The organism is Nocardia sp. NBC_01388 (assembly GCF_045040085.1).
Lineage (GTDB): Bacteria > Actinomycetota > Actinomycetes > Mycobacteriales > Mycobacteriaceae > Nocardia.
The window spans coordinates 285,352-516,037 of the sequence record NZ_CP109553.1 but is presented as its reverse complement, the minus strand read 5'-3'; the positions used below and the strand labels follow the sequence as shown (position 1 = coordinate 516,037).

Sequence of the window (230,686 nt, the reverse complement as noted above, 5' to 3'; positions counted from 1 at the left end):
TCTCGTCGAGCAGATCACCGGTACCGCGACCGTGGGTCGCCGAAACCATCTTGGGCTCACCCAAACCGAGCGACCACAGCATGGCCGCATCCGATTCGACCTTGCCGTTGTCGACCTTGTTGGCGACCAGGATGACCGGAGTCTTACTGCGCCGCAACACCTTCGCCACCGCTTCATCCGTCGCGGTGGCGCCGACGGTGGCGTCCACGACCAGCACGATGGCATCGGCGGTCTGCATGGCGACCTCGGCCTGACGGGCCACGGCCTGCTGCAGGCCCTTGGCGTCAGGCTCCCAGCCGCCGGTGTCCTGCACCAGGAAACGCCGTCCGGCCCAGTTGGCCTCGTACGAAATACGGTCCCGGGTCACACCGGGGACATCCTCGACCACCGCTTCACGGCGGCCCAGAATGCGGTTCACCAGAGTCGATTTGCCCACGTTCGGCCGGCCGACAATGGCCAGCGTCGGCATGGGCAGGTTTTCCGCGGCCTGCTCGCCCTCGAGTTCGGCGATCTCCCAATCGGCTTCATCCGACCAAATGCCGTCACCGGCGAAGGTGTCCTGCGTCACTGCGCGCCTCCTGCCGAAATCTGCTGCCGCACAACGCGATACAGCTCGTCAATAACCTCGTCCTTGTTCAGCTCGCTGGTGTCGACCAGAATCGCGTCCTCAGCGGGACGCAGCGGCGACACCTTGCGGGTGGAGTCGAGGTTGTCGCGGCGCTGCACATCGGCGAGCACCGCCTGGAAATCGTCGCCGCGGCCCTCGGCAATGTTCTGCACATTGCGGCGCTCGGCCCGCGCCTCGGCGGACGCGGTCAGATAGATCTTCACATCCGCGTCGGTCAGCACCACGGTGCCGATATCGCGGCCCTCGACCACAATCCGGCCCGCGGTCGTCGCGATACCGCGCTGCAGTGCGACCAATTGATCGCGCACCTCGGACACGGCCGACACCGCGGACACGGCCTTGGTCACCGCATTGCCGCGAATCTCCTCCGACACATCTTCACCGTCGAGCAGGATCAGCTCCCGGCTCGGATCGGTGCCGATGGTCAGCGGCAATTCCTTGACGGCCGCCACAATGGCCTCGGCATCGTCCAGATCGACGCCGCCGCGCAGCACGCGCAGCGTCGCCACCCGGTACATGGCGCCGGTGTCGAGGTAGGCGGCGTCCAGCCGGGCGGCCAGCTTCCGCGAAACACTCGACTTGCCGGTACCGGACGGACCATCCATGGCGACGACCAGCGATGAGGAACCGGTGAGCCCGGCAAGCCGATCTTTCACACTTCCCACACCGTTCACAACGACACCGCCTCGTAGAGCTTCCCGATTTCGTCACGGCCCAGCACACGCAAAGCACCCGGCCGCTGATCGCCCAGGGCGACCGGACCGACATGGGTGCGCACCAGCGCGGTCACCGGATAGCCGACCTCGGCCAGCAGGCGACGCACAATGTGCTTGCGACCCTCATGCAGCACGAGCTTGACCAGCGACTTGCCCTGGCCGACCTCGAGCACCTGGAACTTGTCGACCTTGGCCGGACCGTCGTCGAGTTCGACGCCGTCCCGCAGCACCTTGGCGACATTGCGGTTGTTGATCTCGCCGTTGACCGTGGCGAGGTAGGTCTTGGAGACCTCGAAGGACGGATGCATCAGGCGGTGCGCCAGATCGCCGTCATTGGTGAGCAGCAGCAGACCCTCGGTATCGGCGTCGAGCCGGCCGACATGGAAGAGCCGCTGGCCGGCCGCGATCCGCTCGGAGACGATATCGCCGACACACGGGCGGCCCATCTCGTCGGACATGGTGGACTGCCAGCCCTTGGGCTTGTTCAGCGCGAGGTAGACCTGCTCATCGCGCACGACAACACGCACACCATCAACACGAACGATCGCGTTCTCCGGATCGATCCGCAGACCCTGCTCTTTCACGATCTTGCCGTCGACCTCGATGCGACCCGCATCGATCATGTCCTCGGCCACGCGCCGCGAAGCGACACCGGCCTTGGCCAGCACCTTCTGCAGACGCTCGCCCTCGCCCCACGGCAGCTTCTTCGGACCCGTGGTCTCCGCCGGGTCGACATTCTGATGCTTGGCGGGTTTGGCATTGCTGAGCATCACCGCGACAGCGGGCGAAGGCCGATGAACCTTGGCCTTCTTGGGCGCGGGAGAGGTGCTCGGAGCCATCGGGCGTCCGCCGCGAGGCGCCGCACCACGCGGAGCCGAAGCACCACGCGAATCGGACGAACCACCACGCGAACCCTGGTAACCACGCGAATCGGACGAACCGCCGCGAGAGTCGTACGAACCGGAGCCACCACGCGAATCTCCGCGCGAGCCTTGATAACCCGAGCTACCGCGCGAATCGGACGAACCACCACGCGAGCCCTGGTAACCCGAGCCGCCACGGGAATCGCCGCCACCGAAGGAACGCGAATCTCCGCGTGAGCCTTGGTAACCCGAGCCACCACGCGAGTCAGACGAACCACCACGCGAACCCTGATAACCACGCGAATCGGACGAACCACCGCGAGAGTCAGACGAACCGGAGCCACCACGCGAATCTCCGCGCGAGCCTTGATAACCCGAGCTACCGCGCGAGTCAGACGAACCACCACGCGAACCCTGGTAACCCGAACCACCACGCGAGTCAGACGAACCACCACGCGAACCCTGGTAACCGGAGCCACCACGGGAGTCGGACGAACCACCGCGCGAGCCCTGGTAGCCCGAGCTGCCACGGGAGTCGGACGAACCGCCCCGTGAGCCTTGGTAACCCGAGCCGCCACGCGATTCGTATGAACCGGAGCCGCCGCGCGAGCCCTCAAACGATCCGGAGCCGCCGCGGGAACCCCCGCGCGAACTGTCCGAGGATCCTCCGCGAGACGAGCCGCCACCCCACGACTTCGAGTCTCCGCGTGATCCGGTGCGCGGGGCGGAGCTGCCACCGCGCGAATTGCCACTTCCATATGAATCGCCACCCCGTGATTGCGCGGACCTGTCGGTCCGGCCTCGGGCGGCCTGCGAATCGCCCCGGGGCGATTCGAATCCACGTTTACTACGTTCCGGTGTGCCATCTCGGCGAGCGGGAGTATTCACGTTGTCCTAATTTCAGTCTTCGGTGCCGAGGTTGATATCCGCCTCGGCCGGTTTTTTCAGCCTGGTGTACCGGGGGTCGGTGTCCAGGCTCTCGTTGATCTCATCGATCAGGTCGACGCCCGGGAGCAGCGGCGCCAACGCCGGCAGATCCGACAGTGACGCGAGCCCGATCCGTTCCAAGAACAGTTCGGTGGTGACGTACAGGGTGCCGTTCGTCTCCGCGTCCGTTCCGGCCTCCGTGAGCAGTCCCCGCGCCAGCAGGGTCCTGATCACGCCGTCGATATTCACTCCGCGCACCGCACTCACTCGGGCCCGGGTAACCGGTTGACGATAGGCGATCACCGCCAGGGTTTCCAAAGCAGCGCGAGTGAGCTTCGTGCGTGCGCCGTCCAACAGCATACGTTCCACGTAGGGTGCGAACTCCGTCCGCGTGTAATAACGCCACCCGTCACCCACAAATCTGAGATCCATGCCACTGCGGCGTGCGCTCAATTCCGCCGACATCTCGCGCAATGCCCGCTCGACCCGCACAGGTGTGTCGTTCACCGCATTTGCGAGCAGGTCGACCGGCGCGGGCGCGTCGACCACCAGCAGCATCGCCTCGAGCGCCGACCGGAACTCGTCCTCGTCCAGCGCACCCGGATCGAAGTCCTCGACCACATCCCCGATATCCAGCCGCGTCTGCCCGAATTCTCCGACCGGCGCGCTCGGTTCGTGCGCGCCTTCGGCCGCCTCGGACTTCGTCTCGCCGAACGTGGCCACCGCATCTGCGGGGACGGATGCATCGCTGGGGTTGGACCCGACGTCGGCCAAGACCCCGCCCTGTTCGGACACGGCAGCACTGGATTCGGACACAGCGTCGCTCGACTGGTGCACTGCCTCTGACTGCTGCATCGCGTCGGTCATCCGTAGTCTTCCTCGATAGTGACGGGTTCCGCCGGTTGGTCGGCGAGCTCGCCGAGCCAGCTCACGCGGAGCGGGCCCAGCGGATCGGGCTGATCGAACTCGATCGTTTTGCCGCGATAGAGCTCGAGCAACGCCAGGAAGCGGGCGACGATCTGCACCGCCACCTCGCAGTCGGCGCAGATCTCCCGGAAGGTGGTCCAGCCGCCGACCCCGCGGCTCTTGAGCATCTCCAGCACCAGCGCGGCCTGTTCGGCGACCGAAATGGCGTGATTGTGCAGGTGATCCAGGCCCACCGTGGGGATCGGGCGCGGGGTGAACGCCGCCGCGGCGACCTCCGCGAATCCCGCGGCATCCACTCCCAGCGTAACGTCCGGCAGCAGCGCCAGGTAGCGCTCCTCGAGCGACACCGCGCGCGGATACCGTTGCAGCGCAGCCGCCTCGAGCTCGCCCAGCAGCTCCGCCACCTGCTTGAACGCGCGATACTGCAGCAGCCGCGCGAAAAGCAGGTCGCGCGCGGAGAGCAATTCCAGATCTTCCTCGTCGGTGACCTCACCGGACGGCAGCAATCGCGCGGTTTTCAGATCCAGCAGGGTCGCGGCGACAACCAGGAATTCGGTGGTCTGGTCGAGGATCTTGTCCGCGCGCAGGCCCGTCTCCTCGGACATGCTCGCGGTCAAAGCCTTGGTGTAGGCGATGAATTCATCGGTGACCTTGTGTAGCGCCACCTCGGTGACATCCAGGCGCCGGGAACTTATGAGCTGCAACAGCAGATCGAAGGGTCCCTGGAAGTTGGTCAGCTGCAGATGAAAGCCGACCTTTTTGTCTGAATTGCCGGTATCCGCACGGACTTCGGCACCAGGCGCGGCGACAATTTCCTCGATCGCCACGATATCGGCGACAATGCCGCCATCCCCCGCAGGCACCTCGGGCGAATCCACGGGTGCATCGGGCACATCCACGGGTGCATCGGACAAAGGAGTATCCACGTCCGCCGGAGGGTGCGCGGTCGTGCGGTCGGGCGAATCGTTCAACGGCCCGACCGGTGAATGACTTCCCGCGCCATAGCCCGATACGCCTCCGCACCACCGGATTTCGGCGCCCAGGTGGTAATGGGCTCACCCGCGACACTGGCATCCGGGAATCGCACGGTCCGCGAAATCACCGTGTCGTACACCAGATCACCGAACACTTCGACCACACGCGTCATGACCTGACGCGAATGCAGCAGGCGGGCATCGAACATGGTGACCACGATGCCGTACAGGGTGAGCGCCGGATTCAACCGGTCCCGGACCTTCTCCACGGTGTCATTGAGCAGCGCTAGCCCACGTAGCGAAAAGTATTCGCACTCCATGGGAATGATCACACCGTCCGCGCACGCGAGCGCGTTCACCGTGAGCAGACCCAGCGACGGCTGGCAGTCGATGAGGATGTAGTCGTAGCGATTGCGCAGCGGCGCCAGCGCACGGCCGAGCGTGTGCTCGCGGCCGACCTCGTTGACGAGCTGAATCTCCGCCGCCGACAGGTCGATATTGCTCGGCAGCAGGTCCATACCCTCGACCTTGGTGTTCATCAGCACCTGATCGACACTGACCTTGCCCGGCCCGACCAGCAGGTTGTGCACGGTCATATCGAGATCATGATGCGCCACACCGAGTCCCGCGGACAGCGCGCCCTGCGGGTCGAGATCCACCAGCAGCACCTTGCGCCCGTGTTCGGCCAGTGCCGCACCGAGATTGATGGTCGAGGTGGTCTTGCCGACGCCGCCCTTCTGATTGCACATGGCCACGATCAGAGCGTCGCCGGTGTGATCTACCGGGTTCGGATCGGGGATATCGCGCAGCGGTCGCCCAGTGGGACCGAGTTCCGCGCCGGCGTCCACATCGGGCGCCTCCCACAGGGTTTGCGCGGCGGTCTCGATCCGCTGGCCCGCACCACCGGCTTTCGTCACGTCCGCTACTCCTTCGACGTTCCTGCCCTTGCTCCGCCCGACCGAATGTGCCGGTGGACGGCGCGCCCGGCCGCGTGTGCGGCCGGTTCACTGATAGACGCTACCGTCTGCCAGTACCAGACCCACGTTCGGACACGCACCCTAAACCTGCACTTCAGGCTGGCTAGCGGGCCCGCGGATGGGCTGTCGCCCATACCTCGTGCAACGTGCCGACGGTCACCAGAGTGTAGATCTGCGTGGTGGTTACCGAGGCATGACCGAGTAACTCCTGCACCACACGTACATCCGCGCCACCGTCCAGCAGGTGCGTGGCGAACGAATGTCGCAGCGTATGAGGGGAAACGTGGGCCGCGATACCGGCCCGCTCGGCGGCGGTGTGCAGCACCTGCCAGGCGGACTGCCGCGAGAGCCGGCCGCCGCGATGATTGAGAAACAGAGCGCTGTTTCCCTTGCCGCGCACCGAAAGTGCGGGACGGCCGCGCACCAGGTAGGTGTCGACAGCGGCGAGCGCGGGACGGCCGATGGGCACCATGCGCTGCTTACCGCCCTTGCCGCGCAACACCACAGCACGATCGGCGGCATCGATATCGTCGACGTCCAGGCCGATGATCTCGGAGATGCGCGCGCCCGTGGAATAGAGCAATTCCAGCAGTGCCCGATCGCGCAGACCGCGCGGGCCATCGGCGGCATCCCCGCCCGCCGCGTCGAGCAATCGTGAAATCTGGTCGTACGGGAGCGCTTTGGGTAATCGACGGGCGGGACTGGGCGGCTTCACCGGATGGGCGACATCGGCATCGGTCACCCCCTCGGCCGCGGAGAATTTGTGCAGGCCACGCACCGCGACCAGGGCCCGCGAGGCGGAACTGGCCGCCAGTGCCGGATGCTCGGCGTCGCCGGCGCGCAGGGACACCATGAAATCGGAGATATCGGTCTCGGAAACCCGTGCCAGGGTATCGATCCCCCGGCCGTCCAGGAAGCCGCGATACCGGCTCAGATCACGACGATAGGCGCTGAGCGTATTCCGTGCCGACCCACGCTCCACCGTCAAATGATCCAGGTAGACGTCGATCTGGCGGCTCAGCACGTGCACATCATGGCAGCAGTCACCGACAGGCAACCGCTACCGCGAATCCCGCGCGTCCGATTTGCCCGCACCCGTCATCCCGGCATGTCTTTGGCCGGGATCTCGCAGCGGGGTTGTTGGATCCCGGCCAAAAGCACGCCGGGATGACGAGATCAGTCGCGGCCGGGGTGGGCGAGATCAGTCGCGGCCGGGATGGCCGACATCAGTCGCGCTGGGCCGCTTTGCGTTCCAGGAAGGCGGTAGGCATGCCCGGCCAGGGCGCGGCTGCCGGGCGCAGCTCGGCACCACTCGCACGCGCGGCGATCAGTGCTGTCACACCTGCGACGGCTGTCGCATTGGTGATCTCACCGGCGAGTGCGGCCCGCATCGCTTCGGCCAGCGGCACCCGCAGCACCTGCAGGTCGGCCTCTTCCAATTCCGGTTCGGGCTGCTCGGTTTCGTAGATTCCGGAGGCCAGGTAGATGCGCAGCGCCTCATCGGTGAAGCCCGGGGACAGTGCGATATCGACCAGCACCGACCATTCGCGTGCGGCCAGCCCGGTCTCCTCGGCCAGTTCGCGTTTGGCGGCTTCGAGGGGGTCCTCCCCCAGTTTGTCCAGCAATCCGGCGGGCAGCTCCAGTAGTCGCCGCCCGATCGGATGCCGGTATTGGTTGATGAGCACCAGATTGTCGTCCTCGTCCACCGCCGCGACGGCCACCGCGGCATGGTGCTCGATCACTTCGCGCTCGGCGACCTTGCCGCCGGGCATGACCACCTGATCCAGCCGCAGGGCCAGGATCGCACCCGAATACACGGTGCGACTCGAGACGGTGTCGAATTCATGCGTTCCGGGCGCGGATTCAGCCATGTGGCAACCATAGCTTTCCCACCTCGCTGTCCCGCCGCCCCGGAACTTCTGCGCACGGCTGGGTGCCGTGCGCAGCCGGGGACGCGTGCCGGCGGTTGGGTGCCAACCCGATTTCGGGGGTGCCCCAGGAGTTACCCTGACCGAACGAAATCAGTAGTCACCTTTTCAGACGAAGAACCCCTCGGCCAGGGTCTCAGCGAGACAGACTCGCGGGTCAGCTCACTTTCTCGACGTCAACAGCCTCGGCCGGGGCATCCACCGGAAGCTGTTCGGCCAGCTTGTATTTCAGAGCCGCCCCGATCAGCGCCGCGAACAGCGGATGCGGACGCGTCGGACGCGACTTGAGCTCCGGATGCGCCTGGGTGGCGACGAAGAACGGATGCTTGGACTGCGGCAACTCCACGAACTCGACCAGCTTGCCGTCCGGGGAGGTACCGCTGAACTTCAGACCACTCTTGGCGATCTTGTCGCGGTAGGTGTTGTTGACCTCGTAGCGATGCCGGTGCCGCTCGGACACCTCGGTCTCGCCGTAGGCCCGCGCCACCACCGAACCCGCTTCCAGGATCGCCGGATAGGCGCCGAGTCGCATAGTGCCGCCGAGATCGGCCTCACCGGCCACGGCCTGCTGCTGATCGGCCATGGTGGAGATGACCGGATACTTGACGTCCGGCTCGAATTCGGTCGAGTTGGCATCGGTGAGACCCACCGAACGCGCCGCCTCGATCACCATGCACTGCATGCCCAGGCACAGACCCAGCAGCGGAATGCCGTGGGTGCGTGCGTACTTGATCGCACCGACCTTGCCCTCGATGCCGCGGATGCCGAAGCCGCCGGGCACCAGCACCGCGTGCACATCGTGCAGATGCGCCCGCGCGCCGGCCTCGGTCTCGCACTCGTCGGACTGCACCCAGCGAATATTCACCTTGGCGTGTGCGGCGAAACCGCCCGCACGCAGCGCCTCGGTGACCGAGAGGTAAGCGTCCGGCAGATCGACGTACTTGCCGACCAGCGCGACGGTGACGTGCTCGCGCGGGTTGTGCACCCGATCCAGCAGACCACCCCACACCGTCCAGTCCACATCACGGAAAGGCAGGCCCAGGCGGCGCACCACGTACGCGTCCAGGCCCTCGCGGTGCAGCACCTTCGGAATGTCGTAGATCGACGGCGCGTCGGGAGTCGAGATGCAGGCATCCACCTCCACGTCGCACATGAGCGCGATCTTGTTCTTGAGCGGCTGTGGCACTTCGCGATCGCACCGCAGAATCAGCGCATCGGGCTGGATGCCGATATTGCGCAGCGCCGCCACCGAGTGCTGGGTCGGCTTCGTCTTGAGCTCGCCCGAGGGGCCCAGGTAGGGCACCAGCGAGACGTGCAGGAAGAAGCAGTTGTCGCGACCCACGTCGTGCCGAATCTGCCGCGCCGCCTCGAGGAAAGGCTGCGATTCGATATCGCCGACGGTGCCGCCGATTTCGGTGATGACCACATCCGGAATCTGCCCGTGCAGATCCGGTCCGGCCATGGCCTGGATGCGATTCTTGATCTCATCGGTGATGTGCGGGATGACCTGCACGGTGTCACCGAGGTACTCGCCGCGACGCTCCTTGGCGATGACCGTCGAATAGATCTGGCCGGTAGTGACATTCGCGATCCCGGAGAGATCGCGGTCGAGGAACCGTTCGTAATGACCCACGTCGAGGTCCGTCTCCGCGCCGTCCTCGGTCACGAACACCTCTCCGTGCTGGAAAGGGTTCATGGTGCCGGGATCGACGTTCAAGTACGGATCCAACTTCTGCATCGTGACACGCAAACCGCGTGACGTGAGCAGCTGACCGAGGCTGGAGGCGGTCAGACCCTTGCCGAGTGAAGAGGCGACACCACCGCTGACGAAGATGTGTTTCGTGGCCGCGCGCGCCGGAATCCGTGATTGACCCACGGGACTTCACGGTAACACGGATTCGGGATGCCGATCGAATGCCACGCCAGTCCGCGCCGATCCGATACTCGGGAAATTGCCCGTGATTGGCTCGATGGGTCAGTGCGGCATGGCGGCGACTGTGAGCGAGGTCGCCTTGTCGCCCGTACCGTACCGCCCGGTGCCGCCGTTCAGCTGCTCAGTGAGCCCGAGCACGGTCGTGATGCGGCCGATCTCGTGGTCCACATTGTCCACGGTGGTGATTGTTGCCAGCGGCGCTTCCGAGCGCGCCACGGCGATCGGACCGGGCCCCTCGGCCGCCCCGTAGCGACCCGCCAGCACCACCCCGGCGCCGTGTGCGCGCAATGCCGCGGCGAACCTGGCGATGATGGTGCCGCGATTGTTCTCGCCGGATCGCGCGCCGTCACCGGCCACCACGACGGCCAGCTGTGCCGGCTTCACATCGCCGAAAGTCAGGAACCCGCCGCCGCGCAGGGTCTCCAGTGCCAGCCCGCGTTCCTGCTCGGTACCGCGCGGCTGATTATTGGCCGGATCGGTGAGCAGCACCTGACCCAGCAGATCCCCGGCCAGGCTGCCCTGATCCGCGGCGTCGATCTTGAGCTGCGCGCCGGCGGGAACAACATTGGTCAGCGCGGTGCGCAGCCGATCGCTCTCCGAGGAGTCGGTGAAAGCCCCTGTCAGCGCGACGCGACCGGTGACCGCCGCGCCCGCGGTGGTGAGCGCCGCGGCGACGGCATCGGCATCGGCGCTGTCGGAATCGGGTGTGGTGAACAGCAGTACGCTCTTGGTGGCGAGGCTGTTCGCGAGCACCTTGCCCGCCGCATCGGACAGGAAGCTGTCGGCGGCCTTCAATTGCTCTGTGAGCCTGCTGTTCTCAGCGGTCAGCGAGTCCACCTGCTGCCGGTTCCCCGTGCCCGGAAACAACCCGTCGCTGTGCGTGCGGGTGCCGAGCACCACGCCGACCGCGAGGGCCAGGAAGATGGCGGCGATCGAAACGGCGTGGTGGCGAAAGGAAATCACTTGTCCCCTACCTGTGCTGATCGAGCTGAACCTGTAACCAGTGCGAGCCGCGATGCCAGGTTTCGGTGAACCAGGTCGCCGCCTCACCCCCCATATTCGTAGCCAGCAGCACCACGATCATCGCCACCAGCGCGGCCATCACGACCAGTGCCAGCGCCCAGCCGGATCCGCGGTGCCGGTACAGCGCCGCAACGGCATTCGCGTCCATGAGCTTGGTGCCCATTTTCAAACGGGTCAGGAAGGTGGCCGGATTGGAATCGCGGCGGCCGCGGTCGAAGAAGTCGTCGAGCGAGGCCGCGGCGCCCACGGTGACGATCAGCGTCGCGCCGTGATGATCGGCCAGCAGCAGCGCCAGATCGGCGGGCGCGCCCGAGGACGGGAAGGTGGTCGCGCCGATGCCCAGATCCTGGATGCGATCCAAACCCTTTGCGTGCCCGTCGGTATCGGCCGGCAGGATCACCTCCGCACCGCATTTGAGCGTGGTGGCGGTGATCTCCTCCGGATCGCCGACGATCAGGTCGGGGCGATAGCCGTGGCGGGTCAGGGTATCCGCGCCGCGGCCGACTCCGATCAGGATCGGCGCGTACTCCTTGATGAACGGCTTGATGCGCTTGAGGTCAGCCACATGCTCGGGACCGTCCGCGACAACCACGACATGCCGCTTCTTCATATCGATCGCGACCTCGGGCACCCCGATTCCGTCGATGAGCAAGGAACTCTCGGTGCGGATGAACTCGATGGTGTTGCCCGCGAACGCTTCCAGATGATCGGCCAGGCCGTTGCGGGCCTCTATCATGCGCTCGGAAATGCTCGACTCGGTGAGCTCGATGCCTTCGACGAGGGCGTCCGGCTCCTTCTTGGTCAGCTTGTCGGCGTAGATGACACTGCCGTCGATGCGGACCTTGGAGCCGTCCTTGATCTTCTTGAAAACATCGGAGCTGAGCGTGTCCAGCAGCAGAATTCCATTGGCCACCAGCACCTCCGGCCCCAGGTTCGGGTAGCGGCCGGAGATGGACGGCGAGGCGTTCACGACCGCGGCCACGCCGGCCTCGACGAGCCGGTCGGCGGTGAGCCGATCCAGATCCATTTCGTCCAGGACGACCACATCACCCGGTCCCACGCGCTGCAGCAGACGCCTGGTATTGCGGTCGACCCGGGCCATCCCGACAATTCCGGGGAGCGTTTCGGTGCTACGCGTCAACAGGGCCGGCATCTTCATAACGATCGATCTTTACCGGAAAGTCTCAACCATTGGTGGAGGCGCGCCGGTCCGTCAGCATTCGCCACTTGATAACTGCGCCGGAATGTCCCAGACGGGACTGTCTTCTTACCCATCGGTAAGGCTAAGCTCCGCACTACGGTTCGAGAGGAGACCCACCGTTATGGCCAGCACCACCGTCGATACTGTCCTGTCCGCCCCGCGCGATGTCGTCTACAAGCTTTTCAGCGATCGAGACGCCCTCAACTCCTATCTGCCCGTTCAGATTTCCCTGGTGAAGCCGGGCGTCGGCAGCCCCTCCGGGGTCGGCGCCCAGTACAAGATCGGCCTCGCCGGCCTCGGCATCACCGAGGAGACCACCGAACTGGTCCCCGGTGAGCGCATGGTCTACCGCGTCATCAAGGGCGCCCCGGTCAAGCGCCACGTCGGCACCATCACCTTCGCCGACGCACCCGGCGGCACCCGGGTGGTCTACACCATGGAGTCCGAGCCGAGCCTGCCCGTTCCGGCCAAGGCCCTCGAGGTCGGACTCAAGGGTCTGATCAATGCCTTCCTCGGCGGCGCCCGCAAGGCCGTCAAGTAGGACGCTTCGCATAGTTCATGCACCGAGGGCCCGCGGATAATCTCCGCGGGCCCTCGGTGTTTCGCTGCTGGTTCTTGGATCAGCCGGCGGCGGTGACCTTTTCGGCGTCGGCCGTGGTCAGTAGCTCCCAGGCGTGTGCGCGACCGGTTTCGGTGTCGTCGAGACCGGCCAGCATACGGGCCAATTCGACAACCCGCTCATCCCGGGTCAGAGCTCGGACGCCGGAATTGACGCCCTTGCCGTCATCCACCTTGTCGACCACCAGGTGGGTATCGGCGAAGGCCGCCACCTGCGGCAGGTGCGTGACCACGATGACCTGATGGGTGCGGGCCAATCGGGCCAGGCGGCGGCCGATTTCGACGGCCGCGCGGCCACCGACGCCGGCGTCCACCTCATCGAAAACCATGGTGGTGCCGTGTTCGGAGCTGGCCAGCACCACTTCCAGGGCCAGCATGATGCGGGAGAGCTCACCGCCGGAAGCGCTCTTGCTCAAGGGAAGTGGCTGTGCGCCCGAATGCGCGGCGAGCCGGAATTCGGCCTCGTCCACACCGGTCGAACCGGCGTGCAATTCCTTGCCGTCGATGGTGAGCGGGGCGGAATCCTGCACTCCGGCGGGCACCGGTTGCACGATGACCTCCAGCCGCGCCCGGCCCATGGCCAGGCCGCCGAGCTCGGTGCTGACGGCGGTGGCCAGCTTGCCCGCGGCCTTGCTGCGCGCGGCGGTGAGTTTGCGGGCGGCCTCACGCACCTTGACCGCCGCGGTTTCGACCTCCGCGGCCAGCGCGGCCAGAGCCTCCTCGGAAACGTCGAGAGAGGCCAGGCGCAGGCGGGATTCATCGGCCCACTTGATGACACCGTCGATATCCGGCGCGTACTTCCTGGTGAGCGTCTTCAGTTCGGCCTGCCGGGTGAGCATGGAATCGAGCGCGCCGGGATCGGACGGCAGATCCGAAAGATAGGAGCTGAGTTCGGTGGTCAGGTCCACCACCACCGAAATGGCCTCGCCCAGACGGGGAGCCAGGCCCACGAGGGCCGGATCATCGGCGGCCTCCATGCGCGCGCGGGCGGTGCCGAGCAGATCCAGCGCACCCGAACCCTCGCCGGGCGTGTCCGAGGGACCGGCGAGCGCATCGTGCGCCGTCGACGCCGCCTCGCGCAGCGAATCCAGATCCGAGAGCCGGTGCACCTCGGCGACTAGGCGCTCGTCCTCACCGGGTTCCGGTGCGATGGCATCGATTTCGTTCAGCGACTGGGTCAGATGATCGGCCTCGAGCGCCAATTCGCGGCTGCGGGCGGTGCGCTCGACCAATTGATTGCGTGCGTCCAGCCAGACCCGGCGTACCTTCTGATACTTCTTCAGCAGTCCGGCAACCGAATCGCCGGCGAACTGATCGAGTGCGTGCAGTTGCTGATCCGGGCGCTGCAGGCGCAGCTGATCATTCTGGCCGTGCACCGTCAGCAGCGGTGTCGTGAAATCCGAGAGCACCGAGGCGGGGACGCCGCGGCCGCCCAGATGCGCGCGGGACCGGCCGTCACTGCCCACCGTGCGGACGGCGATGATGCTGCCGTCGTCATCGCGTTCGGCGCCGGAGGATTCGAGTACCTCCTCGACCTCGGCAATGGCCCCCTCGTGGACATCGTCCACGGTGAAGCGGCCTTCGACCACCGCGCGGGAGGCGCCCAGGCGCACCCGCCCCGGATCGGCGCGGGCCCCACTGAGCAGGTGCAGGCTCGTCACCACCATCGTCTTGCCCGCACCGGTCTCACCGGTCAAAACGGTCAAACCCTCATGGAATTGCGCGGTGGCGGTGGAAATTACGCCCAGCCCGTCAATCCTGATCTCTGTCAGCACTCGTGCTCTCCGTTCGGCGGTTATCTATCTCGCCTGCACTCGGACGCTCCGTGGTTACACGGGCTGCCGCCTCCGCGCCTGACCGCGCAGACGGGCGGCCTCGCCAGCCTGTCACGGGCAACTGGAACTTGCGCACCATCCGGTCTGCGAACGGTGCGGAATCCAACCGCACGTAGCGCACCGGCTCGGCCCCGCGGACCGCCTCGACCCGGCCGCCCCGCGGCAGTGCGAGGGTGCGTCGGCCGTCGAGGAAAACAATGGCATCATGGCCGGTGGCAACGGTTTCCACCGCGATCCGCGACGCCGGACTGGTGACCAGCGGACGCGCGAACAGCGCATGGGCATTGCTCGGAATCACCAGCAGCGCTTCGAGTTCCGGCCACACCACCGGACCGCCGGCGGAGAAAGCATAGGCCGTCGAACCGGTCGGCGTGGCGATCAGCACCCCATCGCAGCCGAAGGCCGACACCGGGCGACCGTCCACCTCGAGCACCAATTCGAGAACGCCCATGCGCGCGGCGTTTTCGATACTCGCCTCGTTCAAGGCCCAGCCGCGCTCGACGATCACATCGTCCACGCGCACGCTGACATCGATGGTCATGCGCTGCTCGAGCGTGTAATCGCGCCGAACCACCTGCGACAGCGCCTCATCCAGATGTTCGGCCTCGGCCTCGGTCAGAAAACCGATGCGGCCCAGATTGATTCCCAGCACCGGCACCGACGCATCACGCGCCAATTCGGCGGCGCGCAGGAAGGTGCCGTCACCACCGAGCGCGAGCACCATCTCGCAGCCGACACCCGCATCCGGGCCGTGCGGCATGATGCGCACCGGATAGCCGACGGCCTCGCTGGGCGTGTCGAGATCGAAACGGGTGCTGTATGCCTCGTCCTCGAGCACGCGCAGGCCGATGCCCGCCTCATCGAAGATCTTGGCCACCCGATGCGCGGTTTCGGTGATCTCGGTGCGACCCGGATGCGCGACCAGCAGGATCTCCCGCCCGGTCTCCCGCGAATTCACTGTGGTCCCTCCTCCACCGCCCGCTCGATCGATGCCGCTACCCGAGCCTGCTCCTCCGCACTGTAAACGGCGGACGCAGAGCTCGCAGCGGACACCGTATCGCTCGGGTCCGACACTCCATCCTTACGCAACCACAGGAAGTACTCGACATTCCCGGACGGGCCCGGCAGCGGGCTCGCCACCACACCGCGGGTCCGCAGGCCCAGCTTCGCGGCGGCGGCGGCCACCTCGCGCACCGTTTCGGCCCGCAGCGCCGGATCCCGCACCACGCCACCGGATCCGAGACGGTCCTTACCGACCTCGAACTGCGGTTTCACCATGGGCAGCAGATCCGCGCCCGGCGCGCAGCAGGCGGCCAGCGCGGGCAAGACCAGGGCCAGGGAGATGAACGACAGGTCGGCGACCACCAATTCGACTGTGCCGCCGATGAGTTCGGGAGTCAGCGCGCGCACATTGGTGCGATCGTGCACCAGCACGCGGTCATCGTTCTGCAGACGCCAGATCAGCTGTCCGTAGCCGACATCCGCGGCCACCACTTCCTTGGCGCCCTTGGACAGCAGCACATCGGTGAAGCCGCCGGTCGACGCTCCCGCATCGAGGCAGCGCTTGTTCTCGACCGAGACGCCCTCGGCTTCGAAGGCCGTCAGCGCGCCCAGCAGTTTGTGCGCGCCGCGCGAGGCCCACTGCACCTCGTTCGGCTCATCGCGCACCAGCAGCGGAGCGCCGGTCTCCACACCGGTGGCGGGTTTGGTGGCAACAGTTCCATTGATGAGGACACGGCCCGCGTCGATCAGCTCGACCGCGTGTTCCCGCGACCGCGCCAACCCGCGGCGAACCAGTTCGGCGTCCACCCGTGCGCGTCTGGCCACCCTAGATCTTGTCCACCGTTGCCAGGGCCTGCACGAGCACCTCGTGCGCCTGCTCCAGAATGCGCGCGCGGCGCACCATATCCGTACCGTCGGAGGCCGAATCCCGGGCGCCCGCCGACAATTCGGTCAGCAGCGCGTCGACATCCGCGCGCACTCGCGCCGGATCGGCGAACTCCTGGGTCGCACCTGGCACATGCTGCCCCGGCAGCGGCATCCCCGGACGGGGTCCCGGGGCGGGAAACGGCGGGTGGGGCGTGGGCGTACTCATGGTGGCGACAACGCTACCCGAACTTGCATTCGAACAGTATCCAGGCCGCGAAGGTTCGGCTCGTGTGTCCGACCGACTCCGCCGCGGGCGGGCGCGCGATACGGAAATCCGGTGGACGGCCCTGGCAGAATCGGGCAAATGGATCGCAACTTCGAAGACCTCGTCGACGAAGCCGACGCCGTCTCGGTAGCCGGCTGGGACTTCTCCTGGCTGGACGGGCGCGCCAGCGAACAGCGGCCGTCCTGGGGGTATCAGCGGCAACAGGCACAGCGACTGGCGAGCGCACAGGCGGCGCTGGATATTCAGACCGGCGGCGGTGAGGTGCTGGCCGAGGCCGCGCACTTCCCGCCGACCATGGTCGCCACCGAATCATGGCCGCCGAATCTGGCCAAGGCCACCCGGCTGCTGCACCCGCGCGGCGCGGTGGTGGTCGCCGATCCGGACGAACCGCCGCTCCCCTTCGCCGACGCGGCCTTCGACCTGGTCACCAGCCGTCATCCCGCAACCCTCTGGTGGGATGAGATCGCACGCGTACTGCAACCGGGCGGAACCTACTTCGCGCAGCATGTGGGCCCGGCCAGTGTATTCGAGCTCGTCGAATACTTCCTCGGACCGCAGCCGCAGGCCCGCACCGGCCGAGACCCCTCGAACGAATCCGCCGCCGCCCGAACCGCCGGCCTGGAAATCGTTCAATGCCATACCGAACGACTCCCCATGCGCTTCAACGATATCGGCGCGGTCGTCTACTTCCTCCGTAAAGTCATCTGGATGGTCCCCGGCTTCACCGTGGCGGCATACCGGGACCGCCTGCGCGATCTCCATCAGCAGATCACCGCCGAGGGACCGTTTGTCGCTCACTCCTCGCGGACACTGTTCGAAGCCCGCAAGCCCGAGTAGCAGTTCACAATCCGAGGGTGAAGTGGTGTGCGGTGATGGCCAGGTGGTGCCGCATGTACAGGCGGTGCGCCGGAGCCCGGTCCAGGGCCACACCGGAATCCAGCTGCACCGCTTCACATTCGAGGTTGACTGCCTCATTCCGAATCCAGTGCATAAGGGTGTCACCGTGGCCGCGGCCACGGGACTGCGGCAGTGTGCTGAGATCGTCGACATAGAGATGACGGCCCCAGGCTGTCGAATACGCGACCCGGAAACCGATGACCGCGACGGCGGTATCGGAAGCATCGTCGAAAATGCCGACCAGCCGATAACCTGCCGGGCGAAGGCGGGTATCGATCAGGTCGACAATGGCGGCGGCGGTTTCCCAGCGGGGGCGCAGCGCCAGCAAGGCCGTAGCGGCCAACTCGGTCTGTCCTGCGGGAATTTCGCGTACTTCGGTCACCGTATCGACGGTAGTGAATGCGGAGTGATGACTACAGGGCCACTTACCGGAAAGTCCGGCAAACCAATTTCGATGGAATGCCGGACCGTGGAAATCACTTATCGGGCGGCAGGCGGAGCCGCGACGGCGATTGCGCGGCCGGGGTGCTTCTGCAGAAGAGCGCCGATGACATCGGCGATATCGCCGTCGCCGGGCGTGATGGGGGCGGTATCGGCGACCGGATAATTCAGGGCGTCAAGGGATTCCGCGATGTAGGTGGGGGGGCGGCCGGGGGGCTGGGTGCGGAGGTCCGCGAGGGTGCTCACACCGGTGAGAACCAGGAAGGATTCGAGGCCGACAGTGTGGGCGCCGTCGATATCGGTGTCGAGGCGGTCACCGACCACCAGGGCCTCCCGGGTGCCGACCCGGGCGAGGGCATCCTCGAGCAGGGGCGCGTAGGGCTTGCCCGCCACAATGGGTTCGAGGCCGGAGGCGGTGCGCAGGGCTGCGACCATGGAACCGTTGCCTGGAGCCAGACCACGCTCGTTCGGGAGTGTCGCATCGGTATTCGCGGCCACCCAGAGCGCGCCGGCGCGCAAGGCGTACGCGGCCTCGGCCAGATCCGGCCAGGCCGTCTCCGGAGAGTGGCCCTGCACCACGGCGGCGGGGGCGACACCGTTGAAACGGCGAACCGGCTGCAGGCCAACGGCAGTCATCTCGGCCGCGAGATCATCGGTGCCGACCACGAGTACCGACGCACCCGGCTCGAGACGGGCCGCGAGCAGATGGGCGGCGGCTTGCGCGCTGGTGACGACATCGTCTTCGCCTGCGGTGAAACCGATTTCGCGCAGATGCATCACCACGGCGGCGGCGGAACGACTGGCATTGTTGGTGACATAGGCCAGACGCTGCTCCGGTGCACCCGAAAGCACTTCCGGCGCACCGGGAATCACCTCGTGCCCGCGATACAGGGTGCCATCCAGATCCAGCAGCAGTGCGCCGAACCGATCCCGTAGCCGCATAACGACGCCTCTCTCACACTTCTTCGCCCGAAACCGATCGGCTGGCCGCCCCTTACAGGGACGGCCAGCCTACTAGGTCGATGCCACGACCAGATCTCGCATGCGGCCGACTACTTCTTGCTGTCGACGTCCTCGGCCTTGTCCGCGGCCTCGGTGTCGACCGGGGTCGCGGTGGCGGATTCGGCGACCGGCTCAGTGCCGCTGGGCTTTTCGGCCTCGTCGGCGCTATCGGAGTTGTCAGCGCGGTCCGTCTCGTCGACGCTGTCTGACTTGTCAGCGCCGTCGGACTTGTCCGCACTGTCGGACTTCTCGGTCGATGCGGCAGCGGCCGGCACCACGTCCGAGTCGTCGTCATCCTCGTCGTCGAAGTCGTCCGCTTCCGCGAAGTCGTCCTCGTCGTCTTCGGCATCCGCGTCTTCGTCGTCCTCGGTGCCGTCGTTCACGGCGGCGGTCCAGTCCGACTCGTCGTCCTCGCCGGATTCGGCCCCGTCGGCCACCGCGGTGGTCCACTCCGAATGGCCGGATCCACCCTCGGCCAGATCCGCAGCGCGGTCCTCGGCATCGGTCTCACCCTCGGTATCAGCGGACGCGGCGTTCATGAACCAGGTCAGCGATTCCTCCGCCCGACCGGCGGCCAGCAGGGCCTCGGCATAGGCGTAGAACAGGCGCGCGGAAGCCGAACCCGTCTTGGACGGATCCAGTTCCGTGGTCTGCAGGCTCACCACGGCCTGGTCGTACTGACCGAGATCCATGCGGGCGCCGGCAACCACAATGCGCAGCTCGGTGGCCTCGTCGCCCTTCAGCAGGCGGGCCTCATCGCTGCGGCCCAGTTCGATGGCACGCTCGGGACGGCCGAGGCCGCGCTCGCAATCGGCCATGACCGCGAGCAGACCGGCGCCGCCGGACATGCGTCGCGCGGTACGCAGCTCGGACAGCGCCTCCGCCCATTCACCGGCGTGGTAGGCCGCGACACCATTGGTCTCACGCACTACCGCAATACGACCGGCACGCTGACGGGCCGCACGAGCATGCTCGAGAGCCAGCTCCGGATCCTCATCCAGCAGCTGCGCCACCATGATGAGGTGCCGGGCCACGGAATCGGCATTGGTCTTGTCCAGGCTCAGCAGATCGCGGCGCACAGCGGGCTCGAGATCCGAGGCCTGCACCTCCTCCGGCAACTCCGGCTCATCCGGGCGACTCGCACGGCGTTCGCCACCACGGGAATCGCCGCCGAAGCGCGCACCCTCGCCGCCACGACGACGGTCGGACGAATCGTCACGACCGGCGAAGGACGAACGCTCCGGGCGCTCGGAACGCTCCGGGCGCTCTACGCGGGCAGGACGCTCGCTCCGGTCGGGACGCGCCGCGTCGTCACGGGCGGGACGCTCGGAACGGTCGCGATCCGGACGCTCCGCACGATCGCGGTCCGGGCGGTCAGCACGGTCACGAGCGGGCCGGTCGGCACGGTCACGGTCCGGGCGGTCGGCACGGTCACGATTGAAACCGCCACCCGAGCTCGGCCGGTCGGCACTGAAACCACTGCGGCCGAAGGTCTTTCGCTCATCACGATCGCCTTCACGACGCTCGCCACGATTGAAACCACCGCGCTCACCGCTACTGCTGTCGCGATTGAATCCACCACGATCGCCACCACGGCTGTCACTGCCGCGGTTATCGCTGCCACGGTTGAATCCACCACCGCTGTTGAACCCACCACGGCTGTCCCCACCGCGGCTATCGCCACCACGATTGAAGCCACCGCGCTCACCGCTACTGCTGTCGCGATTGAATCCACCACGATCGCCACCACGGCTGTCACTGCTGCGGCTATCGCCACCGCGGTTGAAACCGCCGCGATCACCACCACGGCTATCGCCCCGGCTGTCACTGCCACGGCTATCGCCGCCACGGTTGAAACCGCCGCTACGGTTGTCGCCACCGCGGCTATCGCTGTCGCTGCTGCGATTGAAACCGCCGCCGCTCGCGCCGCCACGGTTGAAACCGCCGCGATCACTGTCACGGCTTTCACTGCGGTTGAATCCACCGCGCTCGCCACCCCGGCTGTCGCCGCGACTGTCGCTGCTGCGGTTGAACCCACCACCACTATTGCTATCGCGGTTGAACCCGCCCCGGCTGTCCCCACCGCGGCTATCGCCACCACGGTTGAACCCGCCACGGTCACTACCAGCGCTTTCACCGGATCGGCGGAATCCGCCACGGTCATTGTCACGGCCTTCGCCGGACCGGTTGAACCCACCGCTACGGCTATCGCTGCCACGGCTGTCGCTGCTGCGATTGAAACCGCCACCACTCGCACTGCCGCGGTTGAATCCACCGCGCTCACCGCTGTTGCTGTCGCGGTTGAAGTTGCCACGGCTGTCGCCACCGCGGCTGTCACTGCTCCGGTTATCGCTGCTGCGGTTGAATCCACCGCGACTGCCGGAATTGCTGTCCCGGCTCTCGCCACGGCCGAAACCGCTGCGGCCGCCGTCGCGACCCTGGTTCTCACGATTGGAGCCGCCACGGCCGAAGCCGGCGCTGCCACTGTCACGGGTGCCTGCGTTATCGCGGCCGCCCTCTCGGTTGAAGCTGCCACCTCGGCTGCCTTCACTCCGATTGGAGCTACCACGGTCGCTGTCTCCACGACCCGTGCTACCGCGCCCGGCGTCCCGCCCGCCGTCACGATTGAAACCACCGCCGCTGCTGCTTCGATTGAAGCCCGACTTGCCCTGGTCACGCCGATCGCCCGAACTATTGTCGCGCGCCGGCCGGCTGCTGCTGCCCTCACCGGATCCGCCGCTACGGCGGAAAGGTTTACGGTCGTCGCTCTGCTCCGCCACGGTGATCCCTCTCTATAGTTTGCCTGCGGTACCCGGCCCGCGGCGCTGGCGCGCGTGAGGGTTGGCGGCACAGCCCGCCACCACAAATTCAATCACGCGCCGCTGAGCGTCCAGGCGGCACCGGGTCTAAAACGACGAAAGGGGACCCAACATGTGGGTCCCCTTTCGTGAAGGATGTTCCGGCGGTGTCCTACTCTCCCACACCCTGTCGAGTGCAGTACCATCGGCGCAGGTGGCCTTAGCTTCCGGGTTCGGAATGGGACCGGGCGTTTCCCCACCGCTATAGCCGCCGTAACTCTATGAAACTGTCACATTCCATGTGCCAGAAGAGGATTCGAGGGCCTTGCCCTCGAACACCCATAAGAGTGATCGAGGCAAAAACCTCGGATATCCGCCTCCGGGGGTTCAGGGATTCGACCCCCTGAAACACCGTCACACAGAATTGTGTGTTGTTTCAGATACCGCACAGTGGACGCGTAGCTTCTTTGTTGGTAAGTCCTCGGCCTATTAGTACAGGTCACCTGCACCCGTTACCGGGCTTCCAGTTCCTGCCTATCAACCCAATGGTCTGTTGGGGGCCTTAACCTATCAAGTAGGTGAGAAACCTCATCTTGGAACAGGCTTCCCGCTTAGATGCTTTCAGCGGTTATCCCTTCCGAACGTAGCAAACCAGCCGTGCCCTTGGCAGGACAACTGGCACACCAGAGGTTCGTCCGTCCCGGTCCTCTCGTACTAGGGACAGCCTTCCTCAAGTTTCTGACGCGCGCGGCGGATAGAGACCGAACTGTCTCACGACGTTCTAAACCCAGCTCGCGTGCCGCTTTAATGGGCGAACAGCCCAACCCTTGGGACCTACTCCAGCCCCAGGATGCGACGAGCCGACATCGAGGTGCCAAACCATCCCGTCGATATGGACTCTTGGGGAAGATCAGCCTGTTATCCCCGGGGTACCTTTTATCCGTTGAGCGACACCGCTTCCACTTGCCGGTGCCGGATCACTAGTCCCGACTTTCGTCCCTGCTCGACCTGTCGGTCTCACAGTCAAGCTCCCTTGTGCACTTGCACTCGACACCTGATTGCCAACCAGGCTGAGGGAACCTTTGGGCGCCTCCGTTACATTTTGGGAGGCAACCGCCCCAGTTAAACTACCCACCAGGCACTGTCCCTGAACCAGATCATGGTCCGAGGTTAGAAGTCCAATACGATCAGAGTGGTATTTCAACGATGACTCCACGAACACTGGCGTGCCCGCTTCACAGTCTCCCACCTATCCTACACAAACCGTACCGAACACCAATACCAAGCTATAGTGAAGGTCCCGGGGTCTTTTCGTCCTGCCGCGCGTAACGAGCATCTTTACTCGTAATGCAATTTCGCCGAGTCTGTGGTTGAGACAGCTGAGAAGTCGTTACGCCATTCGTGCAGGTCGGAACTTACCCGACAAGGAATTTCGCTACCTTAGGATGGTTATAGTTACCACCGCCGTTTACCGGGGCTTAAATTCTCAGCTTCGCCCCAAAGGGCTAACCGGTCCTCTTAACCTTCCGGCACCGGGCAGGCGTCAGTCCGTATACATCGTCTTACGACTTCGCACGGACCTGTGTTTTTAGTAAACAGTCGCTTCTCACTGGTCTCTGCGACCTCACCCAGCTCCCGGAGCAAGTCCGTTCACCAGACAAGGCCCTCCTTCTCCCGAAGTTACGGAGGTATTTTGCCGAGTTCCTTAACCACAGTTATCTCGATCGCCTTAGTATTCTCTACCTGACCACCTGTGTCGGTTTGGGGTACGGGCCATGTACCAGCTCGCTAGAGGCTTTTCTCGGCAGCATAGGATCACTGAATTCGCCTCAATCGGCTACGCATCACCTCTCAGGCTACATGTTGTGCGGATTTGCCTACACAACGCCCTACAGGCTTACACCCGGACAACCATTACCGGGCCCAGCTACCTTCCTGCGTCACCCCATCGCTTGACTACTACCAGCAGGGTCCTGTGCAGCCGTTCCCCCTCTCGCCCGAAGGCTCGATAAGGAAACTTTTGGACAGTTAGCACACTAGATTCGCCATTGGGCGCGGATACACGGGTACGGGAATATCAACCCGTTGTCCATCGACTACGCCTGTCGGCCTCGCCTTAGGTCCCGACTCACCCTGGGCGGATTAACCTGGCCCAGGAACCCTTGGTCATTCGGCGGACGAGTTTCTCACTCGTCTTTCGCTACTCATGCCTGCATTCTCACTCCCATAGCCTCCACGGCTGGATCACTCCGCCGCTTCCCTGGCTACAGGACGCTCCCCTACCCATCCACACTCCTGGCCCGAAGGCGGGATAATGTGTGAATGCCGCGGCTTCGGCGGTGTACTTGAGCCCCGCTACATTGTCGGCGCAGGATCACTTGACCAGTGAGCTATTACGCACTCTTTCAAGGGTGGCTGCTTCTAAGCCAACCTCCTGGTTGTCTTCGCGACCCCACATCCTTTTCCACTTAGTACACGCTTAGGGGCCTTAGCCGGCGATCTGGGCTGTTTCCCTCTCGACTACGAAGCTTATCCCCCGCAGTCTCACTGCCACGCTCTCACACACCGGCATTCGGAGTTTGGCTGACTTCGGTAAGCTTGTGGGCCCCCTAGGCCATCCAGTAGCTCTACCTCCGGTGTGAAACACGTGACGCTGCACCTAAATGCATTTCGGGGAGAACCAGCTATCACGGAGTTTGATTGGCCTTTCACCCCTACCCACAACTCATCCCCTCAGTTTTCAACCTAAGTGGGTTCGGGCCTCCACGACGTCTTACCGTCGCTTCACCCTGGCCATGGGTAGATCACTCCGCTTCGGGTCCATAGTGTGCGACTGAAGGGCGCCCTATTCGGACTCGCTTTCGCTACGGCTACCCCACACGGGTTAACCTCGCCACACACCGATGACTCGCAGGCTCATTCTTCAAAAGGCACGCCATCACCCCACAACACCGAAGTGCGAAGGCTCTGACGGATTGTAAGCGCACGGTTTCAGGTACTATTTCACTCCCCTCCCGGGGTACTTTTCACCTTTCCCTCACGGTACTAGTCCGCTATCGGTCACCAGGTAGTATTCAGGCTTATCGGGTGGTCCCGACAGATTCACAGCAGATTTCACGGGCCCGCTGCTACTCGGGTACTCATTACAAGAGAGAACGCGTTTTCGTCTACCGGACTCTCACCGTCTACGGTTGGCCGTCCCAGACCAATTCGACTAACGCGATCTTTTCTGACTCTTGCTCAGTTCGGCAGAACCAAGAAAATGAGCCCCACAACCCCGCATAGACAACGCCTGCCGGCTATCACATCTACACGGTTTAGCCTCTTCCGCTTTCGCTCGCCACTACTCACGGAATCACTGTTGTTTTCTCTTCCTGTGGGTACTGAGATGTTTCACTTCCCCACGTTCCCTCCACACGCCCTATATATTCAGGCGCGGGTAACACGACATCACTCGTGCTGGGTTTCCCCATTCGGACATCCTCGGATCTCAGCTCGGTTGACAGCTCCCCGAGGCTTATCGCAGCCTCCTACGTCCTTCATCGGCTCCTGGTGCCAAGGCATCCACCGTACGCTCTTACACACTTACTAACAAAGATGCTCGCGTCCACTGTGCAGTTCTCAAACAACACACAAAACCCGATCTCGATTGCGACACCAGCAGAAACTCGGTAAGAGTCGCCCGGTATGTTGCGGACCAGATTTTGTCGTTATCTTGCCTGGAAAGAAAGACTTACGTCTGTTCTTTCAGGACCCAACAGTGTGCCGATATATCACTCGCCGGCCAGCCACTAGGGACTGTCCGATTGCGAGGAGGTTGTCAGTGTTCCACCCATGAGCGTCCGCCGGAAAACATGTGTTTCCGAAACGGTCTCTGCCACAACGTCATTCACCTGTGTGAAGAGTCGTGGAGATGTGCTCCTTAGAAAGGAGGTGATCCAGCCGCACCTTCCGGTACGGCTACCTTGTTACGACTTCGTCCCAATCGCCAATCCCACCTTCGACGGCTCCCTCCACAAGGGTTAGGCCACCGGCTTCGGGTGTTACCGACTTTCATGACGTGACGGGCGGTGTGTACAAGGCCCGGGAACGTATTCACCGCAGCGTTGCTGATCTGCGATTACTAGCGACTCCAACTTCACGGGGTCGAGTTGCAGACCCCGATCCGAACTGAGACCGGCTTTAAGGGATTCGCTCCACCTCGCGGTATCGCAGCCCTCTGTACCGGCCATTGTAGCATGTGTGAAGCCCTGGACATAAGGGGCATGATGACTTGACGTCGTCCCCACCTTCCTCCGAGTTGACCCCGGCAGTCTCTCACGAGTCCCCGCCATGACGCGCTGGCAACATAAGATAAGGGTTGCGCTCGTTGCGGGACTTAACCCAACATCTCACGACACGAGCTGACGACAGCCATGCACCACCTGTACACCGACCACAAGGGGGGCCATATCTCTACAGCTTTCCGGTGTATGTCAAACCCAGGTAAGGTTCTTCGCGTTGCATCGAATTAATCCACATGCTCCGCCGCTTGTGCGGGCCCCCGTCAATTCCTTTGAGTTTTAGCCTTGCGGCCGTACTCCCCAGGCGGGGTACTTAATGCGTTAGCTACGGCACGGATCCCGTGGAAGGAAACCCACACCTAGTACCCACCGTTTACGGCATGGACTACCAGGGTATCTAATCCTGTTTGCTACCCATGCTTTCGCTTCTCAGCGTCAGTTACTTCCCAGAGACCCGCCTTCGCCACCGGTGTTCCTCCTGATATCTGCGCATTTCACCGCTACACCAGGAATTCCAGTCTCCCCTGAAGTACTCTAGTCTGCCCGTATCCCCTGCAAGCTTAAGGTTGAGCCCCAAGTTTTCACAGAAGACGTGACAGACCGCCTACAAGCTCTTTACGCCCAGTAATTCCGGACAACGCTCGCACCCTACGTATTACCGCGGCTGCTGGCACGTAGTTGGCCGGTGCTTCTTCTACAGGTACCGTCACTTGCGCTTCGTCCCTGTCAAAAGGGGTTTACAACCCGAAGGCCGTCATCCCCCACGCGGCGTCGCTGCATCAGGCTTTCGCCCATTGTGCAATATTCCCCACTGCTGCCTCCCGTAGGAGTCTGGGCCGTGTCTCAGTCCCAGTGTGGCCGGTCACCCTCTCAGGTCGGCTACCCGTCGTCGCCTTGGTGGGCCGTTACCCCACCAACAAGCTGATAGGCCGCGGGCCCATCTCGCACCGATAAATCTTTCCACCCTCGAACATGCATCCGAAAGTCATATCCGGTATTAGACCCAGTTTCCCAGGCTTATCCCAGAGTGCGAGGCAGATCACCCACGTGTTACTCACCCGTTCGCCGCTCGTGTACCCCGAAGGGCCTTACCGCTCGACTTGCATGTGTTAAGCACGCCGCTAGCGTTCGTCCTGAGCCAGGATCAAACTCTCCGTTGAAGACTCTCAACCACACCCCGAAGGATGCAATCAGAAGAATTAACCAGAGTCCGAAAACCATGGCAAAACAAAACGCCAGCAAAAAGTATTTGCTGACTAAATGTCCGACCTCTCAACCGGGGGGTATGAGAAGCCGGAACCAATTAAATAATTGGCACTGACATTCATCGACACACTATTGAGTTCTCAAAGAACAGGCGCACACACCATCCGGCCGATTTAACGACCCTCCAGTGAGGCAACTTTTCCAGCCTAGCTTCTCTGCTCCAACGAGTCAAGCTCGGGTTCAGATGGGCTTTACCTGTTTGGTCAGGCGCTCCTCGTACAACCTCGTGTCCGGTTCCGCATTTCCAGCCTCTGAGCTGGGCGTTTGGCTCCCGGTCGGTGTCCGTGTCGCTCTGACCTGGAATAAGTTACGTGGCGGGAAACGCCACGTCAAATCGCCTGGTCAGGGGTCCGTAACCGCAGGTCGCGAGGGCGCGATCCGGACCTTTCGACGACCTGGGCCATCCGAATGTGACCCAGGTCATGTCGATCGGCTCTAATCGGCCCTGCGGACACCGGCGAAGTTCTTCTTGCCGCGACGCAGTACCAGCCAGCGGCCGTGCAGGTAGTCGGAGTCGGACGGCGTCCACTCCAGATCCGAGACGCGTTCGTTGTTCACGGCCGCGCCACCCTCATTGACAGCACGGCGCGCCGCGCCGCGACTGTCGGAGAGTCCGGTGGCCACGAGCAGGTCCACGATCGTGGAGCTGCTGGTGGATTCGGCGACCTTGCCGTCGACGGCGGCTTCGGTCAGCGCGGCGGCCATGGTCGATTCGTTCAGATCACGGAGTTCACCGCGGCCGAACAGGGCCTGACTCGCCAGCTGCACGGAGTGGGTGTTCTCCTCACCGTGTACGAGGGTCGTCATCTCGGCGGCCAGGCGGCGCTGCGCCTCCCGGGCGTGCGGACGCTCGAGAGTCGCCTGCTCGAGCTCGTCCAGTTCCTCCCGCGAGAGGAAGGTGAACCAGCGCAGGTAGCGGACCACATCGGCATCGGCCGTATTCACGAAGTACTGGTACCAGGCGTAGGGGCTGGTCATCTCCGGATCGAGCCAGAGACTGCCGCCGCCGGTGGACTTGCCGAACTTCTTGCCGTCGGCGGAGGTCACGAGCGGCACGGTCAGGGCGTGCACATGCTCGCTGTCGACGCGGCGGTTCAGCTCCACGCCCGCGATGATGTTGCCCCACTGATCCGAACCACCGACCTGCAGCCGGCAACCGTGATTGCGGCGCAGCTGCAAGTAGTCGTTGGCCTGCAGCAGCATGTAGGAGAACTCGGTGTAGGACATGCCGTCGCTCTCCAGGCGGCGCTTGACCGTATCCCGGGCCAGCATGACGTTCACCGAGAAGTGCTTACCGATATCGCGCAGGAACGAGACCGTGCTCAGCGGTCCGGTCCAATCCATATTGTTGGCAATGATCGCGCCCGTGGGTGAATCGTCGAGATCGACGAAGCGCTCCAGCTGGGAGCGGATGCGGCCCGCCCACTCGGCCACGGTGTCGGTGGAGTTCATGCTGCGCTCGCCGACGTCGCGAGGATCGCCGATCAGGCCGGTCGCGCCGCCCGCGAGGACGACGGGGCGGTGGCCCGCACGCTGAAAACGCTTGAGCGCCAACAGCGGAACGAGGTGTCCGGCGTGCAGGCTCGCGGCAGTCGGGTCGAAGCCGGCATAGAGGGTGATCGGCCCCTTCGCCAGATCCGCACGCAGCGCGTCCAGGTCGGTGGACTGCGCGATCAATCCGCGCCAGGTCAGTTCATCGATAATGTCGCCGCTCACGTCTCCCCATCTTGCCATTCCGCCTCCCCGCAACTTTTGCGCCCGGCCTGGGTGCCGCAGTCAGTCGTGCACGCGGCCGCCGGTGGAGGAACGAAACAATTTTGGCCGTCCCCGGCGAGTTACCCCGACCTTGCGAAATCCGTTGTCGCCTCACCTCGCGAACAAGCCCCGTCTGCGAGGTGAGGGACGAGGAGGCGTCAATGCCGGTGTGACCGGCACGCGTCTGATCCGCCACCGAGTGTCCTCGGGGGCGGATCAGGTGTCGAAGCAATATTCAAGGGGGTCAGCGGTTGAGCAGTGTGGCGAAGGAGGCGCGGCGCTCGTAGGCGATCCAGGCGAACATCACGGCCAGGACCAGCGGGAAGGGGGCCAGGGCGGCATTGTGCAAGAGGAAGACCTGGGTGGCGGCGGCCAGCACCGTGGTGATGGACAGGCCCGCGGCGGCCGGGCCGCTCAGACGGGGCACCAGCAGGCCGATGCCGCCGGAGACCTCGACCACGCCGGTGAAGTAGCGGAACCATTCGCCCCAGCCGATATCGCGGAAGGACTGCACGGCGTCGTGCTGGCCGACCAGCTTCGGCAGGCCCGAGGCGATGATGAAGAACAGGCCGAAGAGGATCTGCAGGGTCCAGAGCACCCGGTTGCGGGTCTTGCTCGGGCCGGCGGTGGTGGCGGAGGTCTGGGCGGGGGCGGCGATGGCGGTCATGGCGAGTTTCCTTCGGGGGCTTGCGAGTTCGGGGTCGAGCTCGGTCATACGTAGAGACGGAGCCCGTTTCGAAAACTCATCGGCGATCCCGAAAAGAATCTTGAAATTGCACTTTGCCCTGCTCAGCGCCCCGAGAAGTATGGGGTCGCAGTACCTGCGGCAGATACGCGGTCGATGATGGTCGCCGAACGTCCCGCTGGGCCGATCACCTCACCGCCTACGTCAATACCGCCTGCCTCTACGTCAACGCCGTCTTCAGAGAGGTGAGGTGGACGCGGCTCGCGGTGGCGGCGATCTCGGGCTTGCGGGCGCGGATGGCCACATAGAGGTCTTCGTGCGCATGGTGGTCCGCCCCCGGATCGGCGATCGGGCGGATGCGGAGCATATCGACCATGGCGCGGCGAAGGCGCGGGACGAAGGCGTTGAACATCTCCAGCAGGATGTCATTGTGCGCGGCGGCGATGATCGTGCGATGAAAAGCGGTGTCGGCGTCCACGAGTGCTTCGACGGAATCGCCGGCCTCGGCGCGCGCGGTCAGGGCGCGCAGAATATTGCGCAGGTCGGCGGGGGTGCGGCGCTGCGCGGCCAGGGCCGCGGCTTCGGCCTCGATCGCAATGCGGGCCTCGATGACCGCTTCGATATCGGCGCGGCGCAGCACCGTATCCCAATCCTCGGCCACATCGAGTGCGGTGACGAAAACACCTGCGCCCTGGCGGCTTTCGAGCACACCCCGCCCGGCGAGTTCGCGAATGGCCTCCCGCAGCGTGGAGCGGCCGACGCCGAGCTGCGCGGCGAGCGTCGTCTCCCCCGGTAGCCGGTGTCCCAGCTCCCACTCCCCCGCTCGCAGCCGTTCCAGTAGTACTTCGGCGGCTTGTGCGGCGAGCGGGTGCCTCTGGACCTGCGACATATCCTTTTTCCCTCTCTACTTGTCTGAGGAGTGATTCCCGTTTAGTCTAAGCCACATGACTCAGGGTGTGCTGCTTCTGCTTCTCCGCCGCGGCGGGGTCTGACCGACCGGCACCCTCCCGCGGGTTGAACTGCTGCGCCGGTCACTCTTCCGACGCGAAAGACAGCAATCATGTTCTCTTCCACCACGTGGAATCATCAGCAGCCGTCCGCCATGCCGTCGCATCGGTATCGCGATGTGTACGAACGGGTTTCGGTACCGATCACCGATCGGCAGTGGCCCTCGAACCGGATCACCGCGGCGCCGCTGTGGGTGCCGGTCGATCTGCGGGACGGCAATCAGGCGCTGGCCGAGCCGATGGACCCGGCGCGTAAGCGGCGATTCTTCGAAATGCTGGTGGCCATGGGCTACAAGGAGATCGAGGTCGGGTATCCCAGCGCCTCGCAGACCGACTTCGATTTCGTGCGGCTCATCGGTGCCGAAGGACTGGCGCCGGAGGATGTCACCATTGTGGTGTTCACGCCCGCCCGCCGGGATCTGATCGAGCGGACCGTCGAATCGATTCGCGGCATCACCAATGACGTGGTCATCCATATGTACATCGCGACCGCGCCGATCTGGCGGGATGTGGTGCTCGGCGCCTCGCGCGAGCAGGTTGCCGACCTGATCACCGCCGGTGCGCGCGATATCGCGGCGCTGGCCGGGGAGCTGCCGAATGTGCGGTTCCAGTTCTCCCCCGAGGTCTTCATGCTCACCGAGCCGGATTTCGTCCTGGATATCTGCGATCGGATCACCACGGTCTGGGAGGCGACGCCGCAGCGGCCGGTGGTGCTGAACCTGCCCGCGACGGTCGAGGTGGCGACGCCGAATGTGTACGCCGATCAAATCGAGTACATGCACCGGAATCTGGCGCGGCGCGAGAGCGTCATCCTGTCGGTGCATCCGCACAATGATCGCGGCACCGGCGTGGCCTGCGCGGAGCTGGCGGTACTGGCCGGTGCGCAGCGGGTGGAGGGGTGCGTATTCGGCAATGGTGAGCGCACCGGCAATGTCGATCTGGCCACCCTCGCCTTGAATCTGCATGCGCAGGGCGTGAATCCGATGATCGACTTCTCCGATATCGACGAGATCCGGCGCACGGTGGAGTACTGCACGCGGCTGCCGGTTCCCGAGCGGCATCCGTATGCGGGCGATCTGGTGTACACGGCGTTCTCCGGGACGCACCAGGACGCCATCAAGAAGGGGTTCGCCGAGCATCGGGCGCGAGCGGCGCAGATCGGCGTGCCGGAGAGCGAGATTCCTTGGGAGGTACCGTATCTGCCGATGGATCCGGCGGATGTGGGACGTTCCTATGACGCCGTGATCCGGGTGAACTCACAGTCCGGCAAGGGTGGAATCGCCTATCTGCTGCAGGAGGAGTACGGGCTGGACCTGCCGCGGCGTATGCAGATCGACTTCGCGCGGCATGTGCAGCGGCATACCGACAGCACCGGGGCCGAGGTTTCGGCGCGCACGCTGTGGGAGCTGTTCACGGAGGCGTATGCCCGAGAGCTGAAAGTATTGCCGGACAACGCTGTTCCGGAAGCAGGCTCTGTTGAGGAACTGGTACACGCGCTGGCCGAACAGGATTGTGTCATCGAAGTGCTGGCGCTGCACCAGCAGGCGCCGGGCCGCACCGGATTCGCGGCCGCGGTGGTGTATCTGGAGTACCGGAACGGGCAGCAGGTGCGGTGGGCATTCGGAACGGGCGAATCCGCTGCCCAGGCCGGGCGCGCGGCGGTGACGGCAGCGGCGGACCGCTGCCGGGCAACGGTCGAGGTGTAATTCCACGCTGCCGCCGCGCGGTGCGAACCGCGCGGCGGCACAACCGATTCCGCGACAGCTCAGGCGTCCGGGTCGCGGGGCTGGGAGTCGCCCAGCCGCCGTTCCAGTTCGGTCACGCGGCGTTCGAGAGCCTCGAGGCGGCGCGTCATCGAGCTGGCCCCATAGACGGACTTCGCTGCGGGCGTGGCGGATTCGGCATTCGATCCACGTATTTCGAGAATGCGGCTGCGCACCCGCCCGGCGCCGGCGTCCATGCTGTTCAGTATCTGCGCGGCCACGCCCTCACCCTCTTCGACCAGCCCGAGCAGCAGATGTTCGGTGCCGATCTCGGAGTCCCCCAGCTCTTTCGCCTCGTACAGCGACAGCTCCAGCACCCGCTTCGAACGCGGCGTGAAGGGAATGTGGGCGGCCGGCTCGCGGGATCCCTCCCCGATGAGCTGCTTGACCTTGGTGCGCACAGCCTCCAGGCTCACCCCCACATCCTCGAGTGCGTGTGCTGCCACACCGTCGTGCTCGCGGATCAGCCCGAGCAGCAGGTGCTCGGTGCCTATGTAGTTGTGGTTGAGCAGTCTGGCTTCCTCCTGCGCCAGCACCACCACCCGGCGAGCCCGGTCGGAGAATTGATTGAACATGAGACCTCCAGTGGAGCGACTTCCATTCCACGGTAGCCCGCACGCGGCCCGCGGTCGCGGAATCCGCTGGTGTGCTCCAGGTTCAGGCGGGGCGATCGAGCCGCGGCGCGCGCGGGCTGCGCCGGTAGACCGACACGGCGGGCGAATCCGCCAGCCACAGCCGCCAGGGCCGTTCGGCGGCGAGCCGGACGCCGACCCTCGGACCGGCGGAAACGGCTGCGGGCTCGATGATTTCGGGAGTCAGCTCCAGCCGGATCGCGGATTTCGCGGCGAAGAGGTCGGTTCCATAGTCGCCGAGGGTGATTCCCAGGGCACTGCCGAGATTGCCCGGCCCCCTTGCCAGATCGGCATCGGTGCGCGCCGCGGGCCGGCGGCCGCGCGCGAGGTCGTGGCCCGCGATCACCTCGCCGGCCCGGATCAGCACCGCGCCGGCGGTGCCGTCCGGGCCGGTGGTGACATTCACGCAGGTGTGCATCCCGTAGCTGAGGTAGACGTACAGCACCCCGGGCGGGCCGAACATGACGGCATTGCGCGGCGTGGGGCCCGGATACGAGTGTGCGGCCGGATCGGGCCACGGACCGGCGGGGTCGCCCCCGTACGCCTCGACCTCGGTGACGCGAATTCCCACCGCCCCCGACCACAGGGTCGCGCCGAGCAACCGGCGCGCGGCGACCAGCGGTTCGACAACGAGTTCCTCAGCAGGCACAGCTACCGATTGTGTCCTATGACCCCGACACGGTCACAGCCACTTCGCGACCCCGTGATGGCCGGAGCAGGTGCCCCGGTGATTCTCACTGAAGCTGTAGTCTCCGTCCTTGCAGAGGGCGGTAGCTCCCGGCGGTGCGCTGGGGGCCTGCTGTGGGCGCGGAACGCAGTCGCCGTCGACATTGTCGTATTCGGTCGCCGAGCAGGAGGCGTGCAGCAGTGGTGCGGCGGTCGCGGGAGCGCCGAGCAGCGCACCCGCGCCGAAGAGCGCGGCGGACACGGCGGGCAGGACGAAGCGCAGTACGCGCTTCCGGTATTCGATTGTCAACTGAGATTCCTTGTACGAGAACAGTTTCCGCCAGAAGGTGAAGGCCCCGGCTCAGGCGCCGAACACTACCGCATCGGCGGCGCGACCCGGTGCGATTCGGCCGATGGCTAGGGCGGCCATACACCCGGGGAGAACACTCATCCCCCAGTTGGTTTTGCCCCCAGGGCTATTCGCTCGCGGGCCGCAGGCCGTCGAGCTTGTCGGGGTTGACCTGGAAGCGGAGGTTCTCGATGCGGCCGTCGACAACGTCGTAGGTGAGCGCGCCGACGATGTAGTCGCCGATCTTGCCGAGAATGCTGAGTTCGCCGTTGACGAAAGCGGATTCGAGGTAGATGCCCGCGCTGATCGGTTTGGCCATGACGCCGAGCATCCAGCGGGCGACATGATCGGGGCCGTGCAGCGGGCGGCGGGCGGCGGTGACCTTGCCACCGCCGTCGTTCCACAGCGTGACGTCGGGCGCGAGTAGTTCCATGAGCGCATTCAGATCACCGCCCTGGCAGGCGGCCATGAATTTGCCGGTGATCTCGCGCCGCGAGGCATCGTCGGCGTCGAATCGTGGTCGGCGGGACTGCACATGGGAGCGGGCGCGATGCGAGATCTGCCGCACCGTGGTCTCGGGGCGGTCCAGGAATCCGGCGATTTCGGCGTGCGAGTAGCCGAAGACTTCGCGCAGGACGAAGACGGCGCGCTCCACCGGTGTGAGGGTTTCCAGGACGACCAGCATGGCGGTCGACACGGTGTCGGCCACTTCGGTCTCCTCGGCGGCATCGGTGGTGGTCAGTAGGGGTTCCGGCAGCCATGGGCCGACATAGGTTTCGCGGATGGCCCGGGCGGAGGTGAGCCGGTTCAGGGCCAGATTGGTGACGGTGCGAACCAGGTAGGACTTGGGGTACTCGACCGAATCACGGTCGGTGGCATGCCATTTGATCCAGGCGTCCTGCAGGACGTCCTCGGCGTCGGTGACGGTGCCGAGCATCTGGTACGCCGTGCCGAACAGCAGCCGGCGATGTTCGACGAAGGGGTCGATCGTCGCGTCGGGCTGGGCGGGCGTGCCGCTGTCGTGGTCCTGCATGGGATTCATATCTACCGGGCCTTGCGCATCGAATCCATCGGAGGGCCGGGATGCGCTGTCGTATCCCGGCGTCCGATAGCCAAGTCATGCGGTCTTGCGGGTGGCGCGGCCGCCCTTGGACAGCTGCACCGAGACCGTCATGTGCTTGCTCATCTTGAAGCTCGGCACCGGGCTGCCACTGACCATCGCCTTGTAGGCAATGGCGGCCCGGCCCCGCAGGTACCAGCGGTTCGGGGTGTCGTCGGCATTCGTGAACTGGATGACCGCGTCCTTGCGGCCCAGGCTCACCGGCTGGTGGATGTAGCCGAAACGGAAGGGCCGCACTGCCTTTCCGCGCAGTTCACGAGCGATGGCGTCCGCGGTGTATGCCGCGGTCGGCAGGCCGCTCTGGCAGGTGCCGTGGATCGGGCCCCACACCTGCGTGACGGCGGCGGCGTCACCGATGGCATGGATCTCCGGGTGCGAGGCCGAGCGCAGGGTGGCGTCGGTGACGATCAGGCCGCGCGCATCGGTGGCGATACCGGCCGCGGCGGCCAGCGGTGCGACCTTCACACCGGTGGTCCACAGCGTCAGATCCGAGGTGTGCAGTTCACCGGTGCTCAGCTGCACTGCGTCGGGGAGCACCTTGGTGACCTTCACGCCGACGATCCGCCGCACGCCGAGCCGGTCCAGGGCGCGGTTCAGGTGGGCGCGGGCCTTATCGCCCATCATCGCGCCGGGCTCGGCCTGGCTGACGAGGGTGACGGTGAGGCCGGGGTGGGATTCGGCGATTTCCGTCGCGGCTTCGATGCCGGTGAGTCCGCCGCCGCATACCGTGACGGCCCCACCTGCGCTGGCCGCCTCGGTCAGACGCTCCGAGAAGGCATGGGCCCGGCGGGGATCGTTGAGGGTCCAGGCGTGGTGGTCGGCGCCGGGGACCCGGCTGGTGTCGGTGCTGCTGCCGAGCGCGTAGACCAGGGTGTCGTAGTTCAGCTGCGCATTGTCGTCGAGGGTGACGGTGCGGGCGGCGGTATCGATGGCGGTGGCCGCGGCCTGGTGGAATTCCACGCCCGAACCCTCCAGCAGATCCGCGATGCGGTGGTCGGCCAATTCCTGACCGGCGGCGACCTGGTGCATGCGCAGCCGCTCGGTGAATCGGGCGGACGGATTGACCAGGGTGATGCGCACGGCCTGCTTGCGGGTGCGGCGGCCCAGCCGGATGGCGGCCAGCATGCCGGTGTAGCCGGCGCCGAGGACGACGATTTCGTGGGTGTCGGTGGTGTTCATCGCTGCGCTCCTGAGTGTGTCGCGTGGTGGTTCGGCTATGGGACAAACCAGGGCCGCGGAACGTGACACCCGGTGCGGGTGACGCCGGTCACAGCGGAATCTTCGGTCCGCGTTCCGGGTTGGAACTGGCGATGGCCGGGTCTCCGGCCTGCGAATTTCCGTCTTCGAGTGAGGTGTGATGGCCGTACAGGTCGAGATCTGGACCGATATCAACTGCCCGTTCTGCTACTTGGGCAAGGCGCGATTCGAGGAGGCGCTGCAGGCGTTCCCGCATCGCGACAGCGTCGAGGTGGTGCACCGGTCCTTCGAACTGGATCCGACGCTGCCGCACGACCACAGTGACGCCGTGGTACCGCATATCGCGGAGAAGTACGGCATCAGCGAAGAGCAGGCCGCCGCCAATGAGCGCGGTATCGGCGCTCAGGCCGAGGCGATGGGGCTGACCTATCAGATCGAGGGGCGTGATTTCGGCAGCAGCTTCGATATGCACCGGCTGCTGCACTTCGCCCTGGCCCAGGGGCGACAGGAGGCAATGCTGAATGCGTTGTACGCGGCCAACTTCGCCGAGGACGCGCCGCTGTTCGGCGATGCCGAGCGGCTGGTGCGCGTCGCGGTGGGCGCCGGATTCGACGAGGCCGGGGTGCGCGCGGTGCTCGATGATTCCACCGCGTACGCCGAGGCGGTGCGCGCCGATGAGGCCGAGGCCGCGGCGCTGGGTGCCCGCGGTGTGCCGTTCTTCGTGATCGATCGCAAGTACGGGGTGTCGGGCGCGCAGCCGTCCGAGGTGTTCGAGCAGGCGCTGCGGCAGGCGTGGACCGATCGCGCCCCGGTACTGCAGACGGTTGCCGAGGGTGACGTGTGCGGTCCGGATGGTTGCGCTCTGCCCGAACGCAATTGAGGTAGTCGCGGGTCAGGGGTGCGTGGTGCGGGTTCGGCGTAGCGCCACCAGAACCAGCACCCAGACCACTGCTACCGCCACCGCGAGACCCAGGATGTAGTTGCGGTCCAGGATGGTCGGGTTGGGAAGGGCTCCTTCTCGGCCGATCACCGGGACTGCGATGAGTAGCAGTGTCACGGTGCAGACCGCACCGCATGCCACTGGGGCCCACCAGGATTCGGGGAGCACCCGGCGGGCGGCCACGCCCAGGGTTGCCGCGAGCGGTGCGAATACCCCGTCGTGCAGCAGGATTCCGCCCGCGAACCAGAGTGCGATCGAGCGCAGGTCGGTGGGGTTCATCTGCAGCAGCAGGCTGATGCCGTACCAGCCCAGCCACAGGCCGAGCACGACCAGCAGTCCTCGGATGATTGTCATGCCAGCACCTCGATGGTCGAAAGCCATTTGGTTTGCAGGACTCCGGGGCGATTCGGCGCGATGAGACGGCACGGGTAGCCGTGGTCCAGGTCCAGCTCCTCGCCATTGACGCGGAGGGCGACCAGGGTGGAGGCGTCGATCGCATGCCGCCGCGGGAGGACCGTGGTGCGGTACAGGCCACCGGACTCCAAGGATTCGAAACGCACGTCACCGCTGCGGTATTCACCGACGGCGGCGAGCAGATCGCGCAGCCGCACACCCGACCAGTGCGCCGAAGCACTCCAGCCTTCGACACACGCGATCGGCAGCGTCGACTCCGACTGCGGCAGCGCCGCGAGCTCGGCGCGGCTGAACGCACGCCGCACGCCGCCGACATCGACCATGAGCCGATAGGCCGAATCCTGCGCCCGCTCCCCCACTCCGGCGGCTGCCGCCGTGCGATTCACTGGAAGTCCCTGGGGCCCTTCGCCACTCCTCGGCGAGAGCACTGCCACCCACCGCAGGAACGGTATCGTCTGCCCGGCCACCGCAAGTCCCGCGACGGCGGCGGCGATCCCGGCGGCGCTCAGCACAGCGCGCCGGGAAATACCCGGCTGCGCGACAGACGTCGAATCACCCCGCACAACAGCCGATTCCGGCAATGCCGTTGTCCTAGCGGGCGATGTGGGCGAACTGTCCGACGCGCGAGAACCTCCATGCTCCGGCACCAGGTCCGAATCACTATGCCCAGCAACAGGCTCGGCGGTCGGTGCCGCCGCCCCCGGCATGGGCGGGATACCGACGTCCGGTGGCATCGCGACCGAGTGGTCCGACGCGGCGGCATTCTCCGGCAGCACCCGGGCCGAGGTCCGTTCCGAGACTGCGGGTTGCCCCTGTTGCGGCTCCCCCGCATCGAGCGGTTCCGTACGCCGCATTGCTGTCGAATCACCCTGTTCAACAGCAGATTCCAGCTCAGGGTCCGAGACTGCAGCCGGTTTCGCCAGGGGGCGGGCCAGGGCCGTGCGGATGATCGGGAGTTTTACCGCGAGGTGGATGGCGAGGGCGCCGACGGCTACGTAGGACATGGCGTAGTGGGTGGTGGTGAAGAAGAATTTCCAAGGGTAGAACTGTGCGGTGTTGAACAGGCCGGTGACCAGTTGGAAGATGACCGAACCGACCAGCAGCGCAATGGATCCGCGTTCGAGCATGCGGAGGGGGTTGCCGATGAGTGGGCGGCTGAACAGTCTCGGGAAGACCGCCCAGAGTTTGACCAGCAGCAGCGGGATGGCGATCACGCCCGAGATCACATGCGTGCCCTGGGTGACGCGGTAGAGCCACACCGGATGTGCGGGCCAGTAGAACCAGGTGGGCGGGTGTTGGATCCAGTGGCTGATCAGCCCGGTGAGGAAACACAGTGTGATGGAGATGCCCAGGGCGATGCCTACCCGCGCCGCCACCGCCGGACCCCGTCCGGCCGACACCTGCGACGCGATCAGGGCAGGCACGAGCAGAGCCGGCGGCTCCGGCTCCGGGTCCAGCGGGGCGATGCCGCCCCGGGTCTTCGACACTGTCGTCTCCAATACTCGTAATCTGTTGTCACACAATGAATTAATGCCGGTCGAGACGGCGCAGGTCCGCAAGTGCCGGTGCGCTCACGGGGCCACCTCCGGGCGGCCGTTCGCACCGCCCCACCTGAGCGAGGCCGGAGAGCACGCGAGGCACCGAGGTGAACGGGTTACAGCAGGGCGGGAGTCGAGGCCGCGTTGATGAGGTCGAGGGTGGCGGCGAACCGGCCGGTGGATTGGGCGGCGACGGACAGAGCGTCGGAATAACAGTCCACGTCGGTGAGCACCGGCAGGCGGTGCACTCGATAACCGCAGCGGCGCAGGGCTTCCCGGGTGAGGTCGCCGGTGCGGGAGGTGGACATGGGGACATCGACGAGTAGGCGCGCGGGGCGGGGGTCGGTCAGTCCGAGTGCCCACCAGCCGCCGTCGGCGGCGGGGCCGAGGACGGTGTCACCGGTTGCCGCCAGCCGGGCGGCGGAGCGGGCAAGCAGTTCGGGACCGGCCTGCGGGGTGTCCATACCGATCTGCAGGACGGGCAGTCCGAAGCGGGCGGCGTCGGCGTGCGCGTTGGCCAGTCGCTCGCCGAAGGTGTTGCCGCGCTGCTGGATTACCGTGAAGCCACGCAGGGCGGCGGCGATCGTGCCGGATTCTTCGGCCATGGCGAGGTTGCCGGTCCAGGCGACCACGCGCTCCTCGGATCCGCAGGAGCGCACCGAGGCGAGCGTGTCGAGTAGGGCGGCGGCTGCCAGCCGGGCGGCATCGCGGGGTGGAAGTGGCGGGGTCAGGCGGGTTTTGGCGAAACCCGCGATGGGGGCTTTCGCGACGATGAGCAGGGTGGCGGGAATGGTCATCGGACACTCCAGAAGTCTTTGGCGGCCCGGACAGTTCCGCGCCACGAACCGGAAACCTTCGATACGCCATGTGTTCTCGGCCGATAGGTGATGTCGCGTTCGACAAGTCGCCAACCGGAACGAGCGGCGGCCACCAGCAATTCGAGCGGATAGCCCGAGCGCGGGTGCAGTGGGCCGAGAGCCAGCAGCCGGGCGCGGTGCACCACGCGCATGGCGGCCACATCGTGGACGGCGAGACCGTAGCGCCGGCGCAGGCGGGCGGCGACGATCTGATTGCCGAGCCGGGCATGCCAGGGCCAGGCCCCGGCCCGATGCGGGCGGCGCCGGCCGACGACCATATCGACGTCGGGTCCGAGTTCGGCTACCAGCAGCGGTAGTTCGCGCGGGTCCATGGAGCCGTCGCCGTCGAGGACGGCCACCACTTCGGTGCGAGCCGCGGCCACGCCGGCCTGCACGGCGCTGCCGTAGCCGGGCACCGGTTCGGCGATGACGTGCGCCCCGGCGAGCCGGGCCACGGCGGCGGTGGCATCGGTGGATCCGTTGTCCACCACGATCACCCGATAGTCCCGGGGGATTGCCGAAAGTACGCCGGGCAGTGCGCCTGCCTCGTCCTTGCACGGGATCACGACGGTGACTCCGCGTTCAACCTTGGATTCGGTCACCTCTAAGACGGTAGAGCCGCGCGGGTCGAATGAACCGGAAGCGACCGGTGACAAAAGTATGACGAGAGCTGGACCGACCCGCATTCCGGTGCAAAGGCGGGGGTGACGCGGCCTAGTCTGGGATCCGTGCGGAAAGCCCCTGTCATGACCCGACCGCGCCGTGTCGCGCGGCGCGCCGATGTGTACTGCGCGGCGGCGGCCGCGACACTCGTGGCCCTTGCCTTCCTGGTCCCGCGAATACTCAGCGAACGAGCGCGCGGACATCTCTATGCCGGCGCCGCGCCGATCTTCGGAAATTGGCTACCGCATGTGGGCTGGGGAACCGTTCCGGCGATCGCGCTGGCCGTACTGGTCGTGCGCTACGGACCGGATCTGGCGTACCGCCTGCCCTGGCGGCGCGCCCTGCTGCTCACCTGGCTGACGGCCGTCGCCTGGGCCTTCGCGCTCGCCATGGTCGACGGCTGGCAGCGCGGTATCGCCGGCCGCCTCACCACCCGCGACGAATATCTGCACGAGGTCGGCGGCGTCCGCGACATCCCGGCAATGCTGCGCGGATTCTCCGCCCGCATACTCGATTTCCAGCCCGACTCCTGGACCACCCATGTCTCCGGCCACCCCCCGGGCGCCCTGCTCACCTTCGTCCTCCTCGACCGACTCGGCCTGCACGGCGGCGCCTGGGCCGCCCTGCTCTGCGTCCTCGCCGGCTGCAGCGCAGCCGCGGCCGTCCCGATCGCCATCCGGGCCCTGGGAGCACCGAAAGACGCTGCCCGCCTGGGTGATTCCGGACTTATCGGCACAGTTGCCGCCGCAAGCAGCGGCAACTCGGACGGCCGCAATCTCGATGAGAGCAACTCGGCCGACCGTGGACCAGGCAATGGCAAGTCAGCCCTCGACATCCTCGTGGGCCGGGATGGTGACCGGCTCCGCGCCGATGACTCGATCCAGGAAAGCAGCAGCGCCGCCGATGCTGTGAACGCCGGACACTCGGCGGGCGAAGTCGGCCGAGCGGCAGGGGAATTCGCGAGTGATGCGGAATTGCGGGCGCGGGCGGTCATGCCGTTCCTGGCGCTGGCTCCCGCCGTCATTTGGATCGCGGTGTCGGCGGATGCGCTCTTTGCCGGGGTGACCGCGTGGGCGGTGGCCTTGCTGGCCATAGCGACTCGGCAGCGACCGCGATGGGTGCTCACCGCGCTGGCGGCCGGGGTGTTGTTCGGGTTCGGGATGTTCCTGAGTTACGGGCTGGTCTTGATGGCGGTGCCCGCGGCGGCGGTGCTTGTGGCGCGTACGTTGCGGCCCGCGGTGCCTGCACTGTTAGGTGTGCTGCTGGTCGTCGCGGCGTTCAAGGTGGCCGGATTCTGGTGGGTGGACGGTTATCACCTTGTGGTGCAACGGTATTACCAGGGCATTGCCAGCGAGCGGCCCTTCTCCTACTGGGTGTGGGCAAACCTCGCGGCGACGGTCTGCGCGGCCGGGCTCGCACCGATGGCGGCCCTGCACCGCGTCGCGCTCGGACTGCGGCTCAGCGCGCTCTGGGACCGCCCGGGCAGGCGGACGCCGACGCAGCTGACATCGCTCCCCTCGACCGTCATGACCTCGATGCCTGGCGCAGGAACTGCCGGCGCCCCGGCAACCTGGTCGCCGGAACCTGTAGGCAGTCGGGTGATCCACCCGCCGGAAATCGCGCCTGGCTCAGCGACACGCAGGTCGGACCCCATCGTCGAGGCGCCGATATCGAGGTCGGCCATCGCGACGGCCCCGGCGATGCGGGCCCCGGCAAATGCCATATCGCAGACGACTCCCTCCACTGCCCCGGCAATCTTCAGAGCAGCGCGTGCGGGCGCGGTTTCCGCGTTGCGGCGTTGGCAGGCCGTGGTGAATCCGGTGGCGCTGCTCGCCGGGGCGGGGTTGCTGGCGGTGCTGCTGGCTGATCTCAGCGGGTTGAGTAAGGCTGAGACGGAGCGGATTTGGTTGCCGTTCGATGTGTGGGTGCTGGCCGGGGCCGCACTGCTGCCTGCTCGCGGGGTGCGGGTGTGGCTGGCGGTGCAGGCGGCCGGCGCCCTGGTGCTCGTTCATTTCATTCTGACGAATTGGTGACTGTCATGCGCATTCTGGTAGCCGACGACGATGCTGTTGTCCGGGAAGTTGTTCGGCGATATCTGGAGCGGGACGGGCTCGAGGTGGTCGAGACGGCGGACGGGCCCGCGACGGCCGCGGTGCTGGCGCGCAATGACATCGATCTGGCGGTGCTGGATGTGATGATGCCGCCGCCGGACGGGATCGATCTGTGCCGGGCGGTGCGGTCGGGGCCGCGGCCTGGGACGCCGATCATTCTACTGACGGCACTCGGCGACGAGGACGACCGGGTGATCGGATTGCAGGCCGGGGCGGACGATTACGTGACAAAGCCGTTCAGTCCGCGCGAGTTGGCGCTGCGAGTGGCCTCGGTGCTGCGGCGCGCGAATCCGCCCGTCGTCGAGGAGGAGGTGCTGCGCAGCGGGGGCGTCGAGGTGCGGCGGGCCGCGCGGGTCGTGACCATCGACGGCGCGCCGGTCGAACTGACGGCCCGGGAATTCGATCTGCTGATCTTCCTGCTGGCCCATCAGCGCCGGGTGTTCAGCCGCGATGAGCTGCTCGCGCAGGTGTGGGGCTGGAGTTTCGGCGATCAGTCCACGGTGACCGTGCATATCAAGCGGTTGCGGGCCAAACTCGGTGCGGCGCATCGCATCGACACCGTATGGGGCCGGGGATACGCCTGGGGTCGCATCGATGCCGAGGAGGACAACCATGCCGACTGATATGCCGGGACTGATCGGGTATGCGCTGGCCGCATCGCTGCCGGTGGTGGGGCTCGGCGCGGTACTGCTGCGCTATCTCCGCAATCGCACGATGACCACGAGTATGGCTGTGCTGGTGCTGATTCCGACCCTGGCCACCTTGAGCGGGGTGGTCGCGGTCAGTGGGCTCATGTTCACCGCCGAGTTCGAGCGCTTCGCCGTGGTGCTCGGTGTGGTCACCGCGGTGACCGTGCCCGCGGCCGTTCTGCTGGGCCGGGCGCAGGCGCGAACGACGGTGTGGGAGCGGGAGATGCTGGAGCAGGAGCGGGCCGCGGAGCGATCGCGCCGCGAGCTGGTGGCGTGGGTGAGCCATGATCTGCGGACTCCCCTCGCGGGGATTCGCGCCATGGCCGAGGCACTGGCCGACGGGGTGGTGAACAATCCCGCCGATATCGAGCGATACGCGAATCAGATTGTGCGCGAGAACACTCGGCTCTCCGCCATGGTGGACGATCTGTTCGAGATGTCGAAGATCAACTCGGGCGCCCTGCGGCTCACCCTGGAGCCGGTGGATCTGCGCGAACTCATCGACGAGGTGCTGGCCGCCAATCAGCCGACCGCCATGCGCGCGCGAATCACGCTGGCGGCCAATCAACCCGGTGACCGGATCGTAGTGGCGGGCAGCGACCAGGCGCTGAGCCGCGTGCTCACCAATCTGGTCGCCAATGCCATCGCCCACACCCCGCCGGGTGGGCGCATCGACATTTCCACCGGCACCGACGATGGCCACGCCTGGGCCCGGGTCGAGGACACCGGTCCGGGCATCGCCCCCACCGACCTGCCCCGCATCTTCGAGGTCGCCTACCGCGGCACCTCCGCCCGCTCCCCCGCCGCCGCCGAACTCGGCAGCAGCAGCGGTATGGGCCTGGCCATCGCCGCCGGCCTGGTCGAAGCCCACAATGGCGATATCAGCGCCGAAAACCGCGAGCAGGGCTGCCGATTCCAAGTCCGCCTCCCCCTCCTCACCGCCGGCGACGCCAACTAGGGAAACGATCAAGATCACCAGGAAATGGTGGCGGCATTGTTCGAGTAGGCCCCGCCACCAGTTCCTGGTCGATGCTTGCTCCGGCCGATGCGATGATCCGGCAGGGGCGGCCGGTCCTGGCGCGAGAGGTCCCGGCGTGAGCAGCCGCCGACCTGGCGCGGGTGATCAGCGCCAGGTCGGGGCGCCGGTGCCGGAGGCTGCGCGAAGGGGTGCTGTCGCGAATTCGGTGAGGCCGCGGGCCGGGGTGATGGTCGCGGCGAATCCCAGTATGCGCCTGGCTTTTTCCGGGCTGGCTACGATGTGGCGGACATCGCCGGAGCGATATTCGCCCGTGACGACCGGGGCTTTGCCGCCGCAGGCCGCGGCCAGGACGGTGGCTACCTCGTTGATGGTGATGGGGTGGCCCGAAGCGACATTGAGGGTGGTGAAGCTGTCGAGGGGGCGTTCCAGGGCTGCCACATTGGCGGCGGCGATATCGCGGACGTGCACGAAATCCCGGGCCTGACAGCCGTCTTCGAAGACGCGCGGGGGTTCGCCGGCCTCCAGCGCCGAGCGGAAGATGGCGGCTACGCCGGAATACGGTGTGTCCCTGGGCATATCGTCGCCGTAGACATTGTGGTAGCGCAGTGCGGTGACGGTCGAGTCGGTCGCGGTGGCCCAGGCGAGGGCATAATGCTCCTGCGCGACCTTGCTGGCGGCGTACAGGCTGCGCGGGCGCAGGGGCGCGTCCTCATCGATCGGAGTCCAGTCCAGAGGCTCGCCGGACGGTGCGCGGTGGTCGAAGACCCCGCGATCCAGATCGGTCCGGGCACGCGGTCCGGGTACGAAATCGGTTGCGGCGCCGCGGTATCGGCCCTCACCGTAGACCACCATGGAGGAGGCGAGCACCAGATGACGGCAGTGCGCCCGGTCCATGGCGGCGAGCAGGACGGCGGTGCCGAGATCATTGTGGGCGGCGTACGCGGGGGCGTCCTGAGCACTCACCCCCGCGCCGACCACGGCGGCCTGATGGCAGACGGCATCGATCCCGTGCAGATGCGCGTCCAACCCCTCCGGATCGCGCACATCCACCTGGTGCACGCCCGGCGGCGGAGTGGCGGCGGCACCGTGTGCGGCCGGGAGCATGAGATCCAGGGCGATCACCTCGTGCCCGGCGTCCGCCAGCGCGCGGTGAATATGCGATCCGATGAAACCGGCTGCGCCCGTCAGCAATACCCGCATGGTCATGCCTTCCCGATATGGTTCCAGGTCATGCCGTCGATTCTGGACGCGACGGGGCCGTTATGCCCCTTCGCGTCCGGCGTGCCGCGGATTCGTCAGCGTTTGGTCACTCTCGCGGGCGGCGCGCGATGAGGGTGGAGCGGCTCAGGTATTTGCCCGCCCCGCCCTCGCGAATGCTCATCAGATCGTCGGCGATGACAAACCCGTAACCGACCGCCACCAGCACGATGAGCTGCCCCCAAGCCACCCAGGCCATGCCGATCGGCGCGGTCGCCATGACCGCCACGGCGGCGATGAGCCGCACCCACGGGCGCGGCAGTCCCAGCACCTGCCGGAAGAATGCCTGCCCGACGAAGTACAGCGCCACACCACCCGAAAGTGCCAGCGCGGCGGCCTTGCTCGCCGCTTCGTGACCGTGCGCGATGGTCATGCTGATTCCGGCGGCGGTCAGAATAATGCCGACCAGCAGCAGGTAGAAGGCGTAGTCGTAGCCCGCGACGGCGGCCTGGGTGCGCTCCGCCGTGGGCAGCGCGCCGAGGGCGTGTTCACCGCGTTCGTCATCGAGGCCGAAGAACGCCCACCACAGCACGTAGACCAGGGTCAGGCCGAGGGCGACGGTGGCGACCATCCCGACCGTAATGTCCTGTCCCGCAAGTCCGGTGCCGATAGCCACCACGGATTCGCCCAGTGCCACGATAATGACCAGGCCGTGCCGCTCGCAGAAGTGGCTGACCCGCACCACGAATCCGCCGCCGTGCACCAGATACGGCGAGAGGATCTGCACCGCGAGCGCCAGCGACCACAGCAGATAGCGCGGCCAGCCGTGAATGCATCCGCCCGCCAGCACCAGGCCCGCCGAGAGCGCGTTGAACGGGCCGATCCGCCGAATCCCGGCCGCGCCGTCCGTGCCCGAGGTCGCGAACATCAGGGCGTGCACGACGGTGATCAGCGCGTACGCGAGCCCGAATGCCAGCCCCGACCCGGTGAACGCGCCCGGAATCGACAGTGCCAGCACGAAGAATCCGAACATTCCGATGAGCAGCCAGGTGCGGCGAGCGGAGCTGTCGGGGGCCACCTCATTGGTGAGCCAGACATATCCGGCGTACATCCACCAGATGACGCCGAACATGAGCGCCACCTGACCGAGCGCCGCCCACCCCGGATGGTGGGTGAAGGCATGCGTCAGCTGCGTGATGGTGAAGACGAAGACGAGGTCGAAGAACAATTCCAGGGTGGAGGCCCGTAGTTGGCCGCCCTCGGCGACATCCTCCACGGCACCGGGATTTTCACTGTTCACGCAGCAGAGCGTAGGGGTGGAACGCCCCTCCTGACATTCCGACCAGCCTGTTCGATCGGAAGTACATCACCTGCGCACCGAAACCGCCGTGCCTACGGCCGGTCCGGGCGCGGGCCTTGCGCTCCGGTGCACCGCGGCGCACAATTCATCACGTAGTGAATTCAACACTCGATGAATTGAGGGTGACCGTGACGGCACCGAGCTCATCGCCCGCCATAGCCATCGAGCACCTGCGGGTGGATCGCGGCGGACGCCAAGTACTGCAAGACATTTCGCTGACCGTGCCGCAGGGCAGCATTACCGGACTGCTCGGGCCCTCGGGCTGCGGGAAGACCACGCTCATGCGCTGCATGGTCGGCACCCAGCTCACCGCGGCCGGTACCGTGCGGGTGCTCGGCGACGAAGCCGGATCACCCGCGCTGCGGCGGCGCGTCGGTTATGTGACTCAGGCACCGAGCATCTACGACGATCTGTCCGTCGCCGACAATGTCTCGTATTTCGGTGCGATGTACGGATGTTCGGCCGCCGAGGTCGAAGCCGCTATTGCGGCGGTCGGGCTCAGCGAGCATGCCGGAAATCGGGGCAATCAGCTGTCCGGCGGGCAGCGGACCCGGGTATCGCTGGCGTGTGCGCTGGTCTCGGATCCGGAACTGCTCGTCCTCGACGAGCCGACCGTCGGGCTGGACCCGGTGCTGCGCGCCGATCTGTGGACGCAGTTCCACGCGCTGGCGAAGCAGGGCCGCACACTGATCGTCTCCAGTCACGTCATGGACGAGGCCGAGCACTGCGATCGACTGCTGCTCATGCGCGAGGGCCGGCTGCTGGCGCAGCTCAGTCCGGACGAATTACGCGCCGACACCGGCGAATCCAGCCTGGAGAACGCCTTTCTCGCGCTGATCCGAATGGGAGAGAAGTCGTGACCGCCACCCTGTCGCGCCCGGCCGGGCCGAAACCGCTGCGCTGCTACATCGCCACCACCGTGCGCATTCTGCGCCAGCTGCGCGCGGACCCCCGCACCGTGGCCATGATTCTGCTGGTGCCCGCACTGCTCATGACGCTGCTGTACTTCGTGTACAAGAACTACTCGGTCATGCCGGGCGCACCGCGACTGTTCGACCGGGTCGGAATCACCATGCTCGGGGTACTGCCGTTCGTGGTCATGTTCCTCATCACCGCCATTGCCATGCAGCGCGAACGGGTTTCGGGCACGCTCGAGCGACTGATGACCACGCCATTGTCGAAGCTGGATCTGCTGGCCGGCTACGGCACCGCCTTCTCCATCGCGGCGGGAGCACAGGCCGCGATCGCCTGCGGGGTGGCGTTCTGGCTGTTGGATCTGCAGGCCGCCGGTAGTCCGTTCCTGGTGGTACTCATCGCGGTGGTCGACGCGGTGCTCGGTGTATCACTGGGACTGCTGGCAAGTGCGTTCGCGCGCACCGAATTCCAGGCCGTACAGTTCATGCCCGTGATCGTGCTGCCGCAATTCTTCCTGTGCGGGCTGCTGGTACCGCGCGGGCAATTGCCCGGCTGGCTGGAGGCCGTGAGCAATGTGCTGCCGCTCAGCTATGCGGTGGACGCGCTGCAGCAGGTGTCCGCGCACACCGGCGTCACCGGTCTGATGTGGCGAGATCTCGCGGTGGTCGCCGGATTCGCAGCTGTCGCACTGGGTCTCGGTGCGGCGACCCTGCGACGGCGCACCGCATGAGCGACGGCGGCAATGCCCGCACCGGCCGGCGGCCCGGCCAGTCCAGCACCCGGGAGGCGATTCTCGACGCCGCCCGGGTGCGGTTCGCCGAGGTGGGATTCGAGCAGGCCTCGATCCGATCCATCGCCACCGCCGCGAGCGTGGATCCCGCACTGGTGCACCACTATTACGGCACCAAACGGGAATTGTTCGCCGCGGCACTGGAATTGCCCTTCGACCCGCAGGTGGTGCTGGAACAGCTCGCCGCCACACCACTGGATCAATTGGGCGAGACCATAGTCCGGGCCGTTGTCGGCCTCTGGGACTCCCCCATCGGCACCCCCGCCATCGCCGCCTTCCGCAGCCAGCTGGGCAGCACGGACCCCGCGCTGGCACGCACCTTCATCCTGGACATCGTCCTCAAAGAGATTCGCCCCAAGGTGGATTCACCCCCCGGCACCGGCGCCAAGCGCTCGGTCCTGGCCGCCTCCCAGCTCGCCGGCCTGATGGTCACCCGCAAGCTGCTCCGCATCGAGCCCATCGCCTCCATGCCGGTCGACGAACTCGCCGCCCTCGTAGGCCCCACCCTGCAGCGCTACTTCACCGGCGATCTTCCGTAGCCGGACCCTGTGGCGGAGGTGTACTCCAGCCCTGTTGCTGCGGCGGCGCACCCCAACCCGGCTGCGGGCTGCCCGGCACACCCCAACCTTGTGGCGGCACACCTCCCGCTGCCGGCCCACCCGGCACGAACCCTCCCGGCAGAGGCGTGAATCCAGCTTGTTGAGGCACGCCGGGCGCATATTCGCCCCGCGGCGGCTGCTGCGGCACACCCCAACCCTGCGGTGGCACACCTCCCTGCGACGGCCCGACCGGCACGAACCCTCCTGGCGGAGGAGTGAATCCGGCTTGTTGAGCCACGCCAGGTGTATAGCCTCCCTGCGGCATCCATTGTGGATTCGGTTGCGGGACAGCACCGTAGGGAGTGTCGGCACGAGGACCGGCCGAAGTCGCGAGCACCGTCGATACCAGGGCCACGAGTGCAACCAATCCACCTGCTACCAGCAGCCAGAAGCCAGCTCCGAACCCACCCAACGTGACTGTGTTGTACAGCATCTCCTGGTCCACCACCTCCAGGACCAATATCCCGCCGGAGGCGAAACCCAGTGCGGCGCCTACGGATGCCAGCGGCCTGCCGAGCCTGGTCCTACCGGTGAACAAAACGATCGCGGCAATGACCGCGGTGACGGCCGAAATGGCCAGTGGCACGCCCTGCAATTGCGTGCTGTCCATCAACCACCAGGTGGTCACGTCGAGACCGCCGATCAATTTCAAGAAGGAACCGGCCATCAGCATCACCGCGAAAAGCATCGACAGCAGACCTGCGGCCACATCCAGACCCGACGGTCGCGGCTTCAGCGCCCGCCCCTGGGCGTCCCACTGCGGTGCGGGGCCGGAAGGTGTTGCGGCAAGCGCATTGAACAAACCCGCAAGTGCGCCGAGGGACACCAGAAAAGTCGCGATGAGCATCCAGAATGCCGGTCCGAACGTACAGTGTGGACCGTCCGCGATCATCGGCTGCGAACCAACCTCGAATATCAGTGTCAGGCTGACTCCGGCGGCCAACCCCGCTGCCGCTGCGCCGAAAACTCGCACCCTCCGACTTCGCGTCCCGAGGCCCGCGAGCAGCAGCCCTGCCGCCACTACGGCTACGACAGCCGCGAGCACCAATCCGATACCGAGCACCTGCCCGGAAGAACCGGGGCCGGAATCCAGCGGAAACGAGCTCCGATATTCCCATGGCCGCCATTGGGTGGTGAACGAAAACGCAGCCGGGAGGCCGTTGACGTTGCCGGAGGTGTTTTCGAATGTCATCAGCGTCAGAAACGACGCGACGACGAACAGCACCGCCGCGAACCCGAGCAGACCTGCGGTCACCCGGTCCGCAGCGCGTCCGCCGACAGGAGCATTCGGAACTCCGCCGGGTGGACCCTGTACCCACGGCGGCTGATTGTTCGAATATCCGCCGGGGCCATACGGACTCGGATACGAACCGGGCGACGGAAAAGTGCTCACCGCCGCAGACTATGCCATCGGCCGCGTCCCGGCGCGGCGCAAGTCGGTCACCGATCCCCTTGTCCGGCCGCAGAATTCAGCCTGACAAGGCAAAACGACTGAACCCGGAGCCGACAGCGGGAAAGTGCTCACCGGCGCACCGTATGCCATCCCGTGCGGCCCAGCCGGGCTGAGCGGAGGCTCAGCCCTGGGCGATGAGGGTGAGGTGCTCTTCGTCGCTGACGTCGCGGGCCTCGTCGGCGAGCAGGACGGGGATGCCGTTGTCGATCGGGTAGGCGCGGTGCAGGCGGGGGTTGTAGAGCACCGTCGCGCCCTGGTCGTCTCGGACCAGCTGCAAGGGGCCCTTGTCCTGGGGGCAGGCGAGCAGGGTGAGCAGGGTGGCGTCCAGGGTTTCCTCCGACATGATCGACAACCTACCGGTCCGCCGGGGTGAGCTCCGCATCGTGGGGGCTGCGACGGAACGAAATGTGCCGATGTCCGAAGAAACTGCCGAAGGCGACCAGGCCCATGACCATGACGGCGGCGGGCTTGCTCGGCGTGTGCAGGACCGAGACGGCGAATTGCAGGAGCGCCATATTCAGCACCATGCCGACCAGGTTCACGCCGACGAAGGCCACGAAGTCTCGCATGAGGTGCCCGCGCACCCGGAAGACCAGGGTGCGATGCATGACGAAGGCCACCACCATGCCGACGGCATAGGCCAGCGCCACCGAGAGCGCCGCGGCCACATCCTTGGAGACCACGCCCTCGAGCACGGTCAGCCAGACGATGGTGAGCACCATGCCCATGAGCGTGTTCAGCCCGCCGACCAGGGCGAAGGCGACCTCTTGCCGCCGCACCAGGCGCAGCAGCGGCCCGGCCGGAGCACTGTCCGGCTCACCCACAGCGGGCTGCCCCGAATCGATTTCGGTGCCCGCCGGCGTCACATCGCGGACCGGCCGCGTCACAGCGCCGCCTGGCCTCGTTACAGCGCCGTCCGGCCTCGTTACAGCGCCGTCCGGCCTCGTTACAGCGCCGTCCGGCCTCGTTACAGCGCCGCCTGGCCTCGTTACAGCGCCGTCCGGCGAAGTCGCCCTGCCGTTCGGCACGATGCCCCGGCCGTGCCCGGCATCCCCGTCCGGCCCGTCGGGCACGGCGGTTCCGGAGGCGGTTATCGAGCCGTCGGTGGTGGTCACGAAATCGAGTCTACGAGTTCGCGTTTCGGGTCCGGATCAACCAGGTCCGGCAGGCCGGTATCCTCGCCGCCGTCGTCACCGCGGCGACGCGTGCGGAGGTAGAGCCATTCCAGGACGCCGAGGCCCACGAGACCGAGGGCGGCCGCGCCGATTCCGATCTTCCAGCCCGGCGGACGCCAGGTGAGGTCGAGTTCGGCATTGGACGTGCCCGCCGGGATATCCACGGCCACAAAGGACTTCGCGACCGTGGTGAACGGGATGCTCTTGCCGTTCAGGGTGACCCGGTAGCCCGGCCAGCCGAGCCGGGCGAAGACGATGCGCCCGCCGGTCTGCGATGAGACGCGCACCTTGCTGGTGGCGTCGGTCTCCGAAATCGAGGTCGCGTCCACATTGCGGGCATCACCGATACGCCCGTTGACGGTAGAGATCAAGCCGTTGTCGCGTTCCAGGACCCAGATGTACTTCTCGTGCCCGGGCGCTTCCACAAAATGCCAGCCGTGCGGCGCGGGCTGATTGCCGGCGTCCGGGAACATGGCCTTCTGCAGCACGATTCGGTCGATCAGCATGAGATCGGCGAGGGTGCGGCCGGTGGTCGGCTCGGGGGTGAACATGCGGCGGTACGAGTCGGGGCAGACGCCGCCGTCCCAGATCATGCAGAGCATTTCGCCGAAGTAGAAGTAGCCGTTGGGCGTATAGCCATTGACGTAGTTCTGCTCCAGGTCCTTGGCGTAGTTGCCCCAGACCAGCGACCCGTACGCACCCTCGAGGCTCTTGTCCGCGGGCTGCAGCAGGCCGCGATCTCCGAGCTGAAGTGTGGTGCCGCCCTGGAACTTCGGGAATGCGGCCTTGGCCTCCTCCCGGTTCGCGGGCAGGTTCCACGACATCGGCGTGGGCTGCACGCCCGCCACCTGGAAGTAGGCGATCGGGAACATGGCGACAATGGTCAGCGCCACTGCGGCCGAGACGCCCCGGGTGCGGGCCAGCCACACCACGGCCGCGCCGAGCAGCGCCACCACGACCGCCGAGAGCACATGCCACAGCACATCGTGCGGATCGGCGGAGAAGGTGCGCACCCACAGCGCCAGGATCAGCACACCCGCCGCGATGGTGCGATTGCGCCAGCCGCGCACGGTGCCGAAGCGGCCGAGCAGGACGCACACCAGCACCAGCAGTCCCAGCGCCAGCATGGGCAGGACGCGGGCGGGCCAGCGCAGCGGTCCGATGGTGCCGGGCCCGGCGGTCCACATGAGCATGATGATCGCGAACAGCGCGAGCGAGGTGAACTGCTTCCACTGCGCGCGGGCGGCATGCCAATCCACGAAGGCCAGCGCCGGGATCAGGAACCAGGCGATGTAGACCATGGGCAGCGGCTGCACATAGCCCCACCACGAGTTGAACGCCGGCAGCGTGCTCGGCAGGCTGGCATTCAGCGATTCCGACCACGGCACCGTCAGGAACTGGTCGTTATTGATCTGCGAATTGCCACGCCAGCTCACCTGGGCCGACAGCATGCTGGGCAGGAAGGTGATCAGACCCGCCGCGCCCGCACAGGTGGCGGCCGCGGTCAGGCGCGCGAGCGGCATCCAGGAGGCGCGGCCGCGCCACACCAGTTCACCGACCGCGACGGCGACCAGCATGATCGCCGATTCGACCGCCGGGAACACGTACTGCACCGAGATGGCCAGGTACAGGAAGACGAAGACCGGGATGGGCCCGCCCTTGCCGCGCGCATAGCGGACCGAGGAGGCCCACGCGTGAATCATCCACGCGGTGCCCGTCATCGCGGTGAACCAGCTGGCCTCGTCGAAGAACAGGAAGAAGCCGGTGAACGGGAAGGCGACGCCCGCCACCGCCGCCCACTGCGGGCGACTGTTGTAGGCCAGGCACACTCGGTACACGCCGAGTCCGGCGATGATCGCGAAGATCATCTTGACGATGGTCGCGTAGACCGCGAGGTTCGGCACCGAGGGCGCGATCAGATCGATCAGCAGCTGCGGCGGGTTGAAAAGCCCCGCCTCCTCATTGGTGTAGTTGCCGGACATCCACTGCTCCGGGCGCAGCAGCGGGAAGTCGCCGTTGCGGAAGGCGCGACCGAAGAACACCCATAGTCCGCTGTATTGGGATTCGGTGTCATCGGTGTAGAAGTGGCGGGCGTTGGCGAGCAGCACCGCTATGTATCCGAGCGTCACACCGATCGCGGTGACGAAGCCCCAGCGGTACGCCTCGCGCCTGGCCGAGCGCTCCTGCGGCACGGGTCCGGTGGTCTCCGCCACCGTCGAAAATGCACTTTCCACCACGAGTTCCAGACCCTACAGGGCGTCGCGTTGGCTGGCATCAGGCTGTGCGGCAATGATGTTGTGGTGATCATCCGCTGCCCCGAAAGCTGCTACCCGCACCGTGTTAGAGTTCAGCGCGGCTCGGGCTCTGTCGTTCGGCGTGAAGTACCGGCGCGCACCGTCATCGAAAGTCGATTCAGCTGATGCCGATTCCCCCCGCACACACCCCTCGGCCCCGTACCGACGCGAGCGTCACCGCCGGTCCCCCGGGACGAGCGCGGGTGCATGCCGTGTCCGTGGTCGTACCGGTGTACCGCGGCGAGGACACCATCGCGGCGCTCGTCACCGAACTCGACAAATTGAGCGGGACGGTCACCACGCCCGCCGGTGCGAAGTTTCAGGTGGACGAGATCATCCTGGTGCACGATCACGGCCCGGATCGCTCCGATGTGGTGCTGCAGGAACTCGAGCAGTCCTACCCGCAGGTGCGCGTGGTCTGGATGAGCCGCAATTTCGGGCAGGACGCGGCGACCATCGCGGGCATGGCGGCCGCGGGCGGCGACTGGACCGTCACCATGGACGAGGACGGACAGCACGATCCGGCGTTCATCGGTGAATTCCTGGACGCGGCGATGCGCGAGCGCGCCGATCTGGTGTACTCCAAACCGGTCAATACCCGGCCGCACGGCTTCCTGCGCAATATCACCTCGCGCGGCGCGAAGATCGTGCTGGCGACCCTGTTCGCCTTCCCCGATTCCACCCGGTTCGAGAGCTATCGGCTGATTCGCGGCGATATCGCGCGGCAGCTGGCACAGGTGGCGTCGAACGGCGTGTATCTGGATGTGGCGCTCACCTGGGTGGTGAGCGATGTGGCGCAGGTGCCGGTGCACTTGCGCGCCGAGGGCCGCGAGGAGTCCGGGTACAACTACCGGCGGTTGTTCTCGCTGTTCTGGAAAATGGTGCTGTGCAGCGGAACTCGCGGCCTGCGGCTGGTGAGCATGCTGGGCGTGACGCTGGCGCTCGCGGGCGGCGTGATGGCGGCGTGGGTGGTCTATCACGCGCTCACCGACAGCGGCGACGATCCGCAGGGCTGGGCCTCGCTCATGACGGTGCTGCTGCTGGTGTCCGGTGCGCTGCTGTTCTCACTCGGCCTGATCGCCGAGTATCTGGGTGTGGCGCTACACGTGCTCGTGGGCAAACCGCTGTATTTGACGGTAGATTCGCCGACGCCGCGCCCGGCGCAACCGGTTTCGGCACAGGATTTCCAGTACAGCAACGCAGGAACGAGGGGGATCGACCCGGGTGAGCACTGACCGCATCATCTTCAGCCGTCCGTTCCGCGCCACGCGCGAATTGGCGAATGTGGAGGCCGTGCTGTCCTCCGATCACAGCCACGGCGACGGCCCGTTCACCGCGGCGGCCACCGCGAAGCTGCGCGATATCACCTCCGCGCCGTACGCGCTGCTGACCACCTCGTGCACGCATGCGCTCGAAATGGCCGGGCTGCTACTGGAACTCGGGCCCGACGACGAGGTGATCGTCCCGAGCTTCGCCTTCACCTCGACGGCGACGTCCATGGCATTGCGCGGGGCGACAGTCGTTTTCGCCGATATCGATCTCGAAACCGGCAACCTGGATCCGGAGTCGGTGGCCGCGGCCATCACCCCGCGCACCAAGGCCGTGGTGATCATTCACTACGGCGGTGTGGCGGCGGATATGGAAGGGTTGCAGGCGCTCGCGGACGCGCATGGCGTTGCGCTCATCGAAGACAATGCGCACGGGCTCGGGGGGCATTGGCGCGGCCGGCCGCTGGGGACTATCGGCACCGTGGGCGCGCTGAGTTTCCACGATACGAAGAATGTGCACTGCGGTGAGGGTGGGGCGCTTTTGCTCACCGATGAAATCCTCATGGCGCGTGCGGAAATCGTGCGGGAGAAGGGGACCGACCGAGCGCGATTCCTGCGGGGCGCGGTGGACAAGTATTCGTGGCAGGACATCGGGTCGAGCTATCTGCCGAGTGAGCTCAATGCGGCGGTGCTGGATGCGCAATTGTCGGAGTTCGACATCATTCAGGCCAATCGGCACCGGGTATGGAACTCGTACGCCGCCGCACTTCCGGAGTGGGCGGGCCGCAACGACGTCCGGCTGATGACGGTCCCCGAGGACCGCGATCACACCGCCCACCTGTACTACCTCCGCGTACCCACCGAAGCGCGCCGCGACGACCTCATCAAACACCTGGGCGCCCAGGGCATCTCAGCCCCATTCCACTACATCCCCCTGGATTCCAGCCCGGCCGGACTGAAGCTCGGACGCACCCCGACACCATGCGTCCGCAGCGCGGAATTCTCCGGAACCATTGTGCGCCTGCCGCTTTGGCCTGGGCTCACAGAAGAGCAGATTGCGCGGGTTGTCGAAGGCGTAGCCAGCTTCACCGTCTGAGGGTAGAGAACAAAGACAAAGAAGCCTGGACAAGAAGAGCTGAAAGATAAAACCCGAGTATTCTGAATAGCCTTATATCACAACAGAATTCGCCTTTCCGGGTCTGTTTTCCGGGAGTAGAATAAAGGCATGGAATCAGGGGGAGAATCCGCAATCGCGACCGGTGCATCAGCACTGGTCGCTGCGGTCGAATCCCTCACCAACCTGTCGTTGATTCCGGTGCCGGACACCGACATTGTGGCGTTGATGCAGCAGATCGAAACCTGCACTCGCCGGTTGGCGTCGGTGCAACGGGATCTGATCGTGCAAGCCTGCGCCCGGTCATTGCCCGCTCTCAACGGTTCCGGTAGCCCGGCGTTGTATTTGCAATCGGTCCTGCATATCTCGCACGGGGATGCGATCAACCGGTGGCGTGCCGCTGAGGATCTCGCGGTGTGGCACCGGGTCGGTGACGAGCCCGACCCGGCCCCGGTGCTGCCGAACGCCGCCCAAGCCCTCGACGAGGGGGCGATCTCCCTCGATCATGTGCGGGTGATCCGGCAGGTCATGAACCGGTTGCCGGGCAAGGTCGCGCCCGAAGCCCGCGCCTACGCCGAGAAGCAACTCGCCTTCCAGGCGCGCGCCCTGGACCCGACACATCTGCCGAGGATCGGGGAGATGATCCTGGGTTTCCTGGACCCGGACGGCAAGCTCACCGAGGACGCTGATCGGCAGAACCAGCGCAGTGCGGTTCTGAGCCCGCAACGCTACGACCTGATGTCCACCCTCACCGTCGAACTCACCCCCGACGCCCGTGCGGCATTCGATGCTGTCATGGCCAAGCTGGCCCGTCCCGGTATGTGCAACCCGGCCGACAAGGAAAGCCCGTGGGCCGAGGACGAGGACAACCCGGTGCCCCGGGATGTGCTGGAGGCGTGCGCGGCCCGGGACGAGCGCAGCAAGGCCCAACGCCAGCACGATGCGTTGCTGGCGGTGTTGCACCCGGACTTCAACCCCGCCAAGCTGGGATCCCATCGTGGGCTGCCGGTCTCCACGATCATGACCATGAGCATCGAGGATGTCGAACGCGCTGCGGGGGTGGCCACCACCGCCACCGGTGGGCAGGTCCCGGTCGAGAACGCCCTCCGGTTGATGGCCCGCCACTGCAAGACGTTCGTGCTCGTGAAGAACAAGAACGGGATGCCGTTGCATATCGGGGAAATCCGGTTGGCGAACCCGGCACAACGGTTGGCGTTGATCGCCACCGAACGCGGGTGCACCCGCCCGGGGTGCTCGGCTCCGGCGAGTATGGCCGCGGCCCATCATGTGACCGAGTTCAGCAAGGGCGGCCCCACCGATATCGAAAACCTGACCTTGGCGTGTGATCACTGCCACGCCCTGGTCAAAGACGGGCCACGCGGGTGGAAAACCATCAAACTCGGTGCGGATTCGGATTTTCCGGGCCGGACGGCGTGGATCGCTCCGGCGCATGTGGATCCGTCGCGGACGCCGCGGGTCAATCACCTGCATCACCCGGGGGAGTTGTTGACCGAGGTTCCGCCGTCGCTGCGGCCTCGCAGGGTGTGTCGTGCCTCGGGATTGTCACCGGTGCGGTACCGGGTGCTCGGCCGGGCCGTCACACCCCCACCGCGACAATAGGTTCCCCCGCCTCTGGTGTCACCGGCAGGTTGTTCCTGTCGGTGCTGGAGGTCGTTGCCGCATCGGCTTTCAGGCCGGTTCGCTCGCCGAACAATGACAACCCCACCGCGACAACAGGTTTCCCCGCCCCGGACGCGTACCCGCAGGGCGGCAACACCACCGAGGGCCACCACCGAATCTGCCCGCCCACCGGACCACACCACCAGACCGCGAGTCTTCCCTGCCGCTGCTGCTGCCCCTGCCGCTGCCGCTGCCGCTGCCGCTGCCGTTGTCGCTGCCGCTGCCGTTGTCGCTGCCGCTGCCGTTGTCGCTGCCGCTGCCGTTGTCGCTGCCGCTGCCGTTGTCGCTGCCGCTGCCGTTGCCGCTGCCGCTGCCGTTGCCGCTGCCGTTGTCGTTGCCGCTGCCCCCTGTCGGCCTGATTCCCGCTCCTGCTGCACGCCGTTGCCCGACGTGGCCTTCCGGGTTCTTGTTCTTCGATTCCTTGTTTCCAGGCGTCCTTGTCTTTCGCCCTTTGTCGTTTCGGCTCTTGCCTTTTCGTGTTGTGTCTGTGAAACCGGACCACAGCCGGTCGACCCCGCTGGTACCGCAGGTATCTCCTCGGCCCGGAAGGTCAACCGGGTACCCCACCCCGGCGCCACCAGCACGGCCATCTCGGGCCCTGCCCGCACCCAGAAACCCACCACCGCCCCTCGGCGCAGGCAACCCAGGTGCACCGACGGCCTCTATACCGAAACCGCCGGTGCACCTGGGTTGCCTGCCTCCCGGACAGGGTTGATCAGCACGGGGTGCGGGCAAAGCCCGAGATGGCCGTGCTGGGCACGTGGGGAGCCGTACCCGGTTGACCTCCCGCAGTTAGGACGAATACCTGCGGTACCAGCCGAGTCGACCGGCTGTGGTCCCGTTCTCGAGAACAAAACACGAAAGACAAGGACTCGAGACCAAAGATGAAGGGCGCGAATATGGTTTGGGGGGTCAGCCCTTGGCTTGGGCGATCAGGAGGTGGCCTGGGATTGGTTTGTGGTCTATGGGTCGGTCTTCTACTGCGAGGCCGGAGGCTTCTAGTGCTGCTATCACTTCTTTGGCCGGGCGGAGGCGGAAACCGTACTGGGTGAAGGGCATTCGAGCCATTGCTTCCGGGTCGCCTATGCCGATTACGGCCTTGCCGTGTGGGCGCAGGACTCGGGCGAGTTCTGCGCAGACCTGGTCCAGTTCGGGGACGAAGTAGATGGTGTTGACGGTGATGGCGGCGTCCAGGCTTGCGTCGTCCAGTGGGAGCGCGGTCAGTGAGCCTTCATCCACCCTCAACCGTCCGGCCGCGATCTGAGTCGAGAACCCGGACCTGGCCCGGGTCAGCATGTCCGGCGAGATCTCGATTCCGTGCACATTCCCGGTCGGGCCCACCTGCTCGAGCAGCAGTGAAATCCCCACACCTCCGCCGAACCCGATATCGGCGACGGTCTCCCCTACCTCTGGCGCCGCCGCCCGCACTGCCTCAGCGATCAGAAACCGATTGGTGCGATTGAGCAGCACCGCGGTCCCCTTCCCCAGCAATCCGTGTGGATTGCCGAGCTGACCGGCGACAGTGGACAACACGCGCGCTGCGAGGGGATTCACCTCACCGATCGTACCGACTGCACAGTCCGGAGACTGGAAGAAGAAACCGCCTCTGCCGAATTGTCGGCAAAGGCGGTTCTCGGCTGCGGTCGTGCGGCGAAGCGGTTCGAACTAAGCGAACAGGCGGTCTGCGATGTCCTGGGTGAGGATTTCGTAGGTGTCGGATTCGCGGTTGTGCCACCAGGTTCGGTCGCCGGGCTGGGGGCGGCCCGCGGCCTGGACAGCGCGGGTGGAGGGGCGGTAGGTGGAGCTGCGGGGGATATCGTCGACCACGTAGATGAGGTCGGGGCGCTGGTCGGGGGCCAGGTGGTCGAGTGCCTCGGTGGCGTCCTTCGGGGTCAGACGGTGGCCTTCGCGAATGCTGACGGCGGCGACAGCCAGAGTGCGGTTGCCCGCGGGGAGTCCGTAGGCGACTTCCAGGTCCACGGCGGTGATGTCGTTGAGGGCATCGACGATCGGCTGGGTGTAGACAGGGCCGCGCGTTGTGCGAATCACGGTGTCGCTGCGGTCCATCAGCCAGTAGTCGCCGTCGCTGTCCCGGCGGAAGAGGTTCTCCGTGGGCATCCAGGCATCACCGGGGGTGAAGACGCCGCGCAGCCCGCCGGCCGAAAGGTCGACGGTATCGGAGACGGTGCCGATGAGCAGGCCCACCTCGTTATCGGCGCAGCGGCGGGCGAAACCCGAGTCCTCGACAATGATCTCGTTGGCGAGCGCGTCATAGGCGATGAGCTCGACCTTGGCGGTGCCGGGCACCGGACGGCCCTTGCTGCCGATCTTCGCGCCGGACACATTGGCCAGCACCACATCCCCCTCGATGGAGGCGTAGAACTCGAGCACTCGCGCCGGAGCGAACCGATCCTGCGCCCGCCGCCACAGCCCGGCCGGCATACCGGAGCCGATGAAGAGGCGGATCGGATGCGGATGACCGTTGGGGAAGGTGTCGGCGTCGAGAATGTCGCGCAGCATGGTCCAGGTGTAGGTGACCACGGTGACGCCGTAGCGGTGCACCTCGGCCGCGAACTGCGCCGGATCCAGGGAGCGGGCCAGTGCGATGCGGCTGCCACCGGCCACCGCGCCACCCAGACTCACCAGTAGACCGGACGAATGGTGCAGCGGCGCAAGGCAGTACACCGTGTCGTCGCGGCCCAGATCGGCGGCGGAGGCGGTGCCGAACGCGGACAGCGCCCAGCGGTGGTTGGTCACGTACTTGATATCGAAGCGGTCGCCGGTGCCCGTGACCAGAATGAACGCCAGCTCGCGCGCCAGGCCCGGATTCGGCTGATACCAGGACGGCACCGTCACCTGCGCCGGATCGACCTGCTCCAGATCGGTCACCACGCAGTCCTGCGGGATATCCAGCGCGCGGGCATCGCCGCCGCCCAGCACCAGGACCCGGCGGCCGGTAGCGGCCGCGGCACCCAGGTTCTCCGGATCGGAGACAATCAGCTTGGCGCCGGTCAATTCGACGATCTTGGACAGTTCGCTACCGGGCGCGAGCAGCACCGCCACCGCACCGAGCCGCGAGAGCGCGGCAATGGCGACCAGGGCGCTGGGCCGGGTCTCCATGACCACACCGACCCGGGTGGCAGGGCGCACACCGGCGGAGATGAGGCCGCGCACCACATTGTCGATGCGCTCATTGACCGCGGCATGCGTATGCACCCGGTCCTCGAACAGGAACGCTTCCCGCGCCGGACCGCGTCGCGCCTGCTCGGACAGTAGGCGGCCCAGCGAAACTCGGGTGTGCGGCTGGATCATGCCCAGGCGGGTGAGCCGCGGCAGCGCACGCGCCGCCTCACCGGAGAGTTCGACGGTGCCGCGCAGCGTCTGCCCGGCCACACCCTCGATGGCCTTGCCGAGCTCCGCGCCGGCCTCGGCCAGACTGCCGACGGCGTGCACCGCACGGGTCAGTCCGGTGGTCGGACCCTTGCGGGCCACCTCGTGGCTCATGGGCTGGATCTGCTCGGGCAATTCGCCGCGACCGCTGAGCCAATTCACCCAGTCGCGCACCTGCGGCCAGGTCTGCTTGGTGGCGGTGGAGCCCGAGACAAGCCCGAAATGTCCCGCTACCACACTGGATTCGTACACATCGGCATTGGGCGCCGCGCGCACGATGCCACGAACGGCGGCGGGCTGGCCGATATCGTCGACCTCGCCGACCACCGCCAGAATCGGGCATTTCAGATCGGCGAGCGAGATGGGCTGGTCGCGAATGACGAAACCGCCCAGCATCATTCGATTGTGCTTGATGAACTGCGTGAGCAGATCGGTGAGCGCGGGCCCCGGATAGCCGAGCCAGCCGTCCGCTTCGAGGAAGCGGCGTTGCCGTTCCCTGGGCAGCAGGGCCTCCCGGTCGTGCAGCTGGCGCAGGAAGTCCAGCCGGGACTTGACGGTCTTGACCGGGTCCAGGGCCTGAAAGCCCAGGCGCACCATGGAATCGGTGATCGGCAGCCGGTTGAGCACATGGTCGGCGAGGAAATCGGCCGCGCCCTGCGCGAGTCCGTAGGGAATGCCGAAGGGCATGCCCGCCACCGCGTCCACGGGACTGCCGAAGGTGACGATGGACTCCACGCCTTTGCCGAGGCGATAGGCCGCGGTCTGATAGGCGAACATGCCGCCCTGCGAGTAACCCATGAGATGCACACCGCGGCCGGTCAATTCGTTCACGGTCTCGATGGCGCTGTTGACGGCCAGTACATGGTCGGCGAGGTCGCGGTCCCAGCCGCCCTCCTCGGTGGTGGGTGAGCCGAAATCGACCACCCAGCAGTCGATTCCGCCCTCGTGCAGTATGCCGACCGCCCCGTCCGAGCCGTTCACATCCCAGATCTCGGCGGTGACCATGAGTGGGGGCACCAGCAATGCGACCGGTCGGTCCGAAGGGGCACTCGCCGCGGATGCCGCAGTGGCATCGGGGAAGTAGTGCCGCAGCCGGTAGGTGCGCTTTCGCTCGACGATCTCGTACGGCGAGGATTCGATGTCGTGAACCAGTCCCCCGAACCGGATCACCTCGAGCCCGTTCTGTGCGGTTGCCACGAGGCGCGCCAGCGGCCCCACAACGGACTTCGTATTGAATTTCACGGCTTTGCTCCCAGACCTACCCTGCTCGTGACCTGCGTCATCCGCCCCGACGCGTTCAGATGAGCTTGCCATATGGCCACCCTACTGCGCGGCGGCTGTGACCAGTTCCATGAGCGGCTCGAGCAGGCGGGTGCGTCGGGACAATCGCGTCGAGCAAAAGGACAGCCCGGTCGGTTCAGCTATTTCTGTGAATATGCGAATGGGGCCATCCGCGACGGCACTCGGCCGGTCAGCACGCTGGTCTAATGCCCGCTAGGGACGATTGCGGAGCCGCTGCTGCGATGCCGCGAAGCCCGACACGACGGCGATAGCAATGCGCCAGACATCATGTTTATGCATTCCGCTGCGCTCGCACGATTGCGCGATCTACCATCGGTATCGCTGGAACGCACTGTCGCGCTTACCTTTTCACTCATCATGTCTCCGCAGGCCCGTATTCGGACCTGCCGTATCGCCGTGGACTCCACCGCTCGTGCAACGCGGTGGCCCTTAGAAGGTGAGGACCGCAGCATGACCATCGAAATGCCCCTTCAGACTGAAAACGGCCATCGGAAAACCCTCAGTACCACCGCCGCCCACCAGCTGGCGCACACCACCAAATCCGAACCGCAGATGCAGGGCATCAGCTCCCGATGGCTGACCCGCAATCTGCCGTGGACACAGGTGAAGGGCGGTGTGTATCGAGTCAACCGGCGCCTCACCCACACCGTCGGCAACGGCGAGGTCGAATACATCATCAACGGCCCGAACGCCCGGGTCATCCCGCTCGAACTGCAGGAGCTCCCGCAGCTGCGCGGCTTCGATGACGAGGAGGTGCTCGCCACCGTCGCCGCACGCTTCGAACAGCGCGACCTCCCGCCCGGCACCGTCGTCGCCGAATTCGGCAATCCGATGGATCAGGTACTGCTGATCGTGCACGGCAAGCTCAGCAAGATCGGTACCGGCGAATACGGCGAGGCCACCAAGCTCGGCATGCTCGCCGGCGGCGACTTCTACGGCGACGAGACGCTGATCGATCCGGACGCCATCTGGCCGGTCACCATCAAAACCGTCACGCCCACCACCGTTCTGGTGCTGACTCGCCCGGCGCTGCTGCAGCTGTGCGACAACATCCCGGCACTGCAGGAGCATCTGTCGGCCGTGGCCAATGTGCCTGCCGCGCCGCAGAACAAGTTCGGTGAGGCCGAGATCGTGGTCTCCTCCGGCCACCACGGCGAGCCGGTCCTCGACGGCACGTATGTCGACTACGACTCGCAGCCACGCGAATACGAACTCAGCCTCGGCCAGAGCGTATTGCGGGTGCACACCCGCGTCGCCGATCTGTTCAACGATCCGATGGACCAGATCGAACAGCAGCTGCGCCTGACCATCGAAGCCATGTACGAGCGCCGTGAATACGACCTCGTCAACAATCCGGACTTCGGGCTGCTCAACAACTGTGATCTCAAGCAGCGCATCTACACCGAGTCCGGCCCGCCGACCCCGGACGATATGGACGAGCTGCTCAGCATGCGGCGCAGCACCAAACTCTTTCTGGCGCACCCGAAGGCGATCGCCGCATTCGCCCGCGAGTGCAATAAGCGCGGGCTCTACCCGGACCCGGTAGAGGTCGACGGCCATCGCGTGCCGGCCTGGCGCGGGGTGCCGATCTTCCCGTGCGGCAAGATCCCGGTCAGCGACACCTCCACCACGTCCATTCTCGCCATGCGCACCGGCGAGAAGGATCAGGGCGTCATCGGCCTGCACCAGACCGGAATTCCGGACGAGTACGAACCCAGCCTGAATGTGCGATTCAAGGGGATCGACGATCAATCGATCATCTCCTACCTCGTCAGCTGCTACTACTCGGCCGCCGTCCTGGTCCCCGATGCGCTCGGCATTCTCGACAATGTGTCGATCGCCCGTCAGTCCGACTGATCGGAGCCGGCCATGTCGGTGCTCTCACGCGCCGCGGCGCCGCCCGCCACCCATGAGGTGGCGGCGGCGGTCGCCGCGCTGCTGAAGTCCTTCGACCCGAATGCGCCGTCCACCCTCGTGCTCCCGGAGGGACCGGATTCCACCGGCGCACTGGATGATCCACGACTGGGCGAACCCGATGGCGCCGAGGCGCATCTCTCGCCGAAACGGTTGCTCGGCCCCATGGGGTTGGGGTCCGCGAGCCTGCTGGTGAATCTGCCCACGCTGGACGCGATCGCGGGAATCGCCGATCAGGCAGCACATCCGAGCACACCCGCCGGGGGCGCGGTACCGGCCCTGCGGCCCGCGACACCGAAACCCGGTGCCGGGCAGCCACTTCGCCCGATACCCCGGGCGAACAGCGCGGGATTCGTGCCCGCACCACCTGCCCCGGCGCGGACCGGGGCACCGAAAGCCACCGGACGGGCCGCAACCAGTCCGCCGACGGGAGCCGGCTCAGCGGCGCGAACCAGCGCGCCGGTGGGAAATAACACGCCGAAGGCCACAAGCTCATCGGCGGCGGCCGGCACTACGCCGGGGCGAATCCCCCTCGGTTCCAGCGGACTCGGAGCTCCGTCGGCACTCCGTCGACCGCGCGCCGCGGCGCGCGCTCCGGGAACGAAAGCACCCGGAGCGGCGGTGCCGAGTACTCCCGGAGCCGCGAGCGTTCCGGGAGTTGGCGCGCCGAGCGCCTCGGATATCGCAATACCGAAGTCCACTCCGCTCGCCGCCCCCGCCGCCACTCCGGCGGCGGGGGTGGCGCCGCCGGTCGAGAGCCGTGCGGTGCGGACTCCTGCGCGTCCGATATCGCACGGCCCCAGCGGAATCGGCACCGCGTCCGCCCTTCGGACGCAATCGGCGGGGTCGGCGATTCCGACGCTGTACTGCCCGCCGCCGGTGCGGGACGATCCCACGCTCGCGGCGGCGGTCAATACCGGAATCATCGCCTGGGCACAGGAGATCGGGCTGTACGAGGGCCGATTGGACGATCTGCGCAAGGCTGATTTCGGGCGCTTGATCATGCTGGCGCATCCGGACTGCGATGATGCGGACCGGCTGCTGGCAGCGGCCAAATGCGCGGTATCGGAGTGGTCGGTGGACGACTACTACTGCGAGGAGGACGCCAGCGATCTCGCACCGGACGGCAGTCGCTCCCGCGCCGCCGCCGAACTCGGGCCCCGGCTCGAATTGGCCGCCGCCGCAATGGATCCGGTGCATCTGCCGATCCGGTATCAGGCACAGGTCGAAAAGGCCATGCAGAGTGATCCGATTCTGCGCGCCTTCCGCACCTCGTTCGAACATCTGTCCCGGTACGCCTCCCCCACCCAGGTCGCCCGCCTGCGGACGGAGATAGCGGGCTGGTTCATCGCGCTGTGCGCGGAGGCCGGCTGGCGGGAGGCCGGGCGGATGCCCCCGGTCTGGGAGTACCTGCTCAACCGCCAGCCGCACAGCTTCCTGCCGTGCATGGCGCCCATCGACGCGGTCGGCGGCTACGAGTTGCCCGCCGCCGAATACACCGATCCACGGGTCCGGCGGGTGGTGACCACGGCCGCGCTGGCCAGCCAGATGGTGAACGACCTGTACTCGATGGCACGCGAAGACCTTTCCGGCGGAAGGGAATTCAACCTGCCGACAGTGCTCGCGGCCGAGGAGATGTGCTCACGCCGAGAGGCGGTGCAGCGCACCGCACAGGTGCACGACGAACTGGTGCACCGCTTCGAAGCCGAGGCGGGCGCGCTCGCCGCCGGCGGTTCCGCCGAACTGCGCCGCTTCCTGGGCGGTCTGTGGGCCTGGATGGGCGGCAATCGCGCCTGGCATGCCGACAGTCGGCGATACAACGAAAGCGACTGATCCCCAACATCTTTCAGCTCCTCATCTTCATTCAGCGATCGAGAGGATGATCTGCCATGACCACGTTCCGCCCCGAGTCCGAGAGCGTGCTGCACACCGACTATCAGAAGTCGGTCGCCGCCTACTGGAACAACAATCCCAATGACGACCGCGTGAACACCGTGCTCGGCGAGGTGGACGGGCTCTACCACCACCACTACGGCATCGGCGAGCCGGACCTGTCGGTCCTGGAGGGCGCCGAGGACACGCGTCAGGAGCGCCTCGTCCGGGAATTGCACCGCCTCGAAACCGCGCAGGCCGATGTCCTGCTCGACCAGCTCGGTGATGTGCGCCCCGGTGATCGGCTCATGGACGGCGGCTCCGGCCGCGGTGGCACCAGCTTCATGGCCAATCAGCGTTTCGGCTGCCGGATGGACGGCGTCACCATCTCCGAGTACCAGGCCGGCTTCGCCAATGACCAGGCCGCGGAGCGCGGCGTCACCGACAAGGTGCGGTTCCACTTCAAGAATATGCTCGATACCGGTTTCGAGACCGGGTCCATGCGCGGCATCTGGACCAATGAAACCACCATGTACGTGGACCTTTTCGAACTCTTCGCCGAGTTCTCCCGGCTGCTGGAGCCCGGCGGGCGCTATGTCTGCATCACCGGCTGCTCCAATGATGTGTTCGGGGCGCGTTCGGCGTCGGTGAGCTGGATCGACGCGCACTACGGCTGCAATATCCATCCGCGCAGCGAGTACTTCAAGGCGCTCGCCGCCAATAATCTGGTCCCGGTCGCCGTCACCGACCTCACCCCGCAGACCATTCCGTACTGGGAACTGCGCACCCATTCCGAGCTGGCCACCGGCGTGGAGAAGCCCTTCCTGACCTCGTACAAGGAGGGCAGCTTCCAGTACCTGATGATTACCGCCGATAAGGTAGGCCGGTGACCGGCACTCTCGACACTTCCGACGCCACTCCGGCAGTCGACCGTGAAGCCCTGCTCGTCGAGCTCGTGGACGAGCAGGGCCGCGCGGCCGGATCGCTGGCGGTGGCTGCGGCCCACACGGCCCCGGGCCGGCTGCACCGAGCCTTTTCGGTGCTGCTGTTCGACGGGGCCGGGCGGGTACTGCTGCAGCAGCGGGCCGCGGTGAAAACCCGCTTCCCGCGACTGTGGACCAATACCTGCTGCGGGCATCCCGCACCCGGGCAGGCGGTGGCCGAGGCCGCCGCCGTGCGGCTGGGTGAAGAGCTGGGAGTGTCGGCCGAGCTGACCGAGGTCGGCACCTTCAGCTATCAGGCGGCGGACGGGCGGACCGGGCGGGTCGAGCACGAATTCGATCATGTGCTGATCGGGCGGCTGATCGGCCAGGAGCCGCAACCGAATCCGGCGGAGATCGACGATATCGCCTGGGTGACCATCAGCGAACTGCGCACCGCGGTCGCGGCCGCACCCGGCGGGTACACACCGTGGCTGGCTCAGGTCATCGAGCTCGCCGACCACGCCTACACCGCCGGTCGCTGATTACTGGTTCACGGTCATGGCGAACCTCGAACTCTTCGCCAGGCCGTAGTACACCACCAGGGCCAGACCACAGCCGATGAACCAGCTGTACTGGGCCGCGGTGTACATACCCGTCATATCCTTGGCCAGCACGGGGAAGACCGCGGCGGCCGCGCCCACCACCGTCGCGATCACGGCGACCGGGTTGAATCCCTTTCGGTACCAGTAACTTCCGGTCTGCGACAGCGTGAATAGATCGTCCACCACGATATTGCGCTTGCGGATCAGGTAGTAGTCGGCGATCAGCACGCCGAACAGCGGGCCGATGAACGCGCCCAGGGTCTCCAGGGTGTAGTGGATGACCTCGGGGTTGTTGTACAGATTCCACGGGGTGATGAGCACCGAGCCGACCGCCGCGATCATGCCGCCCATGCGCCAGCTGATGCGCTGCGGGCTGACATGGGAGAAGTCGAACGCCGGGGAGATGAAGTTGGCCACGATATTGATGCCGACGGTCGCGATGGTGAAGGTCAAGGCGCCCAGCACGATCGCGAAGGTGGAGTCGATGCGCGAGACCGTCTCGACCGGATCGGTGATCAGCTTGCCGTAGACCGGAATGGTCAGCGAGGCGGTGATCACCACGAGCAGCGAGAAGGCCAGGAAGTTGACCGGCAGTCCGAGCAGATTGCCGCGGCGCACGGCCGGCATGGATTTGGCGTAGCGGGAGAAGTCGCCGAAATTCAGCATGGGGCCGCAGAAGTACGACACCACCAGGGCGATCGCGCCCAGTATGACCGGCAGCGCATTCCAGCCGTGGTACTTCACCGAGCCGAGCTCCAGATTGATCGAACCCCAGCCGGCCTTGTAGATCAGGTAGCCACAGAGCGCGAACATCACGACATAGACTGCGGGACCGCAGAAGTCGATGAACCGGCGAATGGACTCCATGCCCTGCCAGAACACCGCCGCCTGCACCACCCACAGCACCAGGTAGGCACACCAGCCCAGCAGCGACAGGCCGAGGAAGCCGTAATCAGAGGCGACCGCGTACGGCGCCAGGCTCGGGAACAGTTTGACGGCAACCACAATCAGCGCCGCCGAGGCCAGGTAGGTCTGAATCCCGTACCAGGCCACCGCGATCAGGCCTCGGATAATGGCAGGGATATTCGCCCCGCGCACTCCGAAGGCGCTGCGGCACATGACCGGATACGGCACGCCGGTCCGCTGACTGGGCGCGGCCACCAGATTGCACAGGAAGTAGACGATGGTGATGCCGACCAGCAGAGCGGCGAGCACCTGCCAGCCGGCCAGGCCGAGCGCGAACAGGCTGCCCGCGGTGACGTAGCCGCCGACGCTGTGCACATCCGACATCCAGAAGGCGAAGATATGGTATGAGCCCCAACGCTGTTCGCGCAGCGGGGCCAGGTCCGCATTGGTGAGCGCGGGGTCGTAAACTGGGGCGGTCACCGTGGGAGGTGTGTCCGCCGTGACGGGTGTGGCGATATCGGTCATGGCGCATCCGATCCGAAGAGCAATGGTCGGATCAAGGTAGGAACGGGCCGTTGCCCCGCCATTGCACCTCCATTGCCTCCTTATTGCGGTATCGATATATCTTCGGCGGCCACCAGCAGACCGGTATCGGCGGGCAGTGTGGAGATCACCTGCTCGAGTCGCAGGTGATGGCGGCGGGCGATGGCGAGCAGCCGATCCACATCGCGATCCAGGAAGGCGTCGAGCATGAGGTTGTGATCGCCGTGCAGGCGTTCCCGATCGGCGTGCGAGACGTGCACCATGGGCTGGATGGGTTCGGTGACGTTCCAGGCGGCCTCGAGCATGTGGATGAGCCGGAACAGCCGGGACGGGCGGGTCAGGGCGAGATGGAAGACTCGGGAGTGCCGATGGTAGGCGACCGGGTCGTCCTCGTGAATCGCCTTCTCCAGCAATTCATTTGCCGCCACGAGGGCTGCGCGGTCCTCGGCGGAGGCGTTGATCGCCGCCATGCTCAGCGCCGCCTCCTCCAGGGTCTGCCGCACGATATACATCTCGCGTAGTTCGGCGGCGGTCAGCTGGGCGACGGCGTAACCGGCGTGCTGTTCATGCGTGACCAGGCCCTCTCCGATCAGGATTTTGAGCGCCTCGCGGACCGGTATGTGACTCACACCGAACAGTTCCGCGATCTCACGCAGCGGAATCACGGTGCCCGGCGGGGCGGCGCCGTCCAGGATCACCCGGCGCAATTCACCGAGAATGATCTGCGGTCGACCCGGTTGGTCGACCACCAGGGTGGCCAGCAGGGCGGAGCGTCGACGTGGGGGCATACTGCCAAGCTAGGTTTCCCGTGTTGGTTTTCTCGGTCGGTGGTGTCACAACCAGGAAAAGTTGCCGCCGATTTCACCACATGCCGGCAGACAGCCGGCCCGGGCCGGTGGTGACGCCCGGGCCCATGCAGCCCATGACCATATCCGGGGTCATCATCTCGTATTCGGCGACAACGCGGACGCGACCGCCCTGCCCGAGACCTCCGACAACCTCCATCGGGCCGATTGTGGGCTGCATCATGCCGACCGGCCACGGGCCCCACAGTTTGCTGGTCTCGCCGTCCGACCAGAGGATGTCGACGGTGAGCGGGCCGTCCGCCGGATGCATGCAATCCGATGCCGCCACATGCACTCCCGTGAAGGCGCCGCCGGTGATGCCCGGAACGCCGACACAATCCCACAACCTGCCGACCGAGGTGAAGGTGAGCACGCGGGGCGTCATATCGATGGCGCCGTCCACGGCGGTCCAGCGGAAGTCGCCGCCGGAACAGCTACCGATGGTCAGGACCTCGGCGGCATGGGAGGTCGCGGCCGGGGCGCTGCTCACAGTGGCGGCAACGGCGAGCACGGTCACGATCTTCACTGCATTCGGCACAGCTTCCCTCTCCTGGCATTCGAGCGGGGCATCGGCGCAGGTCAGCGCGAAATCGAGCAGATGCTCGATCGGTCAGAAGATAGCTCGGGCGGTGGGTTCGGCTCGGGATTGTCCGCCCGGGCCGGGGTCCGTACGCGTGGCGCGACGCGGCGCGGCGGGGACGAGACAGTTCGGTTGACGCCTGGCAGCATGGCGCCATGGACCTGATCGCACGGATCGACGCGGCGGCAAATCTGCTGGCACCGGTCATCCGCCGGACCCCGATGGTGGCATCGCGGGTCATGGCGGAGCGCACCGGGCACGAGGTGTGGCTCAAATGCGAGAACCTGCAGCGCACCGGGTCGTTCAAACCGCGCGGGGCCTACAACCGCATTGCCAATCTGCCGGAGTCCGAACGGCGACTGGGCGTCGTGGCGGCCAGCGCGGGCAATCACGCACAGGGGGTCGCCTGGGCGGCAACATCATTGGGCATCGAGTCGACCGTGTTCATGCCGGTGGGCGCGGCGCTGCCGAAACTGGTGGCCACCAAGGCATATGGGGCCACGGTGTATCAGGTCGGCGACACCATCGACGAATCACTGATGGCGGCAAGGGAATTCGCCGAGCAGACCGGGGCGACACTGGTCCATCCGTTCGATCACCCCGATATCGTGGCCGGACAGGGGACGGTGGCGCTGGAAATCCTGGAGCAGCTGCCGGATGTCGGCACGGTCATCGTGCCGACCGGTGGCGGCGGACTGCTCGCGGGCGTCGCGGGGGCGCTGCGGCAGTTGGCCCCGCAGGTGCGGGTGATCGGCGTGCAGGCCTCGGGCGCGGCGGCGTGGCCCGGATCGCTGGAGGCCGGCAAGCCGATTCGATTGGCGCAGATGGTCACCATGGCCGACGGCATTGCCGTGGGACAGCCCGGTGAGGTGCCGTTCGGGCACATTGTCGAATGCGCGCCGGCCATGGTGACCGTCGATGAGGATGCGCTGTCGCGGGCGCTGCTGCTGTGCATGGAGCGCGCCAAACTCATTGTCGAACCGGCCGGGGCAGCCGCGGTCGCCGCGCTCATGGCCTGCGATCTGGACGAACTCGAGCTGCGGGGTCCGGTGTGCGCCATTCTCTCCGGCGGCAATATCGATCCGCTGCTGCTGACCCGGGTGATCGGGCACGGTCTGAGCGCCGCGGGCCGCTACCTCGCCGCTCGGGTCACCATCTCCGACCGTCCGGGCAGTCTCGGTGGATTGCTCGCCGAGCTGGGACGCACCGGCGCGAGTGTGCTCGATGTGGTCCATTCCCGCACCGACACCTGGCTCGCCATCGACGAGGTGGAAGTACTGCTGACGCTGGAAACCCGCGGGCCCGCACATCGCGACGAGGTGCTCACCGCGCTCGCCGATGCGGGATACACACTGCGCGTGCAGGATTGAACACGCTGAAACTCGGTGTCACCTGGATTCGATGCGCCCCAATGGGGTTCAATGCGCCCACAAGAGAGATTCAGTGCGCCCCACCGAGTTCCAACGCCAGTACTCCGACGATCACCAGCCCGATCCCGCCCACCTGCACCATGGTCAGCCGCTCATCCAGGAACAGCGCACCGATGGTCGCCACCGCCACCACACCCACGGCCGACCAGATGCCGTACGCGACTCCGATCGCCATACCCCGTTTGAGCGCCTGCGACAGGAAGACGAACGCCGACGCGTAACCGATCACCACGATGATCGACGGCACCAGTTTGCTGAATCCATCGGAGATCTTCAGCGACACCGTGGCGGTCACCTCGAACGCTATGGCCAGTCCCAGAAACAACAAGGTCATGCCGGCACACTATCGGGCATACCGGGCCCGAAATGAGATGCATGGCGCGACGCCGTATGGTTACTGGGACGGCATGTGGATGCCACCACACTTCCGAGCCGCCTCAGCGCTGAAAGACAGAGAGCGCACCTGTGCCGAATTGTCAGCACCGCCGCTGAGCCTTCGCACATTTCCGGCTCCGAACGCCGATCTCCCGCCACTACGCGGCACTCCGATCTCGACCGGTCACCCCGGCGAGTCGGTCACACTCCCCCAGGAGGACCTCATGTCCGACCAATCCGTGAACCCCGAAACCCAAGCAGTCGACTCCGACACCGCCGACCGGCCGATGTCGCGCCGCGAACGCCGGGGCAAGCCCGCCCGCAAACAGTCCGACGCCGGCCCCATCAAGTCGGGCCGCTTCACCATCCCCGCCACCAAACGGTCGAACTTCGTCAAAGAATGATCCGCCCGAGACCCCGAATGCCCGCCGCTCCCCGCGGCGGGCATTCGTCGTTCCGGGGGCTGCTCAGCCGGCTTCGGGAAGCGGGTGGAACTCAACACTGAGCCGCAGTTCCAATGCCTCCGCGAACCTTTCGAGCATCGGGATTGTCGGCATGGTGCCGCCGGCCTCGAATCGCGCTACCGCCGGTTGTTTCAACCCGGCTCGTTCCGCGAGCTCGGCCTGGGTCAGCCCCAGTTCTTCTCGACGCCGCCGGACGGAGGCGCCGAGTTCGAATCGGATTCGGGCCGCATCGTAGGCAGCACCCGCGCCGGGTCGGCCCATGACCTCGGCCCGCTTGTCAGCCCAACTCGTATGTTCACCCATGGAAATCACTCCTCCTCCACGGTATGAGCCTCAGCGACACAGCGTTTCATCGCTCGCGCCGCCCGCTCCACTTCAGCCGTCTCCCGCATCCGCTGCTTCCGAAACACAGTCAACAAGATGATGCGCCTGCCCGGTGCAATCCAGTAGGTGATTCGTACCGCGTCACGGGAGAGGTAGAACCGGCGTTCGCGAAGTTTGCCCCGTAGCTGTTTGGTGTAGGGCTCGCCGAGTAGCACCCCGCACTCGGCCAGTAGATCGACATAGAAGGCCACTGTCTCCTGGTCGTCCTGGTCGAGCGAGTCGATCCACTCGTCTATCTCCGGTTCCAGCTCCACCTCTCCCCAATTCATAACACGGACGTTATAACGACGGAAAGCGCGACGTCCGCGGAACTGAGAATCAGCGCAGCCAGGTGCGGTGGTCGGCGGCGGTGCTGCGGACTTCCTCGAGTTGCTTGGCGACCTGGACGCCGGCGGTGCCGCCGCGGGCGTTGCGGGAGGCGATGGAGCCTTCGACGGTGAGGACGTCGCGGACCCGGGGGGTGAGGTTCGGGTCGACGGCGGCGAATTCGTCGTCGGTGAGATCGGCGAGGCCGACACCGCGGGCTTCGGCGGCACGGACGCAGCCGCCGGCGGCCTCATGGGCGACGCGGAACGGGACACCCTGACGGACAAGCCATTCGGCGATATCGGTGGCGAGGGTGAAACCGGCGGGGGCGAGCTCGGCCATGCGGTCGGTGTGGAAGGTCAGGGTGGAGACCAGACCGGCGATGGCGGGCAGCAGCAGTTCCAGCTGGGCCACCGAGTCGAACAGCGGTTCTTTGTCTTCCTGCAGGTCACGGTTGTAGGCAAGGGGCTGAGCCTTCAACGTGGCGAGCAGGCCGGTGAGGTTGCCGATCAAGCGGCCGGCCTTGCCGCGGGTGAGCTCGGAGACGTCCGGGTTCTTCTTCTGCGGCATGATGGAGGAGCCGGTGGACCAGGCGTCGGCGAGGGTGATGTAGCCGAATTCCGGTGTGCTCCAGATGATTACCTCCTCCGCCATGCGGGAGAGGTCGACGGCGGTCATGGCCAGCACGAAGGCGGCCTCGGCGGCGAAATCGCGGGAGGAGGTGGCGTCGATCGAATTGGCCGCTGCCGCGTCGAAATCCAGGTCGGCGGCGATCGCCTCCGGATCCAGGCCGAGCGAGGAACCGGCCAGCGCGCCCGAACCGTACGGGGAGATGGCAGCGCGCTTGTCGAAGTCGCGCAGGCGATCGATATCGCGCAGCAGCGGATGTGCGTGCGCCAGCAGGTGATGCGCGAGCAGGACCGGCTGCGCGGCCTGCAGGTGCGTCTTGCCCGGCATGACGGCATCCGGATGCGCGACGGCCTGGGCGACCAGGGCGTCGACCACCTCGAGGACACCCGCGGCGACCCGGCGCACGGCATCGCGCAGCCACATGCGGAAGAGTGTGGCCACCTGGTCATTACGCGAACGACCGGCACGCAGGCGACCGCCGAGTTCGGTGCCGACGCGTTCGATCAGACCGCGCTCCAGGGCGCCGTGCACGTCCTCATCGGATTCGGCGGGGGCGTAGGCGCCCGAGGCCACATCGGCGGCCAGCTGATCGAGTCCGGTCAGCATGGCGGCCAGATCACCCTCGGACAGCAGTCCGGCCTTGTGCAGCACGCGCGCATGGGCTTTGGACGCGCGGACGTCGTACGGCGCCAGCACCCAGTCGAAGTGGGTCGACTTGCTCAGCGCGGCCATTGCCGCGGCCGGGCCGGACGCGAATCGTCCGCCCCACAGCGCGCCCTCATTGGTGCTGCCGCCCTGGGTCATAGCGTGTCGTCTCCTCGCGGTCGTATCGCGGTCATCAGGATGTGTGTACTCATATCGGCCAGCGCCTCCTCGGGGACGACGCGGCCGCGATCGGCCAGCAGGGCCGCGGGATCGCCCTCCCGCACCAGCCACTGCTGCATGGCGAACCAGCTACGCGGGTCGGTGCGGCCCTCCCACGGGTACCAGAGCTCTTCGAGATCGACTCGAATCCCGGCCTTGGCCAAGGCTTCCCGTCGGCGTTCGCGCATTTCCTTCGACAGCGCGCGATTTCCGGTGCCGATATTCAGTGCCATCCGGCTGCCGGGCGCACTGAGTGCGACCACGTTCTCCAGCAGCCGGTCCTGCGCCTCGCCGGGGAGGTAGCGCAGCAGGCCCTCGGCGAGCCAGGCGGTCGGCCGATCGGGATCGAAACCCTTGTCGCGCAAGGCTTTCGGCCAGTCGTGCCGCAGATCGACGGGCACCTCACGGCGATCTACCGCAGGAACGTCATCGGCGAGCGCCTTCGCCTTGAAGTCCAGCACCTTCGGCTGATCCAGTTCGAAAACCATACTGCCGGAGGGCCATTCCACCCGATACGCGCGCGCATCCAAGCCGGAGGCCAGGATGACGAACTGCCGGATGCCGACGGTGATCGCCTTGGCGAAGTAATCGTCGAAATACAGCGTCCGGGCAACCAGGAAGTTGCCCATGACGCCGTTGATGAAGCTGCTACCGGTCTGACCGCCGCCCCGGCCGGCGGCCATGATCGTGTTCCAGCCGTCCGAACCCACCGCGGCCACCAGCTTCGCCGCGTACGGATCGTTGAAGACCGCATCGTCACGCCGGGTCTCGTGGGCCCGCATGGCGGCGACACCGATGGCGGTGGCGCCCACGCTCTCCGTGATGTCCCAGCTGTCGTCATCGGTTCGCATGGACGCCTCCTCAGGCCGGTTGGTACCCGGTCGCAGGCTACTACTTCTTGCCGAGGTCCCGACGCGCCGCGACCTTGGAGGACAGGCCGTGGATCTGCACGAAGCCCTTGGCCAGCGACTGGTCGAAGGTATCGCCGGCGTCGTAGGTGGCCAGGTTGAAGTCGTAGAGCGACTCGTCCGAGCGACGGCCGTTCACGATCACGCTGCCGCCGTGCAGGACCATGCGGACCTCACCGGAGACATGCTGCTGGGTGTCCTGCACGAAGGCGTCCAGCGCGCGCTTGAGCGGGGAGTACCACAGGCCGTCGTACACCAGCTCGCCCCAGCGCTGCTCGACCTGACGCTTGTAGCGGCCGAGCTCGCGCTCGACGGTGACCGCTTCCATCTCCTGGTGCGCGGTGATGAGGGCGATGGCGCCCGGCGCCTCGTAGATCTCGCGGCTCTTGATGCCGACCAGACGGTCCTCGACCATGTCCAGACGGCCGACACCCTGACGGCCGGCACGCTGGTTCAGCTCGGTGATGGCCTCGAGCATGGAGACCGGGCGGCCGTCGATGGCGACCGGAACACCCTTGTCGAAGGTGACGATGAGCTCGTCCGGCGCCTCGAAGTTGACGGTCGGGTCGACGGTGTAGTCGTACACGTCCTTGGTCGGGGCATTCCAGAGATCCTCGAGGAAGCCGGTTTCCACCGCGCGGCCCCACAGGTTCTGGTCGACGGAGAACGGCGACTTCTTGGAGACATTGATCGGCAGGTTGTTCTCGCCGGCGAACTCGATGGCCTTCTCGCGGGTCCAGGCGTAGTCGCGGACCGGGGCGATGACCTTCAGCTCGGGCGCGAGCGCGCCGATGCCGACCTCGAAGCGAACCTGATCGTTGCCCTTACCGGTGCAACCGTGCGACACCGTATCGGCGCCGTGGTACTCGGCGGCCTCGACCAGGTGCTTGACGATCAGCGGCCGGGAGATGGCCGAGACCAGCGGGTAGCGGCCCATATACATGGCGTTCGCCTGAATGGTCGGCAGGCAGTACTCATCGGCGAACTCGTCGCGCGCGTCCACCACGATCGATTCGACCGCACCGCAGTCGAGCGCGCGCTGGCGCACATCGTTCATGTCCTCGCCGCCCTGACCCAGGTCGATCGCGACCGCGACCACCTCGGCCCCGGTCTCCTTGGCGATCCAGCTGATCGCGACTGAGGTGTCCAGCCCGCCGGAGTAGGCGAGTACGACGCGCTTGGTCATAGTCCGTGTGCTCCTCGATTAGTACGTGTAAGTCGGTTCCCCCGCCGTCCTGCAAATGATTATGCACGATGATGCAATCCCATTCATAACCGGGGGTGGGTGACCAGAAAATCCCTGGCCAGAGCCACTACGGCCCCCAGCAGTCCGGTGCCGATGAACGCTGGCAGCGGGCGCAGCGGGTCATGAGTCGGCGACACCGCGCCCACTACTTCCCCATGAGCCGCCTCAGATCAGCAAGACCGATCACCGCCATCGGCGAAATATCCGATCACTCCAGCGCTGTACCGAGATCAGCGCGGCCAGTGAGCCTTCGCCGGACCACACCGACCATTCGCTTCACAGAAGTGACTACTCATCATCTTCGATGACGGGAATGCATGGCGAAAGCAATTCGTCGCGCCATGAAGATACTGCGCCCCGGCGCATTACCGTGACCTGAAATTCATTCTCACGACCAGATGAATCCTCATCGTCTCGCACATAGAGGATCCCGTAGGAACCGGGCGCGACCCTTCCTATGTCGGCGAAGACCTCGATAACTTGATCACCTTGGCTGCCTTTATGATTCGAGCATCCTGCAATATGAATCTGATTTACACCGTTGACAGTTCGAATTTCGGCGAGTCCGGGCGCCGATTGCAGAGCTTGCAGGACTGCCGCAGCAGCAGTCCGTGCGGCTTCGCTTTCACTATCGTTCTCATCCCCCGTAGAACTCTGAACGGTGACCCAGCCGTGGTACTCGAACACCTCACTCCTTCAGCTAAAACGGCGCTTCATCGATAACAAGGTCGATTTTGTACTCGTCGGCATACTGCTGAAGCTTTTCGCGCACTCCAGCTTGCGGTGGTCCATCAAAATGGTAGTACACACTTCTGCCGGTATCCTGCGCCGCTTCGAAGGTCGCGCGCGCCTGGCTTCTGAAGCTCTTGTTGACTTGAAAGTTCGCAGGCTTCGCTTGAGCGATGTACTGATCGCTGACCGCATCGAACTCCCGGCCGGCGGAGTCGCTGTCGAATCTGACTCGCGATTGCCCGCCGATCCTTCCGGCGAGCTTGTCCGCATCAGGATCCGGCTTGTCGACTTTCGCCAAACCACCGGAGTATCTTCCCGAATCAGCGGGCGCCCGCGCGGTTTTCGGAGGTTGGGCGACCGCATCGTCGGCCACGGTTTCCAGTTCTTGTGCCTCATCCACGGTCTTGCGAGTCTTGCTCAGATCGCGCAGCGCCAGTTGTGCCTTGCGAGCGCGTATTTCGTCTCGCCAGCCGCGGACGGCTTCCGCGATGCGCACGGCGTAGCGGGCGACGATCGCCGTGGTTGCGGCGCCGGCGGCAACTGCGGTGATACCGAAGGTGATCCAGGCCGTAGCGGTGGCGATGGCGAGTTCGCCTGCGACCGCCCAGGCGAGCTCTACGAGGATGCCGTGGAGAATGGCGCTGCGGAGGTGTTCGAGATCAGCTTTATAAGAACTGCACAACTGTGAGAGCTCACCGCAGGCTCCGAGGATGTCGTCGACTGCGTCTTGTAAGTCGAGCAGTCGCCGCGTGAACTCAGCGGCATCGGCGACATCATTGCGTTCCATCACTATCGCGGCGTTCTTCAACACCGAAGCCAACTCGACCGTGTGACCATTTTGCAGGCGATTCCAGGCGTCGGCTGCCGTCTGCAGCGAGTCGGTGTCACCGTCGGGAATGTCGATGCCGACTTTGTCGGCCAATCGAATCAGAGAATCGGCCGCTTCGCGCAGACCTCGACCAGGCCCTCCGGCCGAAGGCGGGCTGCCGTAGTAGCGGCACGACGGCGTCGGAACCGGCGGCATGACAGCAGGCCGGGCGGCTGGATCGAGGACACTGTCGTAGTCGGCCGAGTAATGGTTGTAGCCAGCCTGCACGATCACGGTGCCGAGCTTCTGAAGTCCTTCGCCGAGGAGGGAAACCATGTCGAGAACCTCGGTGACCCGCCGGTCGTACTTCTGCCCCCAGGCGGCGCCGGTCTCGTCGACACCGGCCATAGCACCACAGTCGGCCATGGCCTTCGTTTCGGCGAGGAACGCGTTCTGCAGCGCATCGGAAAGGCCGAAACATGCTCTGCCGACGGCATAGTAGGCACCGAAATCGACGTTCACCAAGGCGCCACCCGAGCCCGTTGCACCTGCCGGCTCACAGGCCGAGCATTCTCAAGTTCGCGGCGATGGCTCCGGTGTAGTTCTCGTGTGCGGTGCGGGCGGCGGCTTCCAACGCGGCCAGGCCGTCGCGGACCTCGTTCGCGCCGGTCAGCCACTCGCGGTGTGCGGTCTCGTATGCGGTCGCGGCCTCGCTCGACCAGGTTGCCGACAGCGCCCTGGCGCGGTCGTCGAGTGCTGAGAGGTTGTCGGCGACAAAGCCTTTGAAGGCGCGGATGCGTGCGGTCACTTCGTCGAGATGCGGCAGATCGACCGAGTAACCCTCGCCCGGGACACTCATGGCAGCTCCAGCGAATTCACCGCGGTGGCGAAATTCGTGTCGGTATCCCGGTAGTTCTCGGCCGTGACACCCAACTTTGCGGCAAGGTCGAACAACGCATCCCAGACCTCGACGGCGCCGCGATGCATTTCCTCCCAGCCCTCGCTGTACGAACCCGCGGCAGCGCCCTTCCAGGTGTTCATCAGGTCCCGGACTTCACCATCGAGAGTCGAAGAACCCGACCGCAACTCCTCAGCCATTTTGTAGGCGAGCCGTCCGAACGCCTGCACTTCATCGGGAACAACGTTCAACTGCCCCGATGCCCCACCCGATTCGATCGCCACGCCACCCTCCTTCAGCGCAGCATCATATGGCATCCGAGTAGCAACCAGCAGGCTCAGCCACGCTTCGCACCCGGACACACCGGCCGGAATCGCCAATCAGGTGGAGGGTGGCCGGTCAGGCGAGGAGTTCGATTTTGGTGGCCAGTTCGGCGCCGGTGGTGGGTTCGCGGGCTATGACGGCGATGGTGTCGTCGCCGGCTATGGTGCCGACGATCTCCGGCAGAGCCGCTCGGTCGAGGGCGCTGGCCAGGAAGTGGGCGGCGCCGGGTGGGGTCCGGAGGACGGCGATATTGCCGCTGGAGTCGGTGGAGACGAGGAGATCGCCGAGGAGTTTGGAGAGGCGTTCGGTGCCGCCGGTTACGCCCCTGACGGGGCTGCCGTCTTCGGGGACCACGTAGACGCCTGCGCCGCCGTCGGCTGCGCGCAGTTTGACCGCCCCTAGTTCGTCCAGGTCGCGGGAGAGGGTGGCCTGGGTGGTGTCGATGCCTTCGCCGGAGAGGAGGGCGGCCAGTTCGGATTGGCTGCGGACCTCGTGCTGGGAGAGGATGGCGACTATGCGGGCCTGGCGGCCGGCCCGGGTGCGGGCGATTGCCGCACCCGATCGCACGGGAACTGTTGCGGCCGAGCGTCGCTCACCGCTCACCGGGCACCGCCCTGTTTGGCGAGCAGCCAGACCAGCAGTGCCTTCTGGGCGTGTAGGCGGTTTTCGGCTTCGTCCCACACCGCGCTGTGCGGGCCGTCGAGGACCTCGTCGGTGATCTCCTCGCCGCGATGCGCCGGAAGGCAGTGCAGCACAGTCACATCGGGGGCGGCATGCGCCAGCAGGGCCGCGTTCACCTGGAAGGGGCGGAAGGGGGCGACACGGTCGAGGCCGTCGTTCTCCTGGCCCATGGACATCCAGGTGTCGGTGACCAGCGCGTCGGCGCCTTCGGCGGCCGCGATCGGATCCGCGGTGAAGGTGATGGTGGCGCCGGTTTCCGCGGCACGCTTCTGGGCCAGTTCCACGATCCACGGCAGCGGCTCGAAACCCGCGGGGGCGGCGATGGTTACGTTCAAACCCGCGGTGACGCCGCCGAGCAGCAGCGAGTGCGCCATATTGTTCGCACCGTCGCCGAGATAGGTGAGCTTGCGCCCGGCCAGGTCGCCCTTGCGCTCCTGCAGCGTCTGCAGATCGGCGAGGATCTGGCAGGGATGGAACTCGTTGGAGAGCGCGTTCACAACCGGAACGGTTGCGGCGCCCGCCATTTCGTCGAGCCGGGTCTGCTCGAAGGTGCGCCAGACGATCGCGTCGACATACCGCGAGAGCACCCGCCCGGTATCGGCGAGCGTCTCCTCGCGACCGAGCTGCGTATCGCGCCCGTCCACGACCACGGCGTGCCCGCCGAGCTGGGCAATGCCCATTTCGAAGGAGAAGCGGGTGCGGGTGGAGTTCTTCTCGAACATGACCGCGACACCGCGCGGACCGTCGAGCGGGCGCCGGGAGAGCGGGGCCTTCTTCAGTTCCGCTGCGATGGCGAGGATTTCGGCCTGTTCGGCCGGGCTCACATCATCGTCGCGCAGGAAATGGCGAATGGTCACTTCTGGTTCTCCTTCTCCACCTGGGCCTGCGCGGCGTCGAGAATGCCGGGGAGGTCGGACAGGAAATTGTCGGCCTGGGTCTCGGTGAGCACCAGCGGCGGAGCCAGCCGGATCACAGTGGGCTTGGCGGGATTGATGAGATAACCCGTCTCCCGTGCGGCCGCCTCCACCTGAGCCGAGGCATCGGCGGTGAGCTGGATGCCGATGAGCAGACCGGCGCCGCGCACATGATCGATGAGCGGGTGATCGAGATCGTCGATCCCGTCGACGAGAATCTTGCCGACCTTCTCCACGTGTGCGAGCAGACCCTCCTCGTCGATGGTCCGCAGCACCGCCAAAGCCGCTGCGGCACAGACCGGATTGCCGCCGAAGGTGGTGCCGTGCATACCGGGCTGCAGCAGCTCGGCCGCCGGACCCTGCGCCAGCACCGCGCCGATGGGCAGACCGCCGCCCAGCCCCTTGGCCAGGGTGATCACATCCGGCACGATGCCCGCCGCCTGATGCGCGTAGAACGCACCGGTGCGGCCGATACCGGTCTGCACCTCGTCCAGAATCAGCAGTGCGCCTTGCTGTTTGGTAATGGCGCGCGCCTTGGCCAGATAGTCGGCAGGCGGAACGACCACACCGCTCTCCCCCATGATGGGTTCGAGAAACACTGCGGCGGTATCGGTGTCGACCGCGGCGGCGAGCGCCAGCGGATCGCCGTAGGGCACATGCACAACACCGGCCGGCATCGGCTCGAACGGCGTGCGCTTGGCCGCCTGCCCGGTCAGCGCCAGCGCGCCCATGGTCCGCCCGTGGAACGCTTCCTCACACGCGACGATCTTGGTCTTGCCGGTCAGTCGCGCCATCTTGAACGCGGCCTCGTTGGCCTCGGTGCCGGAGTTGCAGAAGAACGCCTTCCCGTCCCCGTCACCGAAGTGCGCGAGCAGCCGTTCCGCGAGTTCGATGACCGGTTCGCTGGCATACAGATTCGACACATGGCCGAGCGTGCCCAGCTGATTGGTGACCGCCTCCAGAATCGCCGGATGCGCGTGCCCGAGGCTGTTGACCGCGATCCCACCGAGGAAGTCGAGGTAGCGCTTGCCGTCGGCGTCGTAGACGACCGCGCCCGCACCGCGCACCAGCGCGATCTTCGGGGTGCCGTAGTTGTTCATCAGCGCGGAAGTCCACCGCTGCTGAATATCGGCTGTGCTCATGACTTCACTCCGTTCGAACTCGCAACGCCCGCGGGGGTCACCATGGTGCCGATGCCCTCCCCGGTGAACAGCTCCAGCAGTACCGAATGCGGCACCCGCCCGTCGATGACGTGCGCGGTCGGGACACCGCCTTCGACGGCACGCAGGCAGGCTTCCATCTTCGGCACCATGCCCGCATCGAGGCTGGGCAGCAACGTGGCCAGCTCATCGGTATCGATGCGGGTGGTCAGCGAGGACCGGTCCGGCCAATCCGTGTACAGACCTTCCACATCGGTGAGAATGACCAGTTTTTCCGCGCCTATGCCCTGTGCCAGCGCGGCCGCGGCGGTATCGGCATTGATGTTGTGCACCACGCCGTCCGCATCGGGGGCGATGGTGGATACCACCGGAATGCGGCCCGCCGCAATGAGATCCAGCACCGCATCGGGATTCACCTCGGTGACGTCGCCGACCAGGCCGATATCGGTGGGCGCGCCGTCCACCTCGACGGTGCGCCGGGTGGCGGTGAACAGCCGCGCGTCCTCACCGGAGATGCCGACCGCATAGGGCCCGTGCGCATTGATCAGCCCGACGAGCTCGCGGCCCACCTGACCGAAGAGCACCATGCGCACCACATCCATGACCTCGGGCGTGGTGACGCGGAAGCCGCCCCGGAACTCACCCTGCAGGCCCAGCTTTTTCAGCATGGCGCTGATCTGCGGGCCGCCGCCGTGCACCACCACCGGATGCACGCCCACGGTGCGCAGGAATGCCATATCGGCGGCGAAGGCCCGCTTGAGCTCCTCGTCGATCATGGCATTGCCGCCGTATTTGACGACCACCACCTTGTCGCGGAACTTCTGCAGCCACGGCAGCGCATCGGCGAGCACGTGCGCCTTGTCCAGCGCCGAAAGCTGTTCGCGCACCGAACTCATGAGCTGTAGGCCGAATTCTCTTCGACGTATCCGTGCGAGAGGTCGGTGGTGCGGACGGTGGCCTCACCGTCGCCGAGTCCGAGGTCGACCAGCACCTGGATATCGGCGCCGGACAGATCCACCTCGCGCGCGCCGGGGGCGCCCATGCCGTTGACGCACACCGGATATCCGTTGAAGGACACCGAAATCTTGTCCGCCTCCAGCTCGATCGGTGCGATGCCGATGCTCGCCAGCACGCGGCCCCAGTTGGGGTCGGAGCCGAAGAACGCCGTCTTGACCAGGCTGTCGCGGGCGAGGGCACGGGCGCCGATGAGCGCCTCGTCCTCGCTGATCGCGCCGCGCACGGTGATGTGCACCCGCTTGGTCACACCTTCGGCATCGGCCATGAGCTGCTCGGCCAGATCGTCGCAGACCGCGAAAACAGCGGCATCGAGGTCGTCCTGGCTGGGCGCGACACCGCTGGCGCCATTGGCGAGCAGCAGCACAGTGTCATTGGTGGAGCAGGAACCGTCGACATCGAGCCGGTCGAAGGTCAGAGCGGTAGCCTTGCGCAGCGCCGAGTCCAGTTGTGCGGGCGTGGCGACCGCATCGGTGGTCAGCACGATGAGCATGGTGGCCAGCGACGGTGCGAGCATGCCCGCACCCTTGCCCATACCGCCCACGTTCCACCTGTCCTGATGGTGGAACGCCACCTCTTTCGGCACGGTATCGGTGGTCATGATGGCCCGTGCGGCCTCCGCCCCACCCGAGAGCCCGCCACCCATTTCGCGCACGATCTCGGTGACGGCGGGCAGCAGTTTGTCCATGGGCAGCCGGTCGCCGATGAGACCCGTTGAGCAGACCGCGATCTCGCCCGCCCCGGTCTCGGTGCCCCAGTTGCTCAGCGCCTTCGCGAGCTCCTCGGCGGTGGCGTGCGTGTCCTGGAAACCCCCGGGACCCGTACAGGCATTGGCCCCACCGGAATTCAGGATGACCGCCCGCAGCCGCCCGGTCGTCAGCACCTGCTGCGACCACAGCACCGGCGCGGCCTTCACCTTGTTGCGGGTGAAGACGCCGGCCGCCGAATACTCCGGTCCCTCACTGAATACCAGTGCCAGATCCGGCTTTCCGCTGACCTTGATGCCCGCCGTGATACCGGCCGCGCGGAACCCCAGCGGCGCGGTGACGCCCTGGGTCCGGACCAGCTTGCCGACAGAGGTTGAAGTCACGGTGCCACTCCTACGGTGGAAAGTCCTGCGGTCTCGTCGAATCCGAGAGCCAGATTCAGGGATTGGACAGCCGCGCCCGCGGTGCCCTTGGCCAGATTGTCGATGGCGCCGATCACCACCAGCAGTCCGGCGGCCTCGTCCACGGCCACCTGCAGGGTGACGGCATTGGATCCGAGGACCGAACCGGTCTGCGGCAGTACGCCTTCCGGCAGCAGGTGCACGAAGGGTTCATCGGCATAAGCTTTTTCGTAGACGGCACGGGCCGCGGCGGCGTCCACACGCGCCGGGGCGGTGCAGGTGGCGAGAATGCCGCGCGGCAGCGGAGCCAGCACCGGGGTGAAGGATACGGCGACGTCGAGACCGGCGAGATCACTCCCGCCGCTCGCGGCGGCCGCCTTCAGATTCTGGGCGATCTCAGGAGTGTGCCGGTGCGCGCCCGCGATGCTGTAGGCACGCAGCGAACCCATCACCTCCGAACCCAGCAGGCCCACATCGAGTTTGCGGCCCGCGCCCGAGGTGCCGCTCACGGCGACAACATTCACATTCGGCTCGATAATGCCCGCGGCAAGGGCCGGGGCCAGTGCGAGACTCGACACCGTCGGATAGCAGCCCGGCACCGCGATCCGGGTCGCCCCGCGCAATCGCTCCCGCGCGCCCGGCAACTCCGGCAGCCCGTACGGCCAGCTGCCCGCATACGGGGTGCCGTAGTACTTCTCCCAGGCCGCGGCATCGGTGAGCCGGAAATCGGCCCCGCAGTCGATGATGACGGTCGATTCCGGCAGCGCCTGGGCAATGGCCGCGGACTGCCCGTGCGGCAGGCCCAGGAACACGATGTCGTGCCCGGCCAGCTCCTCGAGGGTGGTCGGTCCGAGGACCCGATCGGCCAGCGGCAGCAGATGCGGCTGCAGCGACCCGAGCAGGCTGCCCGCATTGGACCCGGCGGTCAGCGCCCCGATCTCGAGACGCCCGCTTCGATAGGCTGGGTGTCCGAGCAGCAGTCGCAGGACTTCGCCGCCCGCGTACCCGCTCGCGCCAGCGACCGCGACCCGCAGCGTGGGTCCACCAGAGGTATCCGCCATGTGATGATTATGCACGATTGTGCAAGCTCATTCACAGCGGGGTCCGGCAGACCCCCGCCGTATCGGCCTTCCAGCCTCGATCAGCGCAGTTCAGGCCACGAAAGCGAAAAGCCTCGCCGCCACTGCGAAGCTCACCACCGACAGCACTGTTTCCCGCACCGTCCAGGTCTGCAGCGTCTGTTTGACCGTCAGATCGAAGAACTTGGAGATGATCCAGAAGCCGCCGTCATTGACATGGCTCAGCACAATCGAGCCCGCGGCGATGGACATGGCGATCAGGGCCAGCGCCATCTGCGAGTAGTCGTGGCCGGCCACCAGCGGCGCGACAATGCCACCGGTGGTGACGATGGCGACGGTGGCCGAACCCTGGGCGATGCGCAGGCCACAGCTGATGATATAGGCGAGCACGATCACCGGAAGACCTGCGGCGGACATGGTTTGGGCCGGAGCCGTGCCGATTCCGGTGGCGGAGATGACCTTTCCGAAGAAGGCGCCCGCGCCGGCCACCAGCAGCAGCATGCCTACCGGGCGCAGCGATTCAACGGTGAGGGTGCTCTGGTCGAAATCGACGCCGCCGCCATCGTCGAGGACTAGTCACGCTGCCGTGATGGTTATGCAAGGCTGTGCAATTTCATTCACCCGAGGGTGCTTATTCCGGCATAATCAGAGGCCGATCTGACATAGCCGGTCTCCTCCGGCACACTCGACGTAGCCATGTACGACGACGACACTGAACAGCTCCCCGTTTACCGCCCCACCGGCAGTGCGCGCAGGTCAGCTGAGACGCCCCCGACCGAGCCCCGGCGCACCCGCCGCGCCCGGCCGAATTCGCATCGCCGTGCCGCGGAAGCTCCGGCGTCCGCGCAATCGAAGCGGCTGCGCTATGCCGGCCGCGGTGTCATGTCGCTGGTCACCGTCGGGGTGATGGGCATCACCGGTGTGCTCTGGTACGGGGAGACCACCCTGGACCAGGGTTTCACCCGCTCCAGCGCGATCGCCGAGGAGGACCGCACCCTCGACGGCGATATCAATATTCTGCTCATCGGGCTGGATACCCGAAAGGATCTCAACGGCAACGATCTGCCGAAGGCGATCCTCGACCAGCTGCACGCCGGTGACGGCTCCGAGGGCGGCTACAACGCCAATTCCCTGATCCTCGTGCATATTCCGAAGGATATGAAGAAGATCATCGCCTTCTCCATTCCGCGTGACGACTACGTGCCGGTCTCCGGTATCACCGGCTACGACCACGCCAAGATCAAAGAGTCGTACGGCCTGAAGAAGTACATGGTCGAGGAGAAGCTCAAGGCGCAGGGCGTCACCGACAAGGTCGATCTGGAGCGGCAGGGCCGGGAGGCCGGGCGCACCTCGATCGTGCAGACGGTGAAGGCGCTCACCGGCGTTCCCATCAACCGTTTCGCCGAGGTCTCGCTCGCCGGGTTCTACGATCTGGCCACCGCGCTCGGCGGCGTCGACGTCTGCCTCAATCACGCGGTGGACGACAGCTACTACTCCGGCGCCCAATTTCCCGCCGGCAAGCAGCATCTGGACGGCTCGGACGCCCTGGCCTTCGTGCGCCAGCGCCACGGCCTCGACAATGGCGACCTCGACCGCACGCACCGGCAGCAGGCGTTCCTCACCTCGGTCGCCAAATCGCTGAAGGATTCCGGCACGCTCACCAATGTGGGCAAGCTCAAGGCGCTCATGGATGTGGCGCACAAGGATGTGGTGCTCTCGGACGGCTGGAACCTCACCGACTTCATCACCACCGTGGGCCGCGCCGGTTCGCCCTCGATCGAATTCGATACGCTTCCGGTACTGCGCTACGACACCGTCGACGGCCAGGACGTCAATATCATCGATCCGGTCGCCATCAAGAAGACCGTGCGCAGCGCCTTCGGTGTGGAACAGCCGGCCGTCGCGGCCGCGCCGCGCACCACACCCACCAGCACCCTCGACGTGGTCAATGCCACGGGCACCCCCGGTATGGCGGCCAAGGTGCAGAAATCCCTGGGCGGCAAGGGATTCCCCACCGGCGATGTCAGCAATGCCACCTCCTCCGACGGCAGCTCCACCGTCATCTACTACGGCACCGGCGCCGACGCGGATGCCCAGCAGCTGACCGATATGCTCGGCGGCGTCTCCGCCAGCCCGTCCTCGAATGTCACCGCCGGGCATATCAAACTGGTCCTGGGCACCGACTTCGAGCTTCCGGAAACCCTCGACCCGGCGGCCGCGACCACCGGCGGCACCACGACCACCTCCAAGGCAACAGCAGCGGCAGCCACGACCACCACCGACGGCGCCCCCGACAACGGTAAGCCGGTCACCACGACCATCGGCTCGGATATCCCCTGCGTGAACTGATCCGCGCAGTCCCACCGGCCACCTGACGACTCACTGGACAGTATGTAAAGTGAGCCGCGTTACGCGGCGTCGAGCATTGGGATACAGATGGCAGGCAAGAATTCGGGAACCGGCACCCTCACCTTGAGTGGACGGTTCAATCACTACTCGAGCATCTACCTCGGCTGGAGCGCACGCGCCTATTCGCGCGTGAACAGCTGGATCTACGTCCGATCCGGCGGGACCAAGCTCGCCACGCTGCAGGGCAAACCGGTCTTCCAATTGATCGTCACCGGCCGCAAATCCGGCGAACCACGTCCGGTCATGCTCATGCTGATCCGCTCCGGCGACGATCTGCTGGTGTCGGGCTCCAACGGCGGCCACCCCGGCACCCCGAACTGGTGGCTGAACCTGACGGCCTCCCCCACCGCCCGCGTCCAGGTCGGCGCCGAGAACTGGCCCGTCGACGTACGCGTGGTCACCGACCCGGCCGAATACGAAACCCATTGGCGCACACTGGTCGCCGGTTACCCCGACTTCGCCACCTACCGGGCGCTGAGCACCCGCGAGTTCCCGATCGCGGTGCTCAGCCGCGCGGCCGGACACTGATCGGGGTCGTCCCGGCAGGCGCCGGGCGGACGTAGCGGGCCGTCGTCATTCGGCGGGGCGCGCGGGCGACAGGGTGTACAGCAACGATTCGCGGCGCGGCACGTCGCGGCGGAAGAGTTGCACGTTCATGACGGTCAGTTCGCCGGTCTCGGGCGATCGAATCCGGGTGGTGCGGGCCGGAAGCCCTTCGGGCGGCGGCCCCGACCACAGTTGCTCCCAGTCCGGCGAGCGCCGGCACCGGACCGCGATCTCCTCGATCCGCTCGGGCGAGACGGGCCCGGGCGCCATATGCCGGAACGCGTACACCATGGTGCGCAGATCACGCCACCGATCACCCATGATGTCGACGGCCACCGGGTCCAGCAGCATCCATTCGAGCACATTGTCGCCCGGTTCCAAGCCCGGAAACCACCGGCGATGGGCGTCATTGATCGCGACCAGGTCGTACCCGGGGGTCGTCTGATAGCAGGCCGGGCAGGGCAGGCTGTTCAGGAAACTCAGCTCGGCCGGCTTCGGTGCGGCCCCGCCGTCGTACAACCCGGCCAATTCGGGCAATAGCGCGCCCGCGGTCCGTTCGCGGTACGGCGGCGGCACGTCCAATGCTCCGAACAGCGCGCCCAGCGCGGTCGCGGTGGGTTGCCGAATGCCCTGTTCCACCTTCTGGATCAATGCCTCCGAAACCCCCGCCCGCCGTGCGAGTTCCGCGCGGGTCAGCCCCGCGGCCTCCCGGCGCGAACGCAGAAAGTTCGCGATAGCCGAATGCGCCTCGACCACTCCTACCACTCCTCCATCACTGTTCCGGGCTCGGCACCGGAGTCATGGTGTACATCCACCACTGCCGGCTGGGCAACTCGCAGCGGAAGATCTGCACCTCCATATGAATGAAATCGCCGGTCTCCGGTGAGCGCACCCGGGTGGAACTGCGCGCCTCGACGTCGGGAATGTCCGCCGACCAGAACCGTTCCCAATCTGGCGAGGTCCGGCACAGCGCGGAAATCTGCTCGATGCGTTCGGGCGCGGTGATGCCGGGCGCCATATGCCGGAAAGCCCACACCACCAAGTGTGTCTGGGTCTCCCAGTCGCCCAGGACATCACGGGCGATCGGGTCCAGCAGCATCCACGCAATGATGTTGGCGCCGGGCGTCAAGCCCGGAAATGCCCGCAGGAACGCGTCATTGGCGGCAATGAGGTCCAGTCCCGGCAATGTCTGATAGCAGGCCGGGTAGGGCAGTGAGGTCAGGAAGTCCAATTCGTCCTGATCCGGCACGTCATCGTAGAAGGAGATATCCGTCAGCTCGGGCTGCAGCACGTTCGCGACGTGCTCGCGGTACAGCATCGGCACATTCAGGGCCTCGAACAATGCGCCGAGCGCACCCGAGGTGGGCTGCCGGGTGCCCTGCTCCACCTTCTGAATCAGCGCCTCCGAAACCCCTGCGCGCCGTGCGAGTTCCGCACGGGTCAAGCCGAGCGCCTCGCGCCGCATGCGCACGACACCCGCGATTGCCGAGTGTGCTCCGACCACCCTCGCTACTCCTGCCCATCCGAAATCCGATGACGCTGTGCGTACTGCCGCAAGCAAACCTACCGGCCGGTCCTATTGACTCCGCGGGCACTCCATAGTCCATCTCGCCCTCACCGCAACCCGTGCAAGTGGGACAAATTGGGACAGGGATCCAGATTGACGCGCGGGCACCTCACTCGGGATGCTCACCAGGGCCGTTCAATGCCGCACGGCCACCATGGGATGCCTCGGAGGGGACGGCATGGACTCGGGTCGCGGATGATGGGCGACCCGCAGAACGTGCCGCAGTGCATCGGCCACGGCGAGCCGTACCGACATACGGCACGCCGCGGATACGCTGCGGTCGGTGTGTGTGCCCCGGCACACACACCGACCGCAGCGCACGGGGGAAGGGCACACCGAATACTTTGCGGTTCAAGCCTTTTCGGACCAGACCGCCAATTCTCCGCCGGGCATGCAGACGACGAGGTAGATGCCCGGGTCGGTAACGTGCCAGGCCTCGTAGTAGCGGTCGGGTTCCACCTCCAGCTGCGTGCCGGAGTCCAGGAGCATGCGCAGAGTTCCACCGGAATCCACTGCGGCGGAGACTATTACGCTGTCCAGCGTGGCGGCCAGGGCCCCGGCCGGGGCTTCGCCGGCAATGTGGTGCAGGGTGGCGGCGGCGGTGCGGTGCAGCACCAGTTCGCCCTCGATATGGATTTCGTAGGAGCCCGCGCCCAGCACGAGCACCGAGGGGCCGGGCGACAGCACTGTGAGGCGCTCACCGGTGATCGGTAGATCCATCTCGCCTCCAGCGGATCGGCGCCCCGGCGGCAGGCCGGGGCGCCGTACTACTACTTGGTGGCCTCCGCCAGTACGGCAATGACCCGATCGGACACGAAGAACGGCTCCAGACGTTCGCGAATCAGCTTGGCCAGCACGCCGTTTCGCTTGGCCGCCTCGACCACGGCGGGGCCGTAGCGCAGGATCTCCTTGCCGATGTCCTCACCGGACAGACCCAGCTCCGGCAGCAGCGCGGCCAGGGTGTGATCGCCGTACTTCTCGAAGAAGACCTCCACGCCCTGGTCGACCAGGATGCCGAAGTACTCCTTCTCGCGCGTGGTGAGCGCGATGCGGTAGATGATCAGCGCCAGATCCTGCAGATCCTGCTGCGAGAGGTACTCGCGCAGACCGCTCACCGGCTCACCGGCGTGCAGATCCCAGAATTCCATGGCGGCATCGTGCACCGGCGCGTCCCGCAGCATTTCGCGAATCGCGTTATTGGTCCGCTTGAGCGCGAATTGCGCTCCCTTACCGGCCATTTCGCCGAGGAAGGTGCCGTCGCCGGTGGCCTTCTCGGCGGCCTTGCGGGCCTGCTTGGCCGCGGAGGTGCCGAGCGAGACCAGCGAGCCGACGCCCGGGATCTTGTTCGCCATCTGCCGATTGCTCTCCATGAAATCGGAGATCAGCTTGTCCACGAACTTGGAGGCCACGGTGGCGATGAGCGGACTCTCGGTGAGCCGCTCCAGGATTCGCTCCTGCGCCTGGTGCATGCCGAAGATCTTCTCCAGCAGCTGCTCCACCGGCTCGCGCTCCACCACGTCGCCGAGGGTGTAGTCATTGTTCGCGGCGATATCGTCATACAGCGAGAGCGACAGCTGGCCGACCATCTCCTGTAGGACGGGGCTGCCGCCGATCAGATTGATAATTGTGGCCACCGTCTGCTTGGCCTGGTCGAGCTCCACCACATCGCGGAAGATGATGGTGTCGGCAATGCCGATCACCGCCTCCACATCGCGGCCGATCACCTCGGTGAAGCGATCACCGGTCACCTCGGCGAGAATGAAGTCGACTTGCAGGTCGAGCAGCCGTTCGGCGATTTCGCGCGGCTCGGTCATAGGGTTCCACCCATCGTCAAGAAAAGACCGCCGAGTTCAGTCGGAATCGTTGCCGTGCATCGATTTTCGAATCTGTTCCAGGCGTTCCCGCGCGGTTTTCTGCCGCGCGTCCCACTGTTCCTCGACGCTACGACCCGCGGGCGTCTGCCGATCGAGCTCGTCCATCCCCTGTGCGGTGCCGTAGCGCTGCTCGACCTTATCGCGAACTGACTCGAAAGTAGGGACGCCCGATGTCGTATACCCGCCAATGCCTGGCGCGATCGGTATACCGACCGGAGGCAGTGGTAGCCCGGCGCCCGCCGGACCCCCCTCTACCTGGTCCGATGTGACAGGAACAGCCAGCGGCGGCGAGCCGGGCGCCGGATCAGTGTCCGGAGTCACATCGATGTAGTCGGGTGCATGACCCACCGTGGCCGCCACTGCCGCCGCCACCTCGTGCAGCGCACTCAAGCCGGCCCGGCCGTCGCTGGCCCGCGCCACGACTGCCGCCAGTTCGGCGTCCGGCAGCTTCGCCAATTCCGATACGAGATCCTCGGCAATGCTCATACGGACCAGGCTACGCAGCATGCGCCACCACCACGGCCCCATTGCGCTGACAGCAGGCACGGCGTATGGTAGGCTGTGTTGTAACCCCGTGGATGTAGGTAGACGCAGGTCCCTCCCACAAGTTTTCCTCCTTTCCGAGTCAGTTTTCCGGCAGTAGTTCTGAGCTACCCGCGCACTCCCACTCGGATCACCCGCGGCCCGCCGTCCCGGCGCCCGCCCCCGGTCGTATGCGACCGTTCCAGATACACACTCCCGGTGCGTAAGCCACCGGATGCCTTTCACAGGAGAACAATCATGACCACCATCGAAAACCGGCCGGCCCGCAATCGCGCCGCCACACCCAAGTCCACCCCGTCCACATCCATCGAGCAGACCGCTCCGCCGGTTCTCGACACCATCGAAACACTTTCGCCCGCAACGGGAATCCTCGATATCAGCGGCAATACGGCAACCCTGCGCAGCAGCGGCTACCTGCCCGACCCGGCCGATATCTCGGTACCCACCCGGCTGGTTCGCGAATTCGGTTTGCGCCGTGGCGATCTCGTGACCGCACTGGTGCGCCCGAGTACCCCGAATCAGTCGAATGCCCACCAGTCGAATGCCCACCAGTCGAATGCCAAGGGCGGCAAGGCCGCAACGCTGGTGCGCATCGACACCGTCAACGGCCGGCCGGCGAGCGAAGCCCTTGCCCGCCCGCACTTCGGCGAACTGACACCCATCCATCCCGATGAACGCCTGCGCCTGGAGACCGAGCCGCACAAGCTCACCACCCGGGTCACCGACCTGATCATGCCGATCGGCAAGGGTCAGCGCGCCCTCATCGTCGCACCGCCCAAGGCAGGCAAAACCTCTGTGCTGCAGGCGATCGCGCACGGCATCGCCGCGAATCATCCCGAGGTCCACCTCATGATGGTGCTGGTCGGCGAACGGCCCGAGGAGGTCACCGACCTCTCCCGCGGCGTTCCCGCCGAGGTTGTCGCCGCCACCTTCGATCACTCACCGGCGCAGCAGACCGCACTCGCGGAACTGGCCATCGAACGCGCCAAGCGGCTCGTCGAACAGGGACATGACGTTGTCGTACTGCTCGATTCGCTCACCCGGCTGGCCCGCGCGTACAACACCTCCGGACCGGCCTCGGGCCGAATCCTTTCCGGCGGTGTGGATTCCGCCGCACTGCTGCCGCCCAAGAAGTTCCTCGGCGCGGCCCGCAATATCGAGCACGGCGGCTCGCTCACCATTGTCGCCACCACGCTGGTGGAGACCGGTTCGCTCGGCGACACCGTGATCTTCGAGGAGTACAAGGGCACCGGCAATGCCGAACTCAAGCTCGACCGCACTCTCGCGAGCCGGGGCGTCTTCCCCGCGGTCGACGTCACCCGCTCCAGCACCCGCCGCGATGAGCTGCTGATGGTTCCCGCCGAGCACGACGCGGTCGACAAGCTCCGCCGGACATTGTCCGAGCTCGATGATCAGCGCGCGCTGGACCTGATGCTCGACGGTCTGCGCCGGACCGGCAGCAATGCCGAGTTCCTCGCGAACATCATTCGTAAGTAAGCACTATCCGGAGGTCAGCCGCTTGGGCGGCAGCACCTTCGCGGCCCAAGCCGCGACCGTGCCCGACCACCCCGGAATCAGCACCAGATCATTGTGCGCACCACCCGGATAGATCACCAGTTCCTTGGGCTCCGGAGCCGCTTCGTAGAGCGTGCGCCCCATCCGCACCGGCAGCATTTCATCGGCATCGCCGTGCATGATCAGCACCGGGCACCGCAGCCGCCGAATCCGCCGCAGACTCGGATAGGCATCGGGCACCACCACTTTGGGCAGATACGGATAGACGGCCCCCGCCGCATCCCGCAGCCCGGTGAAGGTCGACATGAGCACCAGCGCCGCGGGCGGATACGCCGTCGCCAGCTCCAGCATGACCCCGCCGCCGAGCGATTTCCCCAGGTACACAATCCGATTCGGATCGATTCCCGGCTGTGCGAGCAGAGCGTCGCGCGCCGCCCGCGCATCCAGGTACGTGCCCTCCTCGCTCGGTCGCCCACCGCTGCGGCCGAATCCGCGATAGTCGAAGACCAGCACATCGAAACCGGCCGCCGACAGCAGCGCCAGAATCGGCGACCGATCACCGATATTGCCGCCATTGCCGTGCGCGAACAGGATGTGCGCCAACGGTTCCCCGGCCGCCCGCACGAACCAGGCGTTGACGGTCACCCCGTCCGTGGTCCGCAGGGACAGATCCTCGTACTCGACCCCGAACTGCTCCGGGGTCATGATGATGCGCCGATCCGGGACATAAGTCAGCGCATTGAGTACAGGTCGTGCCGGATGCCGCATACACCCTTCTTACCGGACCGTGAGGTATTGAAAAACGGGACCCGCCAAAGCAACCCGCAGCATTCTTGCCAGCAAGTATCGTGAGGCCAACTCTTCTCGAGGGGGTGTGGCGGCTTACCTGATCCCTGCCGCCTTGCCAGAGAGGAGGTGATGGGCGTGGGGAAACATTCCCTGAAACAGGAAACCCCGATCAACTGAGCACCTTTTGCAATGGGTGCTGCCGCAGTCGCCGGGGTCCTGTGCCTGATCCGACTGATTAGTTGGATCAGGTAACCCATCCGGGTGGGGCGTCGATCGCGCGGCGCTCCACCCTCTCAGCCATCACCAAGGTGATGTCGCTCATGCTACGCGATGACGCCGTTAGTGTTCTAGCTATCTAGCTAGCTCGAACACTATCCACGGAGCACCGCACCCACGGCATCCGCCGCGGCCGCCACCGCCGAGTCGCGGGCCGCACTGGCCTCGTCCTCGGTCAGCGTGCGGTCGATGGCACGGAAGCGCAGCGCGTAGGTGAGGGATTTACGGCCCTCACCGGCCTGCGCGCCCTCGTACACGTCGAACAGCGAGATCTTGTCCAGCAGCTCGCCCGCGCCGGAGCGCAGTGCGGCCTCCACCGAGGCGGCCGGAACCGTCTTGGCGACACTCACCGACACGTCCTGCAGTACCGCCGGGAACGGCGAAACCACCGGGGTGGGCCGGTTTTCGCGCAGCGGCAGCGCATCGAGATCGATCACCACGGCGCAGGTGCGCGGCGGCAGACCGGATCGCTCCAGCACCGCCGGATGCAGTTCACCGGCGTGACCGACCACGGCACCGTCGACCAGCAGTTCGGCGCCACGACCCGGATGCCACGGCAGGAAGGCCACGGCCCGGCGCTCGATGAGCACACCCGCGGCCTCGCCGACCACATCGACCAGACCGAAGGCATCGGCGGCCTCGACCGCGCGACCGGGGCCCCACGGTCCGCGCGGTTCGCGCTTGCCGGTCAGCACGGCGGCCACATGCACGGGCTGATCGGGCAGGGAGCGCAGCAGCGCGCCGATCTCGTCCTCGGTGGGACGGCGGTCCACCGGCAGCGGGCCGACCGGCGCGGTCTGCTCGGTCCGGCGCACCACCTGGGCGATCCCGTAGATGGCCAGATCGCGCTCACCGCGAGAGATATTGCGGGCGGCCACTTCCAGCAGACCCGGCAGCAGCGTCGAGGCCAGTTCGGGCCGATCCGCATCGAGCGGGTTGAGCACACGCATGGTGTTGCGGCGCGGATCGTCGGCGGGCAGGCCCCAGGTGTCGAACACCTCGCGGGACATGAACACCGGCACCGGCACCTCGACGCAGCCCTCGAACGCCAGGGCCTTGCTGACCGCGCGGCGGCGCTTCTGCTCGGCGGTCAGTCCGCGACCGGCCGGGGCGGTGGGCAGCACCGACGGAATCTTGTCCAGACCCTCCAGCCGCAGCACCTCCTCCACCAGATCGGCGGGCTGGGTGAGATCGGGCCGCCAGCTCGGCGGGGTGACGATCAACTGACCGTGCCCGGCCTCGCTGACGCCGACATCGACCGCACAGCCGACCTGCTGCAGCCGGCGGGTGGAAGCGCCGGGCGCGTAGTGCACGCCCGCAATGCGATCGGCCAGATCGATATCCATGGCGATGGGCTCGACGGCCGGAACCGGCACGCGCACATCGGTGAGCACGGATTCGACTGTGCCACCGGCAATCTCGGCCAGCAGACCGGCGGCGCGGTCCAGGGCGGCCAGATTGAGCTCCGGATCCACAATGCGCTCGAAGCGGCGGCTGGCCTCGGAGCCCAGCTTGTGCCTGCGTGCGGTGCGCGCCACGGCGATCGGATTCCAGGTCGCGGCCTCGAGAATGATCTCGGTGGATTCCCCGCCGACCTCGGTGCTCGCGCCGCCCATGATGCCTGCGAGCGAGATGACGCCGGAATCGTCGGCGATCACCACATCCTCGGCATCGAGGGTGCGCTCGACCTCGTCGAGGGTGCGCAGGGTTTCACCCTTGTTGGCACGCCGCACCACGAGTCCGCCCGACACCTTCGCGGCATCGAAGGCGTGCAGCGGCTGCCCCAGTTCGAGCATGACGTAATTGGTGACATCGACCGCCGGGGAGATCGGGCGCACACCCGACAGCAGCAGTCGCCGCTGCAACCACCACGGGCTCACGGCCTTCGGATCGATACCGGCAACCTTGCGCACCGCGAAACGCGTGCACAGCGATTCGGGCTCGAGCCGCACCGGCCACGCCTCGGCATCGGCGTCGGGCAGCGACCGCACGGCCGGATCCTGGAATTCCAGGTCGAAGCCGCAGGCCAGCTCGCGCGCCAGACCGCGCGCCGAGAAGGCGTAACCGCGGTCGGGCGTGATGGCCAGCTCGATGACCGTATCGTCCAGGCCCAGCAGCTCATTGGCATCGGTACCGGGCTCAGCGGTGCCGGGCTCGAGCACCAGAATGCCGTTGTGGTCCTTGCCGATGGCCAGTTCCGCGACCGAGCAGATCATGCCGTTGGAGGTGTGCCCGTAGGTCTTGCGCGAGGCGATCTTGAAGCCGCCCGGCAGCTCACCACCCGGCAGCACCACGACCACCAGATCACCGACGGCGAAATTCCTTGCGCCGCAGACGATCTCCTGCAGCTCGGGCTTACCGATCTCGACCTTGCAGAATCGGATGGGCTTCTTGAACTCGGTCAGCTCGGTGATCTCGGCAACCCGGCCGACCACCAGCGGATGCTCGATCTCGCCGCCCACCCGCTGCAGCTGCTGGACCTCTTCGACCTCCAGGCCGACCCGGACGAACCCCGCGTCGAGCTCCTCCGGCGTCACCGACCACCCGGGGGTGGTGCGCTGCAGGATTTCCGTCAGCCAGGACTGCGCTACTCGCACTTGACGTTTCGCTTCCTCGTTGGAGTGGGGTGGGCTCAGGCTTGGATGCCGAAGGGCAGCGTGAAGCGCACGTCGCCCTCGACGATGTCGCGCATATCGGGCAGGCCGTTGCGGAACTGCAGAGTCCGCTCCAAACCCATGCCGAAGGCGAAACCGCTGTACACCTCGGGATCGATCCCGCTGGCAATGAGCACCTTCGGATTCACCATGCCGCAGCCGCCCCATTCGACCCAGCCCGGACCGCCCTTCTTGTCCTCGAACCACACGTCCACCTCGGCGGACGGTTCGGTGAAGGGGAAGAAGCTGGGCCGCATGCGGGTGGTGGTGTTCGGGCCGAAGAGCGAGCGCGCGAACGCGTCCAGGGTGCCCTTCAGATGCGCCATGGTCAGGCCCTTGTCGATGGCCAGACCCTCCACCTGGGAGAACACCGGGGTGTGCGTGGCATCGAGCTCATCGGTGCGGAAGGTGCGACCGGGGCACACCACATAGATGGGCAGCTCACGAGAAAGCATGGAGCGCACCTGCACCGGTGAGGTGTGCGTGCGCAGCACCTGGCGCGAACCCTCGGGGGCGATATGGAAGGTGTCCTGCATGGTGCGCGCCGGATGATCCGGCAGGAAGTTCAGGGCGTCGAAGTTGAAATGCTCGGTCTCCACCTCGGGACCTTCGGCGATCTCCCAGCCCATGGCCACGAACACATCGCCGACACGCTCGGAGAGAGCGTTGATGGGGTGCCGCGCACCGACCGCGCCGCGCCGGGCGGGCAGGGTCACGTCGATGGCCTCGGCCACCAGCACCGCGGCATCACGCTCGGCGAGCAGTTCGGTATTACGGGCCTCGTACGCCTGCGTCACGCGCTGGCGGGCCACGTTCACCCGCTTGCCCGCGTCGGACTTCTCCTCCTTGGGCAGCGTGCCCAGCGAGCGCTGCGCCAGTGCGATCGGCGACTTTCCGCCCATGTACTCGGTTTTCGCGCTCGCGAGCGCGTCCAGGTCGGCGGCGGCGGCGAACGCCTTCTCAGCGGCCTCCGCGGCGGCGGCGAGGGATTCCTCGGTCAGCGCCGCGGTCTGCTCGGCACGGTCGATGTCGTCGGCCACGATGGTTCGTCACTCCCCTGGCTGGTACGGGTCGGGCGGAATTTCCTGTCCATTCTTGCTGGTCGAATCGTAGTCGTTGTAATCAGCCCGGTTCATCCGCTTTTATCGCAGGCCGCACGCACCCTCCCGGCGTGGTGCGCGCGGCCCGCATCCGGTCACGCGATCGGGTAGGTCTCGCGGAAAACAGTGCGCTCGACGGTCGTCGAATCCTCGGGACTGCCCGCCGACGTCTACTCCCCCAAATGCCCCACCAGACAGGTCCTGGACCACATTGCCGGGAAGTGGACGATCTTCGTAGTGGACGTCCTGCTGCAGCAGGACACCATGCGCTACACCGAACTGTCCCGCCGCATCGGCGGTGTCTCGCAGAAGATGCTCACGCAAACCCTGCGCAGCCTGGAAGGCGACAGATTCCTCACCTGCACAATGCATCCCACCATTCCACCGCGAGTGGAATACCAGCTGACGCCACTGGGCCGCAGCCTCGCTGAACCGATCAGCGCGCTGCGGCAGTGGATATCAATGAAGTGGAGCGAGCCCGGGCTCTGAATCACGCTCTGCCTCACACCGGGCAGCAGTAGCGATCTTCGAAAGCAGACCCTTGCGGCCGGGGAGGAACAGTGCGACCACCGCGCCGACCGCCACGATGACGGCGCCGACACCGATGGCGGGAGCCAGGCCGTCGACATAGCTCTGCGGGGTCGTGTAGCCGCCGTGCGAGGCGAAGACGGAGGCCAGCACCGCGACACCCATGGCCACGCCGACCTCACGGATCGTATTGTTCGCGCCCGAGGCCATGCCCTGATCATCGGACGACGCGCTCGCCATGACGACGGTGGCGGTGGGCGCGAAGGTCAGGCCCATACCGATGCCGCCGAGGATGAACGGCAGCACGAACGAGCCGTAGGAGACGTCGACCGTGGTGATCATGGCCATCCAGCCCAGGGCGGCGGCCAGGAACACCTGACCGGTAGCGACCAGCACACGGGGGCCGACGCGGTCGACGATCAGGCCGGCGAGCGGGGCCACCACCATCGGGGCCATGGTCCACGGCAGGGTGCGGATGCCCGATTGCAGCGGCGTGTAGCCCTGTACCACCTGGAAGTACTGGACCAGCAGGAAGATCGAGCCGAAGACACCGACCGCGAAGGTGAACGCCACCGCATTGATGACGCTGAAACCGCGATTGCGGAACATGCGCAGATGCAGCATCGGATCGGTGACCCGCAGCTCCCAGGCGATGAATGCCACGAGCAGCGCTGCGCCGCCGAGCAATCCGCCGAGTACAACCGCGGAGGTCCAGCCGTCGTCCGCGCCGTGAATGACGCCCCACACCACCGCGAGCACGCCACCGGCCGAGAGCAGTAGCCCGACCACGTCCAATCGCCGTGCGCCGCCGTAGGATTCGCTCAGCACCCGCGCCACCAGCGGCACCGCGACAATACCGATGGGCACATTCAGCCAGAAGATCCACTGCCAGCTCAGACCGCTCACCACCGCGCCGCCGACCACCGGGCCGAGCGCCACGCCGAGCCCGGAGATGCCACCCCAGATGCCGATGGCCGCGCTGCGCATCTTCTCCGGGACCGAGGCGGACAGCAGTGTGAGCGAGAGCGGCATGATGGCCGCCGCGCCGAAGCCCTGAATCGCGCGGAACAGGATCAGCATCCACGGCTCCGAGGCCATGGCGCAGGCCGCCGAGGCCGCGGTGAACACGCTGATGCCGATCATGAACAGCCGGCGGCGACCGAGCCGGTCGCCCAGCGCCGAGGCGGTGAGAAGCAGCGAGGCGAACGCGAGGGTGTACGCGTTCACGAACCACTGCAGGTCCGTGAGGGAGGCGCCCAGATCGTGCTTGATCACCGGCAGCGCATTGGCGACCACCAGATTGTCGAGCGTCGCCATGAACATGGGGATGCCGACCGCGGCCAGGACCGCGGCCACCGGGGGCTTGCGCGCCGCCCCCGCTGTGCCAGAGGAGGTTTCGAGAGTTCCAGTCATATCATGCCCCTAGTTGGTATCGACTGATAACAAGAGAGTATGCATCGACTGATAACATGTCAATGGTGACTATGATTCCCCAATGACGAGGAGGCCGAAGCTGTGACGAGAACCCGTATGACCGCCAGTGAGCGCGGCGAGGAAGTGCTGCGGGCCGCCGTCACCGCCTTCGCCCAATCCGGTTACGCCGGAACGAAAACCGATGAGATCGCGCGCCTCGCGGGTGTCTCTCAGCCGTATGTCATCCGCCTCTTCGGCACCAAGCAGCAGCTGTTCCTGGCGGCGGTGAACCACAGCTGTGATCGGATCGAGGAGAATTTCCGGGTCGCCGCCGCCCGCGTCCCCGCAGATGCCACGCCCGAGGAGCGACTGGCCGCCATCGGCCCCAGTTATACGAACTTCCTGAATGAACGCGAACTACCCCTGATACTGCTGCACGGCTTCGCGGCAAGTGCCGATCCGACGATCGGAGCAGCGGTACGCACGCGCTTCGGCGGCATCTATCAGATTGTGCGCGAACTGACCTCCGCGTCGGTGGAGGAGGTCCGCCTGTTCATGGCGATGGGCATGTTGCTGACCGATATGACCGCCATGCAGCTGGTCGGAGCCGACGCCATCGAAATGCCGTGGGCCACCGAGTTGATCGGCGATTACGGCGAAGCCTGAGGGCGAGCCCTCGGCACGGCCTATTCGAACCACACAGCCCGTATCGCTACCGGACAAGCCTCATCGGCATGTGCGGTGGGGACACGGGCTGTGCGGTCGATGAGTGGATTCAGCGGGCCGCGTACTGGACGCGGGCGCTGGCGTAGAGGCAGATCGATGCCGCCGCTGCGAGATTCAGGCTTTCGGCGCGGCCGTGGATGGGGATGCGCACGCGGTGGGTGGCGCGGTCGGCGATGGCACGGTCGAGGCCGTGCGCTTCGTTGCCGAACAACCAGGCGACCGGTCCGCTCAGTAGCTCATCGGCCTCGTCGAGGTCGACCTCGCCCTTGGCGGTGGTCGCCAGAATGGTGATGCCCGCCTGTTCGAGGGAGGACAGCACCTTCTCGGTATCGCGCTCGCGAGCGAGGGGTACGTGGAAGAGGCTGCCCGCGGCGGACCGCACGCATTTGCCATTGTGCGGATCGACCGAATCACCGGCCAGCACCACACCATCGGCGCCCACGGCATCCGCGACACGGATGAGGGTGCCGGCATTACCGGGATCGGCGATCTCCACCGGCACGGCCAGCAGGGTCGGCGCGGCGCTCAGCACCTCGTGCAGCGGCACGTCCACGGAACGGCAGACGGCGAACAGGCCGGCGGGAGTCACGGTCTCCCCCAGCATTTCCGCGGCCCGGTCGCTCACCAGTGTGGTGCGCACTCCCGAGGCGGCGGCGCCGGCCACCAGCTGATGTTCGCGGCCGGCGATCTTGGCAGAGTAGAACAGCTCCTCGATACGCCCGGTCTCGAAGGCCGACTCCACCGAGTTCGCGCCCTCGGCCAGGAACAGCCCGCTCTTGCGGCGTACCGGAGCCCGATGCAGTTTGACAGCCGAAACGACCCGGGAATTGCGCTCGGAGAGCGCTTCCACGGGTCGTTCCGAATTCTGCTGTGTTGTCACGCAATCCGGCTTAAGCGGCCGGAGCGTTGACGTCTTCCGGCAGCGCAGCCTTCGCCAGGGCGACGAGGCCGGCGAACGCCTCGGCGTCGGAGACGGCCAGCTCGGCCAGGATCTTGCGGTCAACCTCGATCTCCGCGAGCTTGAGGCCCTGGATGAAGCGGTTGTAGGTGATGTCGTTCAGACGCGCGGCGGCGTTGATACGAGCAATCCACAGCTTGCGGAAGTCACCCTTGCGCGCCTTACGGTCGCGGTACGCGTAAGTGAGCGAGTGGAGCTGCTGCTCCTTGGCCTTGCGGTACAGCCGCGAGCGCTGCCCGCGGTAGCCCTTGGAGGCCTCGAGTACGGAACGGCGCTTCTTATGAGCGTTGACGGCCCTTTTGACGCGTGCCACTTGTCAGTCCTTGATCGATCGGCGGGCGCTGCGGTTGCGCCCGGGAGGGGGTCGGTTGCTGGCGTTCGAGAACGCGAGGTGCTGACGCAGCCTTAGAGGCCGAGCAGCTTCTTGACGCGAGGAACGTCCACCTTGGCGACGACCTCCGTGCCTTCCAGACGGCGAGTCCGGCGCGAGGACTTGTGCTCGAGCAGGTGGCGACGGTTGGCCTGCTCACGCATGAGCTTGCCCGTGCCGGTCACCTTGAATCGCTTCGAGGCACCGCTGTGCTTCTTCATCTTCGGCATGGATTCCTCAATCTGTCTCGTGCCGGCGGCGCGCCAGGGCGCGCCGCCGGATGATCGTTATTACTGCTGCGGGCTGGCCGCCTGCGCCTCAGCCGCCGGCGCGGCAGCCGGAGCTGCCGGTTCGGCTGCCGGGGCAGCAATTTCTGCAGCCGGGGCTTGAGCCGGAGCCGCTGCCGCGGGCGCACTGCTGCGCTGCGGCGTCGAGCTCGCTTCGTTCTGTGCCTTCACCCGCGTCTTCGCACCCTTGTGAGGCGCGAGGACCATGGTCATGTTCCGGCCGTCCTGCTTGGCCGAAGTTTCTACGAACCCGAGGTCCGCGACGTCGGAGGCCAATCGCTGCAACAACCGGAACCCGAGCTCCGGACGCGACTGCTCACGACCACGGAACATGATCGTGACCTTGACCTTCGACCCGGCGTCCAGGAAGCGAACAACGTTGCGCTTCTTGGTCTCGTAGTCGTGATCATCGATCTTCGGGCGGAGCTTCTGCTCCTTGATCACGGTCTGGACCTGGTTCTTCCGGGACTCGCGCGCTTTCTGCGCGGTCTCGTACTTGAACTTGCCGTAGTCCATGATCTTGCATACCGGCGGACGCGCGTCCGGTGCGACCTCGACCAGGTCGAGGTCGGCCTCGAGGGCGACGCGTAATGCATCTTCAACACGCACGATCCCGACCTGCTCACCACCCGGTCCGATGAGGCGGACCTCGGGTACGCGGATGCGATCGTTGATGCGAGTCTCAGTGCTGATGGGGCCTCCTAGGTCAAGCGGTTCGTCAACGACCGCAAGCAATAACTGCAACCCCAATTTCAACACGAAAGCCCCGCGTTGGTATTTCTCCAACACGGGGCCCGAGTCGACCGATCCACGACGCAAACTATTGCATCGCACCTGTAGCAGGGGTAAACCCACACAGATACCCACCCGGTAAAAGGTGGGCGACCGGACCGCCGAGCCTGGTACGAGACCGGCAGACGGTGGGAGTCGGGCTCCACTTGATGCCCCAAGCCGGTTACAGGAACCTGTCTGGGGCGGTCGTCGCGGAAAAGTCTAACATCAGTGCGCCGCAGCTCCGAATCGGCTGCCCCCTCGACCAGGGACAACCTGGTCGGTGCGATGCTCTACCCATGAGTGAGGCGACTTTGAACGAGCAGGAATCGGCTCTCATCGACGGTGAAGTCGTGCGCGAACTGGCCGAGATCCCGGCGGTCGAGGTTATCAGCCGGGCCGCCGTCATGCTGATGAGTTCGGCCGCCGAGAAGCTCGGCCTGGGCGAGCCGGATCCGTCCGCCAGCCCGCACCTGGACCTGGACGAGGCCCGGCGGGTCATCACCGCGCTGGCCGGTCTGGTCACCGCGTCCGTCGAGTACCTCGGCCCGCACGCCGGTCCCATCCGCGACGGATTGCAGTCGCTGCAGCGCGCGTTCCGCGAGGCGTCCTCGCATCCGGACGCTCCCGGCACCGGTCCGGGCGAGAAGTACACCGGCCCCGTCTACTGAGTTTGACGTGAATCCGGGTTCGGCCCGGAGGTGCGGCACCGGTCCCGTCAGGCGGGACCGATTCCGGTGAGCAGGGTGGTGACGACGGCGGGCACGTCGGCCGGGGTGTGCGGGGTGCCGGGGAGCAGGGCGGTCAGGGCCCGGTCGTGGCAGACGCCGACGAGGACGGCGAGTGCGGCCTCGAGGTCTGCGGCAGGGGCCAGCCGGCCGAGGTCGCGTTCGGCGGCGAGATAGCGCGCCAGCACGTTGCGCCAATCTTGGTCGTGCTCTTCGGATTCGGCGAAGCGGGTGAGCACGGCGGGGGTGGCCAGCAATCCGGCGAAGACCGGGATGACCGCGCGGTGCAGGGCCAGGCCCGCGCGTAGATAGGTTCGCAGGTTCTCCGCGACGGTCGCGGTACCGGCGCCGGGTAGCGGGCCAAGGGCGCGGTGTTGCGCGTCGACGTGGGCGCGCAGGGCCGCGGTGAGCAATTCCTCTTTGTCCGCGAAGTGGTTGTAGAGGACACCGTCGGCGACGCCGGCCGCGCGGGCGATGGCGCGGACGGTGAGCCCGGCCGCGCCCTGCTCGGCCAGCAGGCGCTGGGCGGTGGCGATCAGATGCTCGCGCAGTCCGCGATCGTCGTCGCTATTGCGCAGCGCCGCTGCCCTTCTCGGTGACATCGGCCTACGGTAGCGGCGTGGTCGCCGTGACCAGCCAGGCGGTACCGCGCAGGCGGACGCCGTCCGGGGTGGCGAAGGGTTCGAGAGCGCCCGCGATGGCCGACCGCACCGCATCGTCCTTGCCGAAATCGGCGAGCATGCGGTGATAGCGGACCGGGCCCCAGCCCATGATGAATTCGGTGGCGTCGGGGATATCGCGTCCCCAGATGCCGTCGGCCTCGATATGGCGGATGCCGATGCCGACGAATCCGGCCGCGGTCAACAGGGCGCCGATACGGTCCGGATCGGCGAACGAGCCACCGGCGTGGCCGATCTCCATACTCGCCAACTGTGTTGCGGCAGCACCGAATACGACGCCGATATCGGTGCCCGGCATGGGCGGCATGCTGAGTACGGCCAGACGGCCGCCGGGTCGCAGCGCCCGCGCGATATTGCCGAAGGCGACCACCGGATCGGCAAAGAACATGATGCCGAAACGGCTCATCGCCACATCGAAGGCGGCGGACGGGAACGGAACAACCTGAGCATCGCCCTGTTCGAACGAAACATTATGCACCCCTTCGGATTCCGCGCGCTCACGGGCCCGGCCGAGCATCGGGCCCGACAGGTCGACACCGGTGGCCGAACCGGCGGGCGCGCGCCGGGCCGCCAGTCGCGTCAATTGCCCGTTGCCACAACCGATATCGAGCACCCGGTCGGTATCGCCGATTCCGGCCGCGGCCAGCAGCGGCGCATTGAAGCCACCGTTCACGGCGTCGTATCGGTCGTAGTGACCCGCCCAGTGCTCGCCCTCGTAGCCGTTCCAGGCCTCGGACTGCGCGGTATTGACAATCTCGATCACAGCACTCTCCTTTATGAACAAACGTTCATGAACGTACGTTCATAATGATCCGGCCGGGCGGAACGGTCAAGAGCGGCTGCCCTCAATTCTGGGGTTATTCGCGAATCACGCACAGAAAGCCTTGGCGGTGCGGACGTGGTGCTGATTGGATGCTCGGGTGGCGCCAGAGCGAGCGGGACGCCGCGGGAGTGCTGCATACTACGACGCGGGGAGCGGCAGCTGCCCGCATACAAAGAACGAAACCTTCGGGGGTTGTACATGATTCATTCCATTTCCGAGCCGAGCGCTGCGCCCGCGCAGACCTCGCACCGGCGCCGCCGGGCGCTCGTCCCGGCCGTCGTCGCCGCGGCCGCCCTCATGGGCGCACTGGTGACCGGTTGCTCCTCGTCCGACTCCGGTTCCACCTCGACCACCTCGGCCGGCGCACCGGCCACCGGCCCGCTGCCGGACGGTGCGCAGCTCATCGCCGAATCCTCGCGCACCACACAGACACTGCAGTCGGTCCATCTGGACCTGCAGGTCACCAATATTCCGAACCTGCCGGTCGATTACGTCAAGGCCGATATCACCAATCAGCCGCAGGGGTCGGGCCAGGCACTCGGCGAGGCCAAGGTCCGCGTCAAGGAGAACGACCCGACCTGGACCGAGACCAAGTTCCTGGTCGTCGACAAGACCCTGTACGCCGGTGACGGCACCAAGTACGCACCCGTCGGACCGGCCGAGAAGATCTACGATCCGGGCGTCATCCTGGACAAGGACAAGGGCATCGCCCATGTCATCGCCGAGGTGCAGAACCCGAAGGCCGAGGCCCGCGAGACCATCGACGGCGTGAACACCGTCAAGGTCACCGGCACCATCGACACCGCGGTCATCGACCCGGTCGTCCCGCGCATCGGCCAGACCGCGGGCGTTCTGCCCATCACCCTGTGGATCGCGGACGTCGCGCCGCCGACCACCTCCGCGTCGGCGCTGCCGTCGTCGGCCGCTTCGCCGGGCACCGGTCCGAATCTGGTGCGCGCGGTGGTCACCAAGGACGCGGGCAATGTGAATCTGACGCTGTCGGGCTGGGGTAAGCCCGTCACCGTCGCCAAGCCGGCGGGCTAAACAGCAGGCACCTGCCTGGCATCCGAAATACGGAACGGTCCGGGAAGGCGGAACGGCGGCACAGCCGTCTTCCGCAGTCCCGGACCGCCTTTCGTGATGTGCCGGTGCGCGTGACCGTCCAGTTCGGTCGAGGCTTAAGAAATTGATTGGTGAAATGCAAGGCCCCGCACGCACGATAACGAGGCATCGCTCGAACGCTGTGGGTGCGTATGGCTTCGGGGTAGCTATGAAACCTGATCAGCGGAGCGCAGGGCTGATCAGACACGGAGGAATGAGATGACAACCGACCACACGGATACCGAGGAGCGGGATCTCCGTCCACCCCCGCCGTCGGGTCCACCTCCGGTTTCCAACGTCTGGGTCTACAACGGCAAAGCCTACGACCTGAGCGACTGGATTTCCAAGCATCCGGGCGGTGAGTTCTTCATCGGGCGAACGAAAAACCGTGACATCACCTCGATTATCGGTTCGTACCACAGGAACCCGGAGGGGATCGGCAAGCTGATCGAGCGGTACGCGCTCGACCGGGTCGCGGTGCCGGAGGACATTCACCCGAAGGCCAATGCGCCGGACTTCCTGTTCAAAGAGGGTTTCGACAGCTGGCGCGATACCCCGCATTACCGCTTCGACAACAAGGACGATCTGCTCCACCAGGTGAAGAAGCGGCTCAAGGAGCCGGAGCTCGCCGCCCGCATCAAGCGGATGGACAAAACGTTCAATATCGTTGTGGCACTGCTGGCCATCGCATACTTCGCGGTGCAGGGCGTGCGCCTGTTCGAGCGCAGCTGGATGCCGTTGCCGGTCTTCGTGATCGCCATGGTGCTGCTGCGCAGTTCACTGGCCGGCTTCGGCCACTACGCGATCCACCGTGCCCAGAAGGGCATGAACAAGATCTACACGAATTGCTTCGACTTCAATTACGTCGCACTGGCTTTCGTCACCGCGGACGGTCACGCGCTACTGCACCACCCGCACACCCAGAGTGAAGTCGACATCAAGAAGAACGTCTTCACCATGATGACGCGGATCCCCCGGCTCTACCGGGTGCCGATCCACACCATCCACAAGTTCGGGCACACGCTCACCGGCATGACCATCCGCCTGCTCGATGTCTGCCGCCTCACCCGCAAGGTGGGCATCAAGGATATGTACGGGACCTGGGGCGGCGCGCTGCCGCACTTCATCGGGTCGTTCGGCGTGCGGTTCCTGCTGCTCGGTGAGTTCATCGCCTTCACCGTGATGGGCGACTTCTGGGCCTGGGCACTGCAATTCGTGATCTCGCTGTGGATCAGCACCTTCCTGGTGGTGGCCAGCCACGACTTCGAGGTCGAGACCGAGGAACTGGAGAGCAATACCGAGGACTGGGGTATCAATCAGCTGGAACAGGCCTACGACCTGAAAGTGATCGGCAACCGCTACGTGGACTGCTTCCTGTCCGCCGGGCTCAGCTCGCACCGGGTGCACCACGTGCTGCCGTACCAGCGCAGTGGCTTCGCCAATATCGCCACCGAGGATGTATTGCGCGAGGAGGCAGCCAAATTCGATGTCGAATGGCTGCCCGCGAAGAGCTTCTTCACCGACCGCTTCCCGAAGCAGATCCGGACGTACCTGCTGGCACGTTCGGACGATGCGAAGGAACAGAACTGGGGCTTCTTCCGCGAGCATTTCGCGCCGTCGGCCTTGAAGACCTGCGCCGTCTACACGGTTCAGGGCTTCACCGGAATCGGCACGGTGTAAACCGATTCCGCTGATCGCCGCGCACATTTTCATCGAAAGAAGGGGAGTAATTTCGTGACTATCACCATTGGTGAGGGGGGCGCTGCGCCCACGGCGACGGCTCGGGTGACGGGCGGTGAGCGCGGCTACGGACTGGTTCAGCCCGTACTGCCGCCGGCGCCGCCGACCACGGTCGGCGTCATCGAAAGCATCGCAACGGGTTCGCCGCTCGAGATCCACGACCAGGCCGAAGCCGCTACGCGGGTTGCCGAGCGGTTCTCCGATCCTGTTCAGCAGGCCCGGATTCCGCGGATCTACCAGAAGACCCGCATCCAGACCCGCAGGCTCGCAATCGATCCGCTCGATCCCGATTTCCTGCCGTTCAGTTCGCGGCCGGCCACCATCCGGGAGCGGATGCACCTGTTCTACGAGCACGCGGTACCGCTGGCCGTGGACGTGGCGCGGCGGGCGATCGCCGGACTGGAGGATCCGGCCACCCAGATCGGGCTGCTGGTCTTCGTGACCAGCACCGGCTTCATCGCGCCCGGTGTGGATGTGGCCGTGGTCAAGCAGCTCGGACTGGCCAAATCGGTCGGCCGGGTCGTGGTGAACTTCATGGGCTGCGCGGCCGCTATGAACGGTATGCGCACCGCCGTGGATTACGTTCGGGCACACCCTGATAAGAAGGCGATGGTCATCTGCCTCGAGCTCAGCTCGGTCAATGCCGTCTTCGACGACAATATCAACGACGTCATCATCCACAGCCTGTTCGGCGACGGCTGCGGTGCGGTCGTCATCGGCGCGGGCCAGGTGCAGCAGCCGCTGGCGCCGGGCAAGATCGTCATCCGGGACAGCTTCAGCTACCTGTTCGACGATGCGGAGGACGGCATCGTGCTCGGTGTCAACGATAACGGCATCACCTGCGAGCTATCGGAGGAGCTGCCGCAGTACATCCTGCGGGGCGTCGGCCCCGTCGTCTCGGAAGTGCTGCACCGCAATGGATTGCGGAAATCCGATATCGACCTGTGGGCCATCCACCCGGGTGGGCCCAAGATCATCGAGCAGTCCGCGCAGTCCCTCGGCATTCCGGTAGAGCAGGCCGCAGTGAGCTGGGATGTGCTGGCGCGCTACGGCAATATGCTCAGCGTCTCGCTGATCTTCGTACTGGAGGAGATGATCCGGCAGGCCGGCAGCGGCAAGCCCCTCTCGACCGGTGTGGCGTTCTCCTTCGCGCCCGGGGTGACCCTCGAGGGCATCGTCTTCGACATCGTCCGCCAGTAGTCCACGCGCACAGCACTATTCAAAGAAATCAGCAGCCAATGCAACTCATCAGATTCCTCATCTCGATCTCCTGGATGCGGATCGCGGCCGTTATCGCGGCCGGTCTCGTCTGCGGTGTCGCCAATACCTACCTGGTGACCCTCATTCGCGGCGTCGTCTCGCCCGGACCGCATCCGGACGCCACGCTGGGTCATTTCGCCCTGACGGCAGTGGTCATTCTGGTCAGTGGTGTCATCTCGCAGGTGCTGCTGATCCGGCTCGCGCAGGAAGCCATCTACCGGCTGCGGGCGGACCTGAGTTCCGGAATCGTCTCGGCGCCACTGGAACACCTGGAACGGCTCGGCATGCACCGCCTGATGGCGACGCTGACCGAGGATGTGCGATCGCTGTCGCAGGCGGTGACCGCCATCCCGAGCATCTGCATCGATGTGACCACCATCCTCGGTTGCCTGGCGTATCTGTCGATTCTGTCCGGGCCGCTCTTTGTGATCACCGTGGCGGGCACCCTGCTCGGAATCGCCTGTGTCGAAACAATTCTCAAGCGGGTGCGCGGTCTCTACCGCCAGGCGCGGGAGAACGACGACGCCCTGCTGCGCGCCTTCACCGCCGTGACGCTCGGCATCAAGGAGCTCAAGCTGCACCGCGGCCGGCGCCAGGACTTCATGGACCGGCAGCTGCTCGGCTCGGCCGAGAAACTGCGGGCGCAGAATGTCGAAGCCGGGTCCAAATTCGCTGTGGCACAGGGCTTCGGGCAGGTGCTGCAACTCGCCACCATGGCACTCATTCTGTTCGTGATCGCCAAGGCACTCAAACTGCCCGGCGATGTCATGTTCGGATACGTCCTGGTGACGACGTTCCTGGCCATGCCCATGCAGAACTTCATGAACCGGATTCCGGACCTGCTGCGCGGTGATGTGGCGCTGGCGAAGATCCGCGGCATGAACCTGTCCATGGAAGCCGTTCACGACGAGAGCGAACTGCCCTTCACCGAACGGCCCGCGGTGACCGAGGCACGGCTGCAGCTGACGAATGTCGGCTACACCTACCGCTTCGAAGCGCCGTCACCGTTCCCGGAGGGGCCCGGAAGTCCCACTCCGGGCAGCGGGCCGCATCCGGGGGCAGGGCCCGGACGGCCGGGAAAGCCTGGCGCACAGCCGAACCGGCCCGGCGCACACCCGGAGAGTGCTCACCCGGCAGGTCCGAACGGACATCCCGACGCGCCGGGTACACATCCTGGGCAGCCGGGCGCCCGAGCGGGGCGGCCGGGACCGCACCCCGAGGGTCCCCCGCCCGCGGGTCCGGGAGGCCATCCCGGAGCCCCCGGATCTCACCCCGGGGGTGTCGGGACGCATCGGCCCGGCATGCCACCGCCCCCGCGGCGCGGCGGGCATCCCACCGGACCGGATGTGAACGGCCATCGCTGGGTCGATCACGGCGGGCACGACGGGAAGCCGGTGCCTATGAGCGCACTGCCGGGGGACGCGGGTGCGGCCGGATTCTCGCTGGGCCCCATCGATCTCACCTTCGAGCCCGGGCAGATCACCTTCATCGTGGGCGGCAACGGCAGCGGGAAATCAACGCTGGCCAAGCTGATCACCGGACTGTATGTGCCGCGCACCGGCTCGCTGTCGCTCAATGGCGAGCAGATCGATCACGAGAATGTCGAATGGTTCCGGCAGAACTCGTCGGCCATCTTCACCGATTTCCACCTCTTCGAGGACTACCTGGGCTTCGACCGTCCCGGCATCGACGCCGAGGTGCAGCACTATCTCGAAGAGTTGCAGATCGCACACAAGGTGACCGTGCGGGACGGGCGACTGTCCACCATCGACCTGTCCCAAGGTCAGCGAAAGCGCCTGGCGCTCTTGACCGCCCTGCTCGAGGACCGCTCGATCTACCTCTTCGACGAATGGGCCGCGGACCAGGAACCCAAGTTCCGCGACGTCTTCTACACCGAGATCCTCGCCGACCTCAAGGCCCGCCGGAAAACGGTCATCGTCATCACCCACGACGACCGCTACTTCCACCTCGCCGACCAGCTCGTCAAACTCGACTTCGGCAAACTCACCGAAGCCGCCGCGACAGCAGGAGTGGCGTCGCACTCGGAGTAGCAGCCCGGTCCCGCGAAACACAAGGAAACACAAGGCCCCCGCCAGATTCGGCGGGGGCCTTACCTATGGCCGAAGCGTCCCGCCATCCTGGAAGGCGGAAACACTGGTCATCCAGGGAGGCAGAGCTCCCTCGTCATCCCGGCATGATTTTGGCTGGGATCCACCGCTGAGGTGCAGCCCCACCTGTATGGATCCCGGCCAAAAACGCGCCGGGATGACGGGGTGGGCCATCCGCCCCAGGACTGGGCTTCCTCCCCGGGGCTGGGATCTGCCCCGGGGCGCGTGACTCAGCGGAGTGCGGCTGCCTTGCGGCGGGCTGCCGCCGCCTTCTTCGCGGCGGCATCTGCTGGGGGCTTCTTCTGGGCGGCAGCCTTTTTGGCGGGCGCGCTAGCGGTCGCCTTTTCGGCCGCGGCCTTGGCGGCTGCCTTCTTTGCGGGGGCCTTCTTGGCGGCGGTTGCCTTGGCCGGGGCGGCGGGCTGGGCGTCCAGGACTGTTTGGAGGAACTGGCCGGTATAGCTCTCCGGTACGGCCGCAATGTCTTCCGGGGTGCCCTCGGCGATGACGGTGCCACCGCCGGAGCCGCCTTCGGGGCCCATATCGATCACCCAGTCGGAGGTCTTGATGACATCCAGGTTGTGCTCGATGACGATGACGGAGTTGCCCTTGTCGACGAGGCCGTTGATGACCTTGAGGAGTTTGCGGATGTCCTCGAAGTGCAGGCCGGTGGTGGGCTCGTCGAGGATGTAGACGGTGCGGCCGGTGGAGCGCTTCTGCAGTTCAGCGGCCAGTTTCACGCGCTGGGCCTCACCACCCGACAGGGTCGGGGCGGGCTGGCCCAGTCGGACGTAGCCGAGGCCGACATCGACCAGGGTGGCCAGATAGCGGTGGATCGAGGAGATCGGCTCGAAGAATTCCGACGCCTCCTCGATGGGCATATCGAGGACCTCGGCAATGGTCTTGCCCTTGTAGTGGACCTCGAGGGTCTCCCGGTTGTAGCGCGCGCCGTGGCAGACCTCGCACGGCACATACACATCCGGCAGGAAGTTCATCTCGATCTTCAAAGTGCCGTCGCCCGAGCAGGCTTCGCAGCGGCCGCCCTTCACATTGAAGGAGAACCGGCCCGGCTGATAACCACGCACCTTGGCCTCGGTGGTCGCGGCGAACAGCGTCCGGATCTTGTCGAAGACGCCGGTGTAGGTCGCGGCATTCGAGCGCGGGGTGCGGCCGATGGGCGACTGGTCCACCTGCACCAGCTTGTCCAGATGGTCGAGACCGTTGATGCGGGTGTGCCGGCCCGGCACCTGCCGTGCACCGTTCAGCTTATTGGCGAGAACGGTCGCGAGAATATCGTTGACCAGCGTCGACTTACCCGAGCCGGAAACGCCGGTGACCGCGGTGAGCACGCCGAGCGGGAAGTTCACCTCGACATTGCGCAGATTGTGCTCGGTGGCGCCGACCACGGTGAGCTGCTTCTTCTTGTCCACCGGCCGCCGCAGCAGCGGCATCTCGATATTCATCCGCCCGGAAAGGTATGCGCCGGTCAGCGATTCCTTGTTCGTCAGCAGCCCCGGATACGGCCCGGAGTACACCACGCGGCCGCCGTGCTCACCGGCCAGCGGGCCGATATCGACCACCCAGTCCGAGGCGTGAATGGTGTCCTCGTCGTGCTCGACCACGATCAGGGTATTGCCGAGATTCTTGAGCCGTGTGAGGGTTTCGATCAGGCGGCGATTATCGCGCTGGTGCAGGCCGATGGACGGTTCGTCCAGCACGTACAGCACGCCGACCAGTCCGGAACCGATCTGCGTCGCGAGCCGGATGCGCTGTGCCTCACCACCGGAGAGCGTGGCCGCCGCGCGAGAGAGCGACAGGTACTCCAGACCCACATCGAGCAGGAAGCCCAGGCGCGCCTGCACCTCCTTGACCACCTGCGCGGCAATCGCGGCCTGCCGGTCGTCCAGGGTCAGCGAGTTCAGGAAGTCGGCCGCGCCGCCGATGGACAATTCGGAGATGTCCGCAATGGACAGGTCCTGCTCCCCCGCCCGCAGCGTGACCGCGAGAATCTCCGGCCGCAGCCGCGCACCGTTGCACACCGGGCACGGAATATCGCGCATGTACCCGTCGTAGTGGTCCTTCATCGCCTCCGATTCGGTGCTCTCCATGCGCCGCTGCAGGAACGGCATCACACCCTCGAAATCGGCGTAGTACGAACGCTTCCGGCCGTACCGGTTGGTATAGGAGACGTGCACCTGCTCGGAACTGCCCTCCAGCACGGCCTTTCGTGCCTTGAGCGGCAGGTCCTGCCAGGGTGTCTTCATGGAGAAGCCGAGCGCCTCGGCCAGACCCGACAGCAGCCGGGTGAAGTATTCGGCGGTCTGCCCGCGCGACCACGGCGCGATGGCGCCGTCGCCCAGGCTCAATTCCGCATCGGGCACAACAAGATCCGGATCGACCTCCTTGCGGATGCCGAGGCCGGTGCAGTCCGGGCACGCGCCATAGGGCGAGTTGAAGGAGAACGAGCGCGGTTCCAGATCCTCGATATCGAGGGGGTGCCCGTTCGGGCAGGCCAGCTTCTCGGAGAAGCGGCGCTCCCGATCGTGCGCGTGCTCATCACGATCCACGAAATCGAGCACCACGATGCCATCGGCCAGCCGCAGCGCCGTCTCGATCGAATCGGTCAGGCGCTGTTTGGAACTGGACTTCACGGCGAGACGGTCGACGACCACCTCGACATCGTGCTTCTCCTGCTTCTTCAGCTTCGGCGGCTCGGTGAGCGGATACACCACGCCGTCCACCCGGACGCGGGAGTAGCCCTGTCCGTGCAGCGATTCGAAGAGATCGACGAATTCGCCCTTGCGAGTGCGCACCACGGGGGCGAGCACCTGGAATTTGATGCCGTCCTCCATGGCCAGCACCTGGTCCACGATCTGCTGCGGCGACTGCTTCTCGATGAGATGGCCACAGGTCGGGCAGTGCGGCGTGCCCGCGCGCGCGAACAGCAGGCGCAGGTAGTCGTAGACCTCGGTGATCGTGCCGACCGTGGACCGCGGATTGCGGTTGGTCGACTTCTGGTCGATCGAGACCGCGGGCGAGAGTCCCTCGATGAAGTCCACATCCGGCTTGTCCATCTGCCCGAGGAACTGCCGGGCGTACGCCGACAGCGACTCGACGTACCGGCGCTGTCCCTCGGCGAAAATGGTGTCGAACGCCAGCGAGGACTTACCGGACCCGGACAACCCGGTGAACACGATGAGGCTGTCGCGAGGTAGGTCGATATCGACCCCTTTGAGGTTGTGCTCTCGCGCTCCGCGCACCGTCAGGCGATCCGCCACCGGCCATCCTTCCAACGTTTCGGCATCAAGAAGTCAATCCCCCGACGCCATGCTAGGCCCGCCCACCGACAAGTTCGCCTCCCCGGAACTTTGGCGCACGGCTGAGAGCCGAAACTACTGGGTACGCGTGCCGCCGGTCGCCGAGCGTCGCCAGTTCTGGCGGTACCCCGGGAGTTACCCCGATCCTAACGAAACCAGTTGTCACCTGGCGAAAAGATCAGGCCAACCTCTCGGTGACCGCGAGAATGCCTGCCGATACACCTGTGGCGCGACGCACACACGGGACCACAATGGCGCGCGGCTGTAAACCGCGCTCACGGGGGCGATCCTCGGTGCCCGCGGCGGTGACCAGGGTCAGATCGCCGTCGAAGCGGCGGTAGAGCAGCCGGCCGCGGCGGATGTCGGGATCGATGAAGAACAGGTACGGCACCCCGCCCATGCACAGCCGCGCCGCGGCGTCGTCCTCGTGCAGCGCCGGAACAGCGTCGCGGTGCTGACGCAGCGGCCGCACGCCGAGCTGACCACTCCAGCACGCCACCGCATCGGCGCCGGTCTCGGCGTCGATATAGAGGTGCGCGTCGTAATCCATGGCGTCCAGGGTCCGGGCCGCGGCTTCGGCGGTGGCCACCTGTAGTCGGCAGTCCTTGCGCCGCACGATCGGTCGCGGGCCGCTGACCATGGCCAGACTCGGGCGAGCCGGGTCCGGCCATGGTCGCGACACCTCCTCCGGCGAGCAGCCCAGCCGCAGGTCCAGGCGCTCGAGCGCGAAAGTGGTGGCAAAAAGACCCGGCCCGGCGACCTGCACCCGGAGCGCCTTCCTCAGCGTCCGGATCGAGATCTGGGCGAGAGCGGTCCCCTCATCGGAGTCGGGCCAGTGCAGGCGTGCCCGCACCGGCCCTTCCACCCCGTGGCGGCGCAGAATCCTGCCCAGACTGCGCACCACGCGGGTCACCTCGGCCGGCGGAACCGGTCCGCGTGTGGTCACCACGAAGTCCGGATCGATCCCACTCGTCCACACGTCATACGCGCCCATAACCGACCCACTTCCCGTTTCCGACCCGGCAACCTGCTCCTATGGCAACACGTGAGTGAGCGCCGCAAACAGAGTCGAAAGTCCCAAGCCGGGCTATTTTTTGGAAATCTTTCCGTTAAATAGTTGGCGGATGGTTGCTTCAGGTGAAATCGGTTGTGTGACAATGGCATACGCATCAACAACCTCGTGGCAACCAGTGCGCGCGTAACATCCCGAGTGCCGCGTCGCATCCGACGGACAGCCAGGAAAACCATGCACGATGCACCCCGCACCGGGCCCTACTCGGTGCGCGACACGCTGTCGCAGTTGCGATTACGCGAATTGCTCACCGAGGTCAAGGACCGCGTCGAGCAGATCATCGACGCCCGCGACCGCATCGACGGGCTGGTCGAGGCCATGCTCGCCGTCACCTCCGGCCTCGATCTGGACCAGACGCTGCGCACCATCGTGCGCGCCGCCACCAGCCTGGTCGACGCCCGCTACGGGGCACTCGGGGTGCGCGGCCACGATCAGCAACTCATCCAATTCATCCATCACGGCATCGACGACCGGACCCGCGTGCTCATCGGCGCTTTGCCCGAGGGCCGCGGGCTGCTCGGACTGGTGAACGGCGAGACGATCCGGCTGGATGATCTTGCGCGCCATCCCGCTTCGATCGGATTCCCGCCGCACCATCCGCCGATGCGCAGCTTCCTCGGGGTGCCGGTGCGCATTCGCGGTGAGCTGTTCGGCAACCTGTACCTGGCCGGGAAATCCGGCGGGCACCCCTTCACCGAGGACGACGAGGTGCTCATGCAGGCGCTCGCGGCCGCGGCCGGTATCGCCGTCGACAATGCGCGCCTGTACGAATCGGCCCGCACCCGGCAGGCCTGGATCGAGGCCACCCGCGATATCGCCACCGAATTCCTCGCCGATACCGATCCGGCCAAGGTGCTGGCCCATGTGGTCGAGCACGCCCGCGAACTCACCGGGTCCCAGCGCGCCCTGCTCGCGGTGGTCGCCGATCCGGATACACCGCCCCAGGACGTCACCGAACTGGCGGTGGCGCAGTGGTCCGGCCCCGGCGACGATCCGGAGAGCGCGATCGTCCGAGCCTCCGGCACCGCCGTCGGGCAGGCCCTGACCACCCGCACGCCGCTGCGTTTCGACGATGCGCGGCAGGTCGATCTGGGTGCGGCCCTCCCCGATATCGGGCCCGCACTGGTCCTGCCGCTGCACACGCCCGATTCCATACTGGGCGTGCTGATCACGGTGCGCTCCGCCGAATCCGCGCCGTACCCGGACGAACTGGTGGAGCTGATCGCCGCCTTCACCGATCAGGCCGCGCTGGCAATGCAATTGGCGGTGGCACAGCGGCGCATGCGCGAACTGGACATCCTCACAGATCGCGATCGCATCGCCCGCGATCTGCACGATCACGTCATTCAGCGACTCTTCGCCATCGGCCTGTCACTGCAGGGCACGGTGCCGCGCACCCGCGTTCCCGAAGTGCGGCAACGGCTCAACAACACCATCAGTGATCTGCAGGATGTGGTGGAGGAGATCCGCACCTCCATTTTCGATCTGCACGGTGGCGACGGGCACAGCACCCGGCTGCGCCAGCGCCTCGAACGCGCCATCGAACAGCAGACCTCCGCCACCGAGATCCGGGCGCTCATGCACGTCACCGGGCCGCTGTCGGTGGTCGAGCCCGCCCTCGCCGATCATGCCGAAGCCGTTGTGCGCGAGGCGGTCAGCAATGCGGTGCGGCATTCCGGCGCCGATACCATCACCATCGATATCGGGGTGGCCGACGATCTGACCATCGTGGTCGCCGACAACGGCTGCGGCATTCCGGAGGGCATCACGCCCAGCGGGCTCACCAATCTCGCGCACCGCGCCGAACAGTCCGGCGGCCGGCTCGCCGTCTACCCGCGCCGCGACGAGTCCGATACCGAGACCAAGGAAACCGGCACCAAACTGCACTGGTCCGTGCCCCTGCACTGAGGGGACGTCTGGATCCCGGCCGAAAGCTCGCCGGACGACGGGCGCGGTCAGTTGACCGGGCCGAGCACCAGCGCGGAGTTGTTGCCGCCCATGCCGAGTGCGGTCTTCACAGTCAGTCCCTCACCGCCGGCCATCACACCGTCCACCAGGCGCGCATGCGCGGGCGCGACAATCGGCGCCGACACCACCAGGCCGCGTTCGTAACCGAGCGCGATCGAGGCCACCTCGACCCCCGCCGACGCCGCCTGGCAGTGCCCGGTCAGCGGTTTGGTCGCGCAGACCAGCGGGCGATTGTCGAAAAGCCGGGCCAGCAGCGCGGTTTCGGCATCGTCGCACTGCTGGGTGCCGGAGCCGTGCGAGTTGACATACGCGATCTCCTCGGGCCGCACATCGGCGCTGGCGAGGGCGCGGCGCACGCATTCGAAGATCTGCTCGTGCGAGGGGTCCACCGAGATCACGTGATAGCCGTCATTGGTCATGGCCCCGCCCAGGATCGCCGCGTACGGGCGGTCGGCCTCGCGGGTCACCACGAAGGCCGTGGAGGCCTCACCCCAGCTGAAACCGCGACTGCCGGTCTGGAACGGACGGCACGCCGTGAGGGGTTCGACATCGGTGACGGCCGCGCCCAGGGCCTCGAAGTGCTCGACCATATCGGGCGTTCCGGACAGGTCGGTGGCGACGACCACCACATCGTCGGCGAAACCCTGTGCCAGCCACAGCTGGGCGGTGAGCAGCCCGGCATTGGCCGAGGAGCACGCCGAGGTGACGTTCATGGCGGGCCCGTGAAAGCCGAACTCCTGCATCAGGTTCGAAATCGGCGTGGACGGCAGTAGTCGCAGATAATCGCGGGCGCGGCGATGGCCGTGATCCTCGACGTAGAAATCGCGCCACTCGTACACATTGCCGAGCACGATGGCGTGCAGCAGACCCACGGTGCGACCGGGCCGCCAGCCGCGCGCGGTCGCATCCGCGACGGCCTCGCGCACCGATTCCTGGACAGCCCGGACATACCGGCTCGGGCCGACATCGGGATCGCCACCTTCCGGCACGCGGGCAACCCATCCGTGTCTATCGCGTTCGGGGCCGTACCCTGAATGGAGCCGGGCTGCGGGCTTACCACTCAGCAAACCCTCCCAGAGGGTTTCTCGACCCCAGCCGTACCCGGTGACGGCACCGATTCCGGCAATGGTCATATGATCTTGGTGCTGTTCCGCGGTGTGCGGGATGGGGGTGGTGCCAGGCATTTGCATCATTCCTTCCCGGAGCCGGTGCCTGTAATGATCGCCAGTAGCAAGCCGATGCTGTGCGGAACTGTGATTGATCCGATAGCGGTTGGTGCGGTGTCCAGCAAACCTCGCCGATCACACCATAGGCCGAGCTCCAACGACGCGTTTCACCGACGATCAGGGGGTGCTTGAGGTGGTTGGTAACGATCGGGCAAATACCCCGACCGATGCCGAGCAGCTGGCCCAGCGGTACCGCACGCTGGTGGAGCACAGCCCCGACGGGGTAGTGGTTCACGAACGCGGCACCATCGTTTACGCCAATCCGGCCATGCTGCGGTTGCTCGGCGCACAATCCGTCGACGATGTCGTCGGCGCACCCGTCGCCGATTTTGTGGAGGCGCGCGACATTCCCGGCATGCTGGAGCGCATCCGGCGCCTCACCATCGCCGGAACCGCTTCCGAGCCCGCCGAATTGGCGCTGGTGCGCTGTGACGGCAGCACCCTGGACGCGGAGACGGTATCGGTGCTCACCGCGTGGCAGAACCGGCTGGCCTATCAGGTGGTGGTGCACGATCTGACCCCGCAGCGCCGCGCCGAGGCCGCGCAGGCGCGCGCCGAGCAGTTCTTCACCACCGTGGTCTCGCAATTGGAGGAGGGGGTGGTGGTCATCGACCGGGAGGGGCATATCGAATCGGCGAATCCCGCGGCGCGCCGCATATTCGGTTATGACGCCGACGATCTGATCGGCACTCGCCTGGACGATCTTCCGCTGTGCCTGCTCGATGCCAATGCCCAGCCGATGCCGCCGACCTGGACACCGGTCATCCGCACCCTCGCCACCGGAGAGACGGTGACGCGCTTCGTCTTCGGAGTGGACCGGCCCGACGGGCAGCGGCGCTGGCTCTCGGCCAGCAGCCGGCTGCTGAATCCGGAGGACCCCAACTCCCCCGCGGTGTCCTCGTTCAACGACATCACCGAATTCCGTGCCAGCCGAAGGCAATTGGAGTATCAGGCTACCCATGATCCGCTGACCGGATTGGCCAATCGGGCGCTTGTGCTGTCGCGCCTGGCGGGCGCGCTGGGCACCAGTGAGGATCTGCCGGTCTCCACGGTGCTGTTCATCGATCTGGATGGTTTCAAGATCATCAATGACACGCTCGGGCATGCCATCGGCGATACGGTGCTGCAGATCGTGGCGCAGCGGCTGCAGCGCGGCCTGCGCTCCGATGACATCGTGGGACGCATCGGCGGTGACGAATTCCTGGTGCTGCTGTCCGGGCGCACGCTGGGTGAGGATCTGGAAGCCCTGGTCACCCGGCTGCGCCAGAGCATGGCCGAACCGATCATCGCGCGCGGGCATCGCATACAGGTCAATGCCAGCATCGGCATCACGCCGCTGCACGCGGGCGACGCGCGCACGCCGGAGGCGGTCCTGCACGATGCCGATATCGCCATGTATCGGGCGAAACCGCCCGGGCATCGCGACAACACGCTGACTCGCCGGAGCGACAGCACGCACGCATCGTGAATGTACCCGGCGTGACCTGCCCGGTCTGAGCCGCTCATCACGCTTCACCAGCCGATACGGCGAGCCGGGGAATCGCGAACTAGACTCGACAACTCTGTTCTCGATGGTTCGCGCGCTGTGCGCCCAAAGCACCGCGTGGTGACAAGGAGTTCCGTTTTGCCCGACCTCACCGAGGAGCGTTCTGTGTCCGCGTCACCGTCCGAAGCCACCAAGACGGCGGCGGAGCTGGAACGTGAACAGCAGCACCTGACACTGCTCTACGAGCGGCTCGACGGGATGCGCGAATACGCGCAACGCCGACTGCGCACCGTCCTGCTGGAGACCGGCGGTACGCCGCAGGCCCGTAGTGAACGGGAATCGTTCACCCAGCTCTACTCCGAAGACCTATCCAAGTACGACGCCGCCGAACACGGGCTGTGCTTCGGGCGCATCGACCTGGCCGAGAGCGATGAGGCGGACAGCGCCTCGGGCGCGACGAGCGCCGCCTCGGCCGACGGCACCGGCGCAGCCAACGGCAGCACCTCGTCCAATGGCAGCGGCGCGCCGAACGGCAGCACCGCATCAAATGGCAGCGGCGGTTCCGCCGACAGCGCCGCGGCCGCCGACAGTTCCGGCAAGAGCGCAGAAGGCGAGAAGCGCTATATCGGCCGCATCGGCATTCTCGACGAGACCGACGATTACGAGACGCTGCTGCTGGATTGGCGTGCGCCCATGGCGCGCCCGTTCTATCTGGCCACCACCGCCGCACCGGACGGTGTGACGCGGCGGCGGCATATCCGCACCCGCAATCGCAAGGTCACCTCGGTCAATGACGAATACCTCGATCTCGGGGCGGCCCGGCGCGACGGTGTGATCAGCGGCGACGGCGGCGTGGGCAGTGAGAGCGCACTGCTGGCCGCGCTCAATGCCGCGCGCACCGGGCATATGAACGACATCGTCGAAACCATTCAGCACGAACAGGATGCGATCATCCGCTCCGAGCACAAGAGCGTGCTCGTGGTGCAGGGTGGTCCCGGCACCGGTAAGACCGCGGTCGCACTGCACCGCGCCGCCTATCTGCTGTACACCTACCGCAAGCAGCTGGACAAGGCCGGTGTGCTCATCATCGGCCCGAACTCCACCTTCCTCGACTACATCGGGCAGGTGCTGCCCTCGCTCGGTGAGACCGGTGTGCTGCTGTCCACCGTCGGCAATCTGTACCCCGGAGTGCAAGCCACCCTGGAGGATTCGCTGCGCGCCGGACAGCTCAAGGGTTCGCTCGACATGCTCGAGGTGCTCAAGCGGGCGGTGCGGGACTGGCAGGAGATCCCGAAGGATCCGGTGCGGCTGCACTTCGACGGGCGCGAGCTGAGCCTGGACCGCCGGGTGGTCACCAAGGCGCGCGGGCGCGCCCGCTCCTCGCGGCGGCCGCACAACCTGGCCCGGCCCATCTTCGCGGCCGGCGTGGTGGACGCGCTCACCGATCAGCTCGCCGAGCTCATCGGCGCCGATCCGCTCGGCGGGCGAAACCTGTTGAGCCAGGCCGATCTCACCGAGATCCGCGACGAGATGCGGGCCGACGCCGATATCCAGCGCGCCATCGGGGCGCTGTGGCCGCTGCTCACCCCGCAGGATGTGCTGGGCGGACTGTGGGCCGACCCCAAACGCCTGGCCAATGCCGCGAATCAGCTCAGCCCGGCCGACCGCGCCGAGCTGCAGCGCACCGACAGTGGCGAATTCAGCGATGCCGACGCCCCGCTGCTGGATGAGCTGGCCGAATTGCTCGGCATCGACGACAGCGAGGAGCGGGAGCGCTCCCGCCGCCGCTGGCGCGCCCAGCTGGCCGAGGCCCAGGATGCCCTCGATATCCTCACCGGCTCCGCGCCGCAGGACCTCGAAGACGATCTCGATCCCGAACTGCTCATGGCCTACGACCTCATCGACGCCGGTCAGCTCGCCGAACGCCAGCAGGTGCGCACCAGCCAGACCACCGCCGAACGCGCCGCCGGGGATCGCACCTGGACCTACGGGCACGTCATCGTCGATGAGGCGCAGGAGCTTTCGGAGATGGCCTGGCGAATGGTCATGCGCCGCATTCCGAATCGCTGGATCACGGCCGTCGGCGATGTCGCCCAGACGGGTGATCCGGCCGGCGCGTCCTCCTGGCAGCAGGTGCTGGAGCCGTATGTGGCCAAGCGCTGGAAGCTCACCGAGCTGACGGTCAACTACCGCACACCCGCCGAGATCATGGCGATCGCCGCCGATGTACTGGCCGAGATCGATCCCGGGGCCTCCATACCCCGCTCGATTCGCGACTCCGGCTTCCAGCCCACCGCATACCGGGTGCCGCCCGCCGATCTCGCCGCCGAGGTGGGACGCCTGGTGGCCGCCGAGGCCGAGCATCCGGGCACCACCGCCGTCATCGTCCCGCACGACGCGGCCGCGAAACTGGCGCATCTGGCCGATGATTCGGCCCGGGTGCTGACCGTGCACGAGGTCAAGGGCCTGGAATTCGACGCGGTCATCCTCGTCGAGCCCCAGCAGATTCTCGACGAATCCCCGCGCGGGATGAACGACCTGTACGTGGCCCTGACCCGCTCCACGCAGCGGCTCTCGGTGGCGCACACCGAGGACCTCCCGGAGGTTCTGCGCCGGCTGCGGTGAGACAGTGGTTCGGGGGCCAAGGCCCCCGGACCCCCAACCTGCGGCTACGACCCGAACTCCGAGCCGCCGCAACCGAAGCGGGAGCCACGACCCGAACACCCGGCCCCGCACCGGAGCCGCAATGACGACCCGAGCACCCAGCTCCCGGATCAGGGCGGAAGTTGTGCCCCGGAACGCAAAGCGGCCGTGACCAATTGGTCACGGCCGCTTTCCTGCCGCCGGGGTCCGGGGCGAAGCCACGCCTCCCGTGGCAGGGTGTGGGGCAAAGCCCCACGTTTGTCAACGCACGGTGTGCACGATGAGCACGTCGCTGCGGGACTTGCGGGCCACGTCCGACGGCACGGAGCCGAGCAGACGACCCGCGAGGGTGTTGAGGCCACGGTTACCGACCACGAGCAGGTCGGCGTCGAGCTCCTTGAGCAGGGTGAGCAGCGATTCGACAGGCTCGCCGACCACGGCCTTCTCCACGACGTTCACGGCGCCCGCGGCAACTGCCCTATCGCGTGCCACGCGCAGGATCTCGCTGGTCGGCGCGGAGCCGCGCACCTGGTAGGCCTCGTCCTTCAATACGTCCGCGGCGGCTGCGACGTCGCGGTCGTCGGTCGGGTAGTACGCGCAGGCGATGTACAGCGTCGCGCCCGCGGCGCCGGCCAGAGCAGCGGCCCGCTCGACGGCGACGTACGACGAGTCCGAGCCATCGGTACCGACGACGATCGTCCGGTAGGCGGTCATTCTCTCCTCCAAGTACAAAGGTTGGGGCCGCGGTGTCTACGGTTCCGTAGTTACCGCCGCGGCAACTGCGCCTGACAATAGCGGCATAACCGGCGGAAATTTTCGATATCGCAACACATCACAGTCGCGTGCCGCATCGGGACTGTCACACATTCCCAGCACGCTGCGCATACGGCATCGGCTACCAGCGAATTCCCCACCGGCAGTGTGAAACACCACAAATCGCCAACATCATTGCGCCCCTGGGACATTCGTCACAACACTGGATTTCCACCGGGCGCGGATCGGTCCGTCCGGCGCGCACCAGCGCTCCGGACGGACCGGAAAACCGCTATCTCACAGATCGTGATAGTCGGCCCAGAACCAGCCGAGAATCACGCTGAGTACGTTCATGCGTTCCTCTTCCGTACGGCCGATCAATGACGGGCAATACTAGCTCGCCGAGCATCGGTTCAGAGGGCGAGACGTGCGTATTCCAGCGGAGCCATCCCGATCTCCTGTGCGAACTCGCGGGAGAAATGGGCCTGATCGAAGTAGCCGAGATCCAGTGCGAGGGCGGCCAGATCGGAGGTGCGCCCCTGCGCCAGCAACTGCGCGCCGTCCTGCAGCCGGAAGCGGCGCAGCACCCATTTCGGGCTCACCCCGACATAGCGGCGAAACAGCCGCTGCAGGGTGCGAATCGGGGTATCGAAACGCTCGGTGACCTGGTCGACGCGGGTGAGCTCACGATCGGACTCCATGGCGTCCATGATGCGTAGCACCAGGCGGTAGGTGGAGTCATCGGTAACCGCGCGCCGGGTGGCGGCCTCGACGAGGAAGGTCTCGACCAGCGTGCGACGACTCTCCTCGTCCGGATCGGCCAGAATTTTCTCGGCCAGATCCCCGGCCTCGGGGAGCACCTCGGTCAGCGGCAGGGCGGTATCGCGCAGCGCGCCGACGTCCAGTCCAGTGAACGCGCCGAAGCCGCCCGGGCGGAACTTCACACCGAATGCCTCACCGACACCGGCCAATTCCCGCACGTACTTGGTGGTCCACACGCCGGTGACAAAGCCGCCCCGCCGCTCGTGCGTGTGCTCGAAAGTCATATTGACGACCGGAAAACCCAGCACCTCGGCGAAGTAGGGCGGCTGGCCCCGCCGGTCCCAGCGCACCGACCAGTAGAACTCGACATAGCGGCTGACCTGCTCACCGGCCGGCAAACGACTGTGGTTGCTGGCGCGGATCTGCTCCCGCGGGCGCAGAATGCCTTTCGCCGTCTCGGGCGGCGGCACCGGGCGCGGTGCGTAGGACTCCGGGAGCAGATCCGACGACTCCGGGCGCACCGAATCGTCACCGGCCATGAGGCTGTCGCTTTCTTACAAGATCCATCCCGGCAGGCCGAGCACAGTGGTCACCATGAGCAATGACGTGAATCCGATCCCCGAGGGCTACCACTCCATTACCTGTTTCCTCCCCGTGACGGACGGGAACAAAGCTCTCGACTTCTACACGAATGTCTTCGGCGCAAAGGTGCTGAGCCGCAATGATCTTCCCGACGGCCAGCCCGCGCACGCCGAACTGCTGATCGGCGACTCGACCGTGCAGGTCGGCATGGAGTTGCCCGAGAATGGGGTGCGCTCCCCCGTGGAGTGGGTGACCGCCAGCATCGTGCACTACTGCCCCGATGTGGACGCGGTGGCCGCCCGCGCCCGCGAACACGGCGCGCGATCGGTCGAAGAGCCCACGACCTTCCTCACCGGCGACCGCTACGGCGTGGTCATGGATCCCTTCGGGCACCGCTGGGTCTGCATGACCCGCGTCGAGGACGTCTCGCGGGAGGAAGCCGAGCGCCGGGTCAACGAATGGATGGCACAGCAGGGCTGAGCGGCTGCGAATCCGCTGCGGCTCGCGCCGCTTCACAACCGCGTCAACGCGCCTGCGCCGCAATGAGATTGCGGCGTCCGCCGTAGTGACCGCGCCGTTCACGATGCAGTGCTCGCCGTGCTCATTGCAGCCCGGCCGCATCCATACCGCGCAGCTCCTTCTTCAGGTCGGCGATCTCGTCGCGGAGGCGACCGGCCAGCTCGAACTGGAGCTCGCGGGCGGCATTCATCATCTGCGCGGTCATCTCCTTGACCAGGTCCGCGAGTTCGGCGCGCGGCATGGACTTGATATCGCGGCCCTCATAGACGCCGGCGCTGACGGCGCGGCCCGGTTCGCCCTGGGCGCGGCGGCCACGGCTGGAATTGCGGCCCGAGCCGCCGACCTCGACCTCGGTCTCCTCGGCCTCGCGGTAGACCGTATCGAGAATGTCGGCGATCTTCTTGCGCAAGGGTTTCGGATCGAGGCCGCGCTCCTCGTTGTAGGCGACCTGTTTGGCGCGGCGGCGATCGGTCTCGTCGATGGCGTGCCGCATGGAGTCGGTGATCTTGTCCGCGTACATGTGGACCTCACCGGACACATTGCGCGCCGCGCGGCCGATGGTCTGGATGAGGCTGGTGGCGCTGCGCAGGAAACCTTCCTTATCGGCGTCCAGAATCGCGACCAGCGAAACCTCCGGCAGGTCGAGACCCTCGCGCAGCAGGTTGATGCCGACCAGCACGTCGTACTCACCGAGTCGCAACTGCCGCAACAACTCCACCCGCCGTAGCGTGTCGATCTCCGAGTGCAGGTAGCGCACCCGCACGCCGAGCCCGAGCAGATAGTCGGTGAGATCCTCGGACATCTTCTTGGTGAGGGTGGTGACCAGCACCCGCTCGTCCCGTTCGGCGCGCAGCCGGATCTCGTGCACCAGATCGTCGATCTGGCCCTTGGTCGGCTTGACCACGACCTTGGGGTCGATCAGGCCCGTCGGGCGAATGACCTGCTCGACGAATTCGCCTCCGGTCTGGCCCAATTCGTACTTTCCGGGGGTGGCCGAGAGGTACACCGTCTGCCCGATGCGGTCGGCGAACTCCTCCCAGGTGAGCGGCCGATTGTCGACCGCCGAGGGCAGCCGGAAGCCGAACTCCACCAGATTCCGCTTGCGCGACATATCGCCCTCGTACATGGCGCCGATCTGCGGCACCGTCGCATGCGATTCGTCGATGACGAGCAGGAAATCCTCGGGGAAGTAATCGATGAGCGTCGCGGGCGCGGTGCCCGCGCCGCGGCCGTCGATATGGCGCGAATAATTCTCGATACCGGAGCAGAACCCGACCTGGCGAATCATCTCCAAGTCGTACTGGGTGCGCATCCGCAATCGCTGCGCCTCCAGTAGCTTGCCCTGCTTATCCAATTCGGCCAGGCGCGTTTCGAGTTCCGCCTCGATATCCTTGACGGCCCGTTCCATTCGATCGGGACCGGCGACATAATGGGTCGCCGGGAAAATGCGAACCATATCGACCTGCCGCACCACATCACCGGTGAGCGGGTGCAGATAATAGAGCGCCTCGATCTCGTCACCGAAGAATTCGATGCGGATCGCCAATTCCTCATAGGAGGGAATGATTTCGACGGTATCGCCGCGCACCCGGAAACTGCCGCGGGTGAAGGACATATCGTTGCGGGTGTACTGCACATCGACCAGCAGCCGCAGCAGCTTGTCGCGATCCACCTCTTCGCCGACCTCCAGCATGACCGACCGGTCGAGATAGGACTGCGGCGTACCGAGGCCGTAGATGCAGGACACCGACGCCACCACCACGACATCACGGCGCGACAGCAGGCTGGAGGTGGCCGAATGCCGCAGCCGCTCCACGTCGTCATTGACGGAGCTGTCCTTCTCGATATAGGTATCGGTCTGCGCGATGTACGCCTCGGGCTGGTAGTAGTCGTAGTACGAGACGAAGTACTCGACCGCATTGTTGGGCAGCATCTCGCGCAGCTCATTGGCCAGCTGGGCGGCCAGGGTCTTGTTGGGAGCCATGAGCAGGGTGGGCCGCTGCAGCTTCTCGATCAACCAGGCCGTGGTGGCCGACTTACCGGTACCGGTGGCGCCGAGCAGCACCACATCCCGCTCGCCCGCATTGATGCGCCGCTCCAGCTCCGCGATGGCGGCGGGCTGGTCACCGGCGGGAACGTGCTCACTGACCACCTGGAACCGGCCCTCGACCCGCTCGATATCGCCGATGGGCCGGAACTCGGAATGCGCCAGCGGCAGGTCGTCCGGGATCTCGGTTGCGAAAGCCATGTTCACAGCCTAGGACGACCCACCGACAGGTTCACGCCGAGCGGCCCGAGTCACCGCCCGCAACGACACGATCGGGGCGGCGACCCGCCCGCGCGGCCGGTGACACTGCGCACATCTCCGGCAGATGCTCCGGGCCGACCGCGCCCGCGCCGGCCGATCCGGCCCGATTCACCCCTCGGATGCGCGCCCGAGACACCGCATCGGGAACGAACCGAACGCCTCCGATACCCCGGCGTGGCGCGGTCGGGACCTGAGGATATTTCTAAGCGTTTACTTTCGCGCGGCACCGCGCCGAACAGATCCAGCTGTACCAAATGTCCGAATTATAGTTTCCCCCAAGGAAGTTCAAAGAAACTCCAGGAGGCGTCGGCGAAACTCCGTTCCGCGCACGGCCGTCCGATTCCCAGGAGCCAGGTGTAACCTGATCTGGCTGGTTGCACGAGTCGGAGAAGAGGCAGGGCGATGACCGGTCTGCATATGCCACAGCGGAATTCCACCAACGGCGCTGACGCGCGCCGGACGGGAAAGACCGCTCCCCCGGTATCGCCGCATCGACCCAGGCTCGAGTATTTCAATCTGGCGGCGCTGTCCTGGACCGATTATCACGGTTACTTACATCAGGTCGAGCGGATGGCCGCACAACCGTGGGGTCTGTATGTGGAGCGGATCGTGGACAATCCGCGCTTCCACTACATCGAATCCTGGTTGCTCCCAGAGCTTTCCCTGCGCGTGACCGTGTATCACCTACGGCCGGGCCATGATCGCGGGCAGACCTACTACCTCGACATCGGCGATTACACCCGGATCGAGCCCAAGAAGTGGCGCGCCGAGGGACACTATCTACACGTGGTGGCCCGCCCCGGCCAAATGCCCGAGCTGCTCGGCATCGACGAGTTGCTCTCGGCGCACGCCGCCGGGCACTTCGACACCGCTCGCACCCATCGAGCCATCGAGCATGCGGCGACGGTCGTGGACGGTCTCGCCGCGTGCGGTCATGATGTCGACCGCTGGCTCGCCACCAAGGGTCTCGCGCTCAGCTGGTTGTAAAGGCGCTTCGGCCAGCGCGCCGCGAAAAGGCCACCCGGTCCGTATTGTGTTCGGCCCGGGTGGCTTTCGCTTACTGTCCGGCCTCCGACTTAACCGGACAGGCTCGGGAACAGACCGTTCAGGCCGCAGCCAACGCTGCCGAAGGCGCTGGACGGAGAAACCTGGACCACGGTCGACTTGCTGATCAGGTCCTGGGTCGCCTGAATGGTGTGGGCGCCGGCGGTGGTCGGGGTCCACTGGATGGTGACCGAATTGCTCAGCAGCGACGGGGTGACCGGGCTGCCGGTGATCGCGGTGCCGTTATCGGTGAAGCTCACCGACAGCAGGCGGTCGATCGCGACGGTGGCCGTGACCGTATAGGCGCAACCCACCTGTTGATTCGAGCCGCCGACCGAGATATCACTGACCCAGGCGCTGGCCTGGGGCGCTACCAGAACCAGGGTCGCGGCAGCAGCACCGAAGGCGGTCAGACCCATCCCGGCGCGGCGAGCGCGGGCGCTCATTGCGTTCATACTGTGTACTTCCCTCTTGGTATGTACCACCCACGTCAGGTGTGGGTAGCCGCACCGTAACGAACACTGGTGTTTCACATTATGACTTTCCGGAAAACAGTCCCCGCAAAACGGGGTTTACCCAGTTCCGGCCGCGACTTGGGCACACTCCTCTGGACGATGACGGCCCGACAAGCGATGCTGTTGGCATGACTCAGGCGCCCGCGGTAGATCTACACCGGCCCAAGGTGGAGTACTTCAACGTCGATGAGCTCACCAATATCGACCCGAAAGGCTTCGTCCGCGCGGTCGAGCGCTACCAGGTCGAGCCCTGGGGCCTGTACATGGCGCGGACGTCGGATCATCCGGAGTTCCACTACATCGAATCGTGGCTGCTGCCAAGCCTGTCCATTCGCGCCACGGTCTTCCACTTCACCCCGGCACACCTGCGCGATCAGGACTACTACATCGATATCGGGGAATACGCACAGGTCGGACCGAAGCGCTGGAAGTCGGTGGACCACTACCTGGATCTGGTGGTGCGCAGCAATCGCGAGGTCGAACTGCTCGATGTGGACGAACTGCTCGCCGCACACGCCGCCGGCTATCTGGACCTGTCCGAGTCCCAGCAGGCCATCGAGACCGCGACCACCGTCATCGACGGAATCGCCGCGCACGGCCATAATTTCGAGTCCTGGCTACAAGCCCGGGACATCACCCTGACCTGGATGTAAGCACCGCGGGCCCCGGAGCGCACGCCGGGGCCGACGGCCGAATTCACGCCTCGGCGGCGACGATCACATTCGCGGGACGCCCCGGATCCGCCGTGGCGTGCCGGACTTCCGCACCACCCGCCGCAGCGTCGACACGCGGAAACCCGATCTCCGCCAAGCGATCCCGCAGCCCCTCGGCCACGCTCGCATCGGCGACCGCTATGCGGATATCGAGCACATCCTCCGCGGGCTTACCCGCCACCGCGGTCGGCCCGACGTGTTCGATGCTCCGCGCATCGGCTCCGCAGGCGACCGCGAGCCGGGCGATAATCCGCCGCGCCGCCGCGGGCCACTCCGGATTCGCCTCCACCACCGGCGATTCGGCGGGCCGCGGCGCTGGGGTGCGGGTGCGCAGATTGTGTTCGAAGGGGATCAGCCGCTCCTCCCACAGCCGGTGCACCGCGGCATCGATCTCGCCGCCGGCGCCATTGTTGTCGAGCAGCACATCGGCGACGGCGCGACGCTGAGCATCGGTGGCCTGGGCCGCGATTCGCGCGCGGGCGTCGGCCTCGTCGATACCGCGGAACTGCACCAGGCGGTGCAGCCGGGTCTCCTCGGCGGCGTCGACGACCACCACCAGATTCATGAACGGCGCCAGGCCGTTCTCCACCAGGAGCGGAATATCCTGTACGACAATGCCGTCGGCGGGCGCGGAGCCGATGAGCTCGGCGGTGCGCTTGCCGACCAGCGGATGCACGATGCCATTGAGGACGGCGCGAGCCCCGTCACTGGCGAATGCCTTGGCCGCCAGCGCCGGTCGATCCAGGCTGCCGTCGGCGGCGAGGATTTCATCCCCGAAGGCATCGACCAGGGCCGTCAGCCCCTCGGTGCCGGGGGCGACCACTTCGCGCGCGATGACATCACTGTCCACCAGCACCGCACCGCGTTCGACGAGAATGCGGGCGACGGTGGATTTACCCGCTCCCATGCCTCCGGTGAGACCGATTCGCAACATTTCCCCAGTCTCGCATTTCCCTCCCCCGCCGCGCGCACTACCCCTCACCAGCCGAAAGATTGGATTACCCACTCACCTGGGCAATTCCACCAGCGCGCCGACAGTTTGCCCATTCCGTGATATTTGCGAGACCGATTCGCAACTTTTTCGCCCAATCCCGACCATTGGTCGGCAACATTCCGACACGCCGGGGAGAAAGTCGTGCAAAATCCGGTGTCGCACACTTTCGTTCGGCTAAGGTTTCGCCGCAGGCGATCCATGGCCGGAAACACGTAGGAGAAGGAACACCATTGGGCACCAGAAACAACCAGACGGGTCGGCACCGTCTGGGACTGCCGGGCACGATGCACTGCATCGAGATTCCCGCGGTCGCGGCAGCGCTGGCCGAGCATCGTCGCGCGTGGTTCAGCGCACTGCTCAGTCCCGCACGGCATAGTTTGGCCGCCATGCGAAAACGCTCTCGCTCCACCTCGGCCACCGTCCGCTGGGTTCCGGCCACCGCCATGTGACTGCGAATACGACTGTGGCCCAGCCCCGATCGGGACTGGGCCACTCTCGTGCGCACTCCGGACGGACGACGTCCAGCGTCCTCAGACGAGGCCGCTGGGCTTACGACGGCTACCCGGCTCCTGGGTCGGCATCGAGTTCGGCGGCACCGGATACGGGATACCGGCATTCGCATAACCGAGCGCGACATTCGGACCGCACTGCGCCAGTGCGGCATTCACCTTGCGGTCCGCGGGCCCGAAGGCGGGCATCACCGCATCGCGACCCGAGGCGAAATCGAAGGCCGAGGTCATATCGCCGGTGACGCTGCGCCGCCACGGGGTCAGGTTCGGCACGTCCACGCCGAAGCGACGCTCCAGCAAACGCAATTGCGAGGTGTGGTCGAAGGTCTCCGAGGCGACCAAACCGCCTCGGCTGTACGGGGAAATCACGAAGCACGGCACCCGGTAGCCCAGTCCGATCGGGCCCGCGATGCCTTCCGACTTCTCGGCCTTGTCCAGCGGCACGGTGACGTACTCCCCCGGCGTGCCGGGCGGCGCGGTCGGCGGCGTGACGTGATCGAAGAAGCCGCCGTTCTCGTCATAGCTGACGATGAGCGCGGTCTTCTCCCACACCGCCGGATTCGAGGTGAGGATATCGAGCACCTGCATAATGCCGACCGCACCCAAAGCCGGTGGCAGCGCGGGGTGTTCGCAGTTGAGCAGCGACGGGATCACCCAGGAGACGGCGGGCAGCTGATTGGCGGCCACATCGGCGGCGAAATCGCTGGGGTAGGCCGGGACCTTACCGCGGCGCGCCAGTTCCGAGGCCGGATCGGCGGCCTGCTTGAAGCAGCCCAGCATGCCGTCGAGGATGACCGAGGACAGCGGGCCGACATCGCGATTGTTGTAGATCTTCCAGCTCACGCCGGCATCGGAGAGGTTCTCCGGCATGGTCCGCCAACTGTAGGCATTCTGCGGAATGAGCGTGGGGGTCTGCAGCAGCGGACCACCGTTGAGCCCGTCGGGGTCGATCGTTCCCGATATCCAGTACAGCCGATTGGGATCGGTGGGGCCCAGCACCGAGCAGTGGTAGCCGTCGGCAATGGTGAAGGCGTCCGCGAGATCGTGGTGCACCGGAATATCGGCGCGGGTGTAGTAGCCCATGGCGGCGGGCCCGTTCCCGGCGCCGACCGAGGCGATGGACATCGGCATCCAGCCGTCGTTCCTGCCGTTGTTCCACGCCTTGTGCATGCCCGCCCAGGTGTGGTCCGGGTCGTTGATGCATTCGCCGTCGAGGCTCGCGCCGCGCTCGGTGTCCAGGCGGAACGGGTTGATGAAGCCGTCCGGGGTCGGGCCGACGCCCGGTGTGTAGCCGTACTGGTTCCACGCCGGTGAGGGGTCGTCGAATCCTCGCACGCCGGAAAGGGTTCCGAAGTAGTGGTCGAACGAGCGGTTCTCCTGCATGAGCAGGACGAAGTGCTCGATATCGCCGAGCCCGCCCATGCCCGCCGGATCCGCGGCGTAGGCCCGCTCGATAATCGGGCCGGCCAGCGATGCCATGCCGGCCGCACCACCCGCAGCCATGGCCTTCGCCAGAAAATCCCGTCGATTGATACCGGCGAACAAGCCCATACTCCGACAACGCCTTCCGCTAGATGACATCTGAACGCGCCGAATCTTTCCAGTTGGGCGCTTGACCTACATCAAACCTTCGCATGATGTCCGGACAGCAAACCACCGGTATCCGGCCGGTTTCCGGCGCCGCGCCGCGCCGAGGCGGTGCTCACACTACAGCGAATTTCTGACAGTGCCTTGCAGGTAGGTCGAGGGTCCGCCTAGGCTGACGCCAATACCTGAAAGTCACTCTCAGGTATCCGGCGTTCAAGGGGAACGATGGCTCGATCCGCGACATCCGCCCGGCAGGATCCCACCCATTCCGGCGAGCGGATCGGCGTCGTCGGACGGGTCGGCATGTTCATGGCCGGGCATCGCCGGCGGTGCTGGGTGTCTGGCTGCTGCTGATCGTGGTGTGCGCCGCCGCCTATCCGGCCCTGCACCACCGCCTCGGCGCACCCGACTACGGCGTCCCGGGATCCGCATCGGCTGCCGCGGAACGACTTGCGGCCGAACATTTCTCGCAGCTCGGCACGGAGCAGGATCTGATCGTCTTCCACTCCGGCCGCTACACCGCCGACAGCCCCGAACTCCGGGCCGTCGTCGACCGTGCGCTGGCCACCGCATCGGCTTCGCGCTGGCGGTCGCGGTCACCATCGACGCGGTGATCGTCGCGCCTGATTCTGGTGCCGGCCTTCATGCAGCTGTTCGGCCGCTGGAACTGGTGGCTGCCGGCGCTGCGCCGGACTCAGCCGAGCACGGCCTCCACCGCCGACAGGATCGACTCCAGCGCCGCGGTGTAGACGGCCTGCATCGGCACGGCGAAATCCGTTCCGGCCCAATGGTCCAGGGCCCCCGTACATCCCCAGACGACGGTGGCGACGGCGATCCGCAATTGCAGATCATTGGTATCGCGGCCGGTGCGCTCGGCGATCAGCACCCGGAACTGCTCCTCGAGTTCGCGCATCTGCCGGACCTGCCGGTCACGCACCTCGGGAATGGTCAGCACATGCCGCATGCGCATGCGGGTGCGGCGTTCGACCTCGGGGGTGATGATCGCGGTGATCAGGACCGGCGCCAGCGACCGCGCCACGGCGAGCAATTCGGCGGGCGTGGCCGTCGCACCGCCACCCGCGGTCCGCAGCACCTCGAGAATCTGCGGATCGGCCTCGTCGTAGAGGACCAGCATCTCCTTGGTCCCGAAATACCGATAGATCGAGCTGGGCGACACCCCCGCCGCACCCGCGACCCGCTCGACCGTCACATCGCGATACCCGTACTCGTCGAACAGATCCAGCGCCACCCGCTGGATACGGCTCATGGCCTCGACCTTGCGGCGCTCCCACAGCGACACCGACTCCGTGGCGGAAGGAAACATATGCATCGAGAATAGCGAAAAGCCCCGGGTCCATTGCGGACCCGGGGCTCTTCTAGCTATCGCTTATTGCGAGAGCAGCGAATCAGGCGTTGCCCGACAGCTTCTCACGCAGCGCGGCCAGCTGCGCATCGCTCGCCAGCGAGCCACCGGCGGGCTCGGCAGAGGACGAGGACGAGGAAGCGGCTGCGGCCGGAGCGGCAGCACCGGTCTCGGAGGAGTAGTTCGAGGAACCGCCGTTGGCGGCCTCGGCGGCAGCGTCAGCGGCCATCTTCTCCATCTGAGCGGTGTGCATCTTGTGGCGACGCTCGGCCTCGGCGTACCGGCCTTCCCACTCTTCCCGGACCTTGTCCGAACCCTCGAGCCATTCGTTGGTCTCGGGATCGAAGCCCTCGGGGAAGATGTAGTTGCCCTGGTCGTCGTAGCTGTCGGCCATGCCGTACTTCGACGGGTCGAACTCGGCGTTGTAGTCCTCGTTCGCCTGCTTCAGCGAGAGCGAGATACGACGACGCTCCAGGTCGATGTCGATGACCTTGACCATGGCGTCGTCGCCGACTGCCACAACCTGGTCCGGGACCTCGACGTGGCGCTCGGCCAGCTCGGAGATGTGCACCAGGCCCTCGATGCCCTCTTCGACGCGCACGAAGGCACCGAAGGGGACCAGCTTGGTGACCTTGCCCGGGACGATCTGCCCGATCGCGTGGGTCCGGGCGAACTGACGCCACGGGTCTTCCTGAGTTGCCTTGAGCGACAGGGAGACACGCTCGCGGTCCAGGTCGACGTCGAGCACCTCGACGGTGACCTCGTTGCCGACCTCGACAACCTCGGACGGGTGGTCGATGTGCTTCCAGGACAGCTCGGAGACGTGCACCAGGCCGTCGACGCCACCCAGGTCCACGAAGGCACCGAAGTTGACGATGGAGGACACGACGCCCTTGCGGACCTGGCCCTTCTGCAGCTGGTGCAGGAACTCGGAGCGGACCTCGGACTGGGTCTGCTCGAGCCACGCACGGCGGGAAAGAACCACGTTGTTGCGGTTCTTGTCCAGCTCGATGATCTTGGCCTCGATCTCCTTGCCGACGTACGGCTGCAGATCGCGGACACGGCGCATCTCGACCAGCGAAGCCGGAAGGAAGCCACGAAGACCGATGTCGAGGATCAGGCCGCCCTTGACGACCTCGATGACGGTGCCCTTGACGGCCTCGTCCTTCTCCTTGAGCTCCTCGATCGTGCCCCAAGCCCGCTCGTACTGCGCGCGCTTCTTCGACAGGATCAGGCGGCCTTCCTTGTCCTCCTTGGTGAGAACGAGGGCCTCGACCTCATCGCCCACGGAAACGACCTCATTCGGGTCGACATCGTGCTTGATGGACAGTTCGCGGGAGGGGATGACGCCTTCGGTCTTGTAACCGATGTCGAGAAGGACCTCGTCACGGTCGACCTTGACGATGGTGCCTTCGACGATATCGCCGTCGTTGAAGTACTTGATCGTCTTGTCGATGGCGGCGAGGAAGTCCTCGGCGGAGCCAATATCGTTAATGGCTACCTGCGGCGAGGTCACAGTAGTGGGCATGTGTTGGGAGGCTCCGGACGGATTGTGGTCGGTAGTGGACATGTGGGCTTTCGGTATTGCTGCGAACACACAGCGATGGAACTACGTTGGGTCATGCAACAGCACCTCGCTGTGGCGGAGCACAACGCTGCACTCATAGCACGGGTGACTCACAGCACGATCATCTGCTCTGCCCGGACCAACTCGAACCATCCGAGCCGATCCGAGTACAGAAGACACTCGCGGAAAACAGCGTACGCGACGTCCGTTGTACCAAGCAAACACGGGTACTCGGTCGCGAGTCGATAGGGTTGGGCAATGCCCGAAGATCAGCCCGCCCGCCCCGACGACGACCGCCACGCCGAGGCGAACTCCCTGCTCGGGACGGTGGGTGTGGCTCGCGCCAAGATTGACTCGGACGCCAGTCAGCGTGCCAGTCGCCGATGGTGGGACGCGGACGCGGCGGCGTATCACGAGACCCATGCCGATTTCCTGGGCGTGGATTCGGCCGCGGGCGAGTTCGTCTGGTGCCCGGAGGGGCTGCACGAGGGCGACTGGCGGTTCCTCGGGGACATTGCCGGCAAGCGCATTCTGGAGATCGGCTGCGGCAGCGCACCCTGCTCCCGCTGGCTCGCGGCGCACGGCGCGCATCCGGTCGGGCTCGATATCTCGCGCCGGATGCTGGACCGCGGACTGGCCGCCATGGCCGCGGGCGGTCCGCGCGTGCCGCTGGTGCAGGCGGGCGCGGAGGAACTGCCCTTCGCCGACGCCAGTTTCGATCTCGCCTGCTCGGCCTTCGGCGGCGTGCCGTTCGTGGCCGACTCCGCGAAGGTGATGCGCGAGGTAGCCCGGGTGCTGCGCCCCGGCGGCCGCTGGGTCTTCTCCGTCAATCACCCCATGCGCTGGATCTTCCCCGACGATCCGGGACCCGAGGGCCTGCGCGCGACCATCCCGTATTTCGACCGCACGCCCTACGTGGAACTCGACGCCGACGGCGAACCCACCTACGTGGAGCACCACCGCACCGTCGGTGACCGCGTCCGCGAAGTCGTCGCGGCCGGGCTGAACCTGGTCGACCTGGTCGAACCCGAATGGCCCGAGTGGCTGGAACGCGAATGGGGCCAGTGGAGTCCGCTGCGCGGCGAAATCTTCCCGGGCACAGCCATTTTCATCACCGAGAAGCCCCGCTGACCTCCGGTGATCGGGGATTCCCGTGACAGCGGTATGCCCCGCCCGTGAGTGGGAGGGGGCATACCGGCGATCAGGAGGATTTATGTTCCCGCCCTGCTTGTTTCAGCGCCAGGCGGAGGGCGTACTCGATCTGGGCGTTGATGCTCCGAAGGTCGTCTGCGGCCCATTTGGCGATCGCGTCGTGTACGGCCGGGTCCAGTCGGAGCAGGACTCGCTTCGGTTCGCGTTTGGCCGCCGGCATCAGGAGTAGAGGGTTCCGGCATTGACGATGGGCTGTGCGGCGCGGTCACCACACAGGACAACCAGCAGGTTGGAAACCATTGCCGCCTTACGCTCCTCATCGAGTTCGACCATGCCCTGTTCCGCGAGGCTGTCCAGGGCCATACCGACCATACCGACCGCGCCGGCCACAATGCGGCTGCGGGCGGCGACCACCTGATCGGCCTGCTGGCGAACCAGCATGGCCTGGGCGATCTCCGGTGCGTAGGCGAGGTGGGTGATGCGGGCCTCGATAATGTCGATACCGGCCAGCTCGGTGCGCGCACGCAGTTCGGCGGTGAGCTCACCGGCGATCTCGGTGCCATTGCGCAGACTGGTGCCGTCCACGTCATCGGTCTGATAGGGGTGGGTGGTGGCCAGGTGCCGGACCGCGGTCTCGGACTGGGTCCGGACGAAGTCCACATAGTCGTCGACGGCGAAGGCCGATTTGAAGCTGTCGACCACGCGGTAGACGACCACCGCGGCGATCTCCACCGGGTTGCCGGCCGAATCGTTGACCTTCAGCTTCTGGGTCTCGAAATTCCGCACCCGCAACGAGATATTGCGGCGGCTGCTCAGCGGCGTGACCCAGTGGAATCCCGACTCCTCGACGGAGCCGATGTAGCGGCCGAAGAACTGAATCACCTTGGCCTGGTTGGGATTCACGACCACGAACCCGCTCAGCACCAGCACCGCCGCGAGGATCGTGACCGCGAGCAGTATGCCCAGCGCGGTCGAGGAACTCCCCGAGTCGCCATCGCCCTTGAGCCCGTTGATCTCCACGGCGATCGCGATGATCAGCAGTATCAGGACCCCCAGCATCAGGAACCCGTTCACCCGGAACGTCCGACGCATCTCCATGACACTCTCCTAGTATCGAAGTGATATCACGACGATAGCGCGTCGCGAGGTAGCTGCCAAGGGTCGATATCCCCCCGGAAAACGCGTCGCGCCCGCCCTCGGAGCAAGGGCGGGCGCGCTGCGGCAGCGGATCAGCGCGGCAGGATATTGCGGTTGAAGCGGAAGAGGTTCCGCGCGTCGTACTTCGACTTGAGCGCCGCCAGGCGGTCGTAACCGGAGTCGGAGTAGCCCGCGCGGGTCTGCGCCTCGTCCGCGTCGGCCCCGCCGCCGTAGAGGAAGTTCAGATTGTGGCCGATGGTCCAGGGCTGCACCGTCTTCCTGATCCGCGCCAGTCCGTCGGCGATCGCGGCATCGTCCGGCCCCGGCATGGCGATGGCGCGGGCCACGTACTCGGCCTCGCGGTGCTCCATCGCGGACGGTCCGGGACGGCCCAGAGCGCCGCCCAGGTGCCGGAAACCCGCGACGACCGGGAGCGGAGACTGCGGGCCCGTCGCCTCCAGGAAGGCATCGGTGGCATCGGCCGGCAGTTCCGACAGCAGCGCGTTGGTGGCCGTGTATGGGTGCGGGTTCGGCGGATCGTTGTAGATGGTGTGGCTGTCGGCGTAGGGCATGACCCGCAGATTGTCGGAGAACAGCTCGCCCACCGCACGCAGCGGTGCGACTAGGCGCTCCGCCTCGGCCTCCGCACCGGTGTAGACGATGTTCACCGTCGCCAGGTACCGGCCGCGCAGATGCTCCGGGAACTGCGGGATATTCGGCATGGTCATCATGGTGATGGCGGAGGAGAGCTGTTCGGGGACATCGGCGGTCCACAGCCGCCAGGCCTCCAGCGCCTGTGGCACGAGCGCGGCGTCGAATTGCAGCTGGCCACCGTAAACCGTTGTCACCGGCACCAATTCGAGCTCCAGCGCGGTGACGACACCGAAATTACCTCCGGTGCCCAGCACCGCCCCGAAGAGTTCGTCACCGGGCGCCAGGCGGCGCAGCCGTCCATCCGCGGTGACGATCTCGACGGCGCGCACATGGTCTGCGGCATAACCGAATTCGCGGGCCATCAGGCCGATGCCGCCACCCAGGGTGTAGCCGACCACACCGACGGAATCGGAGGAGCCATTCAGCGGCGCGAGCCCGTGCGCGGCTGCCGCCTCGATGAGATGTCCGGCCTGAACACCGGCCCCGACCCGGGCGGTGCGGGCGGCGGCGTCGATCCGGATATCGGTCAGACGACGGGTATTGATGAGCACACCGCCATCGGCTGGAACCGCCAGGCCGTGCCCGGTGGCCTGCACGGCGACCGGAAGTCCTTGCCGTGCCGCGTATTCCACGGCGGCGCGCACATCTTCCGCATGCGCGGCGGCGACAGCAATGGCGGGGCGGTGCGTGTAAGCGGTTTGGAATCCCGAGATTTCGGCGTCGTAACCGGTGTCGCCCGGCCGCAGGACCGGACCGGTGGCGGCGGGCAATTCGGGGCTCGAGTGCGTTGTCTTGGTCATGTCAACGACTCTGCCCCGGTCTGATTGATAACTCCAACAGTTAGTTTGTCTAGTAGTTATAATCAGCAGTTATGGAACTGCGGCAGCTGCGCTACTTCGTCACCGTCGCCGAGGAGGCCAACTTCACCCGGGCGGCCGCCCGCCTGCACCTGACCCAACCCGGGCTGAGTTCGCAGATCCGCCAGCTGGAACGCGAACTGGGGCAACCACTTCTGGATCGTTCGACCCGCGCGGTCCGCCTCACTCCGATCGGCGCGGTGGTGCTACCGCACGCCCGGGCGGCACTGGCGGCCACCGAGCAGATCACGCACACCGTCGACGAGTTCACCGGACTGCTGCGCGGGCGGGTGCGGGTGGGGCTGATCTCCGGCGCGGCCAATGACGAGATCGATATCGCGCAGGTGCTGGCCGACTACCACCGCGACCATCCGCAGATCGCCATCTCGCTCACCGAGGACACCTCCGAGCGGATGATCGCGGCGCTGCGGCACGGCGAGCTCGATATCGCGCTGCTCAGCATTTCGAGCGCGGACCTCGGTCCCGCCGTCGCGACCGAGATCGTCTTCGACTCCACCATTGTCGCGGCGGTCGCCCTCGATGCCGATTTCGGCGACCGCATCGGCCTGGCCGAGCTGTGCGAGCATCCGCTCATCTGCCTGCCACCCGGCTCCGGCATTCGAGGCGTGCTCGAAACAGCCTGCGCGGCAGCGGGTCTGACACCCGATGTGGCTTTCGAGGCGGCCGCCCCACCCCTGCTCATCCGATTGGCCCGGCACGGGCTCGGCGTGGCCATCGTCCCCCCGCTCGCCGGTGCGGATGCCACCGAACTCGGGGTGCGCATGCTCGATATCGATCCGCCGATGACGGGACGGCTGGTACTCGGCTGGAACAACGAGCGGACGCTGAGCCCGGCCGCCAAGGTCCTGCTGGGCCAACTCCGCATCGCCGTCGGCGGGTGGAAAGATCCGGCCACGATGTTCCGCCACCCCTGAACGCGCCGCCGCTGGTACTGCTGCACGGCTCCGGGGCCAACTCCTCGACCTGGCGCGGCGATATCGCCTCGTGGTCAAGGGATTTCCGCACCTACTCCGTCGACCTCGTCGGCGAACCCGGCGGCAGCGCACCCGCGCGCCCGAAGCTGAACTCCGACGCGGTCGCACTGTGGCTGGACGATGTCCGGGCGGGACTGGGCATTTCGCGCACGGCCGTGGTGGGCATGTCACTCGGCGGCTGGACCGCACTGGATTACGCCGTACGCCGCCCGGACCGCATCACCGGCCTGGCTCTGCTCTGCCCGGGCGGCGTCGGCAAGCAGCGCTACGGCTGGATCCTCAAAGAGAGATACTCCCCCGGCTGCTGGGCCGCCACATTATCCGCCGCTCAGCCCAGACCGTAACCGGTTTGGACGCAGCAGATCTCGGACCGGTCCTGGACGATATCGCCCTGACCTTCACCCACTTCAACCCCCGCACCGAACGCCTTCCCCGCGTCACCGATGCCCAACTCGCCGCCCTCCTCATGCCGGTCCTGACCATTGCCGGCGACCGCGACGTCATGATCGACTCCACCGAAACCGCCCGCCGCATAACCACATTCGTCCCGAACGCAACGGTCGAAATACTCCCCGGCGTAGGCCACGCCATCCTCGGCCGAACCGACACAGTGCTGAATTTTCTCCGCACCCCCACAAAGCCCTGACGGCACCGAAGCCTCCGTCATCCCGGCATGCTTTCGGCCGGGATTCACACCCCCCTTGCACAGCAAGAGGTTTCGTGGCTCCCGGCCATGAGCGCGCCGGGATGGCGGAGATGGGCACCCGAGAACGGGGTGGGCTGCCTGGATATGCACCGGCCCCGCTCCGAGTCACGGAGCGGGGCCGGGTGGGAAGGCTTGTCTCGCTACAGGATGCGCGAGAGGAAGGCCTTGGTGCGGTCGTGCTGGGGGTTGCCCAGGACCTCGCGCGGATCACCGGCCTCCACCACCACTCCGGCGTCCATGAACACCAGCTGGTCGGCAACCTCACGGGCGAAACCCATTTCGTGGGTCACGACCACCATGGTCATACCGTCGGCCGCCAATTCGCGCATGACGCCGAGGACTTCGCCGACGAGTTCCGGATCGAGCGCCGAGGTGGGCTCGTCGAAGAGCATCAGCTTGGGATCCATGGCCAGCGCCCGCGCGATGGCGACCCGCTGCTGCTGGCCACCGGACAGCTGCGCCGGATACGAATATGCCTTGTCCGCCAAGCCGACCCGGTCCAGCAGTTCGCGGGCGCGGGCGACGGCGGTGGCCTTCCTCAGCTTCTTCACCTGGGTGGGCGCCTCGATGACGTTCTCCAGGACGGTCCGGTGCGGGAAGAGGTTGAAGTGCTGGAACACCATGCCGATATCGCGGCGCTGCTTGGAGGCATCGCGCGGATGCAGTTCGTAGAGCTTGCCGCCCTTCTCACGGTAGCCGACGAGCACGCCGTCCACGTAGAGCCGACCGGCGTTCACATCCTCGAGGTGGTTGATGCACCGCAGGAAGGTGGATTTGCCGGACCCGGACGGGCCGATCAGGCACATCACCTCACCGCGCTTCACCTCCAGCGAAATCCCTTTGAGCACATTGAGTGCGCCGAAATTCTTGTACACCTGTTCGGCGCGCACCATCGGCGCCGAGGCATCCTCGAGACTCATTTGCGCCCATCCCCTCCGACGGCCTGCGCGGCGACCAGGGCGCGCTCCTGCCGTCCCGTCAGCTTCCGCGAGGTACCCCGCGAGTAGTAGCGCTCCAGGTAGAACTGACCCACCATGAGCACACTCGTGATGATCAGGTACCAGGTCGCCGCGACCAGCAGCAGCGGAATCGGCTGGAAGTTCACGCCGTAGATATCCCGCGCCCGGCCGTACAGGTCGGTGGTGAGCGGGATGGCCGTCACCAGCGAGGTGGTCTTGAGCATGGAGATGAGCTCATTGCCGGTCGGCGGAATGATCACCCGCATGGCCTGCGGCAGCACGGTGCGGGTCATGGTCTGCGACCACGACATACCCAGCGCCACCGACGCCTCGCGCTGCCCGTCGTCGACGGAATTGATTCCGGCGCGGACGATTTCGGCCATATAGGCGGCCTCGTTCAGCCCGAGGCCGACCACCGCGAAGAAGAACGGCGCCGACCAGTGCTGCACATCGAAATTCGCGAACGACGGCCCGAACGGCACGCCCACGGTCACCGTCTTGTACAACGAGGGGAACAGACCCCAGAACACCAACTGCACGTACACCGGCGTCCCGCGGAAGATCCACAGGTACGCCCAGGCCACCGAGCGCAGCACCGGATTCGGCGACAGCCGCATGACCGCCAGCAGCACCCCGAGCAGCACGCCGATGAACATGGCCAGCACGGTCAGCTCCAGCGTGACCGCGGCGCCCTTGGCAATGTTGATGTCGCGCAAGTACTTCCAGTACGTATCCCAGTGATAGGCCGGGTTCGTCTCGGCGCCGTAGAGGAACAGCCCCACCAGCGTCAGCAGCACCACGGCGGCGATCCACCGGCCCGGCCGTCGCAGCGGAATCGCTTTGATCGGCGCGGGCTCGGTGGTGGTCGCGACCGTCACGGCCGAGGCTGCGGAATTAGTCTCGTCCTGTGACATCTAGCGTTATCAGCTCTGTGCGCCGTTGATGACCGACTTGGTGATCACGCCGTCCTGAACGCCCCAGTTCTCGGCGATCTGCTTGTACTCACCGCTGTCGATCAGGTGCTGCAGGGCCTCCTGCAGGACCGGCGCCAGGGTGGAGCCCTTCTTGACCGGCCAGCCGTACGGCGCCGAATCGAACATCGCGCCGGCGGCCTCGATGGTGCCCTGGTTCTGCTTGATGGCGTACGCGGTCACCGGGGAGTCGGCGGACATGGCGTCGACCTGACCGTTCACCAGCGCGGTGGCCGCGGCGCTCTGCTCGTCGTAGGAGACCTTGGTGATCTCCGGCTTACCCTCGGCCTTGCACTTGGCGCTCTTGGCCGGGATCTCGTCGGTGTCCTGAACGGTGGTGCGCTGCACCGCGACTCGCTTGCCGCAGGCATTGTTCGGATCGACCGGCTTACCCTTCTGCTGGGCCCACTGGCTGCCCGCATTGAAGTAGTCGACGAAGTCCGCGGTGGCCTCGCGCTCCTTGTTGTCGGTGAACGACGACATGCCGATGTTGTAGGTGCCGGCCTCGATGGCCGGGATGATCTTCTCGAAGTCCGACTCCTGGTAGTCGGCCGAAACGCCGAGCACCTTGGCGACGGCGTCCACCAGATCGACGTCGAATCCGACGATCTTGCCGGTGCCCGGATCCTTGTACTCGTTGGGCGAGTAGGGGACGTTCACGCCGACCACGATCTTGCCGCTGCTCTTGATGTCCGCGGGCAGTTTGGCCGCGATGGAATCGACCTTGGACACATCCACCTTGGAAACCGCAGGCGCATTGGAGTCGGAATTACTCGTACACGCGGTCAGCGCCAGGGCGCCGCCCGCTAGTACGCAGACGGCCCGCAGGGCACGCCCGCGGAAATCTTTACGAACAGACACAGCAGTCCTCCACAGTTCGGTCACGCGACAACCGGGCGTCGCCCGCCGATTGAAATGTAAGCGAGTCGAACATTCCATGCGGGTCGGTAACCGAACATTAATCGGCGACACGCCGATGCATGGCCGATACACGCCCGGTTCCGGAAGTGCGCTCACCAGCGGTGCAGCCGGGCCCGCACCTGCTCGGTGAATTCGGAGGTAGATGCTAACCCACCCAAATCGGATGTCGCGACACCGGACCGCAACGTCTCGGCAACCGCATGTTCGATCCGCTCGGCCACCCGCCGCAGCGCGCTGTAGGAATCGCGTTCGGCCAGCCAGTGCAGCAGCATGGCGGAGGAGGCCAGCAGCGCAACCGGATTGGCACGATTGTGCCCGGCCAGTGCCGGTGCGGCGCCGTGCACGGCCTGCGCCATGGCCTGGCGCTGTGAACAATTCAGGGAGGGGGCCATACCCAGCGAACCGCTCAGTTCACCGGCCAGATCCGAGAGGATGTCGCCGAAGAGATTCTCGGTCACGATGACATCGAAATCGGCGGGTGCGCGGACCAGCAGCGCCGCCACCGCATCCGCGTGCCGATCGTTCACGGTGACGTCCGGATACGCTTCGGCGACCTCGTAGCACACATCCCGGAACATGCCCATGGTCATCGGCAGCACATTCGCCTTGTGCACGATGGTGAGCCGCCTACTCCGGGTCTGCGCGATTCCGAAGGCCAAGTGCGCAATTCGCTCGGTCGCCGCGCGCGTCACCACGCCGACCGACAGCGCCACATCCGCGGTGGGCTGGAACTCCCCCGAGCCCGCGAACATATTCCGGTCCGCGTAGAGCCCCTCGCTGTTCTCCCGGACGATCACCAGATCCATCTCCGGGGTAGTCGCGCGGACGCCGTCCAGGGTGCGCGCCGGACGGATATTTCCGTACAGGCCGAATCGTTTGCGAATCGCGCCGCCCGGCGGCAGACCGGTGCGGTGGTCGGCGGGATAGGAGGCATTGTCGTGCGGGCCCATGATCCAGGCGTCCAGACCCTCGAGCGCCTTCAGGGTCGGTTCCGGCATCGGATCGCCGAATTCCTCGATGGCGGCGTGACCGATCAGCAGCGGCACCCACTCGATGGGCGACAGACCCACCACTTCGACGGCTTCGTCGACCACTGTACGGGTGGCCCGGACGATCTCCGGGCCGATGCCGTCGCCCTCGATGAGGCCCAGCCGGAGCCGAATATCACTGTCGCCCGGTAGCCGAGTCTCGCTGTCGCTCATGACCGTCATCCTCGCGCAATCGGCCGGACAGCCACGCGGCGGCACGCGGTTGGCGGCTACCGTAGTGGGTAAAGGGAAGAGAACAGCAGGGACCGGTGTTGGACCGGGAAACCCGACACGAGAGGACGTCATGGCCACCCAGACACTGACCGAGCAGAACTTCGACGAGACCGTCACCGGGAGTGATGTCGTTCTCGTCGATTTCTGGGCCGCTTGGTGCGGTCCGTGCCGCCAGTTCGCCCCGACCTTCGAAGCGTCCTCGGAGAATCACCCCGACGTCGTCTTCGGCAAGGTGGATACCGAGGCCGAGCAGGGACTCGCCGCTGCTGCCAATATCCGTTCCATCCCCACCCTGATGGCCTTCCGCGAAGGCGTGCTCGTCTTCGCGCAGCCCGGTGCACTGCCGCCGGCCGCGCTGGAGGATCTCATCGGGCAGGTGAAGGCGCTCGATATGGAAGAGGTCCGCAAGCAGCTCGCGGAGCAGCAGGGCGCCGAGCAGGGTGCTGAGCAGTAAGGGAAATCCCCTCGCACAGTACACAATTCACACATTCGAATGCGCCGCACCCTGGAAAGGGTTGCGGCGTATTCGTTTATGCGTCAGGCGAAGGTGTTGATACCGGCGATCATGGCGCGGACAGTGGATTCCGCGCTGTCGCCGGCAAGGGCCGCGCCCCAGCCGCGACGACCGTTGAACTCGCACAGCACGAAGGTGGCGGTGCCGATTTCGGTGCGGCGCTGATGGAATTGCAGGATCTCGATGGGATAGCCCTCGTCGTAGAGCGCCGAGGTGAGTGCGGCGACCGGGCTGCCGGTCGCGGTGACGGTGCGCAGCCGGCCGGCGAACTCCAGGGTCGCGGTGAAATTCGCGGCCCGGAGGTGAGTCCATTCGCTCAGTTTGAGCGCACCCGCATCACGGCAGTAGCGGTCGTAGAACTGGGCGGGGCTCAGGCCGGCGCTCTCGGCCCGCAGAGTAGCGGGGGCAGCGGCGATGAACATGTGGGTATCGATGGTGAGTGTCATTGGACTAGGTCTTCCCGACTCTTCGCAGAATTTGGCAGAGGGGACCAGCACAAGAAAAAGATTCACACGGCCCGCAGCGGGGGGGCCGGTCCGAAATCAGACCCCGCTGCGGCGGAGAACTACGAGTACGCGCGCCACAGCCACCATCGCGGTGAGCGGAACAAGCGCGGCGCGGTCGCGGTCGGCGACATTCTGCGCTGCGCTGCGGCTGTAGGCGGGATTCGGCACGGGACCGAGCATAAGGGCTGATACAGGCATTGGCAACCATATTCGTCTTCGACTCACGGGTAACTTTGCCGCAGGTCATCCGCCTGTGGCGCGCGCCATAGCAACCTCCGTCATCAGCTATAGCAACCTCGGATGCCACAATGGGCAAACCCTGTCGGACTGTCGTTCGAACCCTCCGTGAACTCCGAGGAGCACCTCCGCGATGACCGATCCGAAAATCATGCAGACGATCAACCATCTGTTCGGCTGCCACCGCACCTGCGTCCGCCAGACCGGCGAATCCCTGGATATCGGCGGCGACCACGCCGCCCGCGCCCATATCGCCCAGCTGATGGACTGCGCCGCGCTCTGCCGCCTCACCGCCGACATCCTCGACCGCCGCTCCCCGTGGGCCCTGGAACTGTGCGAGCTCACCGCCAAGGTCTGCACGGCCACCGCCGAAAGCTGCGAACGCCTCGACGAACCCATCGCCGCCCGCACCTGCCGCGAAACCGCCGAGGTAGTCAACCTCCTCGCCACCCAACTCACCGCCGCCCCGTAAACCTGCCCCATTTACCCGCTGACGCCCGAAATGCCCGTCCTCTAGGGCGAATCCGAAGCGCCACACCCGTGCCCGCATTGCCGTCCCACTGACGCTGCATGAATTCACCCCGGCAATCCGGAGCATCACCACCAGGGGCACCGCCAACTCGGCGCGCTCGGTGGACGGACCGGACAGGCCCGCCGATGTGCACGATGTGCACCGCCGGCGCTATCTGCTCGACGGGCACCCGGGCTCACCCGTCATCCCGGCATGCTTGTGGCCGGGATCCGCACCGGCAGCGCTGCAACAGGTTTCGGTGGATCCGGGCCAAAAGGGCGCTGGGATGGCACGGCAATTCGCCACATCAGGAGCGCCTGCCCCAAGTCGCCCCCGGTGGCAGCCCCCCACCACCACGCGCTCGGCTCGCTGAGACGCGACGGAGGCTGGATTTCCGAAAATCGCGGCCAATTCGGTGTCCGCGGGGCACGAAACTCCCTCTTACGCACCGCAGCCCGTGCTCGTCAGAGCACGGGCCGCAAGATCTAGAGGTACGGACACTCAGTGGGCGGCGGAGTCCCAGCTGCGGCCGACGCCGACGGAGACCTCGAGGGGGACCGAGAGTTCGATGGCGTTCGACATGTGTTCGCGGGCAAGGGCTTCGAGTTGCTCGCGTTCGCCGGGGACCACTTCGAAGATGAGTTCGTCGTGGACCTGCAGGAGCATGCGGGATTTCAGGCCGGCGGCGCGGATGGCGCGCTGGACGTCGATCATGGCGACCTTGATGATGTCGGCGGCCGTGCCCTGGATGGGAGCGTTGAGGGCCATGCGCTCGGCGGCCTCGCGGCGCTGGCGATTGCTGGAGTCCAGGTCCGGGAGGTAGCGGCGGCGGCCGAAGAGGGTTTCGGTGTAGCCGGTCTTGCGGGCCTCGTCGACGGCATCGCGCAGGTAGTCGCGAATGGCGCCGAAGCGCTCGAAGTACACATCCATCTGCGCCTTGGCCTCTTCGGCGCTGATCTTCAGCTGCTGCGACAGACCGTAGGCCGACAGACCGTAGGCCAGGCCGTAGGACATGGCCTTGATACGGCGGCGCAATTCCGCGTCGACCGCGGTAATCGGAATGTCGAATGCCTTCGACGCGACGAAATTGTGCAGGTCCTCGCCGGAGTTGAAGGCTTCGATGAGCCCCTCGTCCTTGGACAGGTGCGCCATGATCCGCATTTCGATCTGGCTGTAATCGGCGGTCATGAGCGATTCGAATCCCGGACCCACCACGAAGGTGTCGCGAATACGACGCCCGGTATCGGTGCGGATCGGAATGTTCTGCAGATTCGGCTCGGTGGAGGACAGGCGACCGGTCGCGGCCACCGTCTGATTGAAGGTGGTGTGAATGCGCCCGTCGTCGGCGACCGATTTGAGCAGGCCGTCGACGGTGACCTTGAGGCGCGTGGCATCGCGGTGCTCGAGCATGTGCTGCAGGAACGGGTGCTGAGTCTTCTCGTAGAGGCTCTCCAGCGCATCGGCATCGGTGGTGTAACCGGTCTTGGTGCGCTTGGTCTTCGGCATATCGAGCTCGTCGAACAGCACCACCTGCAGCTGCTTGGGCGAGCCCAGATTGATCTGCTTGCCGATCACGTCGTACGCCGCATTGGCGGCCTCACCGACCCGGTTCGCGAATTCCTGCTGCAGCTCCTCGAGCTGATCGGAATCCACGGCAATGCCCGCGGCCTCCAGATCGGCGAGCACGGTCAGCAGCGGCAGTTCCATATCGCCCAGCAGCGCGGTGGACTCGATGCGCTCGAGTTCCGCGTCGAAGGCGTCGGCGAGGTCGTACACCGCACGCGCACGCAGCATTTCGGCCTGGGCGACCTCGGCGTCGGCCTGATCCTCGTCATCGAGCAGGGAGAGCTGGGTTTCCCCGCCGTCGTCCACGCGCAGTTCCCGGCTCAGGTAGCGCAGCGACAGATCGTCCAGATTGAACGAGCGCTGGCCCGGACGCACCAGATACGCCGCGAGCGCGGTATCGGTGCTGAGCCCGCCCAGCGTCCACTCGCGTCCGCGCAGCGCGTGCATGGCGGATTTGGCCTCGTGCACGGCCTTGAAGGTGTCCGGGTCGGCGAGCCAAGCGCCCAGTGCCGCTTCGTCTTCCGGAGTCAGGGTGTGGACGTCGAGATAACCGCCCTCACCGTCGGCGGCGGCCAGCGCGAGCGCCTTCACATCGCCGTGCACCGGCGTGCCCACGCCCACCACCGAGAGTCCGTGCCGCACACCGGCCTTCGCATGTTCGGCGAGCCAGTCGCCGACGGTGCCGGGCGGCAGTGCCGCGCCGCTGATCTCGAAGCCCGACTCGGCCTCGGGCTCCACCGGCGCGAGCGTGTCGAACAGCCGATCACGCAGCACCCGGAATTCGAGCTCGTCGAAGAGGCGGTGGATCTTGTCCCGATCCCACGGCTGCATACCGAGCTGATCGGGCGTGTACGCCAGCGGCACATCCTTCACCATTTCGGTGAGCTGCCGATTGAGCACCACGCTGGAGAGGTTGGCGCGCAGTGCGTCTCCGACCTTGCCCTTCACCGTGTCGACCTTGTCGACCAGGTTCTCCAGATCACCGTATTCGTTGATCCACTTGGTGGCGGTCTTCTCGCCCACGCCCGGAATGCCCGGCAGGTTATCGCTGGGGTCGCCGCGCAGCGCCGCGAAATCCGGATACTGCGCCGGCGTGAGCCCGTACTTCGCCTCCACCGCGGCCGGGGTGAACCGGGTCAGCTCGGAAACACCCTTCTTCGGGTAGAGCACGGTGACATTGTCATTGACCAGCTGCAGCGCATCGCGGTCACCGGTGACGATCAGCACCCGGAAGCCCTCCGGCACCGCCTGCGTGACCAGCGTCGCGATCACATCGTCGGCTTCGTACCCCTCGATGGCCATGACCGGAATGCCCATTGCCCCCAGTACTTCCTGGGTGGTCTCCACCTGCCCCCGGAACTCATCCGGAGTAGTGGCCCGATTCGCCTTGTACTCCGGATACGCCTCCGTCCGGAATGTCTTGCGACTCACATCGAACGCGGCGGCCACATGCGTGGGCTTCTCGTCCCGCAGCAGGTTGATCAGCATGGCGGTGAACCCGTACACCGCATTGGTGGTCTGCCCGCTCGCCGTCTTGAAGTTCTCCGCGGGCAGCGCGTAGAAGGCGCGATAAGCCAGCGAATGTCCATCCAGCAGCAGTAGCGTCGGCTGCTCGGTGGACACGGCAGCGCCAGATGCGGACGCGGCACTCGGCCGCTGATCGGTAGAGGCAGGGGTCACGGCACAGAGTCTAGGGACGTGCACCGACACGTGCGGGAACCGGGCGCATTCGCCACGCCCAAGCGGACGAACCGGGCGACCCGCGCTCGGTCGGCCGGGGTTTTTGCTGGATAGTGGCCTCGCCGGGAAATGGATTTTCGCCGGAGGGCGCGGGCTGATAATGTAGCCACGCGAGAACCAAGGGGCGTAGCTCAATTGGCAGAGCAGCCGTCTCCAAAGCGGCAGGTTGCAGGTTCGATTCCTGTCGCCCCTGCATGAGACCGGGCCGGTCACCGTCACAGGTGACCGGCCCGAATGCTTTCCGGGGCAGGCTGATTCAGCCGACGCCGAGGTAGGCGGATTTGACCGCCGGATCGTGCAGCAGCTCGCGGCCGTTGCCGGTTTTGGTGACCTCGCCGGTTTCCAGAATGTAGGCGCGGTCGCTGCGAGTCAGGGCCTGCTGGGCGTTCTGCTCGACCAGCAGGACCGTGGTGCCCTGGGCATTGATATCGGCGATGATGCGGAAGATCTGCTGGATGATCATGGGGGCCAGCCCCATCGACGGCTCATCGAGCAGCAGCAGCTTCGGGCGCGCCATCAGGGAGCGGGCAATGGCGACCATCTGCTGCTCACCGCCCGAGAGTGTGCCGCCCACCTGCTTCTGCCGCTCCTTGACGCGCGGGAAGAGCGAGAAGACCCACTCCAGGGTCTGGTTGTAGTCGGCCTTGTTCTTGAAAGGCCTGGAATAGCAACCCATATCGAGGTTTTCCTGGACCGTCATACCCGGGAACACACCGCGTCCCTCGGGCGCCTGGATCAGGCCCAGGCCGACACGTTCGTGCGCTTTCACCCGGGTGATATCGCGGCCGTCGAACAGCACCCGGCCACGCCCCAGCGGGAGCAGCCCGGACAGCGCGCGCATGGTGGTGGTCTTGCCCGCGCCGTTCGCGCCCAGCAGGGTGACCAGTTCACCCGGCGCCACGGACAGCGAAATGCCGTGCAGCGCTTGGATTCTGCCGTAGCTGACCACCATATCGTCGACCTGCAGCAGCGCATCGGGGTCGGCGGGCGGCAGGACTGCCTTCGCAGCCGGCGTCTTGGCGGGGTTCGGCGATGTCACAGGGCTTCACCCATCTCTTCGTCGGGCACGCCCAGGTAGGCGGCGATCACCTTGGGATCCTCCCGGATCTCGGCCGGCAGCCCGTCAGCGATCTTGCGGCCGAACTCCAGCACCACCACCCGATCGGTGACGCCCATGACCAGGCGCATGTCGTGCTCGATCAGCAGCACCGTGAAGCCGTCGTCGCGGATCTTGCGAATGAGATCCATGAGAGCGGACTTCTCCCGCGGATTGAATCCGGCGGCGGGCTCGTCCAGGCACAGCAGTTTCGGTTCGGTGGCGAGCGCGCGCGCGATCTCCAGGCGGCGCTGATCACCGTAGGAGAGATTGCGCGCCTTCTCCACCGCATGCGGGGCGATACCGACGAATTCCAGTAGCGCCATACCCCTTTCGACCGCGTCCCGTTCCTCGCGGCGATGGCGCGCCGTCCGGAATACCGCACCCGGCACGGAGGTCTTGTGCCGTGCGTCGGTGCCCACGACCACATTCTCCAGAGCCGTCATCTCCGAGAAGAGCCGGATGTTCTGGAAGGTGCGGGCAATGCCCAGGCGGGTGATCTCATTGCGCTTGGTCTTGGTGAGCGGTTTGCCGTCGAAGTACACGGTGCCGCCGGACGGGCGGTACACACCGGTGATGGCATTGAAGCAGGTGGTCTTGCCCGCACCGTTCGGCCCGATGAGCCCGAGGATCTCACCGCGGCGAATATCGAAGGTGACATTCTCCAGCGCGGTGAGGCCGCCGAATTTCACGGTGAGCCCGTCGGTGCGCAGCAGCGGCTCGCCCACCCGGGTCTCGATCTCACGGTGCGGCGCAACAACTTCCGCGACCGCCTCGGGGTCCTTGTAGACAGGCAGGACCGCGGTCACATCCAGCGTCCCCGCGCTCGGTTCGAAGTCCGGAGTCCGCGCGTATCCCGCGGCGACATCCTCGTTGTCGAACATCGCATCGCCCGGACCCGGCCCGGTCATCGGTTCGCTCCTGACGTAGCTTCGGCCGTCTCTCCGGGCCGCCGCACGGCCCGCGTGATCTGCCTGCCGTAGGCGAGCAGCTTCTGCCGCACGGGGAACAGCCCCTGCGGCCGGAAAATCATCACAACCACCAGCGTGACACCGTAGAAGAGGTACTTGTAGTCACCGAGCGACTGCCCGCCGATATTCACCGACATGAACCGGTTCGGCAGATAGACGATCAGGAACGCCCCGACGATCACGCCCAGCTTGTTGCCCTGGCCGCCGATCACCACCGCGCACAGGAACAGCATCGAGTTGATGATGTTGAACCCGGTCGGATTGATGAACTGCACCTGACCGGCATACAGCGCACCCGACATACCGCCGATGCCCGCGCCGATCATGAACGCCCACAGTTTGAACTTGAAGGTGGGCACGCCCATCATCTCGGCGGCGTCCTCGTCCTCGCGAATGGCCACCCAGGAGCGGCCCACGCGGCTGCGCTCCAGATTGCCGACGAAGAGCAGGATGAGGACCACGAACAGCATGCCCAGCCAGAACCACCAGGCGCCGGAATTGGCCCGGTCCAGCGGATTCCAGCTGTGTGGCTGCCCCAGATTGCCGGAGGAGAAGTAGCCCTCCGGATGGGAGTCGGAGACCCCGACCCGGGGATACGCGATCCGGGACAGGCCCAGGCTGCCATTGGTGATATCGCCCAGATTGTCGGCGAGCAGTCGCACGATCTCACCGAAGCCGAGGGTCACGATGGCGAGGTAGTCACCGCGCAGCCGCAAGGTCGGCGTGCCCAGGATCAGGCCGGAGACCGCGGTGACGGCAATGGCCAGCGGTACACACACGATCCAGGCCCAGCCGGGCTTCAACCAGCCGTCGGTTTGATTCCACGGGCTGTTGGGACTGGTGAGCAGGCCGACGGTGTACGCGCCGACCGCGTAGAAGCCGACATAGCCGAGGTCGAGCAGACCCGCCTGGCCGACAACAACATTCAGGCCGACGGCGATCAGGGCCGTCATGGCGAACTGCGCCATCACCCCGGAGAAACTGGTGCCCGGAGTATCGAGCAGCGGCACCTTGAACAGCGGCAGCAGGGCGAGCACAGCGATCGCGGGCACACCCACGCTCCACTGCGCCGGGCGCGACAGTCCGTTCCACCAGGTGCGGATCGCATCGCCGACACCCCTTCCGGCGGAAGGTTTTTCGTTCGGTAGTACGGCGTGTGTCATACTCGCGCCCTTCCCAGGCTCTCACCGAGAATGCCGGTCGGACGGAACATGAGCACGGCCACCAGCACCACGAAGGCGACCACGTCACGCCACTGGGTGCCGAACAGAATCTGACCGTAATTCTCGGCCAGGCCGAGCAGCAGACCGCCCAGCAGCGCACCGCGCAGATTGCCGATGCCGCCGAGCACCGCGGCGCTGAAGGCCTTGATGCCCAGGATGAATCCGCCGGAGTAGATGATGCCGTTCGGGATCTTCAGCGTGTACAGCAGTGCGGCGGCGCCGGCCAGCAGACCGCCGAGCAGGAAGGTCAGCATGATGATCCGCTCCCGCGAGACGCCCATCAGGGTCGCGGTGTCCGGATCCTGCGCCACGGCGCGAATGCCGCGGCCGAATTTGGTTCTGTTGATGAGGATTTCGGTGGTGGCGGCCAGGATCACCGCGGCCACGATGATCACCAGGGTTACATTGGTGACCGACGCGCCGAAGATCTTGAACTGCTCGGTGGGCTGCACCAGCATGATCGGCTGCTGCGCATTGGTGCCGCCGATGTTCTTGTTGGTCAGCTTCGGCAGGACGTAGTGCACGGTCTCCTGCAGCACGAACGACATGCCGATCGCGGTGATCAGGAAGATCAGGGGTTTGGCGCCGCGTTTACGCAGCGGCCGATAGGCGACGCGTTCCAGGCCGACCGCGGTCAGGCCGGACACCAGCATGCCGATGACCATGGCCACCAGCAGATATACGACGGTGAGAACGACGCCTTCGGAATAGACATTGCCGCTGGGGCTGAATCCGACCACCATCAGGCCGACATACTGACCGAACATGCCCACCATGAATATTTCCGAATGGGCGAAATTGATCAGCCGGAGCACACCGTAGACGAGGGTGTAACCGACCGCCACCAAGGCGTAGATCGAACCATATGCCAAGCCGTCCACGGTAAGTCGCCAAAACTGGTCGACCACGCCCGAGACGTTGAATTCGATGGACCCGTTGGCAAGCAGAGCCGCATCGGCCAATAGGGATGAAGACATTCAATACTCTCGCCGTAGAGGAAGCGGCGTGCGCCGGGATCGCCGGCACACGCCGCTCCAGAATCGGGGGGTGGCTACTTGACCTGGTACATCCAGATCAGCGCGTTGGACAATTCGCCCTGCGCATTCCACTTGTATTCGCGGGCCAGACCCTGGCCGTCGTAGTTCTTCACGTAGTCGACCAGGTCGGGGCGGGTCACCTTACCGGCGGCAATGCCCTTGAGCACGATGGTGGTGAGGTCGTAGCCCTCGGTCGAGTAGGTGCCGGCGTCATATCCGCTGGAGGCCTTGTAGTCGGTGGCGAATTTGTCCGGCGCCGGACCACAGGGGCACGACAGCAGCGCGTCCTTGGACGAGTTACCGGCCTGCTTCACGAACTCGACGTCCTTGGTGCCGTCATCGGAGATGAAGGTGGACGTCACACCGCCCGAACGCAACTGCTGCACGAACGGGGACGCTTCGGCGTAGTAACCCGCGTAGAAGATGGCGTCCGGCTTGGCGGAAGCCATCTTGGAGACGACCGCCGAGAAGTCCTTGTCACCGGCCTTGACCTGGGCGGCGCAGCTGGAATCCGCGATCGGGCCGAGGCCCTCGGTCAGCGTCTTCGCCAGGCCCGTACCGTAATCGGAGTCGTCCTGCACCACACAGATCTTCTTGTACTTGCCGGTGCCCGCCAGGTACTTGGCGACCGACGGACCCTGCACACCGTCATTGCCGAGGCCGCGGAAGAAGGTCTTCCAGCCGTTGGTGGTGAGGGAGACATTGGTGGCGGACGGTGTCAGCGACAGCAGCCCGGCATCGCTGATGATCTGGCCGGTGGCCTTGGTCTCGCCCGAGAAGGTCGGGCCGATGAGCGCATTGATGCTCGGATCGCTGATGATCGTCGGAATGACCTGGGTGGCCTTCTGCGGATCACCCTCGGTGTCGAACTTCTTGACCGACACCTGGCAGTTCGGATTGGCCTTGTTGTGCTGGTCCAGCGCCAGTTGTACGCCGCGCACAATATTGAGGCCGAGGTTGGCGTTCGGCCCGGTCAGCGGGCCCGCCATGGCGATCGTCTGCGGCGCGCACTTGTCATTGCCGTCGCTGGCCGGATTCGCCGCCGCGGAGTTGTCGGAAGCCGGCACTTCCTTACCGTTGGCGTCGATCTGAACCAGGGGCTGGATCGTCAGATTGCTCGCACCGGCGGCACCGGTGCTGGAATTGTCGGTGGACTTGCTACTACAGCCGGCAGCGCTGAGCGCGAGTACTGCTGCAGCTCCGACGACCACCACCCGGGCCATGCGGCTGTGCCGCAGCGCCGACGTGCGCGTCATTGAACCAAGCACGATTCACCTCTATGTTCTCTACTCCCCGGCTCGCCGAGGAGGGCCGCCCCATCGATCGGCCCGGACAGAACATATCCCCGCAACGTTAGCTCTGCATCACAAACGCATCATCCATGTGACATCGCGACAAACGAATGAGCCCCTCGTGTTGCCGGAATGTAAATCGCATCAGCGCATTCACGGCAACAGAGGGGCAAAGTTCGAGCAAAACGGTCTTACTTGGGTGCCAAATTCTCCAGCACTACCTCGGCGACCGCCTTCATCGTGGTGCGACGGTCCATTGCCGTGCGCTGAATCCACTTGAACGCCTGCGGTTCCGAGAGACCCTGGGTCTGCATGAGCACACCCTTGGCACGCTCCACGAGCTTGCGGGTTTCGAGCCGATCGGCGAGATTCGCGACTTCGCCTTCGAGCGCGGTGATCTCATGGAATCTGCTGACCGCCAATTCGATGGCGGGCACCAGATCCGATTTCGTGAACGGCTTCACCAGATACGCCATCGCACCCGCGTCCCGAGCCCGCTCGACCAGGTCGCGCTGACTGAACGCGGTCAGAATCACCACCGGCGCAAGACGTTTCGACGCGATCTCACCGGCCGCGTCGATACCGTCCCGCCGCGGCATCTTCACATCCATGATCACCAGATCAGGACGCAACTCCTCGGCGAGATCCACGGCCACCTGGCCGTCTCCCGCCTCCCCCACCACCTGATAGCCCTCCTCCGAGAGCATCTCCACCAGGTCCATCCGGATGAGCGCCTCGTCCTCGGCAACCACCACCCGCTTGGGGGCCGATGCCGCGGCATCCTTCTTCGAACCGCCCCCTGCTGTCGTTCCCATAGATGAACCCCTGTCGCTCCGATACCAACACCCGACGGCACACCGGTCCGAAGCCACCCTCAACGGATCGGCACGTACCCGAGTTAACCAAAGAGTACCGTCCACCGCCCGCTACAACCCACGTACCCAGCGCAAACTGACCAGTATCACAACGATGTACTTCTCACCCCCGCCCCGCCGAGCCCCGGTTAGGCCAACCCCCCTCCCACCCGCTATGCTCTTCCAGCGGTGCGCCGAGTTGGCGGAATAGGCAGACGCGACGGTCTCAAAAACCGTTGTCCGAAAGGACGTGTGGGTTCGATTCCCACACTCGGCACCAAGAGTCAGTGGTATTTCCGGTGAGCATGTCTCACCTTCCCCGCACGCCGCAGCGAATACGAGCGCATCCAGGTTGCCGTCCTGTGGAAGTCCGCGGAGTTCCGTCGCCGGAGTGGCCGCTGACAGTGCCAATTGGCAACGCACATAGCCGCTTTCGGGCTGAGCGATTGACGATTCACCACGCGGGACGCAGGATGCATCATGAGCTTCGAGACGGTCGTCTCCGCAACTGTTTTCAGCGTGGCCGTCGTTTCGACAGCAGCCGGGCTCATCGGAGTAACCCTGTCCCGGGCGACTCGCCAGCGGACAGCCCTCGAGCACGCCCGGCAGATAGCGCAGGTGATCGTTGACGCCGACGAGCCGGATGCCGGCTCGGGAGCGGCTCGGCCGCCGTGGCTGGACGGCGATACCGCGAGAGACTCAGTCATGGGCGGCGATCTGGACGCAGCGTGGCGGTCGGTGCGCGAAATGCTCGGCGCGGCAGCCAAAGACGCCGGCGACGCTGCTGCCGCGGTGCCTGCGCAAGCCGCCCACGGCATTACCCGGATCGCTCTCGGGGCTGAAGCAACCGAAACAGCGAACGCAGCGGCGCTGGGGGCGGAATCATCTGATCTTTCCGGCGGAATCGGCAGCGCTGCAACGTCTTCCACCTATATGCCCGGCCGCGATTTGATCGACGAGGTGGACTACAGCGCGCTGCGGCGGGCCGGGGGGACCGCGTCCTTGGGAACTTCCCCGACATTCGAGAAGATCCAGCGGCTGCAAGGATTTGACGGGCAAGTCACCATCGCCACACCGCACGAGGTCGACGCGGCGGTCGCGGCGGGTGGGCAGGAGCTGTTCCGGGGGTTCGAGGAGGATCGCTACGTCGATGCCTTCGTCACCGACCCGGTGCGACCTGGCGGCGGTACCACCGGATCCGGGACGTATGCGTCACCACTGGAGAGCGTCGCACTCCACTACACCGATCCCGCTCGCACACAGGACCTCTCCACACGGCAGGCCCGAGTGGTCCGGATGGCATTGCGCCCCGATGCCAAGAAGATCACGCTCCGCAGACTCGAGTCCGAACGCAACAACACCCTGACGCAGGTCGCCCGTGAGCTACGGGCTGTGCGGAATAAGGCGAACCCCACGGCCGACGACACGGCTCGGTACGCCGCACTCCTGGACAAAGAGCTGGCCTTGGCCGATATCGGCCAATATGGCGCCCTGCGCGGCTGGGACGCCATCGATGGATCGGACACCTGGCGAAACAAGGAATGGGTCGTACTCAACCCGACTGCCCTGTTGATCCAACGCTGAAAACCACCGCCCATTCAGGCGAGCCGCCGATCGGTGTGTCAGGGAAACTGCACAACCGCCTCCACGCTGCCCCAGGAGCTGTCACTCCTGTGTCCGAGTCCGGTTCAGCCGGATTCGGACGGCGTGAATCCTCCTGCGGTGCAGGATCATCCACGCACGCGGCAGTTGGTCGCTGCCTCACGAGTACTCCGCGAGCGTGGGCGGGGTGTCCACCATTCCGCAGCTGCGCAGATCCGAGGCGGTGAAGGTGTCGTCGGCTCGAGGGCCGAGCAAGATGCGGAGGAGGTCTTCGAGGAGGTCCAGGTGGGCTTCCTTGGAGAGGGTCAGGAGTTTGTCGATGCGGGTGGAGGCCAGGACGACGCGTTTGCCCGGATCGCCTGCGGCTTCCAGGGAGCGCAGGAGCAGGCCCGCTTCGGGGTGGCCGGGGGTGCGCAGGGCCAGGCAGGACAGGACTGTGCTCTTGAAGTGCATGAACAGCACTGTCCCGCGCGGGATTTCGACCATGTTCTTCATATTCAGCTCGAGGCCGAAGAGTTCCTCGAGTGCGCCGAGGAGGCGTTCGCGGTGGATGCGGAGGGCGGCGTTGTAGGCGGAGTTGTCCTGGTGGTAACCGCCGATCGGGTCGGACCAATTCGCTTGCGCGAGAACATAGGTCTCGGCGAAGTCTCGCAGGCGGTATGTGCGCGGGGTGGCGGCGGTAGCGGAGCTCACGTACCGGAGGGTAGCCAGCGGACGGGCCTCGCCGCATGCCAATGGCGCGACTGTCGACCGAACCGGCCGAACCGGAACGCTTATGCGAGGTCGTTGTCCTGCAGGAACCGGAACCAGCCGGCCGGATCGGTCAGATCGGCGGCGCTGACGAATTCGCCGTAGCGCGGGCCGATCATGCACTCGTCGAAGAAGGTCAGCAGATCCGGCGCGATGATGCGGGTGGTGTCCACTTCGCCCGGGCGCGAGAACTGATGGTCGGCGAACATGACCTCGCCGGTGATGAGCGAGACCAGGAATTTGTCGTCGGCGACCGATCCGACCGCGAGCCAGTGCTCGTCGTCGCGGTGCGCCCAGCCGTGCGGGTCCATGATCTCGCCCTTGTCGAAGGTCTGGAACAGGCTGATACGCCCCGACTTCGGATGCGCGGTGATCCGGTACAGCTCCACCATGGCGCGGGGCAGGGTCAGCTCGTCGAGCCCGGCCCGCGCCTCGGCCGGGAGATGCCCGGAGGCGAAGTAGTACTCCATCGTCCGGTGATAGCCCGCGAGCTGATCGGCATCGTGCAGTTCGACGCCGGGCGGGAATTCGGCCCGGAGGTAGCGGCCACGCGACAGCACGGACCGCAGCCGGTCCACCTTCTCGGAAACCTCTACGAAGAGCGCACTCACCGGCAAGACACTACGGACCGGGCATCAGGCGGTGTGTAGGGCCGTCTCGAGCGGCCATATCGACTGCGTAAATGGCCGTCGAACCGGATAAGCGGGATAATTCGTATAACCGCACAGGCCGAGTACACGGCCGCGGCGATGTGGAGGTCCCGCATGCGGGTCAACAGGGTGACGGCAGATCTGTCCGAGTACCCGGATCTGGTTGTCATACTGCTCGGGATGCGGGTGCATCGGCCGCGCGGAATCCTGCGGCTGATCGGTGTGGGCCCCAAGCTGTACCGCTCGCACGCGGACCGGCCGGACGGATTGCTCTCACACGAGGATGTGGTGTGGTCGCTGTTCCCACCGCACTGGGGCGCCCGGCAATACTGGCGCGATCTGGATAGTCTCGAGCGCTGGACCCGTTCCGAACCGCACCGGATCTGGTGGCGGGAATTCCTGAAGAACTCCGGCGGCACCGGTTTCTGGCACGAGGCGTATTTCGCACGCGGCGGAATCGATTCGGTCTACGACGATATGGCTCCGGTGGCCGGACTGACCCGATTCGCACCGACGGTGCCCGCGCGCGGGCGGCTCTTCTCCACGCGCCAGCGAGTGCGCGGAGCAGCACCGGAGGTGGCCTCGGTGGTTACGGAGAGCTCGTATTACGAACAGCAGGCGACCGACACTCAGCGACCGGATGAACTTCCCGGTCGAACCGTGTGACAAACCCTTCCAGGCATTTTCGTCACCGAATCGTGAGCATAGGTTGGGCGAATGCATGTGCTCTTCGTGTGCAGCGGAAACGTTTGCAGGTCTGTCATCGCCGAGCGCCTCACGCTGGCGGTGGCCGCCGAACACGGGCTACAGGAGCTATCCGCCGAAAGCGCGGGCGTGCGGGCGCTGGTCGGCTTCCCGGCGGAACCGCTTGCCGCGCAAACCATTGCCGGACTCGGCGGCGACGCGAGTGGTTTCAAGGCCCGCCGGCTGAAACCGGAGATGGTGCATCGCGCCGATCTGGTGCTCACCATGACCGAGAAGATTCGCGATCAGGTGCGGGAGCAGACGCCCGAGGCCCTCGCGCGCACCTTCACGCTGCTGGAGGCGTACCGGATCGCGAAGGTCAGCGGTGCGCGCACGGTGGTCGGCCTGCATGCCGCCCGCGACGATCTCGCCTATGTGGGACGCGAGAACATCTCGGACCCGGTCGGTCTCAAGGCGCAGCAGTTCTGCGAGGTCGGCGATCGCATTGCCGAGGCGCTGGTGCCGCTGCTGCTGGCCCTGCACGCGCATCAGCATCCGGAGGCCACCATCCGGCCCCGCGCCACGACCGCCGGCGCGACGCGCCCGGCCCTGCTCGTCCTGCCGGGTGGACGCGCCGATACGGGCGAATTGCCCAAGCGGTCAATCGAACCCACCCATCATGCGGCGGAATCCGCCGGGTAGGAGCACATTCCGCGATTTTCGGAACCCCTTACCTATTCCACTTCGGCGTAACCGGGATTACGCTGGACCCAGCGTGTCAATACACCTGTCTGCCCGCTAAGTCCGGTAAGGGATTACACTTCCGCGCGGAACACCACCGCCGGTGGTTCGACACAGGAACAGGACTCAGACATGCCGAAGCGAATTTCGGATGTTTCGCTCCATGTTTACGTGACACCGCAGACCCTCCACCGCGTCACCGAAACGGTGTGCCGCGTCGTGGATGAGTACGTGGACGATCGCGACATCTTCGCCTGGCGCTTCACCCTTCCGGTGGAGTGCGACGATCCCACCCATACGGTTCTCGAAACCCAGTGGCGCCTGGACAATCCTGACGCCGACCCGGGCGAGCGCCGTACCTACGAGATAGCGCTCAGCCTGGTCGGTGACTCCCGCCAGCTCACCAAGGCGGGTATCGCACGGCTGGAACAGCGGCTCATTCTCGGCCTGTCCGCCGACGAGCCGATCCCCTATATCGTGCACGCACTGCAGCGCGAGAACTTCGAGCTGGAAGAGAACCGCGAACTCATCTGAGCCGCGCGGATCCGCACACAAGTCAGGCCGCACCCATGTGGGTCCGGCCTGATTTTCGCGTGCTCGAGCTCAGCTATCCCCGCGCCGGGAAGTGGCGAATCACGCCCTCCTGCACCGTGGTCGCGAGCAGTTCGCCGCCGCGCGCGTAGAAGTGCCCGCGGGCCAGCCCGCGCGATCCGGCGGCCACCGGCGATTCGGTGGCGTACAGCGCCCAGTCGTCGAACCGGAACGGCCGATGGAACCAGATGGAGTGATTGACCGTGGCCGCGATAATGCGGTCCAGCCCCCAGGACAGCCCGTGCGTGGTGATGATCGAATCGAGCACCGTGGTGTCCGACGAGTACGCCAGCGCCGCAACGTGGATCAGCGGATCGTCGGGCAGCCGCCCGTCGGCGCGCATCCACACCCGATTGTGATTGAGCTTCTCCCCCGTGCCCTTGAGGATCCAGGCCGGATCGTTCGTGTACCGCATATCGATGGGATGCGGTGCCTTCACGAACATTTCGAGTTTGTCCTCCAGCCCGGCGAAGGACTCCTCCACGCGCGGGAGGGTTTCCGGGTCGGCGACATCCGGCAGCGGGGTCCCGTGCTCCAGACCCTTGCCCGAATCCTGGAAGGCCGCCAGCATGACGAACAGTTCCTGTTCGTCCTGGACGGCCGTCACCGTGCGATTGGCGAACGAGCGCCCGTCGCGATGCCGGTCGACGTGGTATTCGATCGGCTTCTTGGGGTCGCCGCCGCGCACGAAGTGCGCATTGACGGCGTGCACCGGGCGACCGGGTCCCACCGTGCGCCCGGCGGCGATGATCGCCTGCGAAACCAGCTGACCGCCGAACGTCCGGCTCCACACCTTCGAAGGGTGCTGACCGATGAAGATGTCCGGCCCGTGCTCCTCGAGATCGAGCAGTTCGAGCAGTACTTGCAGATCAGCGGACGGGCCGGCGACGGAGTCGTCCGAACCCGAAACAGCTTCGCCTAGCGATGCACTCACCTAGTGGTCCTCCTCGCCGATACGGTGGACGTGAATCATATTGGTGGAGCCCACGGTACCCGGCGGGGACCCGGCCACGATGACGACCAGATCGCCCTTCTTGTAGCGGCCGATCGACAGCAGGGCGGAATCGACCTGGTGGATCATCTCGTCGGTGGTGCCCACCGGCGGCACGATGAAGGTTTCGGTACCCCAGGTCAGCGCCAGCTGATTGCGGATCACCGGATTCGGGGTGAAGGCCAGCAGCGGCAGCGGGGTGTGCAGGCGGGCCAGGCGGCGCACGGTATCACCGGACTGTGTAAAGGCCACCAGCGCTTTGGCATTGAGCCGCTCGCCGATATCGCGGGCGGCGTAGGAGATGACGCCCCGCTTGGTGCGCGGCACGTGGGTCAGCGGCGGCACCCGGGTGGAGGATTCGGACTCCACGGCGTGCACGATGCGGGCCATGGTGCGCACGGTCTCGATCGGGTAGTCGCCGACCGAGGTCTCACCCGAGAGCATGACCGCGTCGGCGCCGTCGAGCACCGCATTGGCGACATCGGAGGCCTCGGCGCGGGTGGGCCGCGAGTTGGTGATCATGGACTCCAGCATCTGGGTCGCCACGATCACCGGCTTGGCATTCTCGCGGGCCATCTGGATGGCCCGCTTCTGCACCAGCGGCACCTGCTCGAGCGGCAGTTCCACGCCGAGGTCGCCACGCGCCACCATGATGGCGTCGAAGGCCAGCACGATGGCCTCCAAATTGTCGATGGCCTCAGGCTTTTCGAGCTTGCCGATAATCGGCACCCGGCGGCCGACCCGGTCCATGATCTCGTGCACCAGCTCGACATCGGACGGGGAGCGCACGAAGGACAGCGCGATGAAGTCGACGCCGAGCTGCAGCGCGAATTCCAGGTCCTCGATGTCCTTTTCGGACAGCGCCGGCACGGAGACGTCCATACCGGGCAGCGAGACGCCCTTGTTGTTGGAGACCGGGCCGCCCTCGGTGACGCGGCAGACCACGTCGTTGCCGTCGACGCGTTCGACGGTCAGTCCGATCTTGCCGTCGTCGACCAGCAGGCGGTCACCGGCCTTGGCGTCGTTCGCGAGCTCGCGGTAGGTGGTGGAGACACGGTCGTGGGTTCCCACGATGTCGTCGACGGTGATTCGAATTTCCTCACCGGTCGCCCAGACGGTCTTGTTCTCGATGAATCGGCCCAGTCGAATCTTCGGTCCCTGCAGATCGGCGAGAATGCCGACCGTGCGGCCGAGTAGATCGCTTGCTTGGCGTACCTTTTTGTAATTCTCGGCGTGGTCGGAGTGTTCGCCATGGCTGAAATTCAGCCGCGCCACATCCATACCACTCTCGACGAGTTCACGAATTCGGTCCTCCGACGACACCGCCGGGCCCATTGTGCACACAATCTTCGTTCGTCGCATCACATCATCAACCCTAGACCTGCGCTCATCGTCCCGCTGACCGGGCACGCGAAGTTTGCCGAACGTTCCAGCTAACTGCCGGTCAGCGCGCTACATGGCGGGCGAGCCGGGTCTCCAGGCGGGTCTGGCCGAAGCCCAGGAACAGGCATATTACCCAGTAGTAGAGTGCCGCAACGCCGTAGAGGGCGAAGAAGTCGAAGGTGGGCGCGGCGGCCAGCTGCGCGGTGCGCAACAACTCGGTGACCAGAATCGTGGACGCCAGCGAGGTGTCCTTCACCAACGAGATCAAGGTGTTCGACAGCGGCGGCACGGCAATACGCGACGCCTGCGGAAGGATGATCAATCGCAAAGCCTGCGAATAGGTCATACCAACCGCATAGGACGCCTCCCACTGCCCGTGTGCCACCGAAAGAATGGCGGCGCGAATGATCTCCGCCGCATACCCGCCGACATTGAGGCTGAAGGCGATGACCGCCGCCGGGAACGGGTCGATGAGGATATGGAACTGCGGCAGCGCGTAGAAGATGATGAACAGCTGGACAAGCAGCGGGGTACCGCGAATGACCGAAATGTAGAACCGGGCCGCCGCCGACAGCAGCCGCAGCTTCGACATGCGGGCCAGCGCCACGAACAGCGCCAGCACCAAGCCGATCACGAAGCTGACCGCGGTCAGCGGCAGCGTCTGTTTGAGCGTGGCCTCCAGCATCGGCCAGAGGTTCTGCCGGATCAGCGCCCAGGTATCCGGATCCATCGTCGAGTCGCCCTCGAATCTCGGTGTGGCCCTTACTTGCTGACGTCGGTGCCGAAGTACTTCTCGGAGATCTTGGCGAGGGTGCCGTCCGAGCGCAGCTGATCCAGTGCGGTATTGATCTGGTCGATCAACTGCTGGGAATCCTTGCGCGCGGCGAAGGCCTGCTGGCTGGTCTCACCGGTCTTGCCGGCCACGTGCACGCCGGTGTCGCCGGTCTTCTTGCTGTACTCGCCGACGGCCAGGGTGTCGTTCACGGTGGCATCGACGCGGCCGTTCTTGAGCAGCTGAATGGCCTGCACGAAGCCCTCCACACCCTCGACCTTGCAGCCGGCGCCGGAGGCGACCTTGCTCCAATTGCTGGTGGAGGACTGGGCGCAGGTCTTGCCGTTCAGATCGGCCAGCGCGTGAATGCCCGCGTTGTCGGTCTTGGTGACGATGACGCCCTCGGAGGTGGTGTACGGCTGCGAGAGCGAATACTTCTGCGCGCGTTCGGGATTGACGGTCACCTGATTGGCGACGAGATCGAAGCGCTTGGACTCCAGGCCCGCGAAGATGGCGTCCCACGGCGTCTGCACGAATTCGACCTTGCGGCCCATCTTGTCGCCGACGGCCTTGATGACCTCGACGTCGTAGCCGGTGAGAGTGCCACCGTCCTGATAGCTGAACGGTGAGTAGGTGCCCTCGGTGCCGACCTTCAACACGTTGGGGTCGTTGCTGCTACTGCTACACGCGGTGAGCCCCGCGGTGGCGGCGACAATGGCGAGCACGGCGGCGAACAGCTTACGGCGCACGGGCGACTACCTCTCCTCGAGCGTGGCGCGACCACGCGGCAGACAACCGACAAAGGGTACGCCAGAAACCGGCTGTGTCTAATTGCCCCTCCGCTTCGCTCCGGGGCGGGTTCGCGGCCCCGAGTCCCGGTTCTTCCCTCCTCCGCTCCTCCGCTTCGCTCCCCCGCTCCGTCAGTCCAGACCCGGGACGGCCGCGAACCGACAGAGTGGGGCGATTGAGACGTCAGTCCTTGAGGGGACGGCCCTGCAGGTCCGGGACCTTGCCGGTGAGGATCATGATGCCGTCGATGAGGGCCCAGATGCCGCAGCCGCCGCACGTAAGCAGCTGCAGCACACCGATGGTGGTGTAGCCGAGGTAGAAGCGGCCGATGCCGAAACCGCCGCACAGCAGCTGCAGCAGGCCCGCGGTCAGCTTGCTCTTGTCCGAGAACGGCACGCCGTAGATGTCGCGGCCGTACGGGGCCTCCGCATCCGCGCCGTACGGCATGGGCTGGCCGAATCCCGGCTGCGGCTGACCGTACGCGGGCTGCTGACCGTACGGCTGCTGGCCGTAGCCGGGCTGCTGCGGCTGCCCGTATCCCGGCTGCTGGCCGTAACCGGGCTGCTGCTGGTCATATCCGGGCCGGCCGTATCCCGGCTGCTGCGGCTGCCCGTACGGCTGCGGCGGCTGCTGTCCGTACTGCGGGCCGGTGCCGGGCGCGCCGTACTGCGGGCCGCCCTGCTCCGGTTGCTTGTTGAATGGGTCCGTCACTCGAGTCCTCCTGAATCGCGGGCCGCACGGCCCCCATGTGCTGAACCCGCCGTGCGAATCTCGATACGCGGCGGTCAGGAGTCATTCTTGCCGGAAGAGACCGGTTTCGTCGCCTCGGATGTGACCGCCGGCTCGGAATCGCCGGATTCGGAAGGGTTATCGCCGTCCGGCGCGGATTCGTTGCCGGCCGAAGGGGATTCAGACTCGGACGAATCAGACTTTCCCAGGTCTACGGACTGCTCTTCGGTCTCGCCTTCCGCTCCGGCCTCCGACTCGGACGTCCGGGCTTCGGCGGCCGCCGACTCCGCTGTCGCCCCGGTGCGCTCGGCGCCGTAGGCGCGCAGTGCGCCGAACTGCCACGGCAGCGGCCGGTACACACCCGCCTGCACCTGCTCGGGCGTCTCGCGGCCCTTGGTCGCGAAGATGAAATACGCGACGGCACAGACGAACACGATCGCCGAGGTGAAGGTGTTCACGCGCAGACCCAGAATGTGGGTGGCCTCGTCATCGCGCAGCAACTCCACGAAGAAGCGGCCGAAGCAGTAGACGGCCACGTACAGCGCGAAGAGCCGCCCATGCCCGATCCGGAATTTACGATCGAGCAGGATCAGCGCGGCAACGCCCAGCAGATTCCACACCAGCTCGTAGAGGAAGGTCGGCTGCACGATCTTCTCGGCCGCACCGCTGGCGATGCCGTTCATCATGTCCAGCCCGCCGTTCTTGTCGAAGCGCTGGTAGATCTCCAGGCCCCACGGCATGGTGGTCTCGCGGCCGTACAGTTCCTGGTTGAAGTAGTTGCCGAACCTGCCGATCGCCTGCGCCAGCAGAATGCCGGGCGCGATGGCATCAGCGAAGGCAGGCAGGGGAATTCGGTAGATCCGGCAGCCGATCCAAGCCCCGACGCCGCCCAGCAGCACCGCACCCCAGATACCCAGGCCGCCCTGCCAGATCTTGAGCGCGTCGAGCGGATGGCCGCCGGCGAGGAAATACTTCTGATAATCGGTGGCCACATGGTAGAGCCGTCCGCCGACCAGCCCGAACGGCACCGCGAACATGGCGACATCGAGCACCATGCCCGCCTGCCCGCCACGCTGCTGCCACCGCTTCTCGCCCCACCAGATGGCGGCGATGATGCCGATGATGATGCAGATGGCGTAGGCGCGCAACGGGAACGGGCCGATGTCCCATACGCCGCGGGGCGGACTGGGAATGTAGGCCAGCACGTCGGAGGCCGAAACATTGTCGGCCAGGGCTCGTATGGTCACGCGCCCACCGTAGCGGAATTACCTGAGTGCACAGTTCGCCCGGGTAGCGCGCCGCCGACGCGATGGCGAACAACCTGATTCCGGGGTGCGAAAAGGGCGCGCATCGAGTCGATGCGCGCCCCTTCCCACACTCGAGGTCAGGAGGTCACAGCCGCCGAACGCACGCCCTGCGCGAGCTCCGCGGTCAGTGTCCGCACCGCGTCCAGGCCCTGACCGGCGGCACTCACCAGTGCCGAGCCGACAATGACACCGTCTGCGTAGGAAGCGATTTCGGCCGCCTGCGCACCGCTGCGCACACCCAGGCCGACGCCGATCGGAATATCGGAGTGCGCGCGAATGCGGGCGCACAGCGCCGGCGCCATGGAGGACACCGCATCACGCGCACCGGTGACACCCATGGTGGACGCGGCGTACACGAACCCGCGCGAGGCCTCCAGCGTCTTCACCAGGCGCTCCTCCGTGGAGGACGGAGCCACCAGGAAGATGCGGTCCAGGTTGTAGGTGGACGAGGCGACGAACCAGTCGTCGGCCTCCTCCGGAATCAGATTGGGCGTGATCAGGCCGAGGCCGCCCGCCGCCGCCAGATCGCGGGAGAAGGTGTCGACGCCGTACTGCAGCACCGGATTCCAGTAGGCCATGACCACGGCCTTGCCACCGGCCTTGCTGATGGCCTCCACGACCTTGAACACATCGCGCACCCGCACACCACCGCGCAGCGCCTGCTCGGCGGCGGCCTGGATGGTCGGGCCGTCCATCACCGGATCGGAGTAGGCGACACCGACTTCGATGACGTCACAACCGGATTCGACCATGGCGACGCAGACGTCGATACTGCCCTGCACATCCGGGTATCCGGCGGGCAGATAGCCGATGAGCGCGGCGCGATTGTCCTCGCGGCAGGCGGCAAAGGTATTGGCGAGACGGGACTGCTGGCTCACTGCTGCTCCTCCGGCTTGTCGAAGAGCCCGAACCACTTGGCCGCGGTGTCCATATCCTTGTCACCGCGTCCGGAGAGATTCACCAGAATGATTGCGCCCTCGCCCAATTCCTGGCCCAGCTGCAGCGCACCCGCAACAGCGTGCGCGGATTCGATGGCCGGAATGATGCCCTCGGCGCGGGACAGCAGCAGCAGCGCGTCCATCGCCTCGGTATCGGTGATGGGGCGGTACTCGGCGCGGCCGATGTCCTTGAGCAGCGCGTGCTCCGGGCCGACGCCCGGGTAGTCCAAACCCGCGGAGATGGAATGCGAGTCGATGGTCTGACCGTCCTCGTCCTGCAGCAGGTACGAGTAGGCGCCCTGGAAGGCGCCCGGGCGACCACCGGCGAAAGTGGCTGCGTGGCGGCCGGTTTCGACACCGTCACCCGCGGCCTCGTAGCCGATGAGCCGCACGCCGGCGTCATCGATGAAGGAGTGGAAGATGCCGATGGCATTGGAACCGCCACCGACACAGGCGACTACCGCATCGGGCAGCCGTCCGGTGTGGGCCTGCACCTGCACCCGCGCCTCCATGCCGATAATGCGCTGGAAATCGCGCACCATCAGCGGGAACGGGTGCGGCCCGGCCGCGGTGCCGAAGCAGTAGTAGGTCTCGTCGGCATTGGTGACCCAGTCGCGCAGCGCCTCGTTGATGGCGTCCTTGAGCGTCTGCGAACCCGTTGTCACACTGACGACTTCGGCGCCGAGCAGGCGCATGCGGGCCACGTTCAAGGCCTGCCGGGCGGTATCGACCGCGCCCATGTAGATGACGCATTCCAGGCCCAGCAGCGCGCACGCGGTGGCGGTGGCGACGCCGTGCTGGCCCGCGCCCGTCTCCGCGATGACGCGGGTCTTGCCCATGCGCTTGGCGAGCAGCGCCTGCCCGAGCACATTGTTGATTTTATGAGAACCGGTGTGGTTCAGGTCTTCTCGCTTGAGCAGGATGCGAGCGCCGCCCGCGTGCTTGGCGAGATTGACGCATTCGAACACCGGCGACGGGCGGCCGGTGTAGTCGCGCTGCAACCGGTCCAGCTCGTGCAGGAAGTTGGGGTCGACGCGCACCTTGTCGTATTCGGCGGTGACCTCTTCGATCACGGCCATGAGCGCCTCGGGCACATGCCGGCCGCCGTAGACGCCGAAGTGGCCCCCGGCATCCGGCTCGTGCAGGCTCTTGTGCGACACGCCTTCGCTGGCCTGCGGGAGGCCGGCGTTCTTGCCGAGAATGTCGTTCGTCTGTGTCATCGGCTCTCTCACCGGCCCCGGCGAACCGGCTTCGGGCAGGACGGATGGGTTCCGGCGGTCACCAGCTCGGCCACCGCGGCACGCGGATCGCCGCTGGTCACCAGGCCCTCACCGACGAGCACGGCGTCCGCGCCCGCACCGGCGTAGGCCAGCAGATCGGCGGTGCCGCGAATACCGGATTCGGCAATGCGGATCACATCGCTGGGCAGACCGGGTGCGATGCGCGCGAACACATCCCGATCCACCTCGAGGGTCTTGAGGTTGCGGGCGTTCACACCGATCACGGTGGCGCCGGCCTCGAGGGCGCGGTCCGCCTCTTCCTCGGTGTGCACCTCGACGAGCGCGGTCATACCGAGCGATTCGGTGCGGTCGATGAGCGAGGACAGCACGTCCTGCGGCAGCGCCGCCACGATCAGCAGAATGACATCCGCGCCGTGCGCGCGGGCCTCGTGGATCTGGTACGGGCCGACGATGAAGTCCTTGCGCAGAACCGGAATGTCGACCACGGCACGCACCGCGTCGAGATCCGCGAGCGAACCGCCGAAGCGGCGCTGCTCGGTCAGCACGCTGATGATGCGCGCGCCGCCGTCCTCGTACGCGCGGGCCAGTACGGACGGGTCCGGAATGTCGGCCAGGGCGCCCTTGGAAGGACTGGACCGCTTCACTTCGGCGATCACGCCGATACCCTCCTCGTGCAGCGCCGCCGTGGCGTCACGAGGAGAGACAGCCGCGGCGGCGGCCTTCTTGACAGCCTGGAAATCCAGGAGGGCTTCCCGTGCGGCGACATCCGCACGGACCCCGTCGAGAATCGAGTCGAGTACCGTCATCTGGCTCGAATCCTTTCTGGGGAGACGGACTTGCTGCCTGAGAATCCCCCCAGGCGCTGTCTCACCGATGCTGATAAAGAGTAAATGGCTATCTTCGCGCCGCTGACGGCGGGGGCGGTACCGGGAGCGACGCTGCTCCCCCGCCCAGTTCAAGCGGGCTTGTGGCCCGCGGCGCCGCTACCTGGATCATCGTGTGCGGCAGCGGTATCGGTTTCCTCGTCGGTAGGATCCGCGCCCGCGTCGAGGGCGTCCCACAGCACCCGGCCCGAGAGTTGTTCCGGCGGCGCGTCCTGTGACCCGGATTCCGCGGCACGCTGCACTGCGTGATGTTCGGCAACCTGTTCGGCCGCCTCCGATTTACGGAAGACCGGATTGTCGTATTTGCCCGACATGCGCGCGCTCTCGGAGGGCATGCGTGTCAGCAGCACACCCGCCAGGAAGGCGGCGACCGCACCGACCATGGTCAGTACGGCGGGCAGTGTCGAAGTCTGCGCCGTACCCACATGCTCCCAGGTGCGCAATTCGGCCAAACGCCCGGCCCGCTCGGCGGTCTTGCCCTGCCCCTGCAGCAGCGCGTACGCGGGAACCGCCGCCACCGCCGCCAGCACGGCCACCACCACACCGATGATGCGGCGCAGCCAGCCACGCGTGGCGAAGACCGCGGCAATGGTCGCGATCAGTACCAATGCCAGCGGAGTCAGGGCGCCGAACCAGGTCGCGCCGGACAGATGCACGGTCTTGGGCGGCCCGAGCTCGCTGATGACCTCGACACTCACCCAGGTCATGCGCGATGCGACCCACAGCAGCGCGGCGGCGATGGCCAGCAGGGCCACCGCGCCCACCGGCCTGGGCCTCTGCTCCCCCTCGGCCGCCGCGGCGCGCGCATCGGCTTCTGCTTCGGCCGTATCGGCCTGTGCCGCTTGCACATCGGCGCGGGCAGCGGCTAGATCAGCATCCACCTCACTGTCCGAATCAGCGTGTGTCACCGATACCTCCGCAGGTCCGCCGGCTGCTTTCGCCTGTGCCGCCGAGGTTTCCGGGTCGGGCTCCGGAGCGTTCATCAGGCGGTCCCGTTCGGGCGGTAGGCGCGTACGGTGCCCGCCGCGGCGATGGCCTTGAGCACCGCCATCGCCTTGTTGCGGGATTCGACGTCCTCGTACTCCGGATTCGAATCGGCGACCACGCCCGCGCCCGCCTGGACATAGGCGGTGCCGTTCTTGATCAGTGCCGTGCGAATGCAGATGGCGGTATCGGCGTCACCGGCGAAATCGAGATAGCCGACCACACCGCCGTAGATGCCGCGGCGGGTGGGCTCGAGCTCCTCGATGAGCTCCATGGCCCGGACCTTCGGGGCGCCGGAGAGGGTGCCCGCCGGGAAGCACGCCTGCACCGCGTCGAAGGCCACCTTGCCGGCGGCCAGCCGGCCCGAGACGGTCGAAACCAGGTGCATGACATGGCTGTAGCGCTCGATATGCCGGTATTCGGTGACGCGCACGGTGCCCGGCTCGCAGACGCGGCCGAGATCATTGCGGCCGAGATCGACGAGCATGAGGTGCTCGGCGTTCTCCTTCTCGTCGGCGAGCAGATCCTTCTCGAGGAGCAGATCGTCCTCCTCGGTGCTGCCGCGCCAGCGCGTGCCCGCGATCGGATGTGTGGTCGCCACACCGTCCTTCACCGTGACCAGCGATTCGGGGCTGGATCCGACGATCGAGAACGCCGTGCCGCCGGAGCCGTCCGGGATGTGCATGAGGTACATGTACGGGCTCGGATTGGACGCGCGCAGCATGCGATACAGATCCAGTGGCGTACCGCCGTACTCCATTTCGAAGCGCTGCGAGAGCACCACCTGGAAGGCCTCGCCGGCCTCGATCTCCTTGACCAGGCGGCGCACGCCCGCGCCGAATTCGTCGGAGGTGCGCTGGCGGCGGAAGTCCGGTTCAGGTTGCTCGAAGACCGAGACGGTGGAGTCGGCGGGTGCGGCGAGGGCCTCGGTCATGCGATCGAGTCGGGCCACCGCATCGTCGTAGGCCTCGTCCACCCGCTTGTCGGTGCCGTTCCAGTTGACGGCATTGGCAATGAGCGTGATCGCGCCCTCGTGGTGATCGAAGGCGGCCAGATCGGTGGCCAGCAGCAGCACCATCTCCGGCAGTTCGAGATCGTCGGCGGCGAGTACGGGCAGCCGTTCCATCCGGCGCACCGCGTCATAGCCGAGGTAGCCGACCATGCCACCGGTCAGCGGTGGCAGCCCGGGCAGCCGTTCGGTCCGCAGCAGCTGCAGCGTTTCGCGCAGCGCGCGCAGCGGATCACCGCCGGAGGGCGCATCGGCCGGACTCTGCCCGAGCCAGGCCGCTTCCCCGTCCACCACGCTCAATGCCGTGGGGCTTCCCGCACCGATGAACGACCATCGCGACCACGATCGCCCGTTCTCCGCGGACTCCAGCAGGAAGGTCCCGGCCCGGTCCGCGGCCAATTTGCGGTAGGCCGAGAGTGGAGTCTCCGAGTCCGCCAACACCTTTCGAACCACCGGGACAACCCGATGGTCGGCCGCCAGGAGCCGGAACTGTTCGCGGGAGGTCGTGGAGGTGTGAGAGGCACCGAGCATTCACCCATCATTCCAGGCCCACATCAAGGATCGTGGCCCGGCTCGGTCTGGACTGACGGAGCGGGGGGAGCGAAGCGGAGGAGGGAAGGCCGAGCGTGCGGGGCCGCGACCCGCCGGAGCGCAGCGTAGGCAAATTAAAGCGCAGCGTAGGCAAATTAAACAGAGCCGGGAGGGCTGCGGCGGCGAATACACGGTGCGGTCAATCATGGAGAGGTCGCCACGCGGTATCCCAATCGAGAGGAGTTCAACAAGATGTACCCCTCGCAACCGGTCGCACCGGAGGGTCCACGGCACGCAGCTCCGCAGGTAGGCATGGGTTCGATGCCCGGTCAGCCGCCGCGGATGATGGGCATGAATCAGCAGGGCGGCGGCAAGTACAGCGCCATCGCCTCGTTCGTCACGTACGTCAAGGCGCTGGAATCGCTCGATCCCCGCTCCTTCCCGGACGAGTACGCCGAGCACACCGATCGCATTCGGGAGCTCAAGCCCTTCTTGCGGGCCCACGGCATCCTCGACGTCATGAACATCAAGAACCCGGAGGTCGCGGCGCTCATCGGTGCATAACCGTGAGCCGGACCCCGATCGTCGAGCAGCCCGCGCACGGACCGAGGCAGACCGGTCCGTCCGCGGGCTGATTCGTATTCGGCGCGGATCCCGTAATCTCCTGCCTATGAAGCCAGGCCAGCTCGCCCCGCAGTTCGAGCTTCCGGACCAATCCGGCACTCCCCGATCCCTCGATTCGCTGCTTGCGGACGGACCGGTCGTGCTCTTCTTCTATCCCGCCGCCAATACCCCCGTCTGCACCGCCGAGGCGTGCCACTTCCGGGATCTGGCAGGCGAATTCAAGGCCCTGGGCGCCTCGTGCGTGGGCATCAGCGCCGACGCCGTCGACGTACAGTCCGGTTTCGCGGAGAAGCAGTCGCTGAACTACCCCGTGCTGTCGGACGTGGGCGCGAAGGTCGCCGCCGAGTACGGCGTGAAGCGCGGCCTGCTGGGCGCGCTGATTCCGGTCAAGCGCACCACGTTCATCATCGATCCCGACCGCACCGTCGCCAAGGTGATCAATAGCGAACTGCGCGCGAACGTCCATGCGGACGAGGCATTGCAGTTCCTGCGCGATCGCGCGTGAGTTAGCCCTCGAATGCCCGATTGGTCCGGAGTGGCGCGACGGACGCGCCGCCCGGTCCGGCATACGCTGGACCAATGACTACGCCGAGCCCGGATGTGCCCGAGCACAAGCGATCATCATTCGTCACGTGGCGCAATCGCATCATCGCGCTGGTCGTGGCGGCAGTCGTGCTGTGGGTGTCGTATCTGATTCTGGCGGCATTCATTCCGCGGTGGTGGGCGCAGCGCATCGCCGAAAACGTGCACGGGAGTTTCGCCAAGGGCATCTGGTCGGGTCTGGCGATCGGCGTGGTGTGCACCGCGCTACCGCTTTTCCTGTTCCTGCTCGCGGGAATGACCTGGCGGAAACGGGGCGGTCCGTTTATTGCGGGCGCTTCGGCCGTTTTGGCGGTTGTCACCGCCATCCCCAATTTGATGACGCTGACCATCGTGCTGGGCGACTCCAATGCGGCGCACGCCGGAGAACGCATTCTCGACGTCGACGCACCGGGTTATCGCGGCGCCGTCCTGGTGGGCGCGATCGTGGCCGCCGTACTGTTCCTGCTGGTGGCATTTCTCTTGGTGCGCAGGCGAATCCGCAAGCATCGCGCCGTGAAGCAGCGGCCGGATCAGGAAAAGCCGCGCATACCGGCGGAGAATCCCCCGAATACCCCTAATCCCGCAGCACCCGGCACCCACGAATTCTGATCCGCGACACGCGTGATGGATGTCACGTCATTCAGCAACGCCGTGACTGATGAGCGAAATCGTGGCAAACTTTGATTTGCGGGTGACTCGCTGTTGCTGCTCCACCGTCCGCCGGACCGGCCAGCACACCATGTCACTTGGCTGCTACGAGAGGGCTGGCACGGTGACACAGTGGTTGAATCCCATGGAACAGCGAGCTTGGCGTGCCGTAATCGCGCTGACCACCCGGCTTCCCGCGGCCCTGGATACCCAGCTTCAACGTGAGTCCGGGATTACCCATTTCGAATACTTCGTGATGACTCTGCTCTCCGAAGAACCAGGCCACCGGTTGCAACTGAGTGAGCTTGCGCAAAAGGCAAACGCATCGCTATCGCGCCTTTCCCATGTGATTTCCAAGCTCGAGCGTTTGGGCTGGGCCGAGCGTGTCAGCATCTCCGGCCGGCGCGGCGCCCAGGCCGTGCTGACCGATGTCGGCTACCGCAAGATCACCGATGCCGCGCCCGGATATCTGGAGTGTGTGCGCGGCTTGGTCTTCGACGGGCTCGACAAGGAGGAGACCAGACAGCTGCTCGAAATCAGCGAGACCCTGGTCGCGCAATTGGACAACGGTACGGCGCGCGGTGCGGGGCGATCATCCGGCAACCAGGATGTCGATACCCGCGACAAACGTTAGCGCGCAGTCAGAGCAGTGTGTCGCCGCGCGCCAGCAGCACATCGGTATCGAAGCAGGTGTGCGTGCCCGTGTGGCAGGCCGCGCCCTCCTGATCGACGATGAGCAGCACGGTATCGCCGTCGCAGTCGAGGCGCACCTCGTGCACGTACTGGGTGTGGCCCGAGGTCTCCCCCTTCACCCAATACTGTTGCCGCGAACGCGAATAGTAGGTGCCCCTGCGGGTTTCCAGGGTGCGCGCGAGGGCCTCGTCGTCCATCCAGGCCATCATGAGCACATCCCCGGTCGCGCGCTCCTGCGCGACGGCGGCGAACAGGCCGTCGTCATTGCGCTTGAGGCGGGCGGCGATTGCGGGATCCAAACTCACCGGACCACGATACCTTCGGTGCGCATGGCGTCCTTGACCTGGCCGATGGTGAGGTCGCCGAAGTGGAAGACGCTGGCGGCCAGCACCGCGTCCGCACCGGCCTGCACGGCGGGGGCGAAATCATCGACCTTGCCCGCACCGCCGGAGGCGATCACGGGAACGGAGACCGCGGCGCGGACGGCGCGGATCATGGTGAGGTCGAAGCCGGCCTTGGTGCCGTCGGCATCCATGGAATTGAGCAGGATCTCGCCGACGCCGAGTTCGGCGCCGCGCACGGCCCATTCGACGGCGTCGATTCCGGTGCCGCGCTTACCGCCGTGGGTGGTGACCTCCCAGCCCGACGGGGTCGCGGGCTGTCCGGCGGGAACGGTGCGCGCATCGACCGACAGCACAATGCACTGCGAGCCGAAACGCTCCGACATCTCGCGCAGCACTTCGGGTCTGGCGATGGCGGCGGTATTCACCGAGACCTTGTCCGCGCCGGCGCGCAGCAGGCGGTTCACATCCTCCACGGTGCGGACGCCGCCGCCGACGGTGAGCGGGATGAAGATCTGCTCGGCGGTGCGGGTGACCACGTCGATCATGGTGCCGCGGTCGCCGGTGGAGGCGGTGACATCGAGGAAGGTGAGCTCGTCCGCGCCCTGGGCGTCATAGGTGGCGGCCAATTCGACGGGATCGCCCGCATCCCTCAGGTTTTCGAAGTTCACGCCCTTGACCACGCGGCCCGCGTCCACGTCCAGGCACGGAATCACGCGTACTGCCAATGTCATTGCTCAACCTCTCCTCGGGCACGATCGGCTGTCGCATTGATCATGTCCAGTAATTCCTCGTGCACGCCGGGTGCGGCCGCCAGCACCGAACCGGATTCGATATTCCAGTCCCGGCCCAGCAGATCGGTGACCACGCCGCCCGCGGCGCGCACCAGCGCCACGCCCGCGGCATTGTCCCAGGGGTGATGGCCGAAGACCACGGCGCCGCCCAGCACGCCGGATGCGGTGTACGCCAGGTCGATTCCCGTCGAACCGTGCATGCGCACCCGGCCGGACAGGCGGCTCAGCGCACCCAGCAGATTGAAGCGGAAGATGCCCGGAATGCGGCCCGCGCCATCGATATTGAAGGCGCCGAAGCCGATCATGGCGGAGGACAGCGTCTTCCGCTCCAGACTCGGCAGGGGTTTGCCGTTCAGGAATACCGGACCACCGGTCGCGGCGGCATAGCGCTGGCCGAGCCCGGGCAGCCAGGTGAGGCCGAGGACCGGCTCGCCCTCCTGCACCAGCGCCAGCAGCATGCCCGAAAGGGGGTGGCCCGCAGAGTAATTGAAGGTGCCGTCGATGGGGTCCAGGACCCAGGCGGTGCCGGAGGTCAGCTGGGGGCCGCCGAATTCCTCACCGTGCACCGGGAATCCGGTGCGCTCGGTCAGCTGCTTCGAGAGGGTGCGCTCCAGCTCCAGGTCGAGTTCGGTCGCGAAATCACCGCGGCCCTTGTCGACAGCGCTGGGTGCGCCCACACCCTCCACGAAACGCGGTGCGGCAGCGTCGAGTACATCACTGGCAATGGTGAGCAGCTCGGCGAGTTCGGCGGCCATCGGGCTCAGCGCACCGCTACAAGGGCTTCGGGCAGGGTGAAGCGGCCCGCGTACAGGGCCTTGCCTACGATCGCGCCCTCGACACCGTCTTCGACCAGGGTCGCGATGGCGCGCAGATCGTCGAGGGTGGAGACGCCGCCGGAGGCGATGACCGGTGCGTCGGTGGCATTGGCCACATGCTGCAGCAGATCGAGATTGGGGCCGGTCAGGGTGCCGTCCTTGCTGACGTCGGTGACCACGTAGCGCGAGCAGCCGTCCCGCTCCAGGCGCTCGAGCACCTCCCACAGATCGCCGCCGTCGGTGACCCAGCCGCGGCCGCGCAGCCGGTACTCACCGTCGATGAGCTTCACATCCATGCCGACCGCGATCTTGTCGCCGTATTCGCCGATGGCGCGGGCGCACCATTGCGGATCCTCGATGGCGGCGGTGCCGAGATTGACCCGCGCGCAACCGGTCGCCAGCGCCAGCTTCAGCGACTCGTCATCGCGAATGCCGCCGGACAGCTCCACTTTCACGTCGAGCTCACCGATCACCTGCGCCAGCAGCTCCCGGTTCGAACCCTTGCCGAATGCCGCGTCCAGGTCGACCAGATGCACCCATTCGGCCCCATCGTGCTGCCAGGCGAGGGCGGCATCGCGCGGCGAACCATAACTGGTTTCACTGCCCGCCTCCCCCTGAACCAGGCGCACGGCCTCACCATTGGCGACATCGACGGCAGGTAGCAGCACAAGACTCACGCAAGCATCCTAGTGGTTACCGCGGGATGCTCCGTCGTCGGCCTGGGCAAATAACGCAATTCGTAAACGCCGCGGGCTACCGTCCTGATAAAGCAGGTGAACGTCCGTTCGGCGATTTCGTCTCAGGGAGGAACGGCATATGTTCCGTCAACTCATCTTCGGCACCGCGGCCCTCGCGCTGACCGGACTGCTCACCGCCTGCCAATCGGATCCGCCGGTCCCGCCCTCGGCGCCCGTGGCTCTGTCCTCGATCCCGCCGGCGACGCTCTCGGGCGCCCCGGCAACACTCTCCGGTGCGCCCACAACCGCCGCGGCAGTATCGGCAACCTCCCCTGCCGCGAAGTGCGGCCACAACCTGTCCGCCCCCGCGGTAAGAAATGCCATCGCCGCACAGCCACCGGTGCAGAACGACTCCGGCGCGCCGTGGAACTGGGCCGGCACTCCCGTCGAGGGCAACTTCGACCCCTGCCGCACCCTGTCCGCCGCCCTCATCATCATCGAAAGCGGCACCGCCAGTTCACCGATGCAGATCCTGCTCTTCCACCAGGGCAGCTACCTGGGCACCGGCACCTTGAAATGGCGCTCGTTCATCGGCATGGACCCCACCCGCACCACCGACGACACCGTGGCCGTCAAATACCACCTCCCCGGCACCTGCGACGCCTGCAGCGACGGCGCCGACTACTGCGTCCAATACCACTGGACCGGCAGCAAAGTCGACATGATCGGCACACCCCCCGACGAATCCTCCACCGGCACCGAAATCCCCGGCTCCACCCGCTGCTGACTCCGCAATCCGACGAAACAGCCTGCCGCACTGCCGAACAGCGCTTTTTCGGTCGCCGGAGGGCGCGAGTTCAGGTGTGGGAATCGAGGATTCGGGTGAGGGTCAGCACGAAGTTGGCGCGTTCGGCGGCGGTGAAGCCGGGGAGCAGTTCGGATTGGGCTACTTCCAGCCGGGTGTCGAGGTCTGCCAGGTGGTCTGCGCCGGCCGGGGTGAGGGTCAGGACATTGCGGCGGCGGTCGGCGGGATCCGGGGTGCGGTGCACAAAACCGCGATCGGCCAGCTCGTTCACCGCGGCGACGACATCACTGCGATCGATCCCGGTACGGCGCCCGACCTCGGCCTGGCTGCCGGGTCCGAGCTCATCGAGCGTCGCCAGCAACGCGTAGTGATACCGCCGCGATCCCGTCTCCTCGAGCGCACGCTCGGTAGCCCGATTGGCCAGAATAGCCACCTGACCGACCAACCGCGTAGGCAGCGCCCGCAACCGACCGGACCCTCCCCCAACCGCATTCTCCATACCGGCAATCTAGCCGGATCACCGCCCCGGCGGCCCGTATCCCCACCGCACAGCCCGCGGACGAACTGTGCGGTTTCAGGAGATCAGAGGGAGTTGACCCAGTTGCGGAGGAGATGGGCGCCGGCGTCGCCGGACTTTTCCGGGTGGAACTGGGTGGCGCTCAGGGGGCCGTTTTCTACGGCGGCGAGGAAGGGAGCGTCGTGTTCGGACCAGGTGAGTTTGGCGGGGGCCAGGGTGCCGTGGTCTTCGAGAGACCAGGACTGGGCGGCGTAGGAGTGGACGAAGTAGAAGCGGGTGTCTTCGTCCATGCCGGCGAACAGGACGCTGTCTTCGGGGGCCTTGACCGTGTTCCAGCCCATGTGCGGCAGGACGGGGGCGTCCAAACGCTCGACGGTGCCGGGCCATTCGCCGCAGCCTTCGGTTTCCACGCCGAATTCGACGCCGCGCTCGAAGAGGATCTGCATGCCCACGCAGATGCCCAGGACGGGGCGGCCGCCGGCCAGGCGCTTGCCGATGATGCGGTCGCCGCGGACCTCGAGCAGGCCGGACATGCAGGCGGCGTAGGCGCCGACGCCGGGGACCACGAGACCGTCTGCGTTCAAGGCGATTTCGGGATCGGCGGTGACGGTGACCTGGGCGCCGGCCCGCACCAGGGCGCGCTCGGCGGAGTGCAGGTTGCCGGAGCCGTAGTCCAGGAGAGCCAGCTTCTTGGTCATAGCGTTCCCTTGGTGGAGGGGACCCCGGTGACCCGCGGGTCGAGTTCGACTGCGGCGCGCAAAGCCCGCGCCACCGCCTTGAATTCGGCCTCGGTGATGTGGTGCTGGTCGCGGCCGTAGAGCACCCGCACGTGCAGGGCGATGCGCGCGTTCAGCGCGATCGACTCGAACACATGGCGATTCAGGACGGTCGAGTAGGACGCGCCGGGGCCTGCGGACGGAATCACGGTGTGCAGCAGGTGTTCCGGCTCACCGGTGTGCACGCAGTACGGGCGGCCGGACACATCCACAATGGCCTGGGCCAGGGTCTCGTCCATGGGAATGAAGGAATCGCCGAAACGGCGGATGCCCTTCTTGTCGCCGAGAGCCTGCGCGAGCGCCTGGCCCAGGACGATGGCGGTGTCCTCCACCGTGTGGTGCGCCTCGATCTCGATATCGCCCTTGGCGGCCACGGTCAGATCGAAGCTGCCGTGCTGGCCGAACGCGGTGAGCATGTGGTCGTAGAACGGGACGCCGGTGGAGATATCGGTCTTACCGGTGCCGTCGAGGTTCAGTTCGACCACGATGCTGGATTCACGAGTGGTGCGTTCCACCCGGGCGATTCGGTTCATGCTCGCTTCCGTATCCATGGGGAGGCTCGCCTCCGTACTCATCGGGCAACCACCTCGGCCGCCACCAATTTCTCACTGACACGCAGGAATTCGTCGTTCTCGGCGGCCAGGCCGATCGTGGTGCGCAGATAGCCGGGAATGCCGACATCGCGAATGAGCACACCCTCGTCGAGGTAGTGCTGCCAGGCGCGCGGGGCGTCGGCGAAGCGGCCGAAGAGCACAAAATTGGCATCCGACGGAATGACGTCGTAGCCGAGCACCCGCAGCGCCGCCATCACCCGATCACGCTGCGCCGCCAATTCGTGGACACTGCCGAGGGTTTCGCCGGCATGCCGCAGCGCCGCCCGCGCCGCGGCCTGGGTGACCACGGACAGGTGATAGGGCAGCCGCACCAGCAGCATGGCGTCGATCACGGCGGGCGCGGCCGCGAGATATCCGAGCCGGCCGCCCGCGAAGGCGAAGGCCTTCGACATGGTGCGGCTGACAACGAGTTTCGCGGGGAACCGGTCGATCAGCGATACCGCGCTGGCCACCTCGGAGAACTCCGCGTACGCCTCGTCCACCACCACGATGCCGGGTGCGGCCTCGACGAGGCGCTCCAGGTCGGCGATCGGAATGCTGTGCCCCGTCGGATTATTGGGGCTGGTCACGAACACCACATCGGGGTGGCGGTCGCCGATCACCATGACGGCGTAGTCGATATCGAGGGAGAAGTCGCCATTGCGCTTGGCTTCGATCCATTCGGTGTCGATGCCCTCGGAAATGATCGGGTGCATCGAATACGACGGCACGAAACCCAGCGCCGTGCGGCCGGGACCGCCGAACGCCTGCAGCAGCTGCTGCAGGATTTCATTGGAACCATTGGCGGCCCACACATTCGACACGTCCAGCGCGACGCCGGTCTGCCGGGTCAGGTAGGCGGCCAGATCGGTGCGCAGCGCCACCGCATCGCGGTCCGGGTAGCGGTGCAGTTCGGCGGCGGCGGCGCGCACCGATTCGGCGACGTCGTCGATCAGCGCCTTACTCGGCGGGTGCGGGTTCTCATTGGTATTGAGCTGCACCGGCACCGTCAATTGCGGTGCGCCGTACGGACTCTTGCCGCGCAGATTGTCCCGCAGCGGCAGATCATCCAGGGAGACAGCGGATCCGGGCACGGTCACGGCGCTCGATGCGAGGCTCGACTCGGCATTCATGACAGTTCCCCGAATCGCACCTGTACGGCCTGACCGTGCGCGGGCAGATCCTCGGCATTGGCCAGCGCGACCACATGTCCGGCGACATCCTTCAACGCCGCCTCCGAGTAATCCACGACGTGGATGCCGCGCAGGAAGGTCTGCACACTCAAACCCGAAGAGTGCCGGGCACATCCGGCCGTCGGCAGCACGTGGTTGGAGCCCGCGCAGTAGTCGCCGAGGCTGACCGGCGACCAGGCGCCGACGAATACCGCTCCGGCGCTGCGCACCTGGGCAGCCACAGCGGGGGCGTCCACGGTCTGGATCTCCAGGTGCTCGGCCGCATAGGCGTTCACGACGCGCAGCCCCTGGGTGATGTCGTCGACGAGCACAGTGCCGGACTGCTTGCCCGACAATGCTTCCGCGACCCGATCGCGGTGCTTGACCACGCTCATCTGCGCGGTCAGCGCGGCATCCACCGCATCGGCCAGCTCCACACTGTCGGTGACGAGCACGCTCGCGGCCAGCACATCGTGCTCGGCCTGCGAAATCAGGTCCGCGGCAACATGTACCGGATCGGCGGTGCCGTCGGCCAGAATCGCGATCTCGGTGGGCCCGGCTTCGGCGTCGATGCCGACCAGCCCGCGGCACAGCCGCTTGGCGGCGGTCACGTAGATATTGCCCGGCCCGGTGATCATGTCGACCGGATCCAGTTGTGCGCCATCGGTATCGGTGCCGCCGTAGGTCAGCAGCGCGACCGCCTGCGCACCGCCGACCGCCCACACCTCCTCGACGCCGAGCAGCTTGGCGGCCGCCAGAATCGTCGGGTGCGGCAGGCCGTCGAACTGCGCCTGCGGCGGCGAGGCCACCACCAGCGAATCGACGCCCGCGGTCTGCGCGGGAACCACATTCATGACCACGCTCGACGGATAGACGGCATTGCCGCCCGGCACATACAGGCCGACCCGCTCGACCGGCACCCAGCGTTCGGTGACGGTGCCGCCGGGCACCACCTGGGTGACCTTATCGGTGCGCCGCTGATCGGCATGCACCTTGCGGGTGCGCTCGATCGCGACTTCGAGGGCAGCGCGCACCGCGGGGTCGAGTTCTTCGAGCGCTCGATCCAGCTCGGCGGCGGGCACCCGCACGGAGGCGGGCTGCACACCGTCGAACTTCTGGCTGAACTCCAGCGCGGCCTCGACGCCCCGATCGCGGATGGCCTCCACGACCGGCCGCACATGATGCAGCACCGAGTCCACGTCGACGCCTCCGCGCGGCAGTGCCGCGCGCAGTTCACCAGCAGTGGGAGTACGTCCACGCAAATCGACGCGGGCGAGCTCGATGCGGCTTGTCATAGCGCTCTGCAGTCCTTGTCTGTGCTGATCATCAAAGGGGTGCACCGGGCAGCCGAAACTGCCCGCGACCAGGTACCAGACTATCGGGTCGATGCCATCGCTCCTCCGCCGCACCGCGCTGACCGGCAGGGCAGAGCAATCGGTGCGGCGGATTCGGCGGCTATTCGGTGCGCGTCGCGGGCAGCGCCGGCACGGCCTCCTCGGCATCGAACCGGCGGTAGACCAGGTGTTGCTGTACAAACGTCCAGGCATTCTGGGTCACGAAGTACAGCAGGATGGCCACCGGCCACAGCGCACCGGTCACCAGCGTGCCGAGCGGGAACGCCCACATCGACAGCGTATTCATCACCCGCACCTGAGCCGTCTGCTCCGGAGCCGTCTCACGCTGGCGCGCCACCGAGAACCGGGCCGTGAAGTGGGTCGCGACCGTGGCGATGAGCAGCAGGGGAACCACCACCACGGCAACCGAACCGAACGCGCCACCGGCATGGGACAGGCTCATCGACAGCGGTGCGCCGAACAGATTCGCCGACAGGAACGACTGCACCTGATCGGTCGAGAACACATAGTTGGCGGTGCCGGCATGGAACGAATTCAGCACATGGAACAGGCCGACGAAGACCATGATCTGACCGATCATCGGCAGAAACCCGAGCAGCGGATTGAAGCCGTGCTTCTGCTGCAGCTTCCGCACCTCGACGGCCTGCGTCTCCTTGTCACCGGCGTGCTTGCGCTGAATCTCCTTCATCTCCGGCCCGATCAGAGCCAGCTTGCGCTGGAATTGCAGCTGCGCCAGGAACGGGCGGATGAGCAGCGCCCGCAGTGTCATGACCAGGAAGATGATCGCCAGCACCCAGGCCGGGCCACCGGGGATGCCGAGGATCGACGCGAAGAGCGTGTGCCACAGCCACAGGACCGCGGACACGGGGTAATAGATGAAATCGAGCATAAGTATGGGACCTCACTGCGAGGCACCCGCGCAATGCCGCGGGTGGAGCGAATCGGGGGGCAGCGGAGGTCTGATCGTGTGGGCACGATCAGACCGCGAGGGCCCCCGGTGCGCGCGGACGCGGACGCCCCGCAGCATCTGGATTGCTCTGTCGCAGAAAGGCTCCCCGGCGGCGACGGCCTGCCGACTCCGGCGGACCCGCGCTCACCGTGACCCGCAGTCGCGGCCCGCGCGCCGCCAGCATGGTGGCGGTCAGCGCTACCAGCGCCGCCGCACCCAGTACCAGCAGCGAATTCGGCTCGGCCGAGCTCAAAAACAGCACAGCCCATGCGGCGACGACCAGCGTGCACACCAGCACCACCGTCGTCCGAATCCGCATCATGCGCTCGACACTACCCACCGATCCGGCTTTCAGCGCTGCCGAGCCCGGGATCTGTGACCCGATCACCACATCGGGCAGGCGGCATCCGCCGCGACGAGAGGTGCCATGCGCGCGGATGTCATCAGACCCTGCGGCAAGTTCCCACGCCCCGGCCTGCCCGCCCGTGCCAGGGTCGCGGGCGCGGTCCGGGAATGTCTGCGCGACCGGAGCTGGGGTCCGGTCGCCTCGACGGGGGTCAGGTCATTCGGCGATGAGGCGGTTGATGGTGACAGGTTCGGCGAGGATCTCGTCGAAGACTCCGGCGAGGTGCACGAAGTGGGGGGCGAGGAAGTGCTCTTCGAGGGCTCCGGCGGACTTCCACTCTTCGATGAGGACCATGTGGGCGGCGTCATTGGGATCCACGAAGGGCTGGTAGACGACGCAGCCGGGTTCGGTCAGGGTGGGTTCGATCATGGCCTCCAGTGCGGTGCGGAGGCGATCCTCCTGGCCGGCCTTGACACGGATTTCGGCGACAACGTGCAGTGTCATGAGAGCTTCTCCTGGTGATTCGATCGATGTTCGGCGATTGACCGAGGGTGGGACCCCGAAACCGGCGGGGCTGCGATACAGCTGGGTCAGGGACGGGCGGGGCCGGTGCCCGCGCCGGTGGAGTTGATGGCCGTGGCGATTTCCTCGAGGTCTGCCGGGCTCAGTTCCAACGTGAGAGCGCCTGTCCAGCCGTCGATTTGGGTGCTGGTGCGCGCGCCGACAATCGCGGCGGTCACGCCGGGCCAGGAATTGACCCAGGCGAGAGCCACTTCGGCGACGGACACGCCGTGGCGGGCCGCAATGGGTCGCAGGGCGTCGACCAGTGCCAGGTTGGCGGACAGTCCGGTGGTGAAATCTGGTCTGCCGGAACGCCAGTCGTCGGCGGTGAGCTTGCGGTCCGCGGTGAACGCACCCGTGAGCAGGCCGATGGCGCGGACCTTGCCTTCCTTCTCGAGGTCGGCCATGACCCGCCAGTACTCCTCCAGCGGAGTGGGCGCCGCCAGGCCCGCGCCCTCGCCGCCGTAGACGAAGACCGCACCGGTATCCGGCCAGTGCACCTGATAGAGGTCGATGTGCTCGACCCGCAGGCGGCGCAGCGACGCCTCCAGTTCCGCCCGAATGGTTTCCGGCCGCGTAATGCGGCGCGGCGGTCCAGTGCGGTCGTCACCCTCCTCCCAGATGAGGCCGGTCTTGGTGAACAAATACGGCCGCTCGGCCTCCGGCATATCGGCCAGGGCCTTGCCCACGAGCGTTTCGGCGTGGCCGAGCCCGTAGGCGGGGGCGGTGTCGAGCCAATTGAGACCGCTATCGACCGCATGCCGCACGGCGGCAATGGATTCGGCGTCATCGGTGGCGCCCCACGAGTACTGCCATCCGGATCCGGCGATCACCCAGGTGCCGAAACCGAGCGGAGTGATATCCATACCCGTATCCCCGAGGGGACGAGTCCTACTCATTCGGATCTCCGTTCGAAACCACGTCGCGGCGAGCCACGCTGCCGGATCGGTTCCGGCTGTGAGCACTACTTTTGTATGCCGCGAGCGCGGTAGACAGTGCGGCGCGAGCCTGGGCACGGCATGACCGGGCTGGATCGACCGCTACCGCAGGGTGACCCGCGTGCAGCACCGTGGGGTGACGCGCACGGGCGCCCGGCGCTCCTAACGTCGGCGAGGTGAAGAGCAGCCCGCGCCTCGGAATCCTGTTGGCCCTCACCGTCCTTGCCACCGTCACGGCCTGCACCTCGGCGAACTCGCCGAGTGCGGCGGCCCTCGCGTGGAAGCCGTGTCCTGGCAGCGGACTCGACCCGCGACAGGAATGCACGAGCATTCAGGTACCCCTGGACTACGACCGACCCGACGGTGACCGAATCACCCTGGCCGTCTCCCGCATCCGTAGCGCCCATCCGGGCACCCGGCACGGTGCACTGCTGCTGGTGCCGGGCGGCCCCGGCAATACCGGCCTCGACAAGCCGACCGAGGTCGGATCGAAACTTCCTGCCGCCGTGCGCGATACCTACGATCTCATCGGCTTCGACCCGCGCGGTATGGGATCGAGCACCACGGCCGACTGCGGCATCACACGCGATGACCTGGTCACCGAACGCTTCCGCGGCTGGCCGCGCGGAGACGGTGATATCTCGGCGAATATCGCGGTGAGTCGGCGGATCGCGCAGGCGTGCAACGACAATGGCGGCGCCCTGGTGCGCAGTATCAGCACCCGCACCGAGGCCCGCGATATCGACAGCATTCGAGAAGCGCTGGGCGAGAGCCGAATCTCCGCCTGGGGCGAGTCCTACGGCACCTACGCCACCTCGGTCTACGCGACGCTGTTCCCGCAGCACACCGATCGTCTCCTGCTCGACAGCAGCGACGATCCGAATCCGGACCGGGTCGAGCGCGGCTGGAACGCCAATTACGCAGTCGGCGTGGAGGATCGGTTCCCCGACTTCGCGAAGTGGGCGGCCGGCCCCGGCAATTCCGATCACACCACCGAAACCCCCGATGCGGTGCGCGGCCGATTCCTCACGCTCGCAGCGAAACTCGATCAGAGCCCACTCCCCTGGCCGGGATCGGAACTGGGGCAGCTGACCGGCAACGGGCTACGGCAACAACTGCTCGACGGCCTCTACAGCGATAAGACCTTCCCGGCACTGGCCCGGCTGATCAATGCGGCCGAGGCGTCGGCGCCCCTGCCGAACCCGCAACCCCTCCCGCCGGAGCAGATCGTCCAGCAGCGCACCGCGGTCGGTGTCGCCACCATCTGCAATGACTCCGCCTGGCCCACAGCGGTTTCCGACTATGCCGCGGCTGTCACCGCCAGCCGGACCGCGCACCCTCTGACCGCCGGTATGCCGGAAAACCTGTCCCCCTGCACCTTCTGGCAATTACCGGTCGCACCCCGGACCGTGGTCACCGCCGACGGCCCATCGAACATACTGATGATCCAGAACCTGCGCGATCCGGCTACCCCGTACGGTGGCGCACTCAACCTGCGCAATGCCTTCGGCGCCCGCGCCCGCATGGTCACGGTCGACGGCGGCGGTCACGGCGTCTACCCCTCCCCGATCGGCTGCGCCAACGACGCGGTAACACAATTCCTCAGCGACGGCACCCGCCCTGATCAGGACCTGACCTGCCGATGACAGACCGCCGGTCGCGGAGGCAAGCTCAGCCCCAGCCTGGTCACGACACGACCAGGAATACCCCGGCACACTCCCGCGATACTGATCTCATGACTCTCGACCGGCGTGCCGAACTCGGCGAATTCCTGCGCTCCCGCCGTGCCCGGCTGCGGCCCGAGGAGGTCGGGCTGATCGATCACGGCGCCCGCCGCCGGGTCCCCGGCCTGCGACGCGAGGAGCTGGCCCTGCTGGCCGGTGTCAGCGTCGACCACTATGTCCGGCTGGAACAGGGCCGCACCCTGCACTTCTCGGAGTCGGTCCTGGATGCGGTGGCTCGCGCGCTGCGCTTGAATCCGGTGGAGCGCGATCACCTCTACCGGCTGGCGCGGCCGTGGTCGGGTGAGGAGCCGCCCGCCGAACAGCACGTGCGGCCGGGCCTGCGGCGACTGCTCGACTCCGCGGGCGATATGCCCGCCTACCTCCTGGGCCGCGGCACCACTGTGCTGGCCTGGAACCGGCAGGCGGCGGCACTCATCACCGATTTCTCCGCGCTGGCGCCGCGTGATCGCAATAAGGCCCGCATGGTCTTCCTGGACGAAGGCATGCGTGGGCTCTACGAGGACTGGCCCGGCAAGGCCGCCGATGTGGTGGCCTATCTGCGTCTGGACGCCGCCCGCAATCCGGGCGACGCGGAGATCGCCGACCTGATAGACGAACTGCACCAGGCGGATCCGGAGTTCCGCGGGCTGTGGGACAACCACGAACTCAGGGACAAGACCTACGGCCGGTATGTCTACCGGCATCCGGTGGTGGGCCGTGTCGAACTCGGCTTCGAAACCTTCCGGCTCCCAGACGATCCGGACCAGGCCCTGGTCGCCTACACCGTCGAGGCCGACTCCCCCAGCGCCACCGCACTGCGACTACCGGCCGGGCTCGCCGCCGAATCCCAGCGCGTCTGATGCGCCGAAAAGACTGCGCTGCGGCAGTTTTCGCGCAGTCCTACGCCTCGACGCGACGGCGAAGTTCGGGCACGCCGTCACCTTCGAGATCGTCGAGAGCCGCGGCGCGGCCTGCCATGGCAACCACGAGCGCTTCGCCGGGACCGCGAACCACCGGGCCGGTGCCCCGCGACCAGTCGGCATCGGTGGCCTCCCACCGCAATCCCTTCAGGAAACGTCCGGGCCGCACAAAGGGATCGGGATTGCTGAGCAGTTCGACCAGCTCCCCGCGCTCTTCTGTGAGCATCTGGCGCACGTTCATATCGGAAGGCTAACCACGACAGGGGATTGAGAACAGCCCCCGATAACAACATTGCGCCGCACCGGATTTCCGGTGCGGCGCAATACGTCGAGTTCAGCGCGGACTAGCGGGTGTCGCTGTCGATCTTCAAAGTGCCACCGCCACCGTCGATCACACGCAGCGTGAGCGATTTGGTCTGGCCGCCGGAGGTCAGGTTGGCCAGTGCGATATCCACCGAACCGTCGGCATTCGCACTGTCATTGCCCCGGGCTCCGGAGATGGAGGCGTAACGGGTGACGCGATTGTCGTTCCAGTAGGACTGGAACGCCGTCTGGCCGCCGTAGACCTGCTGGGCCGCCGGAGTCAGCTTGCTCCACGCGTCGGCGAAGCTCATATTGACGAGCGAGTCATAGAACTTGTCTACCGTATCGGCGCCATTGAGCACCGATACCGTTCCGGCGCTCTTGGTTTGCCCGAGGGTTCCTGCCGTGCCCGCACCCGTGGTGGTGGAGGTGGAAACCTTCGACGCGCTGGTGCTGCCCGACACCGTGCCCGGGCTGTCCGAACCGGACGAGCTGATGATGCCGAAGACCACGGCCGCGACCACGACCACAGCCGCGACCACACCGGCCCACACCAGTTTCCCGCGACCGCGGGACTCCAGCTGCGGAGCCGGGTTGGAACGCGTGGGCGGGCCCGCCGACACCGGATGCCGCGGCGGCGGGGTCTCGAGCAATTGCGCCTGGGCCATGGCCCCGGTCGGGATATCGGCATTGGCGGCCGAGCGGCGATCCATCTGCCGGGTGTTCCCGCGCTGCGGCGCCGTCCGGGGTGCGCCGATCGGCTTGGCCGGTGACTGCGCGTTGCCGTTCTGACGGCGGGCGGCCATGACGCGGGTGGCCTCGGCTTCGGGTCCGAGCTCCGCGAAGTCCGCCATGATGTCGCGGACCTCGGTCATGCTCGGCCGGTCCTCCGGCTCGAAGCTGAGCAGCGAGAGCAGCAGATCACTGAGCGGGCCGGCATTGCGCGGCTCGCTGATCTGGCCGTTCGCCGCCGCGTACAGCAGTGCGAGCGGATTCGGATTGGTGCCGTAGGGCGGTTCGCCCTCCAGCGCGTGGAAGAGCGTGGCGCCCAGGGCGAAGACATCGGCGGCCGGGCTCGGCTCGGCGCCGCGCGCGACCTCGGGTGCGAGGTAGGCGGCGGTGCCGGAGATGAGTCCGGTGGCGGTGAGCGTGACATCGCCCTTGGCCTTGGAGATGCCGAAGTCGGTGATCTTCACCGCCCCGTTGTCGCCGAGCAGGATATTGCCGGGCTTCACATCGCGATGCACGATGCCGACCCGGTGGGCGGCAATGAGCGCCGACGCGACCTGCTCACCGATGCGCGCGACCTGAGGCAGCGGCAGGGTGCCCTGCGAGGAGAGCACCACCGCCAGGCTCTGGGACGGCAGGTACTCCATGACGAGGCATGGATCGCCCTCGTGCTCGGTAATGTCGAACACCACAATGGCATTCGGATGCTGAAAGCGTGCGGCATTGCGGGCCTCTCGGGCCGCGCGCTGACGCACGATGTCTTTGTCCGCCTCGGACAGACTGGGCTGGGTGATGATCTGCTTGATCGCCACCGAGCGTTCCAGCCGTTGGTCGACGGCTCGCCAGACGACGCCTGTGCCGCCGCTACCAATCCGTTCGACCAGGCGGTAATGCCCTGCGATCACTTGGCCGGTTTCGATGGCACTACTCCGAAATTCTCCGCGATGGTGACTGTGACGACGCGGTTGCCCGCGTGTTTCCCCGCATGAGTGTAGCGGTCCGCGGGCAGCACGCCGACGTCAGCGTGAGATATGAGCGAGATCTCGGTGAGATCTGGACCGCACTCAGGTGACGACCGTGTGACAGGTCACGTAAATGCGCAGCTCAGAGTACTTCCATGACATGACATAGAATTCTGTGCCACCATGCCAGATCTCACCGCGTGGGAACGGATTTCAGCCGTTGCGTGTCGCCGCCACCTGATTTCGGGTCGTTTCGGGCGGATTTTTCGCCCCGGCCGGCCATTCGGCGCGAGTGAGCAGCGCCGCATCGGCAGCGCCGAGTTCGATATCGAACACCTCGGCCAGCACCTTGGGCAGCTCGGCGGCCTCGAGCTCCCGAATCTCGCCGGTGCCGTCCGGATAGGTCGTCGTCCACGTGGTGCCGTCGATCTGGTGATGCACCTCGGGCCGGAACCGCTGAATGAACGGGCGGGTGGTGAACGGCGATCGGGGCGCGGTGGAGACGAAGTGATTGCCGACCGCGAAGTCGGTCCGGTACTGCGGATTCGGGCTGAAGGTGTGCCGATCGATCCAGCCGTCCCGGCCGAACTGATGCAGGGTCCACAGCTCTCCACCGAGTGCGTCCGCGCCCAGCTCGAGCCGGTAACGCCAAGCGCCGAGCGTGATTTCGCCCCGATCGGGAGTGAGCTCGACGGGTTCGAGCGGCCCCGCGCCGAAACCCACATCGCAGAGCCAGACCCGGTCGTCGTCGCCCGCGATGACGCGCAGCAGCGCATGGGTGGCAGGCCGTAATCCCGCCGCCCCCATCGTGACTCGGCCCGAGATACCGGTGAATTCGAATCCGAGCCGCTCCAGCGCGGCGGCGAACAGCAGGACGTTCTCGTAGCAGTAGCCGCCGCGCCGGCGCCGGATCAGCTTGTCCTGCAAGGACTCCAGATCGAGCGGAACCGCGCGACCGAGAATGATCTCCAGATTCTCGAACGGAATGGTGGTGGTGTGCGCTCGCACCAGCCCGCGCAGGGTGGCCAGCGTGGGCGTGCGCGCGCCCGCGTATCCGATGCGATCCAGGTACGCGTCCAGATCCAGCTCGTCGCCGCCCCATCGATAGGACGGATCCACGGGTGCCGTCATCACTGCCTCCTGTCGGCCTGCTTCCCCTCGGGCAACCGCGGTCGGCGCGAACCTGTTCCCGGAAGCCGCGACCTGTCGCCGCACCGCGGACCGCCGGACGGGTTCGGCGTCTGGGACGGAGTCGCCGAATCGTCGGCAGGGTGGTCCACCGGCGCCTAGCCTTTATTTCATGATCGCTCTGCTGGATCGGTTGCGGCTGCTCACAATTCGAGAGTTCGCCACCCATTGGGGGCGGACCGTGGCCTCGATATTCGTGATGGCGGTGTCGGCCGCCTTCCTGGTGGCGGTAATCGGTATTTCCGGATCGCTGACCGGATCGGTCGCGCGGCTCGCGACCGGACTGGCGGGCAATGCGAGCCTGGAGATCTCGGGTGTCAGTGATGCCGGATTCCCGCAGGCCGTGCGCAATGACGTGGCCGCCGTACCCGGAGTGGCCGCTGCCGTGCCCATGCTGCGCGCGAGCGTAGGGCCGCAGGACGATCAACTGCTGGTGCTGGGGGTCACGCCGCCCGATATGCACGTCTACACCGGACCGGCCGCGCTCGACGGCATCAGCAAGGCCATGCGGCAGGGGCTGGTGCTCTCGCGCATCATGCTGGTCATCGTTGCCGTCATCGCTGCCATGGCCCTGCTCAATACCCTCACGCTGGCGCTCCTGGAACGCCGCCGGGAGCTGGGCATCCTGCGCGCGGTGGGTTCCAGCCGCCGTTTCGCCCTGCGCATGGTGCTGGCGGAGGCGGCGGGAATCGGCATCGCCGGTGCGGCTTTGGGCGTGCTCTTCGGACTCTCCGATCAATTCCTCTACTCGCGACTGGCCGCCGACATGATGGGCATCGACGTCACCTTCCGGCCCGGGCCGCTGCTTATCGTATTCACCGCCGCCGCACTGGCTTTGAGCCTGCTGGGCTCCATACCCCCGGCCCTGCGCGCCGCACGCCTGAATATCGTGGATGCGGTCAGCGTCGACTAGAGCTCCGATTCAGGAGGCGCACTTGGTGTTCGGCGGCGCAGGCGGAGCGGTATTGATGCCGTGCGCGATATCGACCAGATAGTCGCTCGCCCCTTCGGGCTCGGTATTGAGCAGCAGTCGCTCGACCGCACAACCGGATTCGAAGAACACCGGGCCGAGGCCGTGCTCACCGGGCACCACATTCCCGCCGAGATCGCGACCGCTGGCGATGGTGTACATGGTGACCGGCTTTCCGGTGGCCATCAGGGCGGCGCGCATCTCCACACTCGAGCTGTACGGCACCAGCGGATCCGAGGTGCCGTGCAGCAGAATGGCGCGCCGCACCGCGATTCGCCCGGCCAGCAGCGAGGGTGAGCGCGCCGCGTACGCGGCCGCGCACACCACCGGGGTACAGCCTCCCGCATCGCGTTCGATCTCCGGCCGCAGGCCCGGCCCCGCCAGGTCCGCCTCCAGCCAGGACACGAAATCGCTTGCCTGGCCGAAGGTGTCGACCCAGTAGTCGTAGGTGCCGGGCGGGGCGTACGCGGCGGCGAGCCCGCTGGTCAATCCGCCCTGGCTCCAACCCCACAGCACGCTGCGCCCGATACCGGGATGCGCACCCCGATACCACTGGGTGGCGGCCACGGTGTCCTGCCAACCGGCCCACACATTCCACTCGCCGGTCCGCCACTGGCTCACGGCGGAGCGTTGATCCATGGTCAGCAGCGGCGCCATGGTCTGCCGCACGATGGAACTCATGTACTCCGGGAAGTCGGCGGCGCCACCGGCATGTCCGTGCACGGCGACGATAAGATCGCGCGGGTCGATATCGCCCGGCGTGTCCCGATACGGCTCGTACACCCGCCCGGTGGCCTGTTCGCCGTCGACCGTCAGCGTCACATCGCGCACGGCCACCCGCACGGTGTCCGCCGTCTCGGCGGAAACCGCAGGCGCCGTAACGATCATGGCCGCGAGCACCCCGAGGACTGCGCCGCAGCTCCGATACCGACCTCGCATCGCCGAATCATGACACGCCGCGAGTGCGGTTTCGGGTACCCGCGACGGGTGTCCGGCGGATCGGTCGGCAGCTGTGATGTCGCCGAGCTTCCAGCTCCGGTCGAAGTACGCCGTCCGTACGGACAGGCGGAGCCTCACCACAGCACACGTTTCAAGTGCCACGCGGCGGCAGCTCGGACATGCACCGCCGATCGCGCGGCCGGTGTCGTTCCCGGCGGCTAGGATTCGCCCATGCGTTCGATGGATGCGGCCGAGCGGCGCGCTCGCCTGGGAGTACGGCATCGGCTGGCGGCCGCGGCCCGGACCGATGATGTGAACGAGGTGGCCCGGTCACTGGTGGTGCTGCACGCCACGGATCCGGCCACGGTTTTCCTCTCGGTCGCCGCGCGCGGGCGGGGCTGCGAGCCGGGGCATGTGGAGAAGGCGCTGTACGAGGATCGGACGCTGCTGCGCATGCTGGCCATGCGGCGCACCATGTTCGTCGCACCCATCGAATTGGTGCCCGCACTACAAGCGTCGTGCGCGGATGCGCTGGCGCACAAGCAGCGCAAGACGTACGCGAGGTACATCGAGCAGGCGGGCGTGGTCGAGGGGGCCGTCCTGCCCTGGCTCAGCGAGGTCGAGGCCGAAACGCACGACACCCTGCTGGCGCGCGGTAGCGCCACCGGCGCGCAGTTGGGCAAAGAGGTGCCCCGGCTGCGCACCCAGGTGAACACCGCGCCGGGCAAGTCGTACTCCAAGCCGACCAGTATCACCACCTGGGTGCTGGTGATTCTCGGTGCGGAGGGCCGGATCGTGCGCGGCCGGCCCAACGGCAGTTGGAGCAGTAGCCAATACACCTGGGCGCCCATCGAATCCTGGCTGCCGGAAGGGATTCCGGCACTCTCTGCCGAAGCGGCGCGGGCGGAGCTGGTGCGAAAGTGGTTGCGGGCCTTCGGACCCGCACCGGTGAGCGATATCAAGTGGTGGACGGGGTGGACGCTGGGCGAGGTCCGCAAGACCCTCGCGCTGCTGGATACCGCGGAGGTGGACCTGGGCGGCGCGACCGGCCTGGTGCTCGCCGACGATCTGGAACCGACGCCCGCACCCGAGCCGTGGGTCGCGCTGCTCCCGGCGCTCGACCCGACTCCGATGGGCTGGCAGTCCCGCGAGTGGTATCTCGGCCCGAACTCCCCCATCCTGTTCGACACCAATGGCAATGTCGGGCCGACCGTGTGGTGGGACGGACGCATTGTCGGCGGCTGGGCGCAGCGGCCCGACGGTGAAATCGTCTGGCGCCTATTGGAAGACGTCGGTTCCGATGCTCAGGCCCTGATCGAGGCCGAGGCCGCGCGCCTCACCGCCTTCTACGGGGAGGTGCGGCCCATCCCCCGCTTCCGTACCCCGCTCGAACGTGAGCTCACGTCCTGACAGGTTCCGGGGATGCAGCTCTCCGGTCGCCGGAAACTTCCCAGCCGCCACCTGTCGATCGACTGTTAAGGTCGGATCGATACATCAGCACAGTCCGGGCACCGACGCGGGGTTTGCGAGTCCGGTAGATCATTTCGGAGTGTGTCATGGTTTTCCACAGCCGCCTGGAGCAGGCCCCGCAGTGGCGGCAGCAGCTGCTCGCACAGCGAAATGAATTGCGCGGCGGCTCTTTCCGAGATGCCACCATGGGTATTTGCGCGCTGATAGCGGCCGCGGACGGCGCTATCGATCCGGCCGGCCGCACCCGGGTCGCGCAGCTCATCGGCGCGGACACTGCACTGCAGCACTTTCCCACCGACGAGCTGCGAAATCTGTTCGAGGACAACTGCACTCGCATCACCCTGGATCCGGCCTTCGGCCGCGCCTATGTGATGGCGCAAATCGCCGAGGCCACCGGAAACGCCGTCGAAGCCCGTGCCGCAGTGCAATTGGGAATCATGATCGGTAAGGTCGGCGGCGATCTCGACGCACAGAAGATCGCCGCCGTCCGGGATGTCTGCCGGGCCCTGCGCCTGGACCCGCAGGAGTTCGGCTTGTAAAGCCTGCTGGATACCGCTGGACATTCGCCAGCCCGATACCGCACGCTTGCTGCGTTTGGATTCCCAGCGCGAGGAGTGCAATCTGCATGGCGATTCAAGGGTTCCTGAATATCTTCTTCGACACCGTCGCCCCGAACAGAGGCTGGCGGTACTGCGGGATGTGTGAAGGCCGAGGCGATTACGGGCTGGCGAACGGCTCGGTCAACTGGTGCTCGGTCTGCGGCGGCACCGGCTGGATCGCCGAGGCGCCCACCTTCCGCCGCTGAGCCGTCTCACCTATCGCCGAGCCGCCTCACATCCAGGTCCGCCTCACATATCCAGGCCCAGGTCCAGCACCCGGACCGAGTGGGTGAGTGCGCCGACCGAGAGGTAGTCCACGCCGGTCCCCGCGTAATTCGCCGCGTCCTCCAGCGAAAGTCCGCCCGAGGATTCGAGTTTCGTCTGCGGCGACCGGTCGTTGCGGCGCTGGACGGCGGCCTGGGTGGCCCACAGCGGGAAGTTGTCCAGCAGCACCAACTGCACGTCTTCGGCGAGCACCGCATCGAGCTGGTCGAGGTTGTCCACCTCGATCTCGCACTCGATATCCGGATTCAGCGCGCGCACCGCACGCAGGGCGTTGACCACCGATCCGGCCGCCACCACGTGGTTGTCCTTGATGAGGGCCGCATCGCCCAGACCCATGCGGTGATTGACGCCGCCACCGGTGCGCACCGCGTACTTCTGCAAAGCCCGCAAACCGGGCAGGGTCTTCCGGCTGTCCCGAATGCGGCACTCGGTACCGGCGACCGCGTCCACCCAGGCCGAAGTGGCACTGGCGATTCCGGACAAATGGCACACCAGATTGAGCATGGTGCGCTCGGCGGTGAGCAGCCCGCGGGTCGGCGCGATCAGGCTGAGCACGGTATCGCCCGGCTGCACGCGGGTGCCGTCGGGGACCCGGTCGGTGATCTCGTATCCACCCGCGCCGATCACCTCGTCGAGTACGAGCAGGCCGACATCGAGTCCGGCCACGGTGCCGGGCTGGCGGGACACCATGGCCGCCTTGGCCACCGCATCCGCGGGAACCGTTGCGGCCGTGGTGATATCGGGGCCGTAGCGCAGATCTTCGTCCAGCGCCCGGCGAATGAGCGCGAGCACTTCGTCGCGATCGAGTCCGGCGTCGAGAGTCATTGGTGCACTCCTTCTTTCGTGCGGTGTCAGAACGGCCTCGTGTCCGAGCCGTCGGTGACCAATTGCGGGCGACCATCCGGGCCCAGGCGCACTGCCGTACTGCGGCGCAGCTCCTCGCGCGGGTCCGGATAGTCGGAACGGGTGTGGCAGCCCCGGCTTTCGGTACGGGCGGAGGCGGTCAGCAGCAGCGTCCGCGCGGTCAGCGTGAGCGCGGAGTCTTCGAGATCCTGGATGATCGCGGCGGCCGAATTCCCCTGCACCGATTCGCTGGTCTCGTCGGCTTCGCCGCCGGACAGCATGCCCACCAGCCGCAGGACCGCACCGCGCAGGCCGTCACCGTCGCGGACGACCGCGGCGTTCTCGGTCATCAACTCCTGCAGCAGCTTCCGATCCGCCCGAGGCAGTGCCGCGACGCCGCCGAAGTACACTCCGGAGTCGATGCGCGCGGCCGCGCCCAGCCGCTCGACCGCCGCCGCGCCGGCGCGTTCGCCGACCACGAGACCCTCGAGCAGACTGTTGGAGGCGAGCCGGTTGGCCCCGTTCAGGCCGGTGCGGGCCACCTCACCCGCGGCGTACAGGCCGGGAACGATGGTGCGCCCGTAGGTATCGGTGACAACACCACCGCACTGGAAGTGAGCGGCGGGCGCGACCGGGATGAGATCGGCGCTCGGTTCGATGCCCGCGGCCCGGCAGGACGCGGTGATGGTCGGGAACCGCTGCTCGAACCCGTCGAGCGCCCGGGCGTCGAGGTAGACGCGGTCGGTGCCCAGCGCACGCATGCGGGCCTCGATGGCGCGCGACACCACATCGCGGGGCGCGAGGTCACCACGCGGATGGACGCCCGCGGTCACCGAATCACCCTGGGAATCCACGAGAACCGCGCCCTCACCGCGCACCGCCTCACTGATCAGCGGTCGCCGTCCCAGCCCGCCCGGTGTGAACAGCACGGTGGGGTGGAACTGCAGGAACTCCAGATCCGAGACCATGGCCCCGGCCCGCAGTGCCAGCGCGATACCGTCGGCGGTGGCTCCCGGCGGATTGGTGCTGCACGCATACAGCTGTCCGAGCCCGCCGGTCGCCAGCAGGACGGCCGGCGCATGCACGATCCCGAATCCCTTGTCGGATACCGCGATCACACCGCGCACCCCGTCGGGACCGGTCACGATCTCGACCGCGGCCGCCCCGAACAACACCGGCAGTCCGGCCGTGTTCAAGGCCCGCTGCACCTCGGCGCCGGTGGCGTCACCACCGGCGTGAATGATCCGCCGGGTGCTGTGCCCGCCCTCCCGGGTGCGCGAAACCTCGCCGTCCCGGCCGAAATCGAATACCGCACCCAGATCGGTCAGCGCCGCGACCGCGTCCACGCCACCCTCGACAATGCAGCGCACCGCCTCCGGATCACACAGCCCGGCCCCGGCCACCACGGTGTCGTGCACATGGGATTCCACCGAATCCCCGTGCGGCGCAACCACGGCGATACCACCCTGCGCATACTGCGTGGAGGTATCGGTGGCACCGCCCTTACTCAATGTCAGCACCCGCAGTCCCCGCAGCGAGGCGGTGCGGGCCGCGGTCAAACCCGCGACCCCGCCGCCGACCACCACGAGATCCGCGTCGGTCTCCCATGAGATGGAAATACTCACGGCTGTCACCCTTTCCGGCGAACGCCCGAGCCCGCTGCTATTCCCCGCCGCCGGGGTTGCCGATTTCGATCATGCGCTGGACCGAATTGCGGGCCAGGGCAGCGGTTTCGAGATCGACGTGCACCTCGTCGCGGTTCTCCACCAGGCAGCGGAGCAGGGCCGCGGGGGTGATCATCTTCATGTACTGGCAGGAGGCGCGGTCGTTGACGGCCTGGAAGTCGATGCCGGGGGCGGCCTTTCGGAGCTGGTGCAGCATGCCGATCTCGGTGGCCACCAGCACCTGCTTCGCTCCGCCTGATTTGGCGCTTCGCGCCGCGGCGGCCTTGGCGGCGTCGATCATGCCGCCGGTCGACAGGATGTGCACCCGGTCGGCCGGGAACTCGCCCGCGCCCGCGAGGTACAGCGCCGAAGTGGCGCAACCGCATTCGGGGTGCACGAACAGTTCGGCATCCGGGTGGGTGCGGGCCTGCTCATTGAGCTCATCGCCGTTGATGCCGGCGTGCACGTGGCATTCGCCCATCCAGATGTGCATGTTCTCGCGGCCGGTGATGCGCTTGACGTGCGCGCCCAGGAACTGGTCCGGCAGGAACAGCACCTCGCGGTCCGGATCGATGGAGGCGACCACATCGACGGCATTGGACGAGGTGCAGCAGATATCGGTGAGCGCCTTCACCGCGGCGGTGGTGTTCACGTACGACACCACCATGGCCTCGGGGTGCTCGTCCTTCCACTCCCGCAGCTGCTCGGCGGTGATGGAGTCGGCCAGCGAACAGCCGGCCCGCTGATCCGGAATCAGCACGGTCTTCTCGGGGCTCAGGATCTTCGCGGTCTCGGCCATGAAGTGCACACCGCAGAACACGATGGTGCCCTCGGTCGCCTCGGCGGCGATACGCGACAGCGCGAGGGAGTCGCCGACATGGTCGGCAATGTCCTGAATCTCGGGGAGCTGATAGTTGTGCGCCAGGATGGTGGCGTTGCGCTCGCGCGCCAATCGCTTGATCTCCTGTGCCCACTCGGGAGTGGCGTCGACGCCGGTGAATCCCGCGGGCCCGTCCACAATGCGCTCGGTGAGCGGCATCGTCGCACCTACTGCAGCCATGGCTGGCTCCTTCTCTCATGCGCTCGGCCACATCGCCGATTCGCATACAACCGGTTTTCGACTTAGAATCGAAAACGTGGCCCATCGTAGCACTATCCACGAAACGCTCACCGCCGTGTTCCAGGTTCGTCGCTTTCCGGACACCATCAGTGCAGGTGAGCGTGTTTCGACTGCCGCAGGAGCCGATGCGGGGCGCTGTCCGCCCGGCCAGCGCGCGGAATTGGCGGTACTGCTCTGGGAACGCGCCCTCGACCCCGCCAAGGGCACCTGGTCACTACCGGGCGGCAAGCTGCGCGACGGGGAGGACCTCGACGCCTCGGCCGCGCGGCAATTGGCCGAGAAGGTCGATGTGCGGGAATTGACCCATCTGGAACAGGTCTGGGTCTTCAGCGATCCGAATCGCGTACCGGGCGATCGGCGCATCGCCTCGGCATATCTGGGGCTGGTGCCGCTCACCGCGGAACCGGTCCTGCCCTCGGACACCCGGTGGCATCCGGTGTCGGCCCTGCCGGATATGTCCTTCGATCACGGCGGCATTGTCGTGCATGCGCGAAATCGACTGGCGGCGAAGATGTCCTACACGAATATCGCGTTCGCCCTGGCGCCGGAGCGGTTCACCATGTCCACGCTGCGGGAAACCTATTGCGCGGCACTGGGATACGACGTGGACACCACGAATCTGCAACGGGTGCTTACCCGCCGGGGAGTGATCACGCCGACGGGTGCGACAACCTCCCCCGGTCGCACGGGCGGCCGACCGGCAGCGGTCTACCGCTTCGCCGAGTCGGAAATCCGGGTCACCGATGAATTCGCGGCGCTGCGGCCGCCGAGCTGACATGTCGCACCGCGTGCGGGAGCTGCCACTCACGCAGCGCTACCGCAGAGCCGAGGAGTCGCACAGACGAGTGCGGCTACCACTCCCGCTTGCGATGCTTGGTACTGCGACGGTAGGTGCGCGCACTCGGAATCGGTTGTGCGGCATTGGATTGCCGTAGTGCGTGGCGCAGGCGCCAGGCGCTGAGATCCGGTCGTTCCGCCGGCGCTTCGGAAGCCTGCGGGGCACGATCGGCGTGCGAAGCGGCTTTCATGGCCGATCCCCCTGCGGTGTCGTGAACTCGATGCCTCAGGGTAGGGAGAAGCGCCGGGAAGCTCCAGCGATTTTCACTGCGTGCGATCGGTCTCCGGGACGGAGTCGGCGGGTTCGAACGGCACCACCGGGTCGCGCGGGCCGAAGGGCTGGGTGCCGCCGTAGGGCCCGTAGGTGATGTCGGAGCCGAACTGGCCGGGCGCGAAGGCGGGCGGCTGCGGCGGATTCCCGCCGAACGGCAGGTGATGTCCGGTGCCCAGATCGTCGGTGGTGCTCAGCGCGGCCAGAATCAGCACCACCAGCCCGGCGAACAGGGGTTGCACCAGCAGTGCGGACCAGCCCTCGACCGTGGGCGCGAATTCCACGATGGTGTGCACGGCGGGGTGCGGCGGCCGGGTGTGCCGCTGCTGCGCGACGGCCTCGCCGACCCAGCGCATGACCGAGGAGCCCAGCGCCGAACCGGCCAGCAGGCCGAGCAGCAGCACCGGTCCGCGGGCCCGCCGCCAGCGCCAGCCGGCGGCCGCGGTGAGCACCGCGGTCACCAGTCCGATGAGTACGAAGATGGCGACCGCGTCGAAACGGTGGGTGCTCTCCCCCGTCAGCGCGGCGCCGCGGTCGGGATCGATCACGAGCAATTGTTCGGCGGGCGCGAGGAATCCCCACACCACGCCCGCGACGGCGCTCGCCGCGACAATGGCGGCGAAGACCACCGCTGCCGCGCGCGCCTCGCGCCTCAGAAATCCGACGCGCACCCCGGGCTGCTCGGCAGCGGTGAATGTGGTTGCCACTAGCGGTGTTCCAGGCTGCTGGAGTCGAGCACGCCGTGGCGCGAGCACTTGGCCCACCACCCGTCCGGGCTCACCTGCACAACCATGCGGCGGCCGCAGTTCTCACAGAACCGCGGCGGCTCCAAACCCAGGGCGGCAGCGGCGGGGACGGCGTCTTCCAGACCCGGCACCACCCGCTTGCCCGTGAAGGGGTTGTAGCGCTCCTCTATATCCACGACCACCTCAGTGCTCAGCTTCTGTGAAGTGCAGCCTCGACGAGCTGCGCCGGTACCTGCCTGTACGGTACCGGCTTTCGATGGCCCGCTGCGCTCAGAAGGATTCGTTGAGCGCCTTGATCGGCATCTTGAGCTCGCCGAGCAGATCGATATCGGCCTCGGCGGGTCGGCCCAGGGTGGTCAGGTAATTGCCGACGATGACGGCATTGATGCCGCCGAGGATGCCCTGCTTGGCGCCGAGGTCGCCGAGGGTGATCTCACGACCGCCCGCGAAACGCAGGATGGTGCGCGGCAGCGCGAGGCGGAAGGCCGCGACGGCGCGCAGCGCGTCGGAGGCGGGCAGCACCTCGAGGTCGCCGAAGGGGGTGCCGGGGCGCGGGTTGAGGAAGTTCAGCGGGACCTCGTCCGGCTCCAATTCGGCGAGCTGCACGGCGAATTCGGCGCGCTGCTCCAGGGATTCGCCCATGCCGAGAATGCCGCCGGAGCAGACCTCCATACCGGCCTCGCGCACCATGCGCAGGGTGTCCCAGCGCTCCTCGTAGGAGTGCGTGGTGACCACGTTCGGGAAGTGCGACTTGGCGGTCTCGAGATTGTGGTTGTAGCGGTGCACGCCCATGGCGGCGAGCTGATCGACCTGCTCCTGGTTGAGCATGCCGAGCGAGCAGGCGACCTGGATGTCGACCTCGTTGCGAATGGCCTCGACGCCGGCGGCGACCTGTGCCATGAGCCGGGCGTCCGGTCCGCGCACAGCGGCGACGATGCAGAATTCGGTGGCGCCGGATTTGGCGGTCTGCTTGGCGGCCTCGACCAGGCTCGGGATATCGAGCCAGGCGGCGCGCACGGGCGACTGGAAAAGACCGGACTGCGAACAGAAGTGGCAGTCCTCGGGGCAGCCGCCGGTCTTGAGGGAGATGATGCCCTCGACCTCGACCTCGGGGCCGCACCACTTCATGCGCACGTCGTGGGCGAGTGCGAGCAGCTCCTCGAGCCGATCGTCACCGAGGCGCAGCACCTCGAGGGTCTGCTCCTGATTGAGTGCGACGCCGCGCTCGAGCACCTGCTCGCGCGCGATCGTCAGAATGTCTTCGCCTGCCGCGCTTGCGGCTTCGGTCCTGACGGCTGCCTGGGTCATGCGCGCGAATCCCTTCATCCGGCCGGTGTGGCCGAGCAACTTGAACGGTGTTCAGGGTAGGCTAGCAGTCCGGAACGTGAGCCGGAACACGAAGGGGTCGGAATCTCAGTGCAACTGCACCGCACGGACGTGGTCGACGGGGCCATCGCCATCCTCGATCAGTACGGACTCGCCGATCTGACCATGCGGCGGCTCGCGAGTTCCCTGCATGTGCAGCCCGGCGCGCTGTACTGGCACTTCCCCAATAAGCAGGCGCTGCTCGGCGCCGTCGGCGACCGCGTCCTGGCCCCCATGGACGAGCCTGTCGAATCCGGTGAATGGTCCGGCCAGATCACCGAATTGGCGCACCGCCTCCGCTCGTGCCTGCTCGCCTACCGCGACGGCGCCGAATTGGTCTCGGCCACATACGCTTCCAGGCTCACCACCAGCAAGGGCCGGGAACGCCTGGCAGGCGCCGCAATTCGCGCGGGCATGACCCGTGAGGAAGCCGACCTCGCCGCCTACACCCTGCTCTACTACGTCCTCGGCCAGACGGTCGACGAGCAATCCCGCATGCAAATGGACTCGGTAGGCGCCCTCACCGAAGAATCCTCCCCCCTCTACGACAGCCCCGACGCCACGGCCCGCTTCGACTTCGGCCTCCAACTCTTCATCAGCGGCGTCCGCCACCTGCTCGGCACCCGAGTCCGCTGACCCGCGTCACCAAAACAGCGCCCCCACGCACCGAACAGCACGTCTTCGTTCCGAACAGCGCCCGCCAGAGCTGTTCGGCTGCGATAAAAGCTGTGCCGTCAATACAGCCGAGAGGGCAGATCCAGGTGGGCGCCGAGTCGGCCGGCGCCTCACCACACCGGCTCAACTCTCTCGGCAGAGACATCCCCACGACGCATCGAACAACGCGTCTCGGGGTCGAACAGCGCCTGCATGCACTGTTCGACCGAGAAGGCGCTGTGCCGTCGGTGTGAGCGTGCTCGACAAGGCGCGCTCACCGCTTCGCGTCGGCACAGCCTGATTCGACCTGCGGCAGCAGCGGTTTCGTCAGGGGTGTGCGGCACTTGCTGAGCGCCTGCGGCAAGCGAGCGGCTGCGCGGTCGTCATAGCGGCATCGAACAGCTTGCTCACGAATCGAACAGTGTTTGCATGCGTTGTTTGAATGCGGCACGGGCTGCGCGGTCCGGTAGGCGCGGGGCGGGGTTGTGGCGGGGAGGTGGGGTGGAGATTGGGTGGCAAATCGGACTTATCGGGCGGCGGGTAGGGTTTGGGGCTGTTGTCGGCGGGTGCGGGAATCCGGTGGGAATCCGGAGCGGTCGCGCCACTGTGAGTGCCCGGGTGTGTTCGGGTGCGAGTCAGACCTCCCCCGCCACAGAGTTCTCTGGAGAGGCCGCGGGTTGCCGAGGGAGTTTTTGCGATGAGCCGTGCGCGGCTTGTGATCGCTGTGCCACTGATGGGGGCGCTGCTGGTGGCCGCCATGGTGGTCGCGACCGGGTTCGGGGCCGAAAACGTGCCAGTGCCTTCGGTGATCGAGGTATTGCGGCGGCGGATCGGGGGACTCGCGCCCGAGGATCTGGGGCTCGACACGATTGTGTGGCAGTTGCGAGTGCCTCGGACGGTGCTCGCGGCGATTGTCGGGGCGGGGCTCGCGGTGGCGGGCGCGGCTATGCAGACACTGGTACGCAACCCGCTGGCTGATCCGTATCTGCTGGGCGTCTCCTCCGGGGCCGGGGTCGGCGCGGCGGCCGTCATCACCTCGGGGGTTTTCGCCGGGGCGGGGATGTGGGCGCTGTCGGCCGGGGCGCTGTCGGGGGCGTTGGTCGCGGCCGCCGCGGTATTCCTGATCGCCATGGCGCAGGGCGGGCTCACTCCACTGCGGTTGGTGCTCACTGGGACTGTGCTCGGCTCGGCCTTCGCGGCACTCAGCAGTTATCTCATCTTCCGCAGTAGTGAACCGGCAGCCGCGCAGTCGGTGCTGTTCTGGCTGCTGGGCAGTCTCTCGGGTGCGGATTGGACGCGAATCCTGTTGCCCGCCTGTGTGGTCGGGGTGAGCCTGCTGGCGCTGCTGATCGCCGCCAATTGGCTGGACGCGCTCAATCTGGGTGCGGATGCCGCCGCTTCGGTGGGAGTTCCCGCGCGCGAGCTGCGAATTGCGCTCTTCGTCCTACTGGCGGTGCTCGTCGGCGTGCTGGTGGCGGTCTCCGGCGGCATCGGCTTCGTCGGCCTGGTGGTCCCCCACGCCGCGCGCCTACTGGTCGGCCCACGCCACCGCGCACTCCTGCCCGCAGCCGCCCTCTGCGGTGCGCTCTTCCTGGTGGTCGCGGATGCCGCAACCCGAGTGCTGGTGCGCCCCACCGAAATCCCGGTCGGTGTCCTCACGGGTCTGATCGGCGCACCCGCCTTCCTCCTACTGATGGGCCGCCGCCGCTACCGATTCGGGACAGCATGACGGACAGTGCCGGGCTGGAGCCGAAGATGGGCAAACCCCCGGTGGGCGAGGATGATTCGGGGTCGGCACCTCGTCATCCCGGCATGTTTTCGGCCGGGATCCACCGGGACCGGCTGAGCGGTGGCAGGTATGGATCTAGGCCGACAGAGCGCCGGGATAACGGGGCCATACCCGCCGACGCGGGCTCAGCAGCCGACGCGGGGACAGTGGCAAACGGACGTGCACCGGCCGGCAGAGGTGTGCTGGCCGTGCGGGGTTTGGCATGTGCTGCGGGGCGGCGAACTGTGGTGGCCGGGGTGGAATTCGAGGTGCGCCCGGGCGAGACGGTGGGGGTTGTCGGGCCCAATGGGAGTGGGAAGACCACGCTGTTGCGGACGCTGGCCGGGCTGGTGAAGCCGGTGCGGGGGCAGGTTGTGGTGGAGGGGGAACAGCTGCACAGACTTTCGGCTCGGGAGCGGGCTCGGCGGGTGGCGCTGGTGGCGCAGGATCAGGGTGCGCCGGAGGATCTGCTGGTCGGGGAGTTCGTGATGCTGGGGCGAACGCCGTATCTGCCGCCATGGGGCGGGGGTGGGGCCGAGGAGCGCGAGGCTGTCGAGAATGCCTTGCGGAGTGTGGATTTGGCGGGGTTCGCGGGGCGGGCGGTGAGTCGGCTGTCCGGGGGTGAGCGGCAGCGGGTGCTGCTGGCGCGGGCACTGGCACAGGAGACGCCGCTGCTGCTGCTCGATGAGCCGACCAATCATCTCGACGTCACCCATCAGCTGCAATTGCTGCAATTGGCACGGGGATTGGATCGCACCGTGGTCACCAGCCTGCACGATCTGGCGCTGGCCGATCAGTACTGCGATCGGGTGCTGGTACTGCACGAGGGCCGGGCGTATCCGCTCGAACCACCCGATATCGCCTTGCGGACCGAGGTTCTCGGCACCGTCTTCGGTGTGCACGCCATTCGGGTTCCACATCCGGACACCGGTCAACCACATCTGCTGATCACCGCGCGAAAGGCACAGTCGTGAAACAACTCTCCCGGATCGTCGCGGCCACGGCACTGGCGGGCGCACTGGCGGGCGCGCTGGCGGCCTGCGGCACTCCGCACACCGCGACCGGCAATCTGACCGTCCGCAATTGCGGCACGGACGCCGCATTCCCGTCACCGGCGCAGCGCATGTTCGTCAATGACGGCAATCTGATCTCCACGGTGCTGGCACTGGGCGCACAGGATCAGGTGGTCGCGGTATCGAGCCTGAAGCGTGATGCCGGCACACTGCGCCGCCACTACGGCGATGCCGTGGACAAGCTGAATTCCGTTGCGCCCGACTACCCCTCACGTGAGACGGTGCTCGCGCAACGGCCCGACGTCATGGTCGCCGGGTGGAACTACGGCTACTCCGAGGCCGGCAATCTCACCCCGGATTCCCTGCGCGCCGCCGGTGTCGCCCCCTATGTGCTCACCGAGAGCTGCCGCCGCCCCGACGGCGAACGCGGCATCACCGACGCCTGGACCGCCCTGCACACCGACCTCACCGATCTCGGCGCCATCACCGGCCGCACCGATCGCGCCACCGCACTCACCGCCGATCTCGATCGACGCCTCACCGTCCTGCGCGCGGCGCCGCAACCGGAGCACCGCCCCACCGTCTTCCTCTTCGACAGCGCCTCCGACACCGTCTTCTCCAGCGGTAAATACGGTGCGCCCCAGGCCATTCTGGATTCGGCCGGCGCCCGCAATGCCCTCGACGATGTCGCCGGCACCTGGACCGCCGTCTCCTGGGAGCGCTTGGTCGCGGCCGATCCGGACGCTATCGTCTTCGTCGACTATCCCCCGCAGTCCTTCCAGCAGAAGGTGGATCTGCTGCGGTCCAAGCCCGGTATCCAGAACCTGCGGGCGGTCACGCAATCCCGCTTCCTGAACCTGCCCTATGCCCTGTGGACCAGCGGACCGTTGAATATCGATGCCGCAGAACAGGTCCGGGCACAACTGGAACGCTGGAATCTGGTGCCCGCCTCGGGCGTCCGCCCGGAGTCCGACGACACCGCGCGCTGAGATCTATGACGGAGAACCGGGACCGCCGTCTCGCGCTGAGTTCGCCCCGGCAACACGACCGAGCACTCAGTGCCCGCTCAATGCCGCGGCAGCGAGCGACTCACGCTGCACCAGCCGAATGAACGGCACCACCTGCTGCTCGATCAGCGTGTTGTACTCCTGCGGCCGCTGAATCGGATTGGCATGCTCGGTATTTCGCGTGAACGCCACCATCAGCGTGCCGTCCACCCCGCCGACCTGGTCGACGAGCACCCGATGGGAGTACTCCACATCCACGATCGGATCGCGCCAGCCCTCGTGCGGGCGGATATAGACAATGGCCGGGCGCGGTTTGCTCCCGGCGGGTTTCGCCAGCGCCCGTAGATCGTCGATGGCGCCGCCCGCGACAATGGCCTTGAACTGCGCTTCGATCAGACCGTTGCTGGCGGCGTCGGTATTGAAGATCTTGTCGCGCAGCACCTGCGCCACCGCCGACCGGAACCGGTCCCAGCGAATACCGTACTGCCCGCCCCCGACGTAACTCTCGTGCCGCGCATAGGTTTCCACGATCAGGCGCAGCAGGCGGCTCTCGCGGGCACCCGGAATCCAGCCCATCCAGCGTTCCATTTCTTCGCCCTGGTCACGGCTCTCCGGCCGCACGGCGTGCAGATCGACCGGCGTGCAATCGAGAATCACCCCGAGCACTCGGCGGGAGCTCCCGGTGTGCAGATGTTTGGCGACCTCGAGCGCGATCACGCCGCCCATACTGTGCCCGACCAGCACCACATTGCGCATTCTGCCCGCCTCGGTGACCTTGACTATGAGGTCGGCGATCACCTTGGTATCGATACCGGCATTGTCGTAGCGCACCGCCCACACCGACCCCAGCGCGGTGAGCGACGGCAGCGCCCGCGCGGTATCGGTGGCATCCAGCACGCCCAGCCCGACCAGATCGAAGACGGCGGTATCCGCGGACTGCGGGTTGGAGGGCCCGGCAACCGGCACGACGGCCGGTTCGGTGCGCGCCAGCCGTGCCCGCTCCGGAGCGACGTCGAGCATCATGTACTGGCCGAAGACTCCCAGCAGGAGCAGCGGAATCAGGCTCAGCCGCAGTAACAGCAGCCGGGTGCGCCGACGGTAGGTCCACGTCTGCCCCAGCCTGGTTTCGTGCAGGCGGGCACGCCGCCGCTGATCGTCGTACTCGGCGGCCGTGGACGGGTAGGGGTAGCCCGGCAACGCCATACCAATCCACGATAGGCACCCGAGGGCCGATCGCGCCGCCGACGCCGGGCGGCCGATTCAGACTTTCGGCGATCCCGCCTGTTCAGCGAGGGTGGCGAGCTTGGCGAGGGACATGCGGAAACCGAGCTCATTGTCTTCCGGAGACAGCCCGGGCGGCAGATTGTCGTGCCGGGCGATCACCCGGGTGCCGCCGGGCTCTGCGATGAGCGAATAGGTGATGGTCATTTCGCCGCTCAGGCTCGGATTATCGGTCTCGAACTCGACGTTCTGCACCACCTCCGCATCGGATACCAGGCGTACGAAGGTGCCGTGGAAGGTATCGGTACGCGCGGAGGTCTCACCGGCGGCGGTCGGCACGTCATAGGTGAGGGAGATGCGGAAGCGGCCGCCGACGCGCGGATCGAATTCGTGGATGCGGCTGGTCATTCCATCGGGGACCATCCAGGTTCGTACCGAACGCGCATCCAGCAGCGCCCGGAAGACATTCGGGCGGGGCGCACTCACGAACCACTCGACGCGGGTGGAGTTCACGCGCGCCACCATACGCCGCGGGGGTGGCTTTCGAAGCGGGTTGAAAAGGAACACCAGCAGGTCAGAGCTGGGGTGGCGCGGGCAGCACGAGGGTCGCGAGGGTGCCGCCGTCCGATGCGGATCCGATGGCCACCGAACCGGAATGCGCGCGGGCCACCCACTGCACGAGCGAGAGCCCGATGCCGTGCCTGCCGCCCTCGCCGGTGGCGCCGCGCTCGAACGGATCGGCCAGCGCCGGATCCAAGCCCGGCCCGTGATCGCGCACGGTGACCGCGTGATCCTCCACCGTGATCTCCACCGGAGTGCCGCCGTGCACCAGCGCGTTATCGATGAGATTGCGGACCGCCAGCGCCAGCAGATCCGGATCCGCCTGCACCACGGTCGGTTCGGTGCGCAATTCGATTCCGGGCACACCGACCTCGGCGACCACGCCCTCGACGAGTTGATCGAGCCGCAGCCGCTCCGCATCGAGCTCACTGAGGCCGGTTTCGGTGCGAGTGCGCGCGAGCAGTCCCGCGACCAGGCGGCCCATCCGATCGGTGAGGTCGCGGGCATCCGTCACCGCACGCCGGGTGTCGTCCGGATCACGAAGGGCCGCATCGAGATACAGCCGCAGCGTGGCCAGCGGCGTCCGCAATTCGTGGGAGGCGTCGGACAGGAACCGCTCCTGCTCATCGAGCATGCGCACCGCCGGACGGGTGCTCACCGCGGACAGCAGATGCCCGGCCAGCGCTGCCAGCGCGATGAGCGCCAGCCCGCCGAGCTCCAGCGCCAGCACCAGGCGGCGATGATCGGCCAGGGATACGGACGGGTCGGCGCCCGCGAAAACCACTGCGCTGATGACGGATTCGCTATCCCACACCGGTGCCGCCGCCACCCGGGTGCGGTGCCCGGTGCTATCGGTCAGCGTGCTCAGGAGGGTCTCCTCCGCGGTGGCGACATCGGTGGCGGGCCCGGCCAGATCCGCGGGCAGCCCCGCACGCCGATGCCCGAAGCGCTCGCGCCACTGCCCGTCCGCATCCCGCACCATGACCGCGACGCCGTAGGTGCCCTGCGCGAGATCGTCCTCATGCAGGGTATCCAAATCGACGGAGCCGTCATCGTTCCACGCCACTACGCGCGCCAGTCCGGTGACGACCCGATCGACCCGGTCGTCCAGCGCCCTGTCCCGGGAATGCGAATCGATGGAGGCCGCGACGGTGCCGAGCACCAGCAGACTGACCGCGGTGAGCGCCGTGAACAGTCCCGTCAAGAGCCAGCGCATGCGGCGCAGCCGCGCGAGCGTGGTCGGACTCGTACTCCGGGTCCGGCGACGGGGTCGTATCGGCGGCAGTTTCACGGAGGCGGGGCGATCGTGAAACCGACACCCCGGACCGTGTCGATGATCGGCGGCTCGCCGAGCTTGCGGCGCAGCTGCGTCATCACCACGTCGACCACATTGGAGGCCGGCTCGGCCATTTCGTCCCAGCAGCATTCGATGAGATCGGTGCGGGTCACCACCGATCCGGCGCGCGCCGCGAGCATTTCCAGGACGCCGAACTCCTTGGGCGTCAAGGTGAGCAGCACCCCGGCGCGATGTACGCGCCGGCGCGGCCGGTCCACCACCAGATCGCCGATCTCGGTGCGCGTCGACGCGGGCAGTTCCTGGCGGCGGCACAGCGCCCGCACCCGAGCGGTGAGCTCATCCATGGCGAAGGGCTTGATCACATAGTCGTCGGCCCCGTTCGCGAAGCCGTCGAGCCGGTCGGCCAGCGCGTCCCGCGCGGTGAGCATGAGCACCGGTGTGCGCCGGCCCGATTCCCGCTGCGCGCGCACCAGATCCAGACCGTCCCCATCGGGCAGGCCCCGATCGACGACCAGGCAGTCGTAGCGATTCACCGCGATCTTGAGATCGGCCTCGGCGTAGCTCCGGCCCAGATCGACCGCGAACCCGGCGGCCCGCAGTCCGGCGGCGACCTCGTCGCCGAGGGGGAGATCGTCCTCGCACACCAGTACCCGCACTTGTCCCATTACATCACCGAACGGATACAGGGCGGCTCAGGCGGCCACGATCTCCGGCGGCGGGCGCAGGGCGGCATCCTGGGAACCAAGGGCTGCGGCGGTACGGCATCGATAAATCTGTGCGCTCCGAATTCCGCGCTGGTACCTGCGGGAACGGCCCGAATACGGTGCGCCACAGCACCTGCCCCTGGCTCGCCGGTTCATCCATACCCGCACCGTGTCAGCCGGTGCGTTGGGAAATCGTGAGCGTGCGCTGCGGGCTATCCGGCCGCATGCAGGTGGCGTGCGATCCAGTCGTGGTCGAACCAGGTGGGGGCGGCGGCGGTGAACCGGGGGGCGGGCCAGAAGCCGGTTCCGGCGGGAACGGTGCCGACCAGATCCATGCCGGTGACGGCGGGCAGGTCGGTGCGGTTGCATTCGGCGGCCAGGTCCGGGGTGCTGGGCCAGGAGCCGATGACAATGCCCGCGCAGCGCACACCGGCGGATTGCAGAGTGCGGGTGGTCAATTCGGTGTGGTTGAGGGTGCCGAGGCCGGCGGCCGCCACCACCAGGACGGGTGCGTCGAGCTTCTGCGCCAGGTCGAGGAGGGTGAATTCGCCGATGCGGACCAGGAGGCCGCCCGCGCCCTCGACCAGGGTGAGGTCGGCGTCGGCGCAGGATTCGATCGCGGCGGCGGTCTCGGCGAGGGTGAGCAGCGGTTGGCCACAGCGGCGGGCAGCGGTGTCCGGGGCCAGCGGGTCCGGATAGCGGGCCAGCTCCACGGTACGGGTGATGCCGGTGAGCCGGGTGATTTCGGCGAGATCACCGGGTTCGCCTGGGGCGACCCCGGTTTGGGCCGGTTTGACCACCGCGACCTCCGCGCCCGCGGCACGAGCGGTGGCGGCCAGCGCGGCGGTGACGACGGTCTTGCCGACATCGGTGGAGGTGCCGGTGATGAAGAGCAGGGTCACTGCGAAACCGCCTCACGTGCGCGCGCTTCGGCGAGCACCTCGCTGAGAATCGTTGTGATGGTCGCGATCTCGGACTCGGTGAGATTGGCGCGCGCGGTCAGCCGCAGCCGCGAGGTGCCCTCGGGCACCGACGGCGGGCGGAAACAGCCGACCGTGAGTCCGCGCGCGAGACACGCCTGCGAAGCGTCGTAGGCGACCTGCGCCTCACCGAGGACCACCGAGACGACGGCCGAATCCGGTTCTGGCACACCGGCGATACGGGCCAGATCGGCGGCCCTGGCCAGTACTCGACCGGCCATTCCGGGATCACGGCGCAGTACCCGCAGCGCCGCACGGGCCGCGCCGACGGCCGCCGGAGCCAGTCCCGTATCGAAGATGAAAGTACGCGCCGAATCGATGAGGTGCGCCCGCACCCGGCCACTGGCCAGCACCGCACCACCTTGGGCGGCAAGGGCTTTCGACAGCGTCGCGGTGATCACCAGATCGGGTTCCCCGGCCAGGCCGACCTCGTGCACCAGCCCGCGGCCGCCGTCACCGCGCACACCGATGCCGTGCGCCTCGTCCACGATCAGCACCGCGCCATTGGCCCGGGTCACCCGGTGCAATTCCGCGAGCGGCGCGAGATCGCCGTCGGCACTGAAGACCGAATCGGTGAGCACCAGCGCGCGCTCCTCGGTGCGCTCGGCCAGCAATCGGTCCACGGCGGCGGGATCACAGTGCGCCGCGATCTCCACCCGGGCCCGGGACAATCGGCAGGCATCGACCAGCGAGGCATGGCTGCCCGCATCCGAGACCACCAGCGTGCCCCGCCCGGCCAGGGCGGTGACCGCACCGAGATTGGCGGCGTAGCCGGAGGCGAAGACCAAACCGGCTTCGGCGCCCACGAATTCGGCGAGTTCGGCCTCGAGCAGTTCGTGTTCGGCGGTGGTTCCGGTGACCAGGCGCGAACCGGTGGCGCCGGCGCCCCACTTGCAGACCGCGTCGATGGCCCCGTCGATGACCTCGGGATGGCGGACCAGCCCGAGATAGTCATTGGAGGCCAGGTCGATGGTCCCGGTCTCCGGTGCGCGCGGGCGTAGTTCCCGGCGCAGTCCGGCGTCCACGCGCTCGGCGGCCCGCTCGTCCAGCCAACTCAAAGGATCGGCACTCACAGCTCGGCAGCATACTTGAACACCGTTCAGGAGGCATAGCGCGGGCTATGCTGGGAGTCCTAAGGAGGCTGCGCGATGCCACGATGGGCAATAGTGGTCGAGCAGACGACCGGCTTCGGAGAGAGCAAGACCTGGTCCCCGAAGATCCTCACCGAGGTGGTGGGCACCCGCGAACAAGCCCTCGCGAAAGTGCCCGACCTCGTCTCGAAGTTCATCCCCGATCATCCGAAGTTGATCAGCCGCCGCACCATTCTGCGCGACGGCGACTCCTTCATGCTGATCGCCCGCGGCTGGTCCGACGACTGCCACTGCATTTTCCGCGTCTGGGAAGTCCTGTCGGACAGCGACAATCCCGATCGAGTCCGGGAGAAACGCGCCCGCAGCTGAGGCGCGCACCGAGTTACCGCCGGCTGGAGCACAAGGGCACAGCTCCGAAAACCGGCAACCTCATCCGGCGCTGAGCCATGCCTGTACCAACCTATGCAGGCACTGGACCAGGCCCGCGCTGAGCCGTGCTGTTCAATTCGCGCGCTCGCACCCGCCGGCTCGCACCCCTGGCTCGCACGGCGGCATCGGCCCGCGGCAGCGCACGACACCCGGCGAACAGCGAAACCCCCGCCGGGGCAGCGGCGTCCACCACCGGCTGCAACAGCTCGGCCAGGCGCACCCCACACCGCGCGCCTCGCACGCGGCGCTCAGACCGCCGCCTCACACCGCCGCCGCCGCGACCATTGCCGCGGTGATGCGCTGCACGTCGTCGGTGGTGCTGATGAAGGGCGGCATGCAGTAGATGAGGTTGCGGAACGGGCGGAGCCAGACGCCGGATTCGACTGCCGCATGGGTGGCTTTACGCATATCTACGGGATGGTCGAGTTCGATTACCCCGATGGCGCCGAAGATTCGGACATCTGCGACACCGGGCAGGGCGCGGGCCGGGGCCAGTCCGGTGCCGAGTTCGGATTCGATGCGGCGAACTTCCGCGTGCCAGTCGCGGGACAGGAGCAGTTCCACCGAGGCGACCGCGACCGCGCAGGCGAGCGGATTGCCCATGAAGGTCGGCCCGTGCATGAGCCCGCCGTGCGATCGGCTGATGGTCTCGGCGATCTCGGTGGTGCACAGTGCGGCGGCGAGGGTCATATAGCCGCCGGTGAGCGCCTTGCCGACACACATGACATCCGGCCGGACGCCGGCGTGACCGGCGGCGAAAAGCGTTCCGGTGCGGCCGAATCCGGTGGCGATCTCATCGAAGACCAGCAGCACACCGTGCGCATCGCAGAGGCGGCGCAGATCGGATAGATAGCGCGGATCGTGGAAGCGCATACCGCCCGCGCCCTGCACCACGGGTTCGACGATGACAGCGGCCAATTCGCCCGCGTGCGTGGAGATCAACCGCTCCAGCTCCGAAACGTACTCGGGCTCATAGTCCCTCGGCGGTTCGGGGGCGAAGATCTGCTCGACCAGCACATCGGTCCAGAGCGCGTGCATACCGCCCTCGGGATCGCACACGCTCATGGGCGTGAAGGTGTCGCCGTGATATCCGCCGCGCCAGGTGAGCAGCCGGTGCTTCTCCGGGCGGCCCAGTGCGCGCTGGTACTGCAGGCACATCTTGATCGCGACCTCGACCGAGACCGAGCCGGAATCGCAGAGGAACACCTTCTCCAGTCCGGCCGGAGTGATGTCGACCAGCAGCTGCGTGAGCCGCGCCGCCGGTTCGTGGGTCAGCCCGCCGAACATGACGTGACTCATGCGCCGCGATTGCGCGAGCAGCGCGGCATCGAGCACCGGGTGCTGATACCCGTGCACCGCGGCCCACCACGAGCTCATCCCGTCGACGAGTTCGCGCCCGTCGGCCAGCGTGAGCCGGGTGCCCGCAGCCGAGGCGACCACCAGCGGCTCGGTGGTGGCCGGAAATCCGCCGTACGGATGCCACACGTGGGCGGCGTCGATGGCGGTGATCTCTTCTGGCGTCACGGAATGTCCTTCATGAGCCGATGGCTTGAACGCCGTTCAAGTTACCAGTGGGCGGCCGGATCCGGCGGAGGGCACCTGATTCGGGGGCCGATCCGGACCGATAGGGTCTTGGCATGGCTCGCGCGACTACCGAAACAGCACCGCTCGGTGTCTGGCCGGGAACCGCCTATCCGCTCGGCGCCACCTATGACGGAGTGGGCACCAATTTTTCGGTGTTCTCCGAGGTCGCCAAGCGGGTCGACCTGTGCCTGATCGGCGCGGGCGCCGAAACGCAGATCCCGCTCGACGAGGTCGACGGATATGTCTGGCATGCGTATCTGCCGGGTGTGGGACCGGGGCAGCGCTACGGATTCCGCGTGCACGGCCCTTTCGATCCGGCCCTGGGCCAGCGCTGCGACCCGAGCAAACTGCTGCTCGACCCCTACGGCAAGGCGTTCGAGGGCGATTTCGGGGCCGATGCCGGGCCCTACAACTACGGGCAGAACACCCTCGGGCACACCATGACCGGAGTGGTCATCAACCCGTTCTTCGACTGGGCCGACGACCGCGCGCCCAAGCACCCGTACCACGAGACGGTCATCTACGAGACCCACGTCAAGGGCATGACCATCACCCATCCGGACGTGCCACCGGAATTGCGCGGCACCTATGCGGGTATGGCGCATCCGGCCGTCGTGGCGCATCTGAAGAGCCTGGGCATCACGGCGGTCGAACTGATGCCGGTGCACCAGTTCCTGCACGACCGCATCCTGCTCGATCGCGGACTGCGAAACTACTGGGGCTACAACAGTTTCGGCTATTTCGCGCCGCATCTCGAATACGCCGCGAGCAAGACTCCCGGTGCGGCGGTCACCGAATTCAAGGCCATGGTTCGCTCGCTGCACGCGGCCGATATCGAGGTGATTCTCGATGTGGTCTACAACCACACCGCCGAGGGCAATGAATTCGGGCCGACGCTGTCGTTCCGCGGTATCGACAATGCCGCGTATTACCGTCTGGTGGACGATGATCCGCAGCACTACATGGACTACACCGGCACCGGCAACAGCCTGAACGTGCGGCACCCGCACACGCTGCAGCTGATCATGGATTCGCTGCGATACTGGGTGCTGGAGATGCACGTGGACGGATTCCGCTTCGATCTGGCCGCCACGCTGGCGCGCGAATTGCATGATGTGGACCGGCTTTCCACGTTCTTCGATCTGGTGCACCAGGATCCGGTGGTGAGTCAGGTGAAGCTGATCGCCGAACCGTGGGATGTCGGCGAGGGCGGTTATCAGGTCGGCAATTTCCCGGTGGCCTGGACGGAGTGGAACGGCAAATACCGTGACACCGTGCGGGATTACTGGCGCGGGCAACCGGCGACGCTGGGCGAGTTCGCTTCTCGGCTCACCGGTTCTTCGGATCTGTACGAGGCCACCGGCCGCAGGCCGAGCGCGAGCATCAATTTCGTCACCGCGCACGACGGCTTCACCCTCGCGGATCTGGTGTCCTACAACGAGAAACACAATGACGCCAATGGTGAGGGCGATCGCGACGGCGAAACCTACAACCGCTCCTGTAACTACGGCGTCGAAGGCCCCACCGACGATCCCGAGATCCAGGCGGTGCGCGCCCGTCAGCAACGCAATCTGCTCGCCACCCTGCTGCTGTCGCAGGGCACCCCGATGCTGCTGCACGGCGACGAGCTCGGCCGCACCCAGAGCGGCAACAACAATGCCTACTGTCAGGATTCACCGCTGTCGTGGATGGACTGGTCACTCATGCACACCAATAACGATCTCCTCGAATTCACCCGCCGCGCGGTCGCGGTGCGCACCGCGCATCCGGTGTTCCGGCGCCGGCGCTTCTTCGACGGAAGACCCGCGACCACTCATGATCATCCCGATGACATCGCCTGGTTCACCCCCGCCGGCGCGGAGATGACGGACGCGGACTGGGAGACCGGCTTCGGCCGCTCACTCACGGTGTTCCTCAATGGCGACGGGATTCGCGAGCCCGGCCCGCACGGCGAACGCATCAGCGACGATTCGTTCCTACTGTGTTTCAACGCTCACGACGCGGCCATCGACTTCACCCTGCCGCCCGCCGAACACGGAACCGCCTGGTCGATGGAGTTGGACTGCTCGACACCGACCGGAAGCCCGGCCTCGGACACCGCCTATTACGCCTCCGCGACCCTGCCCGTCCCCGCACGCTGCCTACTCGTGCTCCGCCGTACGGCATGATCGATCACGCCATGACCAGCACGCCCGAACATCACACCGGCCCCATTGCCCGGCAGACACCCGTCCGCAGCACCTATCGGTTGCAGCTGCGCCCCGACGCGCTCACCTTCGCCGATGCCCGCACCATTGCGGAATACCTGCAGCAGCTCGGTATTTCGCATCTGTACCTGTCGCCGGTCTTCACCGCGGCGCGCGGTTCCACGCACGGCTACGACATCACCGACCCCACCACCGTGTCGGCGGCCCTCGGCGGCCCCGGTGGCTTCAAGGCGCTCTCCGACGAGGTGCGCAGCCGCGGTATGGGATTGATCGTCGATCTGGTGCCCAACCATGTCGGCGTCGCCGATCCGCGGCAGAACCCGTGGTGGTGGGATGTGCTGCAGAACGGCAAGGAGTCGAAGTACGCGCACTACTTCGATATCGACTGGAGTCCCGCCAATGGTGCGGGCGGACGGCTCGCACTGCCGGTGCTCGCCAATGAGAACGATCCGGCGGCGCTGTCGGTGGATCGCAGCGGCCTCGAACCCATGCTGGCGCTGCACGATATGCGCTTCCCGATCTCGCCCGGCACCGATGGCGAGAATGCGCTGCGCATCCACGACAAGCAGCACTATCGCCTGGTCAACTGGAAATCCGGACTGTGCGGCTATCGCCGCTACTTCACCGTCGGTGGACTGGCCGCGCTGCGGCAGGAGGACCCCGCGGTCTTCGAGGCCACGCATCGCGAGCTGACCGCATGGTGCGAGCACGATCTCATCGACGGTGTGCGCGTGGATCATCCGGATGGGTTGTCGCATCCGGCCGACTACCTGACGCGGCTGCGCAAGATCATCGGACCGCAGCGCCTGCTCCTGGTGGAGAAGGTGCTCGCGCGCAGCGAGCCGCTCGACGCCGGACTCCCCATTGATGGCACCACCGGGTACGACGCACTCTCCGATATCGGCAGCGTGCTCATCGATCCGGACGGCGAGAAGATCCTCACCGACCTGTCCCGCCAGTTCACCGGCCACGGCAGCGACCGCGCCTGGTTCAGCGAGAACGAACACCGCATCAAACGGGCCGTCGCCGAAACCATGCTGGTCCCGGAGGTCCGCCGCCTGGTCGCCGCCATCAAACGCGATGCGCGCGCCGACGCCTTCGACACCATGGCGCTGACCAATGCCACCATCGAAGTGCTGTCGTACATGCCGGTGGCCCGCACGGACTACGCGCCACTGGCCGGAACGATCGGGCCTGTCGTCGCCGAGGTGACAAGGCGCAACAGCGAACTCACCGCACCGCTGCAGGTGCTGGCGACCGCCCTGGCCATCGGCGGCGAGGCGGCCACGCGCTTCCATCAGGTCGGCGGGGCGATCACCGCGAAAGCCGTGGAGGACACCATGTTCTACCGCGCCGCGCGACTGATATCCCTGCAGGAGATGGGCTCGGATCCGACCAGGTTCGGCAGTTCGGTCATCGAATTCCATCTGGCGAATGCCGAACGCGCCGCCCGCTGGCCCGCCACCATGACGACACTCTCCACGCACGACACCAAACGCGGTGAGGACACCCGGGCCCGAATCAGCATGCTGTCGCAGGTGCCGGATATCTGGGCGCGGTCGGTCGGCGCGTGGAACGAGATCGCGCCCGGACCCGACGGCGCGACGACTCTCTTTCTGCTGCAGAACATCTACGGAATCTGGCCCGCCGACGGCCGGCCCGCCTCCGCCGTCCCCAAGTTCCGGGAGCGGGTACATCAGTTCGCGGAGAAGGCTGTTCGCGAGGCCGGAACCCAATCCTCCTGGGAGGAACCGGATACCGAGTTCGAGAAGGCCGTACACCGGTGGATCGACACCGTGATCGACGGGCCGATCGGCGTGGAATTGGGAGAGTTCGTCAACGATCTCGCCACGCATGCCTGGACGGATGCGCTGGCGCAGAAGCTGCTTCAGCTGTGCGGGCCGGGAATTCCGGATATCTATCAGGGCTGCGAACTGTGGGAAGACTCGCTGGTCGATCCGGATAATCGGCGACCGGTCGACTTCACACACCGCTCGCTGCTGTTGCAATCGTTGACCGGCACACCGGATCTCGATGCGACCGGGGCTGTGAAAATGTGGATCGTGGCATACGCGCTGTGGTTGCGGCGGGAACGGCCGGAATGCTTCGTCGGGGGAACCTACGCTCCCCTGTTCGCCAGCGGTGACCACGCCAAGCATCTGGTGTCCTACGCCCGCGGACGGAACGGCGAGACTCCCGAGGTGATCGTCGCTGCTACGCGACACAGCATTCGGCTGGACGAAGCCGGTGGGTGGGGCGATACCGTCTTGGACCTGCCCCAGGGGCATTGGACGGATCGGCTTACCGGACATACGTTCTCGGGCCGGTCGCGGCTGGAGAAGTTGTTCGCCCGGCTGCCCGTGGCGCTTCTTGTTCGTTAGGGCGGAAGAGATAGAGAACAAGAGATAAAGATGCCTGGACGAGAAGGAGAGAAAACGACAAAAGAACAAGACGGAAAAGGGCAAGAGGCGCGAAAGAGGCTGGTCGGTCCGCCAGTCTGAATATTCTTATATCACAACATGATTCGCCTTTCCCGGCCTATGTTGCGGCGGTAGAATAGGGGTATGAATTCAGGGGGAGAATCCGCGAATACCGGCAGTGCCCGCGCACTGTCGATGGCGGTCGATCACCTCCTGAACGCTTCCCTCGTTCCGTTGCAGGATGATGAATTCATCGCCCTCATGCGGGAAGTGGAGACCTGCACGCGCCAGCTCGAAGCGGTCAAAACCCGGTTCGTTGTGGAGACCACCAGCCGTGGCCTGGCTCAGCGTGGTGGTGTCGCGTCTGCGAAGGTGTTCCTGCGTCAAACCCTGGGTATCTCGCGCGCTGATGCCGCGTCCCGGGTGAGTATCGCGGTGGAGACCGGGCCACGCATCGTCTCGGGTGTGGAGTTGGAGCCGACCCTCGCGCATGTGGCTGCCGCGCATCGCGCGGGTGTGATCGGTGTGGATCATGTGCGTCGGATCATGACGGTGATGAACCGGTTGCCCGGCAGCCTCGACGCCGATGTGCGTGAAGCCACGGAGTTGCAGTTGACCGAGTTCGCGCCCACCGGTTACCCGGAAGGGTTGCCGGTCATGGGGGAAGTGCTGCTGGCAGGGTTGGATCCGGACGGGAAATTGAGTTCGGAGGCGGATCGGGACCGGATGCGCGGGCTCACCCTCGGGGCCGAGCGCGCTGATGGGATGTCGCCGTGGAACGGGGAGATCAACCGCAAGCTGCGGTCGGTCCTCGAGCCGATGTTCGCCAAGCTCGCCCGCCCGGGTATGTGCAACCCGAAAGATCCGCAGAGTCCGTGGGTGTCGGACCACAAGCTCAGTTCGCAGGAGTTGGCGGCGTGTGTCGAGCGCGATACGCGTTCTCCCGCCCAGCGTAATCATGATGCGTTGCTGGCGTTCCTGCGCCCGGAGTTCGGTGGCCCGGCCAAGCTGGGTAAGCATCGTGGCCTGCCGGTGTCGGTGATCGTGACGATGAGTGTGGCCGATCTGGAAGCCGAAGCCGGTGTGGCCACGACCGCCTCCGGTGGCATCGTGTCGATCCCGGAAGCCTTGGAGTTGGCGGTGCAGTCGAACAAGTATCTGGCGGTGTTGAATCCGGTGGGATTGCCCCTGTACCTGGGTCGGGGTGAGCGGTCGGCGGATCTGGAGCACACCCGCAGTTCCTCGGGTATCGAGAGCGGCCTCGAGGGTGAGTCCCGTTCGGGGAGCCCCGATCCCGGTGCTCGTTGCGCGAGCCCCGAGCCTGGTTCGCGGGCCGGTGGTTCCGGCCACGACCTGTGCTTGTTCGGCACCGCGTGTGAGTCCTGCTCGGCCACCTCAGACCGCGACTCCTACTCCTCGGGTACCGAGCGGTGCACCGAGCGTAAGTCTGGGTCGGTGAGCCCCGTCAACGGTGCTCGGCCCGCGTGTTTGGTGTTCGGTCCGCGCACGTTCGGTGCCGACCGGATTCCCCGGCTGGCCAGCCCCGCTCAACGACTGGCGCTCATCGCCTCCGAAAAAGGCTGTACCCGGCCCGGGTGTGACGCCCCGGCGACGATGTGCGCGGTGCACCACATCACCGAATGGGCCCAGGGTGGGCCCACCGATATCGACAACCTCACCCTCGCATGCGATCACTGCCATGCCCAGGTGCACGACGGGCCCGGAGGATGGAAAACCGTGGTCATGGGACCGGACTCGCAGTTCGCGGGGCGGACCGGATGGATCGGGCCCCCGCACATCAACCCGACCGGAGAACCACAGGTCAACCACCTGCACCACCCGCTCGAGCTGAAAGCTGCTGCGCTGGCGCGGATCCGGGCCCGCAACGAACGAGAATGGCAGCACTACCGGCAGTAGGCCGCCACCCACCCGCCAAACACCTGTTCCACCGCCGGGGCTCCTGCCCGCCGGTGCTACAGGTCGTTGTGCGGGCAGGCGTTTCGGGTTCTCGGTCTTCGGGCCCTTGGTCTTTCGGCTTTTGTCTTTCGGGTGTCGTCTCTGAAACCGGACCACAGCCGGTCACCCCGCCCGGGACCGCAGGTTCCTCCCCTGCCGGGGAGCCAAGGTCGGGTACCCCACCCGACGCCACCAGCACGGCCATCCCGGGCCCTGCCCGCACCCCGGGACCCAACACCACCTCTCGACGCACGCAACCCAGGTGCACCGGCCTCATCTCGGCCTCGAATCCCCCTCAAGCCGGGCACCGCCCAGCCCTTCCCGACCGCACAGCAGGTGTCCGCGCGGCACAGACCCCATAACCGCTGTGCCGCAGAGACACCCGCTGTTCCATTCCCAGCAGCCGACGGCTTCTATGCCGAAACGGTCGGTGCACCTGGGTTTCTTGCATCCCGGGCAGGGTTGATCAGCGAGAGGGTGCGGGCAAAGCCCGAGATGGCCGTGCTGGGCGCGTTGGGAGGGGTACCCGAGTTACCTCCCGCAGTGGGGAGGGCTGGCTGCGGTGCCAGCTCGGTCGACCGGCTGTGGTTGCGTTCTCGAGACAGAACACAAAAGCCGGAGGCCGCTGGTGCATGAGCGTTAAACGTCCTCGCTACCGCCTAGTGGCAGGCCCTTCCCGGTTGGTTCGATCAGGGCGGGAGGGGTTGGGCCGGTGTGGGACTGGTGCCAGCGGACTAGGTTGACGGGGTCGAATCCGGCGGCGTGGGCCGAGGATGCGAGATAGCTCGCCTGGTCGTATGGCTGGAGCAGGCGCCGCCAGGAGTCCCAGTAGAAGCGGGGGCTGCGGGGGTTGTGGAGTAGGCGGAGGAAATTCAGGATTCGGAAGCCGAGGCTGAGGGAATTGTGCAGGGTCTTGGGCGGATCGGGGCAGCACTTCTGGAGGGCGGCGAGACGCGTGTGGTCGAAGGTCAGTCCTTCGGCTTCGGCTTCGCGGATCATCCAGCTCAGGGTGATGTCGGAGAGGCCGCAGTCGGGGTAGCCGCCGCCGATATCGCTGTGCACGCCTTCGAACCAGACCTGTTTGACTCTGTCTGTGCGGCGGTACTTTTCGGCGATCTCGACGGGGACTTCCCACAGGCAGGGCTCGAAGGCGCGGCGGCGTTCATTGATGGCCAGAGCCTGGCGGGCGCAGTGCACGATGGAGGACAGGTTGACGTCGTGGAAGCGGTGCCGCCGGGCGGTGATGCCGGGGATGCCCATGGCTCCGACGGTGTCGAAGACACCGAGGAAGTTGATGGTGACCGGGTCGGGATAGCAATGGGCACTGCGGAATTCGGCCCATTCCGGCGGATCCGGATCATCGGGGTGTGCCTTGCGGGTCTGGTAGATCTTCAGGGCGCCGGGATATTTGCCGTCGATCATGGCGGTGTAGGTGAGGATGCCCAGCCGGTTGATCATCCCGGCCAGGCTGCGCGCGGTGAACGCGCCGCGGCTGAAGCCGAAGATGTAGATCTCGTCGCCCGGCTCCCAGTTCAAGGCCAGCTGCCAGTAGGCGGCGGAGAGGTTGGCCTCCAGGCCGGTACCGAAGGCGCCGCCCAGCAGGCGATCGGAGGTGAAGCCGCGGGCTCCGGGCCCGGAGACGTAGTAGACACGCTGGCCGATGTGGTTCCCGGCCGCGTCGGCGTCGGCCAGCGATACCGTCTGCGCGATCTTCACGATATTCGACACCGTGGTGGAAGACTCCGCCTTCCAGGTGCCGTCACAGCACACCACCAGTCTTTTCATGAACAGATTCTCCCGCCGCAACCGTTCGGTTTCCCGCGTAGTGGACTACTCGACTCGTCGTACGACTATCGCTCATGATTCGTTCACAATTGCCGTGACACCGTGGGCCAATGCCCGACGATCGGATGAACCCCCGCAGCGTATGGGTACTGGTCTGTGAGGACGACGACGAGTTGGGCGAACGGGTCGCGGCCGGTCTGCGGGCCGCCGGATTCATTGTCGATCTGACCCGCAATCTCGCCGACGCGGGCCGCAATTGCGGCACCCGCCGCTACGACTGCCTGATCGTCGATCGCGGGCTGCCCGACGGGGACGGCCTGGATCTGATTCGGCGGCAACGGGAATCGGGGATGCATATGCCCGCCCTGGTGATCACCGCGCGCGACAGCCCGGCCGATCGCACCGAGGGTTATGCCAGCGGCGCGGACGACTATCTGACCAAACCGTTCTCGCTCGGCGAGCTGGCCGGACGGGTACGGGCGCTGTGCGCACGGCATCTGCGACCGCCCGCCCAGGTGCTGACCATCGGCGATCTGGTGGTGGATCGGTTGCGGCGGCGGGTGCAGCGCAATGGCGTGCTGCTCATCATGACGGCCCGGGAGTTCTGCGCGCTGGAACTGCTGGCGGCGCGGGCGGGCACCCAGGTCAGTTATGCCGAGCTCGCCGAATACTGCACCGAGACAACAACTGTCGCCACCATCGAGGACGTGGTGCACCGGCTGGACCGGAAGCTCGGCGAACCGCAGCTCATCTACGCCACCGGCGCGGGATATCTGCTGCACATGTGAACCACACCGACCCGCGGTCCCCAGTGGGGGTGGATCGCGTACGACCGTCCCGGGCAGGGCACTTCCCCGCTCTGCCCGGGATCGAGTCGATCAGGTCAGGTAGCGGTAGGCCGGCGAACCCGGATCCAGGCGTTCGCCGCGAATCGGGGATTCGTCCATCCGCTTCTGCAGCGATTCCAGGCCGTCCGGCGAACCCAGTTCAATGCCGACCAGCGCCGCCCCGGTCTCCCGGTTATTGCGCTTGACGTATTCGAACAGGGTGATGTCGTCGTCGGGACCGAGGATCTCGTCGAGGAAGCGGCGCAGTGCGCCCGGCTCCTGCGGAAAGTCCACCAGGAAATAGTGTTTCAGCCCCTGATGCACCAGCGACCGCTCGATGACCTCGCCGTAGCGGGAGACATCGTTATTGCCGCCCGAGAGCAGGCACACCACGATCGCACCCGGCGTGAGCTCGACCTCTCGCAGCGCCGCCACCGAGAGCGCGCCCGCCGGCTCGGCGACAATGCCCTCATTCTGGTAGAGCTCCAGCATGGCGGTGCAGATGGCGCCCTCGTCGACGGTCATCATGCGGAAACCGCTTGCGCCACTACCGGATTCGGTGGTGGTCAGTAAAGGCAGCGAGGCGTGCGAACGCACCCCGCCGCCCAGCCGCGCAACCGCGGTGTAGGGCACCGCGCCGATGCGGCGCACGGCGGCGCCATCCACGAATGGGTCGATCTCGGGCAGGGTGACCGGTCCCCCGGCGACCAGGGCCGCCGTCATAGAGGCCGCACCCGCGGGCTCGACTCCGAGAATCGCGGTGCGCGGCGAGCGCTCTCGCAGATAGGTGCTGACTCCGGCCAGGCAGCCACCGCCGCCTACCGGCACCACCACCAGGTCGGGAGCACGATCGAGCTGATCCAGAATCTCGGCGGCAATGGTGCCCTGTCCGGCCGCGGTGCGCGGATCGTCGAAGGGCGGGACCATGGTCGCGCCGGTGCGCGCCACATCGTCGACGGCGGCCGCGGCGGCCGCGTCGTAGGTGTCACCGGTGGCGATGAGCTCCACGAATTCGCCGCCGTGCACGCGAATCCGGTCGCGCTTCTGCTTGGGAGTGGTGGTCGGAACGTAGATGCGGCCCTTGATCCCCATCGCCTTGCACGCGAAAGCCACACCCTGCGCATGGTTTCCGGCGCTGGCGGCGACCACGCCCGCGGCGCGTTCGCCGGCGGTGAGCTGGACGATGAGGTTGTAGGCGCCGCGCAGCTTGTAGGAGCGCACAGCGGTGAGATCTTCCCGCTTCAGATAGACCTCGGCACCGGTCAGTTCCGACAGCCGCGCGATCCTCTGCAGCGGTGTCGGGTCGATAATGTCGGAAATTCGCTTGGCGGCAGCATCGATTTCGTCCGCGCTCAACGGGGGCAGCGGACCTGACACTTTCTCTGCAACTACAAGCGGATCTGACACCCGACACATGCTACTGAGCCGGAAAACACGACACTCCGCCGACCGGCAAAGCCAGTTCGGCGGAGTGCGCTCGGGAGTGTCGTCAGTTGCGGGGAGAAAGGACGAACAGCGGGATCTCGCGAGTGGTCTTCTTGGTGTAGTTGTCGTAGTCGGGCCATGCCTCGACCGCGCGCTCCCACCAGACCTTCTTCTCGTCGCCGGTGACCTCGCGGGCATCGTAGTCCTTGACCACATCGCGATCGCGCAGTTCGACGTGTGGATCGGCCTTGATGTTCCAGTACCAGACGGGATTCTTGGGAGCGCCGCCCAATGAGGCCACAACGGCGTACTCACCATTGTGCTCAACACGCATGAGCGGGGTTTTACGGAGTTTGCCGGACTTGGCTCCCACGGTGGTCAGCACAATGACAGCTTTGCCTTCATGGCTGCTGGCCTTGGCGCCGTTGGATGCCTCGTACTCTTCGACCTGTGTGCGCGCCCAGTCCGAGGGACTGGGTTCGTATTCTCCGGAAAGTGGCATGACCCAGCCAACACAGCGGATTCTTGTTATGTTCCCGACAGCAGAGTTCGGTGGACCGAACTTTAGGTCGTCGTATACCCTGAACAGATGGCAGTTGTTCACCCAACACAGGGAGCGCGTACCCGGTCGCACGTGCCGACCGTGAGTATCGCGGGTACCGCCTGGCCGGTGTACAAGCTCGAGGCGCTCGCCGCCGGGCTGATCATTGCCCTGGTATTGCTGCTGATCACCGGTTCCCCGCAGATCGCCGTGCTGGCGGCGGCGACCGCGGTGGCACTGCGCTGGATCGTCGCGGTCGCGCGGCACAGCGCACGCGGCCTGTACTGACACCGCACCCGCACCGTTATCTGAATCGCGACCACTCGGTCCGTGTCATGCGGGCCAGTTATGCGATTCCTCTATTACCTTGATCAACATGCGGTCGAAACCGTTCGGAGTGCTCCTACTGTCCGTCGGAACCGCGCTGTGCGCTCTGCCGAGCGCCCATGCCGATATCACCGAACTGGCAGGGCACGAACAGACCTACACCTCCACCTTCGGCACCTTCACCGTCGGCGATCGATCGGAATTCATCAATCGAATCGCGCCGCTGAACGAGGTCGGCACCTCGCGTGAGGCGCTGGTCAGCAATATCGCCTACGGCCGGGTCAACGGCCTGGCCGGTGGCCAGCTCAAGACCGGATACCACGTCGGCTGCGCGGTCACCCTGCTGAACGGAAATGCCGGGGCGATCCCCCAGGTCTACGTGCCCAGCGGCACTATCCCCATACCTCCGGGGCCGGGCGCCTCACCTTCGATGGCACTGGTCGGGCCCAATATTCAGGTGCCACTGAGCATCAATCTCAGCCCGGGTGAGGTCAAGGACGTACCGGTCGCGGACAAGGAACTCATTCCGGGCAAGG

General features: G+C 66.4%; 212 protein-coding genes, 2 tRNA genes, 3 rRNA genes, 5 pseudogenes and 1 riboswitch (2 of these 223 running past the window's edge). Of the genes and pseudogenes, 72 read left to right on the top strand and 150 right to left on the bottom strand.

Annotated elements, in window-relative coordinates; all coding sequences use genetic code 11:
• The 11 genes from der to steA form a co-directional block, all read right to left on the bottom strand.
• Nucleotides 1-568 carry the beginning of a ribosome biogenesis GTPase Der gene (der, locus tag OG716_RS02405; protein WP_355125922.1) on the bottom strand. It extends 848 nt beyond the left edge of the window, so 568 of the gene's 1,416 nt are visible here — the first part of the coding sequence; its start codon is at nucleotides 566-568; its stop codon lies beyond the left edge, outside the window.
• Nucleotides 565-1,233, bottom strand: coding sequence for a (d)CMP kinase (gene cmk / locus OG716_RS02400; RefSeq protein ID WP_405139471.1), 669 nt, complete (start codon nucleotides 1,231-1,233; stop codon nucleotides 565-567). Before cmk ends, der begins: the two co-directional genes overlap by 4 nt.
• Nucleotides 1,234-1,298: 65 nt before the next feature.
• Nucleotides 1,299-2,183 carry a pseudouridine synthase gene (locus OG716_RS02395; RefSeq protein ID WP_405136057.1) on the bottom strand — a complete coding sequence of 295 codons (885 nt, stop codon included), beginning with the start codon at nucleotides 2,181-2,183 and terminating at the stop codon, nucleotides 1,299-1,301.
• Between the two features lie 924 nt (nucleotides 2,184-3,107).
• Nucleotides 3,108-4,001, bottom strand: a complete 894-nt coding sequence (scpB, locus tag OG716_RS02390) for an SMC-Scp complex subunit ScpB (protein ID WP_405136056.1) — start codon at nucleotides 3,999-4,001, stop codon at nucleotides 3,108-3,110.
• A complete protein-coding gene (locus tag OG716_RS02385) occupies nucleotides 3,998-4,873 on the bottom strand; it encodes a segregation and condensation protein A (protein WP_405139469.1) in 876 nt (291 codons plus the stop codon). Before OG716_RS02385 ends, scpB begins: the two co-directional genes overlap by 4 nt.
• A 155-nt stretch (nucleotides 4,874-5,028) precedes the next feature.
• Nucleotides 5,029-5,922: a ParA family protein gene (locus OG716_RS02380; protein WP_327146627.1), complete on the bottom strand. Its 894-nt coding sequence runs from the start codon at nucleotides 5,920-5,922 to the stop codon at nucleotides 5,029-5,031.
• Nucleotides 5,923-6,115: 193 nt separating this feature from the next.
• Entirely contained in the window at nucleotides 6,116-7,036 is a 921-nt protein-coding gene (gene xerD, locus OG716_RS02375; protein WP_355125918.1) for a site-specific tyrosine recombinase XerD, read from the bottom strand.
• 202 nt (nucleotides 7,037-7,238) lie between these two features.
• Nucleotides 7,239-7,883 carry an NUDIX domain-containing protein gene (locus tag OG716_RS02370; protein ID WP_405136055.1) on the bottom strand — a complete coding sequence of 215 codons (645 nt, stop codon included), beginning with the start codon at nucleotides 7,881-7,883 and terminating at the stop codon, nucleotides 7,239-7,241.
• A 214-nt stretch (nucleotides 7,884-8,097) separates the two neighbouring features.
• Nucleotides 8,098-9,816 (bottom strand): CTP synthase, encoded by a 1,719-nt coding sequence (locus OG716_RS02365; protein WP_405136054.1) that lies wholly within the window; start codon nucleotides 9,814-9,816, stop codon nucleotides 8,098-8,100.
• Between the two features lie 99 nt (nucleotides 9,817-9,915).
• Nucleotides 9,916-10,836 carry a copper transporter gene (locus OG716_RS02360; protein WP_405136053.1) on the bottom strand — a complete coding sequence of 307 codons (921 nt, stop codon included), beginning with the start codon at nucleotides 10,834-10,836 and terminating at the stop codon, nucleotides 9,916-9,918.
• 7 nt (nucleotides 10,837-10,843) lie between these two features.
• Nucleotides 10,844-12,055 (bottom strand): putative cytokinetic ring protein SteA, encoded by a 1,212-nt coding sequence (gene steA / locus OG716_RS02355; RefSeq protein ID WP_405136052.1) that lies wholly within the window; start codon nucleotides 12,053-12,055, stop codon nucleotides 10,844-10,846.
• A 163-nt stretch (nucleotides 12,056-12,218) separates the two neighbouring features.
• On the opposite strand from steA, the gene OG716_RS02350 reads away from it, so the two are divergent.
• Nucleotides 12,219-12,638 (top strand): SRPBCC family protein, encoded by a 420-nt coding sequence (locus OG716_RS02350; RefSeq protein WP_355125908.1) that lies wholly within the window; start codon nucleotides 12,219-12,221, stop codon nucleotides 12,636-12,638.
• A gap of 79 nt (nucleotides 12,639-12,717) precedes the next feature.
• Here OG716_RS02350 and recN read toward each other — a convergent pair whose 3' ends face one another.
• Genes recN through OG716_RS02330 form a run of 4 tightly spaced genes read right to left on the bottom strand, consistent with a single transcriptional unit; the run spans nucleotide 12,718 to nucleotide 16,645 of the window.
• Nucleotides 12,718-14,490: a DNA repair protein RecN gene (gene recN, locus OG716_RS02345; RefSeq protein WP_405136051.1), complete on the bottom strand. Its 1,773-nt coding sequence runs from the start codon at nucleotides 14,488-14,490 to the stop codon at nucleotides 12,718-12,720.
• Complete coding sequence (locus tag OG716_RS02340; protein ID WP_405139466.1) at nucleotides 14,468-15,541, bottom strand: NAD kinase; 1,074 nt, start codon at nucleotides 15,539-15,541, stop codon at nucleotides 14,468-14,470. Before OG716_RS02340 ends, recN begins: the two co-directional genes overlap by 23 nt.
• Nucleotides 15,505-16,377 (bottom strand): TlyA family RNA methyltransferase, encoded by an 873-nt coding sequence (locus OG716_RS02335; protein WP_405136050.1) that lies wholly within the window; start codon nucleotides 16,375-16,377, stop codon nucleotides 15,505-15,507. Before OG716_RS02335 ends, OG716_RS02340 begins: the two co-directional genes overlap by 37 nt.
• Nucleotide 16,378: 1 nt before the next feature.
• Nucleotides 16,379-16,645, bottom strand: a complete 267-nt coding sequence (locus OG716_RS02330) for a hypothetical protein (protein WP_405136049.1) — start codon at nucleotides 16,643-16,645, stop codon at nucleotides 16,379-16,381.
• A gap of 138 nt (nucleotides 16,646-16,783) precedes the next feature.
• Here OG716_RS02330 and OG716_RS02325 point away from each other — a divergent pair, with 138 nt between their 5' ends.
• Complete coding sequence (locus tag OG716_RS02325; protein WP_405136048.1) at nucleotides 16,784-17,542, top strand: class I SAM-dependent methyltransferase; 759 nt, start codon at nucleotides 16,784-16,786, stop codon at nucleotides 17,540-17,542.
• Nucleotides 17,543-17,546: 4 nt separating this feature from the next.
• Here the strand turns inward: OG716_RS02325 and OG716_RS02320 are convergent, their stop codons facing one another.
• From OG716_RS02320 to OG716_RS02275, 10 genes and pseudogenes are all read right to left on the bottom strand, one after another.
• Complete coding sequence (locus tag OG716_RS02320) at nucleotides 17,547-17,984, bottom strand: GNAT family N-acetyltransferase (RefSeq protein WP_405136047.1); 438 nt, start codon at nucleotides 17,982-17,984, stop codon at nucleotides 17,547-17,549.
• Nucleotides 17,985-18,082: 98 nt separating this feature from the next.
• Nucleotides 18,083-18,985 (bottom strand): HAD-IIA family hydrolase, encoded by a 903-nt coding sequence (locus OG716_RS02315; protein ID WP_405136046.1) that lies wholly within the window; start codon nucleotides 18,983-18,985, stop codon nucleotides 18,083-18,085.
• Between the two features lie 536 nt (nucleotides 18,986-19,521).
• Nucleotides 19,522-20,247 (bottom strand): annotated as a pseudogene (locus OG716_RS02310) (hypothetical protein); the annotation flags it as partial.
• A 65-nt stretch (nucleotides 20,248-20,312) separates the two neighbouring features.
• Entirely contained in the window at nucleotides 20,313-21,680 is a 1,368-nt protein-coding gene (locus OG716_RS02305) for a hypothetical protein (RefSeq protein ID WP_405140298.1), read from the bottom strand.
• Between the two features lie 322 nt (nucleotides 21,681-22,002).
• Nucleotides 22,003-22,119: ribosomal RNA gene (gene rrf, locus OG716_RS02300) — 5S ribosomal RNA — on the bottom strand.
• Nucleotides 22,120-22,312: 193 nt separating this feature from the next.
• Nucleotides 22,313-25,434 (bottom strand): 23S ribosomal RNA (locus tag OG716_RS02295).
• Nucleotides 25,435-25,769: 335 nt separating this feature from the next.
• A 16S ribosomal RNA gene (locus tag OG716_RS02290) occupies nucleotides 25,770-27,286 on the bottom strand.
• The 16S, 23S and 5S rRNA genes sit together here, the layout of an rRNA operon.
• A gap of 541 nt (nucleotides 27,287-27,827) precedes the next feature.
• Nucleotides 27,828-29,108: a tyrosine--tRNA ligase gene (gene tyrS / locus OG716_RS02285; RefSeq protein WP_405139464.1), complete on the bottom strand. Its 1,281-nt coding sequence runs from the start codon at nucleotides 29,106-29,108 to the stop codon at nucleotides 27,828-27,830.
• A 283-nt stretch (nucleotides 29,109-29,391) separates the two neighbouring features.
• The gene (locus tag OG716_RS02280) at nucleotides 29,392-29,814 is read right to left on the bottom strand and encodes a DoxX family protein (protein WP_405136045.1); all 423 of its coding nucleotides are present in this window, start codon (nucleotides 29,812-29,814) and stop codon (nucleotides 29,392-29,394) included.
• A gap of 238 nt (nucleotides 29,815-30,052) precedes the next feature.
• The gene (locus OG716_RS02275) at nucleotides 30,053-30,721 is read right to left on the bottom strand and encodes a FadR/GntR family transcriptional regulator (protein WP_405136044.1); all 669 of its coding nucleotides are present in this window, start codon (nucleotides 30,719-30,721) and stop codon (nucleotides 30,053-30,055) included.
• A 171-nt stretch (nucleotides 30,722-30,892) separates the two neighbouring features.
• Here OG716_RS02275 and OG716_RS02270 point away from each other — a divergent pair, with 171 nt between their 5' ends.
• A complete protein-coding gene (locus OG716_RS02270) occupies nucleotides 30,893-32,545 on the top strand; it encodes a 2-isopropylmalate synthase (RefSeq protein ID WP_405136043.1) in 1,653 nt (550 codons plus the stop codon).
• A 98-nt stretch (nucleotides 32,546-32,643) separates the two neighbouring features.
• Here the strand turns inward: OG716_RS02270 and OG716_RS02265 are convergent.
• The 5 genes and pseudogenes from OG716_RS02265 to OG716_RS02245 all read right to left on the bottom strand — a co-directional run.
• Nucleotides 32,644-33,177, bottom strand: a pseudogene (locus tag OG716_RS02265) (Clp protease N-terminal domain-containing protein); the annotation flags it as partial.
• 82 nt (nucleotides 33,178-33,259) lie between these two features.
• Complete coding sequence (locus tag OG716_RS02260) at nucleotides 33,260-33,883, bottom strand: DNA-3-methyladenine glycosylase (RefSeq protein ID WP_405136042.1); 624 nt, start codon at nucleotides 33,881-33,883, stop codon at nucleotides 33,260-33,262.
• Between the two features lie 33 nt (nucleotides 33,884-33,916).
• The gene (locus tag OG716_RS02255; RefSeq protein WP_405136041.1) at nucleotides 33,917-34,210 is read right to left on the bottom strand and encodes a DUF3761 domain-containing protein; all 294 of its coding nucleotides are present in this window, start codon (nucleotides 34,208-34,210) and stop codon (nucleotides 33,917-33,919) included.
• Between the two features lie 166 nt (nucleotides 34,211-34,376).
• The gene (locus OG716_RS02250) at nucleotides 34,377-35,291 is read right to left on the bottom strand and encodes an RNA polymerase sigma-70 factor (RefSeq protein ID WP_405136040.1); all 915 of its coding nucleotides are present in this window, start codon (nucleotides 35,289-35,291) and stop codon (nucleotides 34,377-34,379) included.
• A gap of 75 nt (nucleotides 35,292-35,366) precedes the next feature.
• The gene (locus tag OG716_RS02245) at nucleotides 35,367-36,548 is read right to left on the bottom strand and encodes an NAD(P)/FAD-dependent oxidoreductase (RefSeq protein WP_405136039.1); all 1,182 of its coding nucleotides are present in this window, start codon (nucleotides 36,546-36,548) and stop codon (nucleotides 35,367-35,369) included.
• Nucleotides 36,549-36,726: 178 nt separating this feature from the next.
• On the opposite strand from OG716_RS02245, the gene OG716_RS02240 reads away from it, so the two are divergent.
• On the top strand, nucleotides 36,727-37,446 hold the full coding sequence (locus tag OG716_RS02240) for a DsbA family oxidoreductase (RefSeq protein ID WP_405136038.1): 720 nt from the start codon (nucleotides 36,727-36,729) through the stop codon (nucleotides 37,444-37,446).
• 12 nt (nucleotides 37,447-37,458) lie between these two features.
• Here the strand turns inward: OG716_RS02240 and OG716_RS02235 are convergent, their stop codons facing one another.
• The 4 genes from OG716_RS02235 to OG716_RS02220 all read right to left on the bottom strand — a co-directional run bounded on the left by OG716_RS02235 (nucleotide 37,459) and on the right by OG716_RS02220 (nucleotide 40,917).
• Nucleotides 37,459-37,860 carry a hypothetical protein gene (locus tag OG716_RS02235; RefSeq protein ID WP_405136037.1) on the bottom strand — a complete coding sequence of 134 codons (402 nt, stop codon included), beginning with the start codon at nucleotides 37,858-37,860 and terminating at the stop codon, nucleotides 37,459-37,461.
• On the bottom strand, nucleotides 37,857-39,407 hold the full coding sequence (locus OG716_RS02230) for a molybdopterin-dependent oxidoreductase (RefSeq protein WP_405136036.1): 1,551 nt from the start codon (nucleotides 39,405-39,407) through the stop codon (nucleotides 37,857-37,859). Before OG716_RS02230 ends, OG716_RS02235 begins: the two co-directional genes overlap by 4 nt.
• A gap of 167 nt (nucleotides 39,408-39,574) precedes the next feature.
• Complete coding sequence (locus OG716_RS02225; protein ID WP_405136035.1) at nucleotides 39,575-40,255, bottom strand: DUF2064 domain-containing protein; 681 nt, start codon at nucleotides 40,253-40,255, stop codon at nucleotides 39,575-39,577.
• Nucleotides 40,252-40,917 (bottom strand): glycosyltransferase family 2 protein, encoded by a 666-nt coding sequence (locus tag OG716_RS02220; RefSeq protein ID WP_405136034.1) that lies wholly within the window; start codon nucleotides 40,915-40,917, stop codon nucleotides 40,252-40,254. Before OG716_RS02220 ends, OG716_RS02225 begins: the two co-directional genes overlap by 4 nt.
• Nucleotides 40,918-41,061: 144 nt before the next feature.
• Between OG716_RS02220 and OG716_RS02215 the strand changes: the two genes are divergently transcribed.
• The 3 genes from OG716_RS02215 to OG716_RS02205 are packed head-to-tail and all read left to right on the top strand — an operon-like array spanning nucleotide 41,062 to nucleotide 44,736.
• Nucleotides 41,062-43,011 carry a hypothetical protein gene (locus tag OG716_RS02215; protein ID WP_405136033.1) on the top strand — a complete coding sequence of 650 codons (1,950 nt, stop codon included), beginning with the start codon at nucleotides 41,062-41,064 and terminating at the stop codon, nucleotides 43,009-43,011.
• Between the two features lie 5 nt (nucleotides 43,012-43,016).
• Nucleotides 43,017-43,712, top strand: a complete 696-nt coding sequence (locus tag OG716_RS02210) for a response regulator transcription factor (RefSeq protein WP_405136032.1) — start codon at nucleotides 43,017-43,019, stop codon at nucleotides 43,710-43,712.
• Nucleotides 43,702-44,736 carry a sensor histidine kinase gene (locus OG716_RS02205; protein ID WP_405136031.1) on the top strand — a complete coding sequence of 345 codons (1,035 nt, stop codon included), beginning with the start codon at nucleotides 43,702-43,704 and terminating at the stop codon, nucleotides 44,734-44,736. The genes OG716_RS02210 and OG716_RS02205 overlap by 11 nt, the downstream gene beginning before the upstream one ends.
• Nucleotides 44,737-44,901: 165 nt before the next feature.
• Here the strand turns inward: OG716_RS02205 and OG716_RS02200 are convergent, their stop codons facing one another.
• Entirely contained in the window at nucleotides 44,902-45,957 is a 1,056-nt protein-coding gene (locus OG716_RS02200) for an NAD-dependent epimerase/dehydratase family protein (protein ID WP_405139462.1), read from the bottom strand.
• 106 nt (nucleotides 45,958-46,063) lie between these two features.
• Nucleotides 46,064-47,254 carry a low temperature requirement protein A gene (locus OG716_RS02195; protein WP_405136030.1) on the bottom strand — a complete coding sequence of 397 codons (1,191 nt, stop codon included), beginning with the start codon at nucleotides 47,252-47,254 and terminating at the stop codon, nucleotides 46,064-46,066.
• A gap of 188 nt (nucleotides 47,255-47,442) precedes the next feature.
• On the opposite strand from OG716_RS02195, the gene OG716_RS02190 reads away from it, so the two are divergent.
• The 3 genes from OG716_RS02190 to OG716_RS02180 are packed head-to-tail and all read left to right on the top strand — an operon-like array spanning nucleotide 47,443 to nucleotide 49,558.
• Nucleotides 47,443-48,174, top strand: a complete 732-nt coding sequence (locus tag OG716_RS02190; RefSeq protein WP_405136029.1) for an ABC transporter ATP-binding protein — start codon at nucleotides 47,443-47,445, stop codon at nucleotides 48,172-48,174.
• Nucleotides 48,171-48,959, top strand: a complete 789-nt coding sequence (locus tag OG716_RS02185) for an ABC transporter permease (RefSeq protein ID WP_327140754.1) — start codon at nucleotides 48,171-48,173, stop codon at nucleotides 48,957-48,959. The genes OG716_RS02190 and OG716_RS02185 overlap by 4 nt, the downstream gene beginning before the upstream one ends.
• Nucleotides 48,956-49,558: a TetR family transcriptional regulator gene (locus OG716_RS02180; protein WP_405136028.1), complete on the top strand. Its 603-nt coding sequence runs from the start codon at nucleotides 48,956-48,958 to the stop codon at nucleotides 49,556-49,558. The genes OG716_RS02185 and OG716_RS02180 overlap by 4 nt, the downstream gene beginning before the upstream one ends.
• On the opposite strand, the gene OG716_RS02175 is transcribed toward OG716_RS02180, so the two are convergent.
• The 4 genes from OG716_RS02175 to OG716_RS02160 form a co-directional block, all read right to left on the bottom strand.
• On the bottom strand, nucleotides 49,539-51,011 hold the full coding sequence (locus OG716_RS02175; protein WP_405136027.1) for a hypothetical protein: 1,473 nt from the start codon (nucleotides 51,009-51,011) through the stop codon (nucleotides 49,539-49,541). The genes OG716_RS02180 and OG716_RS02175 overlap by 20 nt on opposite strands.
• 181 nt (nucleotides 51,012-51,192) lie before the next feature.
• Nucleotides 51,193-51,414, bottom strand: coding sequence for a Trm112 family protein (locus OG716_RS02170; protein WP_405136026.1), 222 nt, complete (start codon nucleotides 51,412-51,414; stop codon nucleotides 51,193-51,195).
• Between the two features lie 10 nt (nucleotides 51,415-51,424).
• Nucleotides 51,425-51,958: a GtrA family protein gene (locus OG716_RS02165; RefSeq protein ID WP_405136025.1), complete on the bottom strand. Its 534-nt coding sequence runs from the start codon at nucleotides 51,956-51,958 to the stop codon at nucleotides 51,425-51,427.
• A 224-nt stretch (nucleotides 51,959-52,182) separates the two neighbouring features.
• On the bottom strand, nucleotides 52,183-54,375 hold the full coding sequence (locus tag OG716_RS02160) for a hypothetical protein (RefSeq protein ID WP_405139460.1): 2,193 nt from the start codon (nucleotides 54,373-54,375) through the stop codon (nucleotides 52,183-52,185).
• Nucleotides 54,376-54,743: 368 nt separating this feature from the next.
• Here OG716_RS02160 and OG716_RS02155 point away from each other — a divergent pair, with 368 nt between their 5' ends.
• The 3 genes from OG716_RS02155 to OG716_RS02145 all read left to right on the top strand — a co-directional run bounded on the left by OG716_RS02155 (nucleotide 54,744) and on the right by OG716_RS02145 (nucleotide 58,542).
• Entirely contained in the window at nucleotides 54,744-55,775 is a 1,032-nt protein-coding gene (locus tag OG716_RS02155; RefSeq protein ID WP_405136024.1) for a glycosyltransferase, read from the top strand.
• Nucleotides 55,765-56,904, top strand: coding sequence for a dTDP-4-amino-4,6-dideoxygalactose transaminase (gene rffA, locus OG716_RS02150; protein ID WP_405136023.1), 1,140 nt, complete (start codon nucleotides 55,765-55,767; stop codon nucleotides 56,902-56,904). Before OG716_RS02155 ends, rffA begins: the two co-directional genes overlap by 11 nt.
• 129 nt (nucleotides 56,905-57,033) lie before the next feature.
• The gene (locus OG716_RS02145; protein WP_405136022.1) at nucleotides 57,034-58,542 is read left to right on the top strand and encodes a DUF222 domain-containing protein; all 1,509 of its coding nucleotides are present in this window, start codon (nucleotides 57,034-57,036) and stop codon (nucleotides 58,540-58,542) included.
• A 972-nt stretch (nucleotides 58,543-59,514) separates the two neighbouring features.
• On the opposite strand, the gene OG716_RS02140 is transcribed toward OG716_RS02145, so the two are convergent.
• Both OG716_RS02140 and OG716_RS02135 read right to left on the bottom strand, forming a co-directional pair.
• The gene (locus OG716_RS02140) at nucleotides 59,515-60,156 is read right to left on the bottom strand and encodes a class I SAM-dependent methyltransferase (protein WP_405136021.1); all 642 of its coding nucleotides are present in this window, start codon (nucleotides 60,154-60,156) and stop codon (nucleotides 59,515-59,517) included.
• 111 nt (nucleotides 60,157-60,267) lie between these two features.
• A complete protein-coding gene (locus tag OG716_RS02135) occupies nucleotides 60,268-63,234 on the bottom strand; it encodes an AMP-binding protein (protein WP_405136020.1) in 2,967 nt (988 codons plus the stop codon).
• Between the two features lie 510 nt (nucleotides 63,235-63,744).
• Here OG716_RS02135 and OG716_RS02130 point away from each other — a divergent pair.
• From OG716_RS02130 to idi, 4 genes are read left to right on the top strand one after another with little or no spacing between them, the layout of a single operon-like run.
• Nucleotides 63,745-65,151, top strand: coding sequence for a family 2B encapsulin nanocompartment shell protein (locus OG716_RS02130; RefSeq protein ID WP_405136019.1), 1,407 nt, complete (start codon nucleotides 63,745-63,747; stop codon nucleotides 65,149-65,151).
• Between the two features lie 12 nt (nucleotides 65,152-65,163).
• Entirely contained in the window at nucleotides 65,164-67,041 is a 1,878-nt protein-coding gene (locus OG716_RS02125; RefSeq protein ID WP_405136018.1) for a family 2 encapsulin nanocompartment cargo protein terpene cyclase, read from the top strand.
• 56 nt (nucleotides 67,042-67,097) lie between these two features.
• On the top strand, nucleotides 67,098-67,970 hold the full coding sequence (locus OG716_RS02120) for a geranyl diphosphate 2-C-methyltransferase (protein ID WP_355128381.1): 873 nt from the start codon (nucleotides 67,098-67,100) through the stop codon (nucleotides 67,968-67,970).
• Nucleotides 67,967-68,545 (top strand): isopentenyl-diphosphate Delta-isomerase, encoded by a 579-nt coding sequence (gene idi / locus OG716_RS02115; protein ID WP_405136017.1) that lies wholly within the window; start codon nucleotides 67,967-67,969, stop codon nucleotides 68,543-68,545. Before OG716_RS02120 ends, idi begins: the two co-directional genes overlap by 4 nt.
• Here the strand turns inward: idi and OG716_RS02110 are convergent, their stop codons facing one another.
• The 3 genes from OG716_RS02110 to OG716_RS02100 all read right to left on the bottom strand — a co-directional run bounded on the left by OG716_RS02110 (nucleotide 68,546) and on the right by OG716_RS02100 (nucleotide 71,437).
• Nucleotides 68,546-70,036: an NCS1 family nucleobase:cation symporter-1 gene (locus OG716_RS02110; protein ID WP_405136016.1), complete on the bottom strand. Its 1,491-nt coding sequence runs from the start codon at nucleotides 70,034-70,036 to the stop codon at nucleotides 68,546-68,548. It abuts the gene before it with no gap.
• An 80-nt stretch (nucleotides 70,037-70,116) separates the two neighbouring features.
• A complete protein-coding gene (locus OG716_RS02105) occupies nucleotides 70,117-70,842 on the bottom strand; it encodes a GntR family transcriptional regulator (protein ID WP_405136015.1) in 726 nt (241 codons plus the stop codon).
• Between the two features lie 73 nt (nucleotides 70,843-70,915).
• Nucleotides 70,916-71,437: a hypothetical protein gene (locus OG716_RS02100; RefSeq protein WP_405136014.1), complete on the bottom strand. Its 522-nt coding sequence runs from the start codon at nucleotides 71,435-71,437 to the stop codon at nucleotides 70,916-70,918.
• 197 nt (nucleotides 71,438-71,634) lie between these two features.
• Between OG716_RS02100 and ilvA (OG716_RS02095) the strand changes: the two genes are divergently transcribed.
• The gene (ilvA, locus tag OG716_RS02095; protein ID WP_405136013.1) at nucleotides 71,635-72,849 is read left to right on the top strand and encodes a threonine ammonia-lyase; all 1,215 of its coding nucleotides are present in this window, start codon (nucleotides 71,635-71,637) and stop codon (nucleotides 72,847-72,849) included.
• Nucleotides 72,850-72,919: 70 nt separating this feature from the next.
• On the opposite strand, the gene OG716_RS02090 is transcribed toward ilvA (OG716_RS02095), so the two are convergent.
• The gene (locus tag OG716_RS02090) at nucleotides 72,920-73,243 is read right to left on the bottom strand and encodes a multidrug efflux SMR transporter (protein ID WP_327140771.1); all 324 of its coding nucleotides are present in this window, start codon (nucleotides 73,241-73,243) and stop codon (nucleotides 72,920-72,922) included.
• Nucleotides 73,244-73,508: 265 nt separating this feature from the next.
• On the opposite strand from OG716_RS02090, the gene OG716_RS02085 reads away from it, so the two are divergent.
• A complete protein-coding gene (locus OG716_RS02085) occupies nucleotides 73,509-73,688 on the top strand; it encodes a hypothetical protein (RefSeq protein ID WP_355128394.1) in 180 nt (59 codons plus the stop codon).
• 63 nt (nucleotides 73,689-73,751) lie between these two features.
• On the opposite strand, the gene OG716_RS02080 is transcribed toward OG716_RS02085, so the two are convergent.
• The 16 genes and pseudogenes from OG716_RS02080 to OG716_RS02005 form a co-directional block, all read right to left on the bottom strand.
• Entirely contained in the window at nucleotides 73,752-74,051 is a 300-nt protein-coding gene (locus OG716_RS02080) for a helix-turn-helix domain-containing protein (RefSeq protein WP_405136012.1), read from the bottom strand.
• A gap of 5 nt (nucleotides 74,052-74,056) precedes the next feature.
• The gene (locus OG716_RS02075) at nucleotides 74,057-74,401 is read right to left on the bottom strand and encodes a type II toxin-antitoxin system RelE/ParE family toxin (RefSeq protein ID WP_405136011.1); all 345 of its coding nucleotides are present in this window, start codon (nucleotides 74,399-74,401) and stop codon (nucleotides 74,057-74,059) included.
• A 49-nt stretch (nucleotides 74,402-74,450) separates the two neighbouring features.
• On the bottom strand, nucleotides 74,451-75,872 hold the full coding sequence (gene argH, locus OG716_RS02070; RefSeq protein ID WP_405136010.1) for an argininosuccinate lyase: 1,422 nt from the start codon (nucleotides 75,870-75,872) through the stop codon (nucleotides 74,451-74,453).
• On the bottom strand, nucleotides 75,869-76,783 hold the full coding sequence (locus OG716_RS02065) for an SAM-dependent methyltransferase (RefSeq protein ID WP_405136009.1): 915 nt from the start codon (nucleotides 76,781-76,783) through the stop codon (nucleotides 75,869-75,871). The genes argH and OG716_RS02065 overlap by 4 nt, the downstream gene beginning before the upstream one ends.
• A 40-nt stretch (nucleotides 76,784-76,823) precedes the next feature.
• Complete coding sequence (locus OG716_RS02060) at nucleotides 76,824-78,026, bottom strand: argininosuccinate synthase (protein ID WP_355128402.1); 1,203 nt, start codon at nucleotides 78,024-78,026, stop codon at nucleotides 76,824-76,826.
• 348 nt (nucleotides 78,027-78,374) lie between these two features.
• A complete protein-coding gene (locus tag OG716_RS02055) occupies nucleotides 78,375-78,773 on the bottom strand; it encodes an Imm7 family immunity protein (RefSeq protein ID WP_405136008.1) in 399 nt (132 codons plus the stop codon).
• Between the two features lie 13 nt (nucleotides 78,774-78,786).
• Nucleotides 78,787-80,148 (bottom strand): restriction endonuclease fold toxin, encoded by a 1,362-nt coding sequence (locus tag OG716_RS02050; RefSeq protein ID WP_405136007.1) that lies wholly within the window; start codon nucleotides 80,146-80,148, stop codon nucleotides 78,787-78,789.
• Between the two features lie 34 nt (nucleotides 80,149-80,182).
• Complete coding sequence (locus OG716_RS02045; RefSeq protein ID WP_405136006.1) at nucleotides 80,183-80,485, bottom strand: WXG100 family type VII secretion target; 303 nt, start codon at nucleotides 80,483-80,485, stop codon at nucleotides 80,183-80,185.
• Nucleotides 80,482-80,904 (bottom strand): WXG100 family type VII secretion target, encoded by a 423-nt coding sequence (locus OG716_RS02040; protein ID WP_405136005.1) that lies wholly within the window; start codon nucleotides 80,902-80,904, stop codon nucleotides 80,482-80,484. The genes OG716_RS02045 and OG716_RS02040 overlap by 4 nt, the downstream gene beginning before the upstream one ends.
• Before the next feature lie 19 nt (nucleotides 80,905-80,923).
• Nucleotides 80,924-81,451 (bottom strand): arginine repressor, encoded by a 528-nt coding sequence (locus OG716_RS02035; protein ID WP_405136004.1) that lies wholly within the window; start codon nucleotides 81,449-81,451, stop codon nucleotides 80,924-80,926.
• Nucleotides 81,448-82,386 carry an ornithine carbamoyltransferase gene (gene argF / locus OG716_RS02030; protein ID WP_405136003.1) on the bottom strand — a complete coding sequence of 313 codons (939 nt, stop codon included), beginning with the start codon at nucleotides 82,384-82,386 and terminating at the stop codon, nucleotides 81,448-81,450. Before argF ends, OG716_RS02035 begins: the two co-directional genes overlap by 4 nt.
• Nucleotides 82,383-83,585, bottom strand: coding sequence for an acetylornithine transaminase (locus tag OG716_RS02025; protein ID WP_405136002.1), 1,203 nt, complete (start codon nucleotides 83,583-83,585; stop codon nucleotides 82,383-82,385). Before OG716_RS02025 ends, argF begins: the two co-directional genes overlap by 4 nt.
• Nucleotides 83,582-84,499, bottom strand: a complete 918-nt coding sequence (argB, locus tag OG716_RS02020; protein WP_405136001.1) for an acetylglutamate kinase — start codon at nucleotides 84,497-84,499, stop codon at nucleotides 83,582-83,584. Before argB ends, OG716_RS02025 begins: the two co-directional genes overlap by 4 nt.
• The gene (gene argJ / locus OG716_RS02015; RefSeq protein WP_405136000.1) at nucleotides 84,496-85,707 is read right to left on the bottom strand and encodes a bifunctional glutamate N-acetyltransferase/amino-acid acetyltransferase ArgJ; all 1,212 of its coding nucleotides are present in this window, start codon (nucleotides 85,705-85,707) and stop codon (nucleotides 84,496-84,498) included. The genes argB and argJ overlap by 4 nt, the downstream gene beginning before the upstream one ends.
• Nucleotides 85,704-86,786: an N-acetyl-gamma-glutamyl-phosphate reductase gene (gene argC, locus OG716_RS02010; protein ID WP_405135999.1), complete on the bottom strand. Its 1,083-nt coding sequence runs from the start codon at nucleotides 86,784-86,786 to the stop codon at nucleotides 85,704-85,706. The genes argJ and argC overlap by 4 nt, the downstream gene beginning before the upstream one ends.
• A 90-nt stretch (nucleotides 86,787-86,876) precedes the next feature.
• Nucleotides 86,877-87,335, bottom strand: a pseudogene (locus tag OG716_RS02005) (GntP family permease); the annotation flags it as partial.
• A gap of 165 nt (nucleotides 87,336-87,500) precedes the next feature.
• On the opposite strand from OG716_RS02005, the gene OG716_RS02000 reads away from it, so the two are divergent.
• Both OG716_RS02000 and OG716_RS01995 read left to right on the top strand, forming a co-directional pair.
• Nucleotides 87,501-89,153 (top strand): LCP family protein, encoded by a 1,653-nt coding sequence (locus OG716_RS02000; protein ID WP_405135998.1) that lies wholly within the window; start codon nucleotides 87,501-87,503, stop codon nucleotides 89,151-89,153.
• Nucleotides 89,154-89,240: 87 nt separating this feature from the next.
• Complete coding sequence (locus OG716_RS01995; protein WP_405135997.1) at nucleotides 89,241-89,741, top strand: nitroreductase/quinone reductase family protein; 501 nt, start codon at nucleotides 89,241-89,243, stop codon at nucleotides 89,739-89,741.
• A gap of 45 nt (nucleotides 89,742-89,786) precedes the next feature.
• On the opposite strand, the gene OG716_RS01990 is transcribed toward OG716_RS01995, so the two are convergent.
• The 5 genes from OG716_RS01990 to OG716_RS01970 form a co-directional block, all read right to left on the bottom strand.
• Nucleotides 89,787-90,515, bottom strand: coding sequence for a helix-turn-helix domain-containing protein (locus OG716_RS01990; protein WP_405135996.1), 729 nt, complete (start codon nucleotides 90,513-90,515; stop codon nucleotides 89,787-89,789).
• Between the two features lie 16 nt (nucleotides 90,516-90,531).
• Entirely contained in the window at nucleotides 90,532-91,263 is a 732-nt protein-coding gene (locus OG716_RS01985; protein WP_405135995.1) for a helix-turn-helix domain-containing protein, read from the bottom strand.
• 414 nt (nucleotides 91,264-91,677) lie between these two features.
• Nucleotides 91,678-92,046, bottom strand: coding sequence for a DUF6188 family protein (locus OG716_RS01980; protein ID WP_405135994.1), 369 nt, complete (start codon nucleotides 92,044-92,046; stop codon nucleotides 91,678-91,680).
• 50 nt (nucleotides 92,047-92,096) lie between these two features.
• On the bottom strand, nucleotides 92,097-93,140 hold the full coding sequence (locus OG716_RS01975) for a hypothetical protein (protein WP_405135993.1): 1,044 nt from the start codon (nucleotides 93,138-93,140) through the stop codon (nucleotides 92,097-92,099).
• 36 nt (nucleotides 93,141-93,176) lie between these two features.
• Complete coding sequence (locus OG716_RS01970; protein ID WP_405135992.1) at nucleotides 93,177-93,686, bottom strand: PspA/IM30 family protein; 510 nt, start codon at nucleotides 93,684-93,686, stop codon at nucleotides 93,177-93,179.
• Between the two features lie 399 nt (nucleotides 93,687-94,085).
• Here OG716_RS01970 and rho point away from each other — a divergent pair.
• A pseudogene (gene rho, locus OG716_RS01965) lies at nucleotides 94,086-95,240 on the top strand (transcription termination factor Rho); the annotation flags it as partial.
• A 3-nt stretch (nucleotides 95,241-95,243) separates the two neighbouring features.
• On the opposite strand, the gene OG716_RS01960 reads toward rho, so the two are convergent.
• The 3 genes from OG716_RS01960 to pheS all read right to left on the bottom strand — a co-directional run bounded on the left by OG716_RS01960 (nucleotide 95,244) and on the right by pheS (nucleotide 100,017).
• Complete coding sequence (locus tag OG716_RS01960; RefSeq protein WP_405135991.1) at nucleotides 95,244-96,026, bottom strand: alpha/beta hydrolase; 783 nt, start codon at nucleotides 96,024-96,026, stop codon at nucleotides 95,244-95,246.
• Between the two features lie 392 nt (nucleotides 96,027-96,418).
• On the bottom strand, nucleotides 96,419-98,920 hold the full coding sequence (gene pheT / locus OG716_RS01955; protein ID WP_405135990.1) for a phenylalanine--tRNA ligase subunit beta: 2,502 nt from the start codon (nucleotides 98,918-98,920) through the stop codon (nucleotides 96,419-96,421).
• 35 nt (nucleotides 98,921-98,955) lie between these two features.
• Nucleotides 98,956-100,017, bottom strand: a complete 1,062-nt coding sequence (gene pheS, locus OG716_RS01950; RefSeq protein WP_355128454.1) for a phenylalanine--tRNA ligase subunit alpha — start codon at nucleotides 100,015-100,017, stop codon at nucleotides 98,956-98,958.
• Nucleotides 100,018-100,203: 186 nt separating this feature from the next.
• Between pheS and OG716_RS01945 the strand changes: the two genes are divergently transcribed.
• Nucleotides 100,204-100,566: a winged helix-turn-helix transcriptional regulator gene (locus tag OG716_RS01945; RefSeq protein ID WP_405135989.1), complete on the top strand. Its 363-nt coding sequence runs from the start codon at nucleotides 100,204-100,206 to the stop codon at nucleotides 100,564-100,566.
• Here OG716_RS01945 and OG716_RS01940 read toward each other — a convergent pair.
• Entirely contained in the window at nucleotides 100,537-102,018 is a 1,482-nt protein-coding gene (locus tag OG716_RS01940; protein ID WP_405135988.1) for an MFS transporter, read from the bottom strand. The two genes, OG716_RS01945 and OG716_RS01940, sit on opposite strands and share 30 nt — an antisense overlap.
• A 102-nt stretch (nucleotides 102,019-102,120) precedes the next feature.
• On the opposite strand from OG716_RS01940, the gene OG716_RS01935 reads away from it, so the two are divergent.
• Nucleotides 102,121-102,684: a TetR/AcrR family transcriptional regulator gene (locus OG716_RS01935; protein WP_405135987.1), complete on the top strand. Its 564-nt coding sequence runs from the start codon at nucleotides 102,121-102,123 to the stop codon at nucleotides 102,682-102,684.
• Between the two features lie 109 nt (nucleotides 102,685-102,793).
• On the opposite strand, the gene OG716_RS01930 is transcribed toward OG716_RS01935, so the two are convergent.
• The 4 genes from OG716_RS01930 to infC form a co-directional block, all read right to left on the bottom strand.
• Entirely contained in the window at nucleotides 102,794-103,594 is an 801-nt protein-coding gene (locus OG716_RS01930) for a TrmH family RNA methyltransferase (protein ID WP_405139458.1), read from the bottom strand.
• Between the two features lie 40 nt (nucleotides 103,595-103,634).
• Nucleotides 103,635-104,015: a 50S ribosomal protein L20 gene (rplT, locus tag OG716_RS01925; protein ID WP_327140803.1), complete on the bottom strand. Its 381-nt coding sequence runs from the start codon at nucleotides 104,013-104,015 to the stop codon at nucleotides 103,635-103,637.
• A 92-nt stretch (nucleotides 104,016-104,107) separates the two neighbouring features.
• Nucleotides 104,108-104,302 (bottom strand): 50S ribosomal protein L35, encoded by a 195-nt coding sequence (gene rpmI, locus OG716_RS01920; RefSeq protein WP_355128466.1) that lies wholly within the window; start codon nucleotides 104,300-104,302, stop codon nucleotides 104,108-104,110.
• Between the two features lie 60 nt (nucleotides 104,303-104,362).
• Nucleotides 104,363-105,103 (bottom strand): translation initiation factor IF-3, encoded by a 741-nt coding sequence (gene infC, locus OG716_RS01915; RefSeq protein WP_355128947.1) that lies wholly within the window; start codon nucleotides 105,101-105,103, stop codon nucleotides 104,363-104,365.
• Between the two features lie 326 nt (nucleotides 105,104-105,429).
• Between infC and OG716_RS01910 the strand changes: the two genes are divergently transcribed.
• On the top strand, nucleotides 105,430-105,801 hold the full coding sequence (locus tag OG716_RS01910; protein ID WP_297608495.1) for a DUF1844 domain-containing protein: 372 nt from the start codon (nucleotides 105,430-105,432) through the stop codon (nucleotides 105,799-105,801).
• Nucleotides 105,802-105,848: 47 nt separating this feature from the next.
• Here OG716_RS01910 and OG716_RS01905 read toward each other — a convergent pair whose 3' ends face one another.
• Together OG716_RS01905 and OG716_RS01900 are read right to left on the bottom strand one after the other, a co-directional pair.
• Complete coding sequence (locus tag OG716_RS01905) at nucleotides 105,849-106,460, bottom strand: TetR/AcrR family transcriptional regulator (RefSeq protein ID WP_405135986.1); 612 nt, start codon at nucleotides 106,458-106,460, stop codon at nucleotides 105,849-105,851.
• A gap of 4 nt (nucleotides 106,461-106,464) precedes the next feature.
• Nucleotides 106,465-107,301 (bottom strand): class I SAM-dependent methyltransferase, encoded by an 837-nt coding sequence (locus tag OG716_RS01900; protein WP_405135985.1) that lies wholly within the window; start codon nucleotides 107,299-107,301, stop codon nucleotides 106,465-106,467.
• A 258-nt stretch (nucleotides 107,302-107,559) separates the two neighbouring features.
• On the opposite strand from OG716_RS01900, the gene OG716_RS01895 reads away from it, so the two are divergent.
• The 4 genes from OG716_RS01895 (at nucleotide 107,560) to OG716_RS01880 (ending at nucleotide 113,513) form a co-directional block, all read left to right on the top strand.
• Nucleotides 107,560-108,405: an LppX_LprAFG lipoprotein gene (locus OG716_RS01895; RefSeq protein WP_405135984.1), complete on the top strand. Its 846-nt coding sequence runs from the start codon at nucleotides 107,560-107,562 to the stop codon at nucleotides 108,403-108,405.
• Between the two features lie 276 nt (nucleotides 108,406-108,681).
• The gene (locus OG716_RS01890) at nucleotides 108,682-110,142 is read left to right on the top strand and encodes a fatty acid desaturase (protein WP_405135983.1); all 1,461 of its coding nucleotides are present in this window, start codon (nucleotides 108,682-108,684) and stop codon (nucleotides 110,140-110,142) included.
• A gap of 105 nt (nucleotides 110,143-110,247) precedes the next feature.
• On the top strand, nucleotides 110,248-111,402 hold the full coding sequence (locus OG716_RS01885; RefSeq protein WP_405139455.1) for a type III polyketide synthase: 1,155 nt from the start codon (nucleotides 110,248-110,250) through the stop codon (nucleotides 111,400-111,402).
• Nucleotides 111,403-111,440: 38 nt separating this feature from the next.
• Nucleotides 111,441-113,513, top strand: coding sequence for an ATP-binding cassette domain-containing protein (locus OG716_RS01880; RefSeq protein ID WP_405135982.1), 2,073 nt, complete (start codon nucleotides 111,441-111,443; stop codon nucleotides 113,511-113,513).
• A 287-nt stretch (nucleotides 113,514-113,800) separates the two neighbouring features.
• Here OG716_RS01880 and uvrA read toward each other — a convergent pair whose 3' ends face one another.
• Nucleotides 113,801-116,845: an excinuclease ABC subunit UvrA gene (uvrA, locus tag OG716_RS01875; RefSeq protein ID WP_405135981.1), complete on the bottom strand. Its 3,045-nt coding sequence runs from the start codon at nucleotides 116,843-116,845 to the stop codon at nucleotides 113,801-113,803.
• 217 nt (nucleotides 116,846-117,062) lie between these two features.
• Nucleotides 117,063-117,878 (bottom strand): sigma 54 modulation/S30EA ribosomal C-terminal domain-containing protein, encoded by an 816-nt coding sequence (locus tag OG716_RS01870; RefSeq protein WP_405135980.1) that lies wholly within the window; start codon nucleotides 117,876-117,878, stop codon nucleotides 117,063-117,065.
• A gap of 252 nt (nucleotides 117,879-118,130) precedes the next feature.
• Here OG716_RS01870 and OG716_RS01865 point away from each other — a divergent pair, with 252 nt between their 5' ends.
• Entirely contained in the window at nucleotides 118,131-119,864 is a 1,734-nt protein-coding gene (locus tag OG716_RS01865; protein ID WP_405135979.1) for a GAF domain-containing protein, read from the top strand.
• 47 nt (nucleotides 119,865-119,911) lie between these two features.
• Here the strand turns inward: OG716_RS01865 and OG716_RS01860 are convergent, their stop codons facing one another.
• Nucleotides 119,912-121,108, bottom strand: coding sequence for a beta-ketoacyl synthase N-terminal-like domain-containing protein (locus tag OG716_RS01860; protein ID WP_405135978.1), 1,197 nt, complete (start codon nucleotides 121,106-121,108; stop codon nucleotides 119,912-119,914).
• Nucleotides 121,109-121,274: 166 nt separating this feature from the next.
• On the opposite strand from OG716_RS01860, the gene OG716_RS01855 reads away from it, so the two are divergent.
• Complete coding sequence (locus OG716_RS01855; RefSeq protein WP_405135977.1) at nucleotides 121,275-122,618, top strand: diguanylate cyclase domain-containing protein; 1,344 nt, start codon at nucleotides 121,275-121,277, stop codon at nucleotides 122,616-122,618.
• A 156-nt stretch (nucleotides 122,619-122,774) separates the two neighbouring features.
• Nucleotides 122,775-125,261: a HelD family protein gene (locus tag OG716_RS01850; protein ID WP_405135976.1), complete on the top strand. Its 2,487-nt coding sequence runs from the start codon at nucleotides 122,775-122,777 to the stop codon at nucleotides 125,259-125,261.
• Between the two features lie 279 nt (nucleotides 125,262-125,540).
• Here OG716_RS01850 and OG716_RS01845 read toward each other — a convergent pair whose 3' ends face one another.
• Nucleotides 125,541-125,993, bottom strand: a complete 453-nt coding sequence (locus OG716_RS01845; protein WP_405135975.1) for a universal stress protein — start codon at nucleotides 125,991-125,993, stop codon at nucleotides 125,541-125,543.
• Between the two features lie 452 nt (nucleotides 125,994-126,445).
• The gene (locus tag OG716_RS01840; RefSeq protein ID WP_405135974.1) at nucleotides 126,446-127,333 is read right to left on the bottom strand and encodes a helix-turn-helix domain-containing protein; all 888 of its coding nucleotides are present in this window, start codon (nucleotides 127,331-127,333) and stop codon (nucleotides 126,446-126,448) included.
• Nucleotides 127,334-127,388: 55 nt separating this feature from the next.
• On the opposite strand from OG716_RS01840, the gene OG716_RS01835 reads away from it, so the two are divergent.
• Nucleotides 127,389-127,856 carry a VOC family protein gene (locus OG716_RS01835; protein WP_405135973.1) on the top strand — a complete coding sequence of 156 codons (468 nt, stop codon included), beginning with the start codon at nucleotides 127,389-127,391 and terminating at the stop codon, nucleotides 127,854-127,856.
• Nucleotides 127,857-127,977: 121 nt separating this feature from the next.
• Here OG716_RS01835 and uvrB read toward each other — a convergent pair whose 3' ends face one another.
• The gene (gene uvrB / locus OG716_RS01830; RefSeq protein WP_405135972.1) at nucleotides 127,978-130,143 is read right to left on the bottom strand and encodes an excinuclease ABC subunit UvrB; all 2,166 of its coding nucleotides are present in this window, start codon (nucleotides 130,141-130,143) and stop codon (nucleotides 127,978-127,980) included.
• A 462-nt stretch (nucleotides 130,144-130,605) separates the two neighbouring features.
• Here uvrB and OG716_RS01825 point away from each other — a divergent pair, with 462 nt between their 5' ends.
• Nucleotides 130,606-131,190 carry a DUF402 domain-containing protein gene (locus OG716_RS01825; RefSeq protein WP_405135971.1) on the top strand — a complete coding sequence of 195 codons (585 nt, stop codon included), beginning with the start codon at nucleotides 130,606-130,608 and terminating at the stop codon, nucleotides 131,188-131,190.
• Between the two features lie 89 nt (nucleotides 131,191-131,279).
• On the opposite strand, the gene OG716_RS01820 is transcribed toward OG716_RS01825, so the two are convergent.
• Nucleotides 131,280-131,693 carry a hypothetical protein gene (locus OG716_RS01820; protein WP_405135970.1) on the bottom strand — a complete coding sequence of 138 codons (414 nt, stop codon included), beginning with the start codon at nucleotides 131,691-131,693 and terminating at the stop codon, nucleotides 131,280-131,282.
• A 197-nt stretch (nucleotides 131,694-131,890) separates the two neighbouring features.
• Between OG716_RS01820 and OG716_RS01815 the strand changes: the two genes are divergently transcribed.
• Nucleotides 131,891-132,415 carry a DUF402 domain-containing protein gene (locus tag OG716_RS01815; RefSeq protein ID WP_327140818.1) on the top strand — a complete coding sequence of 175 codons (525 nt, stop codon included), beginning with the start codon at nucleotides 131,891-131,893 and terminating at the stop codon, nucleotides 132,413-132,415.
• Between the two features lie 49 nt (nucleotides 132,416-132,464).
• Here the strand turns inward: OG716_RS01815 and coaE are convergent.
• A pseudogene (gene coaE, locus OG716_RS01810) lies at nucleotides 132,465-133,409 on the bottom strand (dephospho-CoA kinase); the annotation flags it as partial.
• 290 nt (nucleotides 133,410-133,699) lie between these two features.
• Between coaE and OG716_RS01805 the strand changes: the two are divergent.
• On the top strand, nucleotides 133,700-133,918 hold the full coding sequence (locus OG716_RS01805; RefSeq protein ID WP_405135969.1) for a hypothetical protein: 219 nt from the start codon (nucleotides 133,700-133,702) through the stop codon (nucleotides 133,916-133,918).
• 81 nt (nucleotides 133,919-133,999) lie between these two features.
• On the opposite strand, the gene OG716_RS01800 is transcribed toward OG716_RS01805, so the two are convergent.
• Complete coding sequence (locus tag OG716_RS01800) at nucleotides 134,000-135,529, bottom strand: phospholipase C (RefSeq protein WP_405135968.1); 1,530 nt, start codon at nucleotides 135,527-135,529, stop codon at nucleotides 134,000-134,002.
• A gap of 365 nt (nucleotides 135,530-135,894) precedes the next feature.
• On the opposite strand from OG716_RS01800, the gene OG716_RS01795 reads away from it, so the two are divergent.
• On the top strand, nucleotides 135,895-136,179 hold the full coding sequence (locus tag OG716_RS01795; protein ID WP_405135967.1) for a hypothetical protein: 285 nt from the start codon (nucleotides 135,895-135,897) through the stop codon (nucleotides 136,177-136,179).
• A gap of 80 nt (nucleotides 136,180-136,259) precedes the next feature.
• Here the strand turns inward: OG716_RS01795 and OG716_RS01790 are convergent, their stop codons facing one another.
• Nucleotides 136,260-136,889, bottom strand: a complete 630-nt coding sequence (locus OG716_RS01790; RefSeq protein ID WP_405135966.1) for a TetR/AcrR family transcriptional regulator — start codon at nucleotides 136,887-136,889, stop codon at nucleotides 136,260-136,262.
• 82 nt (nucleotides 136,890-136,971) lie between these two features.
• Nucleotides 136,972-138,456 (bottom strand): 30S ribosomal protein S1, encoded by a 1,485-nt coding sequence (gene rpsA / locus OG716_RS01785; RefSeq protein ID WP_355128505.1) that lies wholly within the window; start codon nucleotides 138,454-138,456, stop codon nucleotides 136,972-136,974.
• Nucleotides 138,457-138,753: 297 nt separating this feature from the next.
• Between rpsA and OG716_RS01780 the strand changes: the two genes are divergently transcribed.
• Nucleotides 138,754-139,626 (top strand): class I SAM-dependent methyltransferase, encoded by an 873-nt coding sequence (locus OG716_RS01780; RefSeq protein ID WP_405135965.1) that lies wholly within the window; start codon nucleotides 138,754-138,756, stop codon nucleotides 139,624-139,626.
• 240 nt (nucleotides 139,627-139,866) lie between these two features.
• On the opposite strand, the gene OG716_RS01775 is transcribed toward OG716_RS01780, so the two are convergent.
• Nucleotides 139,867-140,745: an SPFH domain-containing protein gene (locus tag OG716_RS01775; protein WP_327140827.1), complete on the bottom strand. Its 879-nt coding sequence runs from the start codon at nucleotides 140,743-140,745 to the stop codon at nucleotides 139,867-139,869.
• Between the two features lie 131 nt (nucleotides 140,746-140,876).
• Nucleotides 140,877-142,238: an FAD-binding oxidoreductase gene (locus tag OG716_RS01770; RefSeq protein ID WP_405135964.1), complete on the bottom strand. Its 1,362-nt coding sequence runs from the start codon at nucleotides 142,236-142,238 to the stop codon at nucleotides 140,877-140,879.
• A 71-nt stretch (nucleotides 142,239-142,309) separates the two neighbouring features.
• Between OG716_RS01770 and OG716_RS01765 the strand changes: the two genes are divergently transcribed.
• From OG716_RS01765 to OG716_RS01755, 3 genes are read left to right on the top strand one after another with little or no spacing between them, the layout of a single operon-like run.
• The gene (locus OG716_RS01765) at nucleotides 142,310-143,230 is read left to right on the top strand and encodes a LysR family transcriptional regulator (RefSeq protein WP_405135963.1); all 921 of its coding nucleotides are present in this window, start codon (nucleotides 142,310-142,312) and stop codon (nucleotides 143,228-143,230) included.
• The gene (locus tag OG716_RS01760) at nucleotides 143,194-143,634 is read left to right on the top strand and encodes an alpha/beta fold hydrolase (protein WP_405135962.1); all 441 of its coding nucleotides are present in this window, start codon (nucleotides 143,194-143,196) and stop codon (nucleotides 143,632-143,634) included. Before OG716_RS01765 ends, OG716_RS01760 begins: the two co-directional genes overlap by 37 nt.
• 5 nt (nucleotides 143,635-143,639) lie before the next feature.
• Entirely contained in the window at nucleotides 143,640-143,936 is a 297-nt protein-coding gene (locus OG716_RS01755; RefSeq protein ID WP_405135961.1) for an alpha/beta fold hydrolase, read from the top strand.
• Nucleotides 143,937-144,136: 200 nt separating this feature from the next.
• On the opposite strand, the gene OG716_RS01750 is transcribed toward OG716_RS01755, so the two are convergent.
• The 4 genes from OG716_RS01750 to OG716_RS01735 all read right to left on the bottom strand — a co-directional run bounded on the left by OG716_RS01750 (nucleotide 144,137) and on the right by OG716_RS01735 (nucleotide 148,049).
• Nucleotides 144,137-144,916, bottom strand: a complete 780-nt coding sequence (locus tag OG716_RS01750; protein WP_405135960.1) for an amino acid ABC transporter ATP-binding protein — start codon at nucleotides 144,914-144,916, stop codon at nucleotides 144,137-144,139.
• Nucleotides 144,913-145,869 (bottom strand): amino acid ABC transporter permease, encoded by a 957-nt coding sequence (locus OG716_RS01745; protein WP_405135959.1) that lies wholly within the window; start codon nucleotides 145,867-145,869, stop codon nucleotides 144,913-144,915. The genes OG716_RS01750 and OG716_RS01745 overlap by 4 nt, the downstream gene beginning before the upstream one ends.
• 9 nt (nucleotides 145,870-145,878) lie before the next feature.
• A complete protein-coding gene (locus OG716_RS01740; RefSeq protein ID WP_405135958.1) occupies nucleotides 145,879-146,787 on the bottom strand; it encodes an ABC transporter substrate-binding protein in 909 nt (302 codons plus the stop codon).
• Between the two features lie 152 nt (nucleotides 146,788-146,939).
• Nucleotides 146,940-148,049 (bottom strand): isocitrate/isopropylmalate dehydrogenase family protein, encoded by a 1,110-nt coding sequence (locus OG716_RS01735; protein WP_405135957.1) that lies wholly within the window; start codon nucleotides 148,047-148,049, stop codon nucleotides 146,940-146,942.
• A gap of 130 nt (nucleotides 148,050-148,179) precedes the next feature.
• On the opposite strand from OG716_RS01735, the gene trxA reads away from it, so the two are divergent.
• Entirely contained in the window at nucleotides 148,180-148,563 is a 384-nt protein-coding gene (gene trxA / locus OG716_RS01730; RefSeq protein WP_327140836.1) for a thioredoxin, read from the top strand.
• Nucleotides 148,564-148,646: 83 nt separating this feature from the next.
• On the opposite strand, the gene OG716_RS01725 is transcribed toward trxA, so the two are convergent.
• Nucleotides 148,647-149,069, bottom strand: coding sequence for a 2-keto-3-deoxygluconate kinase (locus OG716_RS01725; RefSeq protein WP_405135956.1), 423 nt, complete (start codon nucleotides 149,067-149,069; stop codon nucleotides 148,647-148,649).
• Nucleotides 149,070-149,165: 96 nt separating this feature from the next.
• Nucleotides 149,166-149,297, bottom strand: a complete 132-nt coding sequence (locus tag OG716_RS01720) for a hypothetical protein (RefSeq protein ID WP_297618851.1) — start codon at nucleotides 149,295-149,297, stop codon at nucleotides 149,166-149,168.
• A 202-nt stretch (nucleotides 149,298-149,499) separates the two neighbouring features.
• Between OG716_RS01720 and OG716_RS01715 the strand changes: the two genes are divergently transcribed.
• Entirely contained in the window at nucleotides 149,500-149,838 is a 339-nt protein-coding gene (locus OG716_RS01715) for a four-helix bundle copper-binding protein (RefSeq protein ID WP_327140839.1), read from the top strand.
• A 540-nt stretch (nucleotides 149,839-150,378) separates the two neighbouring features.
• Here OG716_RS01715 and polA read toward each other — a convergent pair.
• Entirely contained in the window at nucleotides 150,379-153,123 is a 2,745-nt protein-coding gene (polA, locus tag OG716_RS01710; RefSeq protein ID WP_405135955.1) for a DNA polymerase I, read from the bottom strand.
• Between the two features lie 180 nt (nucleotides 153,124-153,303).
• Between polA and OG716_RS01705 the strand changes: the two genes are divergently transcribed.
• Nucleotides 153,304-153,376: transfer RNA gene (locus OG716_RS01705), tRNA-Trp, on the top strand.
• A 63-nt stretch (nucleotides 153,377-153,439) separates the two neighbouring features.
• On the opposite strand, the gene OG716_RS01700 is transcribed toward OG716_RS01705, so the two are convergent.
• The 6 genes from OG716_RS01700 to OG716_RS01675 all read right to left on the bottom strand — a co-directional run bounded on the left by OG716_RS01700 (nucleotide 153,440) and on the right by OG716_RS01675 (nucleotide 159,617).
• Nucleotides 153,440-154,135 (bottom strand): ABC transporter ATP-binding protein, encoded by a 696-nt coding sequence (locus OG716_RS01700; RefSeq protein ID WP_405139453.1) that lies wholly within the window; start codon nucleotides 154,133-154,135, stop codon nucleotides 153,440-153,442.
• A gap of 83 nt (nucleotides 154,136-154,218) precedes the next feature.
• On the bottom strand, nucleotides 154,219-155,190 hold the full coding sequence (locus OG716_RS01695) for an ABC transporter ATP-binding protein (RefSeq protein ID WP_405135954.1): 972 nt from the start codon (nucleotides 155,188-155,190) through the stop codon (nucleotides 154,219-154,221).
• Nucleotides 155,187-156,413 (bottom strand): branched-chain amino acid ABC transporter permease, encoded by a 1,227-nt coding sequence (locus OG716_RS01690; RefSeq protein WP_327140842.1) that lies wholly within the window; start codon nucleotides 156,411-156,413, stop codon nucleotides 155,187-155,189. The genes OG716_RS01695 and OG716_RS01690 overlap by 4 nt, the downstream gene beginning before the upstream one ends.
• On the bottom strand, nucleotides 156,410-157,450 hold the full coding sequence (locus tag OG716_RS01685) for a branched-chain amino acid ABC transporter permease (RefSeq protein ID WP_327140843.1): 1,041 nt from the start codon (nucleotides 157,448-157,450) through the stop codon (nucleotides 156,410-156,412). The genes OG716_RS01690 and OG716_RS01685 overlap by 4 nt, the downstream gene beginning before the upstream one ends.
• Nucleotides 157,451-157,524: 74 nt before the next feature.
• Nucleotides 157,525-158,766 carry a branched-chain amino acid ABC transporter substrate-binding protein gene (locus tag OG716_RS01680; RefSeq protein WP_405135953.1) on the bottom strand — a complete coding sequence of 414 codons (1,242 nt, stop codon included), beginning with the start codon at nucleotides 158,764-158,766 and terminating at the stop codon, nucleotides 157,525-157,527.
• 227 nt (nucleotides 158,767-158,993) lie between these two features.
• Nucleotides 158,994-159,617, bottom strand: coding sequence for an ANTAR domain-containing response regulator (locus tag OG716_RS01675; RefSeq protein ID WP_297618871.1), 624 nt, complete (start codon nucleotides 159,615-159,617; stop codon nucleotides 158,994-158,996).
• Between the two features lie 232 nt (nucleotides 159,618-159,849).
• On the opposite strand from OG716_RS01675, the gene OG716_RS01670 reads away from it, so the two are divergent.
• Both OG716_RS01670 and OG716_RS01665 read left to right on the top strand, forming a co-directional pair.
• Nucleotides 159,850-159,936: transfer RNA gene (locus OG716_RS01670), tRNA-Leu, on the top strand.
• A 200-nt stretch (nucleotides 159,937-160,136) separates the two neighbouring features.
• Nucleotides 160,137-161,240 (top strand): hypothetical protein, encoded by a 1,104-nt coding sequence (locus OG716_RS01665; RefSeq protein WP_405135952.1) that lies wholly within the window; start codon nucleotides 160,137-160,139, stop codon nucleotides 161,238-161,240.
• Between the two features lie 177 nt (nucleotides 161,241-161,417).
• Here the strand turns inward: OG716_RS01665 and OG716_RS01660 are convergent, their stop codons facing one another.
• Together OG716_RS01660 and OG716_RS01655 are read right to left on the bottom strand one after the other, a co-directional pair.
• Nucleotides 161,418-161,951 carry a hypothetical protein gene (locus OG716_RS01660; RefSeq protein ID WP_405135951.1) on the bottom strand — a complete coding sequence of 178 codons (534 nt, stop codon included), beginning with the start codon at nucleotides 161,949-161,951 and terminating at the stop codon, nucleotides 161,418-161,420.
• Nucleotides 161,952-162,031: 80 nt separating this feature from the next.
• Nucleotides 162,032-162,619 (bottom strand): hypothetical protein, encoded by a 588-nt coding sequence (locus tag OG716_RS01655; RefSeq protein ID WP_405135950.1) that lies wholly within the window; start codon nucleotides 162,617-162,619, stop codon nucleotides 162,032-162,034.
• 153 nt (nucleotides 162,620-162,772) lie between these two features.
• Between OG716_RS01655 and OG716_RS01650 the strand changes: the two genes are divergently transcribed.
• The 3 genes from OG716_RS01650 to OG716_RS01640 all read left to right on the top strand — a co-directional run bounded on the left by OG716_RS01650 (nucleotide 162,773) and on the right by OG716_RS01640 (nucleotide 164,617).
• Nucleotides 162,773-163,324 carry a monooxygenase family protein gene (locus tag OG716_RS01650; protein ID WP_405135949.1) on the top strand — a complete coding sequence of 184 codons (552 nt, stop codon included), beginning with the start codon at nucleotides 162,773-162,775 and terminating at the stop codon, nucleotides 163,322-163,324.
• A 51-nt stretch (nucleotides 163,325-163,375) separates the two neighbouring features.
• Nucleotides 163,376-164,044, top strand: coding sequence for a low molecular weight phosphatase family protein (locus OG716_RS01645; protein ID WP_405135948.1), 669 nt, complete (start codon nucleotides 163,376-163,378; stop codon nucleotides 164,042-164,044).
• A gap of 171 nt (nucleotides 164,045-164,215) precedes the next feature.
• Entirely contained in the window at nucleotides 164,216-164,617 is a 402-nt protein-coding gene (locus tag OG716_RS01640) for a hypothetical protein (protein ID WP_355128557.1), read from the top strand.
• 73 nt (nucleotides 164,618-164,690) lie between these two features.
• Here the strand turns inward: OG716_RS01640 and OG716_RS01635 are convergent, their stop codons facing one another.
• The 11 genes from OG716_RS01635 to OG716_RS01585 all read right to left on the bottom strand — a co-directional run bounded on the left by OG716_RS01635 (nucleotide 164,691) and on the right by OG716_RS01585 (nucleotide 176,232).
• Entirely contained in the window at nucleotides 164,691-165,608 is a 918-nt protein-coding gene (locus OG716_RS01635; RefSeq protein WP_405135947.1) for an acyl-CoA thioesterase, read from the bottom strand.
• A complete protein-coding gene (gene pyk, locus OG716_RS01630) occupies nucleotides 165,609-167,030 on the bottom strand; it encodes a pyruvate kinase (protein WP_355128559.1) in 1,422 nt (473 codons plus the stop codon).
• Nucleotides 167,031-167,109: 79 nt separating this feature from the next.
• Nucleotides 167,110-167,778, bottom strand: coding sequence for an amino acid ABC transporter permease (locus OG716_RS01625; RefSeq protein WP_405135946.1), 669 nt, complete (start codon nucleotides 167,776-167,778; stop codon nucleotides 167,110-167,112).
• Between the two features lie 32 nt (nucleotides 167,779-167,810).
• On the bottom strand, nucleotides 167,811-168,569 hold the full coding sequence (locus OG716_RS01620) for an amino acid ABC transporter substrate-binding protein (protein WP_405135945.1): 759 nt from the start codon (nucleotides 168,567-168,569) through the stop codon (nucleotides 167,811-167,813).
• A gap of 223 nt (nucleotides 168,570-168,792) precedes the next feature.
• Complete coding sequence (locus tag OG716_RS01615; protein WP_405135944.1) at nucleotides 168,793-169,320, bottom strand: TM2 domain-containing protein; 528 nt, start codon at nucleotides 169,318-169,320, stop codon at nucleotides 168,793-168,795.
• Between the two features lie 74 nt (nucleotides 169,321-169,394).
• The gene (gene lgt / locus OG716_RS01610; protein ID WP_405135943.1) at nucleotides 169,395-170,585 is read right to left on the bottom strand and encodes a prolipoprotein diacylglyceryl transferase; all 1,191 of its coding nucleotides are present in this window, start codon (nucleotides 170,583-170,585) and stop codon (nucleotides 169,395-169,397) included.
• A gap of 137 nt (nucleotides 170,586-170,722) precedes the next feature.
• Nucleotides 170,723-171,523, bottom strand: coding sequence for a tryptophan synthase subunit alpha (trpA, locus tag OG716_RS01605; RefSeq protein WP_355128569.1), 801 nt, complete (start codon nucleotides 171,521-171,523; stop codon nucleotides 170,723-170,725).
• Entirely contained in the window at nucleotides 171,520-172,803 is a 1,284-nt protein-coding gene (gene trpB / locus OG716_RS01600) for a tryptophan synthase subunit beta (protein WP_405135942.1), read from the bottom strand. The genes trpA and trpB overlap by 4 nt, the downstream gene beginning before the upstream one ends.
• Nucleotides 172,804-172,811: 8 nt before the next feature.
• Entirely contained in the window at nucleotides 172,812-173,630 is an 819-nt protein-coding gene (gene trpC / locus OG716_RS01595) for an indole-3-glycerol phosphate synthase TrpC (RefSeq protein WP_405135941.1), read from the bottom strand.
• A 149-nt stretch (nucleotides 173,631-173,779) separates the two neighbouring features.
• Entirely contained in the window at nucleotides 173,780-174,691 is a 912-nt protein-coding gene (locus tag OG716_RS01590; RefSeq protein WP_405135940.1) for a TIGR02234 family membrane protein, read from the bottom strand.
• On the bottom strand, nucleotides 174,691-176,232 hold the full coding sequence (locus OG716_RS01585) for an anthranilate synthase component I (protein WP_405135939.1): 1,542 nt from the start codon (nucleotides 176,230-176,232) through the stop codon (nucleotides 174,691-174,693). Before OG716_RS01585 ends, OG716_RS01590 begins: the two co-directional genes overlap by 1 nt.
• A gap of 252 nt (nucleotides 176,233-176,484) precedes the next feature.
• On the opposite strand from OG716_RS01585, the gene OG716_RS01580 reads away from it, so the two are divergent.
• The 4 genes from OG716_RS01580 (at nucleotide 176,485) to OG716_RS01565 (ending at nucleotide 178,720) form a co-directional block, all read left to right on the top strand.
• Complete coding sequence (locus OG716_RS01580; RefSeq protein ID WP_405135938.1) at nucleotides 176,485-176,796, top strand: hypothetical protein; 312 nt, start codon at nucleotides 176,485-176,487, stop codon at nucleotides 176,794-176,796.
• A 106-nt stretch (nucleotides 176,797-176,902) separates the two neighbouring features.
• The gene (locus OG716_RS01575; protein WP_327140860.1) at nucleotides 176,903-177,361 is read left to right on the top strand and encodes a peroxiredoxin; all 459 of its coding nucleotides are present in this window, start codon (nucleotides 176,903-176,905) and stop codon (nucleotides 177,359-177,361) included.
• Between the two features lie 74 nt (nucleotides 177,362-177,435).
• On the top strand, nucleotides 177,436-178,047 hold the full coding sequence (locus OG716_RS01570) for a permease (protein WP_405135937.1): 612 nt from the start codon (nucleotides 177,436-177,438) through the stop codon (nucleotides 178,045-178,047).
• A 130-nt stretch (nucleotides 178,048-178,177) separates the two neighbouring features.
• Nucleotides 178,178-178,720: a MarR family winged helix-turn-helix transcriptional regulator gene (locus OG716_RS01565; protein WP_405139451.1), complete on the top strand. Its 543-nt coding sequence runs from the start codon at nucleotides 178,178-178,180 to the stop codon at nucleotides 178,718-178,720.
• 7 nt (nucleotides 178,721-178,727) lie between these two features.
• On the opposite strand, the gene hisI is transcribed toward OG716_RS01565, so the two are convergent.
• The 4 genes from hisI to priA are packed head-to-tail and all read right to left on the bottom strand — an operon-like array spanning nucleotide 178,728 to nucleotide 181,406.
• Nucleotides 178,728-179,084, bottom strand: coding sequence for a phosphoribosyl-AMP cyclohydrolase (gene hisI / locus OG716_RS01560; protein WP_405135936.1), 357 nt, complete (start codon nucleotides 179,082-179,084; stop codon nucleotides 178,728-178,730).
• Nucleotides 179,081-179,854 (bottom strand): imidazole glycerol phosphate synthase subunit HisF, encoded by a 774-nt coding sequence (gene hisF, locus OG716_RS01555; RefSeq protein ID WP_327140863.1) that lies wholly within the window; start codon nucleotides 179,852-179,854, stop codon nucleotides 179,081-179,083. The genes hisI and hisF overlap by 4 nt, the downstream gene beginning before the upstream one ends.
• Nucleotides 179,851-180,669 (bottom strand): inositol monophosphatase family protein, encoded by an 819-nt coding sequence (locus OG716_RS01550; RefSeq protein WP_405135935.1) that lies wholly within the window; start codon nucleotides 180,667-180,669, stop codon nucleotides 179,851-179,853. The genes hisF and OG716_RS01550 overlap by 4 nt, the downstream gene beginning before the upstream one ends.
• Before the next feature lie 5 nt (nucleotides 180,670-180,674).
• Nucleotides 180,675-181,406: a bifunctional 1-(5-phosphoribosyl)-5-((5-phosphoribosylamino)methylideneamino)imidazole-4-carboxamide isomerase/phosphoribosylanthranilate isomerase PriA gene (priA, locus tag OG716_RS01545; protein ID WP_297618931.1), complete on the bottom strand. Its 732-nt coding sequence runs from the start codon at nucleotides 181,404-181,406 to the stop codon at nucleotides 180,675-180,677.
• Between the two features lie 139 nt (nucleotides 181,407-181,545).
• Between priA and OG716_RS01540 the strand changes: the two genes are divergently transcribed.
• Nucleotides 181,546-182,193: an LppP/LprE family lipoprotein gene (locus OG716_RS01540; RefSeq protein ID WP_405135934.1), complete on the top strand. Its 648-nt coding sequence runs from the start codon at nucleotides 181,546-181,548 to the stop codon at nucleotides 182,191-182,193.
• A 70-nt stretch (nucleotides 182,194-182,263) separates the two neighbouring features.
• Here OG716_RS01540 and OG716_RS01535 read toward each other — a convergent pair whose 3' ends face one another.
• From OG716_RS01535 to OG716_RS01495, 9 genes are all read right to left on the bottom strand, one after another.
• The gene (locus OG716_RS01535; protein WP_355128591.1) at nucleotides 182,264-182,710 is read right to left on the bottom strand and encodes a MarR family transcriptional regulator; all 447 of its coding nucleotides are present in this window, start codon (nucleotides 182,708-182,710) and stop codon (nucleotides 182,264-182,266) included.
• Nucleotides 182,711-182,793: 83 nt separating this feature from the next.
• Complete coding sequence (gene hisH, locus OG716_RS01530) at nucleotides 182,794-183,426, bottom strand: imidazole glycerol phosphate synthase subunit HisH (RefSeq protein ID WP_405135933.1); 633 nt, start codon at nucleotides 183,424-183,426, stop codon at nucleotides 182,794-182,796.
• Nucleotides 183,423-184,055, bottom strand: a complete 633-nt coding sequence (gene hisB / locus OG716_RS01525) for an imidazoleglycerol-phosphate dehydratase HisB (RefSeq protein WP_405139449.1) — start codon at nucleotides 184,053-184,055, stop codon at nucleotides 183,423-183,425. The genes hisH and hisB overlap by 4 nt, the downstream gene beginning before the upstream one ends.
• Nucleotides 184,056-184,075: 20 nt before the next feature.
• A complete protein-coding gene (locus tag OG716_RS01520; RefSeq protein WP_405135932.1) occupies nucleotides 184,076-185,230 on the bottom strand; it encodes a histidinol-phosphate transaminase in 1,155 nt (384 codons plus the stop codon).
• Nucleotides 185,227-186,564: a histidinol dehydrogenase gene (gene hisD, locus OG716_RS01515; protein WP_405135931.1), complete on the bottom strand. Its 1,338-nt coding sequence runs from the start codon at nucleotides 186,562-186,564 to the stop codon at nucleotides 185,227-185,229. The genes OG716_RS01520 and hisD overlap by 4 nt, the downstream gene beginning before the upstream one ends.
• Before the next feature lie 160 nt (nucleotides 186,565-186,724).
• A complete protein-coding gene (gene yidC / locus OG716_RS01510; protein WP_355128601.1) occupies nucleotides 186,725-187,513 on the bottom strand; it encodes a membrane protein insertase YidC in 789 nt (262 codons plus the stop codon).
• Nucleotides 187,514-187,601: 88 nt separating this feature from the next.
• Entirely contained in the window at nucleotides 187,602-187,895 is a 294-nt protein-coding gene (locus tag OG716_RS01505) for a DUF6412 domain-containing protein (RefSeq protein WP_355128603.1), read from the bottom strand.
• 240 nt (nucleotides 187,896-188,135) lie between these two features.
• Nucleotides 188,136-188,423: a putative quinol monooxygenase gene (locus OG716_RS01500; protein WP_405135930.1), complete on the bottom strand. Its 288-nt coding sequence runs from the start codon at nucleotides 188,421-188,423 to the stop codon at nucleotides 188,136-188,138.
• 86 nt (nucleotides 188,424-188,509) lie between these two features.
• Nucleotides 188,510-189,379: an aldo/keto reductase gene (locus OG716_RS01495; RefSeq protein ID WP_405135929.1), complete on the bottom strand. Its 870-nt coding sequence runs from the start codon at nucleotides 189,377-189,379 to the stop codon at nucleotides 188,510-188,512.
• Nucleotides 189,380-189,594: 215 nt separating this feature from the next.
• Between OG716_RS01495 and OG716_RS01490 the strand changes: the two genes are divergently transcribed.
• Together OG716_RS01490 and OG716_RS01485 are read left to right on the top strand one after the other, a co-directional pair.
• On the top strand, nucleotides 189,595-191,064 hold the full coding sequence (locus tag OG716_RS01490; protein ID WP_405135928.1) for an alpha/beta hydrolase: 1,470 nt from the start codon (nucleotides 189,595-189,597) through the stop codon (nucleotides 191,062-191,064).
• Between the two features lie 89 nt (nucleotides 191,065-191,153).
• Nucleotides 191,154-192,002 (top strand): helix-turn-helix transcriptional regulator, encoded by an 849-nt coding sequence (locus OG716_RS01485; protein ID WP_405135927.1) that lies wholly within the window; start codon nucleotides 191,154-191,156, stop codon nucleotides 192,000-192,002.
• A 40-nt stretch (nucleotides 192,003-192,042) separates the two neighbouring features.
• On the opposite strand, the gene OG716_RS01480 is transcribed toward OG716_RS01485, so the two are convergent.
• From OG716_RS01480 to OG716_RS01470, 3 genes are all read right to left on the bottom strand, one after another.
• Nucleotides 192,043-192,303 carry a hypothetical protein gene (locus OG716_RS01480; protein ID WP_405135926.1) on the bottom strand — a complete coding sequence of 87 codons (261 nt, stop codon included), beginning with the start codon at nucleotides 192,301-192,303 and terminating at the stop codon, nucleotides 192,043-192,045.
• Between the two features lie 103 nt (nucleotides 192,304-192,406).
• The gene (locus OG716_RS01475; RefSeq protein ID WP_405135925.1) at nucleotides 192,407-193,999 is read right to left on the bottom strand and encodes a serine/threonine-protein kinase; all 1,593 of its coding nucleotides are present in this window, start codon (nucleotides 193,997-193,999) and stop codon (nucleotides 192,407-192,409) included.
• A gap of 270 nt (nucleotides 194,000-194,269) precedes the next feature.
• On the bottom strand, nucleotides 194,270-195,187 hold the full coding sequence (locus OG716_RS01470) for an arylamine N-acetyltransferase (RefSeq protein WP_405135924.1): 918 nt from the start codon (nucleotides 195,185-195,187) through the stop codon (nucleotides 194,270-194,272).
• A 169-nt stretch (nucleotides 195,188-195,356) separates the two neighbouring features.
• Here OG716_RS01470 and OG716_RS01465 point away from each other — a divergent pair, with 169 nt between their 5' ends.
• Entirely contained in the window at nucleotides 195,357-196,157 is an 801-nt protein-coding gene (locus OG716_RS01465) for an FtsX-like permease family protein (RefSeq protein ID WP_405135923.1), read from the top strand.
• Between the two features lie 9 nt (nucleotides 196,158-196,166).
• On the opposite strand, the gene OG716_RS01460 is transcribed toward OG716_RS01465, so the two are convergent.
• Nucleotides 196,167-197,153 (bottom strand): alpha/beta hydrolase family protein, encoded by a 987-nt coding sequence (locus tag OG716_RS01460; RefSeq protein WP_405135922.1) that lies wholly within the window; start codon nucleotides 197,151-197,153, stop codon nucleotides 196,167-196,169.
• Between the two features lie 231 nt (nucleotides 197,154-197,384).
• On the opposite strand from OG716_RS01460, the gene OG716_RS01455 reads away from it, so the two are divergent.
• The 3 genes from OG716_RS01455 (at nucleotide 197,385) to OG716_RS01445 (ending at nucleotide 199,428) form a co-directional block, all read left to right on the top strand.
• Nucleotides 197,385-198,563 carry a winged helix DNA-binding domain-containing protein gene (locus OG716_RS01455; RefSeq protein WP_405135921.1) on the top strand — a complete coding sequence of 393 codons (1,179 nt, stop codon included), beginning with the start codon at nucleotides 197,385-197,387 and terminating at the stop codon, nucleotides 198,561-198,563.
• A 146-nt stretch (nucleotides 198,564-198,709) separates the two neighbouring features.
• Nucleotides 198,710-199,162, top strand: a complete 453-nt coding sequence (locus tag OG716_RS01450) for a tellurite resistance TerB family protein (RefSeq protein ID WP_405135920.1) — start codon at nucleotides 198,710-198,712, stop codon at nucleotides 199,160-199,162.
• A gap of 86 nt (nucleotides 199,163-199,248) precedes the next feature.
• A complete protein-coding gene (locus OG716_RS01445; RefSeq protein ID WP_405135919.1) occupies nucleotides 199,249-199,428 on the top strand; it encodes a hypothetical protein in 180 nt (59 codons plus the stop codon).
• A gap of 43 nt (nucleotides 199,429-199,471) precedes the next feature.
• Here OG716_RS01445 and nadC read toward each other — a convergent pair whose 3' ends face one another.
• The 3 genes from nadC to nadA are packed head-to-tail and all read right to left on the bottom strand — an operon-like array spanning nucleotide 199,472 to nucleotide 203,074.
• Nucleotides 199,472-200,332, bottom strand: coding sequence for a carboxylating nicotinate-nucleotide diphosphorylase (nadC, locus tag OG716_RS01440; RefSeq protein WP_405135918.1), 861 nt, complete (start codon nucleotides 200,330-200,332; stop codon nucleotides 199,472-199,474).
• Nucleotides 200,333-200,358: 26 nt separating this feature from the next.
• On the bottom strand, nucleotides 200,359-201,984 hold the full coding sequence (locus tag OG716_RS01435; protein WP_405135917.1) for an L-aspartate oxidase: 1,626 nt from the start codon (nucleotides 201,982-201,984) through the stop codon (nucleotides 200,359-200,361).
• Between the two features lie 28 nt (nucleotides 201,985-202,012).
• Nucleotides 202,013-203,074, bottom strand: a complete 1,062-nt coding sequence (gene nadA, locus OG716_RS01430; protein WP_405135916.1) for a quinolinate synthase NadA — start codon at nucleotides 203,072-203,074, stop codon at nucleotides 202,013-202,015.
• A 76-nt stretch (nucleotides 203,075-203,150) separates the two neighbouring features.
• Here nadA and OG716_RS01425 point away from each other — a divergent pair, with 76 nt between their 5' ends.
• The gene (locus OG716_RS01425; protein ID WP_405135915.1) at nucleotides 203,151-203,909 is read left to right on the top strand and encodes an NrtR DNA-binding winged helix domain-containing protein; all 759 of its coding nucleotides are present in this window, start codon (nucleotides 203,151-203,153) and stop codon (nucleotides 203,907-203,909) included.
• Nucleotides 203,910-203,985: 76 nt separating this feature from the next.
• Here OG716_RS01425 and OG716_RS01420 read toward each other — a convergent pair whose 3' ends face one another.
• From OG716_RS01420 to bioB, 4 genes are all read right to left on the bottom strand, one after another.
• Nucleotides 203,986-204,162: a hypothetical protein gene (locus OG716_RS01420; protein ID WP_405135914.1), complete on the bottom strand. Its 177-nt coding sequence runs from the start codon at nucleotides 204,160-204,162 to the stop codon at nucleotides 203,986-203,988.
• A gap of 73 nt (nucleotides 204,163-204,235) precedes the next feature.
• Nucleotides 204,236-204,949: a DUF2567 domain-containing protein gene (locus tag OG716_RS01415; RefSeq protein ID WP_405135913.1), complete on the bottom strand. Its 714-nt coding sequence runs from the start codon at nucleotides 204,947-204,949 to the stop codon at nucleotides 204,236-204,238.
• Entirely contained in the window at nucleotides 204,949-205,164 is a 216-nt protein-coding gene (locus OG716_RS01410; RefSeq protein WP_327140891.1) for a hypothetical protein, read from the bottom strand. The genes OG716_RS01415 and OG716_RS01410 overlap by 1 nt, the downstream gene beginning before the upstream one ends.
• A 94-nt stretch (nucleotides 205,165-205,258) precedes the next feature.
• Nucleotides 205,259-206,296, bottom strand: a complete 1,038-nt coding sequence (gene bioB, locus OG716_RS01405) for a biotin synthase BioB (protein ID WP_327140892.1) — start codon at nucleotides 206,294-206,296, stop codon at nucleotides 205,259-205,261.
• Nucleotides 206,297-206,404: 108 nt separating this feature from the next.
• Here bioB and OG716_RS01400 point away from each other — a divergent pair, with 108 nt between their 5' ends.
• The 4 genes from OG716_RS01400 to OG716_RS01385 all read left to right on the top strand — a co-directional run bounded on the left by OG716_RS01400 (nucleotide 206,405) and on the right by OG716_RS01385 (nucleotide 210,777).
• A complete protein-coding gene (locus OG716_RS01400; RefSeq protein WP_355128640.1) occupies nucleotides 206,405-206,989 on the top strand; it encodes a TetR/AcrR family transcriptional regulator C-terminal domain-containing protein in 585 nt (194 codons plus the stop codon).
• Nucleotides 206,990-207,577: 588 nt separating this feature from the next.
• A riboswitch (cobalamin riboswitch) is annotated at nucleotides 207,578-207,649 on the top strand.
• Between the two features lie 55 nt (nucleotides 207,650-207,704).
• A complete protein-coding gene (locus OG716_RS01395; protein WP_405135912.1) occupies nucleotides 207,705-208,736 on the top strand; it encodes a FecCD family ABC transporter permease in 1,032 nt (343 codons plus the stop codon).
• Nucleotides 208,737-209,032: 296 nt separating this feature from the next.
• Nucleotides 209,033-209,749, top strand: a complete 717-nt coding sequence (locus OG716_RS01390; protein ID WP_405135911.1) for an ABC transporter ATP-binding protein — start codon at nucleotides 209,033-209,035, stop codon at nucleotides 209,747-209,749.
• Nucleotides 209,746-210,777: an ABC transporter substrate-binding protein gene (locus OG716_RS01385; RefSeq protein ID WP_405135910.1), complete on the top strand. Its 1,032-nt coding sequence runs from the start codon at nucleotides 209,746-209,748 to the stop codon at nucleotides 210,775-210,777. Before OG716_RS01390 ends, OG716_RS01385 begins: the two co-directional genes overlap by 4 nt.
• 66 nt (nucleotides 210,778-210,843) lie before the next feature.
• On the opposite strand, the gene OG716_RS01380 is transcribed toward OG716_RS01385, so the two are convergent.
• From OG716_RS01380 to OG716_RS01355, 6 genes are all read right to left on the bottom strand, one after another.
• Entirely contained in the window at nucleotides 210,844-211,998 is a 1,155-nt protein-coding gene (locus OG716_RS01380; RefSeq protein WP_405135909.1) for an alpha/beta fold hydrolase, read from the bottom strand.
• 57 nt (nucleotides 211,999-212,055) lie between these two features.
• Nucleotides 212,056-212,529 carry an SRPBCC family protein gene (locus OG716_RS01375; protein WP_405135908.1) on the bottom strand — a complete coding sequence of 158 codons (474 nt, stop codon included), beginning with the start codon at nucleotides 212,527-212,529 and terminating at the stop codon, nucleotides 212,056-212,058.
• Between the two features lie 61 nt (nucleotides 212,530-212,590).
• Complete coding sequence (locus tag OG716_RS01370) at nucleotides 212,591-213,793, bottom strand: sensor histidine kinase (RefSeq protein ID WP_405135907.1); 1,203 nt, start codon at nucleotides 213,791-213,793, stop codon at nucleotides 212,591-212,593.
• Between the two features lie 71 nt (nucleotides 213,794-213,864).
• Nucleotides 213,865-214,539: a response regulator transcription factor gene (locus tag OG716_RS01365; protein ID WP_405135906.1), complete on the bottom strand. Its 675-nt coding sequence runs from the start codon at nucleotides 214,537-214,539 to the stop codon at nucleotides 213,865-213,867.
• A 251-nt stretch (nucleotides 214,540-214,790) separates the two neighbouring features.
• The gene (gene bioD, locus OG716_RS01360; RefSeq protein ID WP_405135905.1) at nucleotides 214,791-215,480 is read right to left on the bottom strand and encodes a dethiobiotin synthase; all 690 of its coding nucleotides are present in this window, start codon (nucleotides 215,478-215,480) and stop codon (nucleotides 214,791-214,793) included.
• The gene (locus OG716_RS01355) at nucleotides 215,477-216,631 is read right to left on the bottom strand and encodes an 8-amino-7-oxononanoate synthase (RefSeq protein ID WP_405135904.1); all 1,155 of its coding nucleotides are present in this window, start codon (nucleotides 216,629-216,631) and stop codon (nucleotides 215,477-215,479) included. Before OG716_RS01355 ends, bioD begins: the two co-directional genes overlap by 4 nt.
• Nucleotides 216,632-216,706: 75 nt before the next feature.
• Between OG716_RS01355 and OG716_RS01350 the strand changes: the two genes are divergently transcribed.
• Nucleotides 216,707-217,018, top strand: a complete 312-nt coding sequence (locus OG716_RS01350) for a hypothetical protein (RefSeq protein WP_297613850.1) — start codon at nucleotides 216,707-216,709, stop codon at nucleotides 217,016-217,018.
• 321 nt (nucleotides 217,019-217,339) lie between these two features.
• On the opposite strand, the gene OG716_RS01345 is transcribed toward OG716_RS01350, so the two are convergent.
• Complete coding sequence (locus OG716_RS01345) at nucleotides 217,340-218,602, bottom strand: adenosylmethionine--8-amino-7-oxononanoate transaminase (protein ID WP_405135903.1); 1,263 nt, start codon at nucleotides 218,600-218,602, stop codon at nucleotides 217,340-217,342.
• Between the two features lie 113 nt (nucleotides 218,603-218,715).
• Here OG716_RS01345 and glgX point away from each other — a divergent pair, with 113 nt between their 5' ends.
• The 3 genes from glgX to OG716_RS01330 all read left to right on the top strand — a co-directional run bounded on the left by glgX (nucleotide 218,716) and on the right by OG716_RS01330 (nucleotide 225,206).
• Nucleotides 218,716-220,830: a glycogen debranching protein GlgX gene (glgX, locus tag OG716_RS01340; protein WP_405135902.1), complete on the top strand. Its 2,115-nt coding sequence runs from the start codon at nucleotides 218,716-218,718 to the stop codon at nucleotides 220,828-220,830.
• 11 nt (nucleotides 220,831-220,841) lie between these two features.
• Nucleotides 220,842-223,250, top strand: coding sequence for a malto-oligosyltrehalose synthase (gene treY / locus OG716_RS01335; protein ID WP_405135901.1), 2,409 nt, complete (start codon nucleotides 220,842-220,844; stop codon nucleotides 223,248-223,250).
• Between the two features lie 183 nt (nucleotides 223,251-223,433).
• Nucleotides 223,434-225,206, top strand: a complete 1,773-nt coding sequence (locus tag OG716_RS01330; RefSeq protein ID WP_405135899.1) for a DUF222 domain-containing protein — start codon at nucleotides 223,434-223,436, stop codon at nucleotides 225,204-225,206.
• A 678-nt stretch (nucleotides 225,207-225,884) separates the two neighbouring features.
• Here OG716_RS01330 and OG716_RS01325 read toward each other — a convergent pair.
• Entirely contained in the window at nucleotides 225,885-227,030 is a 1,146-nt protein-coding gene (locus OG716_RS01325; protein WP_405135898.1) for a DUF2235 domain-containing protein, read from the bottom strand.
• Between the two features lie 110 nt (nucleotides 227,031-227,140).
• On the opposite strand from OG716_RS01325, the gene OG716_RS01320 reads away from it, so the two are divergent.
• Complete coding sequence (locus tag OG716_RS01320; RefSeq protein WP_405135897.1) at nucleotides 227,141-227,818, top strand: response regulator transcription factor; 678 nt, start codon at nucleotides 227,141-227,143, stop codon at nucleotides 227,816-227,818.
• Nucleotides 227,819-227,908: 90 nt separating this feature from the next.
• On the opposite strand, the gene ilvA (OG716_RS01315) is transcribed toward OG716_RS01320, so the two are convergent.
• Entirely contained in the window at nucleotides 227,909-229,273 is a 1,365-nt protein-coding gene (ilvA, locus tag OG716_RS01315; RefSeq protein ID WP_405135896.1) for a threonine ammonia-lyase IlvA, read from the bottom strand.
• Nucleotides 229,274-229,346: 73 nt separating this feature from the next.
• Nucleotides 229,347-229,784 carry a nitroreductase family deazaflavin-dependent oxidoreductase gene (locus OG716_RS01310; RefSeq protein WP_405135895.1) on the bottom strand — a complete coding sequence of 146 codons (438 nt, stop codon included), beginning with the start codon at nucleotides 229,782-229,784 and terminating at the stop codon, nucleotides 229,347-229,349.
• Between the two features lie 132 nt (nucleotides 229,785-229,916).
• On the opposite strand from OG716_RS01310, the gene OG716_RS01305 reads away from it, so the two are divergent.
• Complete coding sequence (locus tag OG716_RS01305) at nucleotides 229,917-230,111, top strand: hypothetical protein (protein ID WP_405135894.1); 195 nt, start codon at nucleotides 229,917-229,919, stop codon at nucleotides 230,109-230,111.
• Between the two features lie 88 nt (nucleotides 230,112-230,199).
• On the top strand, nucleotides 230,200-230,686 hold the 5' portion of the coding sequence (locus OG716_RS01300; protein WP_405135893.1) for an MspA family porin. 146 nt of this gene lie beyond the right edge of the window; the window shows 487 of its 633 coding nt (coding positions 1-487); the start codon lies at nucleotides 230,200-230,202; its stop codon lies off the right edge, out of view.

Bases quoted from the DNA above. Each gene is read 5' to 3' on its own strand.
- OG716_RS01700 (WP_405139453.1), bottom strand. From the start codon at position 154,135: ATGGTGGTCAGCTACGGCAGAATCCAAGCGCTGCACGGCATTTCGCTG.
- OG716_RS01460 (WP_405135922.1), bottom strand. From the start codon at position 197,153: ATGCGAGGTCGGTATCGGAGCTGCGGCGCAGTCCTCGGGGTGCTCGCG.
- OG716_RS02200 (WP_405139462.1), bottom strand. From the start codon at position 45,957: ATGCGGGTATTGCTGACGGGCGCAGCCGGTTTCATCGGATCGCATATT.
- OG716_RS01520 (WP_405135932.1), bottom strand. From the start codon at position 185,230: ATGAATGCCGAGTCGAGCCTCGCATCGAGCGCCGTGACCGTGCCCGGA.
- OG716_RS01940 (WP_405135988.1), bottom strand. From the start codon at position 102,018: ATGACTGGAACTCTCGAAACCTCCTCTGGCACAGCGGGGGCGGCGCGC.
- OG716_RS02250 (WP_405136040.1), bottom strand. From the start codon at position 35,291: ATGAATCCCATGCAGGACCACGACAGCGGCACGCCCGCCCAGCCCGAC.
- OG716_RS01645 (WP_405135948.1), top strand. From the start codon at position 163,376: ATGCATGTGCTCTTCGTGTGCAGCGGAAACGTTTGCAGGTCTGTCATC.
- OG716_RS02130 (WP_405136019.1), top strand. From the start codon at position 63,745: ATGACCATCGAAATGCCCCTTCAGACTGAAAACGGCCATCGGAAAACC.
- OG716_RS01970 (WP_405135992.1), bottom strand. From the start codon at position 93,686: ATGAGCATTGCCGAGGATCTCGTATCGGAATTGGCGAAGCTGCCGGAC.
- OG716_RS02000 (WP_405135998.1), top strand. From the start codon at position 87,501: ATGTACGACGACGACACTGAACAGCTCCCCGTTTACCGCCCCACCGGC.
- argH (WP_405136010.1), bottom strand. From the start codon at position 75,872: ATGACCCAGGGCGGCAGCACCAATGAGGGCGCGCTGTGGGGCGGACGA.
- OG716_RS02125 (WP_405136018.1), top strand. From the start codon at position 65,164: ATGTCGGTGCTCTCACGCGCCGCGGCGCCGCCCGCCACCCATGAGGTG.
- OG716_RS01320 (WP_405135897.1), top strand. From the start codon at position 227,141: ATGCCCGACGATCGGATGAACCCCCGCAGCGTATGGGTACTGGTCTGT.
- OG716_RS01570 (WP_405135937.1), top strand. From the start codon at position 177,436: ATGACTACGCCGAGCCCGGATGTGCCCGAGCACAAGCGATCATCATTC.
- OG716_RS01395 (WP_405135912.1), top strand. From the start codon at position 207,705: ATGAGCCGTGCGCGGCTTGTGATCGCTGTGCCACTGATGGGGGCGCTG.
- OG716_RS01495 (WP_405135929.1), bottom strand. From the start codon at position 189,379: ATGAGTAGGACTCGTCCCCTCGGGGATACGGGTATGGATATCACTCCG.
- OG716_RS01445 (WP_405135919.1), top strand. From the start codon at position 199,249: ATGGCGATTCAAGGGTTCCTGAATATCTTCTTCGACACCGTCGCCCCG.
- OG716_RS02315 (WP_405136046.1), bottom strand. From the start codon at position 18,985: ATGCGGCTACGGGATCGGTTCGGCGCACTGCTGCTGGATCTGGATGGC.
- OG716_RS02060 (WP_355128402.1), bottom strand. From the start codon at position 78,026: ATGACCAAGCGCGTCGTACTCGCCTACTCCGGCGGGCTGGACACCTCA.
- trxA (WP_327140836.1), top strand. From the start codon at position 148,180: ATGGCCACCCAGACACTGACCGAGCAGAACTTCGACGAGACCGTCACC.
- OG716_RS01750 (WP_405135960.1), bottom strand. From the start codon at position 144,916: ATGAGTCTCGAGGATGCCTCGGCGCCGATGGTGCGCGCCGAACAGGTG.
- OG716_RS02025 (WP_405136002.1), bottom strand. From the start codon at position 83,585: ATGAGCACAGCCGATATTCAGCAGCGGTGGACTTCCGCGCTGATGAAC.
- OG716_RS02370 (WP_405136055.1), bottom strand. From the start codon at position 7,883: ATGGCTGAATCCGCGCCCGGAACGCATGAATTCGACACCGTCTCGAGT.
- OG716_RS01380 (WP_405135909.1), bottom strand. From the start codon at position 211,998: ATGGCGTTGCCGGGCTACCCCTACCCGTCCACGGCCGCCGAGTACGAC.
- ilvA (WP_405136013.1), top strand. From the start codon at position 71,635: ATGGACCTGATCGCACGGATCGACGCGGCGGCAAATCTGCTGGCACCG.
- OG716_RS02065 (WP_405136009.1), bottom strand. From the start codon at position 76,783: ATGCGAACCGATGACGACAGCTGGGACATCACGGAGAGCGTGGGCGCC.
- OG716_RS02280 (WP_405136045.1), bottom strand. From the start codon at position 29,814: ATGACCGCCATCGCCGCCCCCGCCCAGACCTCCGCCACCACCGCCGGC.
- OG716_RS01870 (WP_405135980.1), bottom strand. From the start codon at position 117,878: ATGGGCGCGTATGACGTGTGGACGAGTGGGATCGATCCGGACTTCGTG.
- uvrB (WP_405135972.1), bottom strand. From the start codon at position 130,143: ATGGCTTTCGCAACCGAGATCCCGGACGACCTGCCGCTGGCGCATTCC.
- OG716_RS02205 (WP_405136031.1), top strand. From the start codon at position 43,702: ATGCCGACTGATATGCCGGGACTGATCGGGTATGCGCTGGCCGCATCG.
- OG716_RS01735 (WP_405135957.1), bottom strand. From the start codon at position 148,049: ATGAGCGACAGCGAGACTCGGCTACCGGGCGACAGTGATATTCGGCTC.
- OG716_RS02120 (WP_355128381.1), top strand. From the start codon at position 67,098: ATGACCACGTTCCGCCCCGAGTCCGAGAGCGTGCTGCACACCGACTAT.
- OG716_RS02215 (WP_405136033.1), top strand. From the start codon at position 41,062: ATGACCCGACCGCGCCGTGTCGCGCGGCGCGCCGATGTGTACTGCGCG.
- OG716_RS01325 (WP_405135898.1), bottom strand. From the start codon at position 227,030: ATGAAAAGACTGGTGGTGTGCTGTGACGGCACCTGGAAGGCGGAGTCT.
- OG716_RS02225 (WP_405136035.1), bottom strand. From the start codon at position 40,255: ATGACCATTCCCGCCACCCTGCTCATCGTCGCGAAAGCCCCCATCGCG.
- OG716_RS01685 (WP_327140843.1), bottom strand. From the start codon at position 157,450: ATGTCTTCATCCCTATTGGCCGATGCGGCTCTGCTTGCCAACGGGTCC.
- OG716_RS02090 (WP_327140771.1), bottom strand. From the start codon at position 73,243: ATGACCTTGTTGTTTCTGGGACTGGCCATAGCGTTCGAGGTGACCGCC.
- OG716_RS01370 (WP_405135907.1), bottom strand. From the start codon at position 213,793: ATGCGCTGGCTCTTGACGGGACTGTTCACGGCGCTCACCGCGGTCAGT.
- OG716_RS01565 (WP_405139451.1), top strand. From the start codon at position 178,178: ATGTCACTTGGCTGCTACGAGAGGGCTGGCACGGTGACACAGTGGTTG.
- OG716_RS01585 (WP_405135939.1), bottom strand. From the start codon at position 176,232: ATGCTCGGTGCCTCTCACACCTCCACGACCTCCCGCGAACAGTTCCGG.
- treY (WP_405135901.1), top strand. From the start codon at position 220,842: ATGACCAGCACGCCCGAACATCACACCGGCCCCATTGCCCGGCAGACA.
- glgX (WP_405135902.1), top strand. From the start codon at position 218,716: ATGGCTCGCGCGACTACCGAAACAGCACCGCTCGGTGTCTGGCCGGGA.
- OG716_RS01975 (WP_405135993.1), bottom strand. From the start codon at position 93,140: ATGACCGAGCCGCGCGAAATCGCCGAACGGCTGCTCGACCTGCAAGTC.
- OG716_RS01310 (WP_405135895.1), bottom strand. From the start codon at position 229,784: ATGCCACTTTCCGGAGAATACGAACCCAGTCCCTCGGACTGGGCGCGC.
- OG716_RS01960 (WP_405135991.1), bottom strand. From the start codon at position 96,026: ATGCGGCATCCGGCACGACCTGTACTCAATGCGCTGACTTATGTCCCG.
- OG716_RS02245 (WP_405136039.1), bottom strand. From the start codon at position 36,548: ATGAACACCACCGACACCCACGAAATCGTCGTCCTCGGCGCCGGCTAC.
- OG716_RS01995 (WP_405135997.1), top strand. From the start codon at position 89,241: ATGGCAGGCAAGAATTCGGGAACCGGCACCCTCACCTTGAGTGGACGG.
- OG716_RS01840 (WP_405135974.1), bottom strand. From the start codon at position 127,333: ATGGCCGGTGACGATTCGGTGCGCCCGGAGTCGTCGGATCTGCTCCCG.
- OG716_RS01895 (WP_405135984.1), top strand. From the start codon at position 107,560: ATGATTCATTCCATTTCCGAGCCGAGCGCTGCGCCCGCGCAGACCTCG.
- OG716_RS01770 (WP_405135964.1), bottom strand. From the start codon at position 142,238: ATGACCAAGACAACGCACTCGAGCCCCGAATTGCCCGCCGCCACCGGT.
- OG716_RS01650 (WP_405135949.1), top strand. From the start codon at position 162,773: ATGCGGGTCAACAGGGTGACGGCAGATCTGTCCGAGTACCCGGATCTG.
- OG716_RS01910 (WP_297608495.1), top strand. From the start codon at position 105,430: ATGAGTGAGGCGACTTTGAACGAGCAGGAATCGGCTCTCATCGACGGT.
- rpsA (WP_355128505.1), bottom strand. From the start codon at position 138,456: ATGCCCACTACTGTGACCTCGCCGCAGGTAGCCATTAACGATATTGGC.
- OG716_RS02170 (WP_405136026.1), bottom strand. From the start codon at position 51,414: ATGTCGGAGGAAACCCTGGACGCCACCCTGCTCACCCTGCTCGCCTGC.
- OG716_RS01580 (WP_405135938.1), top strand. From the start codon at position 176,485: ATGTACCCCTCGCAACCGGTCGCACCGGAGGGTCCACGGCACGCAGCT.
- OG716_RS01715 (WP_327140839.1), top strand. From the start codon at position 149,500: ATGACCGATCCGAAAATCATGCAGACGATCAACCATCTGTTCGGCTGC.
- argC (WP_405135999.1), bottom strand. From the start codon at position 86,786: ATGGCGGATACCTCTGGTGGACCCACGCTGCGGGTCGCGGTCGCTGGC.
- OG716_RS02325 (WP_405136048.1), top strand. From the start codon at position 16,784: ATGGATCGCAACTTCGAAGACCTCGTCGACGAAGCCGACGCCGTCTCG.
- OG716_RS01980 (WP_405135994.1), bottom strand. From the start codon at position 92,046: ATGGATCTACCGATCACCGGTGAGCGCCTCACAGTGCTGTCGCCCGGC.
- OG716_RS01745 (WP_405135959.1), bottom strand. From the start codon at position 145,869: ATGTCACAGGACGAGACTAATTCCGCAGCCTCGGCCGTGACGGTCGCG.
- trpB (WP_405135942.1), bottom strand. From the start codon at position 172,803: ATGACACAGACGAACGACATTCTCGGCAAGAACGCCGGCCTCCCGCAG.
- nadA (WP_405135916.1), bottom strand. From the start codon at position 203,074: ATGGCTGCAGTAGGTGCGACGATGCCGCTCACCGAGCGCATTGTGGAC.
- bioB (WP_327140892.1), bottom strand. From the start codon at position 206,296: ATGACCCAGGCAGCCGTCAGGACCGAAGCCGCAAGCGCGGCAGGCGAA.
- OG716_RS01880 (WP_405135982.1), top strand. From the start codon at position 111,441: ATGCAACTCATCAGATTCCTCATCTCGATCTCCTGGATGCGGATCGCG.
- OG716_RS01820 (WP_405135970.1), bottom strand. From the start codon at position 131,693: ATGAGCGCCCGCGCTCGCCGCGCCGGGATGGGTCTGACCGCCTTCGGT.
- OG716_RS02330 (WP_405136049.1), bottom strand. From the start codon at position 16,645: ATGAGTACGCCCACGCCCCACCCGCCGTTTCCCGCCCCGGGACCCCGT.
- OG716_RS01640 (WP_355128557.1), top strand. From the start codon at position 164,216: ATGCCGAAGCGAATTTCGGATGTTTCGCTCCATGTTTACGTGACACCG.
- OG716_RS01695 (WP_405135954.1), bottom strand. From the start codon at position 155,190: ATGACCGGGCCGGGTCCGGGCGATGCGATGTTCGACAACGAGGATGTC.
- OG716_RS01800 (WP_405135968.1), bottom strand. From the start codon at position 135,529: ATGGGCTTGTTCGCCGGTATCAATCGACGGGATTTTCTGGCGAAGGCC.
- OG716_RS02270 (WP_405136043.1), top strand. From the start codon at position 30,893: ATGTTCTCTTCCACCACGTGGAATCATCAGCAGCCGTCCGCCATGCCG.
- OG716_RS01860 (WP_405135978.1), bottom strand. From the start codon at position 121,108: ATGCCTGGCACCACCCCCATCCCGCACACCGCGGAACAGCACCAAGAT.
- OG716_RS01500 (WP_405135930.1), bottom strand. From the start codon at position 188,423: ATGACACTGCACGTTGTCGCCGAAATCCGTGTCAAGGCCGGCCAGGAG.
- hisH (WP_405135933.1), bottom strand. From the start codon at position 183,426: ATGACCAAGAAGCTGGCTCTCCTGGACTACGGCTCCGGCAACCTGCAC.
- OG716_RS01905 (WP_405135986.1), bottom strand. From the start codon at position 106,460: ATGTCACCGAGAAGGGCAGCGGCGCTGCGCAATAGCGACGACGATCGC.
- OG716_RS01575 (WP_327140860.1), top strand. From the start codon at position 176,903: ATGAAGCCAGGCCAGCTCGCCCCGCAGTTCGAGCTTCCGGACCAATCC.
- OG716_RS01590 (WP_405135940.1), bottom strand. From the start codon at position 174,691: ATGAACGCTCCGGAGCCCGACCCGGAAACCTCGGCGGCACAGGCGAAA.
- OG716_RS02075 (WP_405136011.1), bottom strand. From the start codon at position 74,401: ATGAATTGGGGAGAGGTGGAGCTGGAACCGGAGATAGACGAGTGGATC.
- OG716_RS02110 (WP_405136016.1), bottom strand. From the start codon at position 70,036: ATGACCGATATCGCCACACCCGTCACGGCGGACACACCTCCCACGGTG.
- OG716_RS02240 (WP_405136038.1), top strand. From the start codon at position 36,727: ATGGCCGTACAGGTCGAGATCTGGACCGATATCAACTGCCCGTTCTGC.
- OG716_RS01480 (WP_405135926.1), bottom strand. From the start codon at position 192,303: ATGAACGTGCGCCAGATGCTCACAGAAGAGCGCGGGGAGCTGGTCGAA.
- OG716_RS02105 (WP_405136015.1), bottom strand. From the start codon at position 70,842: ATGCCCCCACGTCGACGCTCCGCCCTGCTGGCCACCCTGGTGGTCGAC.
- OG716_RS01675 (WP_297618871.1), bottom strand. From the start codon at position 159,617: ATGGGAACGACAGCAGGGGGCGGTTCGAAGAAGGATGCCGCGGCATCG.
- steA (WP_405136052.1), bottom strand. From the start codon at position 12,055: ATGAAGATGCCGGCCCTGTTGACGCGTAGCACCGAAACGCTCCCCGGA.
- argB (WP_405136001.1), bottom strand. From the start codon at position 84,499: ATGAGTTCGGTGCGCGAACAGCTTTCGGCGCTGGACAAGGCGCACGTG.
- OG716_RS01365 (WP_405135906.1), bottom strand. From the start codon at position 214,539: ATGGGACAAGTGCGGGTACTGGTGTGCGAGGACGATCTCCCCCTCGGC.
- OG716_RS01350 (WP_297613850.1), top strand. From the start codon at position 216,707: ATGCCACGATGGGCAATAGTGGTCGAGCAGACGACCGGCTTCGGAGAG.
- OG716_RS01505 (WP_355128603.1), bottom strand. From the start codon at position 187,895: ATGATGCGGATTCGGACGACGGTGGTGCTGGTGTGCACGCTGGTCGTC.
- OG716_RS01845 (WP_405135975.1), bottom strand. From the start codon at position 125,993: ATGACCGCCTACCGGACGATCGTCGTCGGTACCGATGGCTCGGACTCG.
- OG716_RS02080 (WP_405136012.1), bottom strand. From the start codon at position 74,051: ATGGGTGAACATACGAGTTGGGCTGACAAGCGGGCCGAGGTCATGGGC.
- OG716_RS01775 (WP_327140827.1), bottom strand. From the start codon at position 140,745: ATGGAGATGCGTCGGACGTTCCGGGTGAACGGGTTCCTGATGCTGGGG.
- scpB (WP_405136056.1), bottom strand. From the start codon at position 4,001: ATGACCGACGCGATGCAGCAGTCAGAGGCAGTGCACCAGTCGAGCGAC.
- rpmI (WP_355128466.1), bottom strand. From the start codon at position 104,302: ATGCCGAAGATGAAGAAGCACAGCGGTGCCTCGAAGCGATTCAAGGTG.
- OG716_RS02180 (WP_405136028.1), top strand. From the start codon at position 48,956: ATGAGCGACGGCGGCAATGCCCGCACCGGCCGGCGGCCCGGCCAGTCC.
- OG716_RS01890 (WP_405135983.1), top strand. From the start codon at position 108,682: ATGACAACCGACCACACGGATACCGAGGAGCGGGATCTCCGTCCACCC.
- OG716_RS02395 (WP_405136057.1), bottom strand. From the start codon at position 2,183: ATGGCTCCGAGCACCTCTCCCGCGCCCAAGAAGGCCAAGGTTCATCGG.
- OG716_RS01450 (WP_405135920.1), top strand. From the start codon at position 198,710: ATGGTTTTCCACAGCCGCCTGGAGCAGGCCCCGCAGTGGCGGCAGCAG.
- OG716_RS01625 (WP_405135946.1), bottom strand. From the start codon at position 167,778: ATGGATCCGGATACCTGGGCGCTGATCCGGCAGAACCTCTGGCCGATG.
- OG716_RS01470 (WP_405135924.1), bottom strand. From the start codon at position 195,187: ATGACGGCACCCGTGGATCCGTCCTATCGATGGGGCGGCGACGAGCTG.
- OG716_RS01550 (WP_405135935.1), bottom strand. From the start codon at position 180,669: ATGGCCGCCGAACTCGCCGAGCTGCTCACCATTGCCAGTGATGTACTC.
- OG716_RS02085 (WP_355128394.1), top strand. From the start codon at position 73,509: ATGTCCGACCAATCCGTGAACCCCGAAACCCAAGCAGTCGACTCCGAC.
- OG716_RS01825 (WP_405135971.1), top strand. From the start codon at position 130,606: ATGACCGGTCTGCATATGCCACAGCGGAATTCCACCAACGGCGCTGAC.
- ilvA (WP_405135896.1), bottom strand. From the start codon at position 229,273: ATGTGTCGGGTGTCAGATCCGCTTGTAGTTGCAGAGAAAGTGTCAGGT.
- OG716_RS01540 (WP_405135934.1), top strand. From the start codon at position 181,546: ATGTTCCGTCAACTCATCTTCGGCACCGCGGCCCTCGCGCTGACCGGA.
- hisB (WP_405139449.1), bottom strand. From the start codon at position 184,055: ATGGATACGGAAGCGAGCATGAACCGAATCGCCCGGGTGGAACGCACC.
- OG716_RS01330 (WP_405135899.1), top strand. From the start codon at position 223,434: ATGAATTCAGGGGGAGAATCCGCGAATACCGGCAGTGCCCGCGCACTG.
- hisD (WP_405135931.1), bottom strand. From the start codon at position 186,564: ATGACAAGCCGCATCGAGCTCGCCCGCGTCGATTTGCGTGGACGTACT.
- OG716_RS01725 (WP_405135956.1), bottom strand. From the start codon at position 149,069: ATGACACTCACCATCGATACCCACATGTTCATCGCCGCTGCCCCCGCT.
- OG716_RS01420 (WP_405135914.1), bottom strand. From the start codon at position 204,162: ATGAAAGCCGCTTCGCACGCCGATCGTGCCCCGCAGGCTTCCGAAGCG.
- OG716_RS02145 (WP_405136022.1), top strand. From the start codon at position 57,034: ATGGAATCAGGGGGAGAATCCGCAATCGCGACCGGTGCATCAGCACTG.
- OG716_RS02350 (WP_355125908.1), top strand. From the start codon at position 12,219: ATGGCCAGCACCACCGTCGATACTGTCCTGTCCGCCCCGCGCGATGTC.
- OG716_RS01865 (WP_405135979.1), top strand. From the start codon at position 118,131: ATGCACGATGCACCCCGCACCGGGCCCTACTCGGTGCGCGACACGCTG.
- OG716_RS01835 (WP_405135973.1), top strand. From the start codon at position 127,389: ATGAGCAATGACGTGAATCCGATCCCCGAGGGCTACCACTCCATTACC.
- nadC (WP_405135918.1), bottom strand. From the start codon at position 200,332: ATGACTCTCGACGCCGGACTCGATCGCGACGAAGTGCTCGCGCTCATT.
- OG716_RS01815 (WP_327140818.1), top strand. From the start codon at position 131,891: ATGACTCAGGCGCCCGCGGTAGATCTACACCGGCCCAAGGTGGAGTAC.
- OG716_RS02045 (WP_405136006.1), bottom strand. From the start codon at position 80,485: ATGAGTGTCCCGGGCGAGGGTTACTCGGTCGATCTGCCGCATCTCGAC.
- OG716_RS01780 (WP_405135965.1), top strand. From the start codon at position 138,754: ATGCCCGAAGATCAGCCCGCCCGCCCCGACGACGACCGCCACGCCGAG.
- OG716_RS02275 (WP_405136044.1), bottom strand. From the start codon at position 30,721: ATGTCGCAGGTCCAGAGGCACCCGCTCGCCGCACAAGCCGCCGAAGTA.
- hisF (WP_327140863.1), bottom strand. From the start codon at position 179,854: ATGACATTGGCAGTACGCGTGATTCCGTGCCTGGACGTGGACGCGGGC.
- OG716_RS01665 (WP_405135952.1), top strand. From the start codon at position 160,137: ATGAGCTTCGAGACGGTCGTCTCCGCAACTGTTTTCAGCGTGGCCGTC.
- OG716_RS01485 (WP_405135927.1), top strand. From the start codon at position 191,154: ATGACTCTCGACCGGCGTGCCGAACTCGGCGAATTCCTGCGCTCCCGC.
- OG716_RS01690 (WP_327140842.1), bottom strand. From the start codon at position 156,413: ATGACACACGCCGTACTACCGAACGAAAAACCTTCCGCCGGAAGGGGT.
- cmk (WP_405139471.1), bottom strand. From the start codon at position 1,233: ATGGATGGTCCGTCCGGTACCGGCAAGTCGAGTGTTTCGCGGAAGCTG.
- yidC (WP_355128601.1), bottom strand. From the start codon at position 187,513: ATGCTCGATTTCATCTATTACCCCGTGTCCGCGGTCCTGTGGCTGTGG.
- trpC (WP_405135941.1), bottom strand. From the start codon at position 173,630: ATGACGGTACTCGACTCGATTCTCGACGGGGTCCGTGCGGATGTCGCC.
- OG716_RS01790 (WP_405135966.1), bottom strand. From the start codon at position 136,889: ATGTTTCCTTCCGCCACGGAGTCGGTGTCGCTGTGGGAGCGCCGCAAG.
- OG716_RS01765 (WP_405135963.1), top strand. From the start codon at position 142,310: ATGGAACTGCGGCAGCTGCGCTACTTCGTCACCGTCGCCGAGGAGGCC.
- OG716_RS02210 (WP_405136032.1), top strand. From the start codon at position 43,017: ATGCGCATTCTGGTAGCCGACGACGATGCTGTTGTCCGGGAAGTTGTT.
- OG716_RS01465 (WP_405135923.1), top strand. From the start codon at position 195,357: ATGATCGCTCTGCTGGATCGGTTGCGGCTGCTCACAATTCGAGAGTTC.
- OG716_RS01535 (WP_355128591.1), bottom strand. From the start codon at position 182,710: ATGGAGAATGCGGTTGGGGGAGGGTCCGGTCGGTTGCGGGCGCTGCCT.
- OG716_RS01455 (WP_405135921.1), top strand. From the start codon at position 197,385: ATGCGTTCGATGGATGCGGCCGAGCGGCGCGCTCGCCTGGGAGTACGG.
- OG716_RS01680 (WP_405135953.1), bottom strand. From the start codon at position 158,766: ATGACGCGCACGTCGGCGCTGCGGCACAGCCGCATGGCCCGGGTGGTG.
- OG716_RS02235 (WP_405136037.1), bottom strand. From the start codon at position 37,860: ATGACAATCATCCGAGGACTGCTGGTCGTGCTCGGCCTGTGGCTGGGC.